The organism is Streptomyces sp. NBC_01296, from assembly GCF_035984415.1.
Lineage (GTDB): Bacteria > Actinomycetota > Actinomycetes > Streptomycetales > Streptomycetaceae > Streptomyces.
Genome location: NZ_CP130720.1, coordinates 8,635,968 through 8,855,236, shown reverse-complemented (window position 1 = coordinate 8,855,236; position 219,269 = coordinate 8,635,968). Strand labels below are relative to the sequence as shown.

The 219,269-nt window shown below is 69.4% G+C and carries 202 protein-coding genes, 1 tRNA gene and 27 pseudogenes (1 of these 230 only partly in view); 105 read left to right on the top strand and 125 right to left on the bottom strand.

Features of this window, described 5'->3' with window-relative positions:
* The first annotated feature begins 1,213 nt into the window (after positions 1-1,213).
* The gene (locus OG299_RS40485) at positions 1,214-1,498 is read left to right on the top strand and encodes a hypothetical protein (protein ID WP_327359893.1); all 285 of its coding nucleotides are present in this window, start codon (positions 1,214-1,216) and stop codon (positions 1,496-1,498) included.
* Positions 1,499-1,648: 150 nt separating this feature from the next.
* Here the strand turns inward: OG299_RS40485 and OG299_RS40480 are convergent, their stop codons facing one another.
* The 6 genes from OG299_RS40480 to OG299_RS40455 all read right to left on the bottom strand — a co-directional run bounded on the left by OG299_RS40480 (position 1,649) and on the right by OG299_RS40455 (position 7,024).
* On the bottom strand, positions 1,649-2,350 hold the full coding sequence (locus OG299_RS40480) for a helix-turn-helix domain-containing protein (RefSeq protein WP_327359894.1): 702 nt from the start codon (positions 2,348-2,350) through the stop codon (positions 1,649-1,651).
* Positions 2,351-2,363: 13 nt separating this feature from the next.
* A complete protein-coding gene (locus tag OG299_RS40475) occupies positions 2,364-2,651 on the bottom strand; it encodes a hypothetical protein (protein WP_327359895.1) in 288 nt (95 codons plus the stop codon).
* Between the two features lie 1,092 nt (positions 2,652-3,743).
* On the bottom strand, positions 3,744-4,301 hold the full coding sequence (locus OG299_RS40470; protein WP_327359896.1) for an ATP/GTP-binding protein: 558 nt from the start codon (positions 4,299-4,301) through the stop codon (positions 3,744-3,746).
* 92 nt (positions 4,302-4,393) lie between these two features.
* Positions 4,394-4,714: a hypothetical protein gene (locus OG299_RS40465; protein ID WP_327359897.1), complete on the bottom strand. Its 321-nt coding sequence runs from the start codon at positions 4,712-4,714 to the stop codon at positions 4,394-4,396.
* On the bottom strand, positions 4,708-5,151 hold the full coding sequence (locus OG299_RS40460; RefSeq protein WP_327359898.1) for a hypothetical protein: 444 nt from the start codon (positions 5,149-5,151) through the stop codon (positions 4,708-4,710). Before OG299_RS40460 ends, OG299_RS40465 begins: the two co-directional genes overlap by 7 nt.
* A 913-nt stretch (positions 5,152-6,064) precedes the next feature.
* On the bottom strand, positions 6,065-7,024 hold the full coding sequence (locus OG299_RS40455; protein ID WP_327359899.1) for a hypothetical protein: 960 nt from the start codon (positions 7,022-7,024) through the stop codon (positions 6,065-6,067).
* A 156-nt stretch (positions 7,025-7,180) separates the two neighbouring features.
* Here OG299_RS40455 and OG299_RS42975 point away from each other — a divergent pair.
* A protein-coding gene (locus OG299_RS42975; RefSeq protein WP_442817568.1) for an IS630 family transposase occupies positions 7,181-8,253 on the top strand; the annotation gives its coding sequence in 2 pieces (ribosomal slippage) (positions 7,181-7,691 and positions 7,691-8,253; 1,074 coding nt in all).
* Between the two features lie 842 nt (positions 8,254-9,095).
* On the opposite strand, the gene OG299_RS40440 is transcribed toward OG299_RS42975, so the two are convergent.
* Both OG299_RS40440 and OG299_RS40435 read right to left on the bottom strand, forming a co-directional pair.
* Positions 9,096-9,233: a hypothetical protein gene (locus OG299_RS40440; RefSeq protein ID WP_327359900.1), complete on the bottom strand. Its 138-nt coding sequence runs from the start codon at positions 9,231-9,233 to the stop codon at positions 9,096-9,098.
* Positions 9,230-10,744 (bottom strand): DUF2637 domain-containing protein, encoded by a 1,515-nt coding sequence (locus tag OG299_RS40435; RefSeq protein WP_327359901.1) that lies wholly within the window; start codon positions 10,742-10,744, stop codon positions 9,230-9,232. The genes OG299_RS40440 and OG299_RS40435 overlap by 4 nt, the downstream gene beginning before the upstream one ends.
* Before the next feature lie 331 nt (positions 10,745-11,075).
* Between OG299_RS40435 and OG299_RS40430 the strand changes: the two genes are divergently transcribed.
* The 3 genes and pseudogenes from OG299_RS40430 (at position 11,076) to OG299_RS40425 (ending at position 13,638) form a co-directional block, all read left to right on the top strand.
* The gene (locus OG299_RS40430) at positions 11,076-11,837 is read left to right on the top strand and encodes a GntR family transcriptional regulator (RefSeq protein ID WP_327359902.1); all 762 of its coding nucleotides are present in this window, start codon (positions 11,076-11,078) and stop codon (positions 11,835-11,837) included.
* Positions 11,838-12,144: 307 nt separating this feature from the next.
* A pseudogene (locus OG299_RS42970) lies at positions 12,145-12,348 on the top strand (helix-turn-helix domain-containing protein); the annotation flags it as partial.
* Positions 12,349-12,978: 630 nt separating this feature from the next.
* Positions 12,979-13,638, top strand: coding sequence for a hypothetical protein (locus OG299_RS40425; protein ID WP_327359903.1), 660 nt, complete (start codon positions 12,979-12,981; stop codon positions 13,636-13,638).
* 532 nt (positions 13,639-14,170) lie between these two features.
* Here the strand turns inward: OG299_RS40425 and OG299_RS40420 are convergent.
* Positions 14,171-15,202 carry a hypothetical protein gene (locus OG299_RS40420; RefSeq protein ID WP_327359904.1) on the bottom strand — a complete coding sequence of 344 codons (1,032 nt, stop codon included), beginning with the start codon at positions 15,200-15,202 and terminating at the stop codon, positions 14,171-14,173.
* Between the two features lie 1,195 nt (positions 15,203-16,397).
* Between OG299_RS40420 and OG299_RS40415 the strand changes: the two genes are divergently transcribed.
* A complete protein-coding gene (locus tag OG299_RS40415; RefSeq protein ID WP_327359905.1) occupies positions 16,398-16,757 on the top strand; it encodes a hypothetical protein in 360 nt (119 codons plus the stop codon).
* On the opposite strand, the gene OG299_RS42965 is transcribed toward OG299_RS40415, so the two are convergent.
* A protein-coding gene (locus OG299_RS42965) for an IS630 family transposase (RefSeq protein WP_442817567.1) occupies positions 16,735-17,807 on the bottom strand; the annotation gives its coding sequence in 2 pieces (ribosomal slippage) (positions 16,735-17,358 and positions 17,361-17,807; 1,071 coding nt in all). The genes OG299_RS40415 and OG299_RS42965 overlap by 23 nt on opposite strands.
* 375 nt (positions 17,808-18,182) lie before the next feature.
* Here OG299_RS42965 and OG299_RS40400 point away from each other — a divergent pair.
* Positions 18,183-18,638, top strand: a complete 456-nt coding sequence (locus OG299_RS40400; protein ID WP_327359906.1) for a hypothetical protein — start codon at positions 18,183-18,185, stop codon at positions 18,636-18,638.
* A gap of 482 nt (positions 18,639-19,120) precedes the next feature.
* Here OG299_RS40400 and OG299_RS40395 read toward each other — a convergent pair whose 3' ends face one another.
* The 4 genes from OG299_RS40395 to OG299_RS40380 form a co-directional block, all read right to left on the bottom strand.
* Positions 19,121-23,182 (bottom strand): nSTAND1 domain-containing NTPase, encoded by a 4,062-nt coding sequence (locus OG299_RS40395; RefSeq protein ID WP_327359907.1) that lies wholly within the window; start codon positions 23,180-23,182, stop codon positions 19,121-19,123.
* Positions 23,183-23,319: 137 nt separating this feature from the next.
* Positions 23,320-24,039: an HNH endonuclease family protein gene (locus tag OG299_RS40390; RefSeq protein ID WP_327359908.1), complete on the bottom strand. Its 720-nt coding sequence runs from the start codon at positions 24,037-24,039 to the stop codon at positions 23,320-23,322.
* Between the two features lie 730 nt (positions 24,040-24,769).
* The gene (locus tag OG299_RS40385; RefSeq protein WP_327359909.1) at positions 24,770-25,408 is read right to left on the bottom strand and encodes a hypothetical protein; all 639 of its coding nucleotides are present in this window, start codon (positions 25,406-25,408) and stop codon (positions 24,770-24,772) included.
* A 128-nt stretch (positions 25,409-25,536) separates the two neighbouring features.
* The gene (locus OG299_RS40380) at positions 25,537-26,427 is read right to left on the bottom strand and encodes a thermonuclease family protein (protein ID WP_327359910.1); all 891 of its coding nucleotides are present in this window, start codon (positions 26,425-26,427) and stop codon (positions 25,537-25,539) included.
* A gap of 175 nt (positions 26,428-26,602) precedes the next feature.
* Between OG299_RS40380 and OG299_RS40375 the strand changes: the two are divergent.
* The 3 pseudogenes from OG299_RS40375 to OG299_RS40365 form a co-directional block, all read left to right on the top strand.
* Positions 26,603-26,686 (top strand): annotated as a pseudogene (locus OG299_RS40375) (DUF475 domain-containing protein); the annotation flags it as partial.
* Between the two features lie 35 nt (positions 26,687-26,721).
* Positions 26,722-26,905: pseudogene (locus OG299_RS40370) on the top strand (TerD family protein); the annotation flags it as partial.
* Positions 26,878-27,074, top strand: a pseudogene (locus tag OG299_RS40365) (IS5/IS1182 family transposase); the annotation flags it as partial. The pseudogenes OG299_RS40370 and OG299_RS40365, both read left to right, overlap by 28 nt.
* A 20-nt stretch (positions 27,075-27,094) precedes the next feature.
* Here OG299_RS40365 and OG299_RS42960 read toward each other — a convergent pair.
* Entirely contained in the window at positions 27,095-27,451 is a 357-nt protein-coding gene (locus OG299_RS42960) for a transposase (protein WP_442817612.1), read from the bottom strand.
* A gap of 160 nt (positions 27,452-27,611) precedes the next feature.
* Here OG299_RS42960 and OG299_RS40355 point away from each other — a divergent pair, with 160 nt between their 5' ends.
* Complete coding sequence (locus OG299_RS40355; RefSeq protein WP_327359911.1) at positions 27,612-27,941, top strand: hypothetical protein; 330 nt, start codon at positions 27,612-27,614, stop codon at positions 27,939-27,941.
* Between the two features lie 25 nt (positions 27,942-27,966).
* Here OG299_RS40355 and OG299_RS40350 read toward each other — a convergent pair whose 3' ends face one another.
* The 10 genes from OG299_RS40350 to OG299_RS40305 all read right to left on the bottom strand — a co-directional run bounded on the left by OG299_RS40350 (position 27,967) and on the right by OG299_RS40305 (position 36,931).
* Positions 27,967-29,223 carry an MFS transporter gene (locus OG299_RS40350; RefSeq protein ID WP_327359912.1) on the bottom strand — a complete coding sequence of 419 codons (1,257 nt, stop codon included), beginning with the start codon at positions 29,221-29,223 and terminating at the stop codon, positions 27,967-27,969.
* Positions 29,214-29,714 (bottom strand): MarR family winged helix-turn-helix transcriptional regulator, encoded by a 501-nt coding sequence (locus OG299_RS40345; protein ID WP_327359913.1) that lies wholly within the window; start codon positions 29,712-29,714, stop codon positions 29,214-29,216. Before OG299_RS40345 ends, OG299_RS40350 begins: the two co-directional genes overlap by 10 nt.
* A gap of 1,032 nt (positions 29,715-30,746) precedes the next feature.
* A complete protein-coding gene (locus tag OG299_RS40340) occupies positions 30,747-32,609 on the bottom strand; it encodes an NB-ARC domain-containing protein (RefSeq protein WP_327359914.1) in 1,863 nt (620 codons plus the stop codon).
* Between the two features lie 132 nt (positions 32,610-32,741).
* Positions 32,742-33,107 carry a hypothetical protein gene (locus tag OG299_RS40335; RefSeq protein WP_327359915.1) on the bottom strand — a complete coding sequence of 122 codons (366 nt, stop codon included), beginning with the start codon at positions 33,105-33,107 and terminating at the stop codon, positions 32,742-32,744.
* Positions 33,108-33,339: 232 nt separating this feature from the next.
* The gene (locus OG299_RS40330; RefSeq protein ID WP_327359916.1) at positions 33,340-33,600 is read right to left on the bottom strand and encodes a hypothetical protein; all 261 of its coding nucleotides are present in this window, start codon (positions 33,598-33,600) and stop codon (positions 33,340-33,342) included.
* A complete protein-coding gene (locus tag OG299_RS40325; protein ID WP_327359917.1) occupies positions 33,597-33,908 on the bottom strand; it encodes a DUF6247 family protein in 312 nt (103 codons plus the stop codon). The genes OG299_RS40330 and OG299_RS40325 overlap by 4 nt, the downstream gene beginning before the upstream one ends.
* A 238-nt stretch (positions 33,909-34,146) precedes the next feature.
* On the bottom strand, positions 34,147-34,872 hold the full coding sequence (locus tag OG299_RS40320) for an abortive infection family protein (RefSeq protein ID WP_327359918.1): 726 nt from the start codon (positions 34,870-34,872) through the stop codon (positions 34,147-34,149).
* A gap of 4 nt (positions 34,873-34,876) precedes the next feature.
* Positions 34,877-35,050 carry a hypothetical protein gene (locus OG299_RS40315; RefSeq protein WP_327359919.1) on the bottom strand — a complete coding sequence of 58 codons (174 nt, stop codon included), beginning with the start codon at positions 35,048-35,050 and terminating at the stop codon, positions 34,877-34,879.
* A 401-nt stretch (positions 35,051-35,451) separates the two neighbouring features.
* Positions 35,452-36,126: a hypothetical protein gene (locus OG299_RS40310; RefSeq protein WP_327359920.1), complete on the bottom strand. Its 675-nt coding sequence runs from the start codon at positions 36,124-36,126 to the stop codon at positions 35,452-35,454.
* 337 nt (positions 36,127-36,463) lie between these two features.
* On the bottom strand, positions 36,464-36,931 hold the full coding sequence (locus OG299_RS40305) for a lamin tail domain-containing protein (RefSeq protein WP_327359922.1): 468 nt from the start codon (positions 36,929-36,931) through the stop codon (positions 36,464-36,466).
* 446 nt (positions 36,932-37,377) lie between these two features.
* Between OG299_RS40305 and OG299_RS40300 the strand changes: the two genes are divergently transcribed.
* Positions 37,378-38,199 carry a hypothetical protein gene (locus OG299_RS40300; RefSeq protein WP_327359923.1) on the top strand — a complete coding sequence of 274 codons (822 nt, stop codon included), beginning with the start codon at positions 37,378-37,380 and terminating at the stop codon, positions 38,197-38,199.
* A gap of 24 nt (positions 38,200-38,223) precedes the next feature.
* Here the strand turns inward: OG299_RS40300 and OG299_RS40295 are convergent, their stop codons facing one another.
* A complete protein-coding gene (locus OG299_RS40295; RefSeq protein WP_327359924.1) occupies positions 38,224-39,570 on the bottom strand; it encodes an IS630 family transposase in 1,347 nt (448 codons plus the stop codon).
* Positions 39,571-39,756: 186 nt separating this feature from the next.
* On the opposite strand from OG299_RS40295, the gene OG299_RS40290 reads away from it, so the two are divergent.
* Complete coding sequence (locus OG299_RS40290) at positions 39,757-41,154, top strand: hypothetical protein (protein WP_327359925.1); 1,398 nt, start codon at positions 39,757-39,759, stop codon at positions 41,152-41,154.
* Between the two features lie 728 nt (positions 41,155-41,882).
* Here OG299_RS40290 and OG299_RS40285 read toward each other — a convergent pair.
* A complete protein-coding gene (locus OG299_RS40285; RefSeq protein WP_327364691.1) occupies positions 41,883-42,347 on the bottom strand; it encodes a hypothetical protein in 465 nt (154 codons plus the stop codon).
* Positions 42,348-42,360: 13 nt separating this feature from the next.
* Positions 42,361-42,903, bottom strand: coding sequence for a hypothetical protein (locus OG299_RS40280; RefSeq protein WP_327359926.1), 543 nt, complete (start codon positions 42,901-42,903; stop codon positions 42,361-42,363).
* A gap of 697 nt (positions 42,904-43,600) precedes the next feature.
* Between OG299_RS40280 and OG299_RS40275 the strand changes: the two genes are divergently transcribed.
* Entirely contained in the window at positions 43,601-44,086 is a 486-nt protein-coding gene (locus OG299_RS40275; RefSeq protein ID WP_327359927.1) for a hypothetical protein, read from the top strand.
* Between the two features lie 100 nt (positions 44,087-44,186).
* Here OG299_RS40275 and OG299_RS42955 read toward each other — a convergent pair.
* A protein-coding gene (locus OG299_RS42955) for an IS630 family transposase (RefSeq protein ID WP_442817463.1) occupies positions 44,187-45,265 on the bottom strand; the annotation gives its coding sequence in 2 pieces (ribosomal slippage) (positions 44,187-44,764 and positions 44,764-45,265; 1,080 coding nt in all).
* A 628-nt stretch (positions 45,266-45,893) separates the two neighbouring features.
* On the opposite strand from OG299_RS42955, the gene OG299_RS40260 reads away from it, so the two are divergent.
* The 3 genes from OG299_RS40260 to OG299_RS40250 are packed head-to-tail and all read left to right on the top strand — an operon-like array spanning position 45,894 to position 48,257.
* Positions 45,894-47,069 carry a tyrosine-type recombinase/integrase gene (locus OG299_RS40260; protein ID WP_327359928.1) on the top strand — a complete coding sequence of 392 codons (1,176 nt, stop codon included), beginning with the start codon at positions 45,894-45,896 and terminating at the stop codon, positions 47,067-47,069.
* On the top strand, positions 47,032-47,340 hold the full coding sequence (locus OG299_RS40255) for a transposase (RefSeq protein ID WP_266673879.1): 309 nt from the start codon (positions 47,032-47,034) through the stop codon (positions 47,338-47,340). The genes OG299_RS40260 and OG299_RS40255 overlap by 38 nt, the downstream gene beginning before the upstream one ends.
* A complete protein-coding gene (locus tag OG299_RS40250) occupies positions 47,337-48,257 on the top strand; it encodes an IS3 family transposase (RefSeq protein ID WP_327359929.1) in 921 nt (306 codons plus the stop codon). The genes OG299_RS40255 and OG299_RS40250 overlap by 4 nt, the downstream gene beginning before the upstream one ends.
* A gap of 126 nt (positions 48,258-48,383) precedes the next feature.
* Here the strand turns inward: OG299_RS40250 and OG299_RS40245 are convergent, their stop codons facing one another.
* On the bottom strand, positions 48,384-49,844 hold the full coding sequence (locus OG299_RS40245) for a hypothetical protein (protein WP_327364406.1): 1,461 nt from the start codon (positions 49,842-49,844) through the stop codon (positions 48,384-48,386).
* 426 nt (positions 49,845-50,270) lie between these two features.
* Here OG299_RS40245 and OG299_RS40240 point away from each other — a divergent pair, with 426 nt between their 5' ends.
* The 4 genes and pseudogenes from OG299_RS40240 to OG299_RS40225 all read left to right on the top strand — a co-directional run bounded on the left by OG299_RS40240 (position 50,271) and on the right by OG299_RS40225 (position 53,364).
* Complete coding sequence (locus OG299_RS40240; protein ID WP_327359931.1) at positions 50,271-51,086, top strand: polysaccharide deacetylase family protein; 816 nt, start codon at positions 50,271-50,273, stop codon at positions 51,084-51,086.
* A gap of 124 nt (positions 51,087-51,210) precedes the next feature.
* A complete protein-coding gene (locus OG299_RS40235) occupies positions 51,211-51,843 on the top strand; it encodes a hypothetical protein (RefSeq protein WP_327359932.1) in 633 nt (210 codons plus the stop codon).
* 638 nt (positions 51,844-52,481) lie between these two features.
* Positions 52,482-52,565 (top strand): annotated as a pseudogene (locus OG299_RS40230) (GNAT family N-acetyltransferase); the annotation flags it as partial.
* Between the two features lie 55 nt (positions 52,566-52,620).
* Complete coding sequence (locus tag OG299_RS40225; protein ID WP_327359933.1) at positions 52,621-53,364, top strand: TIGR02391 family protein; 744 nt, start codon at positions 52,621-52,623, stop codon at positions 53,362-53,364.
* Between the two features lie 1,606 nt (positions 53,365-54,970).
* Here the strand turns inward: OG299_RS40225 and OG299_RS40220 are convergent.
* The gene (locus OG299_RS40220) at positions 54,971-57,121 is read right to left on the bottom strand and encodes a hypothetical protein (RefSeq protein WP_327359934.1); all 2,151 of its coding nucleotides are present in this window, start codon (positions 57,119-57,121) and stop codon (positions 54,971-54,973) included.
* Positions 57,122-57,310: 189 nt separating this feature from the next.
* Here OG299_RS40220 and OG299_RS40215 point away from each other — a divergent pair, with 189 nt between their 5' ends.
* On the top strand, positions 57,311-58,408 hold the full coding sequence (locus OG299_RS40215; protein ID WP_327359935.1) for a barstar family protein: 1,098 nt from the start codon (positions 57,311-57,313) through the stop codon (positions 58,406-58,408).
* Between the two features lie 110 nt (positions 58,409-58,518).
* Here the strand turns inward: OG299_RS40215 and OG299_RS40210 are convergent, their stop codons facing one another.
* The 3 genes from OG299_RS40210 to OG299_RS40200 form a co-directional block, all read right to left on the bottom strand.
* Positions 58,519-58,917 (bottom strand): DUF5958 family protein, encoded by a 399-nt coding sequence (locus OG299_RS40210; RefSeq protein WP_327364405.1) that lies wholly within the window; start codon positions 58,915-58,917, stop codon positions 58,519-58,521.
* A 45-nt stretch (positions 58,918-58,962) separates the two neighbouring features.
* A complete protein-coding gene (locus OG299_RS40205; RefSeq protein ID WP_327364403.1) occupies positions 58,963-59,415 on the bottom strand; it encodes a hypothetical protein in 453 nt (150 codons plus the stop codon).
* A gap of 317 nt (positions 59,416-59,732) precedes the next feature.
* Positions 59,733-60,017, bottom strand: a complete 285-nt coding sequence (locus OG299_RS40200; RefSeq protein WP_327364402.1) for a hypothetical protein — start codon at positions 60,015-60,017, stop codon at positions 59,733-59,735.
* Positions 60,018-60,147: 130 nt separating this feature from the next.
* Between OG299_RS40200 and OG299_RS40195 the strand changes: the two genes are divergently transcribed.
* The 3 genes from OG299_RS40195 to OG299_RS40185 all read left to right on the top strand — a co-directional run bounded on the left by OG299_RS40195 (position 60,148) and on the right by OG299_RS40185 (position 61,797).
* On the top strand, positions 60,148-60,492 hold the full coding sequence (locus OG299_RS40195) for a hypothetical protein (RefSeq protein ID WP_327364401.1): 345 nt from the start codon (positions 60,148-60,150) through the stop codon (positions 60,490-60,492).
* A complete protein-coding gene (locus OG299_RS40190; protein ID WP_327364400.1) occupies positions 60,489-60,800 on the top strand; it encodes a hypothetical protein in 312 nt (103 codons plus the stop codon). Before OG299_RS40195 ends, OG299_RS40190 begins: the two co-directional genes overlap by 4 nt.
* A 259-nt stretch (positions 60,801-61,059) precedes the next feature.
* Positions 61,060-61,797: a hypothetical protein gene (locus OG299_RS40185; RefSeq protein ID WP_327364399.1), complete on the top strand. Its 738-nt coding sequence runs from the start codon at positions 61,060-61,062 to the stop codon at positions 61,795-61,797.
* A gap of 380 nt (positions 61,798-62,177) precedes the next feature.
* Here OG299_RS40185 and OG299_RS40180 read toward each other — a convergent pair whose 3' ends face one another.
* The 3 genes from OG299_RS40180 to OG299_RS40170 all read right to left on the bottom strand — a co-directional run bounded on the left by OG299_RS40180 (position 62,178) and on the right by OG299_RS40170 (position 63,976).
* A complete protein-coding gene (locus tag OG299_RS40180; protein WP_327364398.1) occupies positions 62,178-63,023 on the bottom strand; it encodes a serine/threonine-protein kinase in 846 nt (281 codons plus the stop codon).
* Positions 63,020-63,361 carry a hypothetical protein gene (locus tag OG299_RS40175; protein WP_327364397.1) on the bottom strand — a complete coding sequence of 114 codons (342 nt, stop codon included), beginning with the start codon at positions 63,359-63,361 and terminating at the stop codon, positions 63,020-63,022. The genes OG299_RS40180 and OG299_RS40175 overlap by 4 nt, the downstream gene beginning before the upstream one ends.
* Positions 63,362-63,658: 297 nt before the next feature.
* Complete coding sequence (locus OG299_RS40170) at positions 63,659-63,976, bottom strand: hypothetical protein (protein WP_327364396.1); 318 nt, start codon at positions 63,974-63,976, stop codon at positions 63,659-63,661.
* A 296-nt stretch (positions 63,977-64,272) separates the two neighbouring features.
* Between OG299_RS40170 and OG299_RS40165 the strand changes: the two genes are divergently transcribed.
* Entirely contained in the window at positions 64,273-64,446 is a 174-nt protein-coding gene (locus OG299_RS40165) for a hypothetical protein (protein ID WP_327364395.1), read from the top strand.
* Between the two features lie 358 nt (positions 64,447-64,804).
* Here OG299_RS40165 and OG299_RS40160 read toward each other — a convergent pair whose 3' ends face one another.
* From OG299_RS40160 to OG299_RS40150, 3 genes are read right to left on the bottom strand one after another with little or no spacing between them, the layout of a single operon-like run.
* Positions 64,805-65,398, bottom strand: coding sequence for a tetratricopeptide repeat protein (locus tag OG299_RS40160; RefSeq protein WP_327364394.1), 594 nt, complete (start codon positions 65,396-65,398; stop codon positions 64,805-64,807).
* Positions 65,383-69,918 carry a caspase, EACC1-associated type gene (locus OG299_RS40155; protein ID WP_327364393.1) on the bottom strand — a complete coding sequence of 1,512 codons (4,536 nt, stop codon included), beginning with the start codon at positions 69,916-69,918 and terminating at the stop codon, positions 65,383-65,385. The genes OG299_RS40160 and OG299_RS40155 overlap by 16 nt, the downstream gene beginning before the upstream one ends.
* Positions 69,915-70,325: an effector-associated constant component EACC1 gene (locus tag OG299_RS40150; protein ID WP_327364392.1), complete on the bottom strand. Its 411-nt coding sequence runs from the start codon at positions 70,323-70,325 to the stop codon at positions 69,915-69,917. Before OG299_RS40150 ends, OG299_RS40155 begins: the two co-directional genes overlap by 4 nt.
* 263 nt (positions 70,326-70,588) lie before the next feature.
* On the opposite strand from OG299_RS40150, the gene OG299_RS40145 reads away from it, so the two are divergent.
* Positions 70,589-70,798: a hypothetical protein gene (locus tag OG299_RS40145; protein WP_327364391.1), complete on the top strand. Its 210-nt coding sequence runs from the start codon at positions 70,589-70,591 to the stop codon at positions 70,796-70,798.
* Between the two features lie 205 nt (positions 70,799-71,003).
* On the opposite strand, the gene OG299_RS40140 is transcribed toward OG299_RS40145, so the two are convergent.
* Entirely contained in the window at positions 71,004-72,017 is a 1,014-nt protein-coding gene (locus OG299_RS40140) for a hypothetical protein (protein WP_327364390.1), read from the bottom strand.
* Positions 72,018-72,387: 370 nt separating this feature from the next.
* Positions 72,388-72,609 (bottom strand): annotated as a pseudogene (locus tag OG299_RS40135) (transposase); the annotation flags it as partial.
* A gap of 787 nt (positions 72,610-73,396) precedes the next feature.
* On the opposite strand from OG299_RS40135, the gene OG299_RS40130 reads away from it, so the two are divergent.
* Together OG299_RS40130 and OG299_RS40125 are read left to right on the top strand one after the other, a co-directional pair.
* Entirely contained in the window at positions 73,397-73,795 is a 399-nt protein-coding gene (locus OG299_RS40130; protein WP_327364389.1) for a hypothetical protein, read from the top strand.
* Positions 73,796-74,031: 236 nt separating this feature from the next.
* Complete coding sequence (locus OG299_RS40125; RefSeq protein ID WP_327364388.1) at positions 74,032-74,214, top strand: hypothetical protein; 183 nt, start codon at positions 74,032-74,034, stop codon at positions 74,212-74,214.
* A 574-nt stretch (positions 74,215-74,788) separates the two neighbouring features.
* Here the strand turns inward: OG299_RS40125 and OG299_RS40120 are convergent.
* Positions 74,789-75,517 carry an SCO6745 family protein gene (locus tag OG299_RS40120; RefSeq protein ID WP_327364387.1) on the bottom strand — a complete coding sequence of 243 codons (729 nt, stop codon included), beginning with the start codon at positions 75,515-75,517 and terminating at the stop codon, positions 74,789-74,791.
* A gap of 79 nt (positions 75,518-75,596) precedes the next feature.
* On the opposite strand from OG299_RS40120, the gene OG299_RS40115 reads away from it, so the two are divergent.
* The 5 genes and pseudogenes from OG299_RS40115 to OG299_RS40095 form a co-directional block, all read left to right on the top strand.
* Positions 75,597-76,520, top strand: a complete 924-nt coding sequence (locus tag OG299_RS40115; protein WP_327364386.1) for a LysR family transcriptional regulator — start codon at positions 75,597-75,599, stop codon at positions 76,518-76,520.
* 217 nt (positions 76,521-76,737) lie between these two features.
* Positions 76,738-77,118 (top strand): annotated as a pseudogene (locus OG299_RS40110) (molybdopterin-dependent oxidoreductase); the annotation flags it as partial.
* Complete coding sequence (locus OG299_RS40105) at positions 77,049-77,576, top strand: DM13 domain-containing protein (RefSeq protein ID WP_442817566.1); 528 nt, start codon at positions 77,049-77,051, stop codon at positions 77,574-77,576. The pseudogene OG299_RS40110 and the gene OG299_RS40105, both read left to right, overlap by 70 nt.
* 354 nt (positions 77,577-77,930) lie before the next feature.
* On the top strand, positions 77,931-78,374 hold the full coding sequence (locus OG299_RS40100) for a hypothetical protein (RefSeq protein WP_327364385.1): 444 nt from the start codon (positions 77,931-77,933) through the stop codon (positions 78,372-78,374).
* Positions 78,371-78,502, top strand: a pseudogene (locus OG299_RS40095) (helix-turn-helix domain-containing protein); the annotation flags it as partial. The gene OG299_RS40100 and the pseudogene OG299_RS40095, both read left to right, overlap by 4 nt.
* Before the next feature lie 202 nt (positions 78,503-78,704).
* Here the strand turns inward: OG299_RS40095 and OG299_RS40090 are convergent.
* Positions 78,705-79,841 carry a vWA domain-containing protein gene (locus OG299_RS40090; protein ID WP_327364384.1) on the bottom strand — a complete coding sequence of 379 codons (1,137 nt, stop codon included), beginning with the start codon at positions 79,839-79,841 and terminating at the stop codon, positions 78,705-78,707.
* 84 nt (positions 79,842-79,925) lie between these two features.
* Between OG299_RS40090 and OG299_RS40085 the strand changes: the two genes are divergently transcribed.
* From OG299_RS40085 to OG299_RS40075, 3 genes and pseudogenes are all read left to right on the top strand, one after another.
* Positions 79,926-81,389, top strand: coding sequence for a VWA domain-containing protein (locus tag OG299_RS40085; RefSeq protein WP_327364383.1), 1,464 nt, complete (start codon positions 79,926-79,928; stop codon positions 81,387-81,389).
* 92 nt (positions 81,390-81,481) lie between these two features.
* Positions 81,482-82,138: pseudogene (locus tag OG299_RS40080) on the top strand (IS701 family transposase); the annotation flags it as partial.
* Between the two features lie 586 nt (positions 82,139-82,724).
* Positions 82,725-84,560 (top strand): glycoside hydrolase family 15 protein, encoded by a 1,836-nt coding sequence (locus tag OG299_RS40075; protein WP_327364381.1) that lies wholly within the window; start codon positions 82,725-82,727, stop codon positions 84,558-84,560.
* Between the two features lie 362 nt (positions 84,561-84,922).
* Here the strand turns inward: OG299_RS40075 and OG299_RS40070 are convergent, their stop codons facing one another.
* Positions 84,923-85,906: a GlxA family transcriptional regulator gene (locus OG299_RS40070; protein ID WP_327364380.1), complete on the bottom strand. Its 984-nt coding sequence runs from the start codon at positions 85,904-85,906 to the stop codon at positions 84,923-84,925.
* Positions 85,907-85,977: 71 nt separating this feature from the next.
* Between OG299_RS40070 and OG299_RS40065 the strand changes: the two genes are divergently transcribed.
* From OG299_RS40065 to OG299_RS40055, 3 genes and pseudogenes are all read left to right on the top strand, one after another.
* Positions 85,978-86,628, top strand: a complete 651-nt coding sequence (locus tag OG299_RS40065; protein WP_327364379.1) for an HD domain-containing protein — start codon at positions 85,978-85,980, stop codon at positions 86,626-86,628.
* A gap of 255 nt (positions 86,629-86,883) precedes the next feature.
* Entirely contained in the window at positions 86,884-87,543 is a 660-nt protein-coding gene (locus tag OG299_RS40060; RefSeq protein WP_327364378.1) for an alpha/beta hydrolase, read from the top strand.
* An 18-nt stretch (positions 87,544-87,561) separates the two neighbouring features.
* Positions 87,562-87,774: pseudogene (locus tag OG299_RS40055) on the top strand (GlcG/HbpS family heme-binding protein); the annotation flags it as partial.
* Between the two features lie 180 nt (positions 87,775-87,954).
* Here OG299_RS40055 and OG299_RS40050 read toward each other — a convergent pair.
* Complete coding sequence (locus OG299_RS40050; RefSeq protein ID WP_327364690.1) at positions 87,955-88,572, bottom strand: TetR/AcrR family transcriptional regulator; 618 nt, start codon at positions 88,570-88,572, stop codon at positions 87,955-87,957.
* 166 nt (positions 88,573-88,738) lie between these two features.
* On the opposite strand from OG299_RS40050, the gene OG299_RS40045 reads away from it, so the two are divergent.
* The 3 genes from OG299_RS40045 (at position 88,739) to OG299_RS40035 (ending at position 91,229) form a co-directional block, all read left to right on the top strand.
* Entirely contained in the window at positions 88,739-89,581 is an 843-nt protein-coding gene (locus OG299_RS40045) for an alpha/beta fold hydrolase (protein ID WP_327364377.1), read from the top strand.
* A gap of 57 nt (positions 89,582-89,638) precedes the next feature.
* Positions 89,639-90,535 (top strand): MBL fold metallo-hydrolase, encoded by an 897-nt coding sequence (locus OG299_RS40040; RefSeq protein ID WP_327364376.1) that lies wholly within the window; start codon positions 89,639-89,641, stop codon positions 90,533-90,535.
* Positions 90,536-91,085: 550 nt separating this feature from the next.
* The gene (locus OG299_RS40035; RefSeq protein ID WP_327364375.1) at positions 91,086-91,229 is read left to right on the top strand and encodes a hypothetical protein; all 144 of its coding nucleotides are present in this window, start codon (positions 91,086-91,088) and stop codon (positions 91,227-91,229) included.
* Positions 91,230-91,236: 7 nt separating this feature from the next.
* Here OG299_RS40035 and OG299_RS40030 read toward each other — a convergent pair whose 3' ends face one another.
* The 7 genes from OG299_RS40030 to OG299_RS40000 form a co-directional block, all read right to left on the bottom strand.
* A complete protein-coding gene (locus OG299_RS40030; protein ID WP_327364374.1) occupies positions 91,237-91,599 on the bottom strand; it encodes a hypothetical protein in 363 nt (120 codons plus the stop codon).
* Positions 91,600-91,792: 193 nt separating this feature from the next.
* The gene (locus OG299_RS40025) at positions 91,793-92,449 is read right to left on the bottom strand and encodes an NADPH-dependent F420 reductase (protein ID WP_327364372.1); all 657 of its coding nucleotides are present in this window, start codon (positions 92,447-92,449) and stop codon (positions 91,793-91,795) included.
* Positions 92,450-92,515: 66 nt separating this feature from the next.
* Complete coding sequence (locus tag OG299_RS40020) at positions 92,516-92,893, bottom strand: ester cyclase (protein ID WP_327364371.1); 378 nt, start codon at positions 92,891-92,893, stop codon at positions 92,516-92,518.
* Complete coding sequence (locus OG299_RS40015) at positions 92,866-93,360, bottom strand: ester cyclase (protein WP_327364370.1); 495 nt, start codon at positions 93,358-93,360, stop codon at positions 92,866-92,868. The genes OG299_RS40020 and OG299_RS40015 overlap by 28 nt, the downstream gene beginning before the upstream one ends.
* Before the next feature lie 52 nt (positions 93,361-93,412).
* Positions 93,413-94,081: an SDR family NAD(P)-dependent oxidoreductase gene (locus tag OG299_RS40010; protein ID WP_327364369.1), complete on the bottom strand. Its 669-nt coding sequence runs from the start codon at positions 94,079-94,081 to the stop codon at positions 93,413-93,415.
* Between the two features lie 230 nt (positions 94,082-94,311).
* Positions 94,312-94,884: a YceI family protein gene (locus tag OG299_RS40005; protein WP_327364368.1), complete on the bottom strand. Its 573-nt coding sequence runs from the start codon at positions 94,882-94,884 to the stop codon at positions 94,312-94,314.
* Positions 94,885-94,976: 92 nt separating this feature from the next.
* Positions 94,977-95,411, bottom strand: coding sequence for a hypothetical protein (locus OG299_RS40000; protein WP_327364367.1), 435 nt, complete (start codon positions 95,409-95,411; stop codon positions 94,977-94,979).
* 222 nt (positions 95,412-95,633) lie between these two features.
* Between OG299_RS40000 and OG299_RS39995 the strand changes: the two are divergent.
* The 3 genes and pseudogenes from OG299_RS39995 to OG299_RS39985 form a co-directional block, all read left to right on the top strand.
* Positions 95,634-95,786: pseudogene (locus OG299_RS39995) on the top strand (IS630 family transposase); the annotation flags it as partial.
* Positions 95,787-96,025: 239 nt separating this feature from the next.
* Complete coding sequence (locus tag OG299_RS39990) at positions 96,026-96,697, top strand: hypothetical protein (protein ID WP_327364366.1); 672 nt, start codon at positions 96,026-96,028, stop codon at positions 96,695-96,697.
* 742 nt (positions 96,698-97,439) lie between these two features.
* Positions 97,440-98,411, top strand: a complete 972-nt coding sequence (locus OG299_RS39985; protein WP_327364365.1) for an alpha/beta hydrolase — start codon at positions 97,440-97,442, stop codon at positions 98,409-98,411.
* Positions 98,412-98,416: 5 nt separating this feature from the next.
* On the opposite strand, the pseudogene OG299_RS39980 reads toward OG299_RS39985, so the two are convergent.
* Positions 98,417-98,753, bottom strand: a pseudogene (locus OG299_RS39980) (transposase); the annotation flags it as partial.
* Positions 98,754-98,805: 52 nt separating this feature from the next.
* Positions 98,806-99,744 carry an AraC family transcriptional regulator gene (locus OG299_RS39975; RefSeq protein ID WP_327364364.1) on the bottom strand — a complete coding sequence of 313 codons (939 nt, stop codon included), beginning with the start codon at positions 99,742-99,744 and terminating at the stop codon, positions 98,806-98,808.
* A 111-nt stretch (positions 99,745-99,855) separates the two neighbouring features.
* Here OG299_RS39975 and OG299_RS39970 point away from each other — a divergent pair, with 111 nt between their 5' ends.
* The gene (locus OG299_RS39970) at positions 99,856-100,704 is read left to right on the top strand and encodes an NmrA family NAD(P)-binding protein (protein ID WP_327364363.1); all 849 of its coding nucleotides are present in this window, start codon (positions 99,856-99,858) and stop codon (positions 100,702-100,704) included.
* 8 nt (positions 100,705-100,712) lie between these two features.
* Positions 100,713-101,147: a nuclear transport factor 2 family protein gene (locus OG299_RS39965; RefSeq protein WP_327364362.1), complete on the top strand. Its 435-nt coding sequence runs from the start codon at positions 100,713-100,715 to the stop codon at positions 101,145-101,147.
* A gap of 224 nt (positions 101,148-101,371) precedes the next feature.
* Here OG299_RS39965 and OG299_RS39960 read toward each other — a convergent pair whose 3' ends face one another.
* Together OG299_RS39960 and OG299_RS39955 are read right to left on the bottom strand one after the other, a co-directional pair.
* Complete coding sequence (locus tag OG299_RS39960) at positions 101,372-101,731, bottom strand: nuclear transport factor 2 family protein (RefSeq protein WP_327364361.1); 360 nt, start codon at positions 101,729-101,731, stop codon at positions 101,372-101,374.
* Positions 101,732-101,756: 25 nt separating this feature from the next.
* Positions 101,757-102,542, bottom strand: a complete 786-nt coding sequence (locus tag OG299_RS39955) for an SDR family oxidoreductase (protein WP_327364360.1) — start codon at positions 102,540-102,542, stop codon at positions 101,757-101,759.
* A 99-nt stretch (positions 102,543-102,641) separates the two neighbouring features.
* On the opposite strand from OG299_RS39955, the gene OG299_RS39950 reads away from it, so the two are divergent.
* Positions 102,642-103,157 (top strand): winged helix-turn-helix transcriptional regulator, encoded by a 516-nt coding sequence (locus tag OG299_RS39950; protein ID WP_327364359.1) that lies wholly within the window; start codon positions 102,642-102,644, stop codon positions 103,155-103,157.
* A 429-nt stretch (positions 103,158-103,586) separates the two neighbouring features.
* Here OG299_RS39950 and OG299_RS39945 read toward each other — a convergent pair whose 3' ends face one another.
* Positions 103,587-104,564 (bottom strand): aldo/keto reductase, encoded by a 978-nt coding sequence (locus tag OG299_RS39945; RefSeq protein WP_327364358.1) that lies wholly within the window; start codon positions 104,562-104,564, stop codon positions 103,587-103,589.
* Positions 104,565-104,814: 250 nt separating this feature from the next.
* Here OG299_RS39945 and OG299_RS39940 point away from each other — a divergent pair, with 250 nt between their 5' ends.
* The 3 genes from OG299_RS39940 to rpsN all read left to right on the top strand — a co-directional run bounded on the left by OG299_RS39940 (position 104,815) and on the right by rpsN (position 106,924).
* Positions 104,815-105,702: a helix-turn-helix transcriptional regulator gene (locus OG299_RS39940; RefSeq protein ID WP_327364357.1), complete on the top strand. Its 888-nt coding sequence runs from the start codon at positions 104,815-104,817 to the stop codon at positions 105,700-105,702.
* Positions 105,703-106,382: 680 nt separating this feature from the next.
* Positions 106,383-106,619, top strand: a complete 237-nt coding sequence (rpmB, locus tag OG299_RS39935) for a 50S ribosomal protein L28 (RefSeq protein WP_327364356.1) — start codon at positions 106,383-106,385, stop codon at positions 106,617-106,619.
* A complete protein-coding gene (gene rpsN / locus OG299_RS39930) occupies positions 106,619-106,924 on the top strand; it encodes a 30S ribosomal protein S14 (RefSeq protein WP_327364355.1) in 306 nt (101 codons plus the stop codon). Before rpmB ends, rpsN begins: the two co-directional genes overlap by 1 nt.
* 221 nt (positions 106,925-107,145) lie before the next feature.
* Here the strand turns inward: rpsN and OG299_RS39925 are convergent, their stop codons facing one another.
* A complete protein-coding gene (locus OG299_RS39925; protein ID WP_327364689.1) occupies positions 107,146-107,613 on the bottom strand; it encodes a Fur family transcriptional regulator in 468 nt (155 codons plus the stop codon).
* Between the two features lie 610 nt (positions 107,614-108,223).
* On the opposite strand from OG299_RS39925, the gene OG299_RS39920 reads away from it, so the two are divergent.
* The 7 genes from OG299_RS39920 (at position 108,224) to rpsR (ending at position 112,155) form a co-directional block, all read left to right on the top strand.
* Entirely contained in the window at positions 108,224-108,751 is a 528-nt protein-coding gene (locus OG299_RS39920; protein ID WP_327364354.1) for a GTP-binding protein, read from the top strand.
* Positions 108,752-108,836: 85 nt separating this feature from the next.
* Positions 108,837-109,007: a 50S ribosomal protein L32 gene (rpmF, locus tag OG299_RS39915; RefSeq protein WP_007267665.1), complete on the top strand. Its 171-nt coding sequence runs from the start codon at positions 108,837-108,839 to the stop codon at positions 109,005-109,007.
* 4 nt (positions 109,008-109,011) lie between these two features.
* Positions 109,012-110,196 (top strand): GTP-binding protein, encoded by a 1,185-nt coding sequence (locus OG299_RS39910; RefSeq protein WP_327364353.1) that lies wholly within the window; start codon positions 109,012-109,014, stop codon positions 110,194-110,196.
* Positions 110,197-110,290: 94 nt separating this feature from the next.
* Complete coding sequence (gene rpmG, locus OG299_RS39905; RefSeq protein WP_327364352.1) at positions 110,291-110,455, top strand: 50S ribosomal protein L33; 165 nt, start codon at positions 110,291-110,293, stop codon at positions 110,453-110,455.
* 22 nt (positions 110,456-110,477) lie between these two features.
* Positions 110,478-110,726, top strand: coding sequence for a type B 50S ribosomal protein L31 (locus OG299_RS39900; protein ID WP_327364351.1), 249 nt, complete (start codon positions 110,478-110,480; stop codon positions 110,724-110,726).
* 26 nt (positions 110,727-110,752) lie between these two features.
* Positions 110,753-111,865, top strand: coding sequence for a CobW family GTP-binding protein (locus OG299_RS39895; RefSeq protein ID WP_327364688.1), 1,113 nt, complete (start codon positions 110,753-110,755; stop codon positions 111,863-111,865).
* Between the two features lie 53 nt (positions 111,866-111,918).
* Positions 111,919-112,155 carry a 30S ribosomal protein S18 gene (gene rpsR / locus OG299_RS39890; RefSeq protein ID WP_327364350.1) on the top strand — a complete coding sequence of 79 codons (237 nt, stop codon included), beginning with the start codon at positions 111,919-111,921 and terminating at the stop codon, positions 112,153-112,155.
* A 140-nt stretch (positions 112,156-112,295) separates the two neighbouring features.
* Here rpsR and OG299_RS39885 read toward each other — a convergent pair whose 3' ends face one another.
* From OG299_RS39885 to OG299_RS39825, 13 genes and pseudogenes are all read right to left on the bottom strand, one after another.
* A complete protein-coding gene (locus OG299_RS39885; RefSeq protein ID WP_327364687.1) occupies positions 112,296-112,970 on the bottom strand; it encodes an HAD-IC family P-type ATPase in 675 nt (224 codons plus the stop codon).
* Between the two features lie 243 nt (positions 112,971-113,213).
* Positions 113,214-113,704: pseudogene (locus tag OG299_RS39880) on the bottom strand (P-type ATPase); the annotation flags it as partial.
* 51 nt (positions 113,705-113,755) lie between these two features.
* A complete protein-coding gene (locus OG299_RS39875) occupies positions 113,756-114,298 on the bottom strand; it encodes a metal ABC transporter substrate-binding protein (RefSeq protein ID WP_442817565.1) in 543 nt (180 codons plus the stop codon).
* 130 nt (positions 114,299-114,428) lie between these two features.
* Positions 114,429-115,910: an ABC transporter ATP-binding protein gene (locus tag OG299_RS39870; RefSeq protein ID WP_327364349.1), complete on the bottom strand. Its 1,482-nt coding sequence runs from the start codon at positions 115,908-115,910 to the stop codon at positions 114,429-114,431.
* Positions 115,907-116,716, bottom strand: coding sequence for an ABC transporter permease (locus OG299_RS39865; protein WP_327364348.1), 810 nt, complete (start codon positions 116,714-116,716; stop codon positions 115,907-115,909). The genes OG299_RS39870 and OG299_RS39865 overlap by 4 nt, the downstream gene beginning before the upstream one ends.
* A complete protein-coding gene (locus OG299_RS39860; RefSeq protein WP_405706669.1) occupies positions 116,713-117,669 on the bottom strand; it encodes an ABC transporter permease in 957 nt (318 codons plus the stop codon). The genes OG299_RS39865 and OG299_RS39860 overlap by 4 nt, the downstream gene beginning before the upstream one ends.
* Positions 117,657-119,222 carry an ABC transporter substrate-binding protein gene (locus OG299_RS39855; protein WP_327364346.1) on the bottom strand — a complete coding sequence of 522 codons (1,566 nt, stop codon included), beginning with the start codon at positions 119,220-119,222 and terminating at the stop codon, positions 117,657-117,659. Before OG299_RS39855 ends, OG299_RS39860 begins: the two co-directional genes overlap by 13 nt.
* Positions 119,219-120,040, bottom strand: a complete 822-nt coding sequence (locus OG299_RS39850; RefSeq protein WP_327364345.1) for a class I SAM-dependent methyltransferase — start codon at positions 120,038-120,040, stop codon at positions 119,219-119,221. The genes OG299_RS39855 and OG299_RS39850 overlap by 4 nt, the downstream gene beginning before the upstream one ends.
* Positions 120,037-121,293, bottom strand: coding sequence for an MFS transporter (locus OG299_RS39845; RefSeq protein WP_327364344.1), 1,257 nt, complete (start codon positions 121,291-121,293; stop codon positions 120,037-120,039). The genes OG299_RS39850 and OG299_RS39845 overlap by 4 nt, the downstream gene beginning before the upstream one ends.
* A gap of 14 nt (positions 121,294-121,307) precedes the next feature.
* Entirely contained in the window at positions 121,308-122,366 is a 1,059-nt protein-coding gene (locus tag OG299_RS39840; RefSeq protein ID WP_327364343.1) for a dipeptide epimerase, read from the bottom strand.
* Positions 122,363-123,442 carry a PLP-dependent cysteine synthase family protein gene (locus OG299_RS39835; protein WP_327364686.1) on the bottom strand — a complete coding sequence of 360 codons (1,080 nt, stop codon included), beginning with the start codon at positions 123,440-123,442 and terminating at the stop codon, positions 122,363-122,365. The genes OG299_RS39840 and OG299_RS39835 overlap by 4 nt, the downstream gene beginning before the upstream one ends.
* Before the next feature lie 38 nt (positions 123,443-123,480).
* Positions 123,481-124,314, bottom strand: a complete 834-nt coding sequence (locus tag OG299_RS39830) for a Rossmann-like domain-containing protein (RefSeq protein WP_327364342.1) — start codon at positions 124,312-124,314, stop codon at positions 123,481-123,483.
* Positions 124,311-125,597 (bottom strand): ATP-grasp domain-containing protein, encoded by a 1,287-nt coding sequence (locus OG299_RS39825; protein ID WP_327364341.1) that lies wholly within the window; start codon positions 125,595-125,597, stop codon positions 124,311-124,313. The genes OG299_RS39830 and OG299_RS39825 overlap by 4 nt, the downstream gene beginning before the upstream one ends.
* Before the next feature lie 183 nt (positions 125,598-125,780).
* On the opposite strand from OG299_RS39825, the gene OG299_RS39820 reads away from it, so the two are divergent.
* Complete coding sequence (locus OG299_RS39820) at positions 125,781-126,368, top strand: GNAT family N-acetyltransferase (RefSeq protein WP_327364340.1); 588 nt, start codon at positions 125,781-125,783, stop codon at positions 126,366-126,368.
* Here OG299_RS39820 and OG299_RS39815 read toward each other — a convergent pair whose 3' ends face one another.
* On the bottom strand, positions 126,369-127,181 hold the full coding sequence (locus tag OG299_RS39815; protein WP_327364339.1) for a TrmB family transcriptional regulator: 813 nt from the start codon (positions 127,179-127,181) through the stop codon (positions 126,369-126,371).
* Positions 127,182-127,417: 236 nt separating this feature from the next.
* On the opposite strand from OG299_RS39815, the gene OG299_RS39810 reads away from it, so the two are divergent.
* Positions 127,418-129,439 carry a putative Ig domain-containing protein gene (locus OG299_RS39810; protein WP_442817564.1) on the top strand — a complete coding sequence of 674 codons (2,022 nt, stop codon included), beginning with the start codon at positions 127,418-127,420 and terminating at the stop codon, positions 129,437-129,439.
* A gap of 64 nt (positions 129,440-129,503) precedes the next feature.
* Here OG299_RS39810 and OG299_RS39805 read toward each other — a convergent pair whose 3' ends face one another.
* A complete protein-coding gene (locus OG299_RS39805; protein WP_327364337.1) occupies positions 129,504-129,908 on the bottom strand; it encodes a hypothetical protein in 405 nt (134 codons plus the stop codon).
* 210 nt (positions 129,909-130,118) lie between these two features.
* A complete protein-coding gene (locus OG299_RS39800) occupies positions 130,119-130,901 on the bottom strand; it encodes a hypothetical protein (protein WP_327364336.1) in 783 nt (260 codons plus the stop codon).
* A 163-nt stretch (positions 130,902-131,064) separates the two neighbouring features.
* Between OG299_RS39800 and OG299_RS39795 the strand changes: the two genes are divergently transcribed.
* A complete protein-coding gene (locus OG299_RS39795) occupies positions 131,065-131,589 on the top strand; it encodes a P-loop nucleotide/nucleoside kinase family protein (protein WP_327364335.1) in 525 nt (174 codons plus the stop codon).
* 697 nt (positions 131,590-132,286) lie between these two features.
* Here OG299_RS39795 and OG299_RS39790 read toward each other — a convergent pair.
* The 3 genes from OG299_RS39790 to OG299_RS39780 all read right to left on the bottom strand — a co-directional run bounded on the left by OG299_RS39790 (position 132,287) and on the right by OG299_RS39780 (position 135,153).
* Positions 132,287-133,492, bottom strand: coding sequence for a COG4705 family protein (locus tag OG299_RS39790; protein WP_327364334.1), 1,206 nt, complete (start codon positions 133,490-133,492; stop codon positions 132,287-132,289).
* A gap of 228 nt (positions 133,493-133,720) precedes the next feature.
* The gene (locus OG299_RS39785) at positions 133,721-134,521 is read right to left on the bottom strand and encodes a COG4705 family protein (RefSeq protein ID WP_327364333.1); all 801 of its coding nucleotides are present in this window, start codon (positions 134,519-134,521) and stop codon (positions 133,721-133,723) included.
* A 59-nt stretch (positions 134,522-134,580) separates the two neighbouring features.
* Complete coding sequence (locus tag OG299_RS39780; RefSeq protein ID WP_327364332.1) at positions 134,581-135,153, bottom strand: hypothetical protein; 573 nt, start codon at positions 135,151-135,153, stop codon at positions 134,581-134,583.
* 143 nt (positions 135,154-135,296) lie between these two features.
* Here OG299_RS39780 and OG299_RS39775 point away from each other — a divergent pair, with 143 nt between their 5' ends.
* Positions 135,297-135,974: a response regulator transcription factor gene (locus OG299_RS39775; protein WP_327364331.1), complete on the top strand. Its 678-nt coding sequence runs from the start codon at positions 135,297-135,299 to the stop codon at positions 135,972-135,974.
* Positions 135,967-137,442, top strand: coding sequence for a sensor histidine kinase (locus tag OG299_RS39770; protein ID WP_327364330.1), 1,476 nt, complete (start codon positions 135,967-135,969; stop codon positions 137,440-137,442). The genes OG299_RS39775 and OG299_RS39770 overlap by 8 nt, the downstream gene beginning before the upstream one ends.
* A 364-nt stretch (positions 137,443-137,806) precedes the next feature.
* On the opposite strand, the gene OG299_RS39765 is transcribed toward OG299_RS39770, so the two are convergent.
* The 6 genes from OG299_RS39765 to OG299_RS39740 are packed head-to-tail and all read right to left on the bottom strand — an operon-like array spanning position 137,807 to position 143,473.
* On the bottom strand, positions 137,807-138,547 hold the full coding sequence (locus OG299_RS39765) for a response regulator transcription factor (RefSeq protein WP_327364329.1): 741 nt from the start codon (positions 138,545-138,547) through the stop codon (positions 137,807-137,809).
* A 20-nt stretch (positions 138,548-138,567) separates the two neighbouring features.
* Positions 138,568-141,228 (bottom strand): ABC transporter permease, encoded by a 2,661-nt coding sequence (locus OG299_RS39760; protein ID WP_327364328.1) that lies wholly within the window; start codon positions 141,226-141,228, stop codon positions 138,568-138,570.
* Positions 141,225-141,422 carry a hypothetical protein gene (locus OG299_RS39755; protein WP_327364327.1) on the bottom strand — a complete coding sequence of 66 codons (198 nt, stop codon included), beginning with the start codon at positions 141,420-141,422 and terminating at the stop codon, positions 141,225-141,227. The genes OG299_RS39760 and OG299_RS39755 overlap by 4 nt, the downstream gene beginning before the upstream one ends.
* Positions 141,423-141,480: 58 nt before the next feature.
* Positions 141,481-142,179 carry an ABC transporter ATP-binding protein gene (locus OG299_RS39750; RefSeq protein WP_327364326.1) on the bottom strand — a complete coding sequence of 233 codons (699 nt, stop codon included), beginning with the start codon at positions 142,177-142,179 and terminating at the stop codon, positions 141,481-141,483.
* Positions 142,176-142,874, bottom strand: coding sequence for an ABC transporter ATP-binding protein (locus tag OG299_RS39745; RefSeq protein ID WP_327364325.1), 699 nt, complete (start codon positions 142,872-142,874; stop codon positions 142,176-142,178). Before OG299_RS39745 ends, OG299_RS39750 begins: the two co-directional genes overlap by 4 nt.
* Positions 142,874-143,473 (bottom strand): hypothetical protein, encoded by a 600-nt coding sequence (locus OG299_RS39740; RefSeq protein WP_327364324.1) that lies wholly within the window; start codon positions 143,471-143,473, stop codon positions 142,874-142,876. Before OG299_RS39740 ends, OG299_RS39745 begins: the two co-directional genes overlap by 1 nt.
* 112 nt (positions 143,474-143,585) lie before the next feature.
* On the opposite strand from OG299_RS39740, the gene OG299_RS39735 reads away from it, so the two are divergent.
* Positions 143,586-144,878, top strand: a complete 1,293-nt coding sequence (locus OG299_RS39735) for a HAMP domain-containing sensor histidine kinase (protein WP_327364323.1) — start codon at positions 143,586-143,588, stop codon at positions 144,876-144,878.
* Between the two features lie 176 nt (positions 144,879-145,054).
* Here OG299_RS39735 and OG299_RS39730 read toward each other — a convergent pair whose 3' ends face one another.
* From OG299_RS39730 to efeO, 6 genes are all read right to left on the bottom strand, one after another.
* A complete protein-coding gene (locus OG299_RS39730) occupies positions 145,055-146,188 on the bottom strand; it encodes a sodium-dependent transporter (RefSeq protein WP_327364322.1) in 1,134 nt (377 codons plus the stop codon).
* Positions 146,189-146,405: 217 nt separating this feature from the next.
* The gene (locus tag OG299_RS39725; protein ID WP_327364321.1) at positions 146,406-147,782 is read right to left on the bottom strand and encodes a sensor histidine kinase; all 1,377 of its coding nucleotides are present in this window, start codon (positions 147,780-147,782) and stop codon (positions 146,406-146,408) included.
* Positions 147,779-148,441, bottom strand: coding sequence for a response regulator transcription factor (locus OG299_RS39720; RefSeq protein WP_327364320.1), 663 nt, complete (start codon positions 148,439-148,441; stop codon positions 147,779-147,781). Before OG299_RS39720 ends, OG299_RS39725 begins: the two co-directional genes overlap by 4 nt.
* Before the next feature lie 31 nt (positions 148,442-148,472).
* Positions 148,473-149,318 carry an iron uptake transporter permease EfeU gene (gene efeU / locus OG299_RS39715; protein ID WP_327364319.1) on the bottom strand — a complete coding sequence of 282 codons (846 nt, stop codon included), beginning with the start codon at positions 149,316-149,318 and terminating at the stop codon, positions 148,473-148,475.
* A gap of 22 nt (positions 149,319-149,340) precedes the next feature.
* Positions 149,341-150,576: an iron uptake transporter deferrochelatase/peroxidase subunit gene (efeB, locus tag OG299_RS39710; protein WP_327364685.1), complete on the bottom strand. Its 1,236-nt coding sequence runs from the start codon at positions 150,574-150,576 to the stop codon at positions 149,341-149,343.
* A gap of 96 nt (positions 150,577-150,672) precedes the next feature.
* Positions 150,673-151,803, bottom strand: a complete 1,131-nt coding sequence (gene efeO, locus OG299_RS39705; protein WP_327364318.1) for an iron uptake system protein EfeO — start codon at positions 151,801-151,803, stop codon at positions 150,673-150,675.
* Between the two features lie 495 nt (positions 151,804-152,298).
* Here efeO and OG299_RS39700 point away from each other — a divergent pair, with 495 nt between their 5' ends.
* Positions 152,299-152,502: a cold-shock protein gene (locus tag OG299_RS39700; RefSeq protein WP_327364317.1), complete on the top strand. Its 204-nt coding sequence runs from the start codon at positions 152,299-152,301 to the stop codon at positions 152,500-152,502.
* Between the two features lie 171 nt (positions 152,503-152,673).
* Positions 152,674-153,171, top strand: a pseudogene (locus OG299_RS39695) (ATP-binding protein); the annotation flags it as partial.
* A gap of 63 nt (positions 153,172-153,234) precedes the next feature.
* Here OG299_RS39695 and OG299_RS39690 read toward each other — a convergent pair.
* Positions 153,235-153,567, bottom strand: a complete 333-nt coding sequence (locus OG299_RS39690; protein ID WP_327364316.1) for a cupin domain-containing protein — start codon at positions 153,565-153,567, stop codon at positions 153,235-153,237.
* A gap of 71 nt (positions 153,568-153,638) precedes the next feature.
* Here OG299_RS39690 and OG299_RS39685 point away from each other — a divergent pair, with 71 nt between their 5' ends.
* The 3 genes from OG299_RS39685 (at position 153,639) to OG299_RS39675 (ending at position 155,367) form a co-directional block, all read left to right on the top strand.
* Positions 153,639-154,586, top strand: a complete 948-nt coding sequence (locus OG299_RS39685; protein ID WP_327364315.1) for a helix-turn-helix domain-containing protein — start codon at positions 153,639-153,641, stop codon at positions 154,584-154,586.
* A gap of 288 nt (positions 154,587-154,874) precedes the next feature.
* Positions 154,875-155,144: a DUF6233 domain-containing protein gene (locus OG299_RS39680; RefSeq protein WP_327364684.1), complete on the top strand. Its 270-nt coding sequence runs from the start codon at positions 154,875-154,877 to the stop codon at positions 155,142-155,144.
* A 52-nt stretch (positions 155,145-155,196) separates the two neighbouring features.
* On the top strand, positions 155,197-155,367 hold the full coding sequence (locus OG299_RS39675; protein WP_327364314.1) for a hypothetical protein: 171 nt from the start codon (positions 155,197-155,199) through the stop codon (positions 155,365-155,367).
* A 28-nt stretch (positions 155,368-155,395) separates the two neighbouring features.
* Here the strand turns inward: OG299_RS39675 and OG299_RS39670 are convergent, their stop codons facing one another.
* Positions 155,396-156,133: a hypothetical protein gene (locus tag OG299_RS39670; RefSeq protein ID WP_327364313.1), complete on the bottom strand. Its 738-nt coding sequence runs from the start codon at positions 156,131-156,133 to the stop codon at positions 155,396-155,398.
* A gap of 441 nt (positions 156,134-156,574) precedes the next feature.
* Between OG299_RS39670 and OG299_RS39665 the strand changes: the two genes are divergently transcribed.
* Positions 156,575-157,048, top strand: coding sequence for a nuclear transport factor 2 family protein (locus OG299_RS39665; RefSeq protein ID WP_327364312.1), 474 nt, complete (start codon positions 156,575-156,577; stop codon positions 157,046-157,048).
* Positions 157,049-157,167: 119 nt separating this feature from the next.
* On the opposite strand, the gene OG299_RS39660 is transcribed toward OG299_RS39665, so the two are convergent.
* Positions 157,168-157,440, bottom strand: coding sequence for an early set domain-containing protein (locus OG299_RS39660; RefSeq protein ID WP_327364311.1), 273 nt, complete (start codon positions 157,438-157,440; stop codon positions 157,168-157,170).
* A 289-nt stretch (positions 157,441-157,729) separates the two neighbouring features.
* On the opposite strand from OG299_RS39660, the gene OG299_RS39655 reads away from it, so the two are divergent.
* Positions 157,730-158,050, top strand: coding sequence for a hypothetical protein (locus OG299_RS39655; RefSeq protein WP_327364310.1), 321 nt, complete (start codon positions 157,730-157,732; stop codon positions 158,048-158,050).
* A 344-nt stretch (positions 158,051-158,394) separates the two neighbouring features.
* Here the strand turns inward: OG299_RS39655 and OG299_RS39650 are convergent, their stop codons facing one another.
* Entirely contained in the window at positions 158,395-158,691 is a 297-nt protein-coding gene (locus OG299_RS39650) for a hypothetical protein (RefSeq protein ID WP_327364309.1), read from the bottom strand.
* 609 nt (positions 158,692-159,300) lie between these two features.
* On the opposite strand from OG299_RS39650, the gene OG299_RS39645 reads away from it, so the two are divergent.
* On the top strand, positions 159,301-159,786 hold the full coding sequence (locus tag OG299_RS39645) for a hypothetical protein (protein WP_327364308.1): 486 nt from the start codon (positions 159,301-159,303) through the stop codon (positions 159,784-159,786).
* Here the strand turns inward: OG299_RS39645 and OG299_RS39640 are convergent.
* The 4 genes from OG299_RS39640 to OG299_RS39625 form a co-directional block, all read right to left on the bottom strand.
* Positions 159,753-160,208, bottom strand: coding sequence for a hypothetical protein (locus tag OG299_RS39640; RefSeq protein ID WP_327364307.1), 456 nt, complete (start codon positions 160,206-160,208; stop codon positions 159,753-159,755). The genes OG299_RS39645 and OG299_RS39640 overlap by 34 nt on opposite strands.
* A gap of 236 nt (positions 160,209-160,444) precedes the next feature.
* Positions 160,445-161,371 (bottom strand): ATP-dependent DNA ligase, encoded by a 927-nt coding sequence (locus tag OG299_RS39635; protein ID WP_327364683.1) that lies wholly within the window; start codon positions 161,369-161,371, stop codon positions 160,445-160,447.
* 231 nt (positions 161,372-161,602) lie between these two features.
* On the bottom strand, positions 161,603-162,586 hold the full coding sequence (locus OG299_RS39630; protein WP_327364306.1) for an NADPH:quinone reductase: 984 nt from the start codon (positions 162,584-162,586) through the stop codon (positions 161,603-161,605).
* 20 nt (positions 162,587-162,606) lie between these two features.
* Positions 162,607-163,185 carry a PadR family transcriptional regulator gene (locus OG299_RS39625; RefSeq protein ID WP_327364305.1) on the bottom strand — a complete coding sequence of 193 codons (579 nt, stop codon included), beginning with the start codon at positions 163,183-163,185 and terminating at the stop codon, positions 162,607-162,609.
* A 125-nt stretch (positions 163,186-163,310) separates the two neighbouring features.
* Between OG299_RS39625 and OG299_RS39620 the strand changes: the two genes are divergently transcribed.
* Positions 163,311-163,703: an ester cyclase gene (locus tag OG299_RS39620; protein WP_327364304.1), complete on the top strand. Its 393-nt coding sequence runs from the start codon at positions 163,311-163,313 to the stop codon at positions 163,701-163,703.
* A gap of 1,474 nt (positions 163,704-165,177) precedes the next feature.
* Positions 165,178-165,585 (top strand): STAS domain-containing protein, encoded by a 408-nt coding sequence (locus tag OG299_RS39615; protein WP_327364303.1) that lies wholly within the window; start codon positions 165,178-165,180, stop codon positions 165,583-165,585.
* A 263-nt stretch (positions 165,586-165,848) separates the two neighbouring features.
* On the opposite strand, the pseudogene OG299_RS42950 reads toward OG299_RS39615, so the two are convergent.
* A pseudogene (locus OG299_RS42950) lies at positions 165,849-166,362 on the bottom strand (transposase domain-containing protein).
* A gap of 220 nt (positions 166,363-166,582) precedes the next feature.
* Positions 166,583-167,308, bottom strand: a complete 726-nt coding sequence (locus OG299_RS39605; RefSeq protein ID WP_327364302.1) for a hypothetical protein — start codon at positions 167,306-167,308, stop codon at positions 166,583-166,585.
* 1,000 nt (positions 167,309-168,308) lie between these two features.
* On the opposite strand from OG299_RS39605, the gene OG299_RS39600 reads away from it, so the two are divergent.
* Positions 168,309-168,962 (top strand): hypothetical protein, encoded by a 654-nt coding sequence (locus OG299_RS39600; protein ID WP_327364301.1) that lies wholly within the window; start codon positions 168,309-168,311, stop codon positions 168,960-168,962.
* A 325-nt stretch (positions 168,963-169,287) separates the two neighbouring features.
* Here OG299_RS39600 and OG299_RS39595 read toward each other — a convergent pair whose 3' ends face one another.
* Both OG299_RS39595 and OG299_RS39590 read right to left on the bottom strand, forming a co-directional pair.
* The gene (locus tag OG299_RS39595) at positions 169,288-169,677 is read right to left on the bottom strand and encodes a hypothetical protein (RefSeq protein WP_079403197.1); all 390 of its coding nucleotides are present in this window, start codon (positions 169,675-169,677) and stop codon (positions 169,288-169,290) included.
* Positions 169,678-169,858: 181 nt separating this feature from the next.
* Positions 169,859-170,071, bottom strand: coding sequence for a hypothetical protein (locus tag OG299_RS39590; protein WP_327364300.1), 213 nt, complete (start codon positions 170,069-170,071; stop codon positions 169,859-169,861).
* Positions 170,072-170,760: 689 nt separating this feature from the next.
* Between OG299_RS39590 and OG299_RS39585 the strand changes: the two genes are divergently transcribed.
* Positions 170,761-171,150, top strand: coding sequence for a helix-turn-helix domain-containing protein (locus tag OG299_RS39585; RefSeq protein ID WP_327364299.1), 390 nt, complete (start codon positions 170,761-170,763; stop codon positions 171,148-171,150).
* 319 nt (positions 171,151-171,469) lie between these two features.
* Here the strand turns inward: OG299_RS39585 and OG299_RS39580 are convergent, their stop codons facing one another.
* Positions 171,470-174,313, bottom strand: a complete 2,844-nt coding sequence (locus tag OG299_RS39580) for an ATP-binding protein (protein ID WP_327364298.1) — start codon at positions 174,311-174,313, stop codon at positions 171,470-171,472.
* A gap of 592 nt (positions 174,314-174,905) precedes the next feature.
* On the opposite strand from OG299_RS39580, the gene OG299_RS39575 reads away from it, so the two are divergent.
* Positions 174,906-175,232, top strand: a complete 327-nt coding sequence (locus OG299_RS39575) for a hypothetical protein (RefSeq protein ID WP_327364297.1) — start codon at positions 174,906-174,908, stop codon at positions 175,230-175,232.
* A 483-nt stretch (positions 175,233-175,715) separates the two neighbouring features.
* Here OG299_RS39575 and OG299_RS39570 read toward each other — a convergent pair whose 3' ends face one another.
* Complete coding sequence (locus OG299_RS39570; RefSeq protein ID WP_327364296.1) at positions 175,716-176,003, bottom strand: hypothetical protein; 288 nt, start codon at positions 176,001-176,003, stop codon at positions 175,716-175,718.
* 36 nt (positions 176,004-176,039) lie between these two features.
* Between OG299_RS39570 and OG299_RS42945 the strand changes: the two genes are divergently transcribed.
* The 5 genes and pseudogenes from OG299_RS42945 to OG299_RS39550 all read left to right on the top strand — a co-directional run.
* Positions 176,040-176,888 carry a helix-turn-helix transcriptional regulator gene (locus OG299_RS42945; RefSeq protein WP_442817611.1) on the top strand — a complete coding sequence of 283 codons (849 nt, stop codon included), beginning with the start codon at positions 176,040-176,042 and terminating at the stop codon, positions 176,886-176,888.
* 77 nt (positions 176,889-176,965) lie between these two features.
* Entirely contained in the window at positions 176,966-178,201 is a 1,236-nt protein-coding gene (locus OG299_RS39565; protein WP_327364295.1) for a hypothetical protein, read from the top strand.
* Positions 178,202-178,696: 495 nt separating this feature from the next.
* A complete protein-coding gene (locus OG299_RS39560) occupies positions 178,697-179,770 on the top strand; it encodes a WD40 repeat domain-containing protein (protein ID WP_327364294.1) in 1,074 nt (357 codons plus the stop codon).
* On the top strand, positions 179,767-180,348 hold the full coding sequence (locus OG299_RS39555) for a hypothetical protein (protein WP_327364293.1): 582 nt from the start codon (positions 179,767-179,769) through the stop codon (positions 180,346-180,348). The genes OG299_RS39560 and OG299_RS39555 overlap by 4 nt, the downstream gene beginning before the upstream one ends.
* Before the next feature lie 360 nt (positions 180,349-180,708).
* Positions 180,709-181,032: pseudogene (locus OG299_RS39550) on the top strand (DUF2252 family protein); the annotation flags it as partial.
* Positions 181,033-181,176: 144 nt separating this feature from the next.
* On the opposite strand, the pseudogene OG299_RS39545 reads toward OG299_RS39550, so the two are convergent.
* Positions 181,177-181,674: pseudogene (locus OG299_RS39545) on the bottom strand (PHP domain-containing protein); the annotation flags it as partial.
* Between the two features lie 57 nt (positions 181,675-181,731).
* Between OG299_RS39545 and OG299_RS39540 the strand changes: the two are divergent.
* Positions 181,732-182,409, top strand: a complete 678-nt coding sequence (locus OG299_RS39540) for a hypothetical protein (protein ID WP_327364292.1) — start codon at positions 181,732-181,734, stop codon at positions 182,407-182,409.
* A gap of 318 nt (positions 182,410-182,727) precedes the next feature.
* Here the strand turns inward: OG299_RS39540 and OG299_RS39535 are convergent, their stop codons facing one another.
* The 4 genes and pseudogenes from OG299_RS39535 to OG299_RS39520 form a co-directional block, all read right to left on the bottom strand.
* Entirely contained in the window at positions 182,728-183,318 is a 591-nt protein-coding gene (locus OG299_RS39535; RefSeq protein WP_327364291.1) for a hypothetical protein, read from the bottom strand.
* Between the two features lie 211 nt (positions 183,319-183,529).
* Positions 183,530-184,759: a PP2C family protein-serine/threonine phosphatase gene (locus tag OG299_RS39530; protein ID WP_327364290.1), complete on the bottom strand. Its 1,230-nt coding sequence runs from the start codon at positions 184,757-184,759 to the stop codon at positions 183,530-183,532.
* A gap of 399 nt (positions 184,760-185,158) precedes the next feature.
* Positions 185,159-185,356 (bottom strand): DUF1918 domain-containing protein, encoded by a 198-nt coding sequence (locus tag OG299_RS39525; RefSeq protein ID WP_327364289.1) that lies wholly within the window; start codon positions 185,354-185,356, stop codon positions 185,159-185,161.
* Between the two features lie 262 nt (positions 185,357-185,618).
* A pseudogene (locus OG299_RS39520) lies at positions 185,619-185,936 on the bottom strand (transposase); the annotation flags it as partial.
* Between the two features lie 567 nt (positions 185,937-186,503).
* Here OG299_RS39520 and OG299_RS39515 point away from each other — a divergent pair.
* Together OG299_RS39515 and OG299_RS39510 are read left to right on the top strand one after the other, a co-directional pair.
* The gene (locus OG299_RS39515) at positions 186,504-187,118 is read left to right on the top strand and encodes a cytochrome c family protein (protein WP_327364288.1); all 615 of its coding nucleotides are present in this window, start codon (positions 186,504-186,506) and stop codon (positions 187,116-187,118) included.
* A gap of 221 nt (positions 187,119-187,339) precedes the next feature.
* Positions 187,340-187,933 carry a hypothetical protein gene (locus tag OG299_RS39510; RefSeq protein ID WP_327364287.1) on the top strand — a complete coding sequence of 198 codons (594 nt, stop codon included), beginning with the start codon at positions 187,340-187,342 and terminating at the stop codon, positions 187,931-187,933.
* A gap of 72 nt (positions 187,934-188,005) precedes the next feature.
* On the opposite strand, the pseudogene OG299_RS39505 reads toward OG299_RS39510, so the two are convergent.
* From OG299_RS39505 to OG299_RS39495, 3 genes and pseudogenes are all read right to left on the bottom strand, one after another.
* A pseudogene (locus OG299_RS39505) lies at positions 188,006-188,194 on the bottom strand (transposase); the annotation flags it as partial.
* Between the two features lie 304 nt (positions 188,195-188,498).
* Positions 188,499-188,918: a DUF6841 family protein gene (locus OG299_RS39500; RefSeq protein WP_327364285.1), complete on the bottom strand. Its 420-nt coding sequence runs from the start codon at positions 188,916-188,918 to the stop codon at positions 188,499-188,501.
* Positions 188,919-188,982: 64 nt separating this feature from the next.
* Positions 188,983-189,936 carry an SDR family NAD(P)-dependent oxidoreductase gene (locus OG299_RS39495; protein ID WP_327364284.1) on the bottom strand — a complete coding sequence of 318 codons (954 nt, stop codon included), beginning with the start codon at positions 189,934-189,936 and terminating at the stop codon, positions 188,983-188,985.
* 130 nt (positions 189,937-190,066) lie between these two features.
* Between OG299_RS39495 and OG299_RS39490 the strand changes: the two genes are divergently transcribed.
* From OG299_RS39490 to OG299_RS42935, 4 genes and pseudogenes are all read left to right on the top strand, one after another.
* Positions 190,067-190,657, top strand: a complete 591-nt coding sequence (locus tag OG299_RS39490; protein WP_327364283.1) for a TetR/AcrR family transcriptional regulator — start codon at positions 190,067-190,069, stop codon at positions 190,655-190,657.
* A 97-nt stretch (positions 190,658-190,754) separates the two neighbouring features.
* Positions 190,755-191,921 (top strand): IS30 family transposase, encoded by a 1,167-nt coding sequence (locus OG299_RS39485; protein ID WP_442817610.1) that lies wholly within the window; start codon positions 190,755-190,757, stop codon positions 191,919-191,921.
* A gap of 108 nt (positions 191,922-192,029) precedes the next feature.
* Positions 192,030-192,230, top strand: a pseudogene (locus OG299_RS42940) (recombinase family protein); the annotation flags it as partial.
* A gap of 1 nt (position 192,231) precedes the next feature.
* Positions 192,232-192,483: a helix-turn-helix domain-containing protein gene (locus OG299_RS42935; protein WP_442817563.1), complete on the top strand. Its 252-nt coding sequence runs from the start codon at positions 192,232-192,234 to the stop codon at positions 192,481-192,483.
* Between the two features lie 91 nt (positions 192,484-192,574).
* On the opposite strand, the gene OG299_RS39470 is transcribed toward OG299_RS42935, so the two are convergent.
* Together OG299_RS39470 and OG299_RS39465 are read right to left on the bottom strand one after the other, a co-directional pair.
* Positions 192,575-193,108, bottom strand: a complete 534-nt coding sequence (locus tag OG299_RS39470; RefSeq protein ID WP_327364280.1) for a CbrC family protein — start codon at positions 193,106-193,108, stop codon at positions 192,575-192,577.
* A gap of 112 nt (positions 193,109-193,220) precedes the next feature.
* A complete protein-coding gene (locus tag OG299_RS39465; protein WP_327364279.1) occupies positions 193,221-194,870 on the bottom strand; it encodes an IS1182 family transposase in 1,650 nt (549 codons plus the stop codon).
* A gap of 218 nt (positions 194,871-195,088) precedes the next feature.
* Here OG299_RS39465 and OG299_RS39460 point away from each other — a divergent pair.
* A pseudogene (locus tag OG299_RS39460) lies at positions 195,089-195,726 on the top strand (PP2C family protein-serine/threonine phosphatase); the annotation flags it as partial.
* 38 nt (positions 195,727-195,764) lie between these two features.
* Here OG299_RS39460 and OG299_RS39455 read toward each other — a convergent pair.
* Positions 195,765-199,553 (bottom strand): HEAT repeat domain-containing protein, encoded by a 3,789-nt coding sequence (locus tag OG299_RS39455; RefSeq protein ID WP_327364278.1) that lies wholly within the window; start codon positions 199,551-199,553, stop codon positions 195,765-195,767.
* A 194-nt stretch (positions 199,554-199,747) separates the two neighbouring features.
* Here OG299_RS39455 and OG299_RS39450 point away from each other — a divergent pair, with 194 nt between their 5' ends.
* On the top strand, positions 199,748-199,954 hold the full coding sequence (locus tag OG299_RS39450) for a hypothetical protein (RefSeq protein WP_327364701.1): 207 nt from the start codon (positions 199,748-199,750) through the stop codon (positions 199,952-199,954).
* A gap of 228 nt (positions 199,955-200,182) precedes the next feature.
* Here the strand turns inward: OG299_RS39450 and OG299_RS39445 are convergent.
* A pseudogene (locus OG299_RS39445) lies at positions 200,183-200,494 on the bottom strand (cytochrome P450); the annotation flags it as partial.
* Between the two features lie 417 nt (positions 200,495-200,911).
* Here OG299_RS39445 and OG299_RS39440 point away from each other — a divergent pair.
* Together OG299_RS39440 and OG299_RS39435 are read left to right on the top strand one after the other, a co-directional pair.
* Entirely contained in the window at positions 200,912-201,400 is a 489-nt protein-coding gene (locus tag OG299_RS39440; protein WP_327364277.1) for a hypothetical protein, read from the top strand.
* Between the two features lie 6 nt (positions 201,401-201,406).
* A pseudogene (locus OG299_RS39435) lies at positions 201,407-201,754 on the top strand (transposase); the annotation flags it as partial.
* Between the two features lie 27 nt (positions 201,755-201,781).
* Here the strand turns inward: OG299_RS39435 and OG299_RS39430 are convergent.
* The gene (locus OG299_RS39430) at positions 201,782-202,591 is read right to left on the bottom strand and encodes an alpha/beta fold hydrolase (RefSeq protein ID WP_267002905.1); all 810 of its coding nucleotides are present in this window, start codon (positions 202,589-202,591) and stop codon (positions 201,782-201,784) included.
* Positions 202,592-202,652: 61 nt separating this feature from the next.
* On the opposite strand from OG299_RS39430, the gene OG299_RS39425 reads away from it, so the two are divergent.
* Positions 202,653-203,066 (top strand): MarR family winged helix-turn-helix transcriptional regulator, encoded by a 414-nt coding sequence (locus OG299_RS39425; protein WP_327364276.1) that lies wholly within the window; start codon positions 202,653-202,655, stop codon positions 203,064-203,066.
* Between the two features lie 25 nt (positions 203,067-203,091).
* Here OG299_RS39425 and OG299_RS39420 read toward each other — a convergent pair.
* The 5 genes and pseudogenes from OG299_RS39420 to OG299_RS39400 form a co-directional block, all read right to left on the bottom strand.
* A pseudogene (locus tag OG299_RS39420) lies at positions 203,092-203,274 on the bottom strand (flavoprotein); the annotation flags it as partial.
* A 113-nt stretch (positions 203,275-203,387) separates the two neighbouring features.
* Positions 203,388-203,915 (bottom strand): IS3 family transposase, encoded by a 528-nt coding sequence (locus OG299_RS39415; protein WP_327364275.1) that lies wholly within the window; start codon positions 203,913-203,915, stop codon positions 203,388-203,390.
* Positions 203,916-204,030: 115 nt separating this feature from the next.
* A pseudogene (locus OG299_RS39410) lies at positions 204,031-204,216 on the bottom strand (IS3 family transposase); the annotation flags it as partial.
* 62 nt (positions 204,217-204,278) lie between these two features.
* Positions 204,279-204,641, bottom strand: coding sequence for a transposase (locus OG299_RS39405; protein ID WP_327364274.1), 363 nt, complete (start codon positions 204,639-204,641; stop codon positions 204,279-204,281).
* Positions 204,642-204,764: 123 nt separating this feature from the next.
* A tRNA-Met gene (locus OG299_RS39400) sits at positions 204,765-204,838 on the bottom strand.
* Positions 204,839-205,478: 640 nt separating this feature from the next.
* Here OG299_RS39400 and OG299_RS39395 point away from each other — a divergent pair.
* On the top strand, positions 205,479-205,919 hold the full coding sequence (locus OG299_RS39395; protein WP_267002879.1) for a hypothetical protein: 441 nt from the start codon (positions 205,479-205,481) through the stop codon (positions 205,917-205,919).
* A gap of 1,605 nt (positions 205,920-207,524) precedes the next feature.
* Here OG299_RS39395 and OG299_RS39390 read toward each other — a convergent pair.
* Complete coding sequence (locus OG299_RS39390) at positions 207,525-207,803, bottom strand: PLD nuclease N-terminal domain-containing protein (RefSeq protein WP_267002877.1); 279 nt, start codon at positions 207,801-207,803, stop codon at positions 207,525-207,527.
* 203 nt (positions 207,804-208,006) lie between these two features.
* Between OG299_RS39390 and OG299_RS39385 the strand changes: the two genes are divergently transcribed.
* From OG299_RS39385 to OG299_RS39345, 9 genes and pseudogenes are all read left to right on the top strand, one after another.
* Positions 208,007-208,927 (top strand): ATP-binding cassette domain-containing protein, encoded by a 921-nt coding sequence (locus tag OG299_RS39385; RefSeq protein WP_327364273.1) that lies wholly within the window; start codon positions 208,007-208,009, stop codon positions 208,925-208,927.
* Positions 208,924-209,700, top strand: a complete 777-nt coding sequence (locus tag OG299_RS39380) for an ABC transporter permease (RefSeq protein ID WP_327364272.1) — start codon at positions 208,924-208,926, stop codon at positions 209,698-209,700. Before OG299_RS39385 ends, OG299_RS39380 begins: the two co-directional genes overlap by 4 nt.
* 200 nt (positions 209,701-209,900) lie before the next feature.
* Complete coding sequence (locus OG299_RS39375) at positions 209,901-210,908, top strand: sensor histidine kinase (protein WP_327364271.1); 1,008 nt, start codon at positions 209,901-209,903, stop codon at positions 210,906-210,908.
* 32 nt (positions 210,909-210,940) lie between these two features.
* Positions 210,941-211,570 (top strand): response regulator, encoded by a 630-nt coding sequence (locus tag OG299_RS39370; RefSeq protein WP_267002869.1) that lies wholly within the window; start codon positions 210,941-210,943, stop codon positions 211,568-211,570.
* 857 nt (positions 211,571-212,427) lie between these two features.
* Positions 212,428-213,765: a carotenoid oxygenase family protein gene (locus tag OG299_RS39365; RefSeq protein WP_327364270.1), complete on the top strand. Its 1,338-nt coding sequence runs from the start codon at positions 212,428-212,430 to the stop codon at positions 213,763-213,765.
* Between the two features lie 93 nt (positions 213,766-213,858).
* Positions 213,859-215,355, top strand: a complete 1,497-nt coding sequence (locus OG299_RS39360; protein WP_327364269.1) for an MFS transporter — start codon at positions 213,859-213,861, stop codon at positions 215,353-215,355.
* 35 nt (positions 215,356-215,390) lie between these two features.
* Positions 215,391-216,905: an alpha/beta fold hydrolase gene (locus OG299_RS39355; RefSeq protein WP_327364268.1), complete on the top strand. Its 1,515-nt coding sequence runs from the start codon at positions 215,391-215,393 to the stop codon at positions 216,903-216,905.
* 260 nt (positions 216,906-217,165) lie between these two features.
* On the top strand, positions 217,166-217,819 hold the full coding sequence (locus OG299_RS39350; protein WP_327364267.1) for a hypothetical protein: 654 nt from the start codon (positions 217,166-217,168) through the stop codon (positions 217,817-217,819).
* A gap of 466 nt (positions 217,820-218,285) precedes the next feature.
* Positions 218,286-218,468, top strand: a pseudogene (locus tag OG299_RS39345) (NPP1 family protein); the annotation flags it as partial.
* Between the two features lie 32 nt (positions 218,469-218,500).
* On the opposite strand, the pseudogene OG299_RS39340 reads toward OG299_RS39345, so the two are convergent.
* Positions 218,501-218,728: pseudogene (locus OG299_RS39340) on the bottom strand (RNA polymerase sigma factor); the annotation flags it as partial.
* Between the two features lie 343 nt (positions 218,729-219,071).
* Positions 219,072-219,269: the 3' end of a helix-turn-helix domain-containing protein gene (locus OG299_RS39335; RefSeq protein WP_327364266.1), read on the bottom strand. It continues 714 nt past the right edge of the window; only the last 198 of its 912 coding nucleotides appear in the window; the start codon falls outside the window, past its right edge; the stop codon is at positions 219,072-219,074.

The following is a 219,269-nucleotide window of genomic DNA, read 5'->3' as shown; positions in this document are numbered from 1 at the left end:
TGAGCGCTACGCGCTCAGGAGAGAACCGCCTCGCTGCGCTGGCGGGGCTCGGCTTCGCCGAGCCAGAGCTGGCCCTTCGGGCCAGTGTCCTGCGCTTCGCTCCGGACAGGTTCGGGTTCCGCTGCGCTCCACCCGAACGGCCCGCTTCGCGGGCCTGGGTGACCCCGTTTCACGGGGTCCGAGCCTTCGGCTCGTTGGGGTGTCCGCTTCGCTCCCACCCCAGGCCTGAGGGCACACGCCCGACCAACCCCATACCGTCCAGGGGGACCTGAGGGCCGTTCAGGGCATCGACAGCTACGGCCGCCAGGTGGCCCGCGCCCGTGTAGTAGAGCGCCACCCCGGGGTCGGGGTACCGCTCCCAGATGGGCACTGCACTGCGGTCGTGATACCCGGCACACGACCGTGTGCGAGGTTCCGGGCCGCTGAGCGCTGCGGCCACCTCGTCCGGCCTCATACCGAACTCCAACGGCCCCACACCAACCAGCGGGCTCCACGCCCACTGCTCACGATCTCCGTCCTCTTTGACGTCCCACGGACCCAACGTCTTATCTCCCCGCAGTCAGGTGATCCTTCTTGTGCTGCTTCTCGAGCCCACTAGACCACCACATCCCCACCGCTCTGCCGGCAGCCAGGGCCACCACCCGCTCGGTGACTCAATCTGCTAGCCGGATAAGCCCGGGAAACGAGGTTGAGCACCACACCTGGTGCGGCGGTAGGGTCTGTCGACGACCAGTGAAACTGCACAGTTCCCAACCAACCTGCGCAGCGCGGTCAGGCCGACGAACACCGCAGGTCAGAAGACCAACGAACTCCGATGCTACGCAGATTCAGTGAGCCGACCCATCACCAAACCCGCTCACCCAAACTGCACAACCCCCAGGTCAGAGCCTTGACGACTGCTCAGCTTCACTGACCGGCGACAGAGACCGGACAACAACGGCCCACCCCGGACGCCGGCCGACCCGCCCCATAGACACCGCACCCCGCTGTCCAGCAACAACGCACACGATGACACCGAACACACCGCACCAGAATGTCACCACCAGGAGCCAACCCACCCCTGACCAGTACGAACGACACCCCACCCGCGATGACGACAACCGCAGCACCCCAGTGACAATCACCCGCGGTGTCGCACTCACCAGACAGCCTCCGAACAGGCACGAAACGCAAATTCGCGAGAACTCGACCCCCGCCGGCCGGACTCGCACAGGTGCCCTCGCACCCAACCAACCAGCCCGACTCCGGGCCCAAGGAAAGGATCACCAACGCGTCCACCCAAGCCGAGGCGAGCGAGACCACCGAGACCAACGCGCAGCAGCTGACGCGGCGGCGGCAGCGAGACGCACTCATCGGAGTGCTCGGCTTCGTCCTCGCCATCGGCGCGCTCCTGGCGGTACGGCTCGCACCGTCCTGGGCCAACCCCGTAGCCACCGGGGTCAGCACCGCCGGCGTATACGCAGCCGTCGTCGTCCCCTACCTCCTCCGACGCCGCTGAACGCACGCAGGCACATGCGCCGGCCCGGCAGGGGCGGCCGTCTGCCACGCGATCGGAACCCGCCATGCATGTTGCAAAAAAGGCGGTGCCCACCCGGCTTGTCCGGGTGGGCACCGCCTCACCGGCCGCAGGCGTGGCCAGCTCCTCGCGTCACGCCGCAACCGTGGCGCTGTGGCCGAAGGTTTCGTAGAACCAGCCCTCGTAGAGCTCTTCGCGCCAGGTCGATGCACGCCACCACCAGACGTCGTCGGGAGTGTCCGTGCAGGGCGGCCCCATGACCTTGTGCCAAGCGGTAAACCAGTCGGGAAGGTCCTTGGAAGTGACCTCGCAGGCCTCAAGGAAGCCGATGTACTGGCCGACATTGACCGGCAGCGCCCGGGCCGTGATGATCCGGTGGGCTGAACTGTGAGGCAGGACCCACCTCCCAGCCCGCTGGGACATCGTCCGGACCGGAGGACGCCCCGCATGCCCGTAGGCGTCCCTCAATGCCCGGCTCAGGTCCGCCTCGTCGCTGACAAACCGCGGCCGGGGCACCACGGTGGTGACCCGCGCCTCCTTCGCATGCAGAGCCACGGCATGCTGCGCCCTCCCGTGAAGGTGGAGCGCCTCCTTCTGCAGGACCGAGCTGGACTGGCAAGCGGCCAGAAAGGCCGCCACCAGCTCCCAGGCGGGCAGCGTCTTTCCAGAAGCTGCCCGCTTAAGGGCCGCGCTGGACCAGGCCGTGCGCCTGGCCAACGCCTCATAGGTGAGCGGCTTGCCTGACCCGCTCCGCGCCCGCGCGGCGCGGAGCAGCTCGGCGAGCTCGGCCCGTTCGGGAACCGTCCGGTCCGCAGGGGCTTCAGGGCGTCCCATGACCGCTGCCCCCTTAGACCCCGGTCCCCGATCCAGGGCTGAACGCCGCGCTCAACAGCCGACGCAGCAGGCCCGTCCCCCCGTCCTTTCCGTTGCCGCCCTTGACGTTCGCGGAGACCAGGACGACAACAGCGACCGCGCCGGCGCCGCCGAGAAGGGTAAGGGTGTCCCGCGCAGCCATGTGCGCGGCGAGGGTGAGGATGACCGCGGCTGCGAGAAACGCGGTGATCACGAGGGCGTGCGCCATACCGAAGCGCCCAGAAGAGATGGTGGGGGCCGGCGCCCCGTCGATCGGGCTCATTGAAGGCTCCTGAATCTGAGCGGCGACCCTGAGGTCGCCGCCCTGCTACTGGCTCCAATTGGCCGTTGATCACTGGGTGATTGGCGTCACCCGAGCAGCGATCAACAGTCCCTGAAACTCCAACGATCCCAGGTGCGCGACACGTTCGGACCAGCCGCAAAGTTGGCTCAGGATCCGTCTATGAGAGCGGATCTCAAAACTTCGCCCGGCTCATCGACCTGACGTGCGGTGATGTTCATCCTCACTGGTTGGCTCAACTTGGATCCCAACCGGAATCCTTCGTTCCAGGTCCCTTCAAGCTGAGGCTGGAACCCGAAAGCGCGGGCGGCCCATATATGGACAAGCTCTCGCTGGCGCCCTGACTGCTACTGGCTCCACCCACGGCAAACCAGGGACATGCTCGGTCATGTTGGCGCGTGACCAGCGCGAAGTCGATGACGCCGGACACGGCGTGCATCGACTTTCGCCATACCCACAACCACCCCGAAGCCGGAAACAGACCGATACCCGCCGACCCGGCCGTTTCCACCGGGCACGCCCGAAGCACACTGGCCGGATGATCGAGCGCCGCCCCCTGGGCACCGGCCCCCGCCCCACCACCGACACCCCGGCCACAGCCGGCCCCCGCGGCCGTCTCGCGGCTGAGCTGGCGCGCGAGCAGCCGGCACAGTCCTTCTCCGCCGAGGCACCCGCGCCCGCGTCCGCCCGTCGCCGTCTGGGCGCAGGGCCCGGTGCAGGCCGACCTGCGGGCGGGTGATCCGTCCGGCACGGCGGCTGTGCTGGGGTCAACCTCTATGTCCGGCTATCGCGTACAAAGAGGTGTCGGCGCGCTTGACAGGCTTGCCCACCGGTTCTGACCTGCACGAACCTCCATGATTGCGAACACGGGGGTCCTACCTGCGGCAGTACCTGCGAGGCAATGGCCGGTGCAATGGGCAGACAACGGTGGAGCCCCCTCCCGGTGCAACCCTCCCGACCGCGACGGACGGACAGGCTTGCCCGGGCGCCAGAACTCCACCAGCGGCCGCGCCGGAACTCACCGGCCATATCCGTAGTCACCACTACAGGAACGGTGAGTTCCTGTGCCGCAGGTCAGGGCACGTTGAGGACCTGGAGCTCACCGATCGCAAGGCTGGTGGCGCTCTCGCGGGTGGTGGTGAGTGTGCCGGTCTGCCCAGCGCCGGCCCAGGAGATCTCCCAGGTCGTGGTGGCAGTGACCGCGTAGCGGCCACCCGGCGCCTGGGCGCTGGTGCGGGTGTACATGTGCCCGCAGTCCGGTGACATCTGCTTCCCGAACTCGGCCGCGTACGGGGTGCCGGAGCCGGTGCAGGTGATCTGTGCGCCGTCGCCCATGGACCACACGACGTTGCGGACCCTGGCGGTCGCGGTGACCGTGACGGATCCGGCCGAGGCGGACGCCGTGGCCGGGCCGGTCCGGGCCGGGCCCGGCCGGTTCCACATCCACACCGGCTTCCCGACCAGGCCTTTGCCGTCGGGGCGCGGCACGATCCCGATGTCCGGGCCCTCCAGGCGCAGGCGTTCGACCGCCTGCTGTGCGAGCGCCTGGACGTCGACGCCGCCGCCGGCCGGGCCGGTGGCGGACCAGCGGATGCCGGCGCGGACGTCACCGTTCCCGCTGGGGCAGGTCACCAGGTACAGCGCCCCGCCGCCGTCACCCGGCTTCCACCCGGCCGGCGCCCCGGTGTTGAACCCGTCCGGAGCTGCGGGGGCGGGTCCAGCGCCTACCAGTAGCAGGAGTCCGCCGCGCTGAACGTCCCCATCTCGGGGGTGGAGCACGGCACCTCCATGCCGTCGATCGCGCACGCAGGCTTGCCCGCGCCGTCCCCGCCAGGCTTGCCCGCGCCGTCCCCGCCAGGCTTGTCCGGCTCCCCGCCAGGCTCGCCCGATCCAGGCTTGCCCGGGTCCCGAGCTGTGACATCGCAGTTCAGCTTGGCCGGCGGACACACCACCCCGCCGCCCGGCCCGTCCGCCGAGGCGGGGCCTGCCCCGGCCCCCAGGAGCACCACGGCCAGGGCACCGCCAAGGCGGGGGCCGATCAGCACGAGCGGTCCCGCGCGATCACGTACGTCACGAACTGCCAGCTCCCGACCGCCGGGCGGATGGCGGTAGAGGTCACCACGTGGCGGCGCGGCCCGCTGTAGGGCACCTCACGGCCCGTGGCGGTCTCCACCTCCCGCTGCCCGCTCGAGTCCGCGCAATCCGTCACCGTGGCCCGCAGCGGCGCCGAGGCGGTGTCCAGCACGGTCACCTTCGCGTCGCGGCGGACCGGACCCTGCATCACCGTCTTGCCCTGCTGGTGCCAGAACACCGTGGCCTGGATGTCCGCCAACGCCTTGTCCGTTGCGTAGCGGGCCAGGTCGGGGTCGACCTTCGCCCCGGCGTACGAGCGCTCCTCCGCAGCCGTCAGCGCCTTGTACGCCTCCAGCACCGCCGCCCGCTCCCCCGCGTCCGGATCAGCCGCCGACGGAGCCCCAGACACAGCCGGCACCGGCTGCACGGCCCTGCCGCCCGACGAACCGCCCCCACACCCAGCCAGCAGCCCCACAGCCGCCACACCACCCGCACCGCCAGCCAGCCCCGCACTACGCCTCCCTGACTCGTGATCACGCCACGCTAACGACACGCAGCCCCACGATCACCAGGAAATCCAGCCAGCCAAATCCCCCCACCCCCACACCACCCTCAACCCACTCCCCCTACCCCTACCCCCTCCCACCTAATAAGTCCGGCTAGTCACCACCCACAAAACAGGCCCTGACCAGAGGCGATGCAGGCAGACCTCAAGAACCGCCTCCCCCCATGTTTCCCCCCATAAGTCCCCCGATGATTCCCCCCATGTCTCCCCCCATGTCTCCCCCTCGGAGGACACGCCGGTCGACCACGCGCGGGCCACCAGGACAAGGTGGCGCCAGTCCGGCGACTACTACCGTACGGGACCCCTCCCGCGGTCCCGGAAGCGACAACCGGCCCCACCCCAGGCCAACCAGACGGGGGTTGCACCGGACGGTGCACCGGCCATTGCCCGCGCCGGCGGACCGGAAGGCGCACTGGAGGTTCTGCCGGAGGTGGGAACCCCCAGACCGGACACCACCCATCCCCCCCAGGTCAGCCCCCGCGGGAAGAGCGCTGGTACTTCTCGGGGCGGGGGAGGTTCCATCGGCGACCGCAGCGGGTCCTGCTCTTTCACGCTATTCCGGACATGCGGCAAACGACGAGGCCGCGTGGCTGCGGACGGCCCGGACGGCTACGCAGGCGCTGCATCGACAGCAATTCGGACGCGTCACCTCATGGGGCATCGCCCGCTACGGACCCCGTGACCTTCACGAAATACTCGCCATAGCCAAATTCAACGAGCCTCATCAACACGGCCTGAACGTTGATCAGATGCTCTCTTAGCCTCTCTGGATGCCTTGCGTGTCCTGAAGGACGAGTTTGATGTCGTCGACTACCGCGACCACAAGACCTGAACGGTGAGGCTCAACTGCCAGGTACCAGGAGCCCGGCAGGAGCTGGTCCCCAGGGGGCGAGGAAGCCTCTCCTTCCAGCGTGTACAACTGGCGGGGCGTCGGCACCGCGAACCAGAACGCCTCGAACGGCTCAGGTCCGGCGGACCGGCGGGGCAGAGATGGCCTGCTCATGCTCAGATCTTCCGGACCCGCCCCCGGGTATCCATATGCGCGGCTGAGGTGGTCGGGCAACTGGGCGGGCCCCTGCGGCTGCGCCCCGCCGAGGTGGTTCGGAAGCCGGTATGGCTGCGGCCTGCTGAGGTGGCTGGCTATCCGCTGGGGCTGCTGGGCCTGCTCGGGGGGAGCGGATGTGCGACCCGTGAGCAGGTTGGTCTGCCTGACGAAGGTCTCGTTCATGTCGGCGGCACCGTCGCGTACCAGCGCCAGAAGCATGTCGGCTTGCCCAGGCTGGAGAGTCCGTCCAATCACTTCATTGAGGAGCAGAGCTTCCCGGAGGGTCCACGTTGCATGGGTAAGGGGCGAGTCCATGCGCGCCGGCGCTTCGGCGAAGGGGATGCCGGGGATCGCCGCAAGGCGGAAGAGGGCGCTGGTGACATCACCGAGGAGCGTTTGCACCGTGGCGTCGAAGGAGGCCACTTCCACAGGCCGGTTGGCCGCAAGGTCTTGGACCGCGAGTTCCATGAACAGCGCCCAGGCCCGGGTGGCGATGCGGACGGTGGAGGTGGTCTCCAGGGCAAGTTCGGTTGTCCGGGCTTTCTGCTCGGCGGCCGCGGTTGCCGAGGTGGTCTTGTGTGCCCCACGCTGCAGACGTCCGGCGCTCCAAGCGCCAATCGTCGCGCCTCCCAGTACACCCAGCACTCCGTAAATCGCTTCAAGAGCAGCCACCGGGATCTCCCCCCTCCCCCGCGGCCCCGTCGGCGGGGGCCGAGAACACGATCACGCTACCGGCCACACCTCGCCCGCGGGCACCGTCCAGGTACTGAGGTTTTCGGGTTGTCATCGGGTAGTGACGGTTCATGATCCCTGCGGTATGCCGGTGAGGTGAGGTATCCAGAGGGTGGGGGCCTGACCGCTGAGCGTCGGGCGTTTCGTGAGGGGATCCGGCTTCAGGCCGGCGAAAGGTTCGCGGCGGGTGAGAAGACCGCGGTCATCGCGAAAGAGCTGCGGGTGAGTGTCCGATCGGTGGAACGGTGGCGTCGTGCATGGCGCGAGGGCGGCATGGAGGCCCTGCGCTCGGCGGGTCCCGCGAACTCCCCGACCGTCACCGATGCCCAGTTCGCTGTGCTCGAGGAGGAACTCGGCAAGGGCCCGTCGGCGCACGGCTTCGAAGACGAGCGCTGGACTCTGGTCCGGGTCCAGACGCTGATCCGTCGGCGTCTTCGGGTGAGCCTGTCGGTGGCGACGGTATGGCGGCTGCTGAAACGGCACGGCTGGTCCTGGCAGGCGCCCGCCCGCAGAGCCCTCGAGCGTGACGAGCACGCGGTGGAGCTGTGGAAGAAGGAGGTGTGGCCCCGGGTAAAAGGCTCGCGGCGGCGTCCGGTGCCTGGGTCGTCTTCGAGGACGAAGCCGGCTTCTCGATGACTCCGCCCCGTGCCCGCACCTGGGGCCGGCGCGGGCAGACTCCCGTCATCCGCGTCCGTGGCAGGTCCCGCCGCCGGACCTCGGTCGCCGCGTTGTGCTGCTACAAACCCGGTGAGAAGAGCCGTCTCATCCACCGCCCCCGCACCCATCTCCTGCTCAAGGGCGCACGCAAGAGCTTCTCCTGGAAGGACTACCGCGACCTGCTGGTGCGGGCACACATCCAGCTCGACGGCCCGATTGTGGTGGTCTGGGACAATCTCAACACCCACCTCACCGCCGGGCTGAAACGGTACGAGGCCGAGCACGACTGGCTTACCACCGTCCGCCTCCCGCCCTATGCGCCCGACTTGAACCCCGTCGAGGCCGTCTGGTCACTCGTGCGCAGAGCAATGGCCAACACCGCTTTCGCCACACCCGACGACCTCGACCGCACATTCCGCCGCGAGTTACGCAGAATCCAGCTCCGGCCCCACCTGATCGATGGCTGCCTCACCGCCACAGGCCTGGCTATCAACCCACCGACGCCACCCTGAAAACCTCAGTAACTGGGAAGACGCCCGCCGCGCCGCCCGTATGGCCGCCGGGCGAGGACCAGACCATGCCACTGCTGGCGGGTGCGCTCCTCGCCGCTGACCCACAGCACACCAGACGCGACACTGAGGGACAGGTCGGCCATGAGATGGCGGCGATTTCGGCGTAGGGGGCGTGGTCGGCGTCGGCGACGGAGGTCGTCGATGACGCGTGGGACGTCTGTACGGCGTGGTGGAAGGCGAGCGCGAGCTGTTGGCGGAGAGCCCGCAAGATCGTTCATGGAATGTGTGCCAGAACCCGCAAGTCGTGTACAAAACCACCCCGACGAACGGCGAGCGACAGGGTCCCCGGATGACTCACCGGCTCTGGCACCCGCGCCTCGCTTCTGTCGACCGGTGAGCACGCTGCCAGTCACCGGGCATGCAGCGGTGTGGGGGGCTGGTGACTTTGGAAGATCGGTCATGACCGATGACCGATGGAGGTCGGATCGGTCACCGGTCACCGGCCCTCCTGACCATCGGTCATCGGTCAAACCACAGGTCAAACGCGTGTGGCTACTGGACCGGTCACGGCGGAAACAGCCGAGCACGACCACGTGCCGGGCCTCGCCCACGCCGACCGCTCGCGTCGAGTGGGCTCCCGTTTCGGCGTGCCGGTGACCGGCACCGGTGAGGTGATGGTCGGTCACTCACCGATTCAGTCACCGGTCGCGCCGCCTCCGGCCGGTCAGGCCATGACCAGTCACCGGGTACCCGGCACGTCACCAGTCACCAGTCGTCGGTCACCCGTCTCGGAGTCATCGGTCATCGGTCACCGGGCCATCGGCCGCGCGGGGTGGTCAGCTTCAGACCGAGCGGAGGTGGGCGCGCCCCTGCTGTCGGCGCTGCTCGGTGAGGTGCTTGCCGGCGTCGATCACGCGGCGCTGACCCGTCTTGGCCGATACTCCCAAGCGGCGGCCCACCTCTGCTCCGGAGAGTTTCACGCCGGTTTCCTCGGCTTCGGCGAGCCAAGCGGCGACGGTGAGGATCTGCTGCTGCACCGGATCCAGGGCAGGCTCCCCGGTCTGCTGCTCCGGGAGCCGGGCAGCGGCCGCAGCGGTGTCGGTGACCGTCGCCTCCAGTGCTCGGTCTCCCCCGCAGGCGCCGGGACCGGATCGGTCAGTACGTCGAGGGACGTCTGCTGACGTCCTGCCGCCGACAGCGGGGCACCGGCCGAAGCCGCTGGCGCCGGCACCCGACCGGACACCAGGGCCTGCACAACGGACGCATAAACCTCGCCGCGGGCCGAGAGGGCTTCAAAGAAGGGGTGGGGTTCACCACCGTGACCGGTCACCGAACCCGTATCGGTCAGAGCTGTCCGACTGCCGGGGAAGCGGGCCAGCAGCTCCTCCATCTCTGTCGCGGGCAGCGGCCCACCGGTCACCGGGTCCACCACGCCGTACGCCTCGGCCAGGTGCACGGCGAAAGCGGCGGCATCAGGGGCCGCGCCGGTGCGCGCCGCGTAGGAGCGGCAGGCCTCCCAGAGCTCCGCCTCCGTCATGCGGATCGGCTCAGCGGCCACCGGAGCGACCGGCTGCGTCGGGGCTCGCGCTCCCTGGAATTCGGGACCGTACGGGTGGCCCTGACCGAACTCGTCGTGTGCGGGGTCGATATCCGGGTGTAGCACGTGGGCGAGGCTCTCATCCCTATCTGCGGGCTCTTCCATGGCCTGCTCCCCCAATACAGCTGGCACCCCGACCGGGACGTCCTGCGGTGCATCGGCCCGCTCTACCGTCACGTGCCCGGCAGACTCCGGCGCCGGGGGCAGCAGCATCGGGTCGATGCCCGCCGCCGCCAGGCCCTCCGGGGCCGTCTGGGAGAGGGGGACGCCGATCCGGGCCAGCCGGAGCGGCATCAGCGCCTCCACCGGGGCCTTGCGGCGCCACGCCCGCCCGTACCGGGCCTGCAGCCGCGCCTGGTAGATCAGCCGGTCCTGCTCCATGCCGACCGTCTGCTCGTACGACCGCAGCTCCCACAGCTTCATCCGGCGCCACAGCTTGAACGTCGGGAGGGGGGAGAGCAGCCAGCGCGTGATGCGCACGCCCTCCATGTGCCGGTCCGCGGTGATGTCCGCGATCCGGCCCACCGCGTGCCGGGCCGCCTCCACCGTGACCACGAACAGGATCGGGATCACGGCGTGCATGCCCACACCCAGCGGGTCCGGCCAGGCCGCCGCGCCGTTGAACGCGATCGTCGCCGCGGTCAGCAGCCACGCCGTCTGGCGCAGCAGCGGGAACGGGATCCGGATCCACGTCAGCAGCAGGTCCAGCGCCAGCAGCACGCAGATGCCCATGTCGATGCCGATCGGGAACACCAGCGAGAAGTTCCCGAACCCCTTCTGCAGGGCGAGCGCGCGGACCGCGGCGTACGAACCGGCGAAACCGATCCCCGCGATGACCACGGCTCCTGCGACCACGACGCCGATGAGTATCCGGTGCGTACGAGTCAGCTGCATGCGCGTAGGGCCGCCTCTCCATGATCGGGTCTGCATGCTGATCACGATCACCGTCTCATGTACGGCTGACAGTTGGACCGGATTCCGGCCCCAGGGCGTTTTCTGCGCAGACCGGACGCTCGGACCTGCTGGGAAGGCGTCCCCGGGCGGCCTTTCGCAATTCGAGTGCTTCTGCGCGCCCATGGGTTCCGTTGTTGCAGGTCAGCGCTGAAGTCAGGGCCCCAGCGTGCATCTGGTATCCCAGTCGGGGATGGCGTCCATCAACAACCCTAAGAACAACCATGGTTAATGTGATGTACTGGTTCGCACCAGAAGACAGGGAGGGGTCCACATGCCGTTGCAGCGATGGCGCGACCTGGCCGACCGCTTGGCGGAGCGCATCGAGTCGGATGAGTTTCCGCCCGGTGCGAAAATGCCGACCACCGTGGAGTTGATGGCTCAGGGAGAGTCAAAACCGTCCATTGAACGGGCCTACCGGGAGCTCGTCGACCGTGGTTTCGTCGTGCGCAAGCCGCGAGTTGGGACGGTTGTTCGCAACCGCTCTCGCGTTCGCGTCCCGTTGAGCCGCTACGGTGCTGTACTTCGCCCGGGTGGGGACAAGGGGCCGTGGGAGACGGCAACGACCGCGGTGGGTCTGGAGGGCAGCGTCGTTGCCTTGTCCATCGAGCGGATCTCCGCTCCGAGGGAGATTGCCTCGTTGCTCGAGATTGAACCCGGCTCTCCTGCTGTTCGCCGCAGCAGGCATGCCGTGATCGACGGGGATGTCGTGCAGGTCCAGGACGCCTACTATCCGGCCGAAGTGGCTGCCGCGGCCGGACTCGATGAGCCGGGCAAGATCGTCGGCGGCGTGTTCGGGGCCATGACCGCAACTGGGCTGGATCCCCAAACCGCGAGCGAGACGGTGACAGCCCGGCCGCCGACGAAGGCAGAGGCCGCGGAACTCGGCATCGGGGAGCGGGTACCGGTCTTGTGTATCGAGCGTGTGGTGCGCAGCGGCAGCGGCCTCGCACTGGAAGCCCTACGCGTGGTGGGCGCTGCCGACCGTCTGGAGCTGCACTACGGGGAGTTGCCGCTGGCCGGCGGGGTGCCGTAGCGGGCCGCGAAACCTCACCGGTGACTCACCGGCTGCGCCGTTGCCCGGCTGTGATGCCACATGGGGCGCATCGGTGACCAAGCCGGTGGCATCGGCGCCGTTTTGTAGGGCGTGAGGATTCGCCCGAACCGAACGAGCCCCGCCACAGGTGGCGGGGCTCGCAGGTCCTCGTACAGGCCTGGACCGCCTGCGCGGGGAAGAGCACCTAGTTGCGTGAACTGAGAGGTGCGCTGAGCCATGAGCTTATGCGGAATCATCCCGAGGGCGCCACACGCCCCCGTACACGGCATCAACGGGTTCGCCCTGGATGTGGTGGTGCACGGTGGCGCTTGAGCCAATCCTGTGGGCTTTGCATGACAGCCCCGTGAACAGTACGACGGACCGGATGCTGCTGGCCGGCCTGGCAGAGAAAGCCGATCCGGACGGCACCAATGCCTTCCCGTCGCGGCGGACGCTGGCCCGGATCGCGCTCTGCGACGTCAAGACCGTGCAGCGGCGTCTGGCCTGGCTCGCCGAGCGGGGTGTGATCACGCTGGGAGACCAGGAAGCCGCCCGGTACATCCCCGCGCACGCCCGCCCCAAGGTCTACGACCTGCAGATCCCGGCAGCCTGGTACGGCCCCGAACGACTGACACGGGTCAACGAGGACCGGGCACACCGCGGCCTGCCCCCACTCACACCGCACACCCGCCCCACACTGCCACCCGCCCCACCGCGAACAGAACGCAGCGACAAGGGAAAGCCACGCCCCCAGGGAGGGGACTCTCAGTCCCCTCCCGCAAAACCCCTCGAATCCGGCGGACGGGGGGACTCTCAGTCCCGAGGAAGGGGGGACTGTCAATCCCCGCAGGGGGGACTGGCAGTCCCCCAACCCTCCCCTATAACCCTCCCCTCTCAAGAAACCCCGACAGCGCCTGCGGCGCGTAGCGCCGATGACGCCCGCAGGGCCACAACAGGTAGTAGCCCGCGACGGGCCAGCGGCTACGCCGCGTCCCGAGGCGCTGGCACGCCCATCCCGGCAGCCAGGTCACCGAAGACGACCCGGATACGGATGTCGCCGGGACTGGATGACTCGGTCAGAGCCGTTGAAGCGGGATGGCCGCGAGAGCTAGCAGCTCTGCTGCCGCCCCACCCCCCGGCAGTGCTGCGTGAGGCGATCCTGCACGCCCTGGACGCAGGACGGACCCCCCAGCAGCTACTCGAGCGGATCCAACGCCGTTGGTGGACGCACGGCTACGCCCGCGCTCTGGCCGAAGGAGAGCTCTCCTCCCCCGTCGGAGTCGCAGTCGGGCTGGTGCGCCCGTCCACAGACTGCCCGGACCCGATGTGCGAGGACGGCACAACCCTCCACCTGGACGACGCATGCCCCAAATGCGCAGAACGCCGGGCAGACCGCCGCCAGCGCCCAGTGACCGCACAACGGGGCAACGCCGCGGAGCTCCGGTGGTGGGAATGCGACGGCGAGGACTGCTCGGCAGCCGGCAAAGGACCACGACCCGACAACGGGCTGTGCCGGCAGTGCCGGGACCGGGCAGAGCAGACCGAGATCCAGCGCGCGACGGCAGGACTCGTCGCCGAGGCCGAGACAGCGCAGGAAGCCGAACGGCTACGACAGGCAATCCGGTGGGAACGCATGCTCGATGAAGCCCATGCCGAGCATGCCGAGCGGTCCCGCTCAGCTCAGGACCATGCCGAAGCCGAACAACGCGCCGCCACCGAGGCCCAGGAAGTACGCCGACTACGGGAACAACTCATACGGGAGCACCCCGAACTCGCGGCCTACGCCCAACAACAAACATGACCGCCACAACCCCGAACACGCTGCTGGCGCATGGACTACGTTACGGCCTCGGCCTCCGCCATGACAGCACCTCTGCACCTCCGGCAGATGACCATAGACATGCAAAGCGCCTAAGAACCTGCAGGCCACGAAGGGGGCTCCCCGCCGACCCGCCGTCGGGGCCGCGGGTGTTCCGAGATCCAGCGAGATCGTCTGGACCGGCGACGGGTCCTCTCCGCCAACGCGGGGTGTTCCCAGCGTGAGGCGGCTCCCGCACTGGGCCCGTAGTCCTGCCCGCCGACGCGGGGGTGTTCCAGGCGGCGACCCTGTCCCCAGGCTTCAACCAACCCCGTGGAAGGCCGCGCTCTCCTCGACCGCTTGCTCCTGGCCATGACACCTCGGAGCGCCCGCGAACTCCGGGCAGTCCTCAGCAAGTACGACGCTCTCTGGATCACCCCTTACCGCATATCTCACGGATCGTCGTTGAGGAGGCATTCCCCCGCGGAGAGTCACGACTTTCGTTGCGGACAAAAGTCGGGGGCCTCCGCGGCTCCTACTGGATGCTCCAGCGGTGCGGGTGTCCGGGGTCGGCGGGGCAGGCGAAGACGTTGACTTCGCCGTGGTTGCCCACGACGACTCCGGTCGGTTCGGCGGCCTGACGTGGGGGCAGGCCCTGTTCCTCGAGAGGCGCCCAGCTCTTGCTGCCTCCGTCCCATTCGGACGTGTCGACGGTCAGCAGGAGGTGCATCGGCGTGGTGCAAGCGCGGCAGTCCATCGGGGAGGGATCGGTGAGGTGCCAGGAGGCGAAACCGCCGACGCGCCAGCCGGGCGGGATCGACAGGTCGTACTGGTAGCCGGGGAGTTCGGCCACGCCGTCCTCGTCCTCTTCCTCAGCCGCCTCTTCCAGGGCCTCCTCCCATGCGTCGATCCGCGCGCACAGCTCCTCGGGCAGGAGCCCGGCGAACGGATACGTCACCACCTGCTCCGGGTGCAGCACGCACGGCTCGGGCACGTACCCCTCGTAGCCGACGACCGGCGGCTGCGGCGGCTCGGCCAGCACCTCGCCGACCTCTGCCGAGTTGCGCCAGCGCAGGCGGAGCAGCATGCCGTAGCGGGTGGGGCCGTGGGCGTCGAAGGGGCACCAGAACATCTGGAGCAGGTCGCATCCGTCCGGCCCGGCCGGCAGATCGGGGAGGTCTCGGCGGTAGAACTGCGCGACGCCGAGCATGGGCAGCGGGTTGGTGTCGTTCAGGTCGGGCACGCGATGCTTGCGGCCGAGCGTCTCTATGAGCTGCCGCTCGTCGTCGGTGAGACCCTCGTACGGCTGTCTCGCCCGCGCGGCCGCCCAGATCTGGCGTTCCCGGCGGATGTCCTCGATACTCCGTCCGCGGCCTCGGCCGTGGGCCTCCCTGCATACCGGCCAGGGCTCGTTCGCCGGCCACAGCATGGGCCCTCCCACCGAGCTCTGCGACAGGTCCGGAGCGCCCGCCCGCGGGTGGAGGCGGGTGGTCGTGCCACGGTACGCGGCCAGTTCCGGGAAGAGCGCCTCGACATCGAGCGGGCGCGGCGGTGTCGTCCTCGTCATGCAGGCGACCCTAGCGACCCTCGAGGTGACCGGGCACCCCTCTCTCCCGTCGTCTCCCGGTTGCTGGCGGGGGGACGGCGGCCTGGCAGGCGCGCCCCGCAGCGAGACCTGTACGTGAAGCTGCCACTTCACGGTGAAGGTGAGCTGGCGGGGCTGTTGACCTTGCGGCTTCGAAGGTGACGGTCGAAGAGATCCGTCGGCTGATCACTCGGTCGGTACGTGCGCGGAACGGTGCTGCCGGCCAACGTCGCGGCCGCCGACCTCGGCTTACCCGCGCGAGACTGCTGCCGCGGGCCTTCCGGATCTGGCCGATGCCGGAACAATGGCCCAGAACGGGCGCCACATCGCGGTGCCTCATGCGTCGGATGAGCGACACTCGCGGGCACGCCACCTGGCCGGCCGGTTCCTCCATCAGATCGCGTCCCAGCCTTACCCTCCCGCATGCGCATGGCCCTTGGCCACCTCGAGGATGAGGGATGGATCGGCCGGAAGGCAGGGCGGAGCCGTGTGGTCCTGCCTTCCGGGTGGCTGCTTGCCCCGCCCCGAACGGCGGCCCCTCCAACCCGCGCAGCGGGCACGGTGGGCCTGACCGAGTCCGAGATCCGGGATGCCGTCAGGTCGGCATACACCCGGTGGCGCAGTCGGCACTTCCTGCCGCCTGAGGACGTCGAGAGGGCATGGCAGCAGATGCGCATCGTTGCCTCGCAAGTCCTGCCGTCCACGCTGCCCCGGACTGTCCATCCTGCCTATCGTGGGGAACGCGCGTTGGCCCTGCTACGCGAGGCGGCGTCGGCTCCGCTCCCCGGCACCGCGCAGCTCGGCCTGTGGCACACCGCGTGCATGGCCATGCCTATCAGGGGCCTGATGGCCTACGCGTGCCGGAAGACGCCATGCCCGGAACCTACGGCCGTCGGGCGCTGAGGCTATCTCTCCGTCTGACTGGGGTTCCGCTGGTGGGGCCGATCGCGGCGGCCATCGCGGCTGCTTCGAAGCCGTTGTGGTACCGAACAAGATCGTTGAGTTGCCGCTGGTGGACGTGAACTTCGCCTAAGTGGCCGGGGCAGCCTTATCGCTCATGGTGCGGGTGCCCGGGTTCTCCCCGCCGCTGCCGACCGGTACGCTCCCGCCCGTGAATGATCTTCGTGTGGGAGCGTCCGTAGTTGCGGGCGGACTGGTCTTGGGCACACTCACCGTCATGGGTGGCTGGTGGGCCCTCAACGGCGGGATCTACGGCTGCACCGCCGCAGACGCGGCACTGCAGGACCCAATGTCCGCCCAGGTCGGGACCCTCGGCACCCCGCAAGGAGCACAGGCCGACGACGGGTCATACTCCGGCTGCGACGACGACGACCGCTTCGCGTACTTCGGCCGGGGGTACACCGAGCCCGCCCGCCGAGCGGACGTCGTCGCCTACTACAGGGCGGCCGCCGCCCGCAACGGCTGGCTGCCGGCACCGCCCGAGCCGGACGAGCCCGCCCAGCGCCACGACCCAACCGGCGAACGGATCGGCCTCTGCTTCACTACTGAGGTTTTCAGGGTGGCGTCGGTGGGTTGATAGCCAGGCCTGTGGCGGTGAGGCAGCCATCGATCAGGTGGGGCCGGAGCTGGATTCTGCGTAACTCGCGGCGGAATGTGCGGTCGAGGTCGTCGGGTGTGGCGAAAGCGGTGTTGGCCATTGCTCTGCGCACGAGTGACCAGACGGCCTCGACGGGGTTCAAGTCGGGCGCATAGGGCGGGAGGCGGACGGTGGTAAGCCAGTCGTGCTCGGCCTCGTACCGTTTCAGCCCGGCGGCGAGGTGGGTGTTGAGATTGTCCCAGACCACCACAATCGGGCCGTCGAGCTGGATGCGTGCCCGCACCAGCAGGTCGCGGTAGTCCTTCCAGGAGAAGCTCTTGCGTGCGCCCTTGAGCAGGAGATGGGTGCGGGGGCGGTGGATGAGACGGCTCTTCTCACCGGGTTTGTAGCAGCACAACGCGGCGACCGAGGTCCGGCGGCGGGACCTGCCACGGACGCGGATGACGGGAGTCTGCCCGCGCCGGCCCCAGGTGCGGGCACGGGGCGGAGTCATCGAGAAGCCGGCTTCGTCCTCGAAGACGACCCAGGCACCGGACGCCGCCGCGAGCCTTTTACCCGGGGCCACACCTCCTTCTTCCACAGCTCCACCGCGTGCTCGTCACGCTCGAGGGCTCTGCGGGCGGGCGCCTGCCAGGACCAGCCGTGCCGTTTCAGCAGCCGCCATACCGTCGCCACCGACAGGCTCACCCGAAGACGCCGACGGATCAGCGTCTGGACCCGGACCAGAGTCCAGCGTTCGTCTTCGAAGCCGTGCGCCGACGGGCCCTTGCCGAGTTCCTCCTCGAGCACAGCGAACTGGGCATCAGTGACGGTCGGGGAGTTCGCCGGACCCGCCGAGCGCAAGGCCTCCATGCCGCCCTCGCGCCATGCACGACGCCACCGCTCCACCGACCGGACACTCACCCGCAGCTCTTTCGCGATGACCGCGGTCTTCTCACCCGCCGCGAACCTTTCGCCGGCCTGAAGCCGGATCCCCTCACGAAACGCCCGACGCTCAGCGGTCAGGCCCCCACCCTCTGGATACCTCACCTCACCGGCATACCGCAGGGATCATGAACCGTCACTACCCGATGACAACCCGAAAACCTCAGTAGCTGGTCACGCCTTGTCGTCTCCGTCGGTCGGCCCGTGCCCGGCAACCGCAACGAACTCCCGACCCGCCTGATCCCCCGTGGCTCTAGCGAACTCCCCCGGCCGGCTGACCGGACTCGGCAAGCTGCATCGCGTCGGCCGCCGTAACCTGAAAAAGGGATGGCCGCGGGGGCGGCTACCGGGTCTGGACTTGTCGGCACCGCAAGCGGCGTCAAGCGTCTTCCGCGGCCGCAGCCGCGGCCGCAGCCGCAGCCGCACACAGGGGTGGCGGCGAGGCCGGCAGGAAACCCACACACATGGACGGAGTCAACCATGCCTGTGCTCAAGTGGCGTCGTGCCGCTACGGCGGTCTCGTCCGCTGTCCTCCTCGCGACCGGCATCATGGCGGTGCCCGCCTCCGGCGCGGAGGCCGCCCCGGCGCGGGACTGCTACTCCCGCAACGGCTTCCCACCCAAGGGCGGCAACAACATCGGGGACACTCCTCCCCGGTACAAGTTCAGCAACAGTCCCTACATCGGCGCGCGCTACGACTCGTGCGAGAACGCCATCACCGTCTACTTCGGGGGAACCTCCAGAACCGATACCACCCACTACACCATGCGCTGGTCGGGGGATGCCGGAGGCTGGCACGATCAAAGAATGCACAACGGCGCGCACAGGATGTGGACCATCGAAGCTCCCGGAAACGACTACAACTTCCTGGTCCAGGCGTGCAACGGCAATGCCTGCACCCGCTGGTCGCCCCAGATCTACGTGAACGCCCGTTGACGGCATGACGACGAACGCCCGAGAGGCTGAGGCAGCCCCTCCGGCATTCGGCACTGCTCCGACACGGCGCATGCGACCCGGATCGAGCCGCGGTGAACACGAGCGCGCGGTGGCCGTCCAGCTTCTGCTCGTACGCCACCCCCGCCCGCAGCGCGACCGGGCCCGGCACCGACTCCGCAGCCTGCGCCAGCATCGGCTCCACCGGCGGTTGCAACACCATCTCCGAGGCCTCCCTCGAGGTCACCCCTCTTCCATGGTCGGCCCGACCAGAGGAGCCCGGCCGGTGGGCTGTCGGCAGGCGACTCGCCCAGACAATCGAACATATGGTGGAATCTAAGGGTCCGCCGGACACAGGAGCACGCCGCGCGTCCCGGCCGGGCACCGGGCACTGGCCACTTGCTCAGGCCCGCACTGTAGGACGACCAGCCGGGCACAGCACGTGCCCCGCGAGCGAAAACTGACCTCTGACACCACCCTGTTCTTCAGTCTGCGCTGCACACTGGGCCGACCGATTGGCCCCGCAGGTACGCCGTCCGTTCTTCCGGGGTGATGTCGCGGTTGACGGAGTGGCAGATCTTCTTGATGGCTGTGGCGGGCGTGGGGAGCGCGACTTTCCACAGCCGCGCCGTCTTGTCGTAGCTGCCGGAGGCGACGGTGCGGCCGCCGGGGCTGAACGCCAACGACGCCACGCCGTCGGAGTGCCCGAGAAGTGTGGTGCGGGTCTTGGCGGACTCGACGTCCCACAGCCGCACGGTGCCGTCTGTGCTTCCGCTGGCGATGGTGCGGCCGTCGGGGCTGAACGCCACCGCGTTGACGTCGCTGGTGTGGCCGATCAGCGTGCGGCGCGTCTTGCCCGTAGCCGCGTCCCACAGCCGCACGGTGCGGTCGTAACTGCCGGTGGCGACGGTCCGTCCGTCCGGACTGAAGGCCACTGATGTCACCCGGTCGGTGTGGCCGGTGAGGGTGGTACGGGTTTCGCCGGTGGCCACGTCCCACACGCGCGCCGTATGGTCGCCACTTCCGGTGGCGAGGGTGCGTCCGTCGGGGCTGAACGCCAGAGAGCCCACGAACTCGGTGTGCTCGCCCATGACGGTCTGGACTTTTCCGGTCTTCACGTTCCACAGCGCTGTCGCTCCGTCGTCTGCGCCGGTCGCCAGGGTCTTTCCGTCAGGGCTGAACGCCACCGCGTCCACCTTGTCCGCGGGGACAGCGATGGTGCTGCGGACCTTGCCGCTGGCCACGTCCCACAGCTGTACCTCGCTGTCCAAGCGACTGGTGGCGAGGGTGCCTCCATCGGGAGTGAAGGCCGCCGAAAGTACCCCGCCGCGGTGGTTGAGGCTGCTGTGTGGCTTGCCGGACGCCACGTCCCACAGCTTGACCGCCCCCAGGGCTTCGCCGGTGGCCAGGAGGCTGCTGTGGGGACGGAACGCCACTGCCAGCACCGCGCTGGTGTTCCCCGCCAGGACGGTGCGGTCTGCCACATCCCACAATCGCACGCTGTGGTCGAGGCTGCCGGAAGCGACGGTGCGGCCGTCGGGGCTGAACGCCACCGATTCCACCTCGTTGGTGTGCCCGAGGAGGGTGGCGCGGACCGCTCCAGTGGCCACGTCCCAGATCTTCACGCCGTGGCCGGCAGTTCCGATGACGAGCATGGTTCCGTCAGGGCTGTACGCCATGGAGTGGATGGGGTCGCCATCCCCGGACAGTGTGGTGCGGGCTTTCCAGGTGTCCACGTCCCACAGCCCTACCGACCCGTCGCCGTTTTCGGTGACGAGGGTGCGGCCGTCGGGACTGAACAGCACCGAGCCCACGAGGCCTTGCCCCTCGGGCAGCGTCCTGAGGGCCGCTCCGCTGTCGACGTCCGAGAGGCGCACGGTCGTGCCGCCGCCGCTGGCAAGGGTGCGGCCGTCGGGGCTGAACGACACCGCGTGCACGATGTCGGTGTGCTCACGCAGGGTGGTGCGGGGCTTTCGGGTGGCCACGTCCCACAGCCGCACGGTCGCGTCGTTGCTGCCGGTGGCGAGCGTCTTTCCGTCGGGGCTGAAGGCCACGGAATTCACCTGGCTGATATGCCCGGTCAACGTGGCGAGGGGCTTGCCGGTGGCCACGTTCCACAGCCGCACCGGCCCTTCGTTGCTGCCGGTGGCGAGGATGCTGCCGTCGGGGCTGAACGCCAGTGAGGCCACGGCCAGGGAAACGTGGTCGAGTGTGATGCCGGCCTTCCCGGTAGCCGTGTCCCACAGCTGTGCGGTGCCGTCTGCGCTTCCGCTCGCGAGGGTGTGTCCGTCCGGGCTGAACGCCACCGCGTGTACGCCGCTGTCATGGCCCAACAGACGCCGGTGCAGCGGCAGAGCCGCGGCGTTGTTCAGGCTTTCCTGCGCTTCGGGCGTGTGGCTCGTGCGGTACGCCTGGACGGCCAGGAGCGAGGCCAGTTCGGGGTTCCAGGTGATGAGGGGGTTGGACTCGGCCGCGAGCTGACGGGACTGGGCTGCCTCACGTGCGGTGACCGAGGACCGCCACTGCCAGAGCGCGCCGATCGCCGCGATGAGAGCGAGAGCGAGCAAGCCGGCCAGGATCGCGTTGAGGCGTCGGCTGCGGCGGATGGCAGCCTGCTGGCGCTGCTTGCTGGCGGTGAGGAAGTGGTCGATGTTGGCGGGCAGACGGCGCTCATGGGACAATTCGAGCCCCGCTGCCAGAGCCGTGCCCGCGAGCAGGTCTTCCTCGTGCCTTCCGTCGGCCCAGCGGGCCTGCTGCTCTCGGGCTCGTACGAACCATTCCTGGAAGCGGCGGTCCTGGCCCATCAACTCGCGCAGCCTGCCCCAGTCTCGGATGAGCGCGTCGTGGATGAGCTCCGCCACCGGACGTGCCGATGGCCCTTCGGGTGTGCGGGTGGTGATGATGCGGTGCCGGGTCAGCTCGGCGAGGACCGTGTCGAACACATCGCTGCCGTCGGGTGAACCGTCGGGGCCGGCTGCGAGGTCGCGCAGATCCTCCAGGGGGACCTGCGCACGGATCGCGGGGATGTTGTGGCGCAGGTCGGCAGGGCGTACCAGTGAGGTCAGGATACGCTCAGCGACGGGCAGGCTGTTCGGGGGCAGTTGGTTGAGTGCGGTGTCGCACCAGGTGGTCAGGCTGCCGGTCACTCCCCCGATGCGCCGGTAGGCGTCGTGGGTGAGGAAGCCGTCGTGGCGCTGTCGCCACAGCTCGCTGAGTGTCAGTTCCAGCAGGGGCAGCACCGTGACTGTGGCCCTGCGGCTTGCCGCCCCCTCCGGGGCGGTGGCCAGGACATCGGTGACGACCTGCTCCGGGAGCCCGCTTTCGAAGCGGGCTCCGACCTTCTGGGCGGGCAGCGTGATGATGTCGTGCAGGTCGTTCTGGCTCAGCGTGCCCGGGATGTTGAGGAGGCCCGGCATTGCGGCCTCCAGCAGGTCGGGGGCGAGGGCGGCGAGCTGGGGGTAGAAGTCGTCGCGCATGACGAGGATCACGCTCAGGGCTGCGTGCGAGGTGATCGCGGCCGTGAGCCGGTCCGCGGCGGCAAGGTTGCCTTCCAGCGGGGTGAGGAGCTCCTCGAACTGGTCGATGACGAGTACGACCCGCTGGTATTCGGGCTGTGCCCTGAGCACGCGGGTCACGGCCTCGGCGATCCCGTCGGTGGCGGCCCCGGGCAGCCCTGCGCGCTCGATCTCGGCACACAGGTCCTGACCTGGTCGAACGCGTACGGGCAGCCACCGGTCGCTGCCCGCCACTTCACCCGCGGCCAGCGCAGGAAGGACCCCGGCCTGGATCAGGGAGGACTTGCCCGAGCCGGACGGGCCGAGCAGCAGGACCGCACGCCGCTGCTCGTCCAGATGCGCGAGAACCTGGCTTACGGCGTCCTGCCGGCCTTCGAACCACTGGGCGTGTTCCGCGGTGAACGGCTCCAGCCCCCGGTAAGGGCATACATCCTGAACGGTCAGGGCAGGCCAGATCGCTCGGAGCACCTGGACGGGGGTGACGTAGGCGATGCCCTGGCCCTTCCCGTATTTATCGGGGCTGGTGATCTCGGTGAGCATGCCGATGACCAGACCGGTCACCTCGTCGACGACCGGGCCGCCGCTGAAGCCGGTGGTCAGGTCGTTGGCGCCCGTCAGCTGGAGGTGTTCGGCCCGATGCTCGGTCGCAGGCAGAAGGTCACCAGCCGTCGCGTACCCGAAATGCCCGCCCTCCGGAGCCTGTCCGGGAAAGCCGAACGAGCGCACCTCGTGACCCCTGGAACCTTCCGCGGAACCCAGCGCCGGTACATGCGTCCCGGGCACGGCGACACCCAGGCGCACCATGGCGACGTCTTCGGCCTCGGGTTCCCGCCACGGCTCTTCCAGGACGATCCCCTCGACGACGCCTGCCCCGTCAGCGTTCGGGAAGACCAGCCATACGCTGGCCCCGGGCCCGCTGCCGGCAGCGCGGACGACGTGTGCACAGGTGACGAGCACGTCCTCAGCGACCAGGAAACCGGCCCCGCACGCCTCATCGTTCTGTCCAAGGACCTGGGCCACGGCCCGGAGCATGTCCACAGGTTCAGCCGTCCCTCTTTCGGCAGTTCATGGTGCCCTTCACGTGGCGTCGGCACTGCCTTCGCGATCCTCGCCGGGCGCCTCGAGCCCTTCGCCTCGTTGGAGGACCACGGCGTTCACGGGGAAGCCGATCAGGCCGCTGGTTCGTAGACGACGGTGGTGGTCGGGCAGTCCTCCGCAAGGCCAAGGAGCGCCTGCCGCTCCGCCTCGTCGACGGCCAGGCCCCAACGGAGTTTCGTGCCCACCCAGGACGCGGTGTAGGTGCAGTGGTAGGAGCCGTCCGTGGGCATCCATTCCGCGGGGTCCTTATCCGCCTTGCTGCGGTTGGAGGCGGCCGAGACCGCGATCAGGGTGTCCGGGGACGCCTGATCGTTGGCGTACGCCTCACGCCGGGCAGCGTCCCACGCGTAACCGCCGGAATCGTGGACTTCGGCCAGCGGGACAAAGTGGTCGACGTCAAGACGGGCTGCGTCGGTCACGACCACGTCGTCGTACGGGCTGCGCCAGCTGCCGCCGGTCAGTTTGCAGCCCGTCGCTACCTGCGGCGCCTCAACGGCCTCAGACAGGATGACTTCTTTACGGGTGTCACAGCCGTCGCCGGCGTTGAGGCCCTTGTTCCAGTGTTTGTACAGGGTGCGCACGTAGCCCTCGCGCTGCTCTTCGTCCACCGTGAGCTGGTCGATCGCCTCGAACAGCGGCAACGGCACCCGAACACTCCCGGTGCCCGGCGCCGCGGGTGCTGCGGCGGCACCCTGGACCGGGGCGGCGTGCGCGACGGGCGCAGAGGCAAGGACGGGCAGGACGGCGAGGGCGAGGGCGGGCAGACTGCCACGCAGCAGATTTTTGATCACGGACCAGGGTTGTAGCTGGCCCCGGCGTCACCGGGACAGGGGCTCGCCAAGAACTCACCCGGGCGGGTGGGCGAGTTCACTGCCGAAACGACACTGCGCCGCCCGGCTACGACGGGCCGTGCCGCTCACCCGGCAGCGGTGGCGGGGCCTTCACCGAAGAGGGCCACGGCCGCGGCGGTGGCATCGGTGAGCAGCTGTGTGAGACGCAGCGGGTGGCGGTGGATGCCGCCCGGTCGATGGCGGTGTCCGCGCTGATCTCGGCAACAAGGTCAGGCGGACCAGGTTAGCCTCGAGTGGTTTCGTGCTGCCCCAAGCGGAGGAGAACCGCATCCCCGTCCACGGTTCCCGGGGCCGGCGGCCGTGAGGCGCCCGGCGAGCTGCGAGGTTGCGTCCGCGGGCACAGGTACGGTGCGGCCCACGAGACGGAAGCGGCCGCGGGTGTCGTAGCGGCCCAGGAGCAGGAGCTGCGGGCGCGTCTGGGTGCCGGTGACTACGCCGGTGATCGCTTCGGTGGTGTCGCGTCGGCACTGGTGAAGTAGCGGTATTGCTTACCTGCGCAATTCCTCGTGGCGGTGGTCACGCACGGCTTGGTGCCCCTCTCGCGGCGATGGCCCCGGCGCATCGCAGAGGCCGAGACATCGGGTTGGGGGATGCTTGCCCGCACGTTCACAAGTGACCACCCGACGGCCCTTGGCATCCTTACCCGCTATGGGCGACGCGTACTCGAGTGTCACAAGCCTGCGAGAGCGAACAGTTGGTGCATGTGTGCGGGCGGCAGGTTGGGGTTTGCGGCTGCAGTGGCCGCGACAGGTTCGGACGGATCGGCCAGCAGCCGTGTCAGGTCCTCGGCCGGGAGCCGGGGATAGGTCGCGATGGTGCGGCGCATGGTGTGGTCGGGATCGGCTGCAAGGCGACGCGCGGATTCCACGGGCAAGTCGGGGTCGCGCGGGGCCAGCTGCCTCATTCTCGGGTCGGGGTCTGTGGCAAGGCGTCGAAGTACGTCTGCAGGAAGGGGGAATTCGTCGGCCGGACGCCATCGGACCCTCTTGGCCGGGCGGTAGGTTCGGTCGATGCGCTCGGCGGTGTCGGGATCGGTCTGGTCTCGGGCGTGCAGGGCCATCGTCGTGCGGACGCTGCTTTCCCCGTCGTCGAGCAGTTGGGCGACAAGCGGTGCCGGGAGGTGGTCGGACATCGCTGCCGAGGCGCGGAAGCAAATGTATGGCGAGTCCACGTATGGCAGGGGGTCCGCTGCCACCCACGGCAGGCGCAGTGCCCGAAGCTCCGCGCGGGCTATCTCGCCCATGAGTTCCCGCTCGAGTGTGTCGTCGTCCAGGTCTTGGTGGTTCGCGAGCCAGTCCAGCGGGGGCACGTCGGACAGGATCTGTGACGTACACTGCGCTGTCCACCACCGCCGGAGACGAGAGCCTCGGCATGTTCGGGCTCGACGATCAGGCCGCCGTGACCGCGCCCGAGATCCGGGCGCGCGTCGGCTCCCGCTCACTTCTCGTCGAAGGTGATTTCCTCGGCCTGGCGGGTCATCTTCACAGTCTGGCCGTTGGTGATCTCGACAATGTTGTGCATGCCGGTGAACTGCTTCGGATTTCCCTGGATGTAGAACTTGTCCGAGTTTCCGGCGAGGAAAGCAGGGAAGCAGGCCAGGGAGGGATCCGCCGGGTTGAGGTCCAGGTAGTCCTTCAGCCGACGGAACAGCTTCGGGAGGATCACGGCCCCGGTTTCGGCCGTGAGCGAGTCCATCCCGGTGACCTTCGCCCCCTCGGTGGTCGCGTCCTTGGCCCATACGCCCTTCCTCGCGTTCCTAGCCTCCCTGGCGGCGACGGTCAGGGAGGCGCGCAGGTGGTCGGGGAAGGCGGCGTAGTAGGTCGGGTAGGCCAGGCCGAGGTCGATCATGTGGTAGTTCGCGGTCTTCTTCAACAGGTCCTCGTCGACTTCGGTTTCGTAGCCGTTGAAGACCGGGGGGAATGTCTTGCTGACCAGGGCCACGCACCGGCCGAAGATGTCCGCGCCGCGGGTGAGGATGAAGCCGGGCACGGCGTCCGGGGTGGTGCTCTTGACGAATTCGCCATCGCGGACAACGTTGGTGAAGCCGAGCGAGGCCAGTAGCTCGTCACGTGCCTGATGCGCCAGGTTCAGCGGCTGGTGCTGCACGCCTGAGGGGGAATCCTTGTCCCCGTAGTGGGTCTCCAGCGCGTCGATGGCTTCCAGCCGGATCGGGGCGCGGCCGTCGCCCTTCGGCAAGACCCTGTTAACCCCGGGCACGAGCTTCCAGTCAGCCACGTTGTCCGGGAGGAAGAGGATGGTGTCACCATCCGGTGCGGAGAACGCCGCCCGGAAGGTTCCTTTGATCAGCAGCATGGACGTGGCGGACATGGCACTCCCACAGACATCGGACAGGGTCGGCGCACACCTCCCCACTATACGTCACCTTTGGTTACATATAGTGCATATCCGGCGAATCTACAGGCATGCCCGGGCAGGGTGCGACCGGGCGAGGGTCTGCACACAATGCACCCCGTGAAGGACACGGACCAGTAATTCGTAACCGGCGCGTCCGTCGATTGCCGCCCTCGGAGACATGTTCCTACTCCTGATCTTCCTCGACTTCATCTTCGAGGACCGTGACATCAAGAGCTGACCTGGGACGCGAGCTCCATCACCGGAGCAGCCTTCATCCGCGAGGTCAACCAGGCCGACGGCCAGGAGCTCGCGCTGCGACCTGAGTGAGGACACCTCGACGGAGACCGCGATGGTCTTAGGCGAGCTGTACCGCAACGGCGCGGAGTGGAAGTTCCGCGCCATCGGCCAGGGCTACGCCTCGGACCTGCGCGGCATCGCGCAGGACTTCGGCGCACGAAGATCCATCTCGCCTCCGATGCCCGCTGTCGGCCTCTGGCCTTCTATCTCGCGGCCGGACAAGCCGGCGACGCGCCCGCTTCCTGCACGTGATGGCCCGCCTGCGAGTTCCACGTCGACGAGGGCGACCCCGCACCAGGCCAGACCTGGTCCTCGCTGACAAGACATCCCACGCGGATAAGCGTCAAGCCGCCGCTGCTCTGATTGCTGCTGAGGCCTGTGGGAAGGCGGCTGCTTCGTCGTGGGTGTGGCCGTTCTGGAGGCAGTGGAACAGCATGCCCATGAAGCGGTTGAAGAGGTTCCGCTGTGCTGCGATGTGGCGGTCACCGGCAGCCCTTCGGCGATCGTAGTGGGCTCTGGCTCCTGGTGACCTGGTGAGAGAGTTGAAGGCCCAGACGTAGCCGACGGCGGCCAGTCTCTGGTTCTTGACCTTCCGGCTCATGACCTTGCAGCTCTTGCCGCTGGCCCTGGTGATCGGGGCGCTTCCCGCGTAGGCCTTGAGGGATCCGGCAGTGGCGAAGCGGGTCCGGTCGTCGCCGATCTCCGCCAGTACCCGGGCGCCGGTCAGTGCGGCGAGACCCGGAAAGCTGCGGATGACCGGCGCGTCCGGATGCTCTTCGAAGGTCTGCGTGACGGCCTCTTCGAGCTGGTCGGCGTTGTCGCGGGCGGGTGTTCAGCTCCCTGAGCAGAGCGGAAGTCTGATGTCCCAGAGCCGCTTCGACCGGCGGGAGCTGGTGGAGGTAGTCGCGTTTGAAGACCTCGTGGAGCCTTTCGGCTTCGGCCTGGATGCCGCGGACGCGGCCGGCCTGCTTGAGCAGCGACTGCAGGCGTTGCCGTGTGAGCTTCGCAGCCGATGTCGGGGTCGGCGCCGCGGCCAGGATGCTGCGGGCTTCCCTCGAGCACAGTCCTTGCTCGTGCTGGGCGAACGCGGCGAGGATCGCCGGATAGAACTCTCTGAGCTGGGAACGAACCTCGTGATCAGCGAACTGGCATGGGAGTTCACCGCCGCACTGACGGCCGCCTGCGGATGACCCCCGGCGCGCCGCCGGTCCGGGCTCATGGACTGGCGGTCGCCGTACGGGCCGAGGCGGACGGGGTGGAACGGCGCAGGTCCGGCGTCGTGATGCCCACGAAAGCCACGGCACCGAGGCAGAGCAGGCCGCCGCTGACGAGGGCCACCGCTCCTGACGAGACATCCGCCACGAGGCCCCCTCGCATGTTGCCGATGTCGGGCCCTGCTTGCCCCACGATCTGTTCGGCCGCGCTGACGCGGCCGAGCAGATCGCTCGGCGTGTTCATCTGGACGACGGTGCTCCGCGAGACCACTGAGACGGTGTCCGCCGCGCCGGCCACGACGAGGAAGGCCAGTCCGACCCATCGGTTGGATGCCGTGCCGAACAACGTCAGCGCCGCGCCCCAGGTGGCGGAACCGCCGAGCATCACCAGGCCGGGGCGGGGGAACCGGGTGAAGGTTCCGGAGAACAGTGACGCCGCTACGCCCCCGACGGCGACCGCGGTGAGGAACAGCCCGAGGGTGCGCGGGTTGCCGCCGAACCGTTCGGCGTTGATCAGGGGAAACAGACTGATGGGCATCGACAGCACGGTGGCGGCCAGGTCGGTGAGCAGGGCCCCGCGAATGACGGGGGTGCGTCCCAGGAAAACGAGGCCGTCCAGCACCCCCCGCAGGCCGGGGCGCGCCGGCTCGTCTCCGGGAGTCATCTTCGGCAGGCCGAAGGCACCGTAGAACGCGGCGGCGAACGTCACGGCGTCGATCAGGTAGCAGGCTCCGACTCCCAGCTCGCCCACCATCAGCCCGCCGAGCACGGGACCGAGCAGCATGGCGCCCTGGAAGGCGATTCGGCTCAACGCCAGTCCCGCGGCCAGCTGTTCCTTGGCGAGAAGGTGCGGGATGAAGGTGCGCGAGGTCGGGCCGCTGCCCGCGACGAAGCACGACTGAAGCGCGACGAGCCCCAGGACGGCGGCGGCGGGAGCGTGCCCGAAGAAGGCCTGGAGCGCGAGGAGCAGCGAGCACGCGGCTTGTCCGCTGGTCATGAGCAGGTAGAACTTCCGCCGGTCCACCCTGTCGACGAGCGATCCGGCGAACAGGCCGAGCACGACGAGCGGAACCGCTTGGGCCAGTCCGACGGCGCCCGTCCAGGCGGGGCTCTTCGTCATCTGCCAGACCTGGAACATGACGGCGATGAGTGTCATCTGGCTGCCGAAACCCGACAGGGTCTGGCCGATCCACAGCCTCCGGAAGGGTGGCGACGACCGTAACGGAGCCACGTCGATGAGTGCGCCCTTCAGCCCCATGCGGGATCCTCCGCCAGCTTCTCGGCGATCCGGTCGCGGAAGCTCTTCCGCTCCAGAGCGGCTTCGACATCGGTGACGACCCGGGAGAGCGGGTAGGGAATGTCCCCTTCCAGCTCGGCGATGGCAGCCTCGGTGGCTCGCCATTCCGCCGCCAGGCGACCGACGATGCCGCGGGCTTTGCCGGTGAGCGTCACCTTCCTGGTGCGCGCGTCGTCGCCCACGACGGTCTGGACCCAGCCGGCCTTCCGCATCGCGGCGACCTTCTGGCTGAGTGCGGAATGCGTGAGCTGAACGGACTCCGCCAGTTCCGCGATGGTCAGGGGTCCGCGGGCGTGAAGCCGGAGCAGCTCCATGACGAAGCTGGGCTTGAGCCCTTCGATCTGCTGGCTGGAATAGACCTCTGCGATGTCGGCGTCCATGGACGCCTGCAGCAGACGCAGGGGCCGCCAGAGGCTCTGCTGCGTCGGGTCGAGCGCGTGGGTGTCGGCCATGCCGTCCATCGTAACAGCATTTATATAAGCACTGTCACTCCCTACGGCCGCCGACCGCCGGCGGGATGTCGACAATCTTTCGCACCACATACGGAATCGAACCTTCAGCGGGATCGCAGCAACGGTCCACGGTCGCATTCCGTTCCCTCCGGCCACCCTCCTGCACAAAACCTTTTCATCATCACCATTCACCAGAACAGCAATCCCCACACGGCTGGCCGCCACTTTCCGCCACAGGCCCGGCTCTCTCCTGGGCTGCCACCTCTCACCGGAGGACAGCCCTCACCGCGAACGGCCTGCCGACGGGGGCGCACCCCGCTCCCACGACACACATTACGAAGGCCGGCCTGGCGCCGCTGCGGGCGAGCCGCGCAGGTGAGCACAATGCCAGTCTGTAAACCCGGCCCGCACCTCTCCATGCGCACAGGTGGTTTCGCACTTGACCCACGTGCACCGAGGGCATGTACAAGGCGCCCGGCCACAGCGGTGATTCCTCTCCCCCACGGCACCGCTGTGGCCGCCACCCCCCATGCGGGCCCCAGGCGCCGTCCTGTCGGGGCGGCGCCCCGGCCCTGCACCCGCCAGGGTGTCAGGGCCGGGGACCGCAGCATTCCGGTGGGCGCGTTGTCTGCGATCTCTCGCTTTCACGTCAGTACGCGACCTGGGCGTCTCTCACTCAACGACAGTGGATAGACCCCGATCTCTCACATCCATGACAGCGACCACACACCCCGAAACAGCCCCCGACCGGCATCAACACACCGGAGCCCACCGTCTCTCACACCGCTGTCACCAAACCGAGAGACCGCAGCCGGGGCCGTGCTGGGTGGACTGCTCCTCGGCGTGTTCCCGGACGTGGTGCTCATCCCCGCGCTGGCCGTGATCCTGCTCGTCTCCGCGTTCAAGCTCGCCCGCCACGACTGAGCAGCCAGAACGGAGCCGCCGAGGGTACCACTTGAGTAGCGGCCCCACCGCGTCGGCCGTACTTCTCACCCGGCCGCCGAGGGCTCAGAACTGTTCATTCGAGAGTGGTCAAGATCCGGCCGACGTCTCCCACCACCGCCTTTTGCGTTCAGTTCGCAACTCGTTCAGGCGGAGCGCCGTTGCCATTGAATCGGGATGGTGGATGCCCAATTCCTCGTTCTGGTGCTTGAGGACTAGCTTGAGCATGCTGATGGCCTGTGGCTGTTTGTCTGCATTCCAGTAGGCGAAGCTGAGCTGTACTCGGCATGACAGAGTCTCGGGGGCTGTGGGGCCGAGGAGGCGTTCCCGGACTGCGAGCGTGTCTTCCAACAGGCGGAGGAGGTCTGCAGAGTCCCCCGCCTGGTCCTTCTTCAGGCCGGTGTCAGCCAGTGCCTCGGCATCGTATGCGTAGTCCTCCTGGAACACGGCGAAGGCATCCTTGGTGCGGCCCGCGCTCAGGTAGGCCATAGCCAGCTCACGTCGAGCCAGAAGGGTCTTGCGGTCCGTCCGCCCGAGCAGGCGCTCACTCGTGTCTGCTACCCGCTGCCAGTACGGAACCGCGGCGCTGGCCAGGCCCCGAGCCCTCAAGCTGTGGCCTACCCAGCGGAGCAGGTGGTGGCCTTCAACCTCCCACAGCATGTCCCCTGCGAAGTCGTTCAGGCTGTCGACGTTCGTATGCAGCACAGCCCTCTCCACACCTTTGTTCCATAGCTCTGTGAGTGCTTCGGCTGCAGTCCTTACGATCTCTCGCTGTTCGCCACTCGGCGTGTGTTCACGAACGGCTCGTGCAGTCAGAGCGTGCAGCTTCACAGCGCGGAATCCGGCCTGAGCATCGTCGGTGAGGAGGCTGTACCTGTGCAGGAGCCTCAGCGTCGCCTTGGCTTGGGTGGCGTCGACAGGAATGAGGGCGTCTGACCCCGGTATGGGTGTTCGGTGGGCAGTGAGGTAGTTGATGACCGCCTGTCCTCCCCAGAGGTCGCGTGGATGCCCGGCCGGGTCGAGGACGGCGGCGAGGCGCAGCGCTGGGATGGCGAGGCCCACGGGTTCGCAGGCTTGGGCAACGTTCAGGGAGAGGAGGAGGGCGGCGGCTACGTGGCGTCCGTAGCCTTCGGTGTCCGCGTGGCGCGGAAGCAGATCGTCCAGTTTCGCGGCACTGCTGTTGAAGCGAAGGAGGTAGTCCGCGCAGGGCACGTCCTCATTGATCATGTAAGCGGCGGCGTGAGACAGCGCCAGGGGCAGATTGCCCAGTGCCTCGGCCAGCGCTTGTGTCTGCGCGTCCAGCAGATGCTCCGCACGGGCGGCTCGGAGCCGGGCGCGTAGGTAGGTGTGAGCTTCTTGTGGGCTGTAGGTGTCGACGTCTACAACCGCCCGGCCACCGCCGGACAAGGCGGCATCCTGGCGGCGGGTGGTTGCCACCACCCGGCCACAGCCCCACGCCGATGATGGCGGCCACCACGGCTGCATCGCATCCGGGTCGGTGATGTCGTCGAGGATGACGAGCCACGATCGTTTGGTGGTTGCCAGCCACTGGAGAAATGCCCTGGCGTGCTGCTCGCCGGTCCGACCCGCCAGAGCGTTGGGGACATCAACGATGTGAGCGGCTACCGCGTAGCGGGCGATCACCTGGTCCGTTTCGCTGGCGTCGACCCAGACCACCAGGTCGACGCCTTCGACCAGCGCCTGGTGGGCGTACGCGGAGGCGAGTTGGGTTTTGCCGACACCGCCGCCGCCGGACAGAACTTGGGTCAGCACCACCGCGGTGTGCCCGGTGACAGCTTGGTCGATCGCGTTGCGAACTTCAGGCCGCTGCTGGAAGGCAGATGCCAGTGCGGGCACCGATCCCAGGCGCAGCGGCCACTGGACTGGCCCTTGTGGACCGGCGTGGGTGATCGTCAGGTGATCCACATGGCCGCTGACGGCCACTGCGCCCACTGCCGACGCGATGGCGTCACCACTGTCGCTGACCGAGGAGGCCGCGAGATCGTCCCGCGAAGAGGATGAACGCTGCTTGCTTCGACGCCACCTCATGTCGCGTCCGGCCTTGGCGCTACCTGCATGACCACGCTAATCGGTGTAGTCGATGCCGGTGCCGGCGTTGCTACCCGTGCCACGCGAGATGGCGTCACCGGTGTCCTGAACCCGAGCGGTGCCAGGGCTGCCGGCACCACGGCGTCGTACGCCCGTATGGGCTTGCCCGCCGCCGCTCGCTTCCGCTCGGCCGGTCTGCGTCGCGGTGTCTCCTGCTTCGCCTGCCATGTCGGCCCGAGGCTGAGCCCACGCCCACACCAGCGCCGCGACTCCGGTGGCGGCCTGAATCGACGCGCCCACGACTCCTGCGGTGTCGGGTCCGTCAAGCAACCAGATGACAGGAGTCGAGACGATTCCCACCATCGCGGCGCCCATCACCGCGATCCGCTGCTTCCTCGACACAGACGTCCCCCTCTCTCGTCCGAACCCCCTCGTCGCAGCCACGAGCGCCGAGAGCCGCCTTCCTGCAACGCGGTTCCATACTCCGGGAAGACTCCCCGCCTGTCGGGTGAACCCCACAAATTGTCCGGGGCTGGTGCGCTGCCTCGACCACGCCGCAGACGCAATCGGCACCAGAGATCCGCTCCATAGGACGGAAGCGGCCACGCCCAGGAGGAGCGGGCGCGGCCATGATCTACCCGAGCCAGACGATGTCCAGGACGGACAGGTGTCGCAGCGCACGGTTGGCGAAGTAGATGACGGACGGGCGGCCGGCGGACGCGATCCGGACGTCTTCGCCTTCGGGGTCGTCGGGGTCCCACTGGCGGAAGCCCCACGGGTCGGCCGCGGCGGCGTCGAGCAGGTCCCAGACCGTCTCTTCGGCGTGCTCGGGGAGTTCGGCGAGGACCTTCGCGGCCGGGGTCGAGAGGCGGACCGCGTACGGGGGCAGGCTCACCGGCGCCGCCGGCCACGGAGCTCGGCCATGTCCATGAACCCGGTCTCGTCGTGGCCGGAAGCTGTGAACGCGTCGACCGCGGGGGCGGAGACGAGACGGGCCTGCCAGACGTGGACGACCTCGTAGAGGGTGTTCAAGGAAAACGTCCGGCGCGACTCCTCCAACGCGGCCGCCCACTCGCGCTCGAAGGCCGGCACCCACCGCTCGGCGCGACGGTCGGCCCGGAGCTGGGCGAGGAGTTCGGCCGGCGCCCCGGGTGCGGGCGCGTACGGGGCGGCGGGTGTCTGGTGGTCGGGCTGGGCGCTCATCGGCTCCTCCTGGCGGTGGGTGCTACCGGCCACGGTAGAACGCCGTGGCCTAAGCCGTGGCGGTTCGGACGGATGCCGCAGCCCGCACCCGGCTGCTGCCGCACCGCGGGCGCGACACAGCAAGGGTCCCTTGCCGTACAGCGCGCCCCTTGGGGGATGGGCTCCAGCCGCAGGGCTCGCGCGACTTGCGCGAGCCCTGGGCGGCGCTCTCGCCTCAGCCTGCCCGTCTGCACCCGGCTTACGGGGCCGGGGTTCGGGTACCCGACAGGGCCGGACCAGCCACTGGCCCAGTATTGCGCCAGGGCGCGCTCGGGTCGGCCATGGTGTCGAGGATCAGTTCGCACCACGTTACGGCCGCGTTGACCGTCAGGCGGGCATGGCGGACGCCGAGGCCGGAGGGCGCGCTCGCCTGTCCGTGCCCACTGCCGAAGCCCTGGTTCCGCAGCTCGGCCACGCCGACCGCGATGTTGACCGCCCCTGAGAGGATCTTCTTGATGGCCTTGCTGCCGTCCGGACCGTCCGGAGCTGAGGCTGCATCCAGCCTCAGCTCCTTGTGCACCATGGCGACCAGAATGGGCACGTCCCGGTTCTTCTCCACCACAACCCCCAGCTCCCGAAGCGCCGTCTTGGCGGTCGCCTCGATGAGCTGCTTGGCCGCCCCGATGGCCCCCTGCGGATCCGTCGTGAGGTCACGCCTGATGCGCTCCAGTTCAACGACGATGCCGGACGGGTCGCTGAGACCACTCAGATCCCGGACCAGCACGGGAGGGTTGACCCAGGAGATCTGTCCCTCGTCGCTGAGGTGGTACCCGTCCCGGTCAAGGCGGACCTTGATGTCCTCCAGCCACCTCGGGGTTCCCTCTTCACCCGGATCCCGGTACGTACGGATGTAGTCCTCGAAAACCAGGAGGGCACGCCGGACGTGGCCCTCGTCCGCCCAGTCCACGCCTTCCGCGTAGCGCATGAACTCAGTCCGCCCGCTGCCCCGGGTCGCTGTACTTCAGGTCTTCCGGTGCCACGGGCGCGAAGCCGTGGTCCTCCCACAGCTCGGCCACGATCCGGACAGTCAGATCTGTAGCGAGGGAGCGGAAGGCGTTACGGGTTCCTGGACTCACGAGTTCCCGGCGGGCAGTGACGGTCATGCTCTGAAGATACGAGCAGGCCATGACAAGGTCATGACCTTTTCCGACAAAGGGTCCGTACACCGGTTCGTCCCGGCGCACGTCCCGGCTCTGCCTCACCGCTCCTGGGCGGTCAGGAGGAGGACCAGGGCCGTGGAGCGGGTGGTACCGAGCCCGGTGGCGACCGTCTCGGCGGAGGCGCCCCCCGGCACCGAGCAACGGCCTCTTCGCGCGGAGTGATCAGCCGTGAAGCCTTCCTCGCGGCCTCTGGCCCGGCGTCGGCTACAGGCACCTCGAGGGGCTGACGCAGGAAGGCACGGTCATGTCCGGAGCCAGATCACGAGGGCTGATGGCAGCCGTCCGGTAGGTGCCGTCGGCGTCGCGGATCACTGCGGTGTATGAGGGGGCGAGGCGGGCTCGACTCACCTACCGGCGGGCCCAGATTGTTGGTGCCGTAGCCAGGCTGTCAGTGCTGCCTGAAGCTCGGCGACTTCCCGAGGATCGAGCGTTTGACTCGTGGTGCCGGCGTGCAGGCGCACCCCGGCAGCGGTGACAGTCCAGCCGGGGCCGCGCCGCGGGCCGGAGGTCAGAGCTTGCCCGCCTGTCAGGGTGCGCAGTGCTTCCCGGACGTGTGGGGGGACCGTGGCGGTGCCAGGCGGGAAGGGGGTGCGGGGCCGGGGTGTGATCCCGATCGCCGTGTAGAACGCGGCCAGCGCGTCCTCGAGGGAGCCGGACCCGGCGGGGGCGGCACCCGTGAACTCAGCGATGAGTTCCGGATGCGGGTGCGGGGCGTGGGGGCCGTACGGCTGTGCGTGCAGGGGGTGTTCGTCGGTCTCGAGGCGCACGCATGCGGGTGGGATGAGTTCGCGGGTGTAGCCGCGGCCGATCAGAGCTCGGTAGACCTTGCGCAGCGCGGCGGCCTGACGCGGAACTGGATGGGGGTCGGGGGCGATCGGGGCGTGGGGTTTCGCGGGCCGGGGGGCTATCCCGAGCAGGCCGGTGCTCTGGTGCAGCACGCCGGCCTCGGTCAGTACCAGCGTCGCCTGCCGGCCCTTCGCGTCCGAGCCGAGCCTGAAACCCACCACCATGGTGCCCATCGACACTGTCCTCCCGACGGCCGCCCATCCACCGCAGCCCGCTCCACCACGCTAGCGAGAGCGCAACCGCCGAGGACAAAGTTGTCGATGTTCGACGCCGGCGACGGCCCTTGATGCTAGGCCGCACGCTCGCCGGAGTTCCGAAGCGGCCGAGGACGCCCCGTGACACGGCGGCAGGGAGACAAGAGGTCTACGCACGGCGGCGCCCGGCCGGTCGAAAGCAGCCCGGTCGGCCCCGCCACGGACGCCTCGGGTCCTGGGAGCCCCGGGCACTGGCCTGGGGTGCGGTGTCGGCGGCCGCACGCCGTCCAGGCGGCCACCGACACCCTGACACCGGTCAGTGGTGGCGCCGGCCCCATGACTCGGTGTCGACCGTGCGACCACGGTCATCGCGCAGCGTCGCGGTGTCGGCCCGGTTGTCCCAGACGTAGTCGCGGCGGTTCTGGAACAGATCCGTGCGGGTGTTGTGGCCGGTTCCGGTGTGGATGCGGATCGTGGCACGGCCGTTGATGCGGACGTTGTCGAAGCGATAGCGGTTGCCGTCCGCGTCGCGCAGGGTCCAGCCGCGCAGGTTGACGGCGTCGCGCGTGGTGTTGGTGATCTCCACCCACTCGTTGTTCAGGGAGCGGTTGGAGCGGTCGTCGCGTCCGGGGCTGTCGGCCTGGACCCGGCTGATCTCCACCCGCGGATGCGGCCGGTGGTCACGGTCCTGGGCGGCGGCCGGCAGCGCGGCCGCACCGACGACTGCCCCGGCGGCCAGGACGGTGGCGGCGATACGGCGGGCGGAGGAAGAAGCAGAAGTCATGGGTGATGCTCCCTCAAGAACAGTGCTCCACCAGCCGAAACAGGCTGGCAGAGGCGGTGCGGGTTCCCGGCCCGGATGAGCCGAAGGCCCCACGCTCGACCCGGCACACAACCAGCTGCAGCCCCCGCCGGGGCCGGTTACCGCACCCGGACATTCCCGTCACAGTCGCCTGCACACCACACGCATACCGGTCAGGCGTGGCCCTGACATTCGCTGACCGTCACACCCACCCGCCCCGCCAGCCCCGATCCGGAACGATGCGCTCCGGCGCACCACCCGGCTCACTTCCGACCCGCCTCACCCAACCGGACTAGTTGATCGAGTAACAACCGTTCTGCGGAATTCTTGGTACTCACGCCCAAAGCTGCACGGATCTTCATTTCCCAGAACTGCGCGCGCGCCGGAAGCTCCGCAGGGAGCGGGAACAGGAAGCGTCCGGGGGCGCTGTGGCGACCCTGACCGAGGACGACGTTGCTCAGGGCCGGCCGCGGCCGATGATCCGGTTCGAGCAGCTGCCGGCCGCGGTGGACTCGCCCGACGCTCAAGGGCCGCTCACCGCCGAGGAGGAAGAGACCTGGGAGCTGTGCCAGCGCTCTTTCGCCCAGTACAAGGACGCATGGTTCGTCGCGGCCAGCGCGCTGGACATCTCGCTGCGGGGCCGGCTATGGCGGCGGGACTACGGCACCGCCGAGGCGTTCATCAGGGACGTGGCGGACATGTCGACGTCGAACGCCTACTGGCAGATCGCTGGCGCGCGCATCGCGGCACTGCTGGCCGAGCCGCCGCGCCGCGAACTCGAATCGAACGGTCTGTCCCGCATGCGGGACTCGGACAACGTGCGGGCCTACGTGATCAGCCAGCGCGCGGCCGAGAGTCTGACCCCCATCCGCGAGGACTACGGGGAGGACGCCGCCGCCGAGGCGTACCGGACAGTGGCCGAGGCGACCGGCCGCGACAAGGTCAGCCAGAAGACCATCACCGGCATCGTCAAGCAGTTCCCCCGCAAGGCCGTGGAAGAGCTTGACGCCGAGCAGCGGCGGCATCCGCGAACTCGCGGTGCAGCAGGCCGCCGCCAAGGCACAGCCGGTCGGGCCGGTCGCGGCGTTCGCGGCTACGTAGCCACCGCCGAGGCGTTCGCAGCCAAGACGGCCGGCATGGGGGCCGCGTACGAAGCGGCGGCCGAGGCGGACCCTGCGGAGGCAACGCGGCTGGCGGTGCGGTTGCGGGACCACCTGACGGTATTGGTCGACAACCTGCCGGACGTCTAGTGTTCTGCGCCGGAAATCTCAGGGCTAAGTCTGCGCCTGGTTGCTCGGGTCGGATGGGGTGATCTTGGTGAGGTAGTCGGCGAGGGACTTGAGAATCTCGTCGGCGGTCTTCGTCCAGGTAAAGGGTTTCGGGTCCTCGTTCCAGGTCTCGATCCAGGCCCGGATGTCGTCTTCCAGTGCTTTCACCGAGGTGTGGACTCCGCGGCGGATGAGCTTGTCGGTCAGCAGACCGAACCACCGCTCGACCTGGTTGATCCAGGAGGAGCCTGTGGGCGTGAAGTGGACATGGAAGCGGGGGTGCCTGGCCAGCCACGTCTTGATCTCAGAAGTGTTGTGGGTGGCGTAGTTGTCGCAGACCAGGTGCACGTCGAGCTCGTGGGGCACGGCTTTGTCTATGGTGACCAGGAACTTCTTGAACTCGATCGCGCGATGGCGGCGGTGGAGTTCGCTGATGACGGTTCCGTCCGCGACGTTGAACGCGGCGAAGAGGCTCGTGATGCCGTGCCGCAGGTAGTCGTGGGTGCGTCGTTCGGGCATGCCCGGCATCATCGGCAGCACCGGCTGTGAACGGTCCAGCGCCTGGATCTGGCTCTTCTCATCCACGCATAACACCACTGCCCGTTCCGGCGGGTTGTGATACAAGCCGACGACGTCGACGACCTTCGCCACGAACTGCGGGTCGGTGGACAGCTTGAAGGAATCCTGCAGATGCGGCTTGAGATCGAACCGCTTCCAGATCCGGCCGACCGTCGACTTCGACAGCCCCGTCCGAGCTGCCATCGAGGCCCGCGACCAGTGAGTATCCTTCCCCGGCGTGGACTCCAGCGTCGCCACGATCACGTCTTCGACCTGGTCAAGGAGAATCGAGGGCGGCCGGCCTGGACGGGGCTCATCGACCAGGCCTTCAAGGCGATGGGCGATGAAACGACTGCGCCAGCGGTCGACGGTCGAGGCATCGACACAGAGCTCGACCGCGGCCTGCCTGTTCGTCCCGCCCTCCGCACAACGCAGGACGATCCTCGCCCGCAGAGCCAGAAACTGGGCGGTCTTCGCACGCCGGGCCCACAGGACCAACTGGTTCCGTTCAGCCTCACTCAGAACCAGATCGGCCTTCGGCCTGCCGATTCGGGCGGCATCCTCGAGTCCGGCCATCCCCTCGGCGGCGAACTTCCCGCGCCACTTCCTCACCGTCGCTGCGGTCACACCGACCTTGACCGCCACCTGCGCGTTCGGCACCCCGCCTGCGCACGCCAGCACAATGCGCGCCCGCTCTGCGAACCGCGGCGCCACCGCCCCACTCGCCCAGCGGGACAACTCGGCGTGCTCCTCATTGGACAGGCGGACTTCGACGGCACGAGGACCTGGCGACATGACAACAGGCTACAGACTTAGCCCTGAGATTTCAGGCGCAGAACACTAGCTAGCAGCCGCACCCCAAGACGCCGATAGTGCGTCCTTATCGCCGCGTTGCGAGAGATCGAGCCGCTGGCCAACCTGGAAGAGATGGCGGGCGCATGCCCGCAAGAACACCCCTCATGCCGTGGCCGGAGGCTCGTCATGACTACTCCAGATCCTGAGGCACCGCAGCAGACACTCCTGCTGGATAACTGGGAGGGGTTCAAGGATCCGGCTGCCGGAATCCGATTGGGGCAACTTTGGCTCTCCAGAACCAAATGGCTGCACCGCCGCACGGATACCTACAGGTTTGTTGATGCTAAGACGGTTCACGCCACTACGAGTTTCCATGTAACTATCCCCCAAGATGCTTTGATCTTGAAGGGTGATCCAGGCCAGGACCAATCTGTCGTCCCCCTCATGGTGCTCGATAAATCGGAATTGCAATACGGGTTCCACGTCTGCGACGCGCAAGGGAAAGCACTACCGAGATTGCTCGACGATGAGTGCTATAGGTTGGAATTTCATTTCCTGGAGTTCCTAGCGAAGACCCTATGCGGCGGCCCGATCCCCGATCGCTTGACCGAAGAACTGCGAAACGTTACGAAATCCCACAACTTGAATGGAAGCATCCAGTACAACACGATGATATCCACAGAGTGGGGACTACCTAGAGCTCAAGCGCATAGCCTGTTTAGCGATACCGAAAATGCCCTATCGAAAACCTTCAGAATTTCCTTGAAAGTTCTCATAGGAAGCCATTTTCTATGCGTTCTGGTTCCTGGAGAACCAGGCAAGGAGTGCATGATCGAGGTATCGAATGATGCCCCTTACAAGGTAGAACGCAAATGGTCGACAGCATGGATGCCGCTCCTGGGGTGGGTCGACTGGCCTTTTAAGACCAATGCTCCCGTGGGCGACCCCCGGAGCTATCACTGCGAAGTATGGGTACCTGCTGGCGTGGAGATAAACCCGAGCTCCGTCGGCCTGGTGCCTACGCCTCCTGAGCCTCGTAGTGGCCGCCTCGGCCGATGCTGCTATCACTTGGCAGCTCACAACTTCACTTCAGGAAGAGACTACGAATTGCGCTTGAAGCTCCGGGGGGAACTCCTCGGCTGGCTCTTTGCGACACTCGTAACATGCTTGACAGTACTGGCTCTATTGTGGATAGGAAACTCCCTGGCCGCCGAGCTCGTTAAAGCCAAAACCAGCAAACCCGGAAAAACAGGCTCCGCGGTTCCGGCTCTCAACTTGACGGTACTACTCACTACGATATTCCTAGCCGTTGGGGCTGCCGCCATAACCATATTGGCGAAGTCTTCTACAAGATCTCACGCACTAGAAGATAAAATGCTTGCCGGCGTGCGGGCATTCGCATGGTGCATCCCTCTGGTATGTTTCGTGGCTTCGCTTATCCTTTTCTCCGCTGGCACCAGGGCATGCATGGCACTCGGATTCCACTTGCTCCTCATATTTCAGTGGGCTCTCTTTGGACTGATCGCGTTTCCCTACATAGTCCGCGCCTGGCACAGTCTGAAGTCTCGCGGCAACCCTCCGTGACGACTTTTGGGAATCCCGGGTTCTTCCATCGAGATGGACGTACGTGGGATAGTGAGATTAAGAGGAGGAGGTGTGCTATGTCGCGCCCTACCAGCGCAGAAGGCAGTGTCATCTGGGTGCGCACCTTGGACGGCCGTCAAGTCTGGCCGGACGACGAGGGTCTGAGCGATGAGGCACGCTCTCGCGTTATCGAGCTGCTACGGAAGGCAAGCACGCCTCCCTCCGCCAGCCCTCCACCAGTGCGCCCGGACGCTGAAAGCCCCCGGCGTAGGCCCTGGCGTAAGGGTTAATGCTGCGGTCAGGGGCTCGTGAGCCTGCTGCATGGAGGTGGATGCCCATACCCGCGCCTCGGTGCCTCCCGCCAGGCCCCACCCAATCAAGTTCGATTTCCTTCGAACGATCTGTACCGCATGCGGGACTCGTGCGGGACGCTGCCCCGAGGGCCGATAGGCCCCCGGTGGTCCCGGCACGTCAGATGTCCACTTGTACAGCTTGCACACGCACTCCTCCCCCAGGTCGGCGTACGGCACCCCGTGACGGACCACCCCGCCCGCCGACCGCTACGCGGCGGCGCCCCGCAGGCCAGCCGGCCAGGCCAACGTCACCCGCAGACCGCCCGCCCCTGACCGGAACCGGTCGACCACGCGGACCTCGCCCGGCACCGCCAACGGCCGGCCCCGTACCCGGCGCGGTCAGCCGGCGCACTGATGCCCCGAACTCCCCGGCCGTCACCTCGGCCAGCGCGTCGGCGTCGGTGGCCCAGCCGGACGAGCAGTCCTCGCCGGCCGCGTCGTCGGCCAGGGCCAGCCACGGGTCATCGAGGCGGAACCGGTGCGTGGCACCCCGGGCCCGGCCAGTACCAGCGAGGCTACCGTCGGCCCCGTGGGTACTTCGATCTTGTCGTGGGCGAGGAGCCAGACGACGACCGCGCGGCGCTCGAACTGCGGGTGCACGTCCGTGCCGGCCACCGGGTCGGGGAAATCGGGGTGCCGACGGCGCCAGTTCACGACCGCAGCCCGGCCCACCCTGGCGATCCGCGCCACCTCCGCCAAGAACACCCGGTCACCGCCGGGGGCAACTGGGCGGAGGCCGGCGAGCGGGGAGCGGCGGCCAGCCGTGACGGTGCGCACGGCCCGCCAGTCCACGGAAGGGCGGACCACCTCCAGCAGCGCGATCTCCTGGGCGTCGTACATAGGGGGACCGTGGTCACCCCGCCGTGGTGCTGTAGTCGACGTCCACGGAGGCAACCGGAGACAGCCACCCAAGCCGGCCGGCGATCAGGTCTAAATCCGAACGGCGAACGCCGAGGCGCACCGCGGCCTGGTCCGGGCCGAGGGGCACGTGCCGGTCGAGCAGGGCGGGCAGGTCCCGGCGGCGGGCGAGCGCGGCCACCTGGTCCGGGTGGACGTCGGGGAACTGCGTGTCCCCGCCGAGGTAGACCAGAAGACCGGCCTTAACGAGGTGGCCGACCGCCGCCGCGGTCACCCTCGGCCGGAGAATCGGGAGCGGCACCCCAAGGGCCTCCGTCAGCCGGTCCGCCGCCCACCCCGCCCCCACCGGGCCCCGCAGGGCCGCGCGGACCGCTTCCGGGTCGGCGGCCTCCACCACCGCCCGCGACCACAACCCGCGGCCGGCGTCCGCCGGCGGGACCAGGCCCGAGCCGGCCGCCCACCGCCAGGCCGCCAACGGCACCCGCAGCCGGCGCGCAGCCTGGTTCTCGTCGTACTGCTCCCGTACCGAACGCGCCATGAACCGCACTCCGATCACACATCGGCGGCCCGACGATCGGGCCGCGCCGGAAACATGCCGAAAGATCCCGTTTGATATCAATAGCCCTGATTCTGGGGCGAGTTGGGAGCACACCGCACAAGCCGCCTACGCGTACGCGAGGGCCGGATTCACCCCTGCGGGGGACACGAAGCAGGGCCGGCACCGACTGGCACCGACCCCCAAGAGGCCCGTTCGCCGACGCGCGCCGGGCCGGTCAGCCAGCCGCCGCAGCCGACCCCTGACCGAAAGCCGGGACATCGCCAGCGGTCACGTCCAGACGGATTCGCTGGAACCTCAGCGGGGGCCGGAAAACTCCCAGGTCAACCGCCCGGTCCCCGCTGACCTCCGCCACCAAGTCCGGGCGGACGAGCACCACGTCCAGGACGTCACGGCTCCCCCACGTCGCGGCGAACGTGACGCCCTCCCAGGGATGTCCGGGGTCGACACCGAGCCGCTCAGGTTTGCGCCCTCCCGTCAAGACACGTTCTTCAGGGGCATGACGCTCGCTACCACCAACGCGCCTACTTGAAGTGTGGTCACGCCGCAAAGACAGCGAGACCAGCCAGGAGAACGGCGGCCCTCCAGTGGCCCCGTATCAACCAGCCGCCGGTCGCTCGGGCGCAGCTTGCCCGGCCGATTTCCGGCGGCCTCTATCCGCTATCCGCAAGGAGCACTCATGTCGTATGACCGCCCCAGCCCGACCGCCGCTCAGTCAAAGCGCCGGATCTCGCGCTCCATGATGGTCTTCGCCTCAGCCGCTTTCATCACCGGAGGCATCGCGCTGCCGGCCACTGCGGCGATCGCGCCCCAGACCCAGACCTCTGTCACGAGTCTCCCGTCCGACGGCAGTAACCCCCACCGGCAGCCCGGTGGCGGAGCCTACGGGCCGGACACGTGCATGCCCGGCTACGTCTGGCGTGACAGTTTCGATGGCGACACCCTGTGCGTCACGCCGGCGGCACGACAGAAGGTTCACGACCAGAATCCCCACCGGCAGCCCGGTGGCGGAGCCTACGGGCCGAGCACGTGCAAGCCCGGCTACGTCTGGCGTGAGAAGTTCAAGGGCGACACCCTGTGCGTCACACCGGCAGAACGACAGCAGGCCAAGAACCATGGCAGGGTGATCGACTACGGCACGAACCTCGTTCCCGTGGACGAATAGTTCCCGACGCTTCGACGGTGAAGCCCAGGTCAGGCATAAAGATCAACTGCGCAAGCGGCAACTGGTGGTCCGCGGCGTGCAAGATACTGACTTCGGCTTTTCAAGGTGAGGCTGGTGCGTCGAGGGTGAGGCCGGTGCCAGCTATGAAGCCGTCGAGGGTGTGGGGCCGGTATTGAAGGCGTTTGAGCCGGTTGCGGACGAGTGCTTCGAGGTGGTCGAGTGCCATGACGGCGAGGTTGGCGAGGCTGCGTTTGACGTGTGCCCAGACGCCCTCGACCGGGTTCAGGTCGGGTGAGTAGGCGGGCAGCAGGAAGACCGTCAGCCACTCACGCTCTGCCACAAATTCCTGCATCCTGCGGGAGACGTGGGTGTTGAGCCGGTCCCAGACCAGCACGATCGGCGCCCTGACCAGCTGATGGACTCCGTCGAGCAGAGCGATGAAGTCCCGCTCGCCCATGCTGCGACGTGTTCCTTTGCCGGCGGGGTGGGTCCGCAGGCGGTGACACAGCCGAGTCCGGGAGCCGGGCCGCATCGCGATCAGGCCGGCCACCGACAGCCGTCCCGAGCGGCGACCGCTGACCGTCACGACCGGCGTGATGCCGCGCCGGCCCCAGGTCCGTCCCCGGGGCGGCCGTCGGGTGAAGCCGGCTTCGTCCTCGAAGCAGACGTAGCCCCCGCAGGCCGCCCGGGCCCTTTTACCTCCGCCCAGGTCGCCTCCCGCCACGTGCTCACGGCCTGCTCGTCGCGTTCGGCGACCCGCCGCGCGGGCACCTGTGGGGAGAACCCGAGCCGGTGCATCAACCGGGTGGCACCCGAGACGCTGTAGGAGATGTGGAACTTCCTGACGATCAGCGTGACCACCCTCGAGGCGGTCCACACCTGGTCCTCGACCGAGCCGTGCGCGGCCGGCCCCTCCTCCAGATACACGGCCAGCTTCTCCAGACACCGCGGGGACAGGCGGCACCGTGACCCGCTCGGACCGCGGGAGGCCAGAGCCTGAACACCGCCGTCCCGCCACAACTGGTGCCACTGATAAGCCGACTTCACGCTCACCCGCAGCCGCCGTGCGACTTCCGACGGCTTGACCTTCTGCTCGAACAGTTCAGCCGCCTGCATCCGTACCGTCTCGCGCCGCTGACGTCCTGTCGGAGTCAGCCCGCCCCCATCCGCATATCTCACACACCACGAATACAGTCACCCACCCACACCCATCAGGAACATCGCAACGATTCACCCCAACGAGCTCAAGTCAGTAAAAGGCCGGCGTCATGGACGCCGGCCCCTTGTGGCAAGCCACGCGCCAACGCCGCTCGCCTTGAAAGCTTCGTGAATGTCGTAGCCCGGCGCCGACTCCGCAGCCTGCGCCATCATCGGCTCCACCGGCGGCCTCAACATCACCCACGAAACCGTCCTCCCCCTTCCAGGGTCACCCCGGCCCCGCGCACAGGTCCGGCCTGATGGAGATCTCCCCATAGGGCCGAAACACCAGGTAGACACGGGGGCCAGCACTAGGCCAGAAAACCGAATAGGAGGATCCCCCTCCGAGGAGCAGCGCCATGACCTCCCCCGCCCCGGCCTCCGCGTCCAGACCACAGCCTGTCACCTGGGCCCCCTCACAGACCGGCCCCTGCACCCGGTGCCACCAGCCTTGCTGCCGGTACGGAGTCGGCGGGAACCCCCTTTCTCTTGGGGTGGATCGGCTGTGGTGTGACGTGGTGTGAGGTGGATTCGTTGAGCTCCTGGGACTCGTTCTCGGGGGGTGTGGCTCTGCGGCGGGTTGTTGCACGACTCGAAGCAGGAGTTGCGGATGCGGGCGTTTCCCGTGGTGATGCCGTCCGGGCAGAGGTACTGGACGGTCCTTGATGACGACCTGGAGGTCGTCGCCGTAGCCGATCACTGGTTGCGGAACCTTCGGTTCGGGCGGGACCGGGCCGAGCTGACGACGAAGTCGTACGCCGGTGGGGTCGCCCTGTACCTGAGGTGGTGCAGGTCGACGGGCCGGCAGTGGCCCGAGGCGGGCCGGGATCTGGGCCTGTTCATGGTCTGGCTGAAGTACACCCCGGCCGCCGGGGACGGAGCGGTGCCGGTGGTGCGGCCAGGCCCGGGGGCGGCGCCGGTGCGGGGTGAGCGGCGGATCAATCGGGTGCTGGTCGCGGTGCGGGGGCTGCTGGCGTACGCGGTCACTGCTGGTGAGGCACCGCGTGGGGTGCTGGGGCAGATCTACGAGCTCGCCGACAGCCGGGATCTGCCGGCGGAGGCCACGGGCGAGGACGGGGGCCTGTTCTACCGGCTGCGGCCGGTTCACCGCCTGCGGGAGCCGGTCGTCGAGGTGGACCGGGCGGCCGACGTCGAGCTGGTGGCGATGTTCGTCGCGTGCCGCAGCGCGCGGGACCGCCTGGTCGTGCTGCTGCTCGGGCGGGTGGGGCTGCGGCGTGGGCAGGCCGCGGGGCTGCGGCGCAGCGATGTGCATCTGCTGCCGGACTCGCGGGGGCTGGGCTGCGAGTACCCGGGGGCGCATGTGCATGTGCGGCGGCGGGAGAACTCCAACGGCGCCTGGTCGAAGTCGCGGCATTCGTGGGTGGCGCCGCTGGACTTCCTGACGGTGTCCGCGTTCGACCTCTACTACGAGGAGCGGCACCGTCTGCAGGGGGACGGTGGCAGTGACTTGCTGCTGGTGAACCTGTTCCGTGCTCCGCTGGGGGCGCCGATGTCGCCGGAGGCGATCGGGGAACTGTTCGAGCGGCTCGGGGAGCGGGCGGGACTGGGCCGGCGGGTGGGCCCGCACATGGCGCGAAGGGCGTTCGGGTCGAACGTCGCGGACGCGGGCGGTACGCCGGACGAGGTGCAGGCGCTGCTGGGGCAGCGGAGCCCGTACATGAGGTTCCCCCGAGATGCGGGAAGTGGTGACAGAGGGTCAGATGGGTCTCATGAGAGGAGTCCAGACGATGCCTGCACCGAGGAAATACCCGCGGGAGTTGCGTGAGCGCGCGGTCCGGATGTACCGGACCACCGAGCCGAAGCCGGTGATCCGCCGGATGGCCGAGGAACTCGGCGTGCATCACGAGGCTCTGCGGAACTGGATCCGGCAGGCCGAGGCCGACGCCGGCGAACGGGGAGACCTGCTCACGACCGCCGAGCGTGAGGAACTGGCGGCCCTGCGGAAGGAGAACGTACAGCTCAAGCGGGCGAACGAGGTTCTGCGGACGGCGTCGGCTTTTTTCGCGGCCCAGCTCGACCCGACCCGGCCCAGGTGACAGGACTCCTCGACGAGCACCCGCACCTGGGGGTCGAGCCCGTACTCCGGGAACTCCAGATCCCCTCCTCCACCTACTACCGGTGGCGCCAGGCCGAGACCGAGCCGTGCGAGCGACGCCGTTGGGACGCCGAGCTGACCAGCAGGATCCGTCAGGTCCACGACGAGTCCGGCGGGATCTACGGCTCACCGCGTGTGCACGCCGTCCTCAAGCACGAAGGCACCCGAGTCGGCCGCAAGCGCGTCGAACGTCTCATGCGCCAGGCCGGCCTGGCCGGGATCAGTCCCCGCCGGGGCAAGGGCTTCACCCGACGCGACCCGGACGCCGAGCTCGCTCCTGACCTGGTCGAGCGCGACTTCACCGCGACCGGGCCGAACCGGCTGTGGGTCACCGACCTGACCATGATCACGACGTTGGAGGGCCCGCTGTGGCTCTCCGCGATCCGCGACGCGTTCTCCCGCCGGGTCGTGGCCTGGGAAACCTCTGCCCGCGCGGACGCGGACCTGGTCCTGACCACCCTCGAGTACGCCCTGGCCAGCCGCGAGCCCATCGCTGGCGAGCTCATTCACCATGCGGACCACGGCTGCCAATACACGTCCGTGAAGCTCACAACACGCCTGGTCAGGGCAGGGATCCAGGCATCCATGGGATCGGTCGGCGACTCGTTCGACAACGCCCTCGCAGAGAACCTGTGGATGCTCATCAAGACCGAATGCGTCCGCGGCCGCGTCTTCGCCACACGTGCCGAGGCAAACCTCGCGCTCTTCCAGTATCTCGACGGCTTCTACAACCCCCGCCGCATCCAGAAACGACTCGGCTACCTCAGCCCGATCGAGTACGAGGAAAAGCACTACGCCAACCAGGCAACGACCGAACAAGTGAACCTGAAACCACGTCAACCCGCCCTGACCAGCTAGTCAGCACCTCCCGCACAGCGGGGGAACCTCACTCAGCGGCAGCACGTGCGCGTTGTCGCGGCAACGGTGCCCTCCCTCGCGTGCGCCGCCAACCGCAGATTCGTTCGACCGACTCCTCGCAAGGCTCTACGGCGCATGCTGCTGCTTCCCGGCCGGGGCCGGCAGCGTCGCAGGCCCGAGGTAGGCAAGAAGGCCCGGGATGCCAGGCAGGGCGGGGAGGGGGTGGGGCCGCCAGGCCCGGGCGTAGGGAGGTGGGTGCGCGTCGCCTCGTACGAGGACAGCCACAGGCCGGCTGCGCGCAGTGACCCCCATCTCGGCCGGGGTGATGCTGCCGTCGTGGCCACCGGTCTGGCGGGACGCGCAGCCGGAGCGGAACGCGACTCGGACGGCTTCCTCCCCGCTGACGACACATGGGGGGCGAAGCCCTTGGCGGCGGAGTGCCGCGGCCACCCGCCCGAACGCCATCTGGCTCGACCGGCTGCGGGAGACCGCTGCTTCGAGGATTAGATATTGGACGGTCAGGTGAGCGGTCAGCGCCAGCACCAAGGCGGTGACGACGACCGCGCGTGGCCGCGCGGCACCAGCCAGCCACATCAGGCTCAGCGCCGCCGGGAGCGAGAGCAGCGAGTAGGCAGGCAGCAAGAAGCGGGGTGCCGCGTAACCGACCAGGAGCAGGTACGGCACCGCCAGGGACAGTCCGACCACCGTCGGCACAAGGATGAGGGCCGTCTTGCGCGCGCGAGCCGCAGCCACGACGCCGCCTGCAGTGAGCAGCGGCAGAACGAACCACCATGCAGCGGAGAGCGGTTCCCGCAACGGCACATTGCAGGGGCGGCACAGGGTCCGCCCCTGCAGCGCCCGCACATGGTCGTCGAATGCAAGGTGCCATCCGAAATGCCCCTGGATATCGCCCGCACGTCTGAGCCGGGCGGGGAGACCGCCGTAGCGGAGGTACGCCTCGATGACCCATTCAGCGCTGCCGAGGACCGCTCCCGCAACCAGCACGAGCAGCACGGCCGGACGCCGCCACGCCCGAACGGACAACGCGGCACCAAAGAGCGGCAAGAGGAGCCAGAACGCGTCACCCGGCCGCATGAGCGCGGTGAAGGCCACAGCTGCGCCGAGACCGGCCAGCGCCGCACGGTCCGAACGGTCCTGCGCCGCTCTCAGGAAACAGCCAACCGCGATCAGCGCCCCGTACGCGACCCACAGGTTGGGCATGGCCTGCGAGCCGTAGAGCATGGTGATCCACAGGCCAGCGAAGAGCGCACCCGCGAGAGCGGCGACACGGGGAGAGAGGAGCCGACGCCATACGCACATCGACAGCAGGAGACCGGCGCCCGAGAGAACGGCAAGATAGGCGCGGAGCGCCTCCAGCGAATCCGTCAACCCCACTACGGGAGCGACAAGAAAGGAGATGCCACGGGCCCGCGGGGCGCTGAAGAACGCGGCGGGGGCATGCGGGCTGACCTGGCTGACATAGACCGCCTCGTCCCATCCCAGACCCGCCCCCGGCACGACGAGCAACAGCTGGGCAACGGTGTACGCCGCCGCGATGCCAGCGGGCCATTGGACATCGCGAACCATCGCCCGGTATCTGCGGGAGCGGGGCTGCGGTGCCCTCGGGTTGCCCGCTCTGGCTGATGTCTGCGTCACGGCTGGACCCCACTGGTCTGTCGGGAATCGGACCTGGCGTTTGACCACCACGGTGCCGCCGGACAGCAGTCCCCGCCTTCCGCGGTACGGCACTCGGACCAGTGCCTGCAGCCGTCGGCTTGTCGCACGACTGCCCTGGCTGTCACCACATGGGACCGGACCCCTCGTCCCTCTCGCCCACACCAGCCGTGTGCTGCGCACCCGGATGGCCGCCATGCTCGCCTGGCCGGCTACATCCACCACGGCCTGCGCATGACGTCGCGCATCTACCGTGCACGACGTCATTCCTGAGCCAGCTGCCTCCGCCGTGTCGGGTGCCGTGCGTTTCGTAACCTTGATACTGATAGTCCTGTGAGCATGAGCGCGCACCGCCGTCTTAGAAAAATCCTGACTGGTGTAGCGGCCGCCGCAACCGCGGCCGTAGTCCTTGGCGCCTGTGGCTCGGCGCGGCCCGCTTCGGCCCCTGGCGCCAAGACTCCTCCGGCTTCTTCTCGCGTTTCACGGCCGGCCCCGAGCGCGACACCCTTGCCGATTACTCAGAAGCCACACCCGGTCGACTGCCAAAAGACTCAGTGCGTCGCTCTGACCTTCGACGCAGGACCCGGCCCCGACACGACCCGACTGCTGGACATCCTCAAGGCCAAAGGGGTCAACGCGACGTTCTTCCTACTGGGCAAGAATGTGACCCGCCGTCCGGACCTGGTGCGGAGAGAGGCGTCTGAGGGGCACGAGTTGGCCAACCACACCTGGACGCACCGGCTCCTGACCAAGGCATCGGCGGAGGAGACCCGCCACGAGCTCATGCTCCTCCAGGAACGCGTCAAGGAGCTCACCGGCCGGACTCCCACCCTGATGCGTCCACCACGGGGACTGACGAACCCAAGTGTCGCCGAGGTCTGCCGCTCCCTGGGTCTCGCGCAGATCCTGTGGTCCGTCACAGCCAAGGATTACCGCGACCACGATCCCGAGGTCATCACGAGCCGTGTCCTGCAAGGGGCCCAGCGCAACGGGATCATCCTCTTGCACGACGTGTACCCAGGCACTGTTCCCGCCGTGCCCGGGATCATCGACGGTCTGAGGCGGCGCGGCCTCACCCCCGTGACCGTCTCCCAGCTCTTCGCCCCCCACCGACCCGAACCGGGCCAGGCATACTGGAGCGCACCCTCCGCCTGACTTTGGTCCACGAGCAGATCGGTATGGACCGCGGCCAGTGAGGCTGTAGTGGCCGAGCCAGCCAGCTGAGGCACTCGGCGCATAGCCGGTGGCCGGGCTGCGACTTCTGGCCGATGCTGTTGTCATGCATCGAGCGACCTCCCGCACCGTCAGGGCACGGCGGCTGTCGTCCCTCCGGCGGCGGACCCCGGCCGGCGCAACGCCACGGCAGGCGCGTTCCCTCGGCCACGACGTGGCGCCCTGGGCGGCAGCCCTGTCGGCTGTCGCGGCGGCAATCGGTCTGTTCTTCAGCGCCACGGTGGCATCGTCGAGCGTGGACGCTACGCGTAAGCAATTGGAGCGGGACCGGCGGCAGCAGGCCGGACGGGTCAGTTACTGGACCGAGGACGCCAGCGGTATGAGCGAGACGGTGATCGTCGCGAATCGCTCGCTGGACCCGGTCACCCGAGTCGACCTCTGGTTCTATGCGCCGGACGCGGGTGTCGATAAGTACGAATGGGTTTTCATGGGTTTCGATGCCATCCCGCCCTGCACCCGGCTGATCTTCTCCCCTCGTGCCATCGACGACTTCCTGAAGGGCTACGGCATTGCGCAGGGCGGGGCACCGATTCGCGCTGTCCAGTTCTTCGATAGCGACGGGCAGCAGTGGTTGCGCGACCCGGACGGGCTTCGGGCGGCCGAAAACGAGAGGAAGGATGGCGAGGACGTCGGCGTCGCGCCGGCCCGGCAAGAACCAGCCGAGCACTGCGACAAGTGAGGATCGGCCGACGTCCCTTGAAGAGAACCCACACTGGGCCCGGACCGCTGCCGTCAGCGAGGAGCACTCCCCCCGAGCCTGCGTGTGCGGTCGGCGAACAGCGCCCGGCGCCCTCGAACTTCTACTCCAGGGCCAGGCCGCCCGCCAGGACGCCGGGACTGGGGACGGACTCGGCGGCCTGGGCGAGCATCGGCTCAAAGGGAGGGGCCAGGACCCCCGGGGTTGGCCTCCTTCACCGCCGCTCCGGGCCTGGCCCCCAGCGTCACCCGCCGGGCGCGGTCCGGCGCGCCCGATGCGGCCAGAAGGCCCCGCGACGTCAAGCTGCGGGGTGAGCCGGCTTCTGCTGTGACTCTAGGAGCCGGGCGCGGCACTCCTGGCAGAGCGGGTTCTCTGGGGGAGACGGTGTGGCGCGAGGCAGAGGAAAGTCGGTTTGTACAGCTCAGCGGGCGGACCACCAACGCTAGTCGCTGCAACAGGTGCGGTGCCATCGCCGGTTCGGGTGACTCGAAGAACGGTGGGGTGGGGTGCGGGGCGGGCACGACAGCGTGGGGCCGCGACCGGACCCTCGTCCCGGTCGCGGCTCCGCCGCTTCGAGGAGCCGTCGGTGGCTACCGCGGCACCGATGCTGAGGGCGGCCGGGCACCCGCGAACGCATCGGCCGCCACAACGGCCTGTGGCGCGACGTCGTGCTGCTGGAGCGGCGCAGCACCCTGGTGGTGTGAACCGATCCGGGAATTCCGGTTCCCGGCCGGTGGGCTCCGGGTGCAGGATTCGGCCATGGCCATTTCCATTGCAGATATCGCCTGGGCTCGCGCGGAGCTGGCCCGGTTCCTGGAGCTGACCACGCTGTACCACCCGCCGGACCCTCCGGGGGTCACCTTCATCACCTCGCGTATGTCCAACCGGGGGGATCAGAAGGACATCCTGGCCAGCGCTCAGGTGGTCGAGCAGATCCTGGACCGGGTGCTTCCCGGCTGGCGCACGGAGATACCGGACAGCCGCGTCAACCGCTGGTGTCGACACCGGGAGGCCGCCCAGCGAGCTGAGGCCGTGCTGGAGCGCGACGGCGAGGTACGTGCGCGGCTGGGGGACGATGCCCCAGACCTGAACGCCTCGGCGATGCACCCCTGGGCGTGGGAGGGTGCGCGGCCGCTGTGGCAGAGCGGGCACTTCCGCGAGGCCGTCACGGCCGCCGCCCGAAAGGTCAACGCTGAGACGCAGAACAAGGTCGGCCGCAAGGACGTGAGCGAGACCAGGCTGTTCCAGCAGGCCTTTTCCCAGGACGATCCCAAACCCGGGCAGCCCCGCCTGCGCCTGATGGACAACGACGGAAGCGACACCTTCCGCAGTGTCCACCGCGGTGCTGCGGCCTTCACGGAGGGCTTCTTCGCCGGGATCCGCAACCCCAACAGCCACGATGACGGACTCCCCGAACTTCCCCAACATGAGGCGCTGGAGCAGTTGGCCGCGCTCAGCGTCCTGGCCCTCTGGGTCGATACCGCGGCCCTGGTCACCGCCTGACGCCCGAAAGCTCTTGGCTGTTCAGGCAAGCAGTCGCGGATCTGTGACTGCGGAAAGGCCCCTGCGGGTTCGGCTGGGCGGTCCGAGTAGGGTGCGGTCAAAAGCGGGGGTGGAAGATCTTGCTGCGGGGTCCGATCGTTCTGGCTCTCGCCTGGGCCTACCACCGGCGGCGCCCGCCCTGCCTGACGCAGGGCGGGCGCCGGGTTCAGACGTAGGTCCTGCGCCACTGGTCGGCCGAGACTCAATGGCGTTCGTCGTGCAGACGATCCGCCGTATCTCGGCAGCATCGGCTCGACCGGTGGTCTGAGCACCATCCCGGGGCCTCCCTCACGGCTTGTCCCTCTTCCAGGGTCGGCCGGGCCGGCTCCACACGGCCCGGCGGGACGGGCGTGGATCATCCATCCGAGGGGCCCGGCAGGGCCGTCAGGGCCAGTGCCGGGGTCGGCTGCGGCACGGTAGCGGCATGCGCCGCTGGTCCCTGCCCCTGGCCCTCGCCGCGCTGCTCGCGGCCTCCGGATGCATCACCGTCCACCCCGCCCACCAGGGTCTCCTCCGCTACGGTCCAGAAAAGTGCACGCGGGCCCGCCGCACAGGATTCCCATACCTGAGACGTCAGGTATGGGTGGCGATCTGTACGTCACACGTGCCATGGTGAGCCCATTGTCTATTCCACCCCCGGTCGGAATAGACAATGCGGTTCCGCCCCCTCCCAGAACTGCAGTGGGACGTTTTCCGGCAAAAACGGAAGACGCCCGCCGCTGGCAGCGACGGGCGTAACCCCCAGGTCAGGGGGTCACCCTCATGACGACAACATGAGGGTGACCCCCTTTGCAATGAGGGCCGCCGTGTAGTAGCAGAACATCACCGGATACGCCCAGTCGTGGGCGAATCTGCGCGCTCTCCACCACCACGGCACCTCTGGCGGACCGCTCTCCCGGCTGTGACATCCCATGGACATCACGCCTCCTTCGACTGCCTGGAGGGACCAGGCGCCCCGGGTGTCCGGTTCTCCGGGCCCGCGCGGAACCCGAAGCATTCCACCCCGGAAGGAACGGGAGCGAAGCCGCCATGACGTAGTCCACCACAGATCCGGAGGGCCCAACGCCCGTATAGGCGCGGCCAGATACGTGGGCACAGCAACGGCATAACGCTGCGAGGTCGCACCACCGCCAAAGCCCTGACATGGGCGCGTCACCGAACGCATCCAGTCCGCTTCCGAATCGGACGAGTTGACATCCCTAAACATGGACTCACCGAAAATCTTGGTCCGGGGTCGACGGCAACCCAGAGCTTTAGGGTGTGATCAGCAACACACCCGACGCACCCCTGCCGCGACGGCCCAGCCGTCGAGGTCGGCCGCCCGCAGCCGCCCTCCAGCGCCCCGCTTCCCGAGACGAGGGCGCCGCCGAGCAGCCGGCGCGGGCGCTGCCCAGATGCAGGCCAACGCCCGGAATCAACGCGAAGACAGCAGGATGCCCGGTCACGAGATCTGTGGCTGAGCAGCGTAGTTGGCCCGTCCGGCCAACTACGCCGCTCACGGTCCGGGACGAATGGTGCAGGGCGCGGCCTGGTTCGGATGCCGAGGCGGCCGACGATGCCCGGCAGGTCAGGGTGCCGCGGGGTCCGGGCAGGCGGTGAGGAGTATCCGGGCGCGGTTTCGGAGGGCTTCGTCCTGGCGGATGACGCGATCTTCGACTCCCGAGCGGACCACCCGGGCGTCGCCGACGGCGAGAGCGGCAAGTCGGCGCGCGTGGTCGCCGGTCAATGCCTCGGGGCCGAGTGCTTCCAGGGCGTCGCAGGCACCCGTCGGATCGGCGTCCGATTCGGCCGACCGCAAGGCGGCCTCGGCGAGCGCGGTGCGGTCCAGCGAGGCGGGTTCGGCCACGGCCGTGAGGGCCAGCACCGCGGCCGGCGCCTGTGCCGGGTCGTCAAGGGCGGCTTCCAGGCGGGCGGCGAGCGGCCGTCCCGCGGAGCCGAGAAGGACCGTCGTGCGGGCGGCCCGCACCACCGACCACCGGGACCAGGGGTTCTGTTCGGCGCGCGCGAAGACCGAGTCCAGAACGGCAACCACCCCTTCCGCGTCCCCCGTGACGCGCCACAGAGCCTCAGCGAGGGCCGTGTCCGTATCCAGCGCAGGCGTGGTGTTGCCGTCCGTGCCGCTGAGCGCCTCGCGCAGGGCAGGCGCAAGCGCCGCTCCCCGGGGACCGAGCGCACCGGCCATCTTGGCGGCCTCCCTGAGCTGGCTGGCACCACGCCGGAGGTCGTGTTCGAGGCAGTGCAGCAGGGGCGCGATCTCGCCGTCGAGGTCGTGCAGGGCCTTCGCCGCGGGGAGGACTGCCTGCTCGGCCGCCACCGCCCGCAACGACGTGACGGCCCGGGCGCGGTCCGTCGGGGCGCAGTCGGCGGCGACGGAAGCGATGGCTCGGGCGGCCTGGCCGGGAAAGTGCGGGAGCGCCGCGCACAGCTCGGGCAACGCCGGCGCTGCCTCGGCGCCCCACCCCGCCAGCAGGTTCGTCAGCTGCCAGGGTTCGTTGCCGCTCAGGGCCTCGGGCTGGGCAAGGCGGTCGCGGACCGCGTCGAGGAGTTCGCCGTTGTACGGGAAGGCGGAGTCCTCCGGGCTGCGGAACCCGGCGGCGGCGTCGAGGGCCCGCGGGCGCCGCCCGAGGCCGGCGGCCAGGAGCGGGGCCGACTGCGCGGGCGCAACCTGTACGAGTGCGGCCAGGGCCCGGTCCGCATGGTCGTCGTCGTGGTCCGGGTTCCGTCCGGCGAGGGGGGCGAGGATGTCCGCGGCCGGTGCGGCGACGCTGCCCAGCCGGCCCAGGAGGGACGACGTGGCTACCACCGACTCCTCGTCGACGGCCGCCGCTCGCAGGTTCCATACCAGTCGCCGCGGGGCACTGCGGGAGAGCATGCAGGCGCGGTCGGCCGCCCAGAGGCCTTCGGCCCGCACCTCGGCCCGACCGTCGTGCAGGGCTGCGTCGATCAGTGCGAACGCCACCTTGCGCTCCTTGCGGCGGCCCCGGCCCAGGAGTGCCTCGATGACGGCGGCCAGCGGCTCGCCGCGTTTGAGGTCGAGATCGGAGCGCAGGGGGTCGGCGGGTAGAAGGGACAGCATCGTCGTGTGCATGGGTTCGGTCCACGGAGCGCCTGCGTCGAGGGAGGCGAAGACGGCGGCCATGCGCACCTCGGCTGGCTGGGACGGGTCCAGGACGGCGGCGGCAGCCGCCGCTCCGCCCTGCGGGTCGAGCCGTGCGATCCCGGCCAGAACCTCGGCGCGCGCGGCGGGTTCGGGTTCCTCGTCCAAGCGCGCGCGGAGGGCGGGGAGCGCAATCGCGGTCGCGCGGGTGTGGGACACCGCCCAGGCCGCGGTCCGGCGGACCTCCGGCTCCGGGGAGGCCAACAGGGGCAGTAGCAACGGGAGCCGGTCCGCCACGGCCGCCCGGACCGCGCCCGGTGCCACGCCGTACTCGTCCTCGCTCTCCGCCATGCCGCCGAGCAGCGCCAGGACGTCTGCCGTGCGGTGGCCGGCCGCCGCGATCCCGGCCAGGAACGGCACCGCCTCCGCGCTGGCGGCGTAGACCGTCCCCTGGTGCAGAACGCTCCCGTACAGCTCGGACAACGCCTCATCCGCCGCATCCGCGTCGGCGCCGGTCAGAGCCCGCAGCAGATCGGGAATGTCCTCCGCGCTGCCATACGCATGGGAGAGGGAAGACCAGTGGCGGATATCCAGGCCGTCGAGCAGGTGTACGAGATCCATGCGGAGCATCGTGCCAGCCACCTCTGACATGACCGGGCCACCTACGCCGCTCACCCGGGCCAACTGAACCGCTCAGTCACACGTGTGCCTGAGCGGTTCAGTTGGCACCATCCGCCAGTTGGAGCGCTCAGCCTCGAGTCGCCCTGACCGGCCACGAAAAGGGCTTCACGGTCTACTCCTCGTCCGGGCATGATTCCCACCGTGCATAAGGACAGGGACCATCGCGGGCAGGGACGGTACACGCTGACGGACACAGGGGACGGCCATGTCTGGGGCACCTGCGCCGAGGCCGAGGGACTATTCAGGGAGCCGCGGCGCGGGACGTACGAACTGTTCGGCTGGGTCCCCGACGGAGCCGAGGTACGAGGCTGGGTCGGCAGCCGAGTGTGGCTGGTGCCGGAAGACAGGACGCTTGACGCCTGGCTCCTGGAGGACGCGGAAAGCCTCGGACCATACCCGGGAACGGACGCTCTCGTGATCAATGGTCTGGACGACTATGAGGGGCCGCCCGAGGGACACAGGGCTCCTGTCCGACTGCACAACGGGTACCAGTGGCTGGGCTCCTGCCGGGAGTTGCCGCGCGTCCTGCCGCCCGAGCACGCAGCGTCCCCGCTCATCTTGCGCGGGCTCGCCCCGGGTGACCGACTGCGGCGGGCACTGGCGACGGGCACCCGGCGGGCACTGGACCTGGAGGAGGCCTGGCTGGAGATACGGGACGACCGGGGCGAGCAGCTCACCGACCGTCTGCTGCGGCCCAAGGTCCGCACGTGGCGCCCGTCCTCCCATCGGACGGATCTGATCGATCTGGAACTCGACGGTGAGCACTTCGAACCTGTACCGGGGTACGCGCGGCCCATCTGGGAGCGCTGGCTGGCCGGACCACCGGACGCTCCTGGCGCCTGGGCAAGCCTCGACACCCGGCAACGCGGGGCCTGGCTCGACCTCGTCCGTGAGCGGGGCTGCCGGCTCGAGCACCACGACCGGGCGGCCGGACGCATGTACGAGCTGGACGGCCGACACATCACCGATGAACCGGGCCTCTACCTGGCACTCGGCGAGGCTGTCAACGGACCGGGCGGCTACTTCGGCGGCTGCCTGGACGCCCTCGTCGACTGTCTGCGCGGCAACTTCGGCTACACCGCCCCCGCAACCCTGCTCTGGCGGGATGCCGCAACCGCAGCCGGGTACCTGTCCCGCGTCTTGGCGCCGAACGGCGAGTCGTACGACCTGGTGGCCACCGTACTCGAGGTGCTGGCCGAGGGCGGGATGCGCGTCACCCTCATGTAAATCGGCATCCCACCGCGCGGCCGCGGTAATGACGAGTTGCTGCCGCCGGGTGGCTGGCCAGGCGCGCGTCGGTATCAGGAGCAGCGTCGTGCCCAGCGCCGGCGGAGGGATCAGCCAGTGGCGGATAGCCTGTGCCACCAGTGACCGCACCCGTCGGAGCAGAAGCGTTCGCGCCGTCGTCCGTCGGCGATCGCGAGGACCGCGACCAGCAGCCGGAACGCCTTGCGGCGTTCATCGAGGGGCGTGAGAGAGGCGATCTTCCCCAACTGGTGCTCAATCCGGCCGCGGGTAATCAGGACCGCGGGTGTGTGCGTCGGGCGCAGCCCGGCGCGGCGGACGCTCTCCGGTCCGTCCTCGGTGGTGGCGCGCGCCTGGACACAGTGGTGGCGTAGGAACAGCAATGCCTCGGACTGTTCCTCCGGGCCAAGTGCGTCGAACCATTCGATGCCCTGTGACATCGGGCGCAACCCCTGCGCGAGTTCGTTGAGCATGACGTCGCGTTCGGTCACGGCTGCCTCCCTTCGGACAAGCGGCGCTTCGCCGCGGAATCGAGGTCAGTGGAACCAGGCAACAAGTCGCACATGTTCCGCTCCGTGCACTTCGCTGAGTGTTCGCATCACGCTCCAGACTGGTCCCCAGTGGGTTTCGTCTCCTGCAACCGATTCTCGGCTCCGCGTGCCCGAGCTGTCTGTTTCTCGCCAGTCGGCGGCGGCCAGCTCGGCCCAGGTGATCCACGTTGTGCCGTGGACGTCAGGAGGTCCGCCGTACGCGGCGTATTCGGTCCGCAGCCCCTCGGATGTGTCGCTCGGAAGGCCACGGCCTTCGGCCAAGGGGCGAAAGCCGATGTAGTTGCGGATACCGAAAAGGCAGGCGAGGGCTTCGTAGGCGTTGCCATTGTTGAGCAGGAAAAGGTCGATGGCGGCGCGCCATGCGGAGTCCTCGTCTTCGGGGCCCCATAGGCGGGCACCTGGTCGACACTCGATCATCCCGCTGACTTCGGTAGACATGCGGGCATCCTGCCTGCATAGCTCATGCCCTGGCACTTGCTTTTCTGCGGCCTGCCGCGCCAAACCAGTTCCAGCGGCCGTCTCAGGCACCCGTGCGGGAGGCGATCTCCGCGATGTGGTGAAGTGCTGCCTGGTACGCCTGGGCGTTGCCTGGCTGTTCTTGCCAGGTGCGGATCCGGAGGGTGGTGGACTCCAGAGTTCCGGGCGGGATTCCGAGGTAGCGGGCGGCCCCGGTTCGTGATCCACCGCGGGCCATCTGGACCAGGGCCGGATAGCGGCGTCGCGCTGCAGGAGCCGCAGGGGCCCGTCCAGTTCGCTCAGTGGCGCTGTCCAGGCGTCCGGGAGTAGGTCTGGGATGCTGCGCGGGTCGAGGCGGCCTTGGTGGGTGGGCGGTTGGGGGAAGAGCGCGGGCGGTCCGGCGCGCCCTCGACCTCGGTGCGGCCGCCTGCTTCCACACCGCTGTCCTGGCGGACCATCCGCAGGACGTCCTGGCCGCGCTCGAGGCCGGCACAGCTGCTGGCAAGAACGTCACGGTCCGCCCAGCAGACGGCGAGCACTACCGCTTCTACCTCTCCGAGCTCCCCGGTCCCGACGAACTCCACACCCTCCTGCCCCACCCGCTGGGGCTCGCGGGCTATCGGGAACCACGCTGAACAGCCGTAGCAGGAATCGCCTCCGGTCCCGCCGTGGCGCGCACTATCGTGGAGGGCGACGAGCGGAGAGGACGCAATCATGACCACCGCCCCCGGGCCCTCCCGAGGCATCCCCCCGATGCCGGAGCGCAGCATCCCCGCGCTGCGTGCCGCGATCGCCACCCACGCGCCGCAGCTGCTGGCCGACTTCGAGGCCAACTGGCGGGCGAAGATCGCCGACACGTACGACATCGGTGCCGGCCCCGCTTTCCTGGCGCGCTGGTGGGGCGAGTACGCCCTCGCCCGGGATCCCGATCTCGACCACCACGTGCGTGATCTTGAGCAGCGGGCCGCCGAGTGCGCCGATCCCGACAAGGCCAGGGATCTCCTGGAAGAAGCCTCCCGAATCCACCACCAGATGGCTTCGCTCGGGCCCGGCGAGTGAGCGCAGAGTTCACCGGCCCGCCCTGGGCCGCGGACTGGACCAAGCTGGCCGCCGAGTACCGCGACGCTCTGCACACCCGCGTGCGAGACCTGATCATCGACGCCGTCACCGAGCTGAAGACCTCCCGCCACCCCTACCGCGACGACCATCTCGACACGACGAGCGTCAGCATCGAACCCGCCCGCTCCACCGAGCCCCGCGGCGCGCACATCCTGTACTTCGACCACGGCCACGGCTGGCTCCGCTACACCTTCACCCACCGCACCGCAGACCCCCAGATCGTCATCGAACGAATCTTCTGGCAGTAACACCCGGAATCGTGATCACGCCCCTGCGCCTGCGCCAGTCGCCCCGTTTCCTCCAGGCCGCCGGGCCGGCCCGTCCTCAGGACTCAGGGGGTGAGCTCTTGGGTGTCAGCCGAGCACTGCCATCCGCAGACCCTTCGCGCGGCGGCGGTGAGGGCCGGACGCGTTCGATTAGTGCCGGCGCGACCGGCCGTTGCGAGGCCCATCGGCATGTCAGGTCAGCCTGCCAGCTCATTCCCTGGTGTTCCGCAATGATTAGCTCATGGAGGATGGAAACGGTACAGACTCCCTGAATTCAGATGCGGGAGCGAGTAGTCATCAGCGCCGCACGAAGCCATGGGTCCGATGGCTTGAGATCAGCGCGGGTGTTGCCACAATCGCCGGGCTTGTCGTGGCTGTTCTCCAACTGGCGGGAGACCCACCCAAGGAGCCGGATCGCACAGAAGTTCACCTCCTCCGCCTCTTCCGGAGCGACGGATCGCTCCTTCCGCCATACCAAGAAGACGGTCACGGAGCAGCCAAGTGCCAGAACAGCCGCGTGAGCAGCGACCCCGACGCGCTGCGATGCTTCTCTAACGAGGCCATTAGGGATCCATGCTGGCCATTCGTCTACCCCGTGTCAGGACTCCCCCGCAGGGCAGCCTGCCTGGCGTCGCCATGGGAGAAGAAAGTTTGGATAGTTGACGATCCCACCATCGACCGCCAGCCCCGTCCGACTGACGTCTCTCCCGGCGAGGGATACCCATGGGCAATCGCTCTCAAGTATCCGTCCGGAGGATCCCAGAGCTTCCGCTGCGTCTACAACGGCGGAGCCGCCAACATCATCAGTGGAGAGCGCATGAACTACGACTGCAGGACTGCCGAGAACCCGGCAGTCGAGAGAATCGACGGATACGCCGTCGGGCAAATCAACGCTACGACAGACCTATGGAAGATCAGCTATGCCCCGGAAGGAAACAGCAGCACTACCCAGGCAGACGTAACGGAGGTATGGCGGTGAAGCGAGCGACCAGCACACGGACAGGCAGTCGGCCGGTACTTGCACCTGCCTGAGACGCCTGGGCACAGTACGAAAGGCCTAGGGCCCCCCTGTCGCCAGGCTCCTGCTCCAGGGCCTCCCGTCCACCATAGAGAGTGCCTCCCGAACCCATAGCCTGCGCCAGCATCGGTTCCATGACTGGCCTCAACCCCGCTCCGGCTCCTGCTTCACACCTCGTACGGCCCCAGAACCAGCCTTACCCCCACAAGGGGGCAGGACCTGGTGGAGGACTCCCTATGGCAGATCACGGCCCCGATGTCCCCCATGTCGGCCAGGAAGCCTCTCTCGGTCGTTTAGCTCGGCCGAGCGACGGGCTGAGGGCTACGAAGCAGCGACGTGCCTTACGGGGCCTGTAGCGTTTTGCCGAGTTCGCTGGCGGTGGGCCGGTTGGCTGGATCGTCCAGTAGTACGGGCAGCAGCACGTTCTGTAGGTCGGGCCAGGGCCGGTCGGCCGTGACGGGGACGCGGCCGGTGGCGATGTGCTGGCGCAGCTCGTGCGGGCTGCAGGTCTTCGGGCTGATCCCGGCGGCCTGGTAGTCCAGCGGCCACCTCCCAGTCGCGCAGGTCCAGATAGTCCCGGCGAGGGCGTACACATCGGCGGCCCGGGTGACGGCGACGGGCTTGTCCCCGGTGAGGATGGCGGCCGCGAGCTCGGGCGAGAGCAGGTGCGTCAGGCCACCGTTGAACTTGATGCCCTGGTCCCAGCCCGGCCGCCAGGCCCAGGCCAGATCGATGAGCTGGACCCCAGTGTCGGTGTGGATGCCGTGAGAGGGCTGGAGGTCGGCGTGCACCCAGCCCGATGCGTGGAGGCCGGCGACGGCCGCGCACAGGTCGGCGGCCGCGGCCACAGCCTGCTCCCGGTCGACGCCACCCGCCCGGACGGGGCCAAAGACCTCCCACGTGGAGGGGCCCTCGAGCCAGTCGGTCAGCAGCCAGGCCAAACCGTGGGTGACACCGCCACCCACGAAGTAATCGGTGTTCAGGGCGGCGAGAGCGGCGGCCTCGCGGGCGGTGATCTCGACGCCGTCGCCGCGGCCGACCTTCACAGCGGCGGCGCCCTTGTGGCCGGCGGCCTTCCAGACGGCAGAGCCGCGCCGGTCAGTGATCTCGGTGAGGACCAGGTCGCGGCCGCAGTGCTCGGTGGCGGCGGCCCGTGCAGGGGCTGGAATCGGGGAGGGAGTGCTCAAGGGATGCTCTCCTTCGAAGGCTTCGGCAGGCGGGCGGCCCAGGACCGCACCGTGGCCCAGTCGCGCTCAAGACCGTCGAAGACGTGGCGGCTGTCGTCCTGGGCCTCGCGGATGGTCTCGGCCAGCACAGGTGTGCTCTGCAGGAACTGCGGGTCACGCGGACGCACGGCGGGACGAATCGACAGGAACGTCACCGGGGGAAGGGGAACGGCGGCGCCGTAGCGGCTGGTGTCCTCCTCACCCTCCCAGAACTTGCCGAACATCGGCCCGATGGACCCGTAGAGGTTCTTCAGGGCCCAGTGCGGCCAGTCCAGGTGACAGCGTGAGGCCCCACGCACGACCAGGTTCTCGCACACCAGATAACCGCGCTGCCCTTTGGCCAGAATTCGAACCCGCTCCGTGCAGACGACCCGCCGCCGCGAACAGGGTGCCCTCGATATCGAACAGCCCGGCGCCCGGCGCAATGTCGTACGTCGTCCAGTACGTCAGCCCGTTGTTCACTGACGGGCCGAGGTAGGGGCAGTGCGCAGTGGTGGCCTCCACGTACCCGGCGAAGGCGGGAGTGGTGGTGCGGTTCTGGGAGAGGCGCAGAGCCCCCGCCCGCGCGAGCGGGGGCTCCGTGGGCGCGGTGCTGGTCACTGAGCGGTCTCGCCGGCGAACTCGGGACCGCAGTTCCACGACGCCTCGACGCGGCCGGTCTCCCGGTAGGCAGCGAAGGCCTCGCCGTCGAGGCGACCGAGCTCGTCGGTGAACCAGATCGCGGGCAGCGGCCCGTACGCCTCCTCGTACACGGCCGCCCACCCGATCCCGCCGGATCCGGACTCCGGGCTGTGTCCCACGACCGCTCCCGCGTGCTCGGTGGAGAACGCGTCGTAGGCGGGGGTATCGAGCTGGTCGTGCCAGTGGGCGTCGATGGCGCCGGAGAACATCCCGGCGGAGACCTCTTCTCGCATCCCGTGCGGTCCGATGCTGGGTCTGTTGCCATACCCGGAGCCAGGCGTGAGCCCGTCAGCGTGTGGCGATGAGCTGGACGCCGGCATCAGGGCGGTGCGCTGGGGTCCGGCCGCCGGCCCGGGTTCGCCAGTGGTACTGGAGGAGGATGGGCGACCGCACCCCCGGGGCCTGCTGTGCTCGGCGTCGAAGCTGATCGGGGTCCGAGGGCGGCATCCCAATGGCCCGGGAGAGTGCACTCTTCGCATGTACGTATGGCCAGGTGTAAACCACGGCTTCACCGGCCAAGAATTCCCCTATGCCTGATGATCCGGGACAACTTGTCGAGGCCATCACGATTGCGGTGCGAGAGGCAGGCGATCACCGGATCGATCTTCTTCTCAACCGGTTCAAAAATGTCGCGGACCTTACCGACTTGATGCGGCTGCGCCGCCGATTGCACGGCTCGGCCGTGCTGCGAAGCTATTCATGAGCAACTGACGTACGCGGTGATCGTGAGCGAGTCGCAGGGCGAGAGCAGTTCGGCGTCAGCCGGGCGAACGAACCGGGTTGCGGCAAAGCGAGTCCACATGGGCCACCTGACGCCAGGGTGCGGTGTGGTTGCTGAAGGGGTGGGCTGAGGGTCCCACCCCTTCATGGGGCACGCCGGCTGTGCCACGGTGACACTGTGGTGATCGCGATGGCGGGACTGCCTTGTACGGGGAAGTGCTCGATCACCGAAGCGTTGGGACGGAAGCCGGCCGCTCCAAAGGAGCGGCTCCCGTCATGAATTCCGGCATCGGCCGCCGGGGGGATTCGGCTGGCGGGGTGCACTCGTCTCCCGGAAAGGGCTATTTAGAGGAATCCGGCGGCTCGGGGTTGGCTGCGAGCCAAACGCGAATCGCCTTCGCCTCCTGGAACCGACCAAGACCATCAAGTATTTCTGCTTGCAAGCTCAACACCGCACGCAGAGGCGAAAGAATGAGATGCTGGGCAGGCCGCGCCGACATGAGCTTGCGGTAGATTTCCACTGCTTCATTTGTGGCTTGCAACGCACCGGAGATTTGCTGTCCCCAGAACAGCAAGGCTGCCCAGACGTACAAGGAGTGAGCGAGGTCGGGTTCGTGGGCAGCGGCGGGGTTGCCGGTGACCGGGTCCGCCAACCGCCGACGGATCTCCACCGCCTCCAGCTCCGCTTCCAGAGCCTCCCCCCACCGCCCCACCTCCGACAGCCGGATACCGAGGCTGGACAGCGAGGTGGCAAGGTCGGCTTCGCTGGCAGTCTGGTCGCGTTGGACTTGCGTGAGGTCGCTGGTGAGCCGTACCGCAAGGGTGGCGAGGACGTGGGAGGGATAGGGCAGTGCGGCTACCGGGTTCAGCAGGGCGTCAGGGTGGGGCGTGGTGGTGTCGAGGGCGGCGTTTTCCCCTGCTAGGACGGACGGCACGGCGGCTCGTACGGTTTGTCGGGCAAGTAGTGGTTCCATTCCTGCCGGGTGATGGGATCGCCGGCCGATTCGCAGATGTCGCCGATGACCCGTTCCGGGTTGGTGTCCCATAGCTCTACGCCTGCGGATGCCCTGACGATGGCGAGGAACTCGCCGTCCGGGGTGAACTGGAGCGCGTAGAAATCGGCGGCTCTCGATGAGCCTGGCAGGTAGGAGTTCCGTCTGGGATTCTGCGGATCGGTCAGATCCCAGATCTCGGGGCGGTCGTCGGCAAGCACGGCCTTCTTCGCGATCAAGGCGAGGTGGGTTCCGTCGGGGCTGAAGGCGATCGGGCTACCGTAGATGCTCACGGAGGCGCGGGAGAGCTCCTCGGTGAGCCGGTGCTCCTCGACGCGCCACAGCCTCAGTGTGCCGCCGCTGTCGTAGACGGCGAGCAGCTTCCCGTCCGGCCGGAACGCGATGTTTACCGAGCTGATTGCGGCCTCGACCGGGCGCGCCCACTGCTTCTCGGGATGTGCGGGGTCGGTGAGGTCCCAGCTCTCCAACTCGTCCGCGGGCTGGGGCCGGGTGCCGTGCGGGTCGGCGAAGGGGCTATCGGTGAGGAGGAGTGACTCGCCGTCCGGGGAGAAGTCGAGCATCGTGGTCGCCGCATCGATCCGGGCGATTTGCCGCGGACGCTCGGGGTTCGCGATGTCGTAGATCCGTACGACCGGTGTCTTGTGGTTGCCGTCTCTCCAGCCGTTCATGTCGGACACGGCCAGGACGGGCTCGGTGGGGCTGAAGGCGATCGCCGCCACACCGTTGTCCAACTCGTCGATGGTGGCCAGCGGTGCGGATTTCGAGGGCGCCGAGGTGCTGCGCAGTCGCAGGCCGACGCTCTTCTGCTTCTTGCCGTCCTTGTCGGCCTCACCGCCCTCGTACACCTCGACGTCGGCGAGGAGGCGTCCGTCCGGGCTGAGGGCGATGTCCGCTCCGGTGAACATGTCGGGGGAGCGGGTCGTGGTGAGGAGTGTGGCCGCGTCCGGCATCTCCGTCGCGTCCCACAGGTAGTTCACGCCCACTCCTTGAAGGGCGATCAGTGGCTTCTTACCCGCCATCCGGTAGTCGACCTGGCCTCCGGTTCCGGGCGTCGCCGGAAGGAATGCCTCGGCACCCGGCTGGGCTGAGTTGTTGAGGTAGAAGACGTGCACGCCGTGGTCGGTGGCCTGCAACAGTCTGCGGGGGTTGGCGGGGTCGAACAGAACCATCCCCACCTCGTCGGAGCCTCCCCCGCTGCTGCCCGACGCCCCGGACAGAATCGCGCCGGGAAGGAGGTCCTTCTGGTAGATCGACACCTGCCAGGTGCCGGCGCAGACCCCGACGACGTACTCGCGGATCGGGCTGAACGCGATGGAATTCAGGCCCTCGTAGCAGGGGCTGGATATGTCGCTCGTCGAGTCGTCCTTCTTCTTTTCCACCCTTCGGGGCGTGTCGGGCGCATCCAGCTGCCACAGCCCGAGCTCGTCCCCGTTCTTCACGGCGACCGGAGCCGCGAGCATCTGTCCGTCGGGGTTGAAGGCCACCCGGTGCAGCGGCCTGGGGTTCACGAGAATGCTGCGGTCGTACTTCGCCCCCTCGATCACGGCGACGCGCTCGGGGCGTCCGGAGTCGGCCGCCCTCCAGAGCTGGATCCGGCCGTCCGTGCTCATGCTGGCGAGCAGATCACGCTTGGGGGACACGGCCAGGGAGTCGATCCGCGCGGAATGGCCGCTGAGGGTGGGAAGGGGCTTCGGCGCCGCCCGGTCGCCGATGTCCCAGACGCGGATCTCACCGGTCGTCAGGCCCCCGTACAGGGTCTTGCCGTCCGTACTCAGGGCGAGCGCGTGGACGGTGTCGTCCAGCTGCGGCGCGGCGGTCTGCTTTGGCTGGTCGGGATCCGATATGTCCCACAGCCGCACCGACGCCGTTTTCGGCCGACGCTCGTCGTAGGTGACCGCAGCGAGTGTCCGACCGTCCCGGCTGATCGTGACCGGGCCGATCACGCCTGCTTCGACCCGTGCGGAGCCGCCCGGGTAGCGCAGCTCGATCGCGTTACCGACGGAGATCGCGAGGATGTGGCCGTCACCGCTGTAGGCGAGGTCCTGGGCCGGCTCCTCTGCGTCTATCACACCAGGAGTGCGCCGACTGTTGAGCAGCGCGCCGCGCCCCGCGTCCTTGTTCGTCCGGTACGAGACCAGGCTCAGCTGCTTTGCCAGACCGGGCTGCTGGTCGCGGAGTTCCTCGGCCTCGGCGGCGAGGTACCGGGCCAGGTCGCGTTCGCCCGCCCGCTCGGCCCGCTGCTGGAAGATCACGGAACCGATCAGCCCGGATGTGGCGAGCATGACCAGGGCCATGAGGAACGCCACGGCGATCCGGGCCCGGCGCACACCTCGGCGCTCCTGCCGCCAAGAGGCGTCCACGAACTCGGCGAGCACGGACTCGGGCTCGACCGCGCTCGCCGGTGACGACGCGGCGCGTTCCCGTACGGCGGCCAGCCTGCTCCCCCGGTACAGCAACGAGGACTCCCGCCCGGCCCGCTCCCATGCCCGGGCGTCGGCGGCGAGTTGCTGGCGGGCGCGCAGCCAGTCCCGGTCCGCGTCGACCCACTCCGTCAGCTGGGGCCAGGCGCGCAGCAGTGCTTCATGGCTGATGCGGGCGGAGTCGTGGTCGAGGGTGAGCAGGCGGGCCCTGGTGAACCGGTCGATGGCCTGCTGTGCGGCCGGCAGGTCGGGCAGGCCGTGCAGGAGCGCAGAGCGGTCCACGGGCTGGGCCGTGTCGGCGGAGTCCTCTCCTACGCGTACCAGCCGGGGCAGCATGAGACGTACGGCTTCCCGGCCCTGCCGGTCGAGTCCGTCGTACGTGTCGTCGGCGGTGGTCTTGATCGCCTCCGCAATGCCGCCGGCGGCACGGTATTGGGCGACGGTGAGCCGTGATCCGGCGCGGCGCAGCCAGGTCGCCCACAGGACATGGGACAGCAGTGGCAGCGCCCCCGCGGCCGGTTGCCGGTCGGTCGTTGCGCCGAACTCGTGCAGGATCACGTCGGCGAGGCCCTCGTCGAGGACCAGCCCTGCGGCGGCGGCCGGTCCGTCGACGGCGGCGTGGAGTTCGTCGGGGGTCATCGGCTCGACCAACAGCTGGTTGTCGCGCAGAGCGGCGAGCAGTTCGGGGTGCGCGGCCGCCTGGCCGTAGAAGTCCGCCCGGAGCGCGAGCACCACCAGCGCCCGCGGCCGGTCCCCTCCCGAGAGCCGGGCCAGGGCAGTCACCGACCGTAGGAACGCGGTGCGCTCCGAGGTGTCCGGGCACAGCGTGAACAGTTCCTCCAGCTGGTCGACGAGGACGATCAGCCGCTGCTCCGGCCGGTCGGTCAGCAGCCGTTCGGCCAGCTCGGCCGCGTGGTCGGGGTCCTCCCACATCCGATCGACAGCCTCGGGGCCGGTGTCGAACTGCGCTGCCAGGCGCCGGAGCGGGCTCCTGCCGGGGGTGAGCCGCAGGGGGAGCCAGGAGGCGGTGCCGAGCAATCCTCGCTCGTGCAGGCCGGCCGTGAGACCGGCGTTGAGTAGGGAGGTCTTTCCTGAACCGGACGGGCCCACCAGAACCAGCGGGCCCGGCTCATCCGCCCCGGCCACCTCCGTCAGTGCGGCGAACACCCGCTCCGTCATGCCGTCGCGCCCGAAGTACACGTCGGCGTCGTCCACCCCGAAGGCGTCCAGGCCCAGATACGGGCAGCGGCCGGGCGCGGGCTCCAAGTCCTCTGGAGGCCCCGGCTGCGCAGGCACTGCCGGGTTCGGTGCGATGACGAGCTGTCCCGAGCGGTCCCCTGCCTGGCGCCGGGGCAGCGGCCCCTGTCGGTCACTCATCGCCCGGAAAACCCCGTCGAACACGGCGTCCAGGGTCAGCTGCTGGAGCCCGCGCGGGTCGCCGTGCGTCAGCAGCTCGATGAGCGCGCCGGTGAACGCGGTGTGTGCGGCGCCAGGAGGCGCGAGGGCCAGCTGTTCCGCGGACCCCATGAGGTACATGCCGTGCGCGGGCGTCATCGTGAACGCGGGCAGGGACGGGCTGCCGTTCAAAGAAGCCCGTCCGGAGAAGCAGCAGTCGAGTACGACGACTACGGACGACGCCCGGCTCGCCTCCAGTGCCTGCCGCAGGGAGGAGAACGACAGCGCCTGGTGCTCGGCCATCCCGGGGGTGAGGCGGTCGGTGCCGGTGGCTGCCAGGTACAGCTCTCCGTCCGGGCCGAGCAGACCGTGCCCGATGAAGTAGACCAGCAGCACGGTGTCCGCTCGCTGCGCCTCCTCGGTGACGGCCCGCGCCATGGTCCGCGCGTCGGCCGGGTCGAGTAGCGTGCGCAGGCGGTCGGGCCGCACTCCGCAGCGTTCGATCAAGGCCGTGCGCAGATCCTGGCAGGAGGTGGCGACCGCGGGTACCGATGTCAGCAGGGGGCCTTCGTGCGTGGCGGTCGCGATCAGCAGGACCCGTACTCCCGCGCCGGACAGGTCCGTCACGGCAGCTCACGACGCTCGGGCTCGGGCTCGCCCGCGCCCTCTTGTTGTCGACTCAACAGGTTAGTGACTTCGGCCACTTGCTGCTGCAGAGCATTGGCGTCGAGACCGGATACTCGCTTCGCGGCCAGCTCCAGCGAACTGCGGTCCGGGAGCGTCACCCTGATGTGCACATCTCCACGGCGGGTGCGCAGCCAGGCGATGAGACCGGTGGCGAACGCGCTCACCGCACCAGCCGGGCCGAGTGCGACCGACAGCGCGTCAAGCACCGGCCCCAGCGTGCCGGTCTCCGGTGGCCGCTCCACCCCTTCGACCCGCCCCCGTAACTCCTGAGAATCAGCTAACCAGTCCCGAAGCGAACGGAGTTGGTTCTCCCCGTCTGGGCCTTCCGCGCCTACCGCAACGTCCATAGTTCCCCCGTCTTCACCGCATGAGATGCACGGCTGTCATTGCGATCCCTGAGGTTAGCGATGCTCGCCGCCGGAATCTGCCCAGTCAAAGGCTCATTCAAGACTTTCGTAGCTCGTGATCTCCCGGGTGGGGTGTGACATCGGGGCCGGGCGCTGGATGCTGGGGAATGTCCGATATGTGATTACCCGTGGGCCGCGATAGCGGTCACATCCAGGTTGGACGCGATGTAGACGCGGAATCCGCGGCGAAGTCCGAAGGCGGCGTGGACAGCACGTACGCCACGACCGGCTGGAGCCGCGCCGAAGTTCCCATGCTCCTCGGGTCCCCGGACACCAACGGAGACGGCATCCCCGACGTCTGGTCCGTGGACACACTCGGCAACCAGTGGCTCTTCTGGGGCGGAGCCTCCGCCCTCGGAGCAGCAGCCGGGCGCGACGAGGACGGCTGGAACAGCTTCCTCACCATCGGCTAACACCAAGCCCAACAGCAGTGCCCATGACGGCGCCCGGCCAAGACCTCCTGGCCGGGCGCCGTCGAGCTGCCCTGGGCCTGGTCCGGGAAGAGATGGGCCCGATCGGGGCGGCCGGGCAAGGGTGGGGTGAGGGCTGCGGTACTCATACCGACGATGCTCGCAGCAGCGACAGGATGACAGATGACAGGTGGCCCGCCGCATGGGATCAGCGGCGCAGGAGCAGGGCTCCCCACATCGCCCGCGTGCGATGGGAGCGGTAGGAGAGCCTCGGAAACGCCTGGTATCGCCAGGGAAGTCCGTGCGTGTAACCGTCTACATGACGGAACTGGGCCACGGATTCCTTGTAGCGGCCCTGGCGGAGCAGGAAGTACGCGAGCGTGTGGCGAGCCGACGGCAGTTCCGGGTGGCTCTCGGCCGCGGCGGCGTCCTCCAGCGCGGCGTCGACCAGAGCGATGAGATGCCGGCTGCGGAAGGCGTCCGAGGTCAGGCGTTCCTCCGCGAAGACCTCGTGCTCCTCGTACCACGTGTTCAGCGGCAGGAGCTTGAGCAGGCTGCCCAGCGGAGCGTCCTGCGCGGCCCGAGCGGCGAACTCCTTAGCCTGGGTGTGGGATCCGCGCCACTTCTTGGACATGAACTGCAGGGTGCCGAAGTGAGCCGAGTAGATGTGGGGGGCCCGCTCGGTCACCTGACCCCACAGCGAGCGCGTCGTGTCCATGGGATATCCGAGTCCGAGTGCCACCCAGATTTCCTTGGCGAGCGGAGTGGGGTCCTCGGGGTTCATCGCCGCGACACGCGCGAGGTCTTCCCGGGCGCCGAGCAGTTCGCGGTGGAAACCCTCGAACTGTTCACTGGATGTCGCACTCGCGCGCTGTCCGCCGCGCGTCTTCCACGCGTGCTCGACACGGGCGCACGCGCTGACCAGTGCAGCATCAGAGTCCTCGGGGCGAGCTGCAGTCCACGTGCGCAGCCACGCGTCACCGTCATGTGCAGCCGAGTGGGACAGATGCTGTGCGTAGTACGCGCGGCGATCCCAGTCCCTGCCGGCATCGGCCAGGAGCTGCGCCGCCGACTTCCACTCGCCCTCCCCGGCAGCTTTCAGAGTGCGCTGCAGCACGAGGTCGGGTCCCGGCAGCCGAGTATTCAACAGCCGCAGAGGCAGCAGACCGTAGCGGAGCCAGCCGAGGGCTGCGAGCGAGCCTATGGAAATGAGTATGAGCACGTTGTTCCTGCCGCCTTGCCTGTTTGCGTTGCCGCCTCGATGAGCGCAGCGGAGTATGCACCGCTGATGAAGGCAGTGGCAACAGTGATCAACAAGGCCGGGCCTTGCTGTGGTCAGGGCGCCGAGCCGAACTCACCCAGGGCGGCACCGGCGGCGGTATGCGCGTCTGGCCGGGGCGCGGCGCAGGTGGTGAAAACGTCGCCGAGGTGCCCCTGCCGGCCGGCGGGGGCACCTCGTGCGGTCAGGTGCTGTCCAGAGCGCCTGGGACACCTGCCCTCGTCCGCACACTCCTGTCGGCACGGCGTGATCTTCAGCGTAGCGCGCAGGCCGCCCGCCAACGGGCTCAATACGGGAATCGTCGCGACTACCAGCGGTTCACGCGCGAGGAGTACGCCTTATCTCCCCGAACTCGCAGGGGTTTGCGTCTGGGGCACCCACCGCCCGGTTTGGGCACGCGGATGGCTTCGAGGACCGGTTCGAACTGCGGGCTGTCCCCTCGCTGACCTGCGGTGACCAGCAGTGACAACGGCTTCTGGCCCTGTTCGCACGCCAGATGGATCTTCGTGGTGAACCGGCCCCGGGACCTGCCCAGCCCGTGATCGTCGGGCTCGTGGCCGAACCCGCCGGGCGGTTCCTTCTGCCCGGCGCCGTTCCGGCGTGCCAAGAACACCCGGTCACCGCCGGGGGCGACTGGGCGGAGGCCGGCGAGCGGAGAGCGGCGGCCAGCCGTGACGGTGCGCATGGCCCGCCAGTCAACGGAAGGGCGGACCACCTCCAGGAGAGCGATCTCCTGGGCGTCGTAGAGGGGGACCGTGGTCACCCCGCCCTGCCGCTTGTAGTCGACGTCCACGGAGCCGACCGGGGCCAACCACCCGAGCCTGACCACCTGGTCGAAGTCGGTGCGGCGCACACCGAGCCGGCGCGCGGCCTGGTCCGGGCCGAGGGGGACGTGCCGGTCGAGGAGGGCGGGCAGGTCCCGGCGGCGGGCGAGCGCGGCCACCTGATCCGGGTGGACGTCGGGGAACTGCGTGTCCCTGCCGAGACGGACCAGGAGACCGGCCCTCACGAGGTGGCCGACCGCCGAGGCGGTCACCCTCGGCCGGAGGATCGGGAGCGGCACCCCAAGGGCCTCCGTCAGCCGGTCCGCCGAAAGCAGGTCAGTGCGTTGGCCCGCCGCAAGCACGAGGCCGCTGGGCGCGGCTCCACAGAAGTTGAGCCAGAACCCGAGTTCCGACGGCAGAGGTTCACGACTTCGGGAGGCATCCCGTCCAGGTTGTGGTCGATGTTCACGAGAACGGGAGGTACCTCGTCATCGCCCCCGCCGGCCGGATGGAGGCTGGGCCGCGCACCGACTTCAGCCCACCCCATAGGCTGGTCTGATGTTCGATCGTTTGGAGATCAGGGTGTTGCCGCCGGGACCCCGGTTCGCTGCCCAGTTGCGCTTCTGGGTCAATGGTGAGGACGTGGTCGAAGGGGCGGTCTATGAGGGCGGCCGTGGGCCGTTCGCGGCTGACGTGCTGCCTGCCGGTCAGCCCGGCCTCCTGCGGGCGACCAGCGAGGCACGGCGCCTGGAACTGGGCGAACCCGAGTGCACCGGCGGTTGCTGCGGATTCCTGTGCGTCGTCGTGCAGCGATTCGGGGACATCGTGCAGTGGTCGGACTGGGAGGTTCCGCACACCCCCGCGCCCCCGCCGCCGGAGTTCCACTTTGACGCTAGCCAGTACGACGCCGAAGTGGCGCGGGCTGAGGCAGACCGTTCGTGGCAGGTCCACACGTAGCCCAGCACGGCGCGACCCTGCCCGGCTCACCATCGCCGAGTCCTTGGTCAGAGAGAACGCCCCCAGGCCCGGGTGCTGTCGAAACTCGGGCTCTGGCTCAACTTCTGTGGTGCCGGGTCAGGTGCCGATGCGCTCGACTCTGCGCAACGCGCTGAGCTGCCGGTTCCCCCGCTCGCATGCCGGGCCGTGCCAGGCAACCTCGCCGCACCACAGAGGTTGAGCCAGAGCCCGTTCTCGTGAACAGAGCCACCCTGCTCGATGACGTGACCGAGCCGCGCCTGAAACTGATCAGCGAAGACGAGGCGCGGGCGCTGATGGTGCTCCTCGGACTGCTCGATGACAGCGAGCAAGGCGAGGACATCCGCCGGGCCGCGGGCGAGATGCGGTTCCGGATCGGCTCCCGCCTCGCCCGCCCCTGACAGGGCGCAGGCTCGTACCCGCTGATCTGCACGGGTCGAAGATCTCGGGCCGGATCCCCGGGGGAGAGCCGCATGCCGGAACACGCTGTGGGCGGCAAGGTGTTCGTAAAGGAGACCGGCGTCGCCCGAGAGCAACCCGCTGGCCGGCACCCTGCGCGAAAGCCGGTCGAACACGGGCCGGGCGGTGCCGCAGGGTGGGGTTCATCGACGCGGGGTGGAGCAGCTCGGTAGCTCGCTGGGCTCAGAGGCCGTTAAGTCCGTTTCTGGTAGCGGCCTCGTCCGGGTTGGGTGAGGAAGCCTTGGCGGGTGAGGCGACCGAGGCGGCTGCGGGTGATGTTGACGGACGCCTCGCCGGTGGGCATGCCGAGGAGTTCGTGCAGCTCGCGAGCTCGAAATACCTGGTCGGGGTGTTGGTTGCACGCGTTCACCATGTCCTGGTGGGCGGCGTTCGCGCCGAAGCCGGCACCCCACCCTTGGCCACATCCCGAAGACCAGTGGAACTGCCCACACGACCTACTCGGCCCGGCTGGCCAAGTGCGCGCTCAGGTCGCTGATAGCGATGCCGACCCGCTCGTCAGGGGGCGGTCAGCGCCTCCACGAGCTGAGCGAACTCGGTGCGCTGCCGGATAGTCAGACGGGCGTAGAGCGGCATCTGCATCTCGTCGGTGATCCGCTCGGCACGTTGCCGTCGGGGGATCTGGGCTGCGTCGACGGGCTGCGGGTCCTGCCAGCCGTAGCGGGCTGCCTGCTCGACTCCGAGGTTGATGACCATGGCGGCTTGGGCGCTCAGCCCACACATGCGCACCGCCGCCAGATGGCAGGCGCCCCTGTGTTCGCGTAGTACGTGTATGCGCTGCATGGCTGCGCCGGCCGGGTCGTCGTCAGGGCACGGTTGCGCGCGCCAGCCGGCGAACAGGGGCAGTGCGTCGGCGTCGGCAGCATCAATCAGCTGTTGTGCCAGGTGGTTGAACTGCTCCACGTCGGCGTCGGCGGGGATGTGCGCGCGCCCCCACGCGCGGACAGCCCGCGCGTAGCAGGCGGCGGCCTCTTGCGCCGGCATCACGGGCTGTCCCGCCAGCCAGCCTGTCGTCACGAGCCGGGTGCCGAGGAAGCCTTGTACCGCTTGGACCACCGTGACCGGTGCCTCGCCGAGCACTCCGAAGCGTCCGCGGCAGTAGAAGCCGCGGCCTGGAGCGAACCCGGCACGCAGACCGATCTCGGCGGTCGCCTCGTCAGACATGAACTCGTCACCGAAGTCGTGGATGGGGCGGGCCACAGCGGCAATGCACTGAGAAATTTCCATGTCCTGAAGGTCGCCGACCACAACTCAGTAGGTCAAGAGGTGTTTTTCTGATGGAATCTTTTAGCTATCCTATCGAGTCATGCTCGATGTCCGCCGCCTGTACATGCTCAAGACCGTCGCCGCCCGGGGCTCCATCACCGCGGCCGCCCACTCCCTGGCGCTGACCGCCGGTGCCGTGTCCCAGCAATTGGCCGCGCTGAGAAGCGACGTGGGAGTCGACCTGCTGCGCCCCGACGGGCGAACCGTCGCGCTGACGGAGGCCGGCCGTGTCCTCCTCGAACACGCCGACCGGATCCTCGCAGCCATGGAGGAGGCCGAAAGCGCCATCGCGGCAGTCAAGGGCGCGGTCGGCGCCACCGCCACGCTCGCCGCGCTGCCGTCCACCGTCACCAGGATCGTGGCCCCCGCTCTCACCGCACTCGGCTCATGCCACCCGCAGCTCGCAGTGACCTGCCTCATCACCGACCTGGCACAGCTACGCGAACTCGCACTGGGCACCGTCGATGTGGTGCTGGGACAGCACTATCATCACCTGCCGGACGCGACACCCCGGGGCATCAACGTCTCACCCCTGCTCGACGATCCGCTGCTCGTCGTCACCGCAGCCGACCATGGCGACGGCAGGCCCGTCATGTTGCAGGAACTGGCCGCGCACGACCTCGCCGTACCACCGCCGACCACGGACTGCGGACAAGCCATCCTGCAAGGCTGCCACCGGGCGGGCTTCACACCCAGACCCCGCTACGTCACCGCCGACATCGCCGCCCAGCTCACCCTCGCTCGAGCCGGCCTCGCCACCGCGCTCGTCCCCCACACGGCCATCGACCCGACCACACCAGGAATCCGTACGGCCCCCATCGCGGACCACCCGATCCAACGCCTCCTCTTCGCCGCGACCCGCCACACAGAGAACGCGAACCCGACAACCACCGCCGTCATCTCAGCACTGCGCACAGCCGCCCAGGAAGGGCAAACCGCCTGCCTACCGCCAGCCCAGGAGTGACCCACCACTTCCCACGAGCACGAGTGCCACCAGACGGGCGCTGCCAAGGAACCTGGCGAGCGGGACCGGTCCGAGGGCAGGCCGCCGACACCGCAGCCCGCTGATGAGCCCGAGGTCCACGCACAGACCGCGGCAGGAACAACAAGCCCGCGCAACCCAGTTCCGACGACGCCGGACCACGCCGCTCGAGCGGCTGCCCGCCGCTTGGGCCGCTGCCATGGCCGCGGGGCCGCCGCCGGGGCCGACGCGTCCGGGTTTCTGGCGCAGCCCGCTCAGGGGACCGTGGCTGACCTCGGTGTTCGGCCTGATCCTGCTCTTCGGCGTCACGATCCTTTTCGTGACTGGCCTGTTGTCGTACGCGGCGTACAACCCGGATCTCGCCCCGGTCAACGACCAGACGCTCGACAAGGGGTGGCTGGGCTTCCATCTCTTCTCGTGGCCGACTTCGCCCACTTGGCCCTACCGGCTCACTCAAGGCGTACACGTCACGCTCGGGGTGGTGCTGGTGCCCGCGCTGCTGGCGAAGCTGTGGTCAGTGATCCCGAAGCTGTTCGAGTGGCCACCGAACGACGTCCTGCAGAACATCTTCCGCAGGGTCGGCGGCGGCCCGGTCCCGATGGCGCGGGCGGCGGCGATGATGAACGCCGCGATCTACGACGCGGAGTCCTCGTACCAGCTGAAGTGGAAGGGCAAGATCACCTCGGAGCCGTCCTCGCGCAGGGCACCCTCATCAGTCACGAGCACGCCACCACGGGCACGGCGAAACTGATCCGCCTCCCCGACGGCTCGCACACCCTCCGCCTGGAGCACCTCGACACCAGCAACGGCCCGGACCTCCGCGTCTCGCTCACCGATGCCCCGGGGAAGGAGCGCCCCGCCGGCTGGACCGTCTTCGACGACGGCAAGTACGTGAGCCTGGGCAAGCTCAAGGGCAACAAGAGCGACCAGAACCACGAGATCCCGGCCGACGTCAACCTCGCCGACTTCAGCAGCGTCACCGTCTGGTGCGACCGCTTCGGCGTCTCCTTCGGTGCGGCGGCCCTGACCTCGGTGTGACATCGCCACCGACCGGGCCCCGGCGGCTCCGCGCCCGACGCAGAGTCCGACATGAACCCGTCATGTGTCGACCCTCTATCGTGGGTGCACTCCCCAGAGAGGCACCGATGAACGGCAACCCCACCTGTCACAGGCTTCGCACCCGGGTCCTTTCCTGGGCCGACACGAACGTCTCCGATTTCCGCATCGGCGTTTCCCTGGACCCGATCAAGCGCTGCATGCGGTCCGGCAACTCAATGGACTTACGTCGCGGGCGATTGCCCAACCAGCCTGCGGAGGAACCAGGAGCACTCGTAGTGTGTCCACTCTTGGTAAAGGTGCGCGTACAGGGGGCGACAAGTGGATCCAGTTTCGGTGGCGCTGTTGGCGGCGTTGGCAGGTGGTTTCGGTGGTGAGGCAGGCCGACAGGCCTGGACGAGGCTAAGCGCTCTGGTACGGCGCCCCTTCCAGCGTTCTCAAGACGACTCCCCCAGCAGTCCGGCGTCGCTGCCGAGTTCAGGAGAGGCGGAGCTGGTCCGGCTGGAGGAGGCGCCGGCCGACCCGGCTCGGGCGCAGGCGCTGAGTACAGCGCTGGCGGTACGCGCCGTCGTCGACGATGACTTCGCCACGCGGCTCCAGGACTGGCACGAGCAGGCGAAGCGGGTGCGTACCGGTGACGGCGAGGTGAACAGCACGATCAGCGGCGGTTCGTTCTCGGGACCGGTGCTGATGGGCAGGGACTTCTCCGAGATCACCTTTCCCAGCCCGCCCCCCACCGCGCCTGGCAACGGCACAGCCCCTCCGCCCACGCAGGGCTGATCGACCATGTCCGCTCCGGCCGCCCGGTCGCGCATGTCGCGGCCGAGATGGGCATCTCCCGGCCCACGGCCCACAAGTGGATCCGGCGCTGGCGCTCCGAAGGTGAAAGCGGGCTAGGGCGGCGCTCGTGCCTCTATTCAGCGGTCTGCCAATGCCTCCAGCACCGGCGACACCACCTTTGCCATCTCATCGACTGGGGCAAGTAATACCGAAGGCCGGAAGCCTCCTTGCGAGGCCATGAAGAAGGTAACGGGGCCCGGCCGGCGAACCGGCCCATCATGCCATCGGCCGGTCCTGCGGTGGCCTGACCACGAAGACCTGCTGGGGGGATCATTGGTCCCCCTGGCCGTCCTCGTCGGTTTTCGGTGCTGCCGGGAGATGGAACGAGACCTGACCGATGGTGCCGCTTTGGACCACGGGGCCGGAGAAGGTGCCGTCGCTGATGGCGTTCTCGGTCGGACCGCCCCTGGTGGGGGCCAGCCGCTCCGGTGATGTGAGGGAAGTCGCGGGGGCCTGGGGAGCGGTCTGGATCGCGTTGACCGGGCCGTGGATCGTGATTTGCGTCGTCGAATGCTGTGGCACACCGGTCCCGAGCGGTGTGGGCGTGGCGACCTCAGTGGGGCGCAGGCGGCTGAGGGCGAGGTCGAGGAAGGTGGAGAGGTCTTCGGAGTTGGTGACGGCGGCGAAAAGCCTGCTGCCGGGTTCGGTCTGCCAGCGGTGCTCGTGCAGATGATCCGCGTAGGGCGAGTACTCCTCCAGCACCGAGGCGCAGGCGAACATCAGGCGGGCCGCGGGAGGCCAGTCGGGCTGGATGGTGCCGTGCAGTCGCCGCCGGGTGCCCACCGGAGTGGAGGTCAGCAGGCAGCACGCAACCAACACACCGGTGTCCTTCAGTTCCTGCGCAGTCGCGGCGATGTCGTCGGGGGTGCCGGGGCCGGTGGGCTCGCCGTCGGAGAAGACGAACAGGATTGGCTGGTCAGCGACGGACTTCATTTCCCGCGCCACCCGCAGTCGCTCCTGCGCGGTCTGAAATGCCTCCAGCATGGGGGTGGCGCCGAACATGTGTCGCCCCAGAGAGGTGATGTGCGCCTGGTGGGACCGCCAGTCGCTTGCCAGCCGGTCGATGCCGATCAACGGTTCGGATGCCTTCGGCAGGGCAAGCAGGTCCTGCACCGCCGACCCCTTCCACCCTGTCAGGTACGACCGCGGGTTCCCGAAGCCGAATCCGAAGGCGAACAGGCTGATGCGTGAAGCGATCGCCGTCCCAGCCTCCGTCGTACAGTACGCGGCGGCCCGTTCGATCAGCTGGTCGATCGACGACCTTACGCTCTCGATGCGTTGTTGACCCGGCCCCGCGCCCGGTCCCACGATGAGAGTACGCATGGAAGCCGAGACATCGATCAACAGCCCCAGAATCAAGGGGTGCTCGACCGATGGCTCAGTCGTCGATCGCCGTGACTCGTTCATGGCCTCCCCTTGTGGGTTGGGACTGAGCCGATTCGCACAGAGCGCCGTCAGGGTGGGCGCCGCAACAGGATGCAAAGGAAGTCTATGACAGCCGCAACACCCGAGAAGCTTCCACTGTCCGGTTTACTCGGGCTCGCTTTCGACGTGTCCGCATCCATGAGAGAGAGCATCGAAAACAACGATGCGCAGCAGACGACGGGGGTCAGCGCTCTGCAGGACCTCGTCGCGCGCCTCCGAACGCGCGGACTCACGGCCCTCGACGCCGCCTACCCGTCCGGCATGTCGACGTCCACGGACGTGTTCGCGTACGCATTCGGATTGCGAGTGCCAGACGATGGCAGCGGAGCTGCATTGGTGCGCAGTGTCATTGATGTCTTCAAGGCGATCTTCGCGTTCGGTGGCGGCAATGCGTCGCCCGAAACGTTCCCCGTCGTCTGCGACCTGCTATCCGTACTCGCCACCGTACAGGGCTGCGACGACGAGGCACCGGCTGCAGCAGCTACCGCCGATTCCGATCAGTCAGCCTCCTTCCCTTCTCCGGAGTCTGCGGCGCCGGCGCTGGCCCGCGAACCCGAGGCCACCGACTGGGACAACGAGCTGGCACAGATCGCGAACCGGCAAGGCCGAGGTGGCTGGGAGTTACTGGCCCGCGAACTCCTCCCCGAGCCTGAGCAGATCAAGAGACTCGTCCTACGCCTCCGTGCCGAGCCCTGGCTCGCAGAGGAACTCGCACAACTGGTGCCGCGCGCATCGCAGGGGGAGATCAACTTAGCCGTCCAGAGCGTGCGCGACAGCCGGCAGGGCAAGCACCTTGGCACCGCCTATGTCGAGCATCCCCTGGTCACCGCGCGCATGGCGCACTCCAACAGGGGCGAGTTGATGAGCGTCCGATCCAACCTGCGACAGGCACGCACCCTCTTGGAACGTCTCGCGACCCCGCCTGACCCGGACGTATCCCCGGCCCAGACCCTCCAGGAGATACGGCGCACTGTGGCGGCCACTGTGCTCGAGGCCGCCGACGCGATCGACACCACCCTGCCCGTGGAGGAGGTGCTTACCCGGCTGCGCCGACTCGACGCCTCGAACCATCGAGGCGTTGGCATCGAGGAATTCGTGTACGGCAGCACCCCCATGCGTCAGGCCATGGAGCGCATCGCTAGCCGGTTCGAGGCCGAACTCGCCAACCGACCGGCGAAAGCGCCCGCCACCTTCGTGCTCGTCAGCGACGGGCAGTCCACCGATGGCAACCCTTCCCAGGCCCTGGCCAGCATCTCAGCCCAGGGCGTGACGATCATCGCCTGCCATCTGACCGACCAGGACCTAACCCACCCGCGCACCCTGCACTCGGCACCGGGAGCAGACTGGACGCACGGCGCCACCGTCATGTTCAACGCGGCCTCCCCCCTTTCCCTCGACCAGCCCTTCGCCGCCCGCCTGTGCGCCGCTGGCTGGCACATCGAAGAAGGAGCCCGCTGGTTCATCCAGATCAACCACTCGACGGTGATCTCTGACTTCTTGGAGACCCTGCTCAGTATCTCCGAGCACTGACACGGCAGCTGTAGTTCTGGTGTCTGTGCTGGTCAGCTGCCTGCAGGGGCCGGATGAGGGTACGGGTACGGTCACCGTGATCATGAATGTTTGTGACGACGTTTCAAGAAGCGGTGGCCGTGGAGGTCACGGTAGCCCAGACCGTCTGGGACCGGGTGTTCGGGGCGGCGACGGACATGATCGAGGACTGCTTCGCGCGGCCTGAGACACGCGCGACAGCAGCGGCGATGATCAGCGGGCTGCTGAGGGAGGTGGACACCCGGAACTGCTGGACGCTGGCCCAGGCTCTGGGACATCCCGGTCCGCACCGGCTGCAGCACCTGCTGTCGAGGGCGAGGTTCGACCACGATCGGGCCAGGGAGGAGGTCGCCCGCCTTGTCGTGCGTGAACTCGCAGGTCAGGACGTGGTGCTGGTCGCGGACGAGACCGGTGATGCCAAGTCCTCCACCGGCTGCGTGGGAGCTGGCCGTCAGTACTCCGGCGCGCTCAAGGGTGTCGGCCTGTGCCAGGTCGCCGTCCACCTCGCCGCCGTCACCGAGACAGCGAGGGTGGTGATCGACCGGACCCTGTATCTCCCGAGGGACTGGGCCGGAGGCGAGGAACGCCGCGAAGCGGCCGGTGTCCCGGAGGAGATCATGTTCGCGACCAAGCCGCAGCAGACCGCGGCCATGGTTGCCCACGCGCTTGAGCTGGGAGTGCGGGCACGCTGGTTCGCCGGGGACGAGGTCTACTCCGGCCGCGAACCTCGCGCCCAACATCCTTCTCATCCCCGGAACCCGCACGCGCGCTCACCTGGCCGAGAACCTCGACGCCGCCGGAGTCCAGCTTGATGAGGCTTCCAGAGCGGAGTTGACCAGGCGATTTCCGGCGAAGCGCTAACTCGCCGGAATGTTCGACGACCACGACTTCACCCCAAGGGAACACCCATGACCAGCAGTGTCGCCGACCTCATCCGTCGCAACCTTCTCGACGTCTTCGACGAACGCGATCCGGACCGGGCACCGCACCGGTGCGTTCCTGACGGTGGACCCGGATGGCGGCGATCGCGATGAGCAGGGCGATCACGGCCGGTCTTCGCTGCGAGCAATAACCCGAAGGGGACCGCGCCGGGCAGGTTGGTGACCCATGGGGTGTCGGACGCGGCGCCGGAGGGCGTGACGGCGAACGTCGAGGTTGCTGCCGTGCACGCCGAGAGGTGCCGGCGGGCTGCCTGAAACCAGCCGACCGCCGAGTCCTGTCCGCACGGCTCCTCCAGACCCATTCCTCGGGTAGCGGGCTAGCATGAAATGCGGAGGTTCTTCTCCAGGCCCGCGCCGCAGCGGCAGGGAGGCCGACATGGCGTTCGACACGACTGGTTTCGAGCAGGCCGACCGCAGCCGCTACATACCAATCTCCGAACACGGCCTGATCGGCGATCTCCGAACGACCGCCCTGGTCGGCACGAACGGCACCATCGACTGGTACTGCTGCCCGCGCTTCGATGCACCCAGCGTGTTCGGGTCCATCCTCGACGCCGATCGGGGCGGCTCGTTCGAGCTGGCCGCCGAGGTCCCGACCCGCACCCGGCAGTTCTACTTCCCCGACACGAACGTCCTGATCACACGATTCTTCGCCGCAGACGGCGTGGCCGAGATACAGGATTTCATGCCCGTGGTCGACGACTCGCGGGAGGCGGCCCGACACCGGCTGATCCGGCGGGTGATCTGCGTCCGCGGAACCCTCCCCTTCAGGGCGCGGATCGCCCCGCGTTTCGGCTACGGCGCCGAAGCGCACACCACGCACCTCGAAGGCCACACGGCGGTGTTCCGCTCCCCCTCACTGACGCTCGCGCTGACCGCCACCGCACCCCTGGAGAGCGACGGCCTGGACGTGTGGTCGCACTTCAAGCTCCTCGAGGGCGAGTCCAACGTGTTCGCCCTCGACCAGATCGGCGACGACGTGGCCCCTCGGTCGTGTCCGCGTGCCGAGGCGCAGGAGCAGGCCGATGCGACCGTCCGGTTCTGGCGTCACTGGCTGTCCGGTTCGCGCTACCACGGGCGGTGGCGGGAAACGGTGAACCGATCCGCTCTGGTGCTCAAGCTGCTCACCTACGCGCCGACCGGTGCGATCGTCGCCGCACCGACCACCAGCCTGCCCGAGCAGATCGGCGGCGAGCGCAACTGGGACTACCGCTACGTCTGGGTCCGCGACGCCGCCTTCTGCGTCTACGCCATGCTGCGCCTCGGGTTCACCTCGGAGGCCGAGGCGTTCATGGGGTTCCTCGGCGAGCGCGGCATCATGTCCGGCACCGGTGCGACCGGCCCGCTGCAGATCATGTACGGCATCGACGGGCGCAGCGAGCTGCCCGAGTACGAGCTGCCGCACCTGGAGGGCTACCTCGGATCCGCACCGGTCCGGGTGGGCAACGCCGCCACCGGCCAACTCCAGCTGGACATCTACGGAGCCCTGATCGACTCGATCTACCTCTACGACAAGTGGGGACAGCCGATCAGCAGTGACCGCTGGGACGAGGTCGGTGCCGTGGTGGACTGGCTGTGCGAGCACTGGGACCAGCCCGACGAGGGAATCTGGGAGACCAGGGCCGGCCGGCGGAACTACGTGTACTCACGGCTGATGTGCTGGGTGGCACTGGAGCGGGCGATACGCATGGCAAACCGCCGCGGCCTGCCGGCGGACCTGCCCCGCTGGCGGGAGTCCCGGGACGCGATCTACCGGCAGATCATGCAGCGAGGCTGGTCGGCCCAGCGGGCCGCGTTCGTCCAGGCCCTGGACGACGACGTCCTGGACGCCTCGCTGCTGATGATGCCGATGGCCAAGTTCATCTCGCCCACCGACCCCAAGTGGCTCTCCACCCTGGACGCCCTCACCACGGACCTGGTATCCGACTCCCTGGTCTACCGCTACGACCCGACCGCCAGCCCCGACGGCCTGCACGGCCCCGAGGGCACCTTCTCGATCTGCTCCTTCTGGTACGTCGAGGCACTGGCCCGCGCAGGCCGGCTGGAGGAGGCCCGGCTCGCCTTCGAGAAGATGCTCACCTACGCCAACCACCTCGGTCTGTTCGCAGAGGAGATCGGCCCGACCGGAGAACAACTCGGCAACTTCCCCCAGGCCTTCACCCACCTCTCCCTGATCAGCGCCGCCTTCAACCTCGACCGCGCACTCGGCTGACCCGGCACCGCCGCCCGGACGCAGTGCCCGACGCGCTACGACGGGTCGACGGCTGGATGCGGCGCTACCGTAGGCGGTCACAACGGTGGGCGGACCTCGGTGACGAAGGTTTAGAGCTCGACGACGACCCCCAAGGCCCGCCCGCCGCCCCGGCTCGCCGAGGGCTCAGGTGGGTATCGCCGAAGCCGCTGGGCGGCCACGACGTCCGACTGCCGGGCGTGACGTCGACCCGCGGGGCGGACGGGCGACCCGTCGCGCACTGGGACGTCATGCTCCCGCGGTAAGCGGATCCACGGGCCGCCGGTGTGCGTGGTGCGGAGAGGTGCGTTCGCGACCGGTGGCGGCCTACCAGGAGCAGAGGGTCAACGGCTTTTCACAGCCGCAGAGTTGAATATCTCGCGGTAGGTGCGCGGCGGTACTCCGACGTGTGCCTTGAACAGGGTCCGGAAGTTGGCCGGGGTGCCCAGGCCGCAGTGTCGTGCGATGGCTTCGACTGTGAGGTCGCCGGTTTCGAGGAGTTCGCGTGCGCGGGCGAGCCGGGCGTCGAGCAGCCATCGCATGGGGGGCTGGCCGGTGTCGGTGTGGAAGCGGCGGATCAGGGTTCGGCGGGACATGCCGGCCTGGTGCGCCAGCTGATCGACGGTGAGTGGCTGGTGCAGGTTGCGCAGGGCCCAGTCGTACAGCGCGGGGCTGTCGGACGGCTCGGCTCGCACCGGCAGGTCGATGAACGGGGCCTGGCCGCCGGTGCGGTGCGGGGCGGCCACCAGCAGGCGGGCCTGCTGGTTCGCCAGGCGGGGGCCGTGGTCGCGGCGGATGAGGTGGAGGCAGAGGTCCAGGCCGGAGGATACGCCGCCTGAAGTGAGCACCTGGCCCTCGTCGATGTACAGGTCCTCGGGCACGACCGTCACCTGGGGGTACCGTCTGGCCAGCGCCTGCGCGTACAGCCAGTGCGTGGTGGCGCGGCGGCCGTCGAGCAGTCCGGCGGCGGCGAGGGCGAACGCGCCGGTGCAGATGGACGCCATGCGGGTGCCGCGGGCTGCCGCTCCCGCCAGTGCGGCGGTCACCTCGGCGCCGGGCACGTCCGGCTCCAGCCCGTCGGGCTCCAGGTAGCCCGGGACGATCACGGTGTCTGCGGTTTCCAGGGCGTCCAGACCGTGGGCGACGGACAGCGCAGGCCCTCCGTGCATCGGGACGGGGCCGGGCCGTTCGGTGCAGACCGTGAGCGTGTACGGGCCGTCCCGCCAGCTCCCGAAGACCTGCCAGGGGATCCCGATATCCAGCGCGAGGACGTTTTCGAGGGCCACCACGACCACGTGGTGTGTCCCGCCTGATGCCCGACCCGTCATGGCATGATTCTATCGCTATATGGCACGAGTGCCACTGACAGGTGGGTCCGGTACGCGCCTACGGTCGTCTCATGGACACTGAAGCCGGCCTCCTGCCGGCACTCCCGGACACTCCCGTCGCCCGTGCCGCCGTCGAGCTCGTTCTGTCGTGTGAGAGCGAGCCGGTCGCCAACCACAGCATCCGCAGTTACGTGTTCGCCGCGCTGCTGGCCGAACACGAAGGGCTGAAGACGGGCATCGACTTCGACGCCGAACTCCTCTTCCACGCCTGCGTCCTGCACGACCTCGGTGCCTCGCCGTCGGCTCCGGGCCAGGCGCGGTTCGAGGTCGAAGGCGCCGACATGGCCGCCCGGTTCCTCACCGAGCACGGCTATGGAGCCGACCGGACCGACCCGGTGTGGGAGGCGATCGCCCTGCACACCTCGGACGGCATCGCCGAACGCCGTGGAGTGCTGGCCTACCTCACCCGCCGGGGCATCGGAGTCGACATCGGCTTCGGAACCGAGTTCGTCACCGACGCCCAGGGCGAGGCGCTGCACGGCCGCTATCCGCGGCTGGACATGGCCACCGTGCTGGTCGACGACGTGGTGCGGCAGGCGGCCCGCTCCCCGCAGGCCGGCGCCCGCTACACCGTCCCGGGCGAATTCCTCCGTGAGCGCGGCGAACCCGGCGCCGTCACCGCCCTCGAACTCGCGGCGCGGGCCTCCCGCTGGGGCTCCTGACGCCGACACCGCGCCGCAGGGCAGAACCTTGGCACCGGGCCTTCCCCGACGGGCCGCCGTACGCCAGATCTGCGCGCTCACGTTTTCGCGTGGTGTCGGGGCGTCCGGCCGGCTGATGACCTGGGTACGGTCTCATGGGAGCAGCCCGGCGACGCCGTCCATGGGCGAATGCGGAGGTCAGCGGTGAGGAGTCAACACGAACCGACGCGGTCCGGCCGCGCAGACATCGACGCGGCCCAGGCTGCAGCAATCCATATGATCGTGCTTCCCGGTGGCGGGTACGCCGCACACGCGGCACACGAAGCGGAGCCGGTCGCCGACTGGCTCGGTGCGCTCGGCATCTCGGCGAGCGTGTTCCGGTACCCGCTCCATGCGCGCCATCCCGAGCCCCTGCTGGCGCTGCGAGCCGAGATCCGGCGCCGCCGCGAACAGGGCGCCGAGGGCATCGGTCTGATCGGGTTCTCCGCAGGAGGGCACCTGGCCGGGCATGCCGCGCTCGCGCCGACCGCCGACTCGCGTGAGTCGGTCCAGTTCGCCGTACTCGGTTACGCGATCACGTCGATGGAGACCGAGACCTACCGGCCCTCTCGGATCATCCTGCTCGGCGAGGACGCCTCGCCGGACCTGCGGCGTGAGACATCGCTGGACAAGCTCGTGACCGCCCCATCACCACCGTTCTTCCTGTGGCACACCGCCGAGGACATCTACGTCCCTCCGGAACACACCTACCGCCTCGCCGCGGCCTTGGCCGCGCACGACGTCCCGCACACCGTCCATGTCTTCGCGCACGGCCCCCACAGTCTCGGGCTCGCCCGAGGGGCCGGCGACGCGACGGCCTGGACCACGTTCGCAGCCTCCTGGATCGCCGAACAGATCGACACTCCCGCCAGAGGCACCACGAACTCGCACCGCTGACGACAGGGGCAAACCCCCGTGATCATCAACCTGGACACGGCCCAGACCATGGTCGAGAGGACCCGCGCCCGGGCGGTGGCGATCGGCGTCCCGATGAACATCGCCGTCGACGGCGGCGGACACCTGCCCGCGTTCGCCCGCATGGACGGCGCGATCCTCGGCTCGATCGACATCGCGCTCGCCAAGGCCAAGACCTCGATCCTGTTCAACGGGCAGAGCGAGAACCTGTGGGAGTCCGCTGCAGATGATCTCCTGAGCGGCCCCTTCGATGGTTTCCGGGCGGTCCCTGTCCGAGCCCCCTGCCCTGCTGCTGCGACCGGGGCACTGCTGATGCCTGCATCAACGGCTCGGCAACGCGTGCGGGCTGCCCGGTACGGCAAGCCGCAAGCGTCCACCTGGGTCTCGGAACGTTCACCCTCCGGGCGCAGCGCTCAAAGCGATATCCAGGAGCGTCTTGGCGGCTCGCCGGGCATCGGTGAACACCTGCGCGTCGTTGCAGGAGGCTGCCAGCGCATTGGCGCCTTCGAAGATCACGGCGAGTTGCCTGCCAAGGGCCTCCGGGTCGGCCGCTCCGGCCTCTGCGGCTGTGGCCACGAGGCGCTCGCGGAAGGCGTGCTTGTGTCGTTGCGCGAGGCGGGCGACCTCGGGGAGTTCTCCGGCGCCCTCGATGACGGCGTTGTGGAAGGGACACCCGCGAATGAGCGCGGACGGGTCCCCCTCAAGGGGGTTGAAGATCGCCAGCAGCCGCTGGGCCGGGGAGAGGTCGTCGCGCTCCAGCTCCGCTTCGGCGGCGATGGGCGTCTCAGATTCGAACCGGCGAAGATACTCCTCCACCAGCGCGTTCTTGGTCGGGAAGTGCGCATAGAAGGTGCGGGGCGAGACGTGCGCGGCCTCGATGAGCGCCGCCACGCCGGTGGCGTGGATGCCGCGTGTGTAGAAGAGCTCCTCCGCCGCCCGCAGGATGCGCTCACGCGCACCGCGCCCGCCGCGGACCGCCCCGCTGATTGGTGTCGTTGCCCCCGTACTCATGAGCATAAGCATAACGAACGCTTTACATTCGATGCCGAGCGGCGTAGCGTCGACAACATGTAAAGCGATCGCTATACCTTGATGAGGCTCAGTGGCTCATGACCAGCTCCTGCCCGCCCGAGCGTCGATCACGACCCCTGCAGGGCAGGCCTGAAGGGAGACTCCTATGACAGGGTCCTACGCGCAGGCGCCCATCACGACGGTGTCTGCCGCCAACGGCATCGAGTACGCGTACCGCGAGGTCGGCGAAGGCGGTGTGCCTCTGGTCCTACTCACGCACTTCCGAGGCAACCTCGACAACTGGGATCCCGCCCTGGTCGACGCCCTGGCCCGGAGCCGGCGTGTCATCGCCTTCGACAACACCGGCGTCGGCCGGTCCAGCGGCAGGACGCCCAGCACGATCGCGCAGATGGCGTTGGACGCCATCGCGTTCACCGACGCCCTGGACCTGGCTGAGGTCGACGTCCTCGGCTTCTCCCTGGGCTCCTTCGTGGCCCAGGAGATCACGCTGATCCGGCCCGCGCTCGCACGGCGCGTCGTGCTCGCCTCGGCAGCACCGCAAGGCGCGCCCGGTATGCACGGGTGGGCGAAATGGGTCATCGAGGCGGTGGGCGAACCGGAGATCGTTCCCGCATCGGTGCTCGACGTCTTCTACACCCGATCGCCGGAGAGCCGGTCGGCCGGCGAGAAGGCCATGGGGCGGATGTTCACCCGGGAAGAGCTGGACACGGCCACGACGTGGCAGACGCGCCAGGCCCAGTACGACGCGGTCTCCGCCTGGGGCATCCCCGACTTCTCGCTCCTGGAGCGGGTGACCGCGATCCAGGCACCGGTGTTCGTCGCCAACGGCGACAGCGACCCCATGATCCTCCCCCGCTACTCCCACCTGCTGGCCGGACTCATCCCCGGCGCGGAGATCAAGATCTACCCGGACGCGGCACACGGCTTCCTCTTCCAGCACCACGAACCGTTCGCCAGTGACGTCGCGCACTTCCTCGACCGCCAGTGAACAGCCCTGCCCCCACATTGATTACGCGACCGCATGCACTCACCGAAGGGAAATACCATGTCCACCATCACCGACATCGGCCATGACGTGTTCGTGGCGGACCCGCTGCCGATGAACGGTCCCGGGCCGCTGCCGGGCGGAGCGCCGCGCGCCTTCCAGCCCCTCGCGGTCACCCTGATCCACGGCCGCCAGGACGCCGTCCTCGTAGACCCGCCGCTGACCCGCGAGCAGGCGGAGCAGGTCGGAGACTGGGTCGAGGCGACCGGGCAGCGGCTGACGCACATCGTCGCCACCCACGGCCACGGCGACCACTGGTTCACCGCCGGCATGCTCGCCGAACGCTTCGGCGCCCAGGTCGTCACCACTGCAGGCGCCATCGCACGGATGCACGACAACGTGTACGCCCGGGAGGTCCTGTGGGACGTGATGTGGCCCGGCCAGATCCCCCCGTCCCCCGTCACGGCCGTCACGGTGCCCGGCAACCGCCTCACCCTCGAAGGACACGACCTCCACATCGTCGAAGTGGGGCACGCGGACAGCGACGACAACGCGGTGCTGCACGTGCCCGACCTCGGCCTGGTGGTGGCCGGCGATGCCATCTACAACGGGGTCCACATGTACCTCGCCGAATCGGCCGACGGCGACTTCGGCCCCTGGCGCCAGGCCGTCGACACCCTCGCCGCGCTGAAGCCGCGCCGCATCGTGGCAAGTCACCAGAACAGGAACCTCGACGACAACGCGGCACGGCTCATCGCCGAGACCCGCCGATACCTCGACGACGCCGAGGCCGCCCTGGCCGCGCACGACACCCCGGCCGACTTCTTCGACGCGATGCTGAAGCGCTACCCGGAACACCTCGGCCCGACCGTCCTCTGGGTCAGCGCACGTGCCCTCTACCTCGCCCGTGAGGGCGGCGACCCTGTGCAGAACCTCGTCGCAGCCTGGACGCTGTAAGCCAATCCGAAGCCGCCACCAGGATGGCCGCCCGCAGCTCAACGGTGTAGCGGAGCGCAGGCCCTGGCCGCTGCCCCACCCCGAGCCTGCGGCAGTCCACTGCGGCCGAGCCCCCCGTGCACCCCGAGCCTCCGCAGCGGACCCTGAAGAGGTGCGGCAAAAATTCGAATACGGCCAATTTCGCCGCTTCCGTCATCTGACGTAGTTCCGGGCGCCGGATGCCCGGGGGCCACTGCTGCTCCGGGCGCATCAGCTCGTCGCACAGTCCGGCCCGGGAGGTCACTCCGACTTTGGGAAGAGCTGGTAGAGGGTAGGGGTGGGTTGAGACAGTTCGCAGGGACAGGGAAGAGCTCTTCGACGATCCGCCGGTCGGTCAGGCCGACGGCAGCAAAACGCCCCGATCTCCTGCCTCGGCATCAGAGCCAGTCTCACGGCGGGGAGCCGTACGAGCGGGGCTGCCGCAGGCGCGCAGTTCCTGGTTCACCCGATCGGCTCACCGCGCCAAGCCGTTCAAAGTGCTGGGCCGCGGAGCACGGGTGGAGGCGCTTCCATGCCGCAGCTGACCAGCGTCCGCCCGCTCCTTCCCGCCGCCAAGCCGGACCAGGCGCCGGATCCGCCGGCCGCGTATCACACCCCCGGCGAGCCCTCACCCCGTGTCGGCAACGCGGCCGGAGCCAAAGCCCTGAGCAGATGACCCTCGGTCAGCAGGGCCGGTAGGACGAGATCTTGTTGTCGATCCACGAAGGGATCGTGGCCCACCACTCCCCGGGGCCGATCCTGAACTCGAGACCGCCGTAGTTCTTGTGTTCGTAGAAGCACATCGAGAGGTTCGTGCTGTTGCCTATGGAGGACGTGGTGTCCTTCGCCGGCCCCGTGAGCTCCGCGATCTGTACCGGCGCGCCGCTGGGGTACACCGGGATCGAGTAGTTGGGGTTGGCGTAGATGAAGACACCGCCGAGCGCGGCGGCCGGAGTGGCGGTCGCCACAACGCCCGCCGTTGCGGCCAGGGCACCTAAGACGCCAGCCACGGCCAGGCGCTGCTTGGTCTTTCGCAGGAACGACATGAACTCTTCCTTCTCTTCAGGGGAGGAACCCGACCGTTGAGCGACTCGTGCCGGGCTGGATGGAAGCCATTCCGTGACGTCATGCAAGATCTTGCTGCAAGCACTGAAATGGTTTCACGGGAATGACGGGCAGACAACTCCCGTGCACCGAAAAACAGTTCCTCGCACGGCCTTGCTCCTCTACGTGTGGAACTCAGTGGCCGGCGTCGTGCACGGCGGCGGTTGCCTGGGCGAGGTCGACGACCTCGCCGCCGGAGCCGTACTGATCCAGGTCCCCGCCGGGAGACTCGATGCGTCCGGCGTCAGCCAGGCCGCCGGCCTTGACGGGGTCGAATCCGGCCGTGCGGATCAGCCGCTCGGCCGTCGCCGCGGCGCCCTCGTCGTCCGTGGCGTAGAACAGCGCCGCCCGTCGCGGCGTGCGGTTCGCGCTCGCGGCGAGCACCTCCGCGGCGAGGGTGCCGAACGCCTTGACGTAGTGGGCGTTCTTGGGCAGCAGGGCGGCGGCCACCGACCCGGCCGACTCCCCTTCGGGCAGCGACCGCGTGATCTGGCCCTTCTCGTCGAAGGCGATCGGGTTCGAGGGGTCGATCACGACCTTGTCGTCGAGCAGGGGCGCGACCTGCGGGATCAGCTCCCTCATGGCGTCAAGCCAGATGGCGAACACGACCGTATCCGCATCGGTGATCGCGTCCTGCACAGAGGCGGCGCGGGCGAGGGGACCGAGCTCGTCCGCGATCTCCGCGGCGCGCACGGGGCCCTTTCCCGCCAGGACGACGCTCTCACCTCCGGCCACCAGGTTTCGGGCGAGCGCGGCTCCGATGTTGCCGACGCCTACGATTGCGGTGGTCATCTCCGGCCTTCCTCTCCGTTGACGTGGAATCAGTTCAAGCTTGAGTGTTCTAGACGTCCCAATGTCTCAGGCGTCCTGGATGTCGTCGGATAGCAGCCCGAATGCCTGATACGCCCGCACCCAGTCGACCGACTCCCCGTGCTCGACGATCAGCCCGTCCTCGATGCGGAAGAAGTCGAGCGTGGTGAAGTCGGCCGCCCGCCCACTCCCGGCGATGGTGCCGTCCCACACGCTCCGGGACGCGAGCCGGTTGTTCTCGGCGACCATGTGCGCCTGCAGGGCCCGCCCGTCGGGCATCGCCCCGCGGCTGATCGCCAACGCGCCGGCGAACGCGTCGCGGCCGTCGGGCGTCCAGCCCGAGTTCTGCAGGTACTCCTCACCGACCACGTCGACGTCCTCGGGCCTCCCCGTGGTGATCACACCGTCGTAGAGGCGACGCACCACGGCCGGGACTCCTCCCGGGTCACCGGCCGCCCGGCGGCCTTGCCGAACGCGGTGCCGACCTTCTCGGGGAACAACCCGCCCTCGGACTCCTTGACACCGAGGATCTGCTGGAACGCGCTCGCCGCCTTCGGGATGGCACCGATCGCGACCAGGATCCGGTACGTGTCCACGACCTGCCAGTGCTCGACGATCTCGTCGTCGCGCACGCGGAAGATGTGCGAGGCCGAGGTCTGGACGCGGTGCCCGGTTGCCGCGTTCCCCGCGTACTCGCCCTGATGGGTGCCGGTGATGACCGTGCGCAGCGCAACCTGGTCACCTTCGGCCAGGACGCCGATGTTCTCGTGCACCTCGAAGCGGAGATCCGGGAAGGACCGGCGAAGGCCCGCGTAGTGGTTCTTGACGCCGGTTCGGCTGCAGGTGCCGTGCACGTCGTACGACAGCACCGAGTGCGCCAGAACTGTGTCCATGCGGCCCCACGTAGCCGTCGGGGTCGGCGCTACGTGATCCGCTCCTGACGCATCAACGCATCACCAGGCCGCCGTCGACCGTGAGTACCTGGCCCGTCAGCGCGGCGGCGCCCTCGCCGACGAGCATCGCCACCACAGCTGCGGTGTCGTCGGGGGTGAGCGGCCGGGGCAGCGCCTGGCGCGCCGCGACCTCCTCGAACTCCTCCGCCGGCACGACACTGGTAGCCGGAGTGCGAGTCAGCCCCGGGGCCACAGCCGTGACTGCGATCCCATGGCCGCCGAGCCCGACGGCGAGGGCGTGGGTCATGCCGATCAACGCCCCTTTGGACGCCACATACGCGAGCATGTGCGCGCCCGGGGGGCGCCAGAACGTGTTGGACACGATGAAGACCACCCTGCCGAAGTCCCGTTCACGCATCCCCGGCGCGAAGGCCTGGGTGAGCAGCAGCGCCGACTCGACATTCACTGCTTGGACCTGATGCCACAGGTCGAGTTCGAAGTCCTCGAACGGTCCGAAGGCGACCATGGCGGCCGAGTGGACCAGAACGTCGCACCTGCCGTAGCGGTCCAGCACCACTTGCGCGGCCCGGCGCACATCGGCCGGATCACCCAGATCGACCGGGACATCACCCGCGCGGTCGAGCACGACCACGGTGTGATCGACCGCAAGCCCCGCAGCAATCGCGCTGCCGATCGCACCAGCGCCGCCGGTCACGACCACGACCCGCCGGCTCCCAACGGTCTCATCAGACGCGGTAGACACTGCTCAGCGCTCCTCTCACTGCCGAACTCGTCGGCACCCGGCTGCCCACCTCGGCGACCAGCCGCCACAGAGAACCCATAGCGCAACAAGCCAAGACTCTTCACGCACCGTCGTCCAAGACCTGCTACCGGCTTCAGCGATAGCCGCCCGCTATCAAGCTGTTCGGCTCGCGGCCCGAGCTGGTCGCCTCATGCGGCCGTTTCGATGGGCGCGAGGACGGCCTCAACGTCGACCGTCACATCGACCATGGGGCTGACGACCACGCCGCCGCGGTCGACCACATCGTTCCAACTGGCACCGAAGTCATGCCGATTGATACGCGTCGTGGCTATGAATCCGGCGCGTCGCCTGGGACCGAGGTCCCGCCCCTCTTCCCACCAAGGGGTATCCCACTGTCCCAGGTACGTGACGTCGAAGGTGACGGGGCGCGTCACGCCGCGTACCGTGAGATCTCCGGTGACCTCGAACTCGGTTCCGCTCATCTGGTGAATGCCCGATCCGGAAAACGTCCATGTTGGGTGGTGCTCGACGTCGAAGAAGTCAGCGCTGCGGAGGTGGGCGTCGCGCTGGGGCTGACCGGTGTACACCTGGGTCGCGTCGACCGTCGCCTCGACGCGCGCCTTCTCCGGCTCGTCGGGATCGACCTCCAGAAGGCCGTGCACGTTCTTGAGCTGCCCGCGCACATAGGTGACCATCATGTGCCTGGCGCGGAACTCCGCCGCGGTATGACCGGGCTCGAAGAACCATTTGGTCATGGCCATGTGCGCCCCTGACTTGCCCCTTACCGGGCCGGATCCGATGACGGTCACGGAGCGCGTACAGCAGCCGTTGGGACCGACGTGCTCGTGGTGCGTCACCGGTGTTCGTACACGCCCTCGGCGATGAGCGAGACGCCGATACCCAGCATCCAGACGTCCTTGGCCAGCACGATTCCCTGCTCGGTCGGGCGCAGGCTGCCTTCCTGCCGCATCCCCGGCGTACACAGGTAGAGCCCGACGGTGCCAATGGAGAATGCGGTGAGCGCAACCCCGGCGACAGCGGCGGGGACGACCGGCAGGAGCAGTGTCGTGGCAATGGCGAGCTCCCCGGCGGAGAGCAGCCGGACGAACTTCTGGGCGTCGTGCTTGCCCAGGAACGGGTAGGTCGTGGCGGCGAACTGCTGCAGCCTCTCGGCGGTGCCCTCGTCCGCACCGAGTTTCGAGAGCCCGGAGTTCAGGAAGAACGCGCCGACCGTGAGCCTGAGCGGAAGTTGCCGTGCTGCGGAACATCGTGCCCAACCGGATGCCATGCCGAGCCTCCCAACATTGGCCCCAGATACCACCCTGCCATCCGTTCGAAGCATGTCAAACGGGGCCGATTCTCCCCCACCGCTGGCCCCGGAGCCCCGGAGCAGGTCAGTGCAGGTGAAGCTGCCAGTCCGCCGGGGCTTTGCCCCGGGGTCGGCTGCGAGGCCGGGTGTGAGGTCGGCGGTGCCAGTAGCGGACCCTCGTAGTCAGTCAGGGTCCGCAGGCTGACCGACCATGAGGGCCAGAAGCAGCAACAGATCGTGCGGCGGGGCAGTAGCAACTCAGTGTGGTTCCGTCGGGTGATGATGCTGCTGGCCTCGGCCGGCGGCAGCACGGTCCCGGTGATCGCGCGGTTGGTGCAGGCAGAGCAGGACACCTGCGCGGCCGACCTGCCTTCACCGCGCTTCTGACCAACCCTGACTGCTGGCAGCCGCCTCCGCCTGACGCTGGCCCCGCCGACGCGGCCTCGGCGACGCACTCGGGACCGGGGGTAGCGGTAGTGGCTCCGCGTGCCGCAGGTGGGAGTTCTTCAGTTGATCACTGCAGAGACTGATGGCAGGATCGTCCGCCGGTCCGGGATTCGGACAAGCGAGCCATTCGAACGGGGAGTTGGGGTATGCGTGTGAAGACCGGGACGGGCACTGCCACAGTGCTGCTGGTGGTGTCGGCGCTCTTCGTGCCCGGCTGCGGCGCCGAACCGTCGAAGGGCGCGGGCACACCGGGGACGGGGGCCGCCTCCAGGCCTGCGGCGGGTGCGGACGCCGGCGCGGGCTCGGGCACTTCCGCGGCGGAGTTCTCCACCGTGTTCAACACCGAGCAGAAGATCCAGGCCGCGCTGCCCGACCCCGCTTCGATGAAGGGCTGGAAGCCGAAGACGGGCAGCGCGAACGTCGTCGAGCAGCCCACGCCGCCGGCACAGTGCGGCCCCGACTGGGACTGCGCCGCCGTGGCCGACGGCTCTGCGAAGTTCGAGGAGGTCGGGGAAAACGTCATCTTCCATCTGCGCGCCTTCACCGACCAACCCACTGCGCAGGACGCCTGCCGCAAGGAAGCGACGCAGATGGCCAAATACACCAAGGCTGAGGTCGCACCCCTCGACGGCGCCACGAGCCACGCGTACTACCGCAATGCCGGAGGCCTCGACGGCATCAACGTCAGCCTCTGCCTGGGTACCGTCGTCGGCCGGGTCACCATTGAGGGCGGGGGAAGCAACCTGGATCCCAAAACCGCGCACTCCATGGCCCGCATCCTCATCGACCGTGTCCGCAAGGCCGCCGCAGCATCCTGACCCCCCTCCCGCACCCGCTCGGTACTGGCCTTCCAACAGCAGGGACCGAAGCAGATGCCGATACGGACGCGGGTACGGGTGCGGATTCCGCAGCGGGCGGCGCCGCCCACGGATCGCGGGCTGCACCAGCGGCCCGCACGTCCCTGGAGCGCGCCGGGCGCCCGCTGCCGGCGCTGGTGCTCCCCAGGGGGCGCCCGCGATGCCCATCCGTGAGGCCAGCACCTGCCTCGTGCTGTGACCGCGAACGTTTGCCGGGTTGCTCGTTGTGCTGGTCGGAAGTGACTGCCAGCAAGGGAAGGCGGAATGACTCAACCAGTCAGGGTCCGCAGGCTGACCGAAATCAAGCCGGTGATCGAGGTTTGCGAGTACTACGGCACCGTTCCGTGGCAGCTCTCCCGACACGAAGTTGACCGGCACTGGCTCTGTTCACAGGAAGCGGTTCTGGCACGACTTCTGTCGTGACGAGCCGACACTCGGCGCATCAAGTCGGCGCACACGGGAAACCGGCACGTCAGCGAATTGGTCTGGTGCCTACAAGAGCTCGCACAGCACAGGTCCACAGAAGTTGAGCCAGAGCTCAGGAAGCAACAGCGTTTGCTCACCGGATTGGGAGGCGGTTACTGGCCCTAACAGAAGCCGAGCCCGCCCTCTCCCGATGTTGCGCCGATTCGCCATTGAGAGACGATGAAACTGGCTCGGCGCTGTCCGCAGTCCCCAAATCTGCCGAGACAGGAGGCGTGGCATGCCCGCGAATCCGTCGTTCCCGACCCCCGTCCTGGAACCCGCGGCCAAAGAGCTGGCGGACGCCACCTCACCGCACCCGCGCATCTACGAAGTCCCACCGGAGAACGGCCGCGAGATGCTCGATGACCTGCAGGCCGGGGAGGGCGTGGCCAAGCCCGCCGTGACCGAGGAGTGGGTGAGCGTAGACGCGGGACAATACGGCCACGTCCGCGCCCGTATCATCCGCCCCGAGGGAGCGACGAAAACCCTCCCGGTGGTGCTGTACATCCACGGCGCCGGATGGGTATTCGGTGACGAGAACACCCACGACCGACTGATACGTGAACTCGCGGTCGGATCGGACGCAGCGGTGGTCTTCCCGGTCTACGACCTGGCCCCCGAGGCGAAGTACCCCACGCAGATCGAGCAGAACTACGCGGTCGGAAAGTGGATCGTCCAAAACGGCGAGGAGCAAAACCTCGACACCTCCCGGATCGCGGTCTGCGGCGACTCGGTCGGCGGCAATATGTCGACCGTGTTCGCGCTGATGGCCAAGGAACGCGGCGATGTCAGCCTGGCGGCCCAGGTGCTGCTCTACCCTGTCACCGACGCCAACTTCGACACGCCCTCGTACCAGCAGTTCGCCGAGGGGTACTACCTCACCCGCGACGGGATGAAGTGGTTCTGGGACGCCTACACGAGCGAGCCCGGGCAGCGCGAAGAGATCTACGCGTCCCCTCTGCGGGCCGACATCGAGCAGCTGCGCGGCCTTCCCACCACCTTGGTCATCACCGATGAGGCCGACGTACTGCGTGACGAGGGCGAGGCGTACGCATCCAAGCTGCGCGAGGCCGGTGTGGACGTCACCGCGGTGCGCGTGTTGGGGATGGTCCACGATTTCCTCATGCTCGACAGCCTCCGCGACTCCAAGGCGACCGTTGTCGCACGCACGCTGGCCGTCGAGGCACTGCGCCGAGCACTCCACTCTTAAAGGCCCTAACAGAGGCGCCGGACGTGTCGGTGGGGGATGAGGCAGGTGGCCAGGCCGAGGAAGGCTTCATGGATGTCGTCGCGTCGTTCCCATCGGATCCTGAGTCGGCGGAAGCCGTGGAACCAGGCGATGGTCCGCTCGGCCACCCAGCGGTGGACTCCTGGTCCCGACCCATGAGGGACACCCTGTCGGGCAATTGACGGGTTTGACGCTCATCGCCCTGACCAGGCGGCGGTACTTGTCGTGGTCATAGCCGCGGTCACCAAGCAGGCTGTCGGGCCGCTTCCGCAGCCGTCCGACCAGGCCGGCAATCGGCGGGATCTTCTCCAGCAAGGGGATCATGGCATGTCGACCAGCTGAGTCTCGGGCGGGAAGATCCTGCGAGGGGGAGGGGTCAGTGTGCGTGGGAACCGTGGGCAGGGAGCTCCGGCTCGCGCAGCGACTCCCGTTGCCGCCAGGCTCCGGGCGGTTCGCCGTGGTGGCGGCGGAAGGCGGCGGCGAACGCGTAGGGCGAGCTGTAGCCGATCGTGCGGGCGATGGTCGCCATGCCGAGTTCGCCGTTGCGCAGGTGGTCGCGGGCGAGGGCCATGCGCCAGTCGGTCAGGTACTGCATGGGGGTCTGGCCGAGCACGTCGCGGAAGGTCCGGGCGAAGGCTGCCCGGGACAGGCCAGTGATCGCGGCGAGTTCGGGGACTGACCAGTCGCGGCCGGCGTCCCCGTGCATGGCCTGCAGTGCGGCGTTCAGGCGGGGGTCGGCCAGGGCCCGGTACCAGCGGGGAGCAGTGGGGCTGCGGCGGAAGTCGCTGCGGATGGCGAGGACGAGCAGGACGTCGAGGAGCCGGTCGAGCACGGTGGGCTGGCCCGGTTCGGGTGCGGCCAGCTCGTGGGAGAGCAGCGAGATGACGTCCCGCAGCGGGTCGCCGACCGCCGCCTGCAGGGTGAGAACCTGTGGCAGCGCCTCCAGCAGTCCGTTGCCGATGTCGCCGGTGAACCGGTAGGCGCCGCAGAGGAACACGGTCGCCCGGGGGTTCTCGGCCTGCGCGTCGTGGGCGTGCCGGGCCCGGAATTCTTCCGGGTCGAGGCAGTCGGTGCCCGGCTCGTGCCCGATGTGGTGGTCCGGTCCGCCGCGTACCAGCGTCACCTCCCCGGGCACGAGTTCCACCGCGTGGCCCGGGTCGGTGAGCCACAGCCATCCCCGGCCGCGGACCACCGTGTGCACGGCCAGCTGGATCGAGCCGGCCAGCCGCAGCCCCCACGGCGGCTCGGCGACCGTCCGGGCGAAGACCGCGCCGCCGGCACGCGCCCGCGCCAGGTGATCCTGCAGTATGTCCACCCGACCAGTATCGGCAGGACGGCCACACCCGGCAATGGAACGAGCGTTTGACGTAAAAGAACGAGCTATTCGCGCATTGATCCGCTCCCTTGGTGCTCTCACGATGGACCCATGACTGGATCACCGCAGACCGCTCTCATCCTCGGCGGCACTGGCCGCACCGGCTCACTCCTGGCGAAGAAGCTCACCGAACGTGGCCTGGGCGCCCGCACTGCGGCGCGCCACGGCGGCGACGTCCCCTTCGATTGGGACAACCCCACGACCCACCCCGATGCCCTGACCGGGGTCGACCGCCTCTACCTCGTCACCCCCGTCATGCGCGTCACCTACGCCGACCAGGTCGCCGCCGTCCTCGACCTCGCCGAAGCCGCAGGCGTCCGCCACGTCACCTACCTCAGCACCTACGGCGCCGACCAGGCACCGCCCCAGGTCGACATCAAGGCCGTCGAGGCCGACCTCGCCGCCCGCGGCGGCATCACCCACTGCGTCCTGCGCCCCTCCTGGGTGATGCAGAACTTCGCCGACGCCCACCTGCCGGTCATCGACGGGGCTGTCACGGTCCCCACCGGCGGCGGCAGGGAGGCCTTCGTCGACGCGGACGACATCGCCGCCGTCGCGGCCGAGACGCTGCTCGCCCCCACCGCCCACGCCGGCGCCCACTACGCGCCCACCGGCCCGCAGGCCCTCACCGTCGCAGAGGTCGCCGACACCATCACCGCCGTGACCGGCCGAACCGTCGCGCACCACGACCTCGACCCCGAGGTGTGGATCGAAGGCGCCATCGCCGCCGGCCTCGTCCCCGCCGACTACGCGGTGATGCTGCGCTGGCTGACCGGCGCCATCTCCTCCGGCAACGGCTCCACGCCCAACGACGACGTCGAGAAAGTCACCGGCCGGCCCCCGACCGCCTTCCTCGACTTCGCCCGGCGCAACGCCCACGCCTGGACGGCGGGCCGGTGACCGGGCCCGTGGACGACATCACCGACTTCGCGGCGCTGGACCCGTTCTTCCGCATCGTCCAGGAGGGCCTGGCGGGCCTGGTCGACGGCGAGCACTTCTTCGACCTCTTGGCCGAGGACGTGGTCGTCGAGTACGTGGTCTCCGTCCCCGGCTACCCGCGCCGCATCCAGGGGCGGCGGGCGGTCGCCGACCTGTACCGCGGCTACGGCGACATCATGTTCCTGCACAGCGCGGACGGACTCGCCGTCCACCACGACCCCGCGACGTCCGTCGTCGTGTTGGAGTACGCCGTGCACGGGAACGTGGTCCACACGGGACGCGCCTACGACAACCACTTCGTCTCCGTGATCACCATCGAGAACCGTCAGGTAACGCACTGGCGGGACTACCTCGACCCCGTCGCCGTCTTCCAGGCCATCGGGTGGCCCGCCGAGCCTCGCTAGTGCTCTGACCGTGCAGATTCGCCGGGTTGACGGGGATATTTGAATCTCACCCTGACTGAGGATGGCCTCGGAGTTGCTCGCCTTGAGTCCTCAGACGCGCACGTGCTGATCCCGAACTACAGGGCCGGCCCGGTGGTTGAGTGGCTGGGCACGACGGCCTGGAACGGCGTTGACGGGCGAGCGGGCTTCTCGCATAAGGCGGCAACGGGTGGCGTTGGAAGGACTCAGGGTCCGATGACGAGACGTTCGATGAGGCCGTCGCGGAGTGTGAACTGGTAGCGCAGATCGATCGACCCGCCGGGGAAGTTGCCCTCGAGGTGGTGGGTGGCGATGTAGCGGGTTGCGTCGGTCTGCTGGGCGTCGGTGAGGTGGATGGTGTAGGTGAATTCGGTGGCGGATCGGTCGAGCCACTCCCCGATCCCCTGGGTGCCCTCGTAGGTGTTGCCGTCGTCGATCACCGTGGCTTCGCGGGTGAAGGCGGTGATCGCGGTGGCGGTGTCGTGGGCGCGGTGTGCTGTCAGGTAGCGGGTGATCACCTCGGGCAGGGTGTCGGGAGTGGTGGTGCGGGGCTGGTTGTCGTGCATGACGGTCCTTGGGGTGGGGGTGGGTTCAGACGGTGGGGGTGGTGCCGCCGTCGATGACGTGTTCGGCGCCGACGATGGCCGAAGCGCGGTCGGAGACGAGGAAGGCGACGAGCTCGGCGACTTCCTCGGGGCGGTTGGGGCGGCCCAGCGGGATGCCGCCCAGGGAGTCCATGAGCCGGCCCAGCGCCGCTTCCTGGGTGATGTCTGCGTCGTGGGCGATCCGGGCGACGAGGTTGTCGGCGGCCGAGGTCTGCACGAAGCCGGGCGAGACGGTGTTGACGCGGACGCCGTGCGGGGCGACCTCGTTGGCCAGGCCCTTGCTGTAGGTGGTCAGGGCGGCCTTGGCGGCGGCGTAGGCCAGGGTGCCGTTCCACAGCGGCATGCGGCGCTGGATCGAGGTGACGTGCACGATCGCGCCCTTGCCCTTGGCGATCATGTGCGGGAGGAGTGCGCGGTCCAGGCGGACCGCGGCCAGCAGGTTCGTGTTCAGCTCCCTTGCCCAGTCGTCCTCGCCGAGCGCCGCGAACCCTCCGGCCGGCGCCTCGGACCCGCCTAGGGTGTTGACCAGGATGTCGACGCCTCCCACGCGGGCGTCCACCTCGGCGGCTACGCGGACTGCGCCCTGGGCGTTGGACAGATCGGCGGTGATGAACGCCTTCTCCTCGACGTCGCCGGGGCGGCTTCGGGCGGTGACCAGCACGGTCGCGCCGGCCTCGGCGAGACGTCGGGCGATGGCCGCCCCGGTGCCCTTGGTGCCGCCGGTCACCAGAGCGCGTCGGCCTTCGAGGGATTCACTGATGGATGTGGTCACGGTGTGCTCCGTTCCCGGACGCGGGCGCAGAGGGCACCGCTCCCGTCTTTACTGCTAAAATAGAAGCCAGTAACTTCGACTTTAGCAGTAACTGAAGGGATGGTCGCCGTGGCAAGCCGGATCAGGTTGGAGGACCGGGAGTGCCCGCTGTCCACGACGGTGGAACACGTCGGTGAGTGGTGGACGCTGCTGATCCTCCACGACGCCTTCGACGGCTACACACGCTTCGACCAGTTCCAGGAGAGCCTGGGCATCTCCTCCAGCATGCTCACCACCCGGCTGAAGACCCTCGTCGCGGACGGGCTGCTGGAGCGCCGGCCCTACCAGACCAACCCCGTACGCCACGAGTACGTCCTCACCGAACTGGGGCGCTCCCTGCGCCCGGTGATCGTCGCCCTGGCCGCATGGGGCAACTCCCGCCTCACACCGGCCGAACGCAGCATGATCCTCATCGACGCCCACAACGGCGAGGAAGTCGAACCCGTCGTCGTCGACGCCAAGACCGGCCGCCGACTCGACGACAGCGGGACCTACGTCTTCACCGCAGGCCCCGCAGCCAGCGACGCCATGCGCCACCGTTACGCGACGCGACCGACCACCCCCGCGGAGGCGTAGGGCTGCCCCGAACAGGCACCGAACGGGCTTGAGCAGGGCCGGGACGCACAGGTCGCACCCGATCGGCCAGGCAACCCCGGCTCGCCACCAGCATCAAGCATGCCAATCATCCCGAGCCGTTGAAAACTAGATCAAGTGAGGCGAGGAGCAACACCGGTCGTTTCCAAGGTTCTGACCGCCCTTCCGTGATGACTACGCCAGAAGGATGGCCACGTCGAGGACAGGCAGCCGCCGTGCAACCGCCTGAGCAGTGCGGGACTCTTTGGCCTCACGGAAGCGCGGTCAGAACCCGATAGTTGGCCACATCGACGCTCAGCCCTCTGAGATGCGCCAGAAAGCTCGCGAAGCCCCTGGACCTTATGATCCAGGGGCTTCGCGGCCATGACTGGTGTCGAGCCTGCGGACGCCACCGTCACAAGGTGTGCCCGGTCACCGGTCGATGACGGCCATGTTCCCTTCGTCGTGGCGCTCGCCAGCAGCCGGGGTGAGGTTGTTCAGCCTCTCGACCTGCGCGTCGGTCAGCTCGATGGCGTCGGCAGCGGTGTTCTCCTCGACGCGGGCGACGCGCTTGGTACCGGGAATGGGGGCGATGTCGTCGCCCTGGACGAGCAGCCAGGCCAGGGCGATCTGTGCCGGGCTCGCGTCCGCTTCGGCGGCGACGGCCTTGACCTCGTCGACGATGCGCAGGTTGCGCTGGAAGTTCTCGCCCGTGAAGCGCGGGTTGGTCTTGCGCCAGTCGTCGTCGGCAATGTCGTCGGTGGAGCGGATCTGGCCGGTGAGGAAGCCGTGGCCGAGCGGCGAATAGGGCACGAGGCCGATGTTCAGCTCGCGCAGCAGCGGCAGGATCTGCGCCTCGACGTCCCGGGTCCACAGGGAGTACTCGGTCTGCAGCGCGGTGACCGGGTGCACGGCGTGGGCGCGGCGGATGGTGTCGGGGCCGGCTTCGGACAGGCCGATGTGGCGGACCTTGCCCTCAGCGACCAGCTCGGCCAGTGCCCCGACGGTGTCCTCGACAGGAGTGCTCGGGTCGACCCGGTGCTGGTAGTACAGGTCGATGTAGTCGGTGCCGAGACGCTTGAGCGAGCCCTCGACGGCGGTGCGGACGTTCGCCGGGCTGCTGTCGATGACGCCGGGGCCGCCACCGGAGTGCTGCACAAAGCCGAACTTGGTCGCCAGCACGACCCGGTCGCGGCGCCCCTTGAGAGCCTGGCCGACCAGCTCCTCGTTGGTGTAGGGGCCGTAGATCTCGGCGGTGTCGAGGTGGGTGACGCCCAGGTCCAGTGCACGGTGGATGGTGCGGATCGACTCGGCGTCGCTGCCCTCTCCGACGTTGTAGTAGCCGGACATCGACATGGCACCCAGGCCGATCCGGGAGACCTCCAGACCACCCAGTGAGATGTGCTTCATCAGAAAGTTCCGTTCCTCGGTTTCCGGTTCCCGGGCGATATCACGCCCGGGGCGGAGCAGCCGCTCACGGCGGATACCCACCAGGGCCGACCGCCGGATGCCATGATCAGCGCGATGCGGTGAGCCCGCCATCCAGGCAACCACCCGCAGCCACCGCGTGGGCCGCCGTAGGGGGCACCCTTGTTCCGGGGGTCTGCCAGTACCCCCTTCCAGGACACTGGCGGGCCCGGGCCCGCCGTACGGTGGATGCATGGACCGCAGCGCCGAGATCCGTGAGTTCCTGCGCACCCGCCGAGCCCGGATCACCCCCGAGCAGGCCGGCCTCGCACCGCATCCCGGCGCCCGCCGGGTACCGGGGCTGCGCCGCGAGGAAGTCGCCCAGCTCGCCGGGGTCAGCGTCGACTACTACGTCCGCCTGGAGCGGGGCCGCACCCAGAACGTCTCCGAAACCGTCCTGGACGCCGTCGCCCTCGCCCTTCAGCTGGACGAGACCGAACGCGCCCACCTCTTCGACCTCGCCCAGCCCACCGCTGCCCGCACCCGCAGCAAGCGGCCGCTCAGCCCGCAGCGGGTCCGCCCCGTCCTGTACCGGGCCCTGGACGCCCTCGCCGTCCCCGCGATGGTCCTGGGACGGCGCATGGACATCCTGGCCGCCAACCGGCTCGGCTCCGCCGTCTTCACCGACTTGCAGGCCCGACCCCACCGCGATCGGAACTTCGCCCGCTACGTCTTCCTCGACGAAGCGGCCCACAGCCTGTACACCGACTGGGAGAAGGCCGCCGGCGACTGCGTGGCCACGCTGCGCCTGTACACAGGACGCCACTCGGACGACCCACAGCTCACCGAGTTGATCGGAGAGCTCTCCCTGCACAGCGATGCCTTCCGCCGCATGTGGGCCGACCACGACGTCCTCGCCCACACCACCGGCACGAAACACCTGCACCACCCGCTCGTCGGCGACCTCACCCTCGACTACGTGGCCCTGTCCGTCGAGGGCGACCCCGACCAGACCCTCATCGTCCTGACCCCCGAACCGGCCTCCCCTTCCGCCGAGGCCCTCGGCATACTCGCCAGCTGGACCGGCACGCCCACCATCAGGCCGCACGCCCCCGAAGAGACACACACCCCAGCCAGCTGACACCCGCAAAGCACTCGTTTCTGAGCGTCCTACCTGCTTCCCTGAGGGGCCATCCCGGTGCCGGCCCCGACTGCTGTCAGCCAAAGAATCCCGCGCTGCTCAGGCGGTTGCACGGCGGCTGCCTGTCCTGGACGCGGCCATCCTTCTGGCGTAGTCATCACGGAAGGGCGGTCAGAACCGTTTCCAAGTACCGCCATCAGCTTCGGGTCGTGCATGCAGCGGTCACCGACGAGGGCGCGCAGAACGGCCATGTTGCCCCGCTGACGGGCGCATTGCCCGGCGGAGAGCGCCATCGGGAAGTCGAGGCATCCGGCGCATGGTGGCCGCGTCGAAGCTGACGCCCAGTGCCGCCCAGTGCCGCCCAGTGCCGCCCAGTGACGGTCGTCGTGGGGTCCAACACGGGGTGACAATGACGCGCGGTTCCCCCTCCGGCTTCCACTCGAGGCCGCAGCGAAGCCGTCGTGGTTGCGCCCCTGCGTGGAGCAAGATCCGGGCCAGTTACGGGCCAGCACCGGCCCGCCGAAGGCAGAAACTTCATTCTTCCTGGTCATGAGCGGTGTGGCGCGTGTACCACCGGCACTTGGCGGTGGGGACGGGTACGCCTCATCCCATGAGGCTAGTATGTGGGAATGGTTTCCATTACCAATATGTGATGGCTGCAGAGAGAGGCAGGTATCGCCATGTCCGCCCACTGCCAACTGACCGGCGCCAAGCCCGGGTTCGGCAACAACATCTCCCACTCCCACCGGCGTACGTCACGCCGCTTCGACCCGAACATCCAGAGCAAGCGCTACTGGCTGCCCAGCGAGGGCCGCAACGTCCGTCTGACCCTGAGCGCCAAGGCGATCAAGACAGTGGACGCCATCGGCATCGAGGCCGCCGTGGCCCGGATCCGGGCGCGAGGAGTGAAGGTCTGATGGCGAAGAAGAGCAAGATCGCGCAGAACGAGAAGCGCAAGGAGGTCGTTGATCGTTACGCCGCGCGGCGGGCCGAATTGAAGGAGATCATCCGGCGCCCTTCGTCCACCGAGGGCGAGCGCCGGAGCGCGGTGGCGGAACTGCGCCGACAGCCGCGTAACGCCAGCGCCACCCGCGTGCGTAATCGCGACAGCGTCGACGGCCGCCCTCGCGGCTATCTGCGCAAGTTCGGACTCTCCCGCGTACGCGCCCGGCAGCAGGCGCACGCCGGCTTCCTCCCCGGCGTGACCAAGTCCTCTTGGTAGTCCAGCCCGGATGACACTCCGCTGCCCACGCACCCCACCATGAGGATCCGGTGGGGTGCGTCGGCAGCTGTGCCACTGATCTGGGCTACTCCACCTCGGTCTCGCGGTTCGACGAAGCGCGTACAGCCAGCCGGTGCGACGGTGGCAAGCCTAGGTCAGGGATGGAAAGACGGCGTCATCGCCGGTTCATTCGTGAAGAGTCACGAACCGCGGCGTGGAGGTCACCCATGCTGTCCGGACGCCGGCTCGGCTGCCCTCCAAGCTGCGGCCGCTGCACAGTCCGCGCAGGTGCCGAAGATCTCCACGGTATGGGCGATGCTGACGAAGTCGTGTTTGGCCGCGATCGCCGCAGCCCACTTCTCGACGGCCGGACCGTCGACCTCCACCGCCTTGCCGCACGAACGGCACACCAGATGGTGATGGTGATCACCGCTGGAACAGCGCCGGTAGACGGCCTCGCCGTCGCCCGTACGGAGCACGTCGACTTCGCCCGCGTCCGCCAGGTGTTGGAGGGTGCGGTAGACGGTCGTCAGGCCCACGGAGTCACCGCGACGCTTGAGCACATCGTGCAGCTGCTGCGCACTCCGGAACTCGTCGACGTCGTCGAGCACCGCCACTACGGCGGCTCGCTGCCGGGTGGACCGTTGCCGGACTGGCGCGCCGCTCGTCTCGCCAGGCACAGTCGCCACCACTTCCTCCTCTTTGGGCACGCAGGCTCGTCGCGTCAGGCTACGGGTCATACGCCCCACTCTTCCAAACCATGACAGATACAACGGTAATTCCCCCGGCCCAGGAGCCGGGAAGAGGCCTTGCGGAGTCTCCCCAACCTGCACAGGATCGGGGCGACCGGTCTCACGACATCGATCCGGGCGCCTTCTGGAGGTTCGTCACGTCGCATCGCGATCTCCAAGTAGCCGGCGTCCTGGGACTCGCCCTTCCTGAAGTCCGCCGCGTGCGCGAGTTCGGCCCTTTCGGGGGCCGAACCGACGCCGTTGACGACCTCGGCATGCTTCCAACCCACGGCGCGCCCCGCTTCCCCCATCACGCTCGCCCCGCGACGCCCCGCACCGCCGGTCCGGCGGGCCCAGCGATAGGCCCCACGCCCTGCAGGTGCCGACTCCCGAGCACCGCCCGGCATACCAATACGTAGTTCGGGCGCCTCCGACGAACCCGACATGACGCCATCGCGCCACCGTCCCGACACCCCTACCGGCAGACCCTCCCGCCGCCACGCAAGCCACAGCCAGCATCTCGGCATGATATAAAAATGGAAACCATTTCCATAAAGGAGATCGGTTCATGCAGGCCGACGGGCACGGCCAGGCGGAGGCATGGGCGGCCTGGATGGAGCCTGCGATCTCCGCTTACGCCCACCCCCATCCCGACCGAGCGGTGTCCACCTTCGTCTGGCGCTCCCGCCGACCGGTACACCCCGAGCGGCTGACCGAAGCACTGGGCGACACCACGCTCGGCGTACTGCGAAGCCGCGGACACCTCTGGCTGGCCAACCGGCCGGAGTCGGCCGCCACCTGGCGCTCAGCCGGTGGCCACCCGGAAATCCGCGAAGCCGACCACTGGCTCGAGGCACCCGCCTCCCCTGCCTGGGAGGCCGCGTCCCCGCAACGCCGCACGCTCGCATGCTGGTTCTGGGACGCCTACTACGGCGAGCGGCGCAACGAGATCGTGTTCACCGGTGCCGGCCTGGACGCCGACCGCATCGGCGGCGCGCTGGACTCCGCACTGCTCACCGACAGCGAGTTGTCACTGGGACACGAAGGCTGGAGGACCCTGAACGACCCGCTCCTCAGAGATGCCGAAGGTCATTGAAGATCCACACTGAGCATTAATTGAAAATGGTCGTCGTTTTCATATAGGCTCACGCGAGCACCTTCGACACCCACAGGAGATCCCGATGGCCGTCCCCAAGCGGAAGATGTCCCGCAGCAACACCCGTCACCGCCGGGCCCAATGGAAGGCCACGACCCCGCAGCTCGTCCCGATCACCGTCGACGGCTCCGTGTACCAAGTACCGCAGCGACTGGTGAAGGCGTACGAACGCGGCCTGCTCCGCCCCGAAGGCTGAGCCGATGGCACGCCCGACGAACGCCCCGCTCCCCGTCACCGTCCTGTCCGGATTCCTCGGAGCCGGCAAGACCACCCTGCTCAACCACGTGCTCGGCAACCGTGAAGGCCTGCGGGTCGCGGTCATCGTCAACGACATGAGCGAGGTCAACATCGATGCCGCGCTCGTGCGCGGCGGCGAGGCCGCGCTGTCGCGCACCGAGGAGCGACTGGTCGAGATGACCAACGGGTGCATCTGCTGCACCCTGCGCGACGATCTGCTGGAGGAGGTGGACCGACTCGCCCGCGAGGGGCGCTTCGACTACCTGCTCATCGAGTCCAGCGGGATTTCCGAGCCCATGCCCGTCGCCGCCACGTTCTCCTTCCCCCGCGACGACGGCGCCACCCTCGGCGACCTCGCCCGCCTCGACACCATGGTCACTGTCGTGGACGCCGCGAACTTCCTGCCGGAACTCGCAGGCGGCGACGAGCTCACTGCCCGCGGACTGGACCAGTACGAGGACGACGAGCGCACCGTCAGCGATCTCCTCATGGACCAGATCGAGTTCGCGGACGTGATCGTCCTCAACAAGCTCGACCTCGTCGCGCCCCAGGACGTCACCCGGCTGCGCGCCACCCTCGCCCGACTCAATCCCGAGGCCCGGATCGTTCCCGCCGTACGCGGCCAAGTCGCTCTCGAACAGGTCCTGGGAACCGGTCTCTTCGACGTCGAACGCGCCCAGCAGGCCCCGGGCTGGGTCAAGGAGCTGAACGGCGACCACGTCCCGGAGACCGAGGAGTACGGGATCTCCTCGCTCGTGTTCCGCTCCGAACTCCCCTTCCATCCCAACCGACTGTGGACCTTCGTCACCAAGGGCCTCGACGGCGGGACCTTCGGGCAGATCCTGCGCAGCAAGGGCTTCTTCTGGCTTGCCAGCCGCCCCCGCGTGACCGGCCTCTGGTCCCAGGCCGGCGCGGTGGCCCGCTTCGAGCCTTCGGGCGCCCGCGGGCCGGACACCACGCAGGGCCAGGAACTCGTCTTCATCGGTACCGGCCTGCGCGCCGACGCACTGCAGGCAGCCCTCGAAGCCTGCCTCCTCGGCCCGGACGAAGCCGTGCCGACCGCGGACGCCTTCCCGGACTGGGAGACGTACGGGATCGACGACGCCTGGGAGCACGAACACGCGCAGGCCGTGGCCACCGCCGCCTGAAGACTCCGGGCCGGACGGTGGTCGCAGCCACGGCACCGTCCGGCCCGGTTCTCTCATCCATTGAAAACGATTCCCATTATCGTATACTCAGGCCATGGCACGCAACGAAATACGCCCGATCATCAAGCTCCGCTCCACCGCCGGCACCGGCTACACCTACGTCACCCGCAAGAACCGCCGGAACGACCCGGACCGCATGGTGCTGCGCAAGTTCGACCCGGTGGTCCGCCGCCACGTCGACTTCCGCGAAGAGCGCTGACCCCACCGAAAGAAGCACCCTCATGAAGCCTGGAATCCACCCCGCCTACGGCCCCGTCGTCTTCCGCGACAAGGCCGCCGACTTCGCCTTCCTCACCCGCTCGACCGTCACCAGCGGCAAGACGGTCGAGTGGGAGGACGGCAACACCTACCCGGTCATCGACGTCGAGATCTCCTCGCAGAGCCATCCCTTCTACACCGGCACCGCGCGTGTCCTGGACACCGCGGGTCGCGTCGAACGCTTCGAGCGGCGCTACGGAGGGAGCAAGTGACCCTCCCCGTCGTGATCGTCGGCGGTATGCACGCCGACGCGCGCATGGAGACCGTCGAACACCTGCTGCGCGCCGTGCCGGGAAGTATCGCCCTGCACCACGATCTGTCCTCGGCTGCCGCGGGCAACGTACTTCGCACCCTGCGCGATTCCGGGGGCGAGATATCCGCCGACGAGACTCCGCTGGTCAACGACTGCGCCTGCTGCGCCCTGCGCGAGGACCTCGTACCCGAGCTGGAGCGACTGGCCGCGAGCGGGCTGACCCGCCTGGCCGTGGTGGAACTCTGGGACTCGGTCGAGCCCCGGGCGATGGCCGAGGTCGTGGCCGCGCACGCCGGTGACGTACTGGAACTCACCAACGTGATCACCGCCGTCGACCCGGCGCTCGTCCTGCCCTGCCTGGGCAACGGGGACGACCTCGCCGAGGCCGGACTCGCCGCCGCGGCCACCGATCAGCGGACCGTCGGGGACACCTTGGCCCGTCAGCTCGAATACGCGCCGGTCCTCGCGATCGCCGACAGCCAGGAGGCCGACGACGAGGACCGCGCCCTGCTCGCCCAGCTACACCCGACGGCCCGGCAGGTGCCCACTGGCTCCAGCGAACTCACCCGCTTGGTGTTCGCCGGTTTCGACGTGGAGACGGCCGCCGCCGCGCAGCACCCCGCGTGTGCGCTCCTCCCCCAGGAGGCCGACGAGGCGGGGGTTGCCACGCTCGTGTGGCAACGCCGCCGGCCGTTCCACCCCGAGCGGCTCTACCAGGCCCTGGAGGACCTGACCTGCGCCGCGGCCCGCAGCCGCGGCCGGTTCTGGCTCGCCGACCGCCCCGACACCCTGCTCGCCTGGGACGCCGCGGGTGGCGCGCTGTGCGTGGAGAACGCCGGCCCCTGGCTGGCCTCGCTCCCCGACGCCGCCTGGGACCTGGTCCCCGCCATGCGTCAGGCCGCGGCCGCCCTCGACTGGGACCCCGAGCACGGCGACTGCTGCCAGCACCTGGTCTTCACCTCGCCGGGACTCGACCGCGACGGGATCGAACAGCTCCTGGATTCCTGCCTCCTGACCGAAGCCGAGTACACGGCCGGGCGCGAGGCGTGGAAGCAGCTCCCCGCCGCCTTCGGGCCGCTGCTCGACTCCGTTGCCTGACCCCAGCGACCCACTCACCAACACCCCGAACTCCGTACCCCCGAGGAACACCCATGGCCCGCCGCCCCTCCCCCAGCAAGCCGCTGAAGTCCCGCCCCAACCCGCTGGACACGGCAGGAATCACGTACATCGACTACAAGGACACCGACCTGCTCCGAAAGTTCATCTCCGACCGCGGCAAGATCCGCAGCCGCCGCATCACCCGTGTCACCGCGCAGCAGCAGCGCCAACTCGCCCTGGCCATCAAGAACGCCCGGGAGATGGCCCTGCTCCCGTACGCCAGCCGGTAGCGCACGGCCACGTCGGGCCAAAGAGTCGTAGGACAGCCGGGTCGGCGAAACCTTACGGCTCAGGCTCGTCGTCGGCTCGCCCTGCGGGATCCCGGTGGGCTACGCGGAGCTCCTCCAACGGGGCCCGCCGCAGGACGTCGTCACCCACCCGGGGCAGGTGCGGAGTTTGGTTGAAGGTCGTTGCCGGCGAGTGCGATGTCGGCGGTCTCCAGTGCGACGTGGGAGGAGTGTTCCCCCATGGTGATGCCGACATCGGCCAGGGCGAGGGCGGGAGCGTCGTTGGTGCCGTCGCCGACCATGGCCACCGTGTGTCCCTCTGCCTGAAGGTCCCGGATCAGCTGGAGTTTGGCCTCCGGGAGGGCGTGGGCGTGGACTTCGGTGATCCCGAGGGTGTCGGCGACGACCTGGGCGGTCTCTTGTGCGTCGCCGGTGAGCAGGATCAGGCGGGCGTCCCCGAGGTCGCGCAGCTGCTGAACGACGGTTTCGGCGCCGGCACGTACTGCGTCGGATACGCCGAGCATGCCGATGAGGTCCTTGTCGTGGGCGAGGCAGATGACGGTCTCGCCGCCGGCGCGCAGCCGGTCCGTCCAGCCCCGGGCATCCTTGGTGAGGTCGACGCCGTGCTGGCGCAGGAGGGCGGGGCTGCCGACGAGGAGGCGGGTGCCGTCGAGTTCAGCCCGCATGCCCATGCCGAGGACGACCTTGCACGCCTGGTGGATCGGCACGTGGAGGTGCTGCTCCTCGGTACGGGCGACGATGGCCTGGGCGAGCGGGTGGCGTGCGTGCAGTTCTCCGGAGGCGGCCAGGCTCAGCACCTCGTCGGCGGTGACCTCTCGCTGAGGGTCACCACGCTCGTGACCAGGGGGCGGCCGAAGGTGAGGGTGCCGGTCTTGTCGAAGACGACCGCGGCGACCCGGCCGATGCCCTCCAGGTGGGTGCCGCCCTTGATGAGGGTGCCGCGGCGGGCGCCGTTGCCGATGGCCTCGCTGATGGCGGTCGGTGGCGAGTCCCGCCGCGCTGGGGCAGGCGATGAGCAGCATGGTCATCGCGCGGCGTGCGTCGCGGGTGACGACGTAGGTGACCGCGGCCAGGGCGAAGGAGACCGAGACGAAGCGCTGGGTGAAGTGGGTGGCCACGGTCTGGATCGGGGCCCGGTCCGACTGGGCCTCCTCGACCCGGCTGATGATCCTGCCGACCGTGGTGTCCCAGCCGACGAAGTCTGCGCGGATGGTGAGCGAGCCGGAGGTCACGATGGTGCCGGCGTAGACGTGGGCGCCTTCCCTGGCGTAGACGGCAGCATCTCACCGGTGACGGCTGCCTGGTCCACCAGGGCCTCGCCGGTGAGTACGTGTCCGTCGACCGGGATGCGGTGGTGTTCGTACACGGCAACGGTGTCGCCGGGCTCCACGGTCTCCAGGTCGACTTCCAGCTCCACGCCTTCGCGTACCAGCCAGACGCGCTCGTCGTCGAGGGGGTCCGGGGCGAGACCTCCTCGCCTTCCTCGACCGCCTCGCTGAATGCGGAGGGAGTGCGGTTCACCAGGCCGCATGCCTCGGTCAGGTACAGAGGTACCGGCTCGGTGACCGCCACCGGCGTGCCCTCATGGTCCGCCTTGATCCGGTCCGTCCGGGCCCGGAGGGATCCCAGCCTTGAATTCCTTGGCGTTCTCGCGGAACGTGCCCGCGTCGGCGGGTGCGGCCCGGGCCAGGGCGGCCGCGATCCGGTCCGCGAGTCGGCCCATCGTGGGAACGTCGTACCGGACGTGCTCGTTCAGCTCCCCGCCCGCGGGAGCAGCCTTGCCCGAGACGTCCACAGCGTTGATCACGTCAGCGGAGGTGTTGCCTGAGCTGCGGAGCATCCGGTCGATGAAATCGTCGTAGCCGCCGCTCTCGACGACGACCCTCGCCTTGGACAGCTCCAGCTGGGTTCGCGTGCTGGCCTCGTACGAGTGGGGGTCCTGCGCCGGGTCACTGATGACCGAGACTACGTCGATCCTGTCGGCACCGATCCGCTCGACGATGTCCCCGTACACGTTGGTGGAGGCAACCACGGGAATGGCGACCGGCGGAGCCAGTCGCCGTCCGTCAGCCGCGGGGCCGGCGTTCGCACCGGCCGAGGTGCACCAGGCAAGGGTCAGCGCCATCGTGACCCCGACGAGCACACCCGCACCACGGGCTGAGGAGACGCGCAGAGCGCCCTCCCTGCCGGAGGGAATCCGAAACGGTCATCACTTGCAGTATCTGCTCCGCGTGGTCCTGCCCTCCAGCTGACGATCAGGCGTCCTGCGTCAATGAGGCGGACAGGAGCCCCTTGGTGATGGGGTGCTGCGGCATCTCGATCAGCTGACGGGCGGGGCCGTCCTCGACGACGCGGCCTGCATCGAGAACCGCGATCCGGTCCGCGAGGACTGCGGCGGCGGCGAGGTCGTGGGTGATGAAGACCAGGCTGAGTTCGTTGCGTTCCCTGAGCCGGGCGAGGGCGTCGAGGATGGTGGTCCGGGTGGCCGTGTCGAGTCCGGAGGTGATCTCATCGCAGATGAGCACCTGTGGCTCTGCCAACAGGGCTCGGGCCAGGGCCGCTCGCTGGAGTTCGCCGCCGGAGAGCTCTCCGGGGCGGCGCCCGGCAAGGCTCTCACTGAGGCCGAACTCACCGAGAGTGCGCCGGGCCGTACGGTGCGCGTCCGCCGGGGTGGCGCCTCGTAGCCGTACCGCGCTGCGTGCCACCTGCTCGAGGACCGGCCGCTGCTCGTCGAAGGCCGCCTTGGCGTCCTGGAACACGTACTGCACGGCGGCCAGTTCGGCGCGACTACGGGAACGCAGGCTGCGCGGCAGCGGCATCCCGTCGAGCAGAACCGCGCCGTCGTACGCGCGATGCAGGCCGGCCAGGCAGCGCCCGAGGGTGGTCTTGCCACTGCCGGAGCGGCCGACCAGCGCCAGGCACTCCCCCGCCGCCACCGAGACCCCGACGTCGCTCAGCACGTCGACGGCTCCCCGTGTGGTGCGGTGCCGTGCGGACAGATCCCGCGACTCCAGGCGTACCGGCCCGCGCTGGCGGGGCGCTCGTGCAGAGCGAGGCTGCTCCGCTACGAGATCTCCGAGAACGGACGACGCGGGTCCGCGGTCCACGACGCGCCCGTCCCGCATCACCACGACCTCGTCGGCCAGCTCCCGTACGACGTCCAGGTCGTGGCTGAGCAGGACGACGGCGATGCCTTGTGCGGCGACGGCGGCCAGCTCCGCCACGATGCCCTGTTTGGTGAGGACGTCCTGCCCGGTGGTGGGTTCGTCGGCGACGATGACCCGCGCACCGAGCAGCAAGGCCTGCGCCAAGACGACCCGCTGCTGCTGACCGCCCGAGAGCTGGTGCGGGAAGCGGCGCAGTACGCCTGCGGGGTCCGGAATCTGGGCGAGGCGCAGGGCCTCTTCGGTGCGGTGCCTGCGTTCGCGCCTGTTGCCTCCCTGGCGTGTGGCGATGTCGGCGAGCAGTGCTCCCACCCGGCGGGCGGGGTTGAGGACGGCTGCCGGGTGCTGGGGTATATATCCGACCGGGCCGGCGGGTGTGTGGACCGCGCCGCCGACCATGGCGCCAGCCGGGTATTCGCCGAGGAGGGCGAGCCCCGTGGTGGTCTTGCCGCTGCCGGAGGGGCCGATGACGACGGTGATCCGGCCCGCGTGGGCGGCAAGGCTCACTCCGTCCACGATCGCCCGTCCGCCGATCTCCACGCGCAGGTCCCGTACTTGTGCGACGAGGGTCATCGCGGCGCTCCCTTCCGGGGGGTCTGCCGTTGGAGGGCGGCATCGAACAGGAGGTTGGTGCCCATCGACAGGGCCGCGATGAGGAGGGCGGGCACGACCACAGCCCAGGGCTGGAGGAAGAGGCCGGTGCGGTTGCGGTCGACCATCACGGCCCAGTCGGCTGCGTCCGGCTGTATGCCCACGCCGAGGAACGCGGCGGTCGCGACCAGGTAGAGCGCTCCGGTGAGCCGGATCCCGGCGTCGGCGGCCAGGGTGCGGCGCATGGAGCGGGCGACGTACCCGATGGCCGTGCGCCACCAGGATTCGCCCTGCATGCGCAGCGCTTCCACGGCGGGCCGGGAGGAGATCTCGACGGCCGCCGCGTGAATGACGCGGGCGGCGTCGGGTACGGCGGCCAGCCCGACCAGGACAGTCAGTCCGACAGGTCCCGGAGTGAGGGTGGCTGCGACGAGGAGCACCAGCAGGAGCGAGGGGACTGCGATGACCACGTCCAGGGGCCGCATCAGTGCCTCCTCCAGCCAGGTACGGCGGGTGAGGGCCGCGGTGAGTCCCAGGGGGATGGCGACGAGGTAGGCGAGGGCGGTGGCCGCGATCGCCACGAGCACGACGGAGCGGCCGCCGAGGAGCAGCTGTTGCCAGACATCGCGCCCGCTGAAGTCGGTGCCGAGCCACTGCCCGTCACCGGAGGCGAAGGAAACCGAGCGGGGCCCGGCCGGTCCCGCCAAGAAGGGCCCCACCAGAGCAAGGAGGACAGGCAGGCCGATCAGTCCGAGGGCGAGGAGGGACCTCGATGGTGCCCGCTTCATGCCGCCACCTCGGACCGGGGTGCGAAGCGGCGGGCGACCAGGTCGGCGGCGAGGTTGACCGCGACGGTGACGATGCCGAACACGACGGCCATGCCCTGGACGACGGGGACGTCACGGGCGGCGACGGCTTCGATGAGTACGGTGCCCAGGCCTGGGATCACGAAGAGGGCCTCCACGACGATCACTCCGCTGAGGAGCCAGTCACAGGTGCGGGCCAGTTGCTGGGTGGCCGGGGCAACTGCGTTGGGCAGGGCGTGGGTCCAGGTGATCCGGGCGCCGGACACGCCGTAGCGGCGGGCCTGGGCGACGTACGGCGATGCCAGCGCGTCGATCATCCCGGCGCGCACGAGGCGGCTGATGGTGCACACCGGCCGCGACAGCAGGACGACGACGGGCAGGATCAGGACGGCGGGCTCCGTGAACGGGTCGGCTCCGACGGCGGTGGGCGGCAGCCAGCCAAGCCACAGGCCGAAGAGGGTGGCGAGCAGGACGCCGACGGCGAATTCCGGTACAGCGTGCACGGCGAGGGTCAGGGCGCTCACGGTCCGGTCGAGCCTCCCGCCCTCGCGGCGGGCTGCCAGGACCCCGAGGCTCACGGCGAGCGGCACCAGCAGAGTGAGCGTGGCGGCGGCCAGCAGGAGAGTGGGGCCGAGGCCGGCGGTCAGGTAGCCGGTGACGGGCCGTCCACTGACCAGAGACGTGCCGAGGTCGCCGTGCATGAGGCCTGCGACCCAGTCGGCGAGGCGTTCGAACACGGGCCGGTCCAGGCCCATCGTCTCGCGGATGCGTGCGATGCGTGCGGGGTCGGGCTGGTCGCCGGCGAGGGCGACTGCCGCGTCACCGGGCAGCGCTTCGGTGAGGGCGAAGATGAACAGGACGACGGCCGCCGTCTGCCCCAGGCCGAGGAGCAGGCGACGGCCGATCCATGACAGGTGCGGTGTCACGCGAGCCAGATCCTGTCGAAGCGGGCCCAGTCGAGGGTGTTGGCGGGGGCCGTCTTGGACACCCCGTGCACCTTGGGTGCGGTGGCGATGATCCAGTCGGCGAAGCCCCAGATCAGGAAGCCGCCCTCGTCGTACAGGCGGCGCTGCATCCGCTCGTAGAGGGCGCTGCGCTGGGTGATGTCGCGCGTCGACTGGGCCTGCTGGTACAGGTCGTCGAAGTCTTGTCGCTGCCACTTGGTGGCGTTGGTGGTGGAACCGGTCAGCAGGCGCTGCGAGATGTGGGACTCGATGGGCATGGCGCCTGAGCGGTAGGAGGCGAGGGTGCCGTTGTTCAGGATGTCCTTCCAGTACGTGTCCTTGTTGCCGACCTTGATCTCGACGGTGACTCCGGCCTTCGCAGCCTGCTCCTTGAAGATGCCGGCGGCCTCGACGAAGCCGGTGGCGGCGGGGGCGGTGTCGAGGGTGACCTTGAGCCCCTCGGCGCCGGCCTCTTTGAGCAGGGCGCGGGCCTTGTCGAGGTCCTGGGTACGCTGCGGGAGACCGGCGGGGTAGTACTGGTATCCCTTGCCGAAGAGGTCGTTGCCGATCTCTCCGGCGCCGGAGAGGGCTCCGTCGACGAGTTCCTTGCGGTCGGCGATGAGGAAGAAGGCCTGGCGGACCCGGGGATCTTTGAAGGGCGGGCGGTCGGTCTTCATGACGAAGCCCTGCATCGCGCTGCCCGGGAGGCGGACGATGTCGATCTTGCCCTTGCCCTCGTGGGTGCGGGCGGTGGCCGGGTTCAGCTCGTGGGCGTACTCGACCTGACCGCCGAGCAGGGCGCTGACGCGTGCCGACTCCTCGCCGGCGACGACGAATTCGAGCTCGTCCAGGTGCGGGGCACCTTCCCAGTAGGCGTCGTTGCGCTTGACGACGAGGGAGCTGCCCGGCTTGAAGGACACGAAGCTGAACGGTCCGGAACCGACTGGATTGGCGAAGGCGGTGGCGTCCTTGGGGACGATGTACGCGCCGAACGCAGCGAGGACGTTGGGGAATTCGGCGTACGGCCGCTTGAGCTTGAACTCGACGGTGGAGGCATCCACCGCCCGGCTCGCGTCGAGGTCGATCGGCTCCAACGAAGCCTTGGCGCGGAAGGTGCCCTTGGGGTCGGCGATGCGGCGGTAGCTGTAGAGGACGTCTTCGGCGGTGACGGGCTTGCCGTCGTGGAAGGCGGCCTTGCGCAGGGTGATCTTCCAGGTGTCGAGGGCGTCGTTGGGCTCCCAGCTCTCGGCGAGCCGGGGGACGGCGGCGAGGTCGGCGCCGAAGTCGGCGAGCTTGTCGAAGAGGGCCTTGGCGCGGGCGGCATCGACGAACAGGTTGGCGGCGTGCGGGTCGAGGGTCTCGTTGGCGCCACCACCGGCGAAAGCGGCGCGCAGCCGGCCGCCCTGCTTGGGGGCTCCCTCTGCGGCGTTCTCGGCGTCCTGGGTGGTGGCGCCGGTGCCGCAGGCGGCGGTGAAGGCGAGGGCGGTGGCGCCCGTGGCGAGGAGGAAGCCTCTGCGGGCGAGGCTGGAGCGGGCGTCGTTCATGCGGGGATGTCTCCGTTGCTGGAGTGGGGCTTGAGCCGGGCGATGAGGTGGAGGCGGTCGGAACTCGTGGTCCCGTGCGGGGCCTCGCCCTCGCTCCACGGCGGTTCGGTGCGGGGGCCGGGTCCGTCGTGCAGCGCGAGGACCTCGAACCCGGCGGTGGTGAGGAAGTACCGGAGCTCCTGCGGGAAGAGCAGGCGCCAGGCGGAGCGCTGCTCCTCCTGCGGGCAGCCGTCGTCGGCCGTCCAGATTCTCCGGCGGCGCAGGAGTTGCGCGCCGTGATCGATCCACAGGGTGGTGTGGGAGGTGTAGGTGGCGCCGCGCCAGGCGAAGGAGGCGGTGCGCGGGCCGTCGAGGAGTTCGGTGTTGCCGAGGAAGAAGGCGCCGTTGCGCATTTCGGCGACCAGCAGCCCGCCGGGCGTGAGGTGGTGGCGGCAGCGGGCGAGGAAGGCGGCGAGGTCCTCGTTGGTGTGGCAGTAGAGCAGGGCGCTGTCCAGGCAGACGATCGCGTCGAAGGTCGCTCCGAGATCGAAGTCGCGCATGTCGGCCAGGTGGTACGCGGGGCCGGGGTGGTGGGTGCCCGCGTGGGCCAGCATCGCCTGCGAGCTGTCGATGCCGGTGACCCTGCGGCCGGCGTGGTGGTGCAGCCAGGCGGCGTCGCGGCCGGTGCCGCACCCGACGTCGAGGACGCGCGGGCCTGCGTCGTGGCGGGCCAGGACGTCCTCGGCCCAGCGGGCGGCGAGCCGTTCGGGGTCCGGGAAGCGCTCTTCGTAGAGCTCGGGGTGGTCGGTGAGCAGGTTGCCGCTGGTGGTGGCTGTCATCGGGTCTCGCTTCGGGGACGTGCGGGGGCACGAGGGGGCAGGGCGTCCGGGGCCCGGTCGCAGGGCAGGGCCCGTCTTCGCTGGAGGTGTCCCACGGCCGCTGCCGAGACCAGGCCGAGGGCGAGGCAGCAGCCGTAGGGCAGCCAGGTCAGTCCGGTGTGGCCGGCGGTGTCCATGGACCAGCCGATCGCCGCGCTGCCGGCCGCGGCCGCGACTCCGGAGACCGCGTAGAAGAGGCCGTAGAACGTGCCGGTGAGGTTCGCGCGGCCGAAGGCCGGTATCAGCTCCATCACGAAGGGCTGGGCGACCATCACACCGAGGTGCAGCATCAGGGCCCCGGCGAGCACCGGCAGAAGGCGCAGCGGGTGTGGGGCGGAGGTGCCGGCGACGAGCATCGGGGGCAGGAATGCGAGGCCCATGGCTCCCAGGCCGGTGGCGATCCAGCGCCCCCTGCTCCCGCGGGCTTTCAGGGCGCGGGTGATGCGCAGCTGGAAGAGCAGGTTGACGACGGTCCCGGCGAGGAACAGCAGGCCGACCGAGCCGCCCCAGCCGGAGGCGTCGGTGGCCGCACGGGGCAGCAGCAGGTACAGCTGGTTCTGCAGTCCGTACATGCCGATCATGGCGAGGGAGAAGGCGAGGAAGCGGCGGTTGCCGGCAACCTCGCGCCAGTCGCCGAGCAGCCTGGTATCGGGGGTCGGGACCTTGCGGGCGGGCAGGACCAGCAGCTGCGCGAGGGTGAGCACGGCGAACACCACGGCCGCGGTGACGGCCGCGGCCCGGAAGGCCACGAGCAGCAGCAGGGTGCCGAGCAGTGGGCCGAGCAGGGCCCCGGTGGTGGCGAAGACGTTGAACAGCGCGAACGCCTCGGCCTTGCGTTCGCCGGCCTCCTGGGCGACGTAGGTGCGCACGGCGGGGTTGAACAGGGCCCCCGCGAGCCCGCTGAGTATGGAAGCGGCGAGCAGCAGCGGCAGGCTGTCGCCGAGGGCGAACAGACCGAATCCCACCGTGCGCAGCCCGCAGCCCGCGATGATCACCCCTCGGGCGCCGAGCCGGTCGGCGGCCGAGCCGCCGATCAGGAACAGGCCCTGCTGACTGAGGTTGCGCAGGCCGAGGACGATGCCGACGACGGCAGCCGAGAGTCCGAGGTCGTCGGTGAGGTGTGTGGCGAGGTACGGGATGAGCAGGTAGAAGCCGGTGTTGACGCCGAGCTGGTTGACCAGGAGCAGTCGTACGGGGAGCGGGAAGCCTCGCATGGATCTGAGGATCTTCACCGTAGGACCGCCATGTGGGTGCGCCGGACGCCGAGTCCGGCCCGGTCGGCGGCCCGTACCGTGCCGTCCGTGCCGCCGATGCCGGTCCAGGGGTCGTCGGCGAGCAGCAGGTGCCCGTCGAGATCCACCCAGCGGGCCCGGTCGGCCAGGTGCACGGCCGGGGCGATGCCGAGCGAACTGGCGGTCAGGCAGCCGAGCATCAGGTCGGTGCCGCTGCCGCGCAGGGCTTCGTGTATGCGCAGGGCAGCCCGTACCCCGCCGCACTTGGCGAGTTTGACGTTGACGCCGTGGACCAGGCCGGCGAGCGCGACGGCGTCCTCATAGGAGACGGCGTCCTCGTCCGCGATCACGGGGATCGGTGACTCCTTCGCCACTCGGGCGAGCGACTCGGGGCTGCCCGGGGCGATGGGCTGTTCCACGGCGGTGACGCCGAGGTCGGCGAAGCGCGGGAGCAGGTCGAGGGCCTGGCGTTCGGTCCAGGCTCCGTTGGGGTCGAGCAGCAGGCTCGCCTCGGGAGCTCCGTCGTGTACGGCGGCCACGCGGGCGAGATCCTCGGCCGGATCGGGGGATCCCGCTTTGACCTTGAGGGCGGTGAAGCCGCTCATGTCGAGCCGGGCGGCCTGCGTGGCGGCTTCTGCGGGCGCGGTGATGCCGATCGTACGGGTGGTCGGCGCCGTCGGCGCGGTGTGCGTGCCCAGCAGCTGGTGGGCGGGCCGGCCGGCCCGTTTGCCGACCAGGTCGAGCAGCGCTGCCTCCAGCCCGGCGAGCACACCGGCCGGCAGCTTTGGCAAGCCGGGCAGCGAGTCGGCCATGTGTTCGCCCCACGCGGTCTCGGGGTCGGGAAGGTGTTCGACGGCGGCGCGCGCCGTGGTGAGGTGCCGAAGGATGCGAGCGGTGGGCAGCCCGAGGAAGTCGCTGCTGACGACTTCTCCCCAGCCGGTCAGGCCGCCGTGCTCGATCGCGACCCAGACGGCGTCGCGGCGGGCCATCACCGAGCGGGAAATGCGCAGCGGCTCGGCCAGTTCCAGTTCGGTGGTGTGCCAGGTGAGTCTCATGCGGCACCTCCCCGCGTCGGTGCAGGCAGGTGCGGCCGGGTGGCCGCAAGCGGGTCGACGACGGTGCGGCAGCGGGTCCAGCCGACGGCCTCGGTCGCGTACGGGTGGGCGATCTCCAGCGGGCGCAGGGCGAGTTCAGCCCGGTCGAGGCCGTGCGCGTGGCAGAAGTCGTCGTCGTAGACGGTGCCGAGGTAGCGGTGCGGCCCGTCGGGGAAGACTGTCGCAACGACCGCGCCGGCCTCGACGCGGGCCGCCCAGGCGGAGACGAGTGCGACGGCTCCGGTGCTCCAGCCGCCGCTGACGAAGCTGGCACGGGCGAGCCTGCGGCAGGCGTCGACCGCTTCGGCGGGGCCCACCCAGTGGACCTCGTCGAAGGCATGGTGGGCGACGTTGCGCGGGTGGATGCTGCTGCCGAGTCCGCGCATGAGGCGGGGGCGGGCGGGCTGGCCGAAGATGGCGGAGCCGATGGAGTCGACGCCGATCACCTTCAGGCCTGGCCAGCGCCGGCGCAGCGGGCCGATGAGCCCGGCGCTGTGGCCGCCGGTGCCGACGCTGCATACCAGGATATCCAGGTGGTCGAGCTGCCCGCAGAGTTCGGCGGCCATGGAGAGGTAGCCGGCGGCGTTGTCGGGGTTGTTGTACTGGTCGGGCCAGTAGGCGTCCGGGAAACGGGCCAGGACCTCGCGCAGCCGGTCGATCCGGGCAGCCTGCCAGCCGCCCTCCGGGGCGGGCCGGTCCACGAGCTCCAGCTGTGCGCCGTACGTGCGTAGCAACTGCCGCATGGAGGGTTCGAGTTCGCGGTCGCCGACGAGGACGACCGGGTGGCCTAGGGCCTGTCCGGCGAAGGCGAGCCCAATCCCCAGGGTTCCGGAGGTGGATTCGACCACGGTGGCACCCGGGCGGAGTTCGCCGCGCTGTCGGGCACCGCGCAGCATCGACACGGCGGAACGCGCCTTCATCCCGCCGGCGCCGAGGCATTCGAGTTTGGCCCAGAAGCCGGGGTGGGCGTAGGGCAGTTCGGTGCGGATCCGGGCGAGCGGGGTGCGGCCGACCAGGGTCAGCAGCTCCGGGTTCATGCTGTGGGCCGGCGGGCGGTACAGCAGGGGTGCCGTGGTCACCGGGTGCCTCCGTAGCGATGGATGACTCCCGGGCCGCCGTCGAGCCAGAAGAAGGGGTACGGCTCTGCGGACACGGCACTGACCCCGGCGCCCAGGAACCGCGGAAGGACCGCGCTGCCGGTCTGCGCGAACATGACCAGGGGCTGTCCGGCGGTGGCGGCATGGTCGAGCAACGGCTGGAAGGTGCCGTTCCCGAGAGTCATGCCGGAGGCGAGAACGGCGTCGCAGCGCTCCAGCTCCGCCAGGGCATCGGTCCGTACCGGCTCGCCCCACTCGGTGGTGCCGCCCTTGAGGTCGCAGGGCACGTACCCCAGGCCGCGCGCACGCAGCTGCTCCAGCAGGGAGTTGACCACGCCGATCACGAGGACCCGGCGGATCCCGGTCGCGGGCAGCAGATCCACCACGGCGCGAGCGCGGGCTAGGGACCGGCGCAGGGAGCTGCCGGCCGGTAGGGCGTAAGGGCGGGCGCCATGGTCGGGGGTATGGGGGCGGACATGGCTCAGGTACGCGTCGAGCGCGGCCACCCGCACGGGAAGCAGGGGGTGGTCGAGGAGCTCGGCCACCGAGGCTCCGACACAGTCGTCGAGTGCCGCCGCGGGCAGGGCGCCCGGCTCCACCGCGCAGGATCCGACGGCCGCGTCGAGGCGCAGGCTGAGCACCTCGTTGCGGTAGCCGCTGCTGCGGCCGGCGTGGCGGACCGCCTGGGCAGTGGTGAAGGCGAGCGCGATGCGTTCCTGGGTGGGGTCGGGACCGTACGTCCCGGTGCGGACCGCTTCGACGAGCTGGTCGATGGTGCGTACGGCGGGCTCGTGCAGGGTGGGTGTGGTCATGCGGGCACCACCGAAGGCAGCTCAGCCGAACACTCTTCATACGTGGGGTGCAGGTGCGCGAGGAGCCGCTCGGCGGTTTCCCTTGCCCCACTGCCCTGGGTGTCGGCCGTCATGATGTGGCCGAGGTATTCGTTGTTGCTGGTCGCGGCCCGTACTGCACGGCCCGGCTCGGCAAGGGTGAGCTCCAGGACCCCGGGCTGCGCCCTGACCTCGTCGGCGCCTTTGATGCCGGTGAGGGTGCCGGTGGTGTCGGGAAGCAGGAAGGAGATCGCCGCGCTATGCACGCCGGTCGCGCGCGGCGTCAGGTCGGGCATACGGCCGAGGGCGACATCCACGCAGGCGGCGGCCATGTCGATGCCCGTCACGTGCCGGACGAGTTCGGTGATCCGGTTGCCGGCGGGCCGGACATTGACCTCCACCACCTTGGGGCCCTCGGGCGTCAGTTTGATCTCGGTGTGGCACACGACGTGGTCCAGGCCGAGGGCCTTGATCGCGGCCACCGCCGTGTCGACCGCTTTCCGCTCCACCTCCGGCGCGATGTCCGCCGGGAACATGTGACCGGTCTCGATGAAGGCGGGCGCCCCGCCGATGCTCTTGTCCGTGACACCGGCCACACCGATGACACCACCGAAAGAAACGGTCTCGATGCTGACCTCGGGGCCGGTGAGGAACTCCTCCAAGAGGACGACGGGCATCCGCTCCTGGCCCCTCGCGTTGACCGGGAACTCCTCCAGCGCCCGGCAGGCCACCTCCAGTTCCCGCTCATCGCGGACCTCTCGTACGAGCATTCCGGCGCACAGGTCCACGGGCTTGACCACCAGCGGATAGCCGATCTCCCGGGCGGCGGCCGCTGCCTGCACCGCGTCCGCGCAGAGCGCGAAGCGGGGTCCCGGCACCCCTGCCTCGGCCAGCACCCGGCGGGTCAGGTCCTTGCGGCAGGCGGCCTCGACGGCTTCGACAGTCGGGCCGGGCAGGGCCAACCGATCGGCGATCCGGGCCACGGCCGGCAGGTAGTAGTCGCAGGAGGAGGCGACCCCATCGAAGGCGAGCACCGCGTGCAGGCGTTCCAGATGCGGCAGCAGCTCATCCATGTCGTTGGTGTCCGCGGTGATGATGTTGCGCGCCGCCAGCAGCGGGTGCGGGCCGTCGGAACCGGCGCCGCGCAGGTAGTGGTGCAGGTCCCGGGTGACGAAGGTGAACTCGTGCCCGCCTTCACCGATCGCTCTGGGCAGCAGCCTGCTCATCGACCCCACCCAGCTCTCGACAACCAGCAGATGCGCCAAGGGGCTTCCTCTCAAAATGCCGTCACGGCAGTGCGGCATGCCTGCGAAGCGGACCGCCTGACTGGAGGCGTCCGCACCGAACCAAGGAGGAAGCTATCCGAAATCGTTTTCATTTCCAATAGAGCGGATTTCCGGTAGCCTGCCGCTCACGAGACCGGAGCGCCGGAAGGGAGTCACCGAGCCATGAGCGACCTGACACAGGGCCAGGAGATCGGGCCGTACGTGGTGCGGCACGCCAGACAGGAGGACGCGCCTGGCGCGCGGAGCGTCATGCTCGACACGTTCTACCGGGAGTTCGACTACGGGTACGTACCCCAATGGCACGACGACGTCGTCGACATCGACAGCGCTTACCTCACGCACCCGCGCCACACCCTCGTCGTGGCGGTCCTGGGCGCAGAGGTGGTCGGCACCACCGCGCTCAACTCCCGGGGCCCCGCACACCCCCCACACCCCCGCTGGCTCACCGAGCGCTACCCCTCGGGACGCACGGCGCAGCTCCTGCGGGTGTACGTACGCCCGCACCACCGCCGTCACGGCCTGGCCCGCGCCATGGTCAGGACAGCCTGCGAATTCGCGGCGGGCGTCCCCGACTACGACGCCATCTACCTGCACACGAACGTCGACATCCCCGGCGCGGAAGCCTTCTGGCGCAGCATGGCCGACGAAGTCTGCGACGCCCGCACGACCGGCGAGCACGGCGGCTACGGGACGGTCCACTTCGAAATCCCGATCCCTGTGGCGGCCACCGCCGGCCACCGCGGCCGCTAGTTAGTCGGCGAAGCGCTTCTCCTCGGCCTGCTCCCAGACCGTCAGGAATGCCATCCGCAGGCACGCCGCGAGCGCCGGGTGTTCGATGTACAGGGCGGTGGTGGTCCGCGCGGCCGCCATCGGGTCGGGCATGTCGCACAGGACCAGCGAGGCGTCGGCGATGATCAGCTTCAGCGGGAGGTGCGGGGTGAAGCGGGACTCCTCGCCCGCTTCACCGAAGCGGTGGACGTTCTCCAGAACCCCCGCGTCACCGAGGGCCTCGTGCGTGTACACGGCGCGGGCCGTGCCCCCGGCCCGGCGCAGCCTGCGGACGGCCTCGATCCCCTCGTCGTTGGCCGCGGGGGCCACGAAGGGGGGCTTGCAGAAGCTGAGCAGCTCGCGCGCGGCCTGTTCCTGGATGCCCGCGAAGCGTTCGGCGATCTGCTTGGGATCCCGGATCACCTCGATGTAGTCGAGCGGGTCGGTGTGGGTCCGTCCGGCTGACCAGACCGGCGCCAGCACGGCGGCGAGCGCGGACGAAGCCCGGTCCAGCCGGTCCAGCGACTCCCTCTGAAGGGCCATCAGCCGGGTGAGGGCCAGCTCGGGCGCCACGGCCGAGAAGGCCGCGACCCGTCCGGGGCGCAGGAGGGCGAGGTTCTTGCGCACCAGCGCGTCGAGTACGTCGTACACCCGCTGGCGGGGCACGTCCGCGGCCCGCGCGGCCTCCGCAGCGGTGTACGACTCCCGCCGCACCAGAGTGAGGTAGACCCGCGCCTCGTAGCGCGAAAGTCCCAGCGCGACAAGGTCGTTGACGGCACCATCGTCCAACTCCATGGCACGACACGGTATACGCGGAAATCATCGGCCGAAAGCAATCCTTTGCCCTCGATGGGTATTCCCTTGGGCCTGCTTCTCACTACGTTCATCCCTGGCCACCACTGACCGTGGTGACAGTCAGCACCAATGAACCCGTGCCACTCGCAGTCCGCGGCGTTCCCCTCTCTTTGACATGTCATGGACCTGTCAGTTCGTAGTGGGCCACATCCCACGCCGCGGGGATCCGACCCCCCATGGAGGGCAGTTCATTGCAATCGAAACCCGCCAGCCGCGCCAGAAGCCTGACGCGCCGCGCCGCCACCGCCGCACTCTCGGCCGCCGCCCTGATATCCGGCGGCTTACTCGCGCTCGCCTCCCCGACCGCCGCCGCGACGGCGCCGGCCACTCCCGCCACCGCCGCCGTGCACATCCACCGGCTCTGCTCGGAGCCCTCGAAGGCCGGCTTCATGGCCTGCCACGCGCTGGCCCGCACCGACCTCGAGCAGCAGCTCAGCCTCGCCCCGAACATCCTGCCGTCCGGCTACGGCCCCACGGACCTGCAGAGCGCCTACGCCCTTCCGGCCTCGGCCGGCGCCGGGGCGACGGTCGCCATCATCGACGCCTACGACGACCCGAACGCCGAGTCCGACCTGGCGACCTACCGCTCCCAGTACGGCCTCCCGGCCTGCACCACGGCCAACGGATGCTTCAAGAAGGTCGACCAGAACGGCGGCACCAACTACCCGACCGCAGACTCCGGTTGGGCGGGCGAGATCTCCCTCGACGTGGACATGGTCAGCGCCGTCTGCCCGCAGTGCCACATCCTGCTGGTCGAGGCGAACCAGCCGTCCATGGCCGACCTGGGCGCGGCCGTGAACCGCGCGGTGACCATGGGGGCGAAGTACGTCTCCAACAGCTACGGCGGCGGCGAGGACTCCACCGACCCGAGCTCCGACGCCTCGTACTTCAACCACCCGGGCGTCGCGATCACCGTCAGCTCCGGTGACAGCGGTTACGGAGTCGAGTACCCGGCGGCCTCCCAGTACGTCACCTCCGTGGGCGGCACCTCGCTGACCCGCTCGGGCGGCACCTCGCGCGGCTGGTCCGAATCCGTCTGGGGCACCAGCTCAGGCGGCAACGGTGCGGGCTCCGGCTGCTCTTCGTACACCACCAAGCCGTCCTGGCAGAGCGACAGCGGCTGCGCCAAGCGCACCGTCTCCGACGTCTCGGCGGTCGCCGACCCGGCCACCGGCCTCGCCGTCTACGACAGCTACCAGGCGAGCGGCTGGAACGTTTACGGCGGCACCAGTGCCTCCGCGCCGATCATCGCCTCCGTCTACGCCCTCGCCGGAACCCCGGCCGCGGGCAGCTACCCGTCCTCGTACCCGTACGCCCACACCTCCTCGCTCAACGACGTGACCAGCGGCGCCAACGGCTCCTGCGGCAGCAGCTACCTCTGCACCGCCAAGTCCGGCTACGACGGCCCGACCGGCCTCGGCACCCCCAACGGCGTCGCGGCCTTCACCGGCGGCTCCACCGGCGGGAACACCGTGACGGTGACCAACCCCGGCAGCCGGAGCACCACCGTCAACACGGCTGCCTCCCTGCAGATCCAGGCCACCGACTCGGCGAGCGGCCAGACCCTCGCCTACAGCGCCACCGGACTCCCGCCGGGCCTGTCCATCAACGCCTCGACCGGCCTGATCAGCGGCACGCCGACCACCGCGGGCAGCTACAACGTGACGGTCACGGCCAAGGACACCACCAACGCGGCCGGCAGCACCTCCTTCACCTGGACCGTCACCCCGACCGGCAGCAGCTGCGGCGCCACCCAGCTCCTCGGCAACGCGGGCTTCGAAACCGGCAGCGCCAACCCCTGGACCGCCACCACCGGCGTGGTCGACAACGGCAGCGGCGAGGCCGCCCACTCCGGCTCCTGGAAGGCCTGGCTCAACGGCTACGGCTCCACGCACACCGACTCGCTCTCCCAGTCGGTGACGATCCCCAACGGCTGCCACGCCACCCTCAGCTACTACCTGCACATCGACACCGCGGAGACGACCACCACCACCGCCTACGACAAACTGACCGTGCAGGCCAACTCCACCACCCTGGCCAGCTACTCCAACCTCAACAAGAACAGCGGGTACGTCCAGAAGACCTTCGACCTGACCTCCTTCGCGGGGCAGACGGTGACGCTCAAGTTCACCGGCACCGAGGACCCCAGCCTGCAGACCTCGTTCGTCATCGACGACACCGCGGTCAGCACCGGCTGATCGCCGAATGAAGGACGGGCCCGGACCGCAGGCATCGGTCCGGGCCCGTCCGGCCATGAGGCGTTCAACGGACCACCACGGTGACCCGCCAGGCCACCATCGCCAGGCAGCTCAACGAGCCAGACGGAGCCGGCTCCGAACAGCTCCGAACCGCGGACGTCAGGACGGCCGTACCTGCCGACGCACCCCGGAAGACATGGTCCGAGACCTCGGCCAGCGCCGGTCCGGTCACGGTCACCCGGACCGCGGGGGTACCCGACAGCGACACCCGGAGCGTACCGCCCCGGTCCAGACACACCCGGCGGCCGGTGTCCGCCTCCGCCACGGTCACATCGCTGCCGTATACACAGTCATCGTCGGCGGACACCACGACACCACCCGCCGGTCCCGGCCCAGGTGCTGTTGCGCCCGAGCCGCAACCGGCCGCGAACAGCAGCACCGCGAGCACCGTCTCTGTTCGTATACGCATCCCATGACCTCCCACAACGGAGCAGCGGTAAGCTCTTGGACGCGGTCCGTTCCATCCAGGTTCCCTTGACCTGGACAACCGAGGGTCTGGGCAGGGCGCCCTTCGCCGCGACGAGGTGCGCTGGGCCGGCACCCTGGGGGAAGCACAGCGGCTCTCCCCCTATGCGACAGTCCATCAGGGCAACGTCAAATGAGCGTCTGCTCTGTTTGTTCACGCCCGCCAGGAGAAGCCATGCTCTTCCGGGCCACGTATATTGCAGCCTTTCAGGTACGCCTTCAGCTCCTCCGCCTCGGGATCGCGGGGTGCCGGCATCCCGGGCAGCTCCCTCAGCGGATCCAGGGATCCCACGTAGGCGCGGGCCCACTCCAGCCACTGCCGGGTGGAGGCTGCTTCCTTGGCTGTCGAACCGTCTGACGCGGTGAGCCGGCGCTCCAGGGCATCGCAGTACTGGCTCAGCGCCCTCGCCGGATGCCAGTCCTTCGCCTGCTCACGCAGGACAGTGGCGAGCTGGGCCTGGATCGCCTGCTCCCGCGCCGAGTCCATAGCCGCCTGCCACCTGACCTTCCGGTCCTCCTCAGCCCGCTTCTCGTCGATTCGGCGTTGGGCGTCCTCCCGCGAGCGGACTTCCACCTCGCGCAGGACCGCACCGAGGACGTCCTCCAGCCTCCAGCGTTTCCGGTCGGCCCACTTGCCCTGGCGTCCCGATCGGCTGTACGGGAGCTCGATCATCAGGCTCTGCGCCCGCTCCGGGTCCTCGGACAGCGGAAATTCCTGCTCGATGGTCACCGCGTACATGAAGTCGCCGACGGCCAGGTCCAGCTCGCCCTCACGCCGGGAGGGACGAGAGGGGACGTACGTGCCGCCGTACCCGTAGGCCCGGCTGCGGTAGTCCTCATCCATCGGGTGCTCGAGTACCGCGTAGCCCCGCTTCACCGCTTCCGCGCACAGGCCCTGAAGCAGGCGCAGAGCCCTGCTCCGAAGAGTTGCGGGCACGGCGAGCCTGCACGGGTCTTCCTTGAGAGCAGCGACCACTGGGTGAAGGGAGCGCAGTTGGGCGGGCACAGGAATAGGCGGCGCGCTCTCCGCCTGTGGCTCAGACCGTGATCGGGCGGAAAAGCGGTGGTCGTCTGATCGGCTTGCCTGCCACGATCTGGGTGTGACCACGTTGTTCCTGATGGTCGGCCTGCCAGGGGCCGGAAAGACCACGAGGGCTCGGCAGCTCGCTGCGGAGCACGGCGCGCTGCGCCTGACGCCCGACGACTGGATGATTCCCCTGTTCGGCGAGGCGGAGGCGGACGGGAAGCGCGACGTGCTGGAGGGGCGCATGCTCTGGCTCGCCTTGGAGGCGGTCAAACTTGGCACCAACGTCGTCGTGGACTACGGCTGCTGGTCACGGGACGAACGGTCTGCGATCCGCTGGCTGGTGGAGGCCGAGGAGGCGTGTTTCCGCATGGTCTACCTGCCGGTGGAGGATGAGACCCAACGCGCCCGTATCGCCCATCGCTGGGCGACCACCCCCGAGGAGACGTTGCCTATGTCCGAGGCCGACATCCTTCACGGGCGCGCGCATTTTGAGGAGCCCGACGCGGCGGAGTTGGAGGGCCGCAGGGTCGCCGGCCCGCCGCCCGGCTGGGTCGACTGGCGGGAGTGGGCCGCTCATCGGTGGCCGTCGTTCGCGTGACGGCTGCGGCCCACGACAACTCAGCCGTGCCGAGCGTGCCTGCACTAGCCCGAAATGATCCGCCGGACAGCCCCTAAGGGCTTCGCCGGGGAAGTCACCTACGGTGCTCCGCCCGGCCTGGCTGGGCGGGCCGACTCCGTAGGTTGTACGACGTCTGCCATCAGGTTGAGCAGGGGGGACTTTACCGAGCCCGAAGGGCCCGTAATCGCTATCCGGTCGCCGGCGTGGACCTCGCATGTCGCACTGTTCACGGCGGCCAGGGCCGTCGGCTCGTTGCCGTGGGTGCGAGCGGCGTCCTGGCAGCGCAGCAGCAGGGTGCCGGCAGTGGTCACGACAGGGCCCCTCTCCAGCCCGGAAGGTCGACTTGGCAAGCGGCCCCGATGACTCCGTGAGTGTCGAAGGGATGAGTGGCTCGGCCCTCTGTTGCGGGCGCGGGCGCGGGAACGGGCGTACATCGCATGATCATGGCGCCTTTCGGGAGACGAAGCGGAACCACGGGTCTCTTCCGACGCTAAGCAGTGACGGGTTAACGCCCGGCCCGTTCACGGTGAGACGACGGTAAAGCCCCAGCTCATGCATCCGGAACGCCACGGGAACCCGGCCTCATACGTGCATGCCGTCCCGGCATGCACCGCTCGCTGGACGACTGCCCCGACGCATGGGAATGCGCCGGGGCGATCCGTCATCAGTCAGCAGTTCAGCCGAGCGATGTGAGGAGCGTGTTGAGTGCGCCGACCTCGGTGGCCTTGTCGGGGTGCGGGGCCCGTACTGCCTTGAGCACCTGGTCGATCTCGCCGTCGAGGAAGCTCCACGCCTTCTCGCTCTTGGGCTCAAGGGTGGACTGGTCGTCGTCCCACGCGGTCTCCAGGTCGGTCACGCGGCTGGTCGCGGCCCGCTGATCACCCTGGTTGACCTTCGCCAGGGTGTCGGCGGTAATGGTGCGGAACTTCGCGATCTCGGCCGGAGGGAACGGCGACGTCGCCTCCTGAGGGCTGATGTGGCTGGTCACCGGTGCGGGAGTGTCCTCTTCGCCGCTCGCGGCGGCGTGCGGCTGGTGGTTCGCCCAGACGAGGAGCGCTGCGCCTGCGACCGCTACGACGGCGTAGTAGGCGAGCATGCCCCGCTCGCGTGCCGGGTTCAGTGCCCGTGGGTTACCAGTCGGCTCCTGGGCCTCGATGACATCGCTGCGGCTGCGCGTGAGGTACACGACCGTGGCGAGGATGGCGACCAGGAAGATGACGCTCGTCAGCGCGGTGCCGAGGCCCAGACCGCCGTCGCCGCTGGGTGACCCGAGCCAGTCGCCGAGGTTGGCGCCGAGCGGGCGGGTGAGGATGTAGGCCAGCCAGAAGGAGAGCACGGCGTTGGCGCCGAGGCGCCACCCGACAATGATCGCGACAATCAGTCCGAGCGGCAGGAGCACGGAGACGCCCGCGGTCCAGCCGGTCAGCTCCAGGGTCCAGTCGCCGGTGGCGGTGCCGAGCGCGAAGGTGACCAGGACCGCGAGCCAGTAGAAGAGCTCACGGGGCCGGGTGGTGATGCTGTGGACCGAAAGGGTCCGCTCTCTCACGTACCAGATGCCGAAAACCACGGCGAGCGCGCCGGCGAACACGCTGCTGCTCAGGGCGAGAGGCACTCCCTGGCTGTCGGTGAGGATGTCGGTGTAGAGGGTTCCGGTCACACTCACCACCACGACGGTGAGCCAGTACACGAACGGGATGTAGCGTTCGGCGCTGAGCTGCCAGGCCAGGACGGCCGCCAGAACGCCGGTGAAGATCAAAGCGGTGCTGATCAGGCCGACACCGAGGTTCATGTTGATCCAGTCGGCGAAGCTCTCGCCGACCGTGGTGCACAGGATCTTGATGATCCAGAACCAGATGGTGACCTCGGGAACCTTGTTCAGCATCTGCCGGGCAGGCGTCCGAACGCCCTCGCCGACTCGCAGGTGATCTCCTGAAGGGGCGCCTGCCCCTGGAACCGTGGGGCTCTCAGACGTTTCGTAGGTCATGCGGCCCGACTGTGCCACCGGGAACCTGAACGCATCCTGACCATCTCAACGGGTATGACGGCAGCGATGCACCTGTCGCCGTACTCGATGGTGCACTCAGTCGGTACGGCGACAGGGGGCCGGACGTCAGGCCGACGACCGTGGCGCGCGGCGGTCGGCGGCGCTCAGCCACAGGACCACGGCGACGATGATCACGGCGAGGACCAGGCTGACCGGCCCGGTGCCCAGCCCGAGGCCACCGCGCTCGGCGCCGACGCCGGCCCAGTCCGCGAAGGAGGCGCCGAGTGGCCGGGTGAGCACGTACGCCCACCAGAAGCCGAGCACGGGCGGGAGGGCGAACAGCCGGTGGGCGAGCGCCGGCAGGGCGATCAGGGCGGCGAACAGCAGCCCGGAGGGCAGGTATCCCCAGCCCAGGGTCGCCGCGGTGAGGTCGCCGACGGCCGTGCCGAGCGCGAAGGTGGCCATGACCACGGTCCAGTAGAAGACCTCGCGGCGTCCGCCGACCACCGTCTCCACCGCGAGGGTGCCCTCGGTCCGCCGCCAGACCAGGAAGACCAGGGCCAGGGCCGCGGCGAACGCCGCCGCGGACACGGTGTAGGGCACGCCGAGGGCGACGTGCGCGACGTCGGCGGCCATGGTCCCGAAGACGCTGACCATGACCACGGCGGACCAGTACACGGCCGGGACGTAGCGGCGTGCGCGGGCCTGTGCGACCAGGGTGGCGCTCAGCAGCAGACCGGCCGCGGCGACCGCCGGGACGGGTCCGAGGAAGCGGGCGAGGTAATCGGAGGTGGTCTCGCCCATGCCGGTGGTGAGGATCTTGACGATCCAGAACACCGCGGTCACCTCGGGGACCTTACTCGCTGCGGAGCGAACGGCCTGGGCCTGGGCGCGGCGGTGCGCCCGGGGGGTTGTCGTGGCGCCCAAGTCGGCGGCACTCCTTTCTGGGCGGCGCGGCCGGGGCCGCGCCGCTCGGTCGGTCCGGTTCAGCCGCCCAGGACGGTGTTGCCTGTCAGCGTGCCGCTGGTGCCGTCGACGGTCACCGCGTGGCGTACTCCGTCGGGCCCGACGACGACGATCCGCCAGGCGCGGCCGCCGCCCTGCTCGGTGACCGGTGCCAGCGACTCGACCTTGCCGTCGTTGACCGCCGCGGTGGCCTTGTTCACGGCGTCCGCCGCGGAGAGCGAGGGCAGCGGGGCCGGGGCCGCGCCGGTCGAGAGGTCACGGGAGTCGTCGGCGTGGATGCCGCGCTCGCCTTCGGTGCGCCGGCCGTCGTGCCCGTCGCGGCCCTCGGAGTCTTCGCGCGACTCGTCGTGGCGCTCGTGCTCTCCGGCGGACGCCACCTTGTGCTCGCCGCGCCCCTCTTCCTCGTGGTGGTGAATGGCCGCCGCGGCCGCGCCGCCGCCGATCACCACCACGGCCGCGGCGCCGACCGCGGCCCATCGCGCTCTGCGGCCACGGGGCCGACGCCCGCCGGCCGGCTTCTTCGGCGTCGTGCCGGGGCCACCCTGACCCGCCTGCTCCTGCGGCTCGTCGCCTGCGCCCAAGGATTCACTCACTGTGACCACCCCTACCTCTTGGCAAGGCCCGGGGCCGTGCGCCCGGACATCCGGGCACAGCATGGTTCGGGCACGCTGAAGGAACGCTGAAGACCTGAAGGCCCCTTCAGGTTGGCGGCTCCGCGGCGTGCCACTCTGGGGGCATGCGTGTACTGGTGGTGGAGGATGAGCGCCGGATGGCCCTGGCGCTTCAGCACGGGCTGACCGCCGAGGGGTTCAGCGTGGACGTCGCCCACGACGGCCTGGCCGGCTTCGCCAAGGCCACCGATCGCACCTACGACGTGGTGGTGCTCGACATCATGCTGCCCGGCCTGAACGGCTACCGTGTGTGCTCGCGTCTACGGGCCTGCGGCAGCAATGTCGGCATCCTCATGCTCACCGCCAAGGACGGCGAGTGGGACGAGGCCGAGGCGCTGGACACTGGTGCCGACGACTACCTGTCCAAGCCCTTCTCCTTCGTGGTGCTCGTCGCCCGCCTGCGGGCACTGGCCCGCCGCATCGGCAGCCGGGCCCCGCAGCGCACCGTGCTGGGCGACCTCGTCGTCGACTCCGCCGCCCGCACCTGCAGCCGCGACGGCGTACCCATCCCCCTCACCCCGCGCGAGTTCGCCGTTCTGGACCACCTCGCCCGACGGGCCGGTGAGGCCGTCTCCAAGCGCGAGATCCTGGACGAGGTCTGGGACAGCAACACGGACAGCGACCCCAACACCGTCGAGGTTCACGTGAGCGCCCTGCGACGCAAGATCGACGCCCCGTTCGGGCGGGCCGCGGTGCAGACCGTCCGCGGCGCCGGATATCGGCTGGCGGCCGACGGTGGCTGAGCCGCAGCCGATCGCGCCCGGGCCCGGTTTCGTGAGGATCGTCGACGGCGCACAGCGCCGGGCCGGTGCCCTGCTGCGCCCGCTGGCTCGTCATCCCCGGGCGGCCGGCCTGATCCGGCGGCTGGCGCCGCGCTCGGTCCGTACCCGTACCACTCTCGCCGCGTGTGTGAGCGTCGCCGTCGTCATGCTCGCCGCGTCGGCCGTCGTCCAGATGCTGTTGCGCGTCAACCTGGAACGCACCGTAGAAACCGGGGCCCGCGAGGAGACCCAGGCCGTCTCGCACCTCGCCGCCAGCGGCCGCCTCACCGCACAGCTGCCGCTCGGCCCCGGAACCGACTTCATCCAGGTCGTCGACGCCCACGGAAAGGTGGTCGCGCAGAGCCAGAACCTCACCGGCCGCCCCGCCCTCGCCCCCACCGGCACCCACGAGGGCCACCGGACGTACAACCTCGACGCCCTCGGCGAGGAGCACGACCAGCGCGTCACCACCGCCACCGCCGCCACCCCCACCGGGCCGGTGAGCATTCACGTCGGCGCCTCGCTGCGCACCGCCGACACGGCAGAGGACATCACGACCGCGGCTCTCGCGGGCCTGAGCACCCTGCTGCTCCTCACCGTCGGCGCCTTGACCTGGCGTACGACCGGCCGGGCGCTGCGGCCGGTCGAAGCCATCCGCGCCGAGGTCGCCGCGATCAGCGACCGCGATCTGGACCGCCGGGTCCCCGCCCCGCGCGGCGACGACGAGATCGCCCGCCTCGCCGAAACCATGAACGCCATGCTGGAACGGCTGGAGGCCGCGGGGATCCGGCAGCGCCGGTTCATCGCCGATGCCTCTCACGAACTGCGCAGCCCCCTCGCGGTACTCCGGACCCAGCTGGAAATCGCGCACACCCACCCCGACCCGAAGGTGCGCGACACCCTGCTGGAGGGCGCCCTCCAGGACACCGAACGCCTCCAAGCGCTCTCCGCCGACCTGCTCCTCCTCGCCCGCCTCGACGCCACCGGGCAGAGCCGTCCCGGCGAACCCGTCGACCTCACCGAACTCGTCCGTGCCACCGTGGCAGGACGTTCGACGGACCCCCATGCGATCGCCCTGCACACTTCCGGCGACATCATCGTCTCCGGCAATGCACTGTGGCTCGGCCGCCTGCTGACCAACCTCCTGGACAATGCCCAGCGCCACGCCCGACACTCCGTCACCGTGCAGCTGACGATAGACCCGGTGACCGGCAACGCAGTCCTGGACGTCACGAACGACGGCCCCCCGATCGCCGCCGCCGACCGTGAGAAGATCTTCGAACGGTTCACACGTCTCGACGACGCCCGCAGCCGTGACGACGGCGGCACCGGTCTCGGCCTGTCCATCGCCCTGGACATCGCTGCTCTCCATGGCGGCACGATCACCGTCCAGGACACATCGGACGGCACCACCTTTCGCACCCGTCTCATCGCCTACCTCCGGGGATAGCGCGGGGGCGGGGGCGCCGTCGGCAGATCATTACCTCTGCACGGTCAGCCTCCGACCGCCACCAGAGCGGCACGGCCTGGTGGCCGTACGGAACGGGATGCCTGGGTGCGTATCGAGCGGCGGGGATTCGAGCCGATCGGCCCGCAGGGCTGGAACGGAACCGTGGCCGCAGCCGTGCTGCAAGGGTCGCGATGATCGAGTGGTACCAGGACGTGACGTGGCGCGAGCCGGACGATCCGGTCGTGGGCGTGCGGATGAGCTGGAGTTGATGGCGTCGCCGTCCGGAAAGTGTGCCTCTGACGCTCAGGGTGATGGCGCGGCAATCTTGAGCAATCCAGGGTTGCGACGCACTCCCTATGACGGGTTATAGAGAAGGCGCCGGGTCGAGTCGATAGCCATGGCCGCGGAGTGTCGTGATCTGCGGGAGGCGGACGGTGCGCGATGCCGTGGCCTCCGCCGTGTGAAGGCGGCGGCGGAGAGAGGCCATGGTGACGTCGAGCGTCTTGGTCGGGCCGAACCAGTTCTCGTCCCACACCCGCGCCATCAAAGTCTCCCGGGAGACCGCGCTCCCCTGATGCCGGGCGAGTTCGGCGAGGAGTTCGAACTCCTTCGTCCGCAAGGCAACTTCCTGCTCGGCGACCAGCACGCGCCGGGCCGCCGTATCGACCGTGAGGTCGCCCAGCCGGATGGGCTCGCTCTCCTGCTGTGCCTCGGAGGGAGCTCTGCGGCGTAGGTGGGCCCGCAGGCGGGCGAGCAGGACGGTCATGCTGAAGGGCTTGACCAGGTAGTCGTCGGCTCCTGCGTCCAGTCCGGCGATCACGTCGATCTCGTCGGTGCGGGCGGTGAGGATGACGATCAGAAGTTCCGGCAGGTCCTCGCGCAGACGGCGGGCGAGGTCGATCCCGTCGAGGTCGGGCAGACCCAGATCGAGCAGGACGAGGTCGGGCAGGTCGTGGTGGGCGGCCGTCAGACCTGCCGAACCGGTACGGCACCAGGTGGTGCTGTAGCCGTTGCCGCGCAGCCCGCTCTCCAGGTGGCGGCCGATGGTGTCGTCGTCCTCGATGACCAGGGCGGTGGGCGGGCGCCCTACGGTACCGGTGCTCATGGCTCGAGGTTATGGGCTGGTTATGGTTCGCGGAGTTCTTCGACGGCAGGCCGCCCGGTACCGCGGACGGCGTGCAGGGCGGCGGCAGTAAGGGCCGCGAGCGTCGCGAGCAGGGTCAGGGCCAGGTACGGCCAAGGGAGGGACAGGGAAGAGGGAGGCGGGTCGAAGACCCCGGTGAGGACCTTGGTGAGCATCTGTGCGAGGGCCCAGCCGATGAGAGCGCCCCCTGCGAGACCGAAGAGTGCGACGGTGGCCGCCTCGGCCAGGACCATGCCGCGCAGCTGGTCCCGGGTGGCGCCGAGAACGCTTGCCAAGGCGAGGGTACGGCGGCGCTCGGTCAGGCCGAGGGCGAGTACCACTCCTCCGGCGCCCGCCGCCAGAGCCACGGCGAACCCGAGTTCGATCCGGGTCAGTCCGGCGAGGTCAACCGAGGTGAGGCTGGAGCCGACGGCGGACCGGGTCTGGGTGAGGTCGGTGACCGTGGCCGCGGCGCCCAGCCGTTCGCGCAGCCTGGCGGCCACCGCCTGCTGGTGTACGCCACCGGTGTCGACGAGGAACGCACCGACCGCGTCGCTTCCGGTCTCGCGGGCGACGTACGCGGCGTTGGCGACGAAGAAGCTGTCCTTGGGGGCTGTCGGGAACTCCTTGACGACGCCCGCGTAGTGGAACTGCACCGTGCTCAGCTGCTTGGTCCGGCTGTCCTGGAGGCGCAGGTTGAGGCGGTCGCCCGGCGTGAGCTGGAAGTCCTTCACCGTCTCCTCGCTCACGAGGACCGAGTCGGGTCGGGTCGCGAGCTTGTCCAGGAGCCTCCGGGCGCTGCCGCCCGCGAAGTAGGTGTCCTGGAGCGCGGTTGCGGAGGTGATGGTGGCGGGGTTGACGCCGTACAGGTCCTGGAGGTCGGATCCGACGTAGGCGAAGCGGTGTTGGAGGGGTTCGACGCGGCGCACTCCGGGGACGGATGCCAGCACGTGCCCGGCGTCGGGGCCAGTTGCCGCGCCGGGTGGCTGGGTGACGGTGACGTCTGCGCCGTTGGTGAGCTGGGCGTCCACCTCCGCCTGGTGGCGGTAGGTGTCGTTGAACGCGGCAGTGGAGAGTGCGAACGACACGGCGAGGGCGAGAAGGATCACGGAGCGGGCCAGGACGCTGCGCTGGCGGGCCATGCCGGATGCCGTCGCGGCGGCGAGGGTGCCGGTCAGCGGCCGGACCATGAGCGTGAGCGGGCGCCGTCCGTGGGCGAAGGCGTACGTCATCAGCCGCCACAGGAGCAGCGCGGAGCCCAGCCAGAGCAGCGTGGGGCCGAGGAACGCCCAGTAGGACACCGAGATGCTCGCCACTCCCTCGGGAGCGAGCACCAGGGCGTACTGGTTGCCGGCGGCGGCACGGAAGACGAGGAGCGCGACCACGAGCAGGATGAAGTCGAGTCCGATGCGCTGCCACAGTGGGGTGCCCGTTGAGCGGTAACCGCGGCGTGCGGCGGTAACCGTGGTGGTGCGCTGGTCGTGGATGGCGGGCAGCAGGACTGTCACGGCGGCGACGGCCACACCGACGGCGAAGGCGATGAGGGACCATCGCAGCGGTACGAGGCCGGCTGCCCCGAACGATGCCCGGCCGAAGGCGATCCGGCCGGCCAGGGCGGCGAGGGCGATGCCCAGCAGGCCGCCGCCCATGCCGATTGCGCCGGCCTCTACCGCGGCGAGCGCGGCGACCCGGCGCCGGTCGAGGCCGCGGGTGCGCAGCAGGGCCTGCTCCCGGCGGCGGCGGTCCGCTCCGGCGCTGACCAGGGCGGAGGTGAGAAGGGCTGCAAGGGCCACGCCGGGGGCTCCGAGGAACAGGAAGAGCAGCTGGGCGTACAAGGCGTCCTGGCGTGCGGCGTCCAGGGCCGCGCCGAGGTTGTCGCCGACCTGGACGGCTCCGGAAAGCCGTGCTTCGAGATGGTGGGCGGCTCCTGTGACGGCTGTGAAGGCGGCGGCGGGGTCGGCGGGCAGGGCCGTGTCCCGGGCCGCGTGCACCTGTGTGGTGACGGCGGCGGGGTCCTGGGCCCGGGCGCGCGCGGTGAGGGAGTCGAACTGGGCGGCGGGCAGGAGCACGACGTTGTCGGGTGGGGCGGCGGGTTGTGACTGCGGCGGGGCACCGACCTTCTGGAACAGTGAGTCGGCCTGGGGCAGGTCGACCACTCCGGCGACCGTGACGGTGGCGTCGGCCGTACCCGGCAGCGCGATGCGTACGGTGTCGCCGGGTGCGGCGTGCAGGTTGGCGGCGGTCTGCTGGGCGAGGAGGACTCCGTCCCGGGCACCGGTCAGCGGCCGAATCTCGCCCGGGAAGGCGGTGCGATAACCGTCGGGGATGCCGAGCACCACGCCGTCCCCGGTGGTCTGTACGGAACCTGCGGCCTTCGTCTGGAAGCCTGTGCTGCGGGTGTAGGTGACGGGCAGTGCGGTGCGGATCCCTGGGGTGTGGCGGATCGTGTCGAGCACGGTGGCGGGCTGCGCGGTGGGCTGGAGCTGCACCTGCCAGTCGACGGCGACGGACCGGGCGGCCCGCGCGGTCATCGTCGAGCGGGAGGCGGTCAGGAACGTGCCGAGTGCGGCCATGAGTGCGACGGCCAGCGCTACGGTCAGGGAGGCCACGAGGAGCCTGCCGCCGCGGTGCCGGAGCAGGCCGGCCAGCCAGGCGGTGATCACGGTGTGCCTCCTGTGGCGATGGTGCTCGGGTATCCGTCGCTCACCGTCCGGGCGGCTTGTGGGGGTCCGCCGACTCCCCGGGGGTGCCGGTGGGCCGGGCCTTCGGCCCCGGTCTCGGGGACCGTGTCCCCGAGGACGTCGGCGATGCGCCCGACGATGGTGTGGTCGCTCCGTCCCGCCGGTTCGTCGGCCAAGGCGAGGTGGGACAGCGCTGCGAAGAGCGCCGGCCCCTGGCTGCCCGTCGGTCGGTGTTCACGGTGTGCCTCCGTCCGGGTGCAGGTGGAGTCGTCCTTCGCGCATGGTCCAGTGCGTGGGCAGACGTTCCCCGACGGCCGGGTCGTGGGTGCTCACCACCAGGGCCGCGCCGATCTCGTCCACCGCCGCCAGCAGGACGTCCACGACGTGGCGGCCCGTGGTGCGGTCGAGACGGCCGGTCGGTTCGTCGGCCAGTACGAGCCGGGGCCGGGATGCCAGGACCCGGGCGACAGCGACACGCTGTGCCTGGCCTCCCGAGATGTCGTCGGGCAGCCTGTCGGCGAGGTCGGCGACGCCGACACGGTCCAGGGCTGCCAGCGCCCGCGCACGAGCGAGGTCGGCGCTCTCGCCGGCCAGCACCAGCGGAAGGCCGGTGTTCTCGGCGACGTCCAGGGTGGCGATGAGGCTGGGGCTCTGGAAGACGACCCCGATGGCCATCGCCCTCGCCCGTACCCAAGCCTGTGCATCGGCGGCATCCGCGTACCAGGGCCACGTCACCTCGCCGCTGGTCGGCTGTTCCAGTCCGGCCATCAGGTGGAGCAGCGTGGACTTTCCCGATCCCGAGGGCCCCATGACGGCGATCCGGTCTCGGGCGTCCACCTGGCAGTTCGTGCCGTGTACGGCTACCACCGCCGCGGGGCCTCGCCCGTACGTCCGCCCGGCCTCCCGGCAGATGACGAGCGCCCGGCCGGTCATGGCCGGAGCCTGCCGTCGCGGAGGGTCAGGACCCGGTCGGCGCCCCCTATGACGGCAGTGCTGTGGGTGACGAGCAGCACGCCCCGCCGTCCTTCGCTCCCTCGGGCCCTCAGCAATTCCAGGATGCGGTGTTCGGTGCTCCCGTCGAGCTCTCCGGTGGGCTCGTCGGCGAGCAGCAGGTCCGGGTCGTTTGCCAGGGCCACGGCCAGTGCGGCGCGGGCCAGCTCTCCGCCCGCCAGTTCGCGGGGCAGGGCGTGGGCCCGGCCGAGGAGGCCCACCTGGTCGAGGAGGACGTCGATGTCCTGTGCCGGGGTGCCGTGGCGGCCGGCGGCCGTGCGGGCGAGGCGGATGTTGCGTGCCACGTCGAGGTGGGCGATCAGGTTCTCCGTCTGGAGGAGGATGCCGATCCGGCGGGCCCGGATCCCGGCCCGCTCCGCCTCCGGGCGGTGGCTGATCCGCTCTCCTGCTATTCGTACGGACCCGCCGGCGGGTTCGTCGAGGCCCGCGAGGCAGGCCAGCAGCGTGGACTTCCCCGATCCCGAGGGGCCGACCACGGCTACAAGCTCTCCGGGGGCCACCGTGAGGGACACTCCGCGCAGGGCGAGGGTCTCCTCTTCCCCGGCACGGTAGAAGCGGTACAGCTCGCGAGCGTCGAGAGCCGGAGCGGTGCCCGCACTGAGCGTGCCCACGTCCATCACCGCCACCTCAGCGAGTCGGTGACGGTCCGCCAGGGATCGACGTTGTCCGCGTTGACCGGCCCCGAGAGCGTGACGACGACGTCACGGCCCTGGTGGTGGAAGACGTACCGTTCGAAGGCGTCACGGACGGCCTTGCCGGTGACCGGGTCCGCCGCGGAATTGCCCTGGTAGGTGTACAGGACGGCGGTGCCGGCCTTGCGGCTGACCTCGGAGGCCTTGCCGGGTGCGAAGGCGGGGACGCTCTTGGCCAGAGAGGGTACGTCCCCCGCGGTCACCGACGCTGGGGTCGGCGGGTGCGCGGCAGGGTGCTCGGACACTTCGATCCGGTTCAGCTTGTCGGTGAAGGTGGTGACGGGGCCCGCGGTGGTGCGCGCCCAGCCCTCGGGCACGCTGACGGTGAAGGCCGCGCCGGGCGGCTCGAAGGCCACATAGGCCTGGTTGTCCGGGATGTCTCCGGGCGGGTTGGACTCGGCAGGGGCGGGCGGCGGTGGCTGCGGGCCGGCGGCCGTGGCGGAGCCGGCTGCGCCGCACCCGGCGAGGACCGCAGTGAGCAGGAGGACTCCCGCACAGGGGACGAGTGTGCCGCGTACGTTCATGAGGGCCTCCGCAGGACGAGGTGTCTTCCACGCTAGGCAGCGGGGGGTGAAGGGCCGGGGCGGCGGCGGTTAGACGACGGCAAAACCGGATGCCGGGCGCCATGATGGGCGCATGAGGCAGCGTGTCGTGCGTGTCGCGGTGTCCGCCGTGCTGGTGGCCCTCGTCCTGCTGGCCGGGCCGCTCGCCTGGGTCATCCACCGGTCTTTCTTCGAGGACGAACGGGGCGCCCTGGAGCGTACGGCTCTGGCCGCGACGGTCACGGTGGGGCCTGAGTTCGCCTCCGGCGACGCACTCGAGCTGACGCCGCCCAGGCCGGGCGGGAAGCTGGGGGTGTACGACCTCTCTTCGCGTCTGCGTGCGGGCAGCGGTGGACCGGTCGCCGACCAGGTGACCCGCGAGGCTGCCGGAGGCAAGGCAGTCAGCGGCCGCACCGGGGCTGATCTGGTCGTCGCCGTACCGGTGGTCTCCGGCGAGAAGGTGATCGCGGTGGTGCGGGCCACGGTCCCCGCGCGATCGGTCTGGACGCGGGTGCTGTGGGCTTGGGCACTGCTCCTGGGAGTGACCCTTGCTGCGCTGGCCACGGCGGTCCTGGTGGCACGCCACCAGGCGCGTGCGCTGAGCACTCCAGTGGAGGCACTCTCCCGTACGGCCCGCGCGATCGCCGACGGCGACCTTGCCGCCCGGGCAGCGCCGTGCGGGATCACCGAGCTGGACCAGCTGGCGCGCAGCCAGAACTCCATGGTCGAGCGACTGACCCAGCTCCTGCGCCGGGAGCGCGACTTCAGCGCCAACGCCTCGCACCAGCTGCGCACTCCCCTGACCGGGCTGCAGCTCGGCCTGGAGGCCGCCCGACAGCTCCCGCCGGGCTCGGACCTGCGCCCCGCACTGCGCGAGGCTCTGGAGACGGCACGCCATCTGGAGGAGACCGTCGAGGAGGTGCTGCGGCTGGCCCGGTCCGGCACCGAGGGCGGACCCCCACTCCCCCGTGAGGCTCTCGTTCGGGTGCTGGAAAGGGCGGAGTCGCGCTGGCACGGTACGCTCGCCGCCGCCGGCCGACGGTTGGAGGTTCGCGCACAGCCGGGGGCCGGGGCCTTCGAGGTCCCCGGCCGCACCACGGCACAGATCCTCGACGTCCTCATCGACAACGCCCTACGCCACGGCCGGGGTGCAACCTCGGTAACCGCCCGTGAGGCGGCCGGGGCGGTCGCGGTCGACGTGGCCGACGAGGGGACACTCACGCTCGACCCCGGGACGGTCTTCGCACGCGGCGGCACCGGCGGCTCCGGAACCGGGATCGGCCTGGCGGTGGCCCGGGAGCTCGCGGAAGCGGCAGGGGGAAGGCTCAGCCTGCGCGGCGCAGAGCCGACCACGTTCACCCTGCTCCTGCCCGGCGCTCCGGGCTGACGTGCCGCCGTGACCGGCTCAGCGTGGCTTGGCCGGCTGTCCCCCGGCCGACACCGCGTAGAAGATGCCGGCGATGACGTGGACGACGTCGGCGGCCATCGTGCCGACGACGCTGACCATGACGATCGCCGACCCGTAGGGTCAGGTCCGGTAGCGCGCCGACCAGAACTGCGGGGTCAGCAGCGATGTAAGTCCGGCGAGTTCGAGACAGTCGGCTGCCGGCACCGGGCCCAGTGTCCGGGCCAGTCCCGCCATACCGTCCGGGCCCTCCATCGGGGCGGGCGTACGGCGCGCTGAGCGGCCAGCTTCTGCAGCAGGCCGTACACCAACACAGGCAGCAGGACGTGGGGCCGATCGGGCAGCACCGCACCGATGAGGACCGCGCCCGCGCTGCTGTTGCTCATACCGCAAGCCAGCGTCACACAGGCTCGTGCCCGTGTGTCCAGTCGCAGCAGGGACCCTGCGACGCGGCCGAACGAGAACGACAGCGTGCACACGAAGACGGCCACGGCCACTGCCGCGATCGACAGCAGGGCTGCGGGATGGGCCAGGAACCGGCCCAGGGCACCTGCTGCGTTGAGGTACGTCAGGGCCAGCGAGGCGAGGACCGCGGTGGGCGCCGCGGTGCGCCGCAAGCCTGCCAGGGCCTCGGCGGGCAGGGCGATGTGGCACAGCAGCCCGGCAGCGCACGGCAGCAGCACACCGGTGAGGGCGAAGCCCTGCCCTACCGCGCGCGCCGCACCGGCCGGCGTTCCCGGATGGTCGCCACCTACGAGCGGCGCCACTGCTCCGAGGGTCAGGGGCAGGGTGAGCGGGCTGAGGAAGGTGGAGGCCAGGACGAGGCCGAGCATGGTGGGCTGGTCGCCGTCAGCCCGCGCGGTCCAGACGGTCGCCCCCGCTGCCACGGGCATCGCCGTGAGGAAGATCATCGCGGTGGTCATCCCTGCGCCCCCGTCGGTGTCGGGCGTCCAGGACAGCATCGCCGCCAGGGCCGGGATGATCAGCAGCGGGGCCAGGAGGTGCGCCGCAAGTCCCGCCAGCAGGGTCGCGGGGCGACGGACCGCCCGGACGAGGGTCTGCGGTGGCACCTGGAGCCCCGCGCAGAACAGTACGAGGGCCAGCAGCGCCGGTGCGAGTTCCAGACTCACTGCCACGTTCCCTGCATGGAGTTCGCGGGGCCTGCGCAGCCACATGCCGGGAGCAGGGCAGACGGCAGCGGCGAGGTAGGCGGCGGCGACGGCCCAGCCCAAGCGTTCCCTCAGTCGGCCGGCGAGACCGCGTGAGGCGGAGGGCTTCGTGGCAGGAGACATGAGCGTGGCCGCCGTTCATGGCAGGAGCTGGGACCGCACGGGCGCAATCGGGGGGAGTCTAGGAGTCCGGTTGTGACTGCGCCGCAGTGCTCAAGGCATGTCGGTCGGCGCGCTCAGGATGTGTTCAGGTTTCCAGTGGCGATCGCCGTGGTGGGTATCACCGTGCTGGTCGTCTTCATTCCATTCACCCGCAAGAACGCCGTCGACCGGGAGGCCTTCAGCCGGCCGGCAGCCTGACCACGAACACCGCTCCCCCGCCGCCCTGTTCCCCGAGTTCCGCCTCCCCGCCCGCGGAGCGCGCCAGGCGCCGGGCAAGCGGCAGCCCAAGGCCCGCCCCATCGTGGCCGTCGCCCGGATCCGCCCGGCGACCGGGCTGGAACAGGTGGGCACGGAAGCATTCCGGAACGCCGGGGCCATCGTCACCCACTTCGATGCGGACACACCCCGGCTCCCGGAACGCGCGGAGGTCGACCGCCGTCGCCGCGTAGCGCAGCGCGTTGTCCAGCAAGGGGCTGACGATCCGGTCCAGGACGGCAGCGGGCACTCCCGCGGTCAGCTCCCCACCCTCGTCGGCGATCACGACACGGACCGAGACGATGTCTGGGTCCGTGCGGTCGGCCAGGGCATTCAGGACGGGAAGCACGGCGGTGGTGCCAGGCGACCTGCCGGCGTCCTCGCGAGCTTCGGCGAGGAGGGTGTCGCAGATGGTCCGCATGGTCCGGGCCGCATCGCCGATGGCCCGTTGCACGGTGACCGTCTCGTTCTCGCTGCGGGGGCGAGCCTGCCACCAGTCGAGTTCGGCGACGATCGTGGCCAGCGGGTTGCGCAGTTCGTGCGACAACTCGCTGGTGAGCTGCTGTTCGTGGCGCAGGGCTGCCCGGATCCGGTCGAGGAAGGCATCCAGCGAGGCGCCCAGCCTGGCGAGTTCGGCGGGCCGGGGCACACCGCTGAAGCGTTCTTCGGAGGCGGTCGCACTCCATTGGGCGGCCTGGTCGGTCATCGTACGGACGGGTCGCAGGGCCCGGCCGATGGCGAGTCGGGTGACCGCGTACGTGCAGAGGAGCATGACGGCATCCAGTGCCAGGGATGCCATCAGCAGGGTGTCGCCCGATGCGCGGTACGGAGTGAGGTCGAGCGCGGTGACCACGGTCGCGGCCCTCTCACGGCCGTCTGGGGAGGGCACTGGCCGGGCACAGAGCCGGATGTCCGCCGCGTCGTGCGAGGTGGTGGTGCACTGGGCGCCGCCCTGCGCTGCAAGACGGGCGGCCGCGCGGGTGGCGGGGCTGTCCGCCCGGGCGGCCGGGGGCTGCTCGACCAGGCTAGTCCCTTGGTAGATCCAGGCGTTGGTGTCGAGGAGGTCCTCCTGCGGGGTCTCCAGGACGCGCAGCACGGGACCGCTGGTGTCGACGGTGGCGGCGATGGCGGAGGCTCGGGCCCGCAGCTGGTCGTCCGCCTGCCGGGCCAGGTGCTGCTGCACGAACGCGTTGAAGACGATGGTGAACACCGCCATGACGAACGCCGCGGTCGCGACCGCGAGCAGGGAGAGCCGTCCGCGCAGGGTCGTCGGCCGCGCTCCGGCTCTGAGCAGTCTCATGACAGCCGGTGCCCTACGCCGCGGGAGGTGCCCAGGGTGAGGATGCTGCCCGCCTCCCGAAGTTTGCGGCGGAGCCGGGTCAGGTACTGGTCGAGGGTGTTGTCGCTGACCTGGGCGCCTTCCGGCCAGCCGGCGCGCACCAGATCCCGCCGGGGAACCAGGTCCCCCGCGGCGGCGAGCAGGGCGGCCAGGATCCGGAATTCGGTCGGGGTCAGGCTCAGGGGGACGCCTCGTACGGTGCAGGCGTGGCGGACGGCGTCCAGCACCATCTCTCCCTCGGAGACAGGGGCGGCCGGGCGGCTGCGTTTGACGGCGGCCCGCAGTCGGGCGGCCAGTTCGGCGATGTGGAAGGGTTTGGCGAGATAGTCATCGCCTCCCGCAGAGAACCCGCTGAGCCGATCTGTGAGGTGATGACGGGCGGTCAGGAAAATCACCGGGCGGTCGAACCCGTTGGCGCGCAGCGCCTGGCACACGTCGCGGCCGTCCGCGTCGGGCAGGCCGATGTCCAGGACCACGGCGTCGACGCCGGCCACGGCCAGTCGCAGTGCCGCTGCGCCGTCCTGCGCCTGGGTGGTCTCGAAACCCTCCTCACGCAGGCCGCGCAGCAGGACGTTGCGCAGCCGGTGGTCATCCTCGACGACCAGGACGTGTCGGCTCATGCGGGCCTCTGTTCTGTGGGGACGCCGGAAGTCAGCCGGTCTTCGCCGTCTTTGCCTCCACGCCGGCGGCGGGGGTGGTACTGCGCGCAGGTGCGAGGAAGAGGGCCATCACCGGAACGAGGTAGAGGCACCACACGGTGACCTGGAGGGCGGTCGGGTTGGGCTGGAAGTTGAACACTCCCTTGAGCAGGGTCCCGTACCAGCTGTCCGATGGGATGGTCGTGCTGATGTCGAAGGCGAGGGTGTGCAGGCCGGGCAGGAAGTCGCCTTCCTGGAGGTCGTGGAAGCCGTACGCGAGGACTCCTGCGGCGACGACGACCAGCATGGCACCGGTCCAGGTGAAGAACTTCGCCAGGTTGATCTTCAGCGCGCCCCGGTAGAACAGCCAGCCCAGCACCATCGAGGTCAGCAGACCGAGCACCGCACCGACCAGGGGCCGAACGCCGTCACCTGTGGCTTGGACGGCCGTCCAGATGAACAGCGAGGTCTCCAGTCCTTCCCGGCCGACGGCCATGAAGGCGGTGAAGACCAACGCGCCGCTGCCCACGGCGAGCGCCGCATCGAGCTGGCCCTGAAGCTCCGATTTCAGGTTCCGGGCAGTGCGCTTCATCCAGAAGACCATCCACGTCACCAGGCCGACCGAGACGATGGACAGGGTACCGCCGAGCAGTTCCTGGGCCTGGAAGGTAAGGGTGGAGGAACCGAACTGGAGGGCGGCGCCGAACCCCAGGGAGAGGGTCACGGCCAGGCCGATGCCGAGCCAGACGGGCGCAAGTCTGTCCCTGTGGTCGGTCTTGACCAGGTAGGCGATGAGGATGCAGACGACGAGGCTGGCTTCCAGCCCTTCGCGGAGTCCGATCAGGTAGTTGCCGAACACGGCGTGGGGTTCCTTCCGGTGGTCACGTGAACAGGGTCCGGCCCCACCAGTCGTCCTTGTCGCGGACGCCCGGCGGGACGGCGAAGACGGCCGAACCCACGTGCTGGATGTATTCGTTGAGCGCATCGTTCTTGGCGAGCTGCCGCTGGATCGGCACGAAGCCCTTGCGGACGTCCCGCATGTAGGCGAGGAAGAACAGCCCCGCGTCGAGCCGGCCGAGGCCGTCCGTACCGTCGGTGAAGGAGTAGCCGCGGCGCAGGATCGTCGCGCCGTCGTTGGAGTCCGGGTGCGCGAGGCGTACGTGCGCCTGCGGCTTCATCGCCTTCAGGAACGGCTCGTCGCGCTCCTTGGACTTGCCGACGGGCGCACCCTCGCCCTTGTCGCGGCCGAAGACGTCCTCCTGCTCCTGCAGGGAGGTCCGGTCCCAGGTCTCTATGTGCATCCGGATGCGACGCGCCACCAGGTACGAGCCACCGGTCAGCCAGTCGCTGCCGTCGCCCGCGCCGACCCACACGTGCTTGTCCAGGGCGGCGGTGTCGGTGCCGGAGATGTTCCGGGTGCCGTCCTTGAAGCCCATCATGTTGCGCGGGGTCTGCTCGTCCGGGGTGGTCGAGGAGGTCTTGCCGAAGCCGAGCTGCGACCAGCGCACCGCGACCTTGCCGAAGCCGATGCGGGCGAGCTGGCGGATCGCGTGCACCGCGACCTGGGGGTCGTCGGCGCAGGCCTGGACACAAAGGTCGCCGCCGGAGCGGGACGCGTCGAGGTTGTCGCCGGGGAACTGCTCCAAGTCCATGAGGGCGGCGGGGCGGCGTCCGTCGAGCCCGAAGCGATCTCCGGCAAACAGCCCCGGTCCGAAACCGATGGTCAGGGTGAGCCGGGAGGCCTTCAACCCCAGGGCCTCGCCGGTGTCGTCCGGCGGGGCCTCCGGGACGCCGCCGTAGCCGCCCTCGCCGACCGGGTGGCCGGCCGTCATCAGCCGGGCCGCCTCGGTCCAGTCCTTGAGGAGCTGGACGAGCTCGCCGCGGTCCTTCGTCTTCACGTCGAAGGCCGCGAAGTGCAGGCGATCCTGGACCGGGGTGGCGATACCGGCCTGGTGCTCGCCGTGGAACGGCACCGCCATCCCCAGGGTGCCGGGGGCTGCGGGTTCGTCGTTCCGGCGCAGGACCGCCACGGTGCCCCCGGCCGCGGCGGCACCGAGCGCAAGCCCGGCCCCGCCCCAGGCCAGCAGCGCCCGCCTCGAGGTGCCGCTGCCGGACATGTCCGCGTTCGCGACGCTCCCGCTCTGGACGGACTCCGGATCCGCTTCGGACATCACTGCTCCCCTGCCTGCTTCTGTCTGCTTGCTGTGCCCGGGCTACTTGGCGACTGCCGCCGCGAGCTTGGAGAGCGGTTCGGCGAGCGCGTTGACGCCGTCCGAGAGCTCCTTGCGCTGCTCCTCGGTGACCTTGTCGTACGCAGTGAAGTCGTAACCGGTCTTGTCCGCCCGGTACTTGTCCAACAGTGCGTTGATCGCGGTGAACCGGGCGTCCAGGGTCTTGGCCAGCTCCGGGTCGTTCTTCACGGTGACGGGCTTCAGGAGCTCGTAGACCTTCTCGGCGCCCTCGACGTTAGCCTTGAAGTCAGCCAGGTCGGTGTGGCTGTACCGGTCTTCCACCTTGTTGCGGGAGACCTCGTCCAGCAGTTCCTTGGCGCCGTTGGCCATTGAGGTGGGCGTGATCTCCGCCGTGCCGACGCGCTTGTGCCACTCCGCGATGTCGGTGTCCAGCTGCGAGGCGAGGGCCTTCTCCTCGTCGCCGATCTTGTTGTCGGCCCACAGGGACTTCTCGAGCCGGTGCCAGCCGGTCCAGTTCTGACCGGGCTCCAAGCCGTCCTCGCGGACGTCGGTCTTCGGGTCGATGTCACCGAAGGACTCGGCGACCGGCTCGGTGCGCTCCCAGCCACGCCGCGAGGAGGCGAACGCCTGCTTCGCGGCTTCCACGTCACCGGCGCGGACGGCATCGGTGAACGTCTTGACCGCGGGCAGGGACTCCTCGGCCTGCGCGAGCACGTAGCTGCGGTAGGCCGAGACAGCAGCGTCCAGTTCGGGGCTGCGCTTCTCGCCGCCACTGCCGGTGGCCTTGACCTTGATGCGGATGCCGTCGCCCTTCATGCCGGGCTTGCAGGCGAACTCGTAGTCGCCCGCCTTTATCTCGGCGGTGATGGTGGCCTTGGTACCCGGGCCGATGTTCTCGCGCTCGGCGACGATGCGGTCATCGGGGAAGAGCACGTACAGCTCCGTGACCTTGGATCCCTTGTTCTCCACCTGGATGGTCACCTTGCCCGCCGGGAAATCGGTCTTGGAGACCTCGCAGGCACTGTCGGACGCGGTCACCTGAAGGGCGCCGGCCGAGCCGCCGTTGCTCTTCTGGGCACACCCCGTGGCGGTGGCGGTGACTATCGCGAGACAGGCGGCCGCGAGGAGCGCCGAGCGGGCGGATGAAGACATGGGCACTCCCAGGCATGGCGGGACGGCAAAGCCGCGGCAGACCTCGGGTTAGGTAAGGCTGCCCTTTCGTCTACGGAACTGTAGACGATGCCGGGCGATACGTCTGCCACCGGGGCACAGCCGCGACCTCCGCGTCATGCCGCCACGCACCACCCCTCACTCGACGGCCGCTCGTGGCTTCCGGGCCGTCCACTGAGACAGTTCCGGCGTGCGGCGCCGGAGCACATGCAGGGCTCGCCGGGCGAGCGCGCTCCCTGGCCGGCACGTCGCACTGCTGAACGGGGGAACTCAGGCTCCTCCTCGCCTGAGCGTTCCCGCGATCCGGGTCGCACTACGGGTGTACCGTCAGGGCCAGCTGTCATGGTTCCGAAGTACCGGTCGCCCGTGAGCGTGCGGACGGGCGTTTCTGCTGTTCAGAGTCTCTGAGGACCAAGGCGATCACCTCCGGTTCCCGCACGGTGCGGGAACCGACTCCCAGTCCCCTTGGAGGGCAAAATGGCCAGCGGAACCGTCAAGTGGTTCAACGCGGAAAAGGGCTTCGGCTTCATCGAGCAGGACGGCGGCGGCCCCGACGTCTTCGCTCACTACTCCAACATCGCCAGCTCAGGCTTCCGTGAGCTCCAGGAAGGCCAGAAGGTGAACTTCGACGTCACCCAGGGCCAGAAGGGCCCCCAGGCAGAGAACATCACCCCCGCCTGAGCTTGCACCCACACCGCACCCGCCTCGCGACGGTCGCTGGGCGGGTGCCGTACGTGCTGGAGCTGGCTTGTCCGGCGGAGGACAGGGCCCTCGGCTGCCTCACGCCTGCCAGCAGGCCTGGCGTTCACTGGATCGGGGGGCGTGTCCAGGGGCGGCGAGCGCGTTAGAGCGATGATGACGGGCGGCGTGTACCGACTCCGCCGCCTCCCGGTGGGCGGGGCCGTCGCAGCCGCAGATGTTTCCGTTCCTCACCGGCCGGGTGCTTCTGTACGCCGGGACGGGGGCAGGCGCACTACACACGCAGAACGCCTCGGGAGAGGAGAAGCCATGGCCTCACCTGTACTGGATCAAGACTTGCCCCCTGTCAGCCAAGCCACAGCTTCGGCCCGGGAAGCAACCCGCACCTTCCTCGACCAGGCCGCCCGGACCCGATGGCCCGCTGAACCGGCCGCCTCAGACCTGGTACTGCTGGTGGTGAGCGAGCTGGTCAGCAACGCCATCCGCCACACCAGCGGGCCCTGCACCCTTCATCTGGCCCTGCGCAGCGACTCCATCGACATTCGTGTCACTGACACCAGTCCCCACCCGCCCCAGCCCCGACACCCTCACACCGACGGAACCGGCGGCTGGGGATACATGCTGGTCAACCACCTCACAGCCGACCTGCACATCGAACCGACGCCCGACCAGCCGGCCCATGGTGTCGTGAAGGCCAAGGACGACGAGCTGCGATCAGTGTGCCCGCACCGTAACCCCCAGCATCCGTGCGCCTGTCTCCGTGCGGGGGCGGTGGCGGCTGCCCGGGGCGAACACCACGTAGGTGCCCGGGCCATGGCGTTCCTCTCCCTCGATCACCTCGCCGCTCAGGACGTAGTACCGCTCCTCGCTGTCGTGGACGTCGACATCGGGCCACTGGGTGCCCGGGGCGAAGTCGATCAGCCAGCCGCTGGCGAACTCGGTCGCCGGGAGCCTGCGCCGGACGATGCCGGGGGCGACTTCTCCCGGCTCGATGTCGTCGATGTGGACGGTGTTCTTCAACGGGCCTGTAGGCGTTGTTTCGCTCATGCGCCCACGATCGCGCGGAGCGGGTACCCGGGCCGAGAGTCTGGAAAGACATCATCAGGTATTTTCCTGCCATGAGCCGTCATCATGTGGTCGCGCTGCTGAACGCGCCGCAGTCACCGTTTGAACTCGCCTGTGCCGCTGAGGTGTTCGGATCCGTGCGGCCGGATCTGCCGGTGCACTACGACTTCACGGTCTGCGCCGAGCATCCCGGGTCACTCCCGGCCACGACGGGGCCCGCAATGTACGTCGAGGCAGGGCTGGACGCACTGACGGACGCGGACACCATCGTCGTTCCGGGCTGGCAGCCGACGGGGGCGGCCGTGTCACCGCACGTCCTGAGCGCCCTGTGCGCGGCGCACCGGCGCGGGGCGCGGGTGGTATCCATCTGCACGGGGGCATTCGTGCTGGCGCAGGCCGGGTTGCTGGACGGGCGCCGGGCGACAACGCACTGGCGGCGGGCGGAGCAGTTCGCTGCCGCGTTTCCGCGGGTGGAGGTCGACGCGGACGTGCTGTACGTCGACCATGGCGACGTGGCCACCAGCGCCGGGTCCGGAGCGGGCATCGACCTGGCCCTGCACCTGGTACGCCGCGACCACGGCGCCGCCTACGCGGCCCAGGTCGCCCGGAGCATGGTGCTGCCCCCGCACCGGGAGGGTGGCCAGCTCCAGTACGCCACCCAGCCTGTAGCCAGCAGGACCGACGAGTCACTCGCGCCACTGCTGGAGTGGGCCCTGTCCCGGCTCGACACCGAGCTGACCGTGAGCCGCCTCTCCGAGCAGGCGGGAGTGTCGAGCCGCACGCTCGCCCGGCGATTCGCCGAACAGCTCGGGCACAGCCCCGGCAAGTGGCTGCTCACCCAGCGCCTTGGCGTCGCCCGGGTTCTGCTGGAGCAGACGGAGCTGCCAGTCGAAGCCATTGCGATCCGGGTCGGCCTGTCCTCCGCCGTCAACCTGCGGCGCCGCTTCCGGACCATGCTGGGCACGACGCCCGGTGCGTACCGAAGAGCCTTCGGCCGCTGAGCGACCGGCGCGGCGGAGCCCCCGGGATGCACCCAAAATACCCCGCGGAAACCGGAGAAGGCCTCGGTTACAGGGGTTGCCGGCGAGGCCCGTCGCCTTGGGCGAGCCGGTGAGGCCGAGGCTGCCCGGGGGCTGAGCGGTGTCCGAGCTCCCGCCTGACCTGCCGCGCCTGCGCACCGTGGTGACCTACCTGCGCGGCGAGCTCGGCCGCGCCCAGCGGGTACTGAACACGGCGGAAGAGCGCGAGGCCCTCGCCGCACAGCGGCAGCCGCTGCCCGAGCCGCCCGCCTGGCTGATCGAGCGGAGCATCGGAGCGGGCGGCTGCCGGTCCGCGTCCACGCCGGGGACTGCTGGGACGCACGAAAGCGCTGCACGGCCCTGGGCATGGACGAGGCACGCCGGGCGCTGGCCGAGGTGCGCCCGCCTGCCCGCAGTGCCGGCCCGACGTCGCCCTCGGCGTGCTCGAGTGACCGGAGAGCGCGCCGCGCCCGCAGCGACGGCGTAATCCTCGGCCGCAAGCCGGTCTCGGCAGTCTGCCCGGGGTGCCGCCCGAGGTGACGTCCGGGACTGTGCAGCGTTGTCCCCGCCATGGACGAGACGCTAGACCCGCTTGGACACCCTCCTCGACGGCGTCACCGAACCCAGCCTGAAACTCATCAGCGAAGACGAAGCACGGGCGTTGATGGTGCTCCCCAAACTCCTCGATGACACCGACCAGAGCGAGGACATCCGCCGGGCCGCAGGCAAGATGCGGTTCCGGATCGGCTCACGCCTCGCCTGATCCTCCCCCGGCACCAGACCGTGTTCGTCTACGGCGTCGGCTCGTCGCGAAGGCGCAGGTGGTCGGTCTGCTTCGCGAAGTCGGTGTCTGATCTGCGCCGGTCATAGACCGTCTCGGGCCGGAGGCCCGCCGCGAGGGCCGCCTGCCGGAGCACCCCATGGACGGCGAGATGCTCGTAGAAGGCGGTCCACTGGGCGTCAGTGGCGGCGCCGACGGGTTCCGGGGTGCTGCGGGTGGCGGTGGCCCGGTCCATGGCCGCGGCGAACCCGGGATCGCGGCGGCGGCGCTGGTAGACCGCCGCGTTCGTGATGCCGACCTCCGCCGCGGCCTTCGTCGTCGCCATCCCGGCACGCAGATGCTCGAGGAACTGGCGGCGGCGCTCCGGCGTGAAGCGAGAGGGCCGGCGCTCCGCCCGCTTCACGGTCGCATCGGTCACCGCGTCGCACGCGGCGGCGAACGCCGGCTGATCGCTGCGCCAGGTGTTGGCCTGCCCGCCGCCGTCGAACAGGATTTGGGAAGCCAGGCTGGCTGAAGCGCCCAGGGCCAGGAGCCGCAGGTAGTCCGCGCGGCCGACGATGCCCACCGCCTCGACACTGTCCGGGTCCACGCCGGCCAGCGCGAGTGCCAGTCCCGCATCGGTGCGTGCCGCGCGGAACACCTCCCGGACCGGCACCCCCAGTTCTTCCGCCGCCGCCTGGACGGCCTCACCCGTGCGCAGCCGGGCCAGCACAGCGGACCGGGTACGGGCCGGGAGCTTGTCGGGCATGAGCGCACCGTAGGACGACGCCCGCCCCGGCGGCCCTCCCGACACACCACGTCGCGAGCCCTTGTGGCTCTGTCCACGAGAACGGCTTCTGGCTCAGGTTCTGGATGCTGTTGGTGATTTTGTCGAGACTCGTTGCTGCCGCACTGTTGCGGCCCCGCGCGATATGCCGAACTCGTAGCCAATGAACGTGCTCTCACGTGCCGGCCTCGGCCAGCACCCTGGCTGTCGGGACGCCGCGCGATCAGCGTCTACTGGAACGCGACGGCGCTCATGTCGAAGATCACCCACAGCATCGGTTCTGTGAACTGGCCACATTGAGTCACGGATCGGCAGGTAGGGGGCGGCCACAGACGGGCACGGCTCTGGAGAGCATGCGCCCGCAACCGGGGCCCAGCTCGGGGACGGCTGCCTCAGCCAGGGGCAACCTGATATGAGTTGATCATGAATGCTGAAACTCTTGACCTGATGGAGCGCCTGCTCGCAGAGCGGGCTTGTGAGCGGCTCATCGTCGAGTTCGTCCACCGGCTCGACCTCGGGGACCCGGGCTCGGTGGCGGACCTCTTCACACAGGACGGCACCTGGGAATGGCCCGCCGACGACCGCCGCATTGCGGGTCACGACGCCCTACGCACCTACTTCGGCAACCGGCCCGCAGACCGACTGTCACGCCGCATATGCACCAACATCCTGGTTACCGTGACCTCTGCGGACACCGCCGCCGCCACCACCTACTTCACCACGTACCGTGTCGACGGCTACAGCGAGGGCCTCGTACCACCGCAGCCCCCGGTTCAGGTGGGGCACTACGAAGACACCTTCCGCAAGGTGGACGACACCTGGCTGCTCACCACGCGGACACTCTTCCTCTCCTTCGCCGGCCCCACGGAACGCCTCGACGGACACAGCCAGTCATGAGAACGACTCTCAGCCGACCGGCCGTCAAGGGCCCTGCGCCACGGGGAGTGACACTCCACAGAACTTGAGCCAGAGCCGGTTCTCGTGAACAGAGCCACGCTTGCCCGCGGCGGATGGGGTCAGGTGTGCAGGCGGCTGTTGGGGCCGTCGTGGTCGGTGCTCTCGTCGTTGAACCAGTAGTCGCCCGCCGCCAGGTAGCGGAAGGACTGGGTCGTTGCGCCGGGCAGGGCGACCGTGACCGCCCGCTTGCCGTCCTTGCGCGGCTGGAGCGTGTGGACGCCGGGCTGCCAGTCGTTGAAGTCCCCCACCACGCTCACCGGCCCCGGCGGATCCTCCCGCGGCAGAACGAACGTGACCTCGGTACCGTCCTTGCGCGGCCTGCGCTCCAGCATGAGTGGCTCCATTCGACGAGCGGTAAAACGGGTGGCCCCATCCTCGGGTCGCCGGATGCCGGGCCGCGCCCCCGCGCAGCCGCAGGTGTGAGCGTGTCACCCGCCCGGCCCACTCTTCCCCCTGCCCGGTGCGCAGTCGGGGTTCGTACATGTCAGGGTGGCAGGGCGACGAGAGGGTCCACATCCGCGGGACCCGGCCGGTTGAAGCCACCCCGGCCGGGTCCCGCCACGGACCCGGGGAGCGCCACGGACACCCCTCACGCCCTGGCAGGCCCTCTACAGTGCGCCTGTGGATGATCACGAGACGGACCTCCTGGACGCGGTGCGCACCGCTCTCATCGAAGCGGGGTTCGACCCTGGCAGCGGGGGCGGGGAGGGTGTGCATCTGGTCCGCCATGCCCGGGGCGTGATGGTGGGCTGGCTGCCCGAAGAGATCGACGAGTTGCACGCCCGGATCAGTGGTGAGCAAATGCCGGGCGAGGGCGGTACGGGGCTGGCCGGGCTGCACCACGCCACCGGTCTCGCCCTGGACGCCGCACTCCATACCGCAGGGTTCACCACCGAAACCCTCAACGACCACCTGCTCGTACTGCCCCCAACACCAGCATGAAAGCACCGCCGCAGCCTCGGTCAATGAGGCGTCCGGCCGGTATTCGTCACAGCCCCCGGACAGGCCCACCGCACCGGTCAGGCCGGCGACCCCGGCAGATCCCGGCCAGCACCACCGGCCTGGAGCTGCGCACCCGGCCCGGGACGTTGAGGAAAGCCGAATCGGTGAACAGCCCCAGCGCGATGGGATGGCTGGACTGAATCGGGTCAGGCAGCGGGCTCGTAGACGACGGAGGTGTCCGGGCAGTCCTCCGCGAGGCCGAGGAGCGCCTGGCTCTCGACCTCGTCCACAGCCAGATCCCAGCGCAGCTTTGTACCCACCCAGGTCGCGGCATAGGTGCAGTGTTACAAGCCGTCCGTCGGCAGCCACTCCGCCGGATCCTTGTCCGACTTGCTCCTGTTCGAGGCTGCGGAGACCGCGATGAGGGTGTCCGGGCTGTTCTGGTCGTTCGCGTACGCCTCACGCCGCGCCGCACTCCACGGCGTCCGCTCCGAATCGAAAACTTCTGCCAACGGGACGAAGTGGTCCACGTCGAGGCGGGCGGCGTCCGTGACGACCACGTCGTCGTACGCACTGCGCCACACCCCGCCCGTCAGCTTGCAGCCCGCCGCAACCACGGGCGCCTCAAGCGCCTCGGACAAGATGACTTCTTTGCGGGTATCGCATCCGTCGGAGGCGATCAGGCCCCTGTTCCAATGCTTGTACAGGGTGCGCACGTAGCCCTCCCGATGCTCCTCCGCAACCGGGATCCGGTCGACCGCATCGAACAACGACAACGGTACCCCTCCCCCACAGCTGCCTACGGCACCCGTGCCGGACCACCCCACCCGCCGGCCTTGCTGACGAAGCGGCGCCCCGCAGACCCGCCAGCCAAGCCAGCGGGCCGCCTGCCGGAGCACGCCGTCAACGGCAAGGTGTTCGTAGAAAGCGGTCCACTGCGCATCAGAGGAAGCGGCCCGGGAACTGCACAAGGCACGATCACGTCGCGGCGAACGTGACGCCCTCCCAGGGATGTCCGGGGCTGGCACCGAGCCGCTCAGATTTGCGCCCTCCCGTCAAGACACGTTCTTCAGGGGCATGACGGTGGCTACCACCAACGCGCCTACTTGAAGTGTGGTCACGCCGCAAAGACAGCGAGACCAGCCAGGAGAACGGCGGCCTTCCAGTGGCCCCGTATCAACCAGGCGCCGGTCGCTCGGGCGCAGCTTGCCCGACCGTTTTCCGGCGGCCTCTATCCGCAAGGAGCACTCATGTCGTATCACCGCCCCAGCCCGACCGCCACTCAGTCAAAGCGCCGGATCTCGCGCTCCATGATGGTCTTCGCCTCAGCCGCTTTCATCACCGGCGGCATCGCGCTGCCGGCCACTGCGGCGATCGCGCCCCAGACCCAGACCTCTGTCACGAGTCTCCCGTCCGACGGCAGTAACCCCCACCGACAGCCCGGTGGCGGAGCCTACGGGCCGGACACGTGCATGCCCGGCTACGTCTGGCGTGACAGTTTCGATGGCGACACCCTGTGCGTCACGCCGACGGCACGACAGAGGGTTCACGACCAGAATCCCCACCGGCAGCCCGGTGGCGGAGCGTACGGGCCGAGCACGTGCATGCCCGGCTACGTCTGGCGTGAGAAGTTCAAGGGCGACACCCTGTGCGTCACACCGGCAGAACGACAGCAGGCCAAGAACCATGGCACGGTGATCGACTACGGCACGCGCCTCATTCCCGTGGACGAATAGTTCCCGAAGCCTTCGACGGTGAAGCCCAGGGCGGGCAGGTCCCGGCGGCGGGTGAGCGCGGCCACCTGGTCCGGGTGGACGTCGGGGAACTGCGTGCCCCCGCCGAGGTAGACCAGGAGACCGGCCTTCACGAGGTGGCCGACCGCCGCCGCGGTCACCCTCGGCCGGAGGATCGGGAGCGGCACCCCAAGGGCCTCCGTCAGCCGGTCCGCGGCCACCCCGGCCCCGATCGGGCCCCGCAGCGCCGCGCGCACCTGCTCCAGGTCGGCGGCCTCCACCACCGCCCGGGACCACACCCTGCGGCCGGCGTCCGCCGGCGGGACCAGGCCCGAGCCGGCCGCCCACCGCCAGGCCGCCAACGGCACCCGCAGCCGGCCCGCGGCCTGGCTCTTGTCGTAGAGCTCCCGTACCGAACGCGCCATGAACCGCACTCCGATCGCACAACCAGCAGCCCGACCATCGGGCCGCGCCGGAAACATGCCGAAAGATCCTGTTTGCTGTCAATAGCTCTGATTTCAGGGCGAGTTGGGAGCACACCGCATAAGCCGCCTACGCGTACGCGAGGGCCGGATTCACCCCTGCGGGGGACACGAAGCAGGGCCGGCACCGACTGGTGCCGACCCCCAAGAGGCCCGTTCGCCGGCGCGCGCCGGGCCGGTCAGCCAGCCGCCGCAGCCGACCCCTGACCGAAGGGCGGGACATCGCCGGCGGTCACGTCCAGGCGGATTCGCTGGAACCTCAGCGGGTGACGGAAAACTCCCAGGTCAACCGCCCGGTCCGCGCTGACCTCCGCCACCAGGTCCGGACGGACGGGCACCACGTCCAGGACGTCACGGCTCCCCCAAGCCGAGGCGAACCGCACCCCCTCAAAAGGGTGACCGGGGCCGGCCGCGGCGAGGTGCTCGCCGACCTGGCGGGATGTGTCCGGGCGCAGCGGTACGGTCCGGCCGACCGCTCGCAGCCGGCCCGCCTGCTCGAGGCGGCCGAGGACGAGGAGCCCGGGGCGGGTCAGGGTGCCGGTGACGGCGCCGATGATCGCCTCTGTTGTGTCCCGTCTTCTGATCTTGGTCCATCCCCGGTACCCGGCCAGATATCGGCTGGTCAGAGGCTTAATGACCAGGCCCTCCACCCCGGACACGTCGGTCCAGGTCTCCAGCCACTCCCGGGCCTTGGCCAGGTCCGTCGTCATCGGGCACAGCGTCCACGGGGCTGTCAGGGCGCGATCGGTGAACAACTTCTCCAGTTGAGTCCTGCGGTCCCTGTAAGGCCGTCGTAGCAGTTCCTCGCCGTCGAGCTGCAAGACGTCGAACGCGACGAAGTAGGCCGGCCACCGGGCGGCCAGGCCGGCAGCGCCACGGGCGCGGGCGGCGGCCCGGCGCTGCAACGCCTGAAACGACAACCGGCCTTCCTCGGCGTCCCAGACGACCAGCTCGCCATCGAGGACCAGGCCGTGCGGCAGCTGCTCCGCGGCGGCCGCCACCAAGTCCGGCCACCTGTCCTGAACCAATGCCCCGCGACGGGTCTGCACCACCACCGTGCCGCCCGGGCCGGCCGGGGTGAACAGCAGCGCCCGATGCCCGTCCAGCTTCTGTTATGCGCTGTTGAGCTGTCCGAGGGTACTGTCCGGCAGCATGTCGATCTTGAAGTGGCGGTGCACTTCACCCGCCGGGAAGTACGGCGGCCTCGCGAAGCCACACCGCTCATGCGGGAGTGCGCCGACCTGTTCGCCCGTCTCGACGATCAGTTGGACGAGTGGGCGATACCGGACGGGCAGCCGCACCTGATCGGCCCTCGGGGGAGGTGTTCCGAGTCTGCGCTATTGGGGGATGGTGACCAGGATGCGGCCGTGGCCACCGCCGGCGTCGACGTGGTCGTGGGCCTTGGCGATGTCATCCAGCGGGTAACGGTCGCCGACGGCGACGGTGAGGGCGCTGACAGCTGCGGCGGAGGTGAGGTCGCGGGCGGCCTGGCGCTTGGCTTCGGGCGGGAAGTCGTCGCTGCCGAGCAGTCGCAGGGTGACGTTGTTGAACAGCAGCGGCCAGAAGGGGATCTCGGTGCGGTCCGTGCGGGTGGCGTAGGCGGCGATGACGGCGTTGTTGGCGGCGACGGCGTTGTCGAGGTCGGCGTTGTCGGACAGCGCGACCTCGATGATCCGGTCGACGCCCCGCGGTGCGTACGAGCGGATGGCCGCGGCGGGGTCGCCGGTGTCCAGGGCGACGGCGTGGGAGACGACGGCCGGGTCGACGCGGTCGAGGTCCGCGGTGCGGCGGACGGTCGCGATCACAGTCGCGCCGGCCCAGTGGGCGAGCTGGGCGGCCAGGGAGCCGACGCCGCCGAGGACTCCATGGACCAGGACCAGTCGGCCGTCGACCGGGCCGTCGGCGAAGACGGTGCGGTGGGCGGTGATGCCGGGGATGCCGAGGCTCGCCCCCAGCTCGTCACTCAGATGGTCTGGCAGAGGTACGGCCTGGTGGTCAGGTACGACGGTGTACTGAGCGGCTGTGCCGAAGGGGCGGTAGGACTGGGCGCCGTATACCCAGACCCGCTGTCCGACGCGGCGGGCGTCGACTTGGGCGCCCACGGCGTCGATGACTCCGGCGGCATCGCTGTGCGGGATCACCCGCGGGAAGGGCATGGAGGAGCCGAGCCAGCCGCGCCGCTTCTTGGTGTCGCCGGGGTTGACGCCCGAGACGGTGACACGGACGCGGACCTCGCCGGGGCCGGGAACGGGATCAGGGAGTTCGCCGACGTGCAGGACATCGGTGGCGGGGCCCTGGTCGTCGTACCAGGAAGCAAGCATGGTGGTACCTCCGTGGACAGTCAGCTCGCGGGAACGGCGGGCGCATGCGGATCGCAGTCGGTGCATCCGGTGTCGAATACGGGCGGTTCCTCGCCGAGGGTCTCGCGCAGCCAGGTCCGTTCGGCGCGGCTGGTGGCGCGGGCGGTGAGCAGCATGCCCCGCCGGTAGGGGTCGGCGACCTCCTCGGCGCGCAGGGGCCGCTCGTTGTCGTAGAAGAAGCTCACCGGTTCTTCCAGGAACTCCAGCCGTCTGCGCAGAACCGCGTGCTGTTCGGCCACGTCGGGCAGGTGGGAGAGGAAGGCCAGGACGGTGTAGAACCGAGTGAAGTCGGTGATCTCGTGGTCGGCGGGCTTGCGCAGGCGCTGAAGCATGTCGGCCCGCCCGGCCACGGTCAGGCTGAGCACGTACCGGGCCGCCCCCGCGGCCGGGTTGGCGCGCCGCTCGATCAAGCCCGCCTTCGTCAGACGGTTGAGCGCCGGATACAGGCTGCCGTCACTGACCGGCCGCGCATAGCCGGTCAGCTGGGAGACGCGGCGGCGCAGCTCGTGTCCAGGCAGGGGTCCCTCGGCGAGGAAGCCGAGTATCGCGAGTTCCAGCATGTCTCCATCTTCGCACGCCTACATCGAAACGATGTGAACATCGATTCGATGTTACGCTCGTAGGTACCACCCAAACATCTCTGGAGAGGCACAGCACGATGCCGTCGCAGTCCACCGAGTCAGTGATGAACCGCTTCGTCGAGTTCATCAACACGGGCAACGAGGACCTCGCTCGCGAGGTCATTTCTCCGGGCGCGGTGTTCCACGCGCCAAGCCACCCGGAACCACTGCGGGGCCCCGATGGGTACATGGAAGTCATCGGGATGATGCGCAGCGCCTTCCCGGACGTCCAGTGGACGCTGGAGGAGACGGTCACGGAAGGAGACACCGTGGCCGCGCGGTTCACCATGCGGGGAACCCACGACGGTGAATTCTTCGGGGTCCCGGCGAGCGGCAAGAAGATCTCGGTGCAGGCCATGAACTTCTACTACCTGGCCGACGGCCGGATCGTCGGCGAACGAGGCCAGCCCGACCTCCTCGGGGTGATGCAGCAGATCGGTGCCGTACCGGCGCCGTGAAACCACGATGGGCTGGGTGAGCCTTCTGTCGCGCGGGATTGCCGCTGCCCGGAAGAGCCGTACGCAGCGGTGGAGGGCGAAGGACCGCACCGGGGCGCGAGCGCCGGCGCGGGTTCACCGCAAGAGGTCGGCCTTCTTCTTGATCCGGCGTCTTCGCGCAGACAGCGCCCGTTGCGGCGAGAGCTTGTCACCGCTGACGTGACCGGCCGGATGTGGGAGTGCTCGCCCTGCGGGCAAATGCTGCAACCCTCGAATACCGACACTCCACCAGTGCACCCGGGCGACGACCGAGGCGGTGGTCGGCGCCGTCAGCGGCACCCTGGCCGCGCTGACCTCGGAGGAGCCCGGCCGGTGAGCCGCCTCATCCAGGCCGACACCGCCGACCCGTCATAGGTCACCTCAGTGGTCGAGTCGACTGGCTGAGCGACGAAGGTGCCGTCGACGCCGGTACCTTCGCCGCCCGAAACGCTGCGCTCATCCCCGGAGCGAACCCACGCCAGGCGGAATCCCGTCAGCTGATGAAACGGACAACGGACAGAGCAAAACCCTGTCCATAATTTCTGCTCCGCCGCGAAGCCGCTCGCCAGGACGCCGGAGCCAGGGACGTGCTCGGCGGCCTGGGCGAGCATCGGCTCGAAGGGCGGGGGTGAGAACCACTCGGGGGACGACCTCCCTCACCGCTTACTCCGGGCCTGGCACCCGACAGCCTCACCCCCGGTCCAGGCAGGCATGGCACGTTGATACGGCCGGAGGGCCCTGCCGAGTCAGGCTCCAGGGCGGGTCGGCTTCTGCTGCGGCTCCACAAGCCGGTCCCGGCACCCCTGGCAAAGCGGATTCCCACCGACCCCGTATCGGCAGCATGTTCGATGGCGCACGCACGGTCCGGACTGGGAAGGAGCCCAGGTCGCGACCGAGGGGCGGGGTGCGGGGGTACTCATGAGCGGGTTCCTCTCGGCGGGCGGCACTGTAGTGAACCGTTTTGCCGACCCTGCATTCCCACCGACACACAGCAGCACACGGACGCCACAAGCAGTCACCAGATAGCCCTGCAGCCTGGCGAGGGTCCCGGAAGGATGCCGCACGGCGCCGTGCTGCAAGCGCTCGCGCAACAATGGGTCGCCTACGTGGCGCAGGTCAGTACATGTACCCCTCGGGTCGTCGCCGGCCCCCAACTCGAACCAGACCTCTTCCCTCGGCTATCGCGAGGAAAGAGGTGTCCTCCTCGTGAGGGGGCTTGCCCACCGGGTCTGACCTGCAAGAACAGACCATGCCCGATTTGCGAGGTCCCACCTCCGGTCACACCCACGGTCCCCCGCTGAAGGCAACCCTCCAGACAACGGTCCAGCCTCCTCCCGGTGCAACCCCGGTACCGACCTCTACGCGCGCCTCAGCGCGCCGCACACCGGCCCTAAGCCGTACCGGGCCAGGATGGGGCCCCGTGGGTCCGGAGCCTTCGGGTGACGGGAGCAGAACATTGATCAACGTTGAGGTCCAGCACTGCGGCAGCTCGATTCTGATCAGCGCCACTGGGGAGCTCGACGAGGGTGCGGGAGAGGTGCTCCAGCGCGCGCTGGACCACGTGACCATGGACGAGCGGGATCTCCTGGTGGACCTGCACGCCGTTGCGGCCATGGACGTCGACGGCCTGCTCCACCTCCTGAACCTGCACCGGCGCGCCGAGCGCATGCGCCTACGGGTCCTGGTCACCGGCTGGCAGCCCCAGCCCCAGCAGTGCATGGCCACCGTGGCCGGCATCCCCGGGCCCCGAGCGGGCACCGGGGAACGCTACGCCCTGGCAGGCTTCCGCCGGCTCCTCGAGGAGAAGGCGCAGCGCGCACGGGAGCGCTCCGACTTCGCCGACGGCTGGCTGCCCCGCGTCTAGCCCTCGCGGCGGCTCGGCAGGGAGGAGCATTTCCGCCGGCGTGGAGGGTGCTTCAGGGGGAGGGGTGGGGGAGGGGTTCCACGCCTCGGGGCCTGCGCCTCGCCATTCCACGAAGTCGGGGTCGGTGAGGTCTACGTCCTCAGCGTTCTCCAGTCCAGCGTCGGCGAGGAAGACACGGATGTCGGACGGCCGGTGCGCGACCCCGATGGCGACACCGTCGTAGCGCACCCGGCGCCAGCCCTGCTCGTCGGGCGGGTAGATGATCAGCTTGGCGGACATGCGCCCAGCCTCTTCCCCGCCCTCCTCACCGGCACCTGGCTGCGCGCGAACGGGTGACGCACGGCCGTGAAGCAGATCGCGGCCCTTTCCCGGACAGCACCACTGGTGTCTGCGGCGGCGGGGTACGTTCGGCCGTGCGGGTATCCGGGGCCGGAGTCGACTCGTGCGGGTGGAGCCAGGGCCGTCGGCGAACCGCCTCGCTTCCTCTTGCCGTCGCAGCGGTCATGAAGCCGATCGGCGAGCAGGGCCTTCGCGGTCGGCCCCGCGACCTCCAGACCGACGCCCGCCAGTGCCGCGGTGAGCTTGTTCCAGACCAGCCGGTAGCCAACCTCCGGGAACAGGCACATCGCCAGCAGAAAGTAGACCCCGACCCGCGAGGGCAGGAGACGCCCGGCGCTCCACACAGCCAGTCTCCTCCAGGACCTCGTCGACGAGCTCGAACGGCACGACCTTCGTCAGCTCACCCAGATGGCCGGGCGCGAAGGGGCCCGCGGCCACAACGAACACGCGGGAGAGCGTCGTCAGAACGGGCGGCGCGACACAATGACGTACGGGCAACGGGGCACCTCGGCGATCAACAGTCTTGGAGGACTATCTGATCAACGCGACCCCGTTTCCCGCGTCACGACCCGACGCCAAAACCCCTTGCCACCAGAGGAAATCCGTTAACTACCCGGCCTTGGGTCAAGGCCCGCTATGAACATAACCTTCGGGGTCGTCAGGGAAGCTGGATCACCGCACACGTAGGACCGCGCGTTGATCGAGACTCGCACTCTTCGGCCCCGCCTGCAGTGACTGCGCTGATTTGGATGCCCCATGCGCCCTGTGGGGCCGAGAACGGCACGCTAATGTGCTGTTCGATTTCGCCCCTGTCGTTGGGCCTGAGGGTGCTGTTGTAGAAGTCGCGCGATTCGATGGAGTCCCCGTCCTTGGCCACGGCGTTCGCGTATACGTTGATGCTCGCCCACGTGTCGACGCCGTCCGCGTGCACGTCGAAGCTCAGCCTCATGTCGGACCTCGGCCCTGCGAGTCTGACGTCAGTGATCGTCGGTCGCCCGTTCCCACCTGCCGCTTTGGACGCGCCGACGACCGCCACGCTCAACGCGACCATGTAGAAGATCACTCCGAGCACCAGTACGACGGTCTCCCACAGGTTGCCCCGCCGGGTCGGGTGGATGAGTAGGGCCAGGATGCTGCACACGATGGCGAGGATGGCGCAGAGCGAGGCCACGTAGATGGGCCACGATTCATTGTTGAGCGCGACGAATACGACATCACTCGTCAGCCCCAGTGTGGTCATAACCCCGGCCACCGTGACCAGGGCACCGGCGAGGATCTTGGCAACGTCGTCCAGGCGCTTTCCGACCCTGGCCTGGATCTCGTCGAACGTTGGAGCAGGTTCGTGCCCACCACCCAGCTGCTTCACCCCGCTCATGGTGGTCAAGGCAGAGTGCGTACGAGTGCCTACGCGCCCATGATTGGCCCGAAGGGAGGAGAAACCAGAGCGGAAGATGGGATCCGTCTCGCCCCGTGCTTCGCGGGCAGGTTGGGTGAGATGGGGCTTGGCGAGGAGCCCGCCTGCCGCGTCGGTGGCCTTCTCCCCCCAGGGCGCTGTCGGCCGGGTACCGGCCGCCGTCACGTCGCCGTCACGCAGCCGGGCTGACAGCACTCGCTTACCCGTCCGCTGGCGTCCGGCGCCCGGCCGCCTGACCATTGACGACCCGGCCGTCGTCGTCGTGGGCAAGGGACGGCAACCACGGCACGACCCGCCCCACACCCCCCGGAACCACCCGCACAGACCCCAATTGCCGCGCGCGGCGGGCCGGAGCGGTGAGTGCAGGACCGCAGGCCTGCCAGTACGGGGCCACCGAGCGCCTGTCCGGGCGCTGTACCCATGCGGGCCCGCTCCCAGGTTCGGCAGAACGGGGTAGCCCGCACCAGAGGAGCCGCGTGCCCGTACGCCGGACCTTGGTCCGTTGGGTGGTTGGGCGGGCCGGTGCTACTGCCGCCAGAGCGCTCTGGATCACCGGGCCTCGCCCGCGCACGCCCTGTCGACGCGGACTGAGCCGACCATAGTCACGGCCAGCCGGCGCCCCGCAGCAGAAGCACAGCGTTCGGCATCCCGGGTGACTGCGCGGGCGAGGGGTTGACCCCTGGCACTGACACCGCCACTCCCAACCGCAGCCGTGCCCCTCTCCTATCCCCACACCGTTCACGCGCAGCAGCCCCAGTGTCGAAGCGGCCGAGGACGAGGAGCTGGGGGCGGGAGGGGAGAGGCCGGTCCCGATGCTCTGCGGACACTCCTGCGCAGCACCATCCGCGAGGGGCCGAACCAGGATCCAGGCTCGAACGGTGTGGCGTTCCGATCTTCAATGTTGTTGAGTAGCCGTTCCAAGTGATCTGCAGGTTCAGAGGAGTTGACGGTGAAGAGGGCGACACGGGGGATGACGCTGGTGGTGCTGGCGGCGGTGTTGACCGCATGCGGAGGCGAGCCGGCCGGTCGCGCGAACGGCGACTCCCTGGAGGGGCACGAGAGCAAAGCGCCGCTCACGCTGTCCGCGGAGCAGGTGCGGGTGGCCCTGCCGAGCAACGGGCGCCTGCCCGAAGGCTGGGTGAGTGGTGGCTGGTCGTCCAAGCCCGAGGCGGAAGAGGGGGCGAAAGCGGCGAAGGAGTGCGCAGGCGACACCCAGACGAACTGCGCCGGGCTCACGGCCTACGGCCACCGGTCCGTCGAGACCAAGGAAAACGCGGAATCGACGGGCAAGGGGGCACCTGTGTGGTTCCACGTCTACTCCTTCGACACCGCCGAGAACGCGGGCGTGGCGTTCAAGGGTCTGGTGGCCAACAAGCGCAAGCAGGCGTCGCAGGGCGGGAGCCCCCCGGCGCCGCTGACCGTCTCGGCAGGCGCAGACGAAACGGATGCGTTCTCCGAAGACGTCAGCGGCGAGTACAGCGTTGAGGTGATGATGCGCGTGGGCGGGGTCGTCGTCTACCTCAAGGGATACGACCAGAGGAAAGCGGACGACCTGCAAGGACTCGCGAAGCTTCAGATCGACCGGATCAGGAAGACAGCGGAGGGCAAGAACCCCGACGCGTGACGGCACCCGCGGCCCGGGCCCGCGAGGCCCGGGCCGCAGGCCTGCGTCGGCTACTGCTCTGAACTCACCGTCTGCACCCACACTCGCGACAGCAGTAGTCATCACGGAACTCCGGTCAGAACCCTGAAAGCGGCTGTGACCGCGCTTCCGTGATGACTACGGCTGGATGAGGTACGGCGTCTGCTGTTGGATAGCTCGATGGGACGCATTGAGGCTGAGCTGGGTCAACGACCTTAGCCACCCTCCGTCACCACCGAATGTGAGACAGAGCCGTTAACTTTACGGACCCAGTTTCACCGACCAGCGACACCAGAAGGCTGCGCGGTCAGCGCCGGCCGCCGCCGATGCGGCGGTCGTCGGCCAGTGCGGTAAGCGGGCCAAACTCGCGGGCAAGCTGGTTCCACGTCAGAACCTCGCCACAGCGGGCCGGGAACTCCTTCGGGTTGAACTCGGGCATGGTCCAGGTGCCAGTGCCCCGGTCCCGCAGCCACAGGTCCCCGTCACCGTCGACCACAGTCGGCGGGACCGGTACGGGCTCGGCCTGATCGGTGGGCTCCCAGGTGACCCGGCCCGGGTGGGAAACGCGGCGCAGCTCGGTGGTGGCCAGCCGCGCGGCCAAGTCACGGGTGGACTCTTCGGCGTCCTTGACCGACGCGAGTCGGAATGCGTCGTCAAGTACGGGCAGGGCTGGATTCTTGCTGCGCTTTGAACTCATACGCTGACTACCTCCGGTGGGGGGCGTCACATCCGTTATGGCACCCCGTAGAGGAACACGGTATCCGAGGCGGGAGCCGGGCCGGCTACGACCACTGTCCAGGTGGAGGCGCTGGCACACCGGGCGGTGGGGCTAGGTGGTGAGCTGGTCCTAGACGTGGCGCAACCCGTGGTGGTAGCGCTCAGATATGGCGGTCCGGGTCTGAGAAGGTGAGGCCGCCGGGGGCGAGCGGACGTCGGGCCGGGGCGGGTGCGGGCTCGGGCTCGGTCTCGCCGGGCGGCTGGCGGAAGTAGGCGCCCTGCTCGACCGGCATCAGCCGGCGCCCACCCGCCTGGGCGGGTACGGGAGCGGGCTCGGAGAAGGCGGGCAGCGAGAGCGGTCGATGGTCGGTCATGATCCCTAGTCTCCCAGGTCCAGCCCTGCGGTTAGGGCCAGGCGATGATCGCCAACCGACACGCGACGAACGCCCAGGTTCGGGGCGCCGAGTGCTCAGTATTCGCGAACTCAGGCGCTTTCGTCGGCGACTACATCGCAGACAGCACCCGAACCGAAATCGCCTACGCCCGGTCGCTGGGCAAGCCCATGCGGTTCACGCACCCCGAAGTCGCCCCTGACGCCTGACCGCCCGCTGCCACCTCGACAACAAGGCTGGCAGCCCGCCGCCTGACCGTCTTGCGGTGGCTTCGGCCGCCGCCCACCCCACACCCCCTGCAGGCATCCTTTGGAATTGATCATCTAGCCGGAGGTCTGGGCAAGCCCTGCGTCGGCAGAGCTTGCCCAGTGCCGAGCGCGTCCACAGCGGCTGGCCCTGGCCACTCCCACCGCAGTGGGCGCAGTGTCCCGGGCGGGCGATGCCGGGCGCGCCGATGGTTTCGTCGGCGTCGAGTAGGAGCCTGGTCAGCCCCTCATCGCGCAGGGCCAGGTCTTGGTGCTTGCCGACCAGGACGTCCAGGGCGATGTCCGGGCCGAGGGTCCGGGCGTCCCAGCTGATGCCGCGGGTGGCGGTGGCGATCATGTCGTGCATTTCGCTCGCGGTCTGCGCCCCGGTCAGCGCCCGTCTTCGTCGACGACCACCTCTCCACTGTGATCCTCCTCCAGGACGAACCGCTGGCCCAGGCGCTGGCCGCCCAATGGCTGCGGCCCCTGGCAGGCCTGACCCCACGCCAGAGCGAGCGGCTGGAGGCGACCCTGCTCGCCTGGCTCGAACGCGGTGGCGCCCCAGAGGCCGCAAAGGCCCTGAACGTGCATCCCCAGACCGTCCGGTACCGCATGCGGCAACTGGAGAAACTCTTCGGACCGCAGCTACGTGACCCCCGTACCCGGTTCGAACTGAAGATGACCTTGCACACCCGCCGGCTGATGGCGCAGATTCGGATTCCGCACGCGCGGCGGGGCCGCAGAACGGACCGCGTCACCACAGCGAACTTCACACCGCTGGCCGTGGAAACAAGCGCCCGCGTCAACGGCCTGTGACCGCAGCAGTCCGGCCCGGTGGGCTCCGCCCCTCAGGCGGGGCCCCATCCGCCGCCGGACGCTGACCGCCGTCACGGCGACCCGTTCGTCGCGGGCTTGCTGGCGACGTCGCGCATCTTCTGGGTGTCGTGCGGGGGCGGGCTCGGTGGAGGCGGGCTGAGCAGATCAGGGCCCGCTCATTGAGGACGCAATCCTCCCCGCCGGGCACGCCGTGGTGGGCGGCCCGCATGTGGATGTGTTCGGTGACCTGGTGGACGTACGGCGTCGGCATGGCGTGGTGGTGGGTGTACGAGGAGCCCTGCTCCGACTGATTGACGGTTCAGGGCTGCTGGTGTTCGGGCAGGCTGTTGCGGCGGATCACTTCGGTGGCCAGCTCTACTCGCGAGGTCAGTCCGAGCTTGCGCAAGATGTTGGAGACGTGGGTGCTGACGGTGCGGCGCGAGATGCACATGCGGGCGGCTGTTTCGGGGTTGGAGTGTCCAGCAGCGACGTGACCGGCGATGATGCGCTCGGTGGAGGTGAGTGCTTCCCATCCCAGGCGGACGGTGTTGCGGGGGCCGCGGTTGCCGCGGCTCACGGAGACCGCGCGAAGGCGGGCGGTGGCACGCGCCGCGTCCCAGACTGCGCCCAGGCCGGCGTAGATCGCCAGAGCTCGCTCGAGGTGGGCGCGGCCGTCGGAGGGCCGGCCGCGTATCGCGTGCATCTCGGCGGCGTCGGTGAGGGCGTGCGCCTGGTTCAGCGGCCGTGTGGCTTCACTGTAGTGACGGGCTGCTTCCAGCAACAGCTCCGGATCCTGTGCGATGAGCCCCTCGCACCGGCAGGCGTCCCCCAGATGGTAGGGAGCGCTGCTGTGTGCGGCACGCGAGCGCGCCGCCTGCGCGTAACGCCGGGCTGCCGGCGAGTCGCCCTGGTCAAGCGCGAGTCGGACCAGATCGGGTGTCAGGAAGCTGAGGATCAGCTGACCGGGCAGATGCCCGATTCCGGCATCGAAGCTGTGCGCCAACCGGCGGAAGGCCCGCTCGGGATGCCCTTGCGCCTCGTCCAGCAGGGCCTGGGTACACAAGAGGACGTACTCGTAGAACCAGGAGACCGTTCCGCTGTCTTGTGCCGCTGCAGCCTGGCTCATATGGCTCTCAGCGTCGTCCCGCCGGCCTTGATGGACGGCTATTGCCCCCGCCAACGCTCGCAACGCCCGGCTCATTGCAAAGTGGACGCCGGGGTCGAGGCCGGCGTCCACCTCTGCCATCGCGTCCTCCCACCGGCCGGCATGGAACGCCAGCAGCGCACAGGACAGGTGGTACCACGGCAGGAACACACCCCCGAGGTCCTCGGCGCTTGGGCGCACGCTCGCCAAGGTGCGCTCCGCGTCCGGGGTCAGATCCAGTTCCATGTAGCAGTTGGCCAGCGCGAGCTGCAGCCCGAGCCACTGCGCCGGGTGGATCGTCTCGGGTGTCAGACGCGACGCCTGACGGGCAAGCTCCAGTGCTTCAAGGCCAGGAGCCTCCAGGAAATGCTTGGCGGCCAGCACTTGCAGGGCGTAGGCCAAGGCCGTTGCGTCGCCCAGCTCGGCAGCCGCTCGCCGCGCAGCGGAAGCCACAGCTCCCGCTTCCGGCAGCCTCCCCAGGGCGAAGAGGCATACCGATGCAAATGCTTGGAACCGGACCGCATCGAGTGTCGGCACGCCTGCTGTTCCGCACGTAAGACGGGTTTCTGCCAGAGCGACGTCGGGGCGGCCGCGCGCGAACGCGGCCTGCACGATGATCCAGCGAAACAGATCTTCCAGACCCGGATCGGCGGGTCTGGCCAGAGCGATGCGGGCGCTCTCCTCGGCCTCGGCCAGAAGACCTGATGACAGTTGCGCGACGACATGGTGCAGACGTAACTGCTCGTAGCACGGGTCAGCGGGATCGGCGATCTCCAGCGCCGTGCCCAGCAGCCGCAGAGCCAGACCGGGCGCACGCGCGGTGAGCTGCGCTGCGGACCCGGTTATCCAGGGAACCAAAAACTCCCCGTCCGCAGGGGCGGCTTCCAGCAGATGTCCGGCAACGCGCTCGGGCGCCGCCCCGGCCCGGGTCAGAGCCTGCGCGGCCCGGATGTGTAGCAGCGAGCGTACGGAACTCGGCACGGCGTCGTGCAGAGCTTGGCGCACCAGGTCATGACGGAAGACGACGCGTGGGCCGTCAGGAGTCAGGATTCCGGCCGCTTCGGCATCAGCGACGGTGGTGAGCAGGACGTGGGCCGGCACCTCCAGTACTGCTCCCAGATCGTGGAGCGTGCAGCCGGCTCCCAGCACGGACGCCGCGCGCAACACCTGCAGGACCTCGTCACGCAGGTACGCCAGCCGGTGAGTGATCAGCGTGTCGATCGCCGGAACGGGGCAATCGGCCGTGACCTCCGCGACAGCCCCGTTCAGCGTGATCGCCTCTTCCCGTCGAAGGGCGGCAATCAGCTCCTCCAGGTACAGCGGGTTGCCTGCCGCCCCCTCGCACAGCCGAAGCAACCGAGGACCGGGCTCATGCCCGATCACGTCGGCCACCAACAAGGGCACGGCCCAGGAGGCCAACGGACCGAGCTGCAGCACCGTACGGTTGCCGCCTCGCAGCCCACGGGCGAGTACGTCGACCTCCACCACCCGGGGAACCGGGCGAAGCGCCCCGACGATCAGCAGCGGCAACTGAGCCACCGATTGCACGAGCCGCTGCAATACCAGCACACTGGCCCGATCGGCCCACTGAAGATCATCGAGGAAGAGCGCTACGGGCCCCTGCGCACAGATCTCCTCCACCAGAACGCACATGGCTTCCACGGTGGCGAAATCCGCGCCTCCCGGCGTGCCCGGCAGCCCGTACCGAGCCTGCCCCAGGAGGACTTCGGCGGCCCGCGCCCTCAGGGGGTCCATAGGGCCGTCATCGATCCCCAGGCAGGCCGATATCAACGCGAACGGGCGATGCGCCTCCAACTCCTGAGCAGATCCCCACAGCGCCTGGAGGCCGGCGCCTTCGGCGTCTGCCGCCGCGCACCGAAGCAGCGCCGTCTTGCCCGCCCCGGCCTCGCCGACGATGAACGCGGCCTGTCCCGTGCCGCGCGCGGCACGTACCGCCAGAGTGGTGAGGATCTCCGTTTCGGCATCGCGTCCGACGAGGCGAGGCCCCAAGAATTGCACGGCCGTCTCTCCCGTAGTAATGCCATCAGCCTGCTGAACCAGATTTTCGCCGAACCCGATGGGCGGTGCCCGGGTATCGGGTTCAGAAGAGTCAACTGCCCGATGAGAGGGACCAGCCTCTAACCGGGTGACCATCCCCGCCGGGGGGTGGTGACGGTCTCATTCCGCAGTGCGACCAAGGCGTTACTTGTTCGGGTCACGCTTCCGGGCGGCGACTCGTGGAGCTGACTCCATGACAGCAGACAATAGACGCCGTCCTGTTCCGTTGCGTACCGAGCGGCGCATATTTGAGCTTCATAAGAGGCTTCAGAGGCCGGACACGCCAATGCGGGTATGTTCGCATAGGGTCGTCGGCCGCGCCCGCTCGGCCTGGCCTGGGGCAGAAATGCCATTCCGCACGCATGTGCGTGGAGCCCCGTGTCCGGCACACAGGGTATCCGGTTGGGGGGAAGGCGTCTCCGTTCATGCCCTCGGCGCCGCCCTGACCGATGACGACGGCTGCGGAGTTCCTCACCCCCGCGGCGAGCATCCCACCATTGCTCCCCCGCCGTCTCGACCTCTCCGAACTCACGGAGATCCGGCGCATCTGGGGGTGAGCGTCGCCTCGCTCATCTTCCGCTGCAGAGAACTGGGAGTGATCTCGAACGCCACCGCCAGCCGCGACGACCAGAGCCTGCGCGCACTCGACGGCCAGCCGGGCTTCACCGCCGAGCCGGTAGACGGATTCCCCGGCGAGCAACCCGCTCTGCTCGCCCAGACCTACGAACGGTCCGAGCGGGAAAAAGACTCACCATCCCACGTCCGGCCGAAGAATTGGGCCGGCGTCCCGCGCGCGTCCGACAACTCCTTGGCACGCCGGACAGCCGGCCAGTGCTGCGCGTCGTCTGAACGTCGCCGCCCGCAGGTCCAGTGCCCTTGAAACACATCCAGCACGTGCTCACAACCGATAGAACCCGCGCCATGACCTACCCGAACCGGGCCGGTTCTCTCACCATGCGGAGTTCCACCCGGGACGACCGTTCGGCGAAGGGCCCCGATCGCCTATCGGGATGCCCCGAGGACCACCCCCGGTGGCATCGAAATCACCGAGCTCGAAGTCAGGCTGGGCGGGCGTCAGAGCCCTGGTACGTGGCCGGGGGCTGGCCCGGCCGCACCCGACCCTTGTCGCTGTCGTGCGCGGGTCGCGCGCTGGAACACTCCAGGCACGCCAGAGGCTGCCACCGTCCCGCCGCCCCCTCATCGCGCCCAAATGCCGAGGAACGCCCTATCCGTCGGGGCGCTGGCGTTGGGCCCGACGGATCAACCGCAGCTGCTGCGATACGGCATCTCGTCGACTGCCCACAAATGTCGGGCGCCGTATTCCACGCCGAGAAGGCAGTGGACCACCGCTCCGCGGCGGGGCTCACTTGGAGCGCTCGAACTGGCACGGCACGCAACCCGGATCGCTCCGGAATCGAACCACCCTGCCCAACGCATAGGGCTGCAACTCGCCCTGGCCAAAAGCTACATCGAAGTCGACCGCAGTCACGACGCGCAGCACACCCTCGCCGACGGCCACGACGCAACCGAGCACACAGGAGGCGTCTTCCTGCCCTGGTACCACCTCTCCTACGCCCTCCTCGCATTCCACACCGGCCGCCGGGACGAGGCCCTCGCCGAAATCGAGGCCGGCCTCGATCCGGGCGAGCACCTCGCGACGAGCCGGGCGCTGCGGGGACTCGCGGCAGTGATCGAAAGTGCATCGCGGCCGGCAGACCGCAGCAGCAGCTCACGTGACCGCCGCCACAGCAGCGTCCGACAGGGGACCCGTCGCGGGGTTCTACGAGTACCTGGCCCTGTGCACCGACACCCTTGTGAACGAGGCCGAAGAGGACTCCGGGCGCGCCTACACCCGGCTTGCGGACTCGTTCGACCGCGGCGTCGGCCATCTGCCCAGCCAGCTGATCCCCGGCTTCCTGCCGTCGATGTCCACCGAGGAACGCGAGGACCACGGAGGACAGCCCGTCACGGCTGGGAGGCGCACACCGGCACTGAACACATCGTCGCGGGCCATGTCGCCGACGGCCACTCCAACCCGGAGATCGCTACCCGTATGTCCATATCGCGACGCACCGTCAGCACCCATGTGTCCAACATCTGCAGGAAACTGGAGATGGCCTCGAGCGTCGAACTCGCGGCCGAAGATTATCCGTTGGCAGCACCCGGACCGCGCACAGCCGGAGAACTGACCGCGTCCCGCGCCCCCAGCCCGGACACCGCGGACACTCCCGAAGAATCCCTACGTCAGCTGACGGATGTATCGGCCCCTGCACGCTCCTACTTTGGCGGTGCCACGACGGCCCGCTCCTCCTCGTGCGACCGTCGAAGACGAACGAACGGAACCACCATGAGCGTTGACGCGATCCCGCTCCGTACCACCGCCGCACTTCTTTCGCTCTCACCTACCGTCGCCCTGTCGACACTCGCCGCCGGACCGACCCACGCAGACAGCCCGACCGGTAAGGGTCCATCTACCCACACCAGTAGCACCGTGGCGTCATCGGGTGCGGCCACCGTATGCGGGGGATTCCGCTGACGAGTTCCTTCAGTCATCTATCAGGACCCGTCGTCGGCGCTTCCGTGCCGGCGAATCCGAACAAGCAAGGAGTCGCAGTGGTTGAAAAGTTGACTGCACGCTCAGGTTCGCGTCGCAGAAGGGCTCATCGCCTGGTGGTCCCAATCCTCGGATCGGTAATTGCGATGCTGGCCTCTGTCGTCGGGATCGCTCCGGCTGAGTCGGCGATAGCCGATACGGGGCTGAGCGTGTCGTCGGATTCGGTGCGGAAGGTGGCAGCGGGGACGACCGTGTCCGTCGGCCACATCTATGTTGCCGGTGACAGCAGCAAGACGCTCGACATGTACCAGGGAAGGACCGACACCGGCCACTACGCGAACGTGTACGGGAAGAACGCGTCGAATCCCAGCAACCAGCAGTTCCGCCTGTACACGATGAGCGACGGATCGTTCCAGATCCTGGCGGGCAATGGTAACTGCCTGCAAGCGGCGACCTGGTGGGACAGCTGGAACCGGATCCGCCCCATCACCCAGGAGTCGTGCGATTCGAGCAAAAAGCACCAGCTGTGGGCGTCGACGCCGCGTAACTCCGCGGCCAGTGGCCAGACCATTGGGTACCAGATCAAGAACGTGGGGTCGGGCAACTGCATGGACTACCTGACCTCGTGGCCGGAGGTCAACTCGGCCAACTGGGTGGATGACTACGAATGCCGTAATACGGCCAACCAGACCTGGGCCTTCGACAGTAGCCATCAGAGTGTCCTGGACAGTCTCGCGGTGCAGTACCAGATCGCCTCCGTGTGCGGCGGCGCGACCAGCTCGTCGATCTCCAGCGCCTGCACGTTCACGGAGACCGGCAGGAGCATTGCCCGTGGCCCTGGGAAATGCGTCGGCACCGCCTGGTACAACGAGTATGACAAGCCGGTGACCCAGAGTTACTCGACAACCACCAGCCTCGCATACTCAGATTTGTGGGGCGTCAGCCTCAGCGTAGCCGAGAAGGCCGCAGTCGCCCCGTTCGGCGTCGGCTTTGAGCTGACGCTGACTCAGCAATTCAACTACAGTCACACTGAGACGTCGACTCGCGGCGAGACGTTCACCACGCAGGTCCCGGTCGACGCAGGCAAGTACGGCTGGGTGGTTCTGTCTCAGCCGATCGTCCGCGTGACCGGATACTGGACTTTCGGCGCCGGAACCAGCCAGTCCTGGACCCTCCCCGTGACGCAGGACATCCCTGCTGCGAGCGAAACCGGCGGCTTTAAATCGATCGTGACCGCGCGTCAGGGCGACCAGCTGCCGACCACCTGCTCCGCCCCGGTACCTGCTACCACCTGACCGTATCCGCCAACGGCGCGATCACCGGTACGACGGACATGACCGGGATCTTCACCGCCATCGTCCTCGATACCGGAGCGAGGGGGCAACATGGGCTAAATGAGCCCTCACCGGGACCACTTAGCCTCGACCTCGCGTGAGGGTCCGTCCGTTTACCGATGGACCCTCACGCTGTTCGGCCGCGTCGACGGGCAGAGCGGCACCACACTCAGCGGCGCCGAAGAGAGCACGGACTACCCCCCTCTACTTCAGCCACGACAGCCGGTACCTCGTACAGAACGCCGCCGTCTGGGACAGGGAGAACATCTTCGCCCAGGACCCGTCCTGCACCACGAGACCACCCAGAGCGAGTGCTACCCGCTGACGGCGCTGCGTTTCACTCCCGACGAATCCGCACTCCGGTGCGTCGGAACGGACGGCATCGTCCGGTCACTGAACGTCAGTCCGTTCACCAAGCCCGACGCGGGGACGGGACAGTACTACCAAGAGGGGGCGGTGAGCTCCGACCGGCGCACCGTTGCGCTCCTCGAGGGCTCCGGAGCCGAGCTCTGGTCGCCCCTGTCGCGAACCAAGCGTTCCACCGTGACGTCGGACCCCGACGGCAAGCACGACCTGGTGAACGTCCAGATCAGCAGCAACGGGCAACGGCTCGCCGCCCTCCGTGACACGAAGGTCGAGATCTGGGACACGGCCAAGGAGAAGGCCTCGATGCTCGGCAGTCTGCCCGCCATCGAGCCGGACCGGCGCGACAGGGCCACGACCGAGTACGCCTTCTCGCCGGACGGCACCGCGCTCGCCATGCAGGTCATCCGTGAGATACGTGCCAACCTCGGTCCCCCGGGCGGCTCGGGGGCCGTCTTCTTCGATCCCGACGGCAAGTCCGTGGTGGCCGCACCCCACTTCGGCAGGGTCGCGTTCCCCTCCGGCGAGGTCCTCGCCAAGGGCGCTCCGAGCGTGGAAGTGGACTCCATCAGCGACGACGGCTCGACGCTCTACACCCACGCCCGCGGCTACCGACCCTACGTACGCCTCTGGGACTCCCGGAAGCTCCAGCCGGCGGGCGAGGACCTGCGTACGGGCCCGGTGTTCCCTCCCCTCTCCAATCCGGAGAGGGCCACCCGCCGCCTCGCCCGACGGCCGGCTGTTCGCCATCGTGCACGGGAAGCCCCCGGCTACCAGATCAGGGTGTGGGACAACCGCACCCGAGCCCAGCTCGGCGTCGCCCTCACGGGGCCCGTGGACGAGATCGTCGCGCTCGCGTTCACCCCCGACGGCTCGGCACTGACCAGCGTGGACAAGCGAGGCAGGTTCTACACCCACACCATCGCCCCCGCACAACTGGTCCGGGACCTCTGCGCCAAGTCGGGCGTCCTCACCGAGGAGCGATGGAGGGGGCGGTGCCTACAATGCTCGAATGATCTTCATTGTGGTCAGATTCCCCGTCAAGCCCGAATACGTCGACCAAACACTGGCGGCCTCCGCCCGGCCAGGCCAGGGTCGGCAAGCGCCGCCTGGATGACGTCGCCAAGATTTTGGCCGGCGCCCTGGTCGCCGTCGCGGGGATCATGACCACCCTCGGCTTAACGAGCGATGTGGTCTTCGTCGCCCTCAACAACGAGTCCTGGCCCATCTGCGTTGCCTCCCTCTGCGCCATCCTGGCTATCGCATGCAGCGTCGTGGCCCTGCTCATCCACCCCACCCGCCGGGGCAACGTCTGGGAGACCGTGGTCCTGGTGCTAGGGGTGATCTTCTACATGGCGGCATTGAGCGTGGCCGTCGTTGGCGCCGCCCGGGCGGCGGGCGGAAACGGGCGCCCGAACGTCACTGACGTCGTCATTGAGGGTCACAGACCCGATCTGAAACTGAACTTCGACGTCCACGCGGACGGTGTCGACCGGTGGGCCACCATCGACGTGTACGTCAATGGCGTGGACAAGGACGGAGAACCCGTCGGGAACGAAAATCTGTACGAGAGCACCCTTCGGCCCAATGACAAGGGCGAGGTCGCCCAGCGCGTCAGCGTGCCCGTCTCCGTACCGCGGAACGCTTGGGGTATCCAGGTCACCGCACTCACTGCGGGTGGGGAGATGGCCTGCGAGGTCCGTTCATCGCGTGGCCCTACCTGCGTGACGCTCAAGCTGCCATAGCCCACCGGGCCCGGTCGCGCATGAGCCGACAGGACGCGGGTGGACGCGTCGCGTTGCCTTCGAGCAGTATCCCGACCTCGACCAGGTCCTTCGGCTCCCATTCCGACGCACGATCACGCCATCAGCTCAACGAGGCACCCAGGGAGAAGAAGCCGAGCAACTCTGAGGCCGCCCGAGCACCCACTGGGGAGAATTCAGATATCGCCATCAGCGAGATGCGGTTCCGGATCGGCTCCCGCCTCGCCTGAACCCCCGCACCAGGCCGCCTGCAACTACGACGCCGACTCATCCCGAAGCCACAGGTGGTCGGTCTGCTTCGCAAAATCGGTGTCTGATCTGCGCCGGTCATCGACAACCTCGGGCCGGATCCCCGCGGCGAACTTCGGCATGTACATGGACTCCAACGGCCGACTGAGCTTCAACGTCAACGACTTCGACGACGCCGACCTCGGCCCGTACCCGTACCCGCACCCGCACCCGCTTCTCCCTGCTGGACTCCATGACGGAGATAAGGGACTACGAGCGCCGCTTCACGGCCGACGGGGGCTCCATCGAGCTGGACGCCTCCACCCGCTACAAGGTGCTGGCCGCCTTCGACGGGTACCTGGAGACCCTCCCCGACGAGTCCTCGTACGGCCCGACTCCTACCTGGTCAAGGACGTGGTCGGACGCCGGGGCCTCGGGAGCAGACCCCCCGCGGCCTCCCCACACGTCACTGATCGAGTGCAGGGTCAGGAGGCCGATGGCCGCTCCCCTTGTTGGCCTTCACCCTCTTGACGACGTTGTCCATGATCGTGAGGTTGGGCAGGCCGAGCGACTCGCAGTCGTGGGTGAGCGGTCGAGGTCGGTGATGCCCAAGGCGTACGCGACGATCCAGCCGGCCGCGGAGACTCGGCCCCGGCCCACTGCGATGCCTCCGGGGTAGCGGCGGTGCATGCCGCGCATGGTCTCCTCGCGGAACCAGGTCACCTCGGTGTGGCCGTCCGGGATGTCGAGCTTCTTGCCGATCTCCAGCAGCCCGTCGCGGACCCGGCGCTCGATCTCGATGCCGTGGTCCATCAGCTCCAGGAAGTACCGCTCCTTGCCGAAGATGTCCTGGTACTCGGCGGCCGACTTCAGGACCTCGTCGAACTGGCCGAGGCGAAGGCGCGTCTGCAGCTCGCCGGAGGGGCAGCCGGTGGACGCGATGAGCCCCTGGGACCACTTGGAGATGGTCTCCTTGTCCATGCGCGGCCACTTCGTGAGCCAGCCCTCGGCATAGGCGTCGGAGGACAGCCGGAAGAGGTTGTTCAGCCCAGTGGCGTTCGCCGCCCAGATCGTCTTGTGGGGTGGTGTCACGAGTGGCGGGGCTCGTTTCCCACCATGTGCGGTGAAGACTCCCTCATGACAGACGATCAGGAGCGATTCACCCTGTGGACGCCTCCCCAGCCGATCAGACTCCCCGGTGCAGGCGCGATCGACTACTGCGTGGCCAACGACGGATCGCAGCGGCCCAAGGGCACCCGCCGGCGCAGCCAGCGCGACGGCCGGTACGTGACGACATGCGAGGAAGGCGCCCTCGGGCAGGTGGACTGGATCGAGTCCCGGTCTCCCGCGGTCACCACCACTGTTCGATCCCCGCAGAGCGGGACGCTGGACTCGCAGGGCGACAACGGCAACATCTCCAGCGTCGGCGCCGTCTTGACCGTGGAAGTGTCCTGGGGACAGGAATTCCAGGAAGCCACCGTCCGCTACGACGCCGAGTGTTGGTTCTGGGACGCCATCATGTGGCACCGCGAGAGAGAAGGCCTGGCCGAGAAGTTCAAACCGGTCATCGACGGGACGATCACCCTCAGCCAGGGCCAGGACGTCCTGCAGAGCCACGCCTTCCACGCCGGCACGGGATCAGACCCCTACCTGTGCACCGTCACACGCACCTACACCAACCTGCAGCCCGGCACCTACCAGGTCGAGATCACCGGAACCAAGACCAAGGGCAGACGCACAACCGACGGCAAAAGCCGCACCGGCAAGGACCGAGTCGTACTCCAGAAACACACCGCCACCTTCACCATCGGCTGACCCGGCTGCGCCCCACCCGAAATGGGGCGCCGCTGGCCCAGGTGCCATTGGGTGTGGCAGGCACTCCCGCCCCCAAGCCGCTGACATCCAACCCGGATACCGGGCCTTCTCCGCTGCGCCAGTGGACCCGCGCCCAGGTCCGGGTTGGCGCTGATGGCCACGATCGCGCGGCCCAGGCGGTGCGTCTCGCTCGCCGTGAGTTTCGTGAGCTGTGTGAGCGCGGGCTCCACCATGACGACGCGCGAACGGCGCGCGGAGGGATCAGGCGACACGGGGCTGCTCGTCCGCGAGGAACGGCGGATGCTGTGGTGCGTGCCGTTACCCGTCCTGCGCGGTCAGGAGCAGGACCAGGGCCTTGGAGCGGGTAGTCCCGAGTGCGGTGGCCACCGCATCGACAGAAATTCCGTCGCCGCGCAGCGCGCCGGCAGTCTCCCGGCTCACCCGGGCGGCGATCCGCTCCAGCACCCCCGCGGCGCGCAGCGCGGCCAACGGCGCGTCCGCGGCCGTGGTGGTCAGCTGCTCGGCCATCTCGACCAGGAGGGCAGCCAGCCGTTCGGGCAGCGGCACGGCAGCATCGCGGACAACCGTCAGGTGCGCGGTCCGATCCGCGAGCGGTCCCGCGAGGTCGACGTCCGCTTCGTACAGAGGTCGGTCGCCGATCGTGTCCCAGTCCACGGCGTACTGAGCCGCGCTGCGCCATCCGCATGCGCACACCGCCCGGAGGGCCTCGGCGCGCGGGCGGCGGGCGCGGCCGTCGTAGGCCGACCAGTGCGTGGTCGATAGCACGTCCGGACCGCTCCCGACATCGAAGTACACCGGGCCCGGTTCTCGGCCGCCGACCAGCACACCCGCCGCGCCCGCGTGCGCGTCCCCGAAGTCCACCGTCCACCAGTCCCAATCCACCAGCACCCCGCCCTCTCCCACATCCCTGCCGACAGGCCAGTCGAATCCCGTCTGCGACCCTGCCCCGCTCCCGCACCCCGCCCATCACCGGCCGCCGCACGCGGCCGCGTCCGTCCGCCGGACACTGGCAGCGAACGAGGACGGCCCCGGCAGACGCGCCCAGGAGGAGATCCGTGCAACGGACTCCGCCTCCGGGGTGCCGGTCCATCGCGGGCGCTCAGCCAAGGACCGCGAGGTGGTCGGCGGCGCCCCCGCGCCACTCGATCATGAAAAGGGTGGCGTCGTCGCTGGTATGCCCGCCCCGTTCGCTCTTCAGCATGTGGGAAAGCCGGCGCAGATCCGCCCGCAGCCCTTGAGAGGGTTCCTCCCCCAGGCTGTCGACGCAGCGGATGAGGCGTTCCTCGCCGAACAGGTCCCCGCCGGCGACGTGCTCCTCGATGATGCCGTCGGTGTAGCACAGCACGCGGTCGCCTTGCTGGAGTGAGTGCTCTCTGATCCGGGGCTCCTCACCGCCGAATCCGACGGGCAGCGTCGTCGCGCTCTCCAGCTGTTGAACGACCCGCCCGTCGCGGATCAGCAGCGGCGCGGGGTGGCCCGCGTTGACCAGCTCCATCGCACCGGTGGCGACGTTGATGTGCATCAGCTGCGCTGTGACGAAGCGGTCGGGGCCGAACTGCCGGGAGATGGCATCGTCCATGAACGCGTACTTCTCGGCCAGGCTGATGAACACGCGGCGGGCGTGGCGATAGGCGCCGATGGCCACGGTCGCCAGGGTGGCGGCTTCCACGCCGTGGCCCATCGCGTCGATCACGGCGGCGTGCAGGATGTTGTCGTTGAGCGCGTAGTCGAAGCTGTCGCCGGCGACGCGGTAGGCGGGCTCCAGGATGCCGGCCACCTCGACCTGCGGCACGGCCATCGACAGCGGCGGCAGCAGGGTCCACTGGATCTCCGCGGACACGCTCATCGGCTCCCGGCGCCGGGCCTGGAAGAACTGGTCGGTGTAGGCGTTCTTGGTGACCAGCAGGTCGGCCACCAGGCATGAGAGCCGGCTCAGCAGCCGCCGGTCGTCGCCGCCGACGTCGTCCAGGGTGAGGGCCATCACGCCCACCGTGTCGCCGCCGTCCAGCAGCGGCAGATACATCCGGACGCCCCCGCGGGCCTGCGGCACCTCGACGACCTGCCCGCGCAGAAAGGCCCGGCCGGCGTGGGAGTCGATCACCGATTCGGGCTGGCCGACGTGCAGTTTCCTGCCCGGCAGCGGCACCAGCAGCTCCTGCGCATAGTCCTGGAGCAGGATGGAGACATCACGACCCCCGACCCTGCCCACCTCCTCCGCGATCAACGGCGCGATCAGCTGCGGCGGCAGCAGCCGCGCCCGATCCAGCAGCAGGCCAAGCAGCCGCTCACCGAAACCCTCCGACCGGTCCTCCGCGATCTCCTCACCCATAGCCCGCTTCGCCGATCCTTCCTGTCACCACCCCGGTCACGCCTTCGCACAACGTGGCCCTGGAAGCCCGCTTGAGTGCCTCATTACGCCAAGCGCGGCATGTCGGCCCACGGCAGCCCGCAGTCCGAACCGACCACGCCGGGTGCTTCCAGCACCTGCCCCCGGTCTTCCCCGTCGACCCGTACCGGCGTGCCATCGTCCCGCCCACGCGGTATCGGACGACACGAAAGTTGTCAGAGGGCCCTCGGCAACATCAAGGCCGCCGGAGCCACCCGAGACCGCCACTGCTCCATACGAAGCGCCCCGACGTGATACGCCGGGGCGCTTCGTATGGGCGGCGCCGACCTGCCGGCAGAGGCTGCCGGTCGGCGAGCCCTTGGGAGTTGAAGTGGGGTTCTGTCAGGTCTGGTCGCTCTTGAGGTGCTGAACCTGACTGTCCGGCCCGGGCGACATGATGCTTTCGAGACCATTTGCGGCCCTCACCTTGTAGGGCGGTGATCCATCCGGGCCGAGGACTTCGACGATCTCGACAACTCGATCATGCTCGCCCACGACTCGGCCGTGCACTACGAGGCGGTCCCCTTTTGAGGCGTGCACTGGTGCGACCCTCCCTGCTCGACGACCCTGCATGCATTCACGCTGGGTAACTGCGTTGTAGCTAACGGTGTGCACGACTTGCGGCTTACGCCCCGCACCGACCGCCGGAGGCCCTCCGTGCCGCCGCAAGCAGCGCCAGGCCCTCGAAGACCTCACCGCCGCCGAGAGACCAGCGGGACAGGCCTGCCCGGGCCGGCTCACCCACCCCACCCAACTGGCCGGCCGAAAGCCCCACCCGCGGCGTCCCACCCAACTGTGTGCCATCCATTTCGCCGTTGCGGTCCCGCGGCACCGCCAACGTAACTGCGCCAGCATCGGTCAGGACCGTCTTGGGCGAGGTCCCGTTTCGGGAGTTCCCCGACCCGTGACCTGCAGGATCTCCACGCTCGTAGCCGAGGTGCTCGCTCATCTCGGCTTTCAGAGCCCGCTCGAGTACGGCTTTGGTGATCTCCGTCAGCAGCCCGCCCTCGCCGAGCAGGGCCGCTCCTGAGGCGTCAGCCTTCTCGAGCAGTCGCTCGACGGCCTCGTCGACCATCTCGTCGCCGGCCACGGACACAGCCGCTTCTTCTTTGTCTGCCATGACTCGTCCGATCCGCCTGGCCCACAGGCCCGAGGCCGAGCCCCGGGCCAGGCTGTCACATCACGGACTTACACGATGTTTCAGACACGTCCGCCGAGGATGAGGAGCTGGGGCCGGATGAGAGCGGCCGGTCCCGGCCCCGGCGTCGTGGCGGGCCGTCGTAACTGCGAAGGCGGCTTCTCGCAACCATGGGCCCGCGAGAGCGCCGACAGCCGAATTGCGGGCGCTGGGCTACGCGCAGCGGCGTGCCGGTAGGCGGGCACGGTCCCCGGAAAGCCGCGAAGACTTGGTCCGATTCAGGGCGCGGCGTCACCTCCCGATACGGGATCAGCGCAACCATCTACCCATGTCGTGGCTCGCCGCTCGAAACCTCCGACGTTCTTGTCCGCCACTGGTCCGTCATCCGCCCGTCCGGCTTCTGTCCCTTCGGGGAAGAAGGCGGGCGGATCCGTTGCGCGTGCCATACCGCTCTACCCGTCAGGAGTACCCCAGGTGAGTGGAGACGGCGCTCGTGGTCCTTTCGCGGTGCGGCGCGATCACGGGGTGGCCGGTGAGGCCCGCTGGCCCATGGCGGCTGCCGTCGTGGCGGCGATCATGCTGACCTTGCTGCTGCCCGATGACCTGCGTCTGGCGCCACGCTGGGTGCTTCCCGTGATCGAGGGACTGCTTCTATTGGCGCTGATCGCGGGTGACCCCGGCCGGATCGACCGCCGCTCGACCGCTCTGCGCGCTGCCTCGATCGCGCTGGTCGGTGTTCTGGCGTGCAGTGCCGTGTGGTCGACGATCCGGCTGGTCGACGACCTCATTCACGGCGGGAAGGAAACCAGTTCCGCCGCGAGCCTGCTACAGGCCGGCGGAGCGGTCTGGGCCGGCACCATTCTCGCGTTCTCGCTGCTGTACTTCGAGCTCGACAGCGGCGGTTCCGCCGCCCGCGCGCACCGCATGCCCCTCATCCCCCAGCTCGCCTTCCCCCAGCAGCTCAGCCCCGAGCTGAATGCCGCGCACTGGCGGCCGCACTACATCGACTACCTCTACCTCGCGCTCACCAACGCCACCGCGTTCAGCCCCACCGACGTCATGCCGCTGGCAGCCTGGGCAAAGATCGCCATGGGGATCCAGGCCCTGGTCTCACTGCTCATCCTCGGCCTCGTCATCGCCCGCGCCGTCAACGTCCTGGCCTGACACCTCCACGCCACCGTCGAGAAGCCCAAAGCCCCAAAACCACCAGCGAGAAAGCCACCACCTCCGGCATCCCCGGCTGCTCCACCATGACCCGACGAACTCCAGCAAGCACTCACCCGGAACAGGACACACCAAAAGGCCTGCCCCTCCAGCTGCATCCCAGCACCGGACACGGGCTCGGCAGCAGACCGACTCAAGGTCCAAAACGCCTCCGACGTCTGGTGGTCGGAGTCGGGGCCGCGCTCGTCCTCGGCTCCACGGCCTGGTTCGAGGAGCCCATCGACACGCAGGAGGCCACCAGTCCCACCGGTCTGCTGAACACCAACCGCACGACGGTACTCCGCCAGGCGCTGGTACTCGGAGTGGTGTTCGGGCTTCTCATCCTGCTCGGGAGCTGGATTATGGCCGGTCTGCTGCCCCGGCAGATATGGGGCATCCCCGTGGTGTGGACACCCGCCCTGGGGCTGCGATCCGGGATTCTGATCGGACTCGGGAGCGCGCTCGTGGCCGCGCTCGCGCTGACCGCCTGGGGCCGCTGGGTGATCCTTGCACGCGGCTGGCTGCCGCTGACCGGACGACTGCCATGGGCCGTGAGCGCCTTCCTGGAGGACGCCCACCGACGTGGCGTACTACGCCGAAACGGAGCGTTCTACCAATTCCGCCACACCCGGCTCCAGCATCACCTGGCCCCTGTCCCACCACCGCTGCCGCCCCAGCGGCGCTCCCGGCCACGGGTCCGTCTCTCCGGCCTGCTTCGCCGTCAGGACCACGGCCGCGTGGGAGAGCCCGACAGTGATGGTGAGATGTCTCGGTGACCCATCACATCGAGCGACAAGCATCCGTCATCGGCCATCGGCGGGGCCGCCTTCGGGACCCTGGCGTCGTGCGGGATGCAGCTCCCACTGGCAACCCGTTCGCCCCTGGTAGAGCAGCGCGTTGACGATCTCCCGCATCGCGTACCGGCCCTGATGGCCGCTGACCGAGGGATGGACGGCCTTCCACGCGACGATCACCGGCTCGACCAGCGCCCACTGCTCGTCGCTCAGATCGGTCTTGTAGGGCGTGCGCTCGCTCACGGTGTTCAGCCCACCATGCCCATGACCGCCGAAGGACCGGGATGCCGTGCCGCCACACGTTCAGGTGACGATAAAACGCCTACACGCTCTCATACCGCCCTCTGAAACCAACGGTAGAACTGCGCCTTCGCCGCATGGCTGCGCCGCGAGACGCGGTTCAGGTCCGCTTCACTCATCGGGGCTCCCTCGAATGCAGGTCTGCCGTCACGCGGGACGGCCGTTGTCTTCGCGCCGCGCGGACGGCCAGGGCGGAGCGGATCTCCTCAGGGGGCGGGCACCTGGCCGTCCGCGAGCCGCGGCCTGGTCAGCCGGCCAGGATCACGGACGCGACGGTCCGCCAGCCCGCGTCGGTCCGGGCGACGAGGTAGAGCACACGGACACGCTGGAACTCCCGCCCCTCGCGGTCCTGGCGCGCCCAGGTCACCTCGATCTCGGCGGCCCGCTCGTTGAGCGCGCGCACCACCGGGTCCAGGGCCTTGCTGCCCCCGTAGTCGGCGTCCCGCAGTCCGCGCAGCTCGTGTCCAAGGCCCTGGGAGAGCGCCTCCGCGGAGGTGAGCACGGCGTGGGCCGCCCCGGTGGTCATGCTGATCGGCACGGAGAAGTAGTCCAGCAGCGGCGCGGGGTCGGTGCTGCCCTGTGCCGCCAGTGCGATGAACGTCTCGACGTATCCGTCGAACCATGCCTGCGCTTCGTTCGCGACGGCGGTCAGGTCGGTGTTCGTCATGATTGCGTGGCCTTCCTTGCTGAGATTTCAGATGCCTTGAGGGGGAGTCCGCGTTGCCGTCGTGTCACCGGGTCGCGAACGCGTTGGTGTCGGTCAGCTGGGCGGACAGGGTCCACAGGCGGGCCGCCTGGTCCGGGTCAACCGCGTAGGGCCGCACTCCGGGCGCGTCGTCCTGGGAGAGCTGGGCGACGTCGCAGTCGTTCAGGTAGACACCGCCCTCGTCGGCCAGCTGCGGGGAGGTGGCCGCCCAGACCTGGGTGGCGGCGCCCTGTTCGGGGGTCTTGAAGCCGGGGGCGATGTTGCCCTGCTCGTCGATCCAGCCGAACGCGATCATCTCCTCGCGGGTCATGTGCCGCTGGAGCGGGGTCATGACGGCGCCGGGGGCGACGGCGAAAGCGCGCACCTGCTGCTCGCGGCCCAGCGCATCGAGGTGGACCGCGAACAGCGCGTTCGCGGTCTTGGACTGCCCGTAGGCGACGGCCTTGTCGTATCCGTGGTCGAACATGACGTCGTCCCAGCGGATCGGCGAGTAGCGGTGCCCCACCGAGCTGAGCGCGACCACGCGCGCGCCGCCGTCGGCTGCGAGTGCGGGCCACAGCCGGTTCGTGAGCGTGTAGTGGCCCAGGTGGTTGGTGGCGAACTGCCCCTCCCAGCCGGGACCGAGGCGGGTCTCGGGCAGGGCCATCACGCCCGCGTTGTTGATGAGGATGTCGATGCCGCGGCCCGTGGCCAGGAATTCGTCCGCGAAGGTGTGCACGCTGGCCTGGTCGCCCAGGTCCAGGCGGCGCACCTCGACCCCGTCCGCGGCGTCGAAGGCTTCCGCGGCCGCCTCCGGACGGCGGACGGCGACGACGACGCTCGCGCCAGCCCCGCGCAGGGCGCGGCTGGTCTCCAACCCCAGCCCGGAGCTGCCGCCGGTGACGACGGCGAGCCTTCCGGTGAGGTCGAGGCCGGCCAGGACCTCGGCCGCGGTGCTGCGGGCCCCGAAGCCGGAGCCGATGGGCTGCTGAACTGTCATGATCGCCAATTCCTTGCACGTGGAGCATCACGGCCAACGCCGTAAGTGGGGAGTTCCCCGGTTCTCCATCACCGTAAGCGGGGAACTCCCCGGTTGTCCAGCTAGACTGGTCACGACGAAGGGAACAGCCTTGACCACCAAGCCGAGCGTGTTGCGCGCCGATGCCCGCCGCAATCGGGAACGCATCCTGGAGGCGGCCGTACGCGCCTTCTCCGAGAAAGGCCCGGACGTCGCGATCGACACGATCGCCAAGGCCGCGGGCGTCGGCTCGGCCACGCTCTACCGCCACTTCCCTACCCGCGAGGCGCTCGTCGAGGCGGCCTACCGCAACGAGCTCGCCCGCGTCTGCGACAGCGCAGCGCAACGGCTGGCCGACCATGCGCCGGACGAGGCGCTCCGCCTGTGGATGGACGACTTCATCGACTACCTGGCGGCCAAGCAGGGCATGGCGGACGCACTGCGGGCCGCGGTCGCCTCCGGCGCCGACCCCTTCGCCCAGACCCTCGACAAACTCGCCACCGCGATCGACACCCTGCTGAGCGCCGGCGCCGACGCCAACCTCCTGCGCCGGGACATCGACCCCTTCGACGTCGGCTTCAGCCTGGCCGGCGTCGCGCTGGTCACCAGCGCTCCCGACCAACGCGAACGGGCTGGCCGCCTCCTCGACCTGCTCCTCGACGGCCTGCGATACGGAGCGAACGGACCAGCATCCCGCTCGTGACCCCTGCCAGGGGGCGACCTCCGAGTGTCGGAAAACAAGGCACCCTCAAGTGATCAACGCACCACCCACGGATGATCATGTGATCGTGGAGGCACAGGTGCGTGACTACGGGTTTTCGCCGGCTCAGCAGGACGAGATATGGAGACGCTGGCGCGAGGGGCAGTCGTTCAGCCTGATCGCGCGGGCGCTCGGGGCACCGATGCAGCACGCTCGTCGCTTCCTGTACCAGAGCGGCGGCGTCCGCCTCGTCCCGCAAGCGCGGTCAGAGCGGCATTTGAGTGGCCGCGAAAGGGAGGAGATCTCTCGCGGCATCGCGGCGGGAGAATCGGCCCGGCAGCTGGCCAAGCGGCTGGGCCGGTCCCCTTCGACCGTCTCCCGCGAGATCGCCCGCAACGGCGGCCGAGACCGTTACCGAGCCGCCACCGCCGATGCAGCTGCCTACGGACGCGGGTGTCGGCCCAAGCAGGCCAAGCTCGCCCAGCGGCCCGCTCTGCGCGTCCTGGTGGAGGCCAAGCTGGCTCTGTGCTGGTCACCCGAGCAGATCGCAGGATGGCTGCGACGGCAGTTTCCTGGTGACGCCTCCATGCAGATCTCGCACGAAGCGATCTATCTCTCGCTCTACGACCCTCGCCGGCGCCAGGCGATCGACCGCAGCCTCACCCAGCGGCTGAGGTCAGGCAGGCCGATGCGCCGTCCGAAGCTCGCCCGCCGTCCCACGGGCCGGGGGATCATCCGCGGCATGGTGTCCATCACCGACCGCCCCGCCGAGGTCGAGGACCGCAAGGTCCCCGGCCATTGGGAGGGCGACCTCGTGATGGGCAGCCGGCCCTCGGCAGTCGCCACGCTGGTCGAACACACCAGCCGCTACACGACCATCGTCGCGCTGCCGGACGGCATCAAGGCCGAGCAGGTCACCCCGCATCTCACCAGGAGCCTCCTCAGCATCCCGCCCCAACTGCGTCGAACGCTCACTTGGGACCGCGGCCGGGAGATAGCCGAGCACCAGGCCATCACCGCCGAGACCCGGATGCCGATCTACCTCTGCAAGCCGCGCAGCCCGTGGCAGCGCGGCACCAATGAGAACACCAACCGACTGCTACGGCAGTACCTACCCAAGGGAGCTGACCTCCGCACGTTCAGCCAGGCCGACCTGGACGCCATCGCCCACGAACTCAACCACCGTCCACGCAAGACCCACGGCTACCGCACTCCCGCGGAGGTCTACGCTGGGCTCCTGAACAGCGGTGATGCGCTGACCGCTTGAGCTCGCCATCAGATCGACGCACTACTGCGGCACGGAGTGGGCCTTGGCGACATCCACGTCGACACCGCGAGCGGCGCGAAGGCGTCCCGCCCGAAGCTCTAACTCGTCCTGCAGCTGCTGCGCCCCGGCGATACGCTGAAGATCACCCGGCTCGACCGGCTCTCCCGGTCCGTGCTGCACCTGGTCACCCTCGGCGCGAACCTGCGCGAGCGCGGGATCGGACTGCACGTCATCGAGCAGGGCATCGACACTTCCACCGTCGAGGGCCGAGCGATGTTCGGCATGCTGTCGGTGCTCGCCGAGCTCCAGCGTGAGCTCATCGTGGCCAACACCATGGACGGCCTCGCCTCAGCTCGGGCCCGCGGCCGCGTCGGCGGCCGGACGGCCCCGCCTCAGCCCAGAACAGGCCGCGCTCGCCCAGCAGCTGTACGACGCCCGCGAGAAGACCGTCCAGCAGATCGCGGACCTGTTCGGCGTTCCCCGTTCCACGGTCTACGGGCACCTCGACAAGACCAAGGCTGTGCCCCGCCAGCCCAAGAAGACCACGATCACGAAACCCTGACGCTCGTTTGCGGCTGGTGACGATCCTGCTGGTCAATTCCGTTGGGTGCAGATCCTTTGAAGGGAAAGGGCACCTGCTGAGTTGGGCGTGGCTATGAAGCGTCGGCGTAGGCGAGATGGGTGCCGCAGACCGTGCAGCGGAAGAGCATGGCGCTTGCCCCCTGCCCGAGGTGGGTCAGGAAGGTGTCGAGCTGGGACGCGTCGTGCCAACCGCTCATCCGAAGGTCGAGTCGAAGCTGGTCGAGGGCCTCTGGGTGGGCTGCCAGTTCCGTGTATCCGACCTCGCCGATGAAGGCGGCCGCGTCGTTGCAGTGGACAAGCCAGTGCGGATCCTGCCAGGCGTGGAAACCGGGGGTGCGGCGGGTGACCTGCACCAGGGTTTCCTCGCTGACGCCGTCGAGCCCGTATGCGTCGGTAAATTCACCTTCGAATCGTTCAGCGGCACTGCCGTCGGCGATGCACCAGGGGCAGAACCTCCCGCTGACATCCTGGGCCGTGAAGAAAGTAGCGGTGTAGATCCACCCCGTGTTGCGGTTGCAGCAGGCGCAGGTCTCGTCACTCTCGCGGATGGACTCGCTTGCGACGGGGTCGGGGTGGTAGCGGAAGTAGGGCAGGTTGGTACTCACTGGTGAGCCCGCCGTTGCATGGAGAGGTCCGCTGCGACGCCGGTGGTCTGCGTGTCGACGGGCAAGCCTGTGAACCTCATGAGTCGCAGTCTCTCTGCAAGCAGGCCCGTGATCAACCGGTGAGGTTGAAGTCCTGCTGGTCGAGTCGGGCGAGGTGGCTGGTGCGGGTTCGGTCGAGGGGACGGCCGTTCCACCAGGCGTCGAGACGGATGAGGTTGAGCGCGACCGCTGAGAACGCGTGTTCCAGGTGAGTCTTCTTCAGGCCGCGGTAGCGGGCGCGTCTCATACCGGTGACGGCCATGGCCTGGTGGATGGTGCCCTCGACGCCAGCGCGGGTGGCGTACTTGGCCCGCCATTCCTGACTGGTCTGCTGAGTGCGGGCCTCATCGAGGACCTGTTGCTGCTCGCGGGCGCGCAGGGAGAGTGTGCGGCCGCCGTTTTTGGCCCGCGTGCACTTGTCTCGGACCGGGCATGGCTGGCAGGTCTCCTTGTCGAACTTGACCACGATGGCCTTGGTACCGCGTTGGACGGCGGGGCTCCACCAGGTGCTGGTGTGTCCGCGCGGGCAGGTGGCCTGCCGGTTGTCCCAGTCGATGGCGAAGGCGGTGCGACCGAAGCCGGCACCGGAGCGGGCCTGGGGTGAGCTGTCCAACAGGACCGGGGTGACCAGGGTGACGCCAAAGCCCTCCTTCATACCGACGATCAGCTCGGCGGAGGGGTAGCCGGAGTCCAGATAATGCTCGGCGGGCAACAGGTCGCGGGCGGCGAGCATGTGGTGGATCGACTCGGTCATCTCCGCGTCGGTCACGGTGGCGTCGGTGGTCGCGATGTTGGTAATGACGCGCAGTGGGCCGGCCTCACCCGATCCGGAGGCGAGAGCAGTCCCGCCGACAGCCGGGAGGATCTCCTCCTCCGGGTCGCAGGTCTCGCTGATGTGAACCTTGTAGCCGGTCCACCATGAGCCCTGTTTGAGGCCGTAGCGCGCGTCCAGGTCATACGGTGAGGTCAGACGCAGTCTGCTCGGCGGGAGATCCTGGCTCTCCCGCCGCTGCACCTCCAGCCCGGTCTCGGTGACCGTTCGCGTGTAGTTCTGCACCCACACCATCCGCAGGATCTGCACTGCGGGAAGTTCTCGCAGCCACACCGGAGCGCCTGCGGCATGCGCAGCTTCCAGAAGCGCGAAGCCGTCCTGGCCGTAGGCCAGTGCCATCTCGGTGCGCTTGGCCTGGGAAGAAGGCAGCTGCCAGGAGTCGATTCGCGGCCCGTACCGCTCTGTCCACTGTGGGATCGGTACCACCTCGGATAGCCAGCCGGGTGCCGCGCAGGCCACAACCTCCAGGGCGGTACGTAGGGTTTCGCCGGCCAGCTCCAGGCGGTTCAGGTCGCGCACCGCGGCGAGCACGCGAGTAGAGTCCGTCCGCTGCTGCCCGCCGGCCTTCACCAGGCCCTTGCTCTTCAATACGCCCAGCAGCAGGTCCAAGGCCCGTTCCTCCAGGTTGTGCGCCACCAGACGAGCGCGGAACTCGGACAGGACCGACGCGTCGAAACCTGGATCGTCCAGGTCCAGGCCCAGCGCGTACTTGAAGTCCATCCCGAACCGCACCCGATGCGCCGCGGCCCGGTCGGTGAGGTTTTCAGCGAACTGCAGCACCGTCACCAGTGCCAGCTGCCCCGGCGACCACCCTTGCCGGCCTCGTACCCCGAACGCCTGGGCGAACTCGACATCCGCGAACAACTCGCCGAGCTCGTCGCGCACCCGCATCGCCAACGGATACGGCCCTTTCGCCGCCGCTGCCCGCGCTGCCCGCCCGGTCGTTTCCGGCACCTGCGGCCACGGCCGCGCCCGCATCGACACCCCACACCCCACCCCGCGACCGCAGACGGAAGAACACGACCGCTACATGACCAACGAGTGTCACGACCGCCCAGCAACGGAATTGGCCAGCAGGATCGGTGACACGGGTCTTACCGGTACCCTAGGTTGCCGTGCGCTACCGGCCCGCCTAGTCCGAGGCCCTGGTCGGCGGCGACTGGTACGACGCGGTCGTGCTGCCCTCGCAGCACATCCTGCTGTGCGTCGGCGACATCGCGGGCCACGGCATCGACGCGGCCACCGGCATGGTGGTCCTGCGCAACGCGCTGCGCGGTCTGGCCATGACGGGCGCCGGACCGGCACAGCTGCTGTCCTGGCTCAACAACGTCGCCCACCACCTCACCGACCAGGTCACCGCCACTGCCGTCTGCGCCCTGTACGACCTGGCCACCCGCACCCTGCGGTGGGCCCGAGCCGGACACCTGCATCCGGTCCTGGTCCGCACGGACCAGGTCAGTGCCCTGCCGCTCACGGGCGGCCTGCTGCTGGGGCCCCTGCCGGAGGTCGTCTACGAGGAGGACGAGGTGCAACTGCAGCCGGGGACACCCTGCTCATGTACACCGACGCCTCCTCGAGCCGGGGGCCCGCGATGCACGAGTCCCTCACCCAGTTGCCGACCAACGCCCAGACCCCGGTCGACAGCCTCGGCCAGCGCCTGGACCGCCTGCTGACGTACAGCAAGTCCGACACCGACGACGACACCTGCCTGATCGGCATCGAGGTCCTTGAGGAGCAGCAGCCGTGACGGGTGCCCCGTAGACCTGTCACGGTCCGGACGGGCCGTCACATGTCGTCGGCGAGGCGTTCGGCCAGGGCGTGCATCTCCGGGTCGTGGGGCCACCGGTCGGCGAGCGCCTGCACGGCCGCCTGTCGCAGTCGCCAATCGGAGTCGTCGGCGGCCCGCTCCCGAAGCAGCACCTCGGTGGCGGGGTCGTGGCGCCAGCCGCCGGCCAGCGCCTCGACCGCCGCGCGCCGGCTCGTCGCTTCGGTGCCGTCGGCGACGATGCGCCGAAGCAGCTCGCCGGTCGCCGGGTCCTCGCGCCAGCCCGCGGCCAGGAGGTGGATGACTCCAGCGCGCAGGAACTCGTCGGGGTCGTCGACGGCGAGCCGACGCAGCAGATCGCCGGTCCGTGAGGTACGAAAGCCCAGGACGAGGGCCCGGACGGCGGCCGTGCGGACGTAGGAATCGGGGTCTTTCTCGGCCCGCTCACGAAGCAGTTCCTCGGTCGCGGGGTCGTCGCGAAGGCTCGCGCCCAGCATCCGTACCGCCGTCGTCCGTACGTACGTGGCGTCCAGGCCGACCGCGAGTCTGCGCAGCAGCAGCCGGGTGTCCGGGTCGTCGCGCCATCCCGAGGTAAGGGCGAGAACAGCCATTTCGCGCGTCCTCGGCTCGCCCTTGCCGTCGGCGATGCGGCGCAGCACCACTCCGGCCTCGCGGTCTCCCGGCCACTGAGAGCCGAGGGCCCACAGCGCGGCCTGCCGCACCGACTCGCTCGCCTGTGACGCGGCGAGCCCGCACAGCCACGGCAGCGTACGCGGATCATCGCGCCATCCCGTGGCCAGGACCCGCACGGCGGCCACGCGGACTTCCGCGTCCGGGTGTCCCTCGGCACGCTCGCGCAGCAGCAGAGGAGTTCGCGCGTCGGCGCGGCGGTCGACGACGAGTGGCCCGAGTGCGGTGATGCGCGGATCTTCAGCCGGTGCGGGGTAGGACGCGAGGGCAGCGTCAGGGCGGACGGGCCCGGGCCGCATCCGGTCGAGCGCCTGCTTCGCGGCGTTGCGCAGCCACCTCTCCTCAGCCTGACCGGCGGCGACGTCCTCCAGCAGCTCCGCGGTCCGCGGGTCGTCGGGCCAGCCCTGGACCAGGACGGGAAACAGGTCAGCCCGCAGGTTCGGGTCCCGGTCGCGCGCGGCCCGCTCGCGGACGGCGGCCCCGGCGTCGGGGTCGCCCGGCCAGCCGGAAGCGAGGCACCGCACCGCGGTGAGGCGGACTTCGGGATCCGGGTCATCGGCTGCGTACCGGCATATCGCGGCGTACGTCTCGGGCTCGTCGCGCCAGCCGTTGACGAGTGCTCCCAAGGCTCCCCGGCGGAGGTAGGTGTCGTCGTCGCCGAGCCAGTGTCGCAGCGAGCGTGCGGCGGACGGGTCCGTGCGACGGGCCAGGGCGAACAACCGGACCCAGCCCTCCCTCATATCTCCATCGGGGTCCGCTTCTGCGCATTCGCGCAGCAGTTCAGCCAGTCGCGGGTCATCGGGCCGTTCCTGGACGAGCGCACGCAGGGCCTCCAGCCTGGTGGCCGGCGTGGGGCCGAAGGCCGCCTGGCTGTAGAGGTTCTCGTAGAACCCCGGGTGGTCGCCCAGCAGTGCGGCGCCGACCTGTGCGGCCGGTGGTACCTCGAACCAGGCGAAGTTCTCCCCTTCCCTCATGACACTGAGGAACTGACCGCGCGCCAGGTACCACTCGTAGTAGAGCCGATGGACAGCGGGACAGCGTGCGCCGAGCCGGGCGAACACGGGCGGCAGGGTTTGTTCCACCGCGAGCATCACCGGCGAACCCGCCTGTGCTCGTTCCGCGACCACGTGCTCGATCAGCGCGATCACCGCGCTGACGACGGCGGAGCACTGGGCAGGCAGTGCGCCGGGGTCGCGGACCTCACCGAGGCAGCGGGCGGCGAGCACGATGTGGTGGGGGATCTCGCGCGAAGACGCCCCGGACAGGCGGACGAACCACAGCGGATCGGCCGCCAGGAGGTGGTCGACGATCCGTCCGGCGACCCGAGGTTCGACCATGCCTGCGGTGAGGACGAGGGATTCCTGCCGGGAGGGGTCGTTCCAGTGCTCGCCGTACTCCTGGTGAACGAGCGCGTCCTCGGTCAGGCTGCGCTCGACGGTGAGCCGGTGGTGGAGATCCGCCGCGTCGAGGTATTCGAGCAGCGCGCGATGGAGGAATCCGTACATCGCGCCGCCGAAGTGACTGAGGATCCCGTTGCGTACGCGGAACTCCTCCAGCATCGCGCGGGTGAGCGCCGGCGAGCGATCGGGTGGGAGCTTGTCGCGCAGGTAACCGTCGAGTTCCGCGGTCAACTCCGCGTCCGTCAGGAGGTTTCCCGCCGTCCCGCCCGCCCCGGTCTGCATCCGATGGGCCACGCGGCGCAGCAGCTCCATCCGCTCGCCGGCGCGCAGGCGCCCCGCGTCCTCGGCCACCCGTTTGTCGCGCGCGAACCGGCCGGGGTCCCACTGGGCGATGAACGTGCTCACGGTCTGTTCGAGCACCGCGCGCCGGTCCCTCGGCAGGTCCCGGTGTTCACCGCGAAGGGCCAGCATGGTGAGCATCAGCGGGTTGCCCGCGAGCTCAGCCGCCGCCGGTGTGTCGTCGATGGCGGCCAGCAGACGCTCCCGCAGGCGGGCCGCCTCGGCGGGCTGTTCGGGGAAGGCCAAGCGATACCAGCGGGTCACGAACGCGTCGATCCGCGCCCGGTCGAAGTCCCGCAGTACATGGATGCGGAAGCCCTCGCGTTCGAGTACGGCGTGCTGGTAGTCGACGATCCGGGACGTCACCACGAGGCGGGCGCTCGGGTGGCGTTCCGCGAGCCCCGCGATCTCGCCGGTGACCTCCTCGCGCAGCCGTGGGTCGAAGACCTCGTCGAGGCCGTCGAAGATCAGTACCGCGCGGCCGCCGGTATGCAGGTACGCGTCGAGTACGTCCTTCGGCAGGCCGGGCCCTTGGGTGTGGTGGAGGCGGTCGACGAGGTCGAGGAGTGTGCCGGTGCGCCACTGCGGGTCGGCGTACGCGCCGAGCTCCACCAGGAGCGGCAACGCCCCCGCGAGCGGCGCGAGATCCGCGTCCACCTCATGGTCTTTGTCCATCGCGTCCGCGAGCGTCAGCGCGAGGTAGCGCGCCAGTGTCGACTTGCCGTGGCCCGGGTCGCCGAGCAGCACGATCCGGCGCGCGTCTTCTTGGGCCAGTACCTGGAAGGCGGGGCGGGTCCGGCCGTCGTCCAGCGGCCAACGGTCGGAGGCCGACGCGTCGGCGCGGCGGGCCGGCGGCGCGCCCAGTCCCCCACCCTGCGCCGGCGTCTCCGGACGAACGGCCGGGGCGACGAACACGTCGGTCAGCCGGAGTGGATCGGGGCGGACCGGCGAATGCGGGGAGGCGACGACGGCGAGCTGTGCGTGCCGTCGCCGCAGTTGGGCAAAGTACGTCTTGCACGCGGCGTCGAACCCGGCCGGCGCGGGGCGGGCGCGGCCCGAGGAAACGGCGTTCTGGTACCAGCGTTTCCACTGATCCTCGTCGCCCAGTGCCGCGTTCCGCGCCGTGAATGCGCGCTCTTCCGCCGCCAGCCTGATCAGGTCTTTGAGTACGGGACGGAAGGTGCGCCAACTTCCCGGGTGGTGGCCGCTGGGACTCATCCAGGCGCTGATCGGCTTGTTGCTCGGCTTGCCCTTGCGGTCGGTGACCCCCGACCTTTTCGCCACCGCTGTCAGGTCGGGGCGATCGGCTGCTTCGTACAACTCCTGGAGCCGCTTGGCGAACTCCAGCCGTGCTGTGCTCGGGACACTTCCGCCTGCCATGAGACTCCCCCCTCCGGCGCGTCCTGCCGTCCGGTCCGGTCCGGTCCCGTCCGGGCCGGACACCTCACAGCAGCCGCCCTGACCTGCACGTTCGATCGGGTGAGGCGAGCAGCGGCTGCCGAGGCGGCCCAGATGCCGCTGCACTGGTGCGGACCGGCTTCCGAACGCTTCCGATCGAGGAAAAGGAGTCTTCCATGAGCACCGCGATGATCACCCTGCTTTTCGGAATCTGCTTTGCCCTTCTGGCATCCGCCCTGTTCGCGGCCGTCGTCGGCTTGGCGGCCCGCATAGGAGGGGCGAGTCCCGCCTCGGCCTTTTCCCGGGCCGGTGACGCATTCAGCAAGTCCCTGAATGTCACGCTGCTGATCATCGGGCTCATCGTCACCGTCGCCGCGCGTTGAGGCGCGGCGGTTCGCCCCTGTTCGGCACCGAGAAGGAGCGGCAGGTGGTGGACGTCGTAGATGGACATGGTGTCGCGCATCTCGATGTCCCGCGCCGGCCGCGCGAGCCGGAGGCCGGGGAAGCGCCGGAACAGTTCCTTGAGGGCGATCTGCATCTCCAGGCGCGCGCTGCTGGCCCGTGCACTGGTGGATGCCGAAGCCGAACCCCAACTGCCCCTGGGCGGCCGGGTTGGCGAGGTCGAGGGTGTCCGGGTCGGGGAAGCGGTGGGCGTCGCGGTTGGCGGCGACCAGGGACACGGTCACCGCCTCACCGGCCCTGATCACCTCTCCGGCCAGCTCGACGTCCTCCAGGGCCGCCCGGGTGGGGCCGGCGTGGATGATGGTCTGGTGCCGCATGAGCTCTTCCACGGCGTGTTCGGCGAGCGAGGGGTCGGCCAGGAGCCGGGCCAGCTGGTCGGGGTGTTCGAGGAGGGTGAAGACGCCCAGGGAGAGCATGTTGGCGGTCGTCTCATGGCCCGCGACGAGCAGCGTGATCCCCATGAAGGTCACTTCGTCGTCGGTGAGAGCGCCGTCCGTGAGGTAGCTGAGCAGGTCGTCGGCGGGCGCGGCGCGCTTGCTGAGGACCAGCCGGCGCAGGCGGCCGGCTCCCCACCGAAGGACTCGCGGCGCTGACCACGATGGTGGCCACAACCGGCCTCCACCCACCCGACGAGAGCGGAAACCGCCAGCCGTACCAGTTGGCCGACCCGTACAGACCCTGCTCACCAGCACCGCGGCGATCCTCGACCTGCGTCTGGCCGCGCCCGCCGTATCCACGCTCCACCACGCCGCCCGCACCGACTGCATCCACCGCGCCAAAGCGTCGCCCTCCTCGAGGCGCTCACCGCACACGACCGGCACACCTGGACGAAGCAAGACATTGGGGAGCAGGCCATTGCCCAGGCTCACCTCACCCTCGTGTACGCCTTCACCGACCCCGCCCGGGCCGACGAAGAATTCGCCCTCGCCGAGCAGCTCCTGGCCGGGCTCGACCAGCGCGCCACCGCTCTCACCCTCAAGGTCGCCGCCCTCGCCCGCGAAGCCGGCACCCTCACCGACCCCGAGGGCGCCCGCGCGCTGCGCGCCGAGATCCACGCGGCAGGGATCACCTCGGCCGAAGCCGTCTTTGAACTCGCCCTCGCCCTGCACCACGCCGTCCTCGGCGAACACGACAAGGTCCGCACCGTCATCCACCGGCTGCACGAGCTGGCCCAGAGGGGCGACTACGCCTACTACGCCGACGTCGCCCACTACATGGCCGGCCTGCCTCTGCCGGACCCCTCCCCCACGACCTGGCTGGACGGACCGGACGCCGTTCGAACCCGGTGGCGCCGGCTCGTCCAGGACCGGCAGACCCGCATCAGCGGGATCTGTACGGTCAACGGTGGATCTTCGAGCAGGAAGTGACACCTGATGACAGACGTGACCGTGTCGGCGGAGGCCGTGGCGGAGGTACAGCCGTCCGGGTTGGCGCCGGAGGTTCTGGACGACCAGTTGATCAGTCAGCTGGTGGACCGGGCCAAGGCTGACGGGATCAAGCTGACGGGCCAGGGTGGTCTGCTGCAGCAGTTGACGAAGCGGATCCTCGAGTCGGCCCTGGAAGGCGAGATCACCGACCACCTCGGGCACGAGAAGCATGAGAAGGCCGGCTCGGGCAACACCCGCAACGGGACCCGCTCGAAGACGGTGGTGACCGAGGTCGGCCCGGTCGTTCTCGAGGTCCCACGGGATCGCGAGGGCTCGTTCGAGCCGCAGATCTTGACCACAGCGGCCCTGATCCGCTGGGGCCTACGGGGCCTGCCGCGCCGCGGCAGGGGTCCTGATCGCGTCGCGCAGGTAGCCGTCGATCGCGGCGAAGGTAGCCCCCGGCTGCTCCAGTTGCGGCAGGTGCCCGGCCTCGGGGATGACCTGGAGCCTGCCGTCAGCGAAGGCTTCGGCGTATGCGGCGCCGTACGCGGGAGTGACGATGCGGTCGCTCTCACCCCACAGCAGCAGAGCGGGAACGTCGACGCGCCCCAGTCGGCGGAGCAGCTTCGGGTCGTACATGGAGGGCTCCCCCGCCAGGACGCGCAGCGTGGCCATGTTGGCCCGCTGTACGGCCAGTTGATCCGGGGTGAGCTCAGCCGGGTCACGGTGGAAGCGCGCCGAGTCGTGCCAGGCGTACTCGGCTACGCCCCGGGGATCGAGCGCGAAGAAGTCCCTGATGGGCTCGGTCTCGACGTGGACCCCGACGGGATCGATCAGGACGAGCCCGGTGACGGCTCCGCCGGTGTCCCGTACGGCCATCTCCGCGGCGATCCAGCCGCCGAGCGACGAGCCGACGAGCAGGACGTCGCGCAGTCCGCGGTCGTGGAGGAGGTGCAGGTAGGCGAGGGCGAGGTCATCGATGCCGGTGAGCCAGTCCGGGCGGTGGGTCCCGTCCCATCCCGGGTGCACCGGCGTGACGGCGTGCACGGTCCCGGCGAGGTGGGACGCGAGCCCGGCGACGGTGGCCGGGCCTCCGCCGCCGTGCAGGACCAGGCACGGCCTGCCGGAACCGGCTTCGGTCAGTGTGAGGGACAGGTCCTGGTGCAGGGCGACGCTCTTGTTCGTAGGCATGCCCCGACCATAACTAAACATGTTGATACAAACAAGCTTAGTCATGCTCTAGGCTGGACTCATGCCCAATGAACTGCAGCTCCTCGGAAGAGCGGTGAAGCAGGCCCAGTACAGGCAGCACCGCGCACTGGACAGCCGCCTGGCCGCCGTCGGCACGACACTGGCCCAGTGGGACGCCCTGCGCGCGATCAGTCGCGCGCCCGGCGCCGCGGCCCGCACCCTGGCCGCGGCGACGTTCCAGAGCGAACAGGCCTTCGGAACCCTCGCCGGCCGGCTGGCGGCCCTGGGCCTGATCGACCGCAGACCCGGCACCGGCCGGCGCATCGAGCACTACCTCACCCCCTCCGGCGAAGAGGTCCTGAGCGCGGGGCACCGGATCGCCGACGAGGTCCTTGCCTCCTGCTACGCGAACCTGTCCGCCGCCGACCGCTCCGCCCTGCTGGACCTGCTCGAGCGCGTCGACGATTCCCGCTGAAGCCCGGCAGGCCCAGAGCGGGCGTTCAGCATCCGCCGGTGGACGCGGGAGCGCCCACACCGACCTGGAACGCGGTCGGCGCGGGCACGGCGCAGCACCCACCGTCACCGCCCGCGGCGGTCTCGGGCTGGTCGAAGAGGCCGGCTCCGCCGCAGACGCCGGTTTCCGGCAGGACGAGTTCGACGCGCTTGGCGGCTTCGCGTTCACCGCGTGGTGGTGGGCGAGTTAGGGCACGGGTGAAGGCGCTGGTGGTCGCTTCGGTGTCGCAGGGACATCGCTACCTTCTGGGTGAGGCGTCCCCCGGGGTGTGGACACAGGGGTTCATGCCGCGATTGCGAGTTTGGCTGCTTGCAGGTGTTGCTGTTCGAACTCCACGGGTGAAAGGCAATTGAGGGCGCTGTGGCGTCTGCGGGCGTTGTAGTACGTGAGCCACTCGAAGATCTCCAGCCTCGCCTGGCGCATCGTCGAGAAGAGCCTCTGGTGCATCGTTTCTCGCTTCAGTCCCTGCCAGAAACTCTCGGCGAGAGCGTTGTCGTAACTCGAACCGACGCGGCCCATGCTCCTGCGGATGTCGTACTCGTCGCTGACCTGCGCGAACGTCGCTGCCGTGTACTGGGCGCCGCGGTCGGCATGAAAGATCACCCCGCCGACGTTGCAGCCGCGGGCCGCCACGGCCATCTTCAGAGCGTCGATGACGAGTTCGGCGCGCATGTGTGAGGCCATGGACCAGCCGAGCACCCGGCGTGAGCAGACGCCGATGACGCAGGCGAGATAGCCACGCGCCGCCGACCTGCACGTATGTGATGTCGCCGCACCACTTCTCGTCCAACTGCCCGGCGATGAAGTCACGCCGGACGAGGTCCGGGGCGGGCGGCGCGAGCCGGTCCGGGACCATGGTGCGCTTGCGGCGCCGTAGGTGACGGCCCTCGAGCCCGTTGAGGCGCATGAGCCGCTCGACACGTTTGCGGTTCACGGTGTGACCGAAGCCGCGCAGCTCTGCATGGACGCGCCTCACCCTGTAGGTGCCCTTGTGGCTGCTGTGTATCTCGCGTATCTCGGCGACGAGCTCCTCATCGTCCCGTCGGCCGGCCGCCCTGGACTCAGCCGAGGCCAGGTGCCGGTAGAAGCCGGACCGCGAGACCTGCAGCATCCGGCATAGCCGCTTCACACCGAAGTCGGCGCGGTGGGCGGAGATGAAGTCCCAGCGGCGGGTCATGCCCTCATCTCCGCGGCGAAATACTGGGCCGCCCGGCGCAGGATCTCGCGCTCGAGTTCCCATTCCCTCCCAGCCTTGCGCAGCCGGCCGTTCTCCGCCCGCAGCCGGGCCAGTTCCTCGTCCCGGCTCACCCCGGACGGCTCGCTGCGGCTGCCTTCGGCGCGGCCGTCCTGCCCGTCGGCTTGGCGTACCCAACTGCGCAGCGTCTCTCCCGTCACACCAATGTCGGCCGCGACCGCCGCATACGTGCGCCTCCCGCCCCCCGCGTGGTACAGCGACACCGCATCGTTCCTGAACTCCTCCGGATACGGAGACTTACGTCCCACCAGGACACCCTTCCTCGGATCAACAAGATCCATTGTCAGAGTGTCCACACCACGGGAGTCACCTCAAAGGCGCCGCGGACCCGCACGGGGGCGCACGCGTTCGGCGACGCAGGGAACGCGGAAGGGGCCCGGCTGATGCCGGGCCCCTTGCTTTTGTAGCGGGGACAGGATTTGAACCTGCGACCTCTGGGTTATGAGCCCAGCGAGCTACCGAGCTGCTCCACCCCGCGTCGGTAGTGCCACTCTACGTGATCCAGGCGGGGCACGTTGACCAGAGTCAGCCCCGGGCGATGGTCTTTGGGTAGCGGCCGGGCACGATGCATTACCCACCCAGGCGGGCTGTCCCGTGCCACCGGGGCTTCGTGCTGGTGCAACAGCTCGGAGACGCCGGGCAGCGGGGGCGCTGCGGCGAGATCGGCACGGGATGCGCGCGCCGAAGGCGTACGGGTTCCCCGGAGCGAGGTGGTGGAGCGGTCAAGACCTCGCGAAAACCGGTCACAGGGGCGGCAACCTCGTCCAAGTCATCGATGGCGCTGAGGGCCGGCAAGACTCGAACGGATCGGTGCTGTGCTCTCGTCTCAGACACAGGTCGCCGCGCTCGTAGTCGACGCTGATCACCCCGCTGCGGAAGCATTCGCCGAAGGGTCATGGTGACCATTCAGCGAACTGAACTCCTGGGACGCATGAGACAGGTGAGCCTCCGGGGGCACGGTCGCCACGGTGACCTTCACCCAGAGGCCGGCGAAGTCAGGCGGTGGCCGGAGACTCTTGATCATTCTCACGTTGTTCAGGAACACCATGGACCACGGCTCACCTGGTTGCCGAGGCCCTGGTGCACGGGGTGGCGGCCGGGCAGGCTAGTTTGCTCGGATGAGTCTCCTCGATGATGTGGCCGAGCGCGATGGCTGGCGGTGCTGGGTGTGCGACGAACCGGTCGACCCCGACAAGTCGGTGAACGACCCGCAGGGACCCAGCGTTGACAGCCGGACCGCCGACCGGAAGGCCAAGGTCGCCGAGCGGCTCGCGCACCGCGGGTGCAACACCCGCAAGGGCGCGGTCAAGGTGGTCATCGCCTGGCCGGACCGCCTGTACGTCGTCGAACCCGCGCCGCTGATCGCCGTTGCCGCGCGGCTGGAGCGCAAGGGGGGCCGCGAGATGGTGGGCCGTTGTCCGACCAGGCAGGACGCCCAAGAAGCGGCGGATTGGCTGGTGGACCGGTTCTCCCGACTGGTACCGGGGCTGCCGGTGACCGCCGACATCGAGGCGGGCGGCGGCCAGTTCCTCGTCATCCTGGCCACCGGCCGCCGCTGACCGGGGATCACCGGCGCACACTCGCGACGAGCTGAACCGTCGGCCCCCATCCACCTGTCCTGGCACGAGCTGACCCACCCCCGCGTGGCGGGCTGCGACTGGGTGACCGGCGGGCTGCCCGGCCGGGTCACCAGCGGCGGGGACCGGGCCACCCTCGTCGGGGACCACCGTGGTGGTGGCGGCCAACTGCTTCCAGCAGCGCCTGGCGGACCGCCTGCGCCGCACGTCCTCCATCCGCCCGGCGTCGGCCGACCACTCCGATGGCGCCTGCCCCACCAGGCCACCGAGTGCCCTGTTCCCGGTGGGCTTGAAAACAGGTTCTGGAGACCCGCTACAGCCATGCGGGCAACAACGCCGGACCGCCCGTCGCGTCGCGCTGTCCCGGTCCGGGGTGGGGCGGCAGCCGGGCCTCGCCCTCCCGCGTGTACCGGGCCACGCGAGGCTCCGGTACAGACGTGGGCCGGCTCCGTTCCCCACGGACCAGGCGGGAAGCCCTGACCCAGGAAATGGCGAACCCGTCATCGAGGAGGACGAACGCCCCGATCTCCTCATCGGGCCGGCACTCCGGGCGGGTGGTGGGCCCAGTGGACCCGTCCGGCAGAACACCCTCCAGGAGCCGGCCGCCACAATCCGGATAGGCGACCCACAGCGTCCCGTCCGTGGACACAGGGACTGCGGCCTGCCCGTCCCGGGGTAGGTCCGCTGCCACGCCACCTCGCCTGAGAGGTCGACCCTCGTGATGACGATCGCCAGGGGATTCGCGCCGTAGCCGGTCACGGTCAGCGGTCCGGAGGGGTCCGTAGTGGCCACAGCTCGGACCTGGCCCGGCAGGGTGAAACGCGATGAGAGGGTCATGCGCCGCATCTTGCCGCATGCCTCCGTGCGCAGCGGTTGGGCCCTCTGCAGCGCCGTCGGCCAACTGGAATGCTTCGGGGCCAACTTCGATCCTCAGAGCCGGGGCTGGCTGTGGCAACATCACCCCATCACGGGGACCCCGTCACCTGGCCGAGGCACCTCGCAGGTCGCCTTCTCCTTCGGCGATAGCGATCTCGGCGACGCGGTGAAGGGCATGCTGGTACGCCACGGCGTTGCCTGGTTCCTTCTGCCAGGGGCGGATAGTGACGGTGGCGGAGTGCAGCGACCCCAGGGGGATTCCGAGGTAGAGGGCGGCGGACCGGCGCGAGCGGCCGGTGGCCATCTGTACGAGTCGGATCGCCGCGTCCCGCCGCAGTTGCCGTCTCGGTGCGTCGAGCTCGTCGAGCGGGGTGGTCCAGTGCTCGGGCAGGACAGCGGGGATGGTGCGGGGGTCGAGTCTGCCCCGGTGGGTGGCGGGACCGGGTCGGCGGGCGGGTGTCCGAAGGTTCGAGCGACCCGTCTGTCCCCCAGCGCCGTTGTCCGCTCGGGGTGGGGGCGGCGGAGAGCATCGACGTGGGCCGTGACCGCGTCCATCGACCCGAGCTCCGCGAAGACCTCGCAGGCTAGGGGCCAGCTGCCGCAGACGGCCGAGACGGTCGCCCGGACGTCGTTGAAGAACGACTGGGCGGACACCCGCTGACCGAGTCTCGTTACCTCGTGATCGGCCCCGGCTGTGGCGGCTTCGGCTAGCTAGTGGGATGCAGTGCGGTGTTCGCCGGCGCGGCGTCCGAGGGTGAGCCATGCGAGGCTGCCGAGGAAGGGGGCGGCGAGGACGATTGCCACCCACAGGGCCTTCATGGCGTTGCAATGCCTGGAGCGCAGGACGCTCAACAGGGTTGCGACCGCGAGGAGGAGGGCGGCGAGCGCGGCGGCCAGAGCGGTGGTCATCGCTCCTCCGGCCAGGACGAGCCGGCCTGTGTTTCCCATGGCTTGCAGGTGGTCGGGTTGCAGGGCGGAGAGCGCGTTCACCGGCGTGTTCCTTGGTGGGTGTTGTGTCGGTCATTTCCGTTCGGCCGCCCCCAACGTCGCCGGGCGCTGCTTCCGTTCGCGTTCGTCTTTCCGCTCGTTGCGGGTCACCCGAAAGTCGTACCGGGCATGGCCGGTCGTGTGATGCCCCGTCCCGAGGGAGTGGCGGAGTGTGGGGACCGTTCGTCCGATGGGGGCGAGAACCGGTGGAAGGGAACGACATGATTCGGGTGCAGGGATTGCGGAAGAGGTACGGCGACACGCTTGCCGTGGACGGTCTGTCGTTCACGGTGCGGCCGGGGGTGGTCACGGGTTTCCTCGGGCCGAACGGCGCCGGCAAGTCGACGACGATGCGTCTGATGCTCGGGTTGGACACCGGGGAGGGGAGCACCACCTTCGATGGTGTCCGGTACTCGGAGCTCGGATGCCCGGTCGGGACCGTTGGTTCGCTGCTCGACTCGGGTGCCGTGCACCCGGCCCGGAGTGCCCACCACCACCTGCGGATGGTCGCCGCCGGCGCGGGCCTGCCGGATCGGCGGGTACGGGAAGTGTTGTCCCTGGTGGGTCTCGACGACGTGCGTCACTGCCGCACCGGGGGGCTCAGCCTGGGTATGCGGCAACGGCTGGGGCTGGCCACGGCGCTCCTGGGGGATCCGGAGTACCTGATCTTGGATGAGCCGGCCAACGGCCTCGATCCGGAGGGTGTGCACTGGATGCGTCGCTTGCTCGTCAGGCTCGCCGAGGAGGGGCGGGTCGTGTTCGCCTCCTCGCACCCTCTGTCGGAGATGGCCAGGCTCGCAGAGGATCTGGTGGTGATCGGACGGGGCCGGCTGATCGCCGCGCAGCCGGTCGAGGACTTCGTTGCCGCCCACACCCGCTCCGAGGTCGTCGTGCGCGCCGACCGCTCGGCCGACCTGGCCGCCCTGCTACGGCAGGAGGGCGCGCAGGCGTGGGCGGATGAGTCCGACACCCTGGTCGTGATCGGTTTCGACGCCGAACGCGTCGGTGCGGTCGCCGCCCGGCATCAGCTGGTGGTACGGGAGTTGCGTACGCGGCGCAGCAGTCTGGAGGACGCCTTCCTCGCGGCCACCGCCGACCGGACCCAGTTCCGGGGGGCGGCCGCATGACCGCCCGGAGCACGCCGAGCGGTGATGTGGCCTCACCGCCCGTTGCTGCGGCCGGCCGGGGCGGCGCGTTCGGCCGGGCGTTGTCCTATGAATGGGTTGCCCTGCGGTCGCTGCGCACACCGTGGGTGCTGTGCGGCTCGGCGGTGGCGGCGCAGGTGCTGGTCGACCTGGCGGTGGGCCGGGACGGGACGTCGGGTCTGCGGCAGTTCGCCAGCGGCATGGTGGGTGTGACCCTCATCGGGTTCGTGCTCTTGGCCGCGTTCGGCGTCAACGCCCTGGGCGGGGAGTATCGACACCGCACCATCACCCGGATCGTGCTGACGCTGGGTGACCGCCGCGGGATCCTGCTGGCGAAGGCGACGCTGACCGGCGCGGTCACCGCGTCCGTTGCCGCGGTCATGGTGCTGGTGAACGCCCTGAGCGTGCCGATACTCGGAAAGAGCTCGCTCCCCGTGATCCGAGTGGTCGCGCTGGGGGGCGCCGGAGTCCTCTATACGGTGCTGTGCGCACTGGTGGGCCTGGCGCTGGCCGGGGTGACCCGGAACTCGGCGCTGTCGATCGCCGTGGTGATCCTCTGGCCGGTCCTGCTGGAGAACCTGATGGTCGCGACCACCCGTTTCGGCCGGAACCTGGCCCCGTTCGGCGCGGCCGCGGCGCAGGCCCAGGCAGGCGACGGCGGCGGACCGCAATGGGTGCTGATGCTGCCGCTGGCCGTCCTCACCACGGTGCTGCTGACCGCCGCCGGCATCCTGTTCAGCCGACGGGACGTGTGACGGCACCGCGCGTCCGGCTAGGATCCGGTCCGGTGAAGATCTTCCTCCCCCGACCGGACCACCGTTGGTTGTCCTGGTGGGAAAACAGACCCGCGTATCTCGCCCTCGACGTCGCCCTGGTGGCGGGATGCGCGGCGGCGGCTCTCTTCGCCGGAGGCAGTCCTTGGAGGCTCCTGGTCTTCTCCGTCGCTCTGCCGACCTTGCTGATACGCCGTCGCTTTCCGTGGCTGCCCGTGGTGGCGATGCCGCTGTTCTGCTGGAGCTCGGGAGTTCTCCCGGCCATGGTGGTGTGCTACACGGTGGCCCGTCAGTGGGGATGGCGCTGGCGTACCCTGCTGTCCTTTCTCCTTACCGCAGGCGGCACGGTGATCGTTGCCTGGGATCCGACGCCGGACGACGGTGTCCTCTACCAACTCTTCTTTCCCCCCGCCTGGTTGGCGCTACCCGTCCTCGGCGGGCTGTGGATGCGCCAGCGGCACACGTTGCTGAACGCGCTGCGTGAACGCGCCCGGCAGGCCGAGCGGGAGCGGGACCTGCTCGCCGAGCGGGCGGTTGCCGCCGAGCGACGGCGGATCGCCCGGGAGATGCACGACGTGGTCGCCCACCGCGTCAGCACCATAGCCCTGCAGGCGGGCGCGCTGAGCGTGACCGCCCCGGACGAACGCACGATCGAGACCGCCGAGGTCATCCGGCAGGTCAGCGCCCAAGCCCTGACGGAGCTGCGCGAGATCCTGAATGTCCTGCGCCACGACCAGCCGGAGTCAGCCGACGGTGTGCACGGCGTGCAGTCCGACGGCTCCGTGCAGGCGGACGTGGCCACGCTGGTGCGCGACTGCGTCGCAGCCGGCGGCAACATCCACCTGCACGCGGCCACGGAAGTCCCCGTGGTCACAGGGGCCGTGCGCCGGGCCGTGTACCGGGTGGCCCAGGAAGCCCTCACGAACGCGGCCAAACACGCCCCACACGCCCGCGTCGACATCCGTCTCGTAGACGAGCAGGGTGAGTTGCAGCTCACCGTGACCAACCGGCGCGGCGGCAAGCGCCCCTCCGGCCACGCCGTGCCCGGATCCGGCTACGGCCTGCTCGGCATGAGGGAACGCGTCACGCTCGTCCAGGGCAACCTCCATACCGGCCCGACCCTGGAGGGCGGCTACCGTGTGCACGCAGCCTTTCCGCTCGTGTCCACCGTCGCCAAGGAGTCCGCGTGATAGATGACCAGCCTGGCCCTACGGTGAGGGTCGTGCTGCTGGACGACGAGGAACTCGTCCGCAGCGGCGTACGGATGATCCTCGACGCAGACCCGCAGATCGAAGTCGTCGCCGAGGGCAGTGACGGGGACATCGCCGTGGACCTGGTCGCCCGGCACCGCCCGCAGGTAGTGCTCACCGACATCCAAATGCCCCGCGTCGACGGCCTGGAAGTCACCAGACGACTGCTCGCCGCGCCCGACCCGCCCTCGGTCGGCGTGCTCACCACCTTCGACCTCGACGAGTACGTCCACGCGGCGCTGCGCGCGGGCGCGGCGGGTTTCCTGCTCAAGGACACCCCGCCTCGGGAGCTGGCCCGTGCCGTGCACGTCCTTGCCCGCGGCGAGGCGATGCTGTCACCGCGCATCACCAAGCGGCTGCTCAGCGCCTTCTCCGGCAACGACACGGTGGAGGCGGCCCGTCGTCGGTTGACCGCGCTCACCGACCGGGAACGCGAGGTCGCCGCGGCGGTCGCGCAGGGCCTGAGCAACGCCGAGATCGCCGGCGAGCTGTACCTGAGCGAGTCGACGGTGAAGGTCCACATCGGACGGATCATGACCAAGCTCGAGGCGGCCAACCGCACACAGGTCGCCATCATCGCCCACGACGCCCAACTCGCCTGACCCCGACGCGGCCGGGCACGCGTTGACGGCGGCAAGGTGACTACGGCGACTGCCCGGGCCGGTGGACGCCGGCTCGGCGCCGCGCTCTCGACGGCGGTCGGCCGGGAGTGAGGCCGCTGTCGGCATCCGCTGTGCCGAGCGGCAGCGCGCCGCCGCCCCCTCGGCTCCGGCGGCGCCCGCGGAGTCCGTGGCGTCCTGTTGTTCGGCCTGGGCTTCCGGGCGACCCAGTCTGTTGCGGACCCGGTGCGGCGCACGACCGCACGGGGCTCGGACTCGGACTCGGCCGGGACACGCACGTATGAGCTGATCGGATGGCATGCCGAGCTACGGCGGCTGGACGCCCCGCTCCAGGCGGCGCGGGAGAGCCGGGCAGCGCCCCGGACCTGCCCGTTGAGGCGGATATCGGCACCAGGGTGCTGCTGCACGGTCTGAACGAGGCCGCGACCGGACTCCTCGTCATCCGAGGGTTCGGCGCGCGCAGTTCGAGACCAGATTGCGTTCCTCCCGCGTTGCGCGTGCTGTCGGCCACGGCGTTGCCCAAGCCCAACGCAAAGCGCCTGAGATCGCTTTCGGCCTCGCCGCCGGCATGCCCGTTCCATTCCTTGACGCCCACTTGGCCCCACCTATTTCGGCGCAGCGTCAGACGACCGGGCAGGCCGGATACGACTTTCGGGTAACCCGCCACGAGCGGAAAGGCGGACGTGACCGACTGCAGCGCCGGACGACGATAAGGGAGTTCCCACGGAACCGACCGACACAACGCCCGCCACGTCGAACTGTCCGATACCGGCCAGGCGTGCACGGTCCGTCCTTCCTGACCCCGCTCATCTCACCCTCTCGTCCCGGAAAGAATGACCATGACTCTTAGCAAGCCCTACATCAGCGAGCACTTTTCCCCCGTCACCGACGAGATCGCGGGCCGTGAGCTCCAAGTGCGGGGCACTCTCCCGCCGGAGCTGAACGGCCGCTACTTCCGCAACGGCCACAACCCCAAGCCGGGCATCACCCCCACTCACTGGTTTCGAGGCGAGGGCATGCTCCACGGCATCCGCCTCAAGGACGGCCGGGCCGAGTGGTACCGCAATCGCTGGGTGAAGACCCCCTTCCTGGACGGCGTCCCCTTCACCGGGACCGAACTCGAAGTCAGCGCCGCCGCCACCAACATCATCTTCCATGGCGGTCGCTACCTGGCACTCCAGGAGGCCAACCTGCCCTGGGAGGTCAGCGCCGACCTCGACACGATCGGCGTGTACGACTTCGGCGGCAAGCTCACCAGCGCGATGACCGCCCACCCCAAGGAGGACCCGGAAACCGGTGAGCTGCACTTCTTCAGCTACAGCCCCTTCCCGCCCCACCTGACCTATTACGTGGCCGACGCGTCCGGCGCCATCGTCAGGTCACAGATCGTCGAAGGCGCCGGCCCGTCGCTCATGCACGACTTCGCCATCACCCGCGAGCACGTCGTCTTCATCGACTCGCCGGTGGTCTTCGACCACGCGGAGCAGTCCGGCATCCCCTACCGCTGGCACGACGACGTCCCGCTGCGCATCGGCGTGGTCCCGCGTGCCGGAGGCAGGACCACCTGGTTCGAGGTGCCTGACCAGGCCGTGCTGCTGCACGTCGCCAACGCCTACTCCGACGCACGAGGCCGGATCGTCCTCGAAGCACCCCGATTCGACCGTTCCGCCTGGGAGAGCTCGTGGAAGTGGTGGGTCGGCGCTCCCGGCTACGGCACCACCCCCAACGCCGGCTCGACCTTCCACCGCTGGATCATCGACCCCGCCACCGGCACGGTCACCACCGAATCCCTCAACGACCTGGTCACCGAGTTCCCCGCGATCAACGACGCCCACACCGGTGCGGACTACCGCTACAGCTACGCCATCGCCTTCCCCGGCGCGGGACTGTCGGGCTACCACACGGCCAAGCTCGACTCCCGCACCGGCGAGCAACGGCTGTTCGCGCACGGCGAGGGCCGGATGCCCGGCGAAGCCGTCTTCGCACCCGCCGAGGGCGCGACCGCCGAAGACGACGGCTACCTGCTCACCATCGTCAGCGACATCAAAGCCGACAGCTCGGAACTCCTCGTCCTGGACGCGGGCGACCTGAGCACCGTCGCCGCCGTCGAACTTCCCCGCAGGGTGCCCGCCGGCATCCACGGCCACTGGATCCCCGACGCCGAACTGCCCTCCTGACCGCTCTGCCGGACCTTCCCACCGCCGTCCCGATCCACCCGGGCCGCCGTTCGTCTCAGCGGCGGCCCAGGTCCCACACCCCCATGGACCACCATGAACCACCTATTCTTCCGGGGCAGTCCGCCCACCCCGCGCGCTGCCCTCCGCCGTGGTGCGGTGCTGGCCGCGCTGGCCGCGAGCCAGTTCGCCGTCATGCTCGCCACCTCCATCGTCAACGTGGCGCTCCCTCAGATCCGCAGCGGGGTGGGCCTCTCGGACACCGGAACCACGTGGGTGGTCAACGCCTACGGCCTGGCGTTCGGGGCATTGCTCCTGGCGGGCGGCCGGACGGCCGACCTCCTCGGCCGGCGCTGGGTATTGATCGCGGGCCTGGCTCTGTTCGCCGGCGCTTCGCTGGCGGCCGGACTGGCCGCCACCCCGGGCATGCTGATCACCGCCCGCGCCGCTCAGGGGGTCGGCGCCGCAGCCATCGCCCCGGCCGCGCTCGCTCTGGCAATGGAGCAGTTCCCCTCTGGCGCCGGACGCGGCAAGGCACTCGGAGTGTGGGGAGCGGTCTCCGGCGCGGGCGGAGCGGGCGGCGTCCTGCTGGGCGGCGTGCTGACCCAGGCATGGGGCTGGCCCTGGATCTTCCACACCGTCGCACTCGGATCGGCACTGGTCCTGGCCGCCGTGGCCGCTCTCGTGCCGGCCGCGGACGGACGGCAGTCCGGGCGGTTCGACCTGTTGGGCACCACCACCGTCACCCTCGCCCTGACCTGCCTGGTCTGGGCACTGACCACCGCACGCGGCGCCGGGTGGGCGGACGCGGGGGTGCTCGCCGCCCTCGGCGCCGCCGTCGCGCTGCTCGCGGCCTTCGCCGTGATCGAGCTGAGCCGCCCTGATGCCCTGGTACCGCCCAGGCTGTTCACCACCGGCCGGGTCGCCGCCGGCAACCTGCTGATGGCACTGCTGGGTTCCGTATGGATCGCCCTGTTCTTCTTCCTCCCGCTCTACCAGCAACAGGTCCTCGGATCAGGCCCCTTGGCCACCGGTGCGGGTCAGCTCCCACTCGCCGCCGCGAACATGTTCGGCTCCACCCTCGCGCCGCGCCTGTCCCGTCGTTTCGGGGCCGCCGCGACCGTGACCGGCGCCCTGCTCACCGAAGCGGCCGGAATGCTGTGGCTGTCCCGGATCAGCGCCGACGGCAGCTACCTCGCCGACATCCTCGGACCGAGCATCCTGGTGGGCCTCGGCCTCAGCATCGCCTTCGTCCAGCTCACCGCCCTCGCCGTCGAAGGCGTCCCGCCGCAGGACGCGGGCCTGGCCGGAGCACTGGTGAACACCACCCGCCAGGTCGGCGGCGCCATCGGACTCGCCGCCCTCGCGACTCTGGCCGGCTCGGTCACCACACGTGCCGCGCTGCACGAACCGCACGTGGAGGCGCTCACCGCCGGATACCGGACCGCGTTCACCGTCTCGGCCGCGGTGCTGGCCTCGACAGCCCTCCTCGCCCTTCCCCTCACCCGCCGCACCGGCCGACGGACCACCGTCGACGCATCCCGGTCCACCATTCCAGACTCAGCCCGCAACAACGCCCAGCCCCAGGGCTGAACAACCACCGAACACCACCTCCAAGGAGCAGCGACATGACAAGAATGCGCACGTACGCCGCCTGGACCGCCGCCGCGACCGCCCTGCTGGCCACCGCCACCGCCGCCACCACCGCCTTCGCCCAGTCGCAAGAGGGCACTGCCCTGCCCTCCACACGTGGCATCGCCTGGCACGCCTGCGCCGACACCGACTTCAAGAACATGCAGTGCGGGGCGATGAGCGTGCCGGTCGACTGGTCCCGCCCCGACGCCGACAGACTCACTTTGGCCATGGTCCGCAGACCGGCCGACGACAAGGCACACCGCCAGGGCACCCTGCTGCTCAACGACGGCGCCGGCGGCTCCTCGATCGAACAACTGCGCCTGGCGATGCACGCCGGACTGCCCGCCATCGGCGGGGACATGACCCGCAAGTTCGACCTCGTCGCGGTGGACCCGCGAGGCATCGGACACAGCAGCCCGATCCTGTGCGCGCCGGCCCCCAAGCCCGCCGGAGTCAGCCACTTCCCCAAGGACCAGGCCGCCTACGACACGCTCGTCCGCCACAACCAGGCCTTCGCCGCGGACTGCCTGGGCCGCAACGGCCCCCTCGTCAAGCACGTCGACCTGACCAGCACCGCCAAGGACTTCGAGGCGGTACGCATCGGGCTCGGCGAGCGCCAGGTCAACTGGTACGGCATCCACTACAGCACCCTCCTCGGCCGCACCTACGCCAAGCTCTACCCGGGCAGGCTGCGCACCATGGTCCTCGACACCGCGCTCGACGACACCGCGTCGCCACTTGAGCGGGTGAGGGCGGAGGCGGCCACCGCCGAGACGGCCTTCAACCGATTCGTCGCCTGGTGCGAGGCCTCGAAGGACTGCGCTCTGCACGGCAAGGACGTCGCGGCCGAGTACGACGCCCTCGTTGCCGGCGCCGACCGCGATCCCATCCCGACCAAGGGAAGGGCCCACGAGCCGCTGACCGGTGAAGACATCCGGGAGGCCACTCAGGACTACCTGAACGTCTCCTTCGTCACCTGGCCGGAGCTGGCCAACGCCATCGTCAAGGCTACGGAGAAGAAGGACGCGGCCGACTTCAGGAAGGGCCCGGACGCAATGGACTTCACCCACGACGCGGACGACACCCTCGACCAGGTCCAGGTACAGGTGCCCGCCTGCCTCGACAACGCACGACCGGTGCACAGCCTCGCCCAGCTCACCAGCCTGCAGGAGGAACTCGCCCGCATCTCCCCGCACCTGGGCGGCGCCGTACGCTCGTACAAGACCATCGCCGGCTGCCTTGGCTGGCCCGTCCCGGCAAACCCGGTCAAGGCCGGCGCCCCGGTCCACGGCGCGCCGCCCGCGCTGATCGTCCAGTCCACCCACCAGGCCCTCGCCCCGCGCAGCGCCGGTCCGGCCATGGCGGCCCAGTTGCCGGGCAGTGTCGTCCTCAACCGGGAAGGCGACGACTACAGCATGTTCCTGGTCTCCAGGTGCGTCCAGGACGCGACCAACCGCTATCTCACCACCAGCGCGCTGCCCGCGCCCGGCACCACCTGCACCGACTGAGTCCCGTACGCCACCGCTCCCCCGGGGAACGGGCCGCCAGTCCCCTGTCGTTCGTACGGACGAGACGGTAGGACGAACGCGACACGGTCCGAATGCGGTGCGGCAGGAGGACGTCCGGGGTGACGGCGGCGGTCTGGTCCCCGTACCTGGTACGAGGCCATTGCGGGGCCCTCCCGGTGCGTGCACGGATAGGATCGTCTGATGCCGGCGGGGACACCCACCGCCGCCAACAGGGGGGTTCACACGTGAAGAGTGCGGATGTGCGATACGGACTGGCGATCGCAGTGGCGGCCGCGGCGGGGGCCGCCCTGCTCACCGCCTGCGGCGGCGACTCCGGGTCGAAGCCGCTGAGCCTGAGCGGGCTGACGGAGACCGCAGACGGGATACCGGACGCGGGCCAGGACACCTGCCCGCTGCCCTACGACATCGCCAAGGCCGCGAAGGCCGCAGGCTTGAACGGGGAGGCCGGCCCCGGACGGGCGAAGGCGGCCGACGGGCCCGCCGTCGCGACCGGGGAGGGCGGCAAGCGGATCAAGCCCAACTCGCCGTTCGGGCGGAACCCCGGCGCGCTGGTGACCTGCGTGTTCCACATCGGCGAGGAGGACGTGGAGGTGCACACCGTGGCGACCGGGAAGCCGCTGGCCCTCTCGCCCGTCACGCCCGTCGTGCAACGGTACGCGGCCGTGGAAGTGGGCCCGCTCGGGAACTACATGCACCAAGCCACCAGCACGAAGCCCGGCGGAGCGCCGGTCACCACCGTGAACGGCAACGCCTCCTCGGTCCACCTCGAGCTCGACGGCGACGGGGACGCGTACCTGCTCGTCGGCATCGGGGCCCCCGAAACCGGTTCGCCTGCCCGGGACGGGCAGCGCACCACCGCCCTGGCCAAGGCCCTCGCGGGACAGCTCCCGTAGGCGCCCCGACCCGTCGCCCTCGAACCACAGCATCCTGGCGGCCGGCAGCGGGGCCGTGCCCCAGCGGTCGGTTACCGCCTCAAGACCCGTCTCGCGTTCGCAGCCCATCGATGGGGTTGCAGGACTGGGCCGTTTCTTGGGGACCACCTCGCGGCCCAGATGTGCAGAGCCGCGAGGTGAAGGGCGCCCGGTAGACGGTCGCCGTCTAAGTCGTAGCAGGTGGCAAGGCGGCGTATGCAGTGTCGCAGCAGTAGACCGGTGTCCCCTGGGGGCGGGGGTGAATCGGGCACCGCATGGGTCTCACGATCAATTCCCTTCGGACAAAATGGAGTTGGTTACACGCGTAGACGGCGGATCCAGTGGTGCCCGCCCCTTGCCGCCTCGTCACGGCTCGCCAATGATGCTGCGGGCGCGCACCGGCAGACCGCCGCTCCGCTCCTCCCCCACGCCGCTGAGGAAACCTCGCATGCGAACGGGTCATCGCGTACGGAGATCGGCGGCCGCCGTCGCAGCCGCCCTCGCCCTGGTCATCGCCGTCCCCCAGGCGGCCTTCGCGGCCCCGCCCCCGGGCCTGCCCGGCAACGCATCCGCACTGGAGTCGACGTTCCAGCCCGCCTACGACTACGACACGGACGGCTGCTACCCGACTCGCCGTGCGCCGACGTCGACACGTACTTGGCCAGCGTCGACGAGGCGGCGCGCCGCGATCGTCCACAGCCAGCCGACGGCCGTCCCGCCCACCGAGGACCCGGCGAACGCACCCGCCGCGCGCCACACCGCCAGATACGTCTCCTGCATGACCTCGGCGACGATCTGCTCGTCCGCGCAGCGGCGGCGCAGCCGCACCGCCATCCACGGCGACGTACGCCGGTACAACTCCTCGAACGCGACACGGTCTCCCTTGGCCACCAGCCGGACGAGACGCTCCTCGTCCCACTCGTGCAGCGCTGCTCTCACTGATCTGACACCTCCTAGACGCCCGAGCCGGGCCGCAGGTTATCCCTCCGACATGATCCACGCCACACATGGAAACCCGTGCCTTCCACGCAACTGAAGTTTCGCCTCTGTGCAGCGGTGGCTTCGCTGGTCTGGACGGTCTCGCTGAACAGGGCGGGGGAGAGCTCGGGGTACCGGATCGACTCCCTCCCCGTGGCCGGACAACACGTGCACCCGGCCCGTGATCACGCGAGGCGGATCGGGAACCTGTAATCACTTCCCCTCAGCCCGTGCGGGGCAGGGGCGGTACGGCCGGTCAGGCTTGGTCCGCGGCACGCAGGGCTCGCGCCAGCCACTCCAGCTCCTCTGTCGCGTCGGGAGGCGAATACTGTCCGCGCACGCGGGCGACAAGCCCGCGGTAGCGCTCGGCCCCTGCCTCGATCCCGGCCTCCACGCACAACAGCACGGCGGCCCGATCGGCGTCACCGAACAGCTCGGACAGCACTTCGGCCGC

Coding starts and splice junctions, on each gene's coding strand:
- OG299_RS40480 (WP_327359894.1), bottom strand. CDS start 2,350: ATGGGACGCCCTGAAGCCCCTGCGGACCGGACGGTTCCCGAACGGGCC.
- OG299_RS40475 (WP_327359895.1), bottom strand. CDS start 2,651: ATGAGCCCGATCGACGGGGCGCCGGCCCCCACCATCTCTTCTGGGCGC.
- OG299_RS40435 (WP_327359901.1), bottom strand. CDS start 10,744: ATGCAGCTGACTCGTACGCACCGGATACTCATCGGCGTCGTGGTCGCA.
- OG299_RS40430 (WP_327359902.1), top strand. CDS start 11,076: ATGCCGTTGCAGCGATGGCGCGACCTGGCCGACCGCTTGGCGGAGCGC.
- OG299_RS40420 (WP_327359904.1), bottom strand. CDS start 15,202: ATGACGAGGACGACACCGCCGCGCCCGCTCGATGTCGAGGCGCTCTTC.
- OG299_RS40415 (WP_327359905.1), top strand. CDS start 16,398: ATGGGTGGCTGGTGGGCCCTCAACGGCGGGATCTACGGCTGCACCGCC.
- OG299_RS40400 (WP_327359906.1), top strand. CDS start 18,183: ATGCCTGTGCTCAAGTGGCGTCGTGCCGCTACGGCGGTCTCGTCCGCT.
- OG299_RS40395 (WP_327359907.1), bottom strand. CDS start 23,182: ATGCTCCGGGCCGTGGCCCAGGTCCTTGGACAGAACGATGAGGCGTGC.
- OG299_RS40380 (WP_327359910.1), bottom strand. CDS start 26,427: ATGTCCGCCACGTCCATGCTGCTGATCAAAGGAACCTTCCGGGCGGCG.
- OG299_RS40355 (WP_327359911.1), top strand. CDS start 27,612: ATGTCCCAGAGCCGCTTCGACCGGCGGGAGCTGGTGGAGGTAGTCGCG.
- OG299_RS40350 (WP_327359912.1), bottom strand. CDS start 29,223: ATGGGGCTGAAGGGCGCACTCATCGACGTGGCTCCGTTACGGTCGTCG.
- OG299_RS40345 (WP_327359913.1), bottom strand. CDS start 29,714: ATGGCCGACACCCACGCGCTCGACCCGACGCAGCAGAGCCTCTGGCGG.
- OG299_RS40325 (WP_327359917.1), bottom strand. CDS start 33,908: ATGAGCGCCCAGCCCGACCACCAGACACCCGCCGCCCCGTACGCGCCC.
- OG299_RS40320 (WP_327359918.1), bottom strand. CDS start 34,872: ATGCGCTACGCGGAAGGCGTGGACTGGGCGGACGAGGGCCACGTCCGG.
- OG299_RS40315 (WP_327359919.1), bottom strand. CDS start 35,050: ATGACCGTCACTGCCCGCCGGGAACTCGTGAGTCCAGGAACCCGTAAC.
- OG299_RS40310 (WP_327359920.1), bottom strand. CDS start 36,126: ATGGGCACCATGGTGGTGGGTTTCAGGCTCGGCTCGGACGCGAAGGGC.
- OG299_RS40305 (WP_327359922.1), bottom strand. CDS start 36,931: ATGACTTCTGCTTCTTCCTCCGCCCGCCGTATCGCCGCCACCGTCCTG.
- OG299_RS40295 (WP_327359924.1), bottom strand. CDS start 39,570: ATGTCGCCAGGTCCTCGTGCCGTCGAAGTCCGCCTGTCCAATGAGGAG.
- OG299_RS40290 (WP_327359925.1), top strand. CDS start 39,757: ATGACTACTCCAGATCCTGAGGCACCGCAGCAGACACTCCTGCTGGAT.
- OG299_RS40285 (WP_327364691.1), bottom strand. CDS start 42,347: ATGTACGACGCCCAGGAGATCGCGCTGCTGGAGGTGGTCCGCCCTTCC.
- OG299_RS40280 (WP_327359926.1), bottom strand. CDS start 42,903: ATGGCGCGTTCGGTACGGGAGCAGTACGACGAGAACCAGGCTGCGCGC.
- OG299_RS40275 (WP_327359927.1), top strand. CDS start 43,601: ATGTCGTATGACCGCCCCAGCCCGACCGCCGCTCAGTCAAAGCGCCGG.
- OG299_RS40260 (WP_327359928.1), top strand. CDS start 45,894: ATGCGGGCGTTTCCCGTGGTGATGCCGTCCGGGCAGAGGTACTGGACG.
- OG299_RS40255 (WP_266673879.1), top strand. CDS start 47,032: ATGCCTGCACCGAGGAAATACCCGCGGGAGTTGCGTGAGCGCGCGGTC.
- OG299_RS40245 (WP_327364406.1), bottom strand. CDS start 49,844: ATGGTTCGCGATGTCCAATGGCCCGCTGGCATCGCGGCGGCGTACACC.
- OG299_RS40240 (WP_327359931.1), top strand. CDS start 50,271: ATGAGCGCGCACCGCCGTCTTAGAAAAATCCTGACTGGTGTAGCGGCC.
- OG299_RS40235 (WP_327359932.1), top strand. CDS start 51,211: ATGCATCGAGCGACCTCCCGCACCGTCAGGGCACGGCGGCTGTCGTCC.
- OG299_RS40225 (WP_327359933.1), top strand. CDS start 52,621: ATGGCCATTTCCATTGCAGATATCGCCTGGGCTCGCGCGGAGCTGGCC.
- OG299_RS40220 (WP_327359934.1), bottom strand. CDS start 57,121: ATGGATCTCGTACACCTGCTCGACGGCCTGGATATCCGCCACTGGTCT.
- OG299_RS40215 (WP_327359935.1), top strand. CDS start 57,311: ATGATTCCCACCGTGCATAAGGACAGGGACCATCGCGGGCAGGGACGG.
- OG299_RS40205 (WP_327364403.1), bottom strand. CDS start 59,415: ATGTCTACCGAAGTCAGCGGGATGATCGAGTGTCGACCAGGTGCCCGC.
- OG299_RS40195 (WP_327364401.1), top strand. CDS start 60,148: ATGACCACCGCCCCCGGGCCCTCCCGAGGCATCCCCCCGATGCCGGAG.
- OG299_RS40185 (WP_327364399.1), top strand. CDS start 61,060: ATGGAGGATGGAAACGGTACAGACTCCCTGAATTCAGATGCGGGAGCG.
- OG299_RS40170 (WP_327364396.1), bottom strand. CDS start 63,976: ATGCGAGAAGAGGTCTCCGCCGGGATGTTCTCCGGCGCCATCGACGCC.
- OG299_RS40165 (WP_327364395.1), top strand. CDS start 64,273: ATGCCTGATGATCCGGGACAACTTGTCGAGGCCATCACGATTGCGGTG.
- OG299_RS40150 (WP_327364392.1), bottom strand. CDS start 70,325: ATGGACGTTGCGGTAGGCGCGGAAGGCCCAGACGGGGAGAACCAACTC.
- OG299_RS40130 (WP_327364389.1), top strand. CDS start 73,397: ATGTTCGATCGTTTGGAGATCAGGGTGTTGCCGCCGGGACCCCGGTTC.
- OG299_RS40120 (WP_327364387.1), bottom strand. CDS start 75,517: ATGGAAATTTCTCAGTGCATTGCCGCTGTGGCCCGCCCCATCCACGAC.
- OG299_RS40115 (WP_327364386.1), top strand. CDS start 75,597: ATGCTCGATGTCCGCCGCCTGTACATGCTCAAGACCGTCGCCGCCCGG.
- OG299_RS40090 (WP_327364384.1), bottom strand. CDS start 79,841: ATGAACGAGTCACGGCGATCGACGACTGAGCCATCGGTCGAGCACCCC.
- OG299_RS40085 (WP_327364383.1), top strand. CDS start 79,926: ATGACAGCCGCAACACCCGAGAAGCTTCCACTGTCCGGTTTACTCGGG.
- OG299_RS40075 (WP_327364381.1), top strand. CDS start 82,725: ATGGCGTTCGACACGACTGGTTTCGAGCAGGCCGACCGCAGCCGCTAC.
- OG299_RS40070 (WP_327364380.1), bottom strand. CDS start 85,906: ATGACGGGTCGGGCATCAGGCGGGACACACCACGTGGTCGTGGTGGCC.
- OG299_RS40065 (WP_327364379.1), top strand. CDS start 85,978: ATGGACACTGAAGCCGGCCTCCTGCCGGCACTCCCGGACACTCCCGTC.
- OG299_RS40060 (WP_327364378.1), top strand. CDS start 86,884: ATGATCGTGCTTCCCGGTGGCGGGTACGCCGCACACGCGGCACACGAA.
- OG299_RS40050 (WP_327364690.1), bottom strand. CDS start 88,572: ATGAGTACGGGGGCAACGACACCAATCAGCGGGGCGGTCCGCGGCGGG.
- OG299_RS40045 (WP_327364377.1), top strand. CDS start 88,739: ATGACAGGGTCCTACGCGCAGGCGCCCATCACGACGGTGTCTGCCGCC.
- OG299_RS40040 (WP_327364376.1), top strand. CDS start 89,639: ATGTCCACCATCACCGACATCGGCCATGACGTGTTCGTGGCGGACCCG.
- OG299_RS40035 (WP_327364375.1), top strand. CDS start 91,086: ATGCCGCAGCTGACCAGCGTCCGCCCGCTCCTTCCCGCCGCCAAGCCG.
- OG299_RS40030 (WP_327364374.1), bottom strand. CDS start 91,599: ATGTCGTTCCTGCGAAAGACCAAGCAGCGCCTGGCCGTGGCTGGCGTC.
- OG299_RS40025 (WP_327364372.1), bottom strand. CDS start 92,449: ATGACCACCGCAATCGTAGGCGTCGGCAACATCGGAGCCGCGCTCGCC.
- OG299_RS40015 (WP_327364370.1), bottom strand. CDS start 93,360: ATGGACACAGTTCTGGCGCACTCGGTGCTGTCGTACGACGTGCACGGC.
- OG299_RS40005 (WP_327364368.1), bottom strand. CDS start 94,884: ATGGCCATGACCAAATGGTTCTTCGAGCCCGGTCATACCGCGGCGGAG.
- OG299_RS40000 (WP_327364367.1), bottom strand. CDS start 95,411: ATGGCATCCGGTTGGGCACGATGTTCCGCAGCACGGCAACTTCCGCTC.
- OG299_RS39990 (WP_327364366.1), top strand. CDS start 96,026: ATGCGTGTGAAGACCGGGACGGGCACTGCCACAGTGCTGCTGGTGGTG.
- OG299_RS39985 (WP_327364365.1), top strand. CDS start 97,440: ATGCCCGCGAATCCGTCGTTCCCGACCCCCGTCCTGGAACCCGCGGCC.
- OG299_RS39970 (WP_327364363.1), top strand. CDS start 99,856: ATGACTGGATCACCGCAGACCGCTCTCATCCTCGGCGGCACTGGCCGC.
- OG299_RS39960 (WP_327364361.1), bottom strand. CDS start 101,731: ATGCACGACAACCAGCCCCGCACCACCACTCCCGACACCCTGCCCGAG.
- OG299_RS39950 (WP_327364359.1), top strand. CDS start 102,642: ATGGTCGCCGTGGCAAGCCGGATCAGGTTGGAGGACCGGGAGTGCCCG.
- OG299_RS39945 (WP_327364358.1), bottom strand. CDS start 104,564: ATGAAGCACATCTCACTGGGTGGTCTGGAGGTCTCCCGGATCGGCCTG.
- OG299_RS39940 (WP_327364357.1), top strand. CDS start 104,815: ATGGACCGCAGCGCCGAGATCCGTGAGTTCCTGCGCACCCGCCGAGCC.
- rpmB (WP_327364356.1), top strand. CDS start 106,383: ATGTCCGCCCACTGCCAACTGACCGGCGCCAAGCCCGGGTTCGGCAAC.
- rpsN (WP_327364355.1), top strand. CDS start 106,619: ATGGCGAAGAAGAGCAAGATCGCGCAGAACGAGAAGCGCAAGGAGGTC.
- OG299_RS39920 (WP_327364354.1), top strand. CDS start 108,224: ATGCAGGCCGACGGGCACGGCCAGGCGGAGGCATGGGCGGCCTGGATG.
- rpmF (WP_007267665.1), top strand. CDS start 108,837: ATGGCCGTCCCCAAGCGGAAGATGTCCCGCAGCAACACCCGTCACCGC.
- OG299_RS39910 (WP_327364353.1), top strand. CDS start 109,012: ATGGCACGCCCGACGAACGCCCCGCTCCCCGTCACCGTCCTGTCCGGA.
- rpmG (WP_327364352.1), top strand. CDS start 110,291: ATGGCACGCAACGAAATACGCCCGATCATCAAGCTCCGCTCCACCGCC.
- OG299_RS39900 (WP_327364351.1), top strand. CDS start 110,478: ATGAAGCCTGGAATCCACCCCGCCTACGGCCCCGTCGTCTTCCGCGAC.
- OG299_RS39895 (WP_327364688.1), top strand. CDS start 110,753: ATGCACGCCGACGCGCGCATGGAGACCGTCGAACACCTGCTGCGCGCC.
- rpsR (WP_327364350.1), top strand. CDS start 111,919: ATGGCCCGCCGCCCCTCCCCCAGCAAGCCGCTGAAGTCCCGCCCCAAC.
- OG299_RS39875 (WP_442817565.1), bottom strand. CDS start 114,298: ATGGCGCTGACCCTTGCCTGGTGCACCTCGGCCGGTGCGAACGCCGGC.
- OG299_RS39870 (WP_327364349.1), bottom strand. CDS start 115,910: ATGACCCTCGTCGCACAAGTACGGGACCTGCGCGTGGAGATCGGCGGA.
- OG299_RS39865 (WP_327364348.1), bottom strand. CDS start 116,716: ATGAAGCGGGCACCATCGAGGTCCCTCCTCGCCCTCGGACTGATCGGC.
- OG299_RS39855 (WP_327364346.1), bottom strand. CDS start 119,222: ATGAACGACGCCCGCTCCAGCCTCGCCCGCAGAGGCTTCCTCCTCGCC.
- OG299_RS39850 (WP_327364345.1), bottom strand. CDS start 120,040: ATGACAGCCACCACCAGCGGCAACCTGCTCACCGACCACCCCGAGCTC.
- OG299_RS39845 (WP_327364344.1), bottom strand. CDS start 121,293: ATGCGAGGCTTCCCGCTCCCCGTACGACTGCTCCTGGTCAACCAGCTC.
- OG299_RS39840 (WP_327364343.1), bottom strand. CDS start 122,366: ATGAGACTCACCTGGCACACCACCGAACTGGAACTGGCCGAGCCGCTG.
- OG299_RS39835 (WP_327364686.1), bottom strand. CDS start 123,442: ATGAACCCGGAGCTGCTGACCCTGGTCGGCCGCACCCCGCTCGCCCGG.
- OG299_RS39830 (WP_327364342.1), bottom strand. CDS start 124,314: ATGACCACACCCACCCTGCACGAGCCCGCCGTACGCACCATCGACCAG.
- OG299_RS39820 (WP_327364340.1), top strand. CDS start 125,781: ATGAGCGACCTGACACAGGGCCAGGAGATCGGGCCGTACGTGGTGCGG.
- OG299_RS39815 (WP_327364339.1), bottom strand. CDS start 127,181: ATGGAGTTGGACGATGGTGCCGTCAACGACCTTGTCGCGCTGGGACTT.
- OG299_RS39810 (WP_442817564.1), top strand. CDS start 127,418: ATGGAGGGCAGTTCATTGCAATCGAAACCCGCCAGCCGCGCCAGAAGC.
- OG299_RS39805 (WP_327364337.1), bottom strand. CDS start 129,908: ATGCGTATACGAACAGAGACGGTGCTCGCGGTGCTGCTGTTCGCGGCC.
- OG299_RS39790 (WP_327364334.1), bottom strand. CDS start 133,492: ATGCTGAACAAGGTTCCCGAGGTCACCATCTGGTTCTGGATCATCAAG.
- OG299_RS39775 (WP_327364331.1), top strand. CDS start 135,297: ATGCGTGTACTGGTGGTGGAGGATGAGCGCCGGATGGCCCTGGCGCTT.
- OG299_RS39765 (WP_327364329.1), bottom strand. CDS start 138,547: ATGAGCACCGGTACCGTAGGGCGCCCGCCCACCGCCCTGGTCATCGAG.
- OG299_RS39750 (WP_327364326.1), bottom strand. CDS start 142,179: ATGACCGGCCGGGCGCTCGTCATCTGCCGGGAGGCCGGGCGGACGTAC.
- OG299_RS39745 (WP_327364325.1), bottom strand. CDS start 142,874: ATGGACGTGGGCACGCTCAGTGCGGGCACCGCTCCGGCTCTCGACGCT.
- OG299_RS39740 (WP_327364324.1), bottom strand. CDS start 143,473: ATGAACGTACGCGGCACACTCGTCCCCTGTGCGGGAGTCCTCCTGCTC.
- OG299_RS39735 (WP_327364323.1), top strand. CDS start 143,586: ATGAGGCAGCGTGTCGTGCGTGTCGCGGTGTCCGCCGTGCTGGTGGCC.
- OG299_RS39730 (WP_327364322.1), bottom strand. CDS start 146,188: ATGTCTCCTGCCACGAAGCCCTCCGCCTCACGCGGTCTCGCCGGCCGA.
- OG299_RS39725 (WP_327364321.1), bottom strand. CDS start 147,782: ATGAGACTGCTCAGAGCCGGAGCGCGGCCGACGACCCTGCGCGGACGG.
- OG299_RS39720 (WP_327364320.1), bottom strand. CDS start 148,441: ATGAGCCGACACGTCCTGGTCGTCGAGGATGACCACCGGCTGCGCAAC.
- efeB (WP_327364685.1), bottom strand. CDS start 150,576: ATGTCCGGCAGCGGCACCTCGAGGCGGGCGCTGCTGGCCTGGGGCGGG.
- efeO (WP_327364318.1), bottom strand. CDS start 151,803: ATGTCTTCATCCGCCCGCTCGGCGCTCCTCGCGGCCGCCTGTCTCGCG.
- OG299_RS39700 (WP_327364317.1), top strand. CDS start 152,299: ATGGCCAGCGGAACCGTCAAGTGGTTCAACGCGGAAAAGGGCTTCGGC.
- OG299_RS39690 (WP_327364316.1), bottom strand. CDS start 153,567: ATGAGCGAAACAACGCCTACAGGCCCGTTGAAGAACACCGTCCACATC.
- OG299_RS39685 (WP_327364315.1), top strand. CDS start 153,639: ATGAGCCGTCATCATGTGGTCGCGCTGCTGAACGCGCCGCAGTCACCG.
- OG299_RS39670 (WP_327364313.1), bottom strand. CDS start 156,133: ATGCCCGACAAGCTCCCGGCCCGTACCCGGTCCGCTGTGCTGGCCCGG.
- OG299_RS39665 (WP_327364312.1), top strand. CDS start 156,575: ATGAATGCTGAAACTCTTGACCTGATGGAGCGCCTGCTCGCAGAGCGG.
- OG299_RS39660 (WP_327364311.1), bottom strand. CDS start 157,440: ATGCTGGAGCGCAGGCCGCGCAAGGACGGTACCGAGGTCACGTTCGTT.
- OG299_RS39645 (WP_327364308.1), top strand. CDS start 159,301: ATGTCGTATCACCGCCCCAGCCCGACCGCCACTCAGTCAAAGCGCCGG.
- OG299_RS39640 (WP_327364307.1), bottom strand. CDS start 160,208: ATGGCGCGTTCGGTACGGGAGCTCTACGACAAGAGCCAGGCCGCGGGC.
- OG299_RS39630 (WP_327364306.1), bottom strand. CDS start 162,586: ATGCTTGCTTCCTGGTACGACGACCAGGGCCCCGCCACCGATGTCCTG.
- OG299_RS39625 (WP_327364305.1), bottom strand. CDS start 163,185: ATGCTGGAACTCGCGATACTCGGCTTCCTCGCCGAGGGACCCCTGCCT.
- OG299_RS39620 (WP_327364304.1), top strand. CDS start 163,311: ATGAACCGCTTCGTCGAGTTCATCAACACGGGCAACGAGGACCTCGCT.
- OG299_RS39600 (WP_327364301.1), top strand. CDS start 168,309: ATGACGCTGGTGGTGCTGGCGGCGGTGTTGACCGCATGCGGAGGCGAG.
- OG299_RS39595 (WP_079403197.1), bottom strand. CDS start 169,677: ATGAGTTCAAAGCGCAGCAAGAATCCAGCCCTGCCCGTACTTGACGAC.
- OG299_RS39590 (WP_327364300.1), bottom strand. CDS start 170,071: ATGACCGACCATCGACCGCTCTCGCTGCCCGCCTTCTCCGAGCCCGCT.
- OG299_RS39555 (WP_327364293.1), top strand. CDS start 179,767: ATGACCACCCTCGGCTTAACGAGCGATGTGGTCTTCGTCGCCCTCAAC.
- OG299_RS39540 (WP_327364292.1), top strand. CDS start 181,732: ATGACAGACGATCAGGAGCGATTCACCCTGTGGACGCCTCCCCAGCCG.
- OG299_RS39530 (WP_327364290.1), bottom strand. CDS start 184,759: ATGGGTGAGGAGATCGCGGAGGACCGGTCGGAGGGTTTCGGTGAGCGG.
- OG299_RS39515 (WP_327364288.1), top strand. CDS start 186,504: ATGGCGGCTGCCGTCGTGGCGGCGATCATGCTGACCTTGCTGCTGCCC.
- OG299_RS39500 (WP_327364285.1), bottom strand. CDS start 188,918: ATGACGAACACCGACCTGACCGCCGTCGCGAACGAAGCGCAGGCATGG.
- OG299_RS39495 (WP_327364284.1), bottom strand. CDS start 189,936: ATGACAGTTCAGCAGCCCATCGGCTCCGGCTTCGGGGCCCGCAGCACC.
- OG299_RS39465 (WP_327364279.1), bottom strand. CDS start 194,870: ATGCGGGTGCGCGACGAGCTCGGCGAGTTGTTCGCGGATGTCGAGTTC.
- OG299_RS39455 (WP_327364278.1), bottom strand. CDS start 199,553: ATGGCAGGCGGAAGTGTCCCGAGCACAGCACGGCTGGAGTTCGCCAAG.
- OG299_RS39450 (WP_327364701.1), top strand. CDS start 199,748: ATGAGCACCGCGATGATCACCCTGCTTTTCGGAATCTGCTTTGCCCTT.
- OG299_RS39430 (WP_267002905.1), bottom strand. CDS start 202,591: ATGCCTACGAACAAGAGCGTCGCCCTGCACCAGGACCTGTCCCTCACA.
- OG299_RS39425 (WP_327364276.1), top strand. CDS start 202,653: ATGCCCAATGAACTGCAGCTCCTCGGAAGAGCGGTGAAGCAGGCCCAG.
- OG299_RS39405 (WP_327364274.1), bottom strand. CDS start 204,641: ATGGATCTTGTTGATCCGAGGAAGGGTGTCCTGGTGGGACGTAAGTCT.
- OG299_RS39395 (WP_267002879.1), top strand. CDS start 205,479: ATGAGTCTCCTCGATGATGTGGCCGAGCGCGATGGCTGGCGGTGCTGG.
- OG299_RS39380 (WP_327364272.1), top strand. CDS start 208,924: ATGACCGCCCGGAGCACGCCGAGCGGTGATGTGGCCTCACCGCCCGTT.
- OG299_RS39365 (WP_327364270.1), top strand. CDS start 212,428: ATGACTCTTAGCAAGCCCTACATCAGCGAGCACTTTTCCCCCGTCACC.
- OG299_RS39360 (WP_327364269.1), top strand. CDS start 213,859: ATGAACCACCTATTCTTCCGGGGCAGTCCGCCCACCCCGCGCGCTGCC.
- OG299_RS39355 (WP_327364268.1), top strand. CDS start 215,391: ATGACAAGAATGCGCACGTACGCCGCCTGGACCGCCGCCGCGACCGCC.